The sequence below is a fragment of the Halobacillus rhizosphaerae genome, from assembly GCF_046719735.1.
Taxonomy (GTDB): domain Bacteria; phylum Bacillota; class Bacilli; order Bacillales; family Halobacillaceae; genus Halobacillus_B; species Halobacillus_B rhizosphaerae.
Genome location: NZ_JAUTWQ010000001.1, coordinates 57,672 through 288,357, shown reverse-complemented (window position 1 = coordinate 288,357; position 230,686 = coordinate 57,672). Strand labels below are relative to the sequence as shown.

The window sequence follows — 230,686 nt, the reverse complement described above, 5'->3', positions numbered from 1 at the left end:
ATGGACATCCTCACCATGAATGACTACCGTTTGATTATCCCATTGATCTTCTTTAACGAAATAGCGTTGTACCATAATCTCTCACCTGTTATTCTGGTTTTCTGGCTATAATGGAGATCCAGTCTTCCATTTTATTGGTTTCAATAATTTCAAATCCTGAGGCCGTTAACTGCTCTTTTACCAAGTCTTTCTTTCCCGAAATAATCCCAGACGTAATAAAATAACCTCCAGGCTTAATTACATGATAAGCCTCATCAGTAAATCGAACAATAATTTCCGCTAAAATATTTGAAACGATTACATCAGCCTCTATAGTTACATCATCCAGCAAGTTGTTTATCCTTGGTGTAATTTTACCTTCTACTTGGTTTAGTTCGGCATTGCTGGCTGTACTCTTAACCGCTATATCATCAAGGTCATACGCGTAAACGTGATTTGCTCCGAGAAGGACAGAAGCTACACTAAGAATTCCTGAGCCGCAACCTACATCAAGTACCGTATCTTCTTTCGTTAAGTATTGTTCAAGTGCTTGAATGCTCAAGACAGTGGTAGGATGTGTCCCCGTGCCAAAGGCCATTCCAGGGTCCATTTCTATGATAATTTCATCAGTAGATACAGGTGTATATTCTTCCCATGTAGGGATAATCGTAATCTTCTCAGAAATTTTTACTGGTTTGTAATATTTCTTCCAAGCTGTCGCCCAATCTTCTTCATTAATTTCACTCAGTGTCACGTTATTGTGGCCAATGTCAATACCAAATGAAACCAGCTGAGTAACCGATTGTTTAATTTCTTCTACCGCTTCCCCAATAAAACTATTAACAGGCAAGTAGGCTTTTACATAGACTCCCTCTTCAGGATAATCATCGGGGTTCAATTCAATAATTTCTCCCAAACCTGTATCTTCCCTGATCATATCCTGAGGGTCTTCAATGACTACACCGCTCGCTCCAGATTCATGCAGAATATTGGAAACCGGTTCGATTGCTTCATTTGTAGTATGAATACAAATTTCTGACCATTTCAAACAGATCAACTCTCTTTGTTATAAATTTTTTAACCCATGTAGAAAAAGAGTGCCCGAACAATGGATCCGGTGAATGTAATTTAAGACACCAATCATAGCCATTCGTTCAAAGACACTCTCTCCCTGTTCTACCTATTGATCACCTTTAAAAGCCCGTTTCATCCGCTCAAAAAAGTTTCCGTGCTGTTCATCAGTAGCACCATTACCGCTGATATCATTAAACTCACGGAGTAACTCTTTTTGATGGTCCGTCAGGTTCTTCGGTGTAATAACTTTCGTCTTCACATGCTGGTCTCCATGTCCACGTCCATGTACGTTTGGAGCCCCTTTATCTTTAAGTCTGAATGTTTTCCCCGTCTGCGTACCAGCTGGAATCTTCAGTTTAACTTTACCATGTACAGTTGGGACTTCTATTTCGTCTCCAAGAGCAGCTTGTGCAAATGTTAATGGAATATCACAGAAAATGTGGTCGCCTTCGCGATGGAAAAACTCATGCGGTCTGACATGAATAACAACAAATAAATCACCGGCTGGACCGCCGTTTACACCGGCTTCCCCTTTACCAGGTACGCGAATCTGCTGGCCTTCATCAATGCCAGCTGGAATGTCCAGATGAATCTTCTTGCGTTTCGTCACTCGGCCATCTCCGCCGCAGGTGCTGCATTTATCTTTGATGATTTTTCCTGTACCTTGGCAATGGTGACAGACTCTGCGATTCACAACACGGCCGAACGGTGTATTTTGTTCCTGGTTAATTTGTCCGCTTCCTTGACAATGCGAACAAGTTTCTGGAGAAGTGCCGGGTTTTGCCCCGTCTCCTCCACAAGTTTCACATTCTTCTTCCATAGGAATCTCAATGTCTGTACTTTTACCAAAAATCGCTTCCTCAAACTCCATTGTCATGGTGTACTGAAGATCTGCACCTTTACGGGGTGCGTTAGGATCTCTTCTGCGGCCACCGCCGCCAAAGAACATATCAAAGATATCGCCAAAGCCGCCGAAGTCTTCTCCGCCACCGCCAAAGCCGCCAAAACCTTGGTTAGGACCCGCGTGGCCAAATTGGTCATACTGGGTACGCTTCTGCTGGTCGCTTAACGTTTCATAAGCTTCTTTAGCTTCTTTGAATTTTTCAGAAGCGTTATCTTCTTCACTAACATCGGGATGATACTTCCGTGCCAGTTTTCGATAGGCTTTCTTGATTTCATCCTTAGAGGCATCCTTTGATACTCCAAGAACCTCATAATAATCGCGTTTACTCACTTGTGGATCACTCTCCCGGGCCTATTGCATAAGATTTATATTAACATTGTGAGGGCACTTCAGGCAAATTCCTTCATGCGTGAAAAAAGTCAAAGCCAAGAAGATCCTGACTTTGACTTTTCTTTTCCCATACTATCTTACTTCTTTTCGTCTTCGTTTACTTCTTCGTAATCAGCATCGACTACATCTTCTTCTGTATTACCTGCTTGATCACCTTGTTCAGCTTCAGCTTGCTGCTGTGCTTGTTCGTATAATTTTACGGAAAGGTTTTGAACTTGTTCCTGTAGAGCTTCTTTCTTCTCTTTAATAGCTTCAAGATCTTCACCTTCGAGAGCAGTTTTCAGCTCTTCTTTAGCAGATTCAGCATTTTGCTTTTCTTCATCACTTACTTTATCGCCAAGGTCTTTAATCGTTTTATCTGTTGTAAAGACAAGCTGATCCGCTTCATTGCGAAGTTCGATTGCTTCACGTTTTTTCTTATCTTCTTCAGCGTTCTCTTCTGCTTGGCGTACCATATCTTCAACTTCTTCATCAGAAAGACCAGATGAAGACTTGATCGTAATGGATTGTTCTTTGTTTGTACCCATATCTTTCGCACGCACATTTACAATTCCATTGGCATCGATATCAAAGCTTACTTCAATTTGAGGTACACCGCGTGGTGCTGGCGGGATATCCGTTAATTGGAAGCGGCCCAGAGTCTTATTGTCCTGCGCCATTTCGCGTTCCCCTTGAAGGACATGAATATCAACGGCTGTCTGGTTGTCAGCAGCTGTAGAGAACACCTGAGAATGGCTCGTAGGGATTGTTGTATTACGTTCAATAAGCTTAGTTGTTACTCCGCCCATTGTTTCAATTCCCAGTGATAACGGGGTTACATCAAGAAGAACTACGTCTTTAACGTCCCCTTGTAACACACCGCCCTGGATAGAAGCACCAAGCGCTACAACTTCATCAGGATTAACTCCTTTAGAAGGATCTTTGCCTACTTCTTTTTTAATTGCTTCCTGTACAGCTGGAATACGAGTTGAACCACCTACTAGAAGAACTTTATGAATATCATTAGAACTCATACCAGCATCTTTCATTGCCTGGCGAGTAGGTTTCATAGAACGTTCGATTAGATCTGCAGAAAGCTCTTCAAATTTAGCACGAGTTAAATTCATTTCAAGGTGAAGAGGCCCTGCTTCCCCAGCAGTAATAAATGGCAGGGAAATTTGTGTTTGAGCTACACCTGATAAGTCTTTCTTCGCTTTTTCAGCTGCATCTTTCAAGCGCTGCTTCGCCATTTTATCCTGGGAAAGATCAATGCCGTTTTCCTTCTTGAATTCTGCTACCATATGATCAATGATCACTTGGTCAAAGTCATCTCCGCCTAAACGGTTATCCCCTGCAGTGGAGACCACTTCAAACGTGCCTTCTCCAATATCAAGAATGGAAACGTCAAAGGTACCGCCGCCAAGGTCATATACTAGAATGGTCTGATCCTGGTCTTCTTTATCAATGCCGTAAGCTAATGCTGCAGCTGTCGGTTCGTTAATAATACGTTCCACTTCAAGCCCAGCGATTTTACCTGCATCTTTAGTCGCTTGACGCTCTGCATCATTGAAGTAAGCTGGAACTGTGATAACTGCTTTATCAACAGTTTCTCCCAAATAATCTTCCGCATAGTTCTTAATGTACTGCAGAATGATTGCAGAAACTTCCTGAGGTGTGAATTCTTTGCCTTCCACTTCAACCTTATGGTCAGTACCCATATAGCGTTTAATGGAAAGAATCGTATTAGGGTTCGTGATTGCCTGACGTTTAGCAACTTCCCCTACTTGACGTTCACCATTTTTGAAAGCTACAGCTGATGGAGTAGTACGGTTCCCTTCCGGATTCGGAATAACCTTTGCTTCTCCACCTTCCATCACTGCTACACAAGAGTTTGTTGTACCTAAGTCAATACCAATAATTTTACCCATGATTAGTGTCCTCCTTTACTTACTACATCCAAAAATATTTTTATTGATTTACTTTAACCATAGACGGGCGAATAACCCGATCTTTTAAACGGTAGCCTTTTTGCAGTTCTTCGATGACAATGTTGGATTCATAATTTTCATCTTCCACTTGCATAACGGCCTGGTGCAAATGAGGATCGAATGATTCCCCTTCTGCTGGAATTGCTTCTACCCCTTCTTTATCAAGGGCAGCTTGAAATTGCTGGTAAACCATTTTCATTCCATCAGCAAAGTTTTTGACGGAATCGCCATCCACTTCTATCTGTAAAGCTCGATCAAAGTTATCGAGAATTGGAATTAACTCTTCAATTAAACTTTGTGATCTATATTTCCGATCCGCTTCTCTTTCCTTCGTCGTGCGGCGGCGGAAATTATCATAGTCTGCCTGCAAACGAAGCAGACGATTTTCGATTTCTTCTTTTTCTGAACGAAGTTTTTCAACTTCGCCGGTATCCTTCATATCCTGTTGATTCTCATCTTGATCATTGACTTCCTGATCACGTTCTTCATCAATGATTTCCTGCTCTTGTTGTTTGTTCTCTTCCACGTCTTACACCTCCTGAATTCCAGTTCACCGTTACTGACTATAACATGAATTAATAACCAGAAAAAGCAATAGACAAAAAGAAGCGATGGGCCATATTTCTCCCATCTTCACTTGACTCCCGAATCTTTAATACAAACTCCGGAATGTTTCTGTCATATGCTTAGATAATACATTCATTAATGATATCATCCGATTATACTCCATACGGGTTGGACCTAACAAAGCAATCGTGCCAACCTGCTCTTGACCTAAAGTATAACTCGCTGTAATTAAGCTGCAATTCTGCATGGCATCATAAGGGTTCTCATGTCCAATAAGAACATGAATCCCTTCTTCTCCTGTACGCAGCAAATCCGCCATTTCACTTTCTTTCTCCATTACTGAATAGAGAGAGCGTACCTTTTCCAGGTCTCTGAATTCCGGCTGCATGAGAATATTTGTTTTACCACCTATATAAAGCTTAGTGGGCTGGTCCCCCAATAAAGCTGCGTGCAAATAGGAGAATAAATGTTCATGCCGATCTGTGTGACTCTGGAGAAGATCCTTAATTTCTGAATAGAGCTTCTCATGCAGTTGAACTAACGGAACCCCTTGGAGCCGGCTATTCAAGATATTGACCATTTTTTCAAGCTCTGAACGGTCAATTTCCACCGGTACATTAAAAGCCCGATGTTCCACATGACCGGTGTTTGTCACTAAAATCGCGATAGCTGACTGATCATTTAATGGAACAATTTGCAGCTGTTTAAGCTTAGTTTCAAACACTTCCGGTCCTAGGACGAGCGAAGTATAGTTAGTTAAATCTGATAAAATGCCTGCAGATTTCTGAACCACACGCTCAAATTCCAGCATTCGGTCATTAAAGGCTTCCCGTATTGTAAAAAGCTCTTTGTTAGACAGGCTTAAAGGAGACAGCAAATGATCTACATAAAAGCGATATCCCTTTTCAGAAGGAACACGTCCTGAAGAGGAATGCGTCTTTTCTAAGAATCCCATTTCCTCTAAGTCTGCCATTTCATTTCTAATGGTTGCTGAACTAAAAGTAACAGCATCCTTTTTAGAGATTGACCGCGAACCAACCGGCTGCGCAGTCAGGATGAAATCATCAATAATGACTTGCAATATCAGCAGTTGTCTTTCTGTTAACATCGATGATCACCTCTGTTAGCACTCCGTTTAAGCGAGTGCTAAATCTAATAATAAATTATCAAAAGGGGTGACGGATGTCAACGGATATCTTCTCAAATTTTTAATCGATTAAAAATTCCTGAAAAACCTCATTACCCAGAATCCTTCCTCTTTCAGTTAATCGAATCCTGTCCTCAGTTTCTTCTAGCAAGCCACGGCTTTTCAACTTAGGAACTGCATCGCCAAATACATTTGAAAGCTTCCGTTGATATTTTTCCGTAAATTGACTCGTTGAAACCCCTTCTGTTTTTCTCAACCCTAAAAACATTTCCTCTTCCATTCGTTCTTTCAGCCCGACAGGTTCTTCATGAAGTATCGGTTTTCCACTACTCATCGCTTCTTTGACATAGGCAGGAAGAGGTCGAATATTGACCGTCCTTTTCCCAGGCAGGTAACCGTGGGCCCCTGCACCAATCCCGTAATAATTCTCATTATTCCAGTATGTCAAATTGTGCTTACTTTCATAACCAGGCTTGGAAAAATTACTTATTTCATACTGTGACACACCATTTGCAGCTAATTTTCTTTGCAATAATTCATACATCTCTGCTTCATCTTCTTCCGGTGGCTTGACCAATTTCCCCTTGTTATACCTTTGATAAAAAACGGTCTTCGGCTCAATTTGCAAGGAATAAGAAGAATAGTGCGGCAAACCAAACTGCATCGCTTCATCCACGGTTTTCTCAAAGTCAGCAACGGATTGTCCAGGCAAACCATACATCAAGTCAATGCTCACATTAGTCAGCCCCACTTGCATCAGACGTTCTATATTGGTATAAACATCTGCCACCTTATGAATACGGCCGATTTTTTCCAGCATTGCATCATCGAAGACTTGAACCCCTAAGGAAATTCTATCAACACCATAAGCTTTCAGCATTTTCACTTTTTCTAAATCAAGGTCACCGGGATTTGCTTCAAATGTATATTCTTCACATTCTTCGATTAAAAAATGATCAGCAATCGTCTCCAGCAATTTTTCTAACTGAGCATGGTTCAAGGCCGTAGGAGTACCTCCCCCAACAAAGATGGTATTCACCTTTGCTTTCTCACCCGGAATGTACGTATGGATTTCTTTTTCCAAGGCAGTTAAATACTCATCGGCGAGACGTTCATTATAAAAAAACTTCGTAAAATCACAGTAGTGACAGATCTGCTGACAAAAAGGAATGTGTATATAAGCAGAAGGAATATTCATTGGGAACCACCTTTCATAAGGAAAACCGCAAGAGAGAGTCTCCTGCGGCTTTATCCAGATTCTTATCAATCATCATCAATTTCAAGGACAGACATGAAGGCTTCCTGAGGTACTTCCACAGAACCTACCATCTTCATCCTTTTCTTCCCTTCTTTTTGTTTCTCAAGAAGTTTTCTTTTCCGTGATATATCTCCTCCATAGCATTTGGAGAGAACATTCTTACGCATGGCTTTGATTGTCGTCCGGGCTACAATTTTATTTCCAATCGCCGCCTGAACCGGCACTTCAAACTGCTGTCTTGGAATTAATTTCTTTAACTTTTCAGCAATCACTTTCCCTCGTTCATAAGCAAAATCACGGTGAACAATAAAGGACAAGGCATCTATGGTATCTCCATTCAGAAGGATATCCATCTTCACCAAATTGGAATCTCTATAACCGATCAACTCATAATCAAAGGAAGCATATCCCTTAGTTTGGGATTTTAAAGAATCAAAAAAGTCATAAACAATTTCAGAAAGCGGAATTTCATAAACAACATTTACACGATTGTCATCTAAATACTGCATATCCATAAAATTGCCACGTTTCCTCTGGCAAATTTCCATGACAGGTCCAACGTAATCATTCGGCACCATAATGGTGGCTTTGACAAAAGGTTCCTGTACTTCTTCAATTTGCTGATTATCCGGCATCATGGAAGGGTTATCGACGTTTATAGAAGTACCATCGGTCAATTTCACTTTGTAAATAACACTTGGAGCCGTGGTAATAAGATCAATTTTATACTCTCTTTCAATCCGTTCCTGGATGATTTCCATATGGAGCATTCCCAGGAAACCGCAGCGGAATCCGAATCCTAAAGCCTGAGAGGTTTCCGCTTCAAATTGTAAAGAAGAGTCGTTCAGTTCAAGACGCTCTAAAGCGTCTCTCAGGTCGTTATAATTATTCGCATCCACCGGATAAAGTCCGCAGAACACCATTGGATTCAGCCTTTTATAACCAGGAAGCGGTGTTTCTGCAGGGTTATTGGCAAGAGTAATCGTGTCCCCTACTTGCGTATCCCCAATGTTTTTAATGGAGGCAGTTAAGTAGCCGACATCTCCTACATTTAACTCCTTAAGGGTTGTAGGTGCCGGACGGAAAACACCCACTTCATTAACTTCAAATTCTTTCCCAGTGGCCATCATCTTAATCTTGTCGCCGACTTTTATCGAGCCTTCTCTGACACACGTATAAGCAACAACCCCGCGATACGTGTCATATAAGGAATCAAAAATAAGACCTTTGGTTGGGGCTTTAGCATCTCCATCCGGTGCAGGAATGTCCGACACAATCCGTTCTAAAATCTCCTCAATTCCTACCCCTTCTTTGGCTGAAGCTAATATAGCATTAGAGGCATCTATCCCTATGACATCTTCAATTTCCTGCTTAATTCTTTCCGGATCGGCACCCGGTAGATCGATTTTATTAATAACCGGGATGATTTCCAGGTCATTTTCCAGGGCAAGATACACATTAGCTAAGGTTTGTGCTTCAATTCCCTGTGCAGCATCAACCACAAGTATAGCTCCCTCGCAGGCAGCGAGACTCCTGGACACTTCATATGTAAAATCGACGTGGCCGGGGGTATCTATTAAATGAAAGGTATAATCTAAATTATCTTTTGCCTTGTAATTTAATTGAACAGCATTCAATTTTATCGTAATGCCTCGTTCTCTCTCAAGGTCCATAGCATCGAGGAATTGTTCTTTCATTTCTCTTTGTGTTAATGCGTTCGTTTTTTCAAGGATACGGTCTGCAAGAGTCGATTTGCCGTGATCAATATGGGCAATGATCGAGAAGTTGCGTACCCTTTCCTGTTTCGATTGACTAGTCAAAATACATCACTCCTACTAAATTAGGCACAGTTAGCTAGCTTGATTATAGCAATAGGAGTAGTATTATTCAATCCCCGTCTATTTTGGGAAAGACTCGCTTATGGCCCCGAATGAAGCATTTGAGAAAGAATCAACACAGCCAGATCAAAGCACGCTGATACCCACTGCCCTAATCCCACTGCAAATCGTACGATCAATGGAGCAGACTTCTCTTCTGATAGGCTGGTTTGGCAGACACCTTTACTGGCAGGCTGTGAAACCTTATGGTCGACCTTCTTTTCCACCTGACCTTCCTTATGACTGGAGTTATTCTTCGCATCAAGGGAGGCAGCAGAATCTTGCAATTGCTCATATTTTTCAGCATTTTTCTGGATTCCATAAATTGCTCCAAAAATAAAGAGAGCACAACCAATCAGCAGAATCATCAGCCACTTCATTACTCTTCCCCCTCAGATATTAGGAATTTTTAGAAACCTTTTCTGAATCAAAGTAATAATCACTAAATATGCCTGCAAGAATGTCAGCTGTGCGATATAATTCGTCCAAGTTATTTCCAAGTCCACCCACTTCAAAGAGGAGTGAGTGCTGACTTAAGTCCTGATTGTATATTCCGTCAACTCCGGACCCTTTCTTTGTAATAACTCCCCTGCTCAATCCAGGATATTTCTTCTCAATCCTTTTGTGAAGGTCAGAAGCTATTTTAAGATTCTTTTCATAATTTTTGTTATCTGCACCTATAACAAATACCACTCTTGCATAATTTTTACCGTCAATCGTAGTCGTAGTATACTCTCTGCCAAGGCTGTCCCTGTGAATATCAAAAAAGTACTGTAAAGAATCTTCTCTGCTCATTGCTTCCTTTACCACCGGCCGAGAAGCATCGTAGGATTCATAATACTCCATTCCCTTGTCTTTAAGCACTTTCGAAATATCAGTATGATCGACTTCCGCACCGATTCCATTCTTCTCCAAATCTTCTGCCAACCTTTGACTGATTAAGGACACATTCACTTTTCCACTGTAGGCTTCATTTATTGAAGTACCTTTTGGCAGCTGCGGTAGAAAAGATTCTCTATTGTGAGTGCTGTAAATGAACACTTTCTTATTTTTGATATTTTGCGGTTTATTCTCATCTTGATTTGGTTTCTTATCTTCGCTCCCCACTGCTTCTCTATCTTTTTGGACCACATCAATCGGTGCCCTTGATTCAATAGGAATGGTAGTATAATCAGTTCCTTCTCCCGCTATAATTATGTCACTATTGTAGGAGGACAGACCTGGGATCTCTCTACCTAATAAACTTCTCGGATCGTTTGGGGTCAAGCTAGTTAATAGCTGAAACGATAACGTGGATAATCCCGGAAAGTTCTCACCTTCCGGGTGAGCTCCAGTAAACATTCGATTCTCCATCTCAAATAAGTAAATAAATGAACTTCCCTTTAATTGGGTCGTCCATCCTTGAATGGTATCCGAATAAATTCGATAAGTGGTTTTCGCTCCAGTCAAAAAACCTATCCCTATAAATAATAAAATCAGAATAGTAAATGCTCCACCTAACCATTTTGAGCCTTGCTTGACCAGGTTTGGCCGCTTTTTTTTCCATTTCTGATAATGTGGCATAGGAAAATCCTCTCCTCATTCTGACTCAACTCTAGTAAATCTTATGTCAGTGAGAAGAAACATAGAACGGACATCTATTTTTTCACTTACCTGGAATAGGATTGCGCCTCTCCATCTTCGACGCCAGGATGTAATGCTCCATTTATTCCCGAAGCAATCACATGGGCCATATCATTTATGAAGGTATCCACTTCTTTAGGAGTGACCATCAGGTTATGCCCTAATGGGGTAAGGACTTCTTTTATAAGTTGTTTCTTTTCAGCTTCCTCAAGCTGCCCAAACATTCCTAATACAGCTTGGGATTGTTCATCTGTAGGATGATCTTCCTCCGTCAGTGTCTTTCTCTCAAATGGATTAAGGGCCGGTGATAGAGCTTGAGACGGGCTATCCTTCTCTTTCCACTCTCTTCCAAAATGCTTCAAAACATAATCGATCGTATCACTTGTAATGGTCACTGCGTCGACCACTGTTGGAACGCCAATCGAAATTACTGGAATTCCATAGGTTTCTTTACTAATCTCTTTCCGCTTATTTCCTACACCCGAGCCGGGATGAATCCCTGTATCGGATAGTTGAATCGTTGCGTTTATGCGATTAATAGAACGAGAAGCTAAAGCATCGATAACGATAACAAAATCTGGTTTAGTTTCTTCAATGATCCCATGAACCATATCACTTGTTTCAATACCTGTGAGACCCATAACTCCTGGAGTTACCGCTGACACCGGCCGGTAACCTTCCTGGACAGTTTCTGGCTGCAGTTCAAACAAGTGGCTGGTTACGAGCACTTTCTCAGTGACCAGTGGGCCTAATGCATCAGGTGTGACTAAATGATTTCCTAACCCAACGATTAAGCAGCGGTCACTTTCTTTAATGCCACTGTCACTTAATACTTTCCTCAGCTGACCCGAAACCACTTTTGCCAGGTTAACTTGAAGCTCGGTATCCTGTTTACGAATAGCCTGTGATTCCAGTGTAATGTAATGACCTGCTTTCTTCCCGATTCGTTCAGCGCCTGCCTGGTCCACTGTAACGTAAGTAGTTTTAATATCATGAACTTCCTTTTCCAACACTTCTACACCATCTGAATCCGAAGAAGACGGATCATTCTTCACGTTCATTTCATGTGCTTCTAATGCTAAATCAGTACGTACTGAATAACCTTTTTCTTGCTTCATATGCTTTCCCTCCTTATGCAAATTTTCTCCTTAAAGGTGTTAAACTATGCAAATGGATCAGTCTGGTTTCACAAACCTATTGAAAACAAGCGCTCGCTTTGGTAAAATGTCTCTTGTTCGATATGAATCAGTCTTTTGGTTTTTACCTGGGAGGTGAAACTATGCCTAATATTAAATCTGCTAAAAAACGTGTACGCTTAAATATGGATGCACGCCAGCTAAACGCAGCGTTCAAATCCGACATGCGTACAGCTGTGAAACGTGTTGATACTCTTGTATCTAAAAATGATACAGAGAACGCTAAAGATGCTTTGCAAACAGCGGTCAAGAAAATTGATAAAGCTGTCAAGCGCGGTGCCCTTCATAAAAATAACGGGAACCGTAAAAAATCTCGCCTGGCTAAAGAAGTAAACGCATTATAAATTTAGCCTATGACCAACAAACGATCCTCTGATAAGGATCGTTTTTCATTCTTAAAAAACCATCAGCCAAGTGGCTGATGGTTTTTTAATGCATTATTTCTCTATTCCTTTGTTTAATATGAATTAAATTATAAAGCAGCAGTTCAAAGGCTAATTCTTTCTCCATTTTACCTTGCTTCAATTTATAATCCGTCTCTGCAAGCTGATTCATAATTTCATTTAATTCTTCAAAAGAAAAGAATCGTTCTCTTTTTAATGCCATTTTAATGACATACGGATGCGCTTTAATGTAAGAGTTCATTTGGTTTTGCGCATAGCCCTTCTTCTTCAAAGTTTTGGCCTGGCTGATAATGCGAAACTGAGAGGCAAGCAAAGCAGTTAGAGCGATAGGTTCTTCGTTCAGTTTCAGCAAATCTTTATAGATCATAATCGCCCGGCTGAGATTCTTCTCCATTACTGCATCCACAAGCTTTAATCCCGAAGTTTCTGCACTATGAGATAAAAGCTGTTCGGCTAATTCACGAGTAACTGTACCGCCTTCACCGACATTTAATGCGAGTTTTTCCATTTCTTTTCTCAAGGCCATTAAATTCGTTCCGATTTCACTGGCGAATAACTCATGGATATTTTCAGGCACGACGATCTGAAATTCCTTGGCTAGCGTCTGAATCCACTTGTCTATTTCCCATTCTCTAACCGGCTGACATGGAATAACGTTTCCATGCTTTTTAAATTGCTTAAAGACTTTTTTTCTCTCGTCAAGCTTTTCATAAGGCGCAATCATAATCAGGATGCTGTAGTCAGCAGGATGCTCTATGTAATTTAACAGCATGTCCACATCATGTTCAAACGGAAGCTTATCTGGCTTTGCTTTTAGAAAGACCGGGTTGTTAGCAATAACCACTTTTTTTCCACCTAAAAACGGATAAGTTTCTGCATCGGTTACTGCATCTTCAATAGGCGTTTCTTCTAAATCGTACTGAGAAAGATTAAATTCACGATCTTCTTCTGTTAGTGCTTGCTCAACAATTTTCTGCTTGTTTTCCTGAATTAAAAAAGATTCTGCTCCATACAATAAATAAACGTGTGATTGTTGTGTTTTCCCCATATATGTTATAAGTTTCCTTTCACTTAAAAAATACGACGGCGCCCAAAATTATTGGGAAGGCTGTGACACTATTTTAATTTTCAATTGCCATCATGTCAAAGTCAGCCTTTGTACGCCGCCGCAGTTGCTATCTATATAAACGCCTTTCAACAGCCCCGGACGCCATTGAAGAGGACGAGGTTGTTCCCCTCATCTATAGTGTGACCGCTCTTGAGATAATTATCTGTGACAAGTCTTGCTAGCTGAGGCAATGGATTCAATAAGAGAGGATTTTAAATTCATTCATAATGATTGTGGATTTTAACCATGTAATCGCTTATACTTGAACTTAGACAAATAGGAGGGGTAACAATGAACGAATTTAAAAATGAAATTCAATCCAAAACAAATGATGTAGTTGATTCAGGATTAGGGTTTGGCATATCATTTCTATTCTTCTTTGTAATTTTCTTTATCGGTGTTATTTTCTCTGCTATCCAATAACGAACTTAACACCTCAGGCTGCTTTATAGCAGTCTTTTTTTAATCTCTGCTCGCATTATACGGGAGAAACGCGGAAAACGTTCCACTTTGCCCAGAGAAATTAAATTGAACTGCCCCGCTTTGGTCCGTCCTCCAGAGGTTTACGCTGTGATGCTTCAGCCGGTCTACTACTTGTTGGTGGGGGTGACCATAACGATTGTTAACACCTGCTGAAATTAAGCCGTACTGAGGCTGCAGCTGGGATATCCATTTTTCCGAGGTGGACGTCTTACTCCCATGATGGCCGACTTTGAGAACATCCACATGCAATTCAGGATAATTTTCCAGTACCTTTTCCTCCATACGGGTGGACAAATCGCCAGTAAAAAGCCATGATTTCCCTCCCACTTCAGTATAGAGAACCACAGAATTGTCATTAGGATTATGAGCATCATCCTCAGGGTTTAATACAGAAAATAATTGACCCTTCACCTTAATCCTGTCACCAGCATTTACCCGCAAAACCTTCACCTTATCATTCAAATCTGAATTTACAATGTAATAAGGACTGACAATGAACCAATCTACATTAAAGTCTTCCACTAATGGATTGACACTGCCACTATGGTCAGTATCGTGATGGGAAATCATTAAAGCATCCAAATGACTAATCCCCCTTGATTTAAGATAAGGCCGAATAATATTTTCTTCGGTCTGTTTTGGATTCATCATAAATGGCGGTAATCCCGCTGCATCAATCATGATCACCCCTTTACGATAAGGCAGCTCTACTACAAAGGCATCTCCCTGGCCGATATCAAGCATCGTAACCCTGCCCTGATCCACTGTATAGGGCACGCTTGCATAAGCTCCAATTGTTACGCATGAAGCTGTAGCGCAGATAAATGCATGCTTTAATTTTCCATGATTCCATGCGATCATCATAAAACTAAAAAAAAGATAATAGACCAGAATCCACGGCGGAGTTATCTCACCAATAACCCATTTGATTAAGAATGGATCCGTCAGCTTTTGCAGGCATCCCAGAATTAAGGAATGTAAATGAAAAAATAAGTCGGAGGCGGCATAGGCAAAGGGAGAAAATAAGAACGCGAGGAGAAATAAAAGCATGCATAGCGGGATCACAACCAATGAAAAATAGGGGACTACCAATAAATTGGCAAAGAGAGAAAGTGGATTGAAATCATAAAAATAATGGATTTGCAACGGAAGGATAGAAAGCTGGCATATTACACTGATTTTTGAAGAAAGATGCAGTTTGTTTGAGGTTTGTGATAAGACAGGGGAAGAAAGGACAAGGGCGAAGGTCACGAGGAAGGAGAACTGAAAACCAATTTGGTGAAACTGATTTGGGGCTATAAGCAAGAGGCAGAAAGCTGCCAGAGAAACTAAATCCGTGCCAGTAATTTTTAAGTTCCTGTTCACAAATAGTAAGCCAAAAACAGCCATTAAAACGGCCCTTAATACAGAAGCACTCCCTCCTGCTATAAAACCGTATACAGGGAGAAAAATAAATAGAAGGAAACGTGCATGTTCTAGTGTAACCGCTCCTGAACGAAATAAAATAAAGAAAATCATTCCTGACAATAACCCCACATGAAGGCCTGATATGGCTAAAATATGAGAAATGCCCCAGTTCCTAAACCATTCTACGGTCTCCTCATTCAGATCGTTTGCTTCACCAAACATTAAAGCATTCATCCACGGATAAGCTTCAGATGAAACTGTTGCCTTCATTTTATTTTGCATAACGCTTCTCCACTCATAAAGCTCGTCCACCCAAGATACTCCCTGGCAGGTCATCGAAGTCTTTTCACTTATTCTTACCTGTGCCTCTACATCTTGATATGCCATATACCCTCGATAATCAAACTCGCCCGGATTTCTGGCTTCTTTTAAAAGTTCTTCGGGAGAATAAAGAGTGCATTGGGCTCCAAAACGCCATTTCTTCCGTAAATAACTCTGAAATTCTTTATTTTCATGTTCACTTTTAAAGTAAGTCAATAAAACGATAGTTGTCTTGGAAGGGGTTTCTTTTTTCAAACGGACTTGAAGGGTATGAGGAGTTTCCGCTATTGGAGAAGTGATTTGACCGATAATACGGACAGGATCCTTTGACAAGGATGAAATCGGAGAAGGGATAAAGTAGTAATAACCAAAAACAGAACAAGCAAGAAGCAGCGCTCCTGCTCTCGCATTCTTCAGCTTACCTATCCAGTATACGGAGATTCCTATGAGGGCTAATGCAGTCACGCCTTTTGATTGGCTGATCATTGCCCCCAGAATCATAGCTATGAGAGGAAGATGCAGCTTTCCTCTCACGTTTGGTCCGCATCCTGAAGTGAAAATAGCCGGGATGCCTGCTTTCTTAACTCAGCAACTTCCCCCTTGGTAGCTTCACTTTTCTCGAGCTTTGTAAATAAAAGATCGAGAAAATCCTTTTGTTCTATTGTACCTGAATTCTCTAACGGTACTTTTTCTACACGGATACCTGATTGTTGTAACAGATCTATCGCGTAGGGGTGATTTTTATAATCTGTACTGTAATAGACCGCTTCTATCCCCGCCTGAATAATAGCTTTCGTGCAATGCAGGCAGGGAAAATGGGTAACATAAATTTCTGCACCTTCTGTTGCAGCCCCAAACTTAGCGCATTGAAGCAGAGCATTCATTTCAGCATGGATGGTTCGTACACAGTGCCCATCAATTACATAACACCCTTCATCTATACAGTGTACTTCACCTGAAACACTCCCATTATACCCGCCGGCAATCATTCGTTTTTCCCTTACGATAACCGCTCCGACTGAGAGCCTCATGCAGGTGCTTCTAGATTTAAGAAGGTGACTTTGTGCCATAAAATACTGGTCCCACGAAATTCTTTCCATCTTTGTCCCCCTGTTTTCTTTTCTATTCAGTTTACCTTACCGTTTAAAATAACGTCAAACTTCTTCTAAGGCACTTGAATGTTCTCACTTATGGCTTCCAGCGTCTTTTCACCTATCCCTCCGACATTTAACAAATCCTCTTTTGACTTAAAGGGTCCTTCTTCTTCTCGATACTGGACAATTGCTGCTGCTTTAGAAGGGCCAATCCCTTGCAAAGACTCAATCTCTTCAGCTGTTGCCTGGTTAATTCTGAGTTTGTCCATCTGACTGGAAAGTTCTCCTGTGCCTGCTTCCTGCTGGCTGGAGGATACTAGGATCACCATTTCATCCTGAAGTTTTTGAGCAAGGTTTACACTCGCAGGGTCGGCATCATGGGTCATGCCTCCGGCCATTGCGAGAACATCATCCACTCTTTGTCCGGCTTTCACTTGATATACTCCCGGACTCTTTACTTCCCCTTTGACGTCCACAAAAATGCTGCTTTTACTTTCTTCATTCGTATTTTCCACGGCAGTTTCTGCCTCCGCTTTATTAGAAGAAGGGATAAATTCCGGTTCTTCTTCCAAGGTAGAGTGAGTATCAGATGATTTAAAAACAAGAAACGCAGCAACGACAATAAGAAGGGCAATCCAAGCGTATTTCTTTACAAACGTCAAATTCTAACACCACCCTTTCATAATTCCATTTATTCGGAATAAAAATAGGTAAAGTAAGCCATTAAGGAGGGGATTTCCATTCGTTACGGGATAATTGGTACTGGAAACATGGGAAGTATGCTGACTACTTCATTCATTACAAGCAAAGCAGTCTCAGCCCGGGACCTTGTCATTTATAATCGAAGTGCTGAAAAGGCATTGAAATTAAAAAAAATATACAAAAATTTAACCGTTGCCAGCAGTTTAGAAGAAGTAACGAATAACAGTGATGTTATTTTTTTATGCGTGAAGCCGCATCATTTCAAAGATGTACTGGACCCATTAAATCACAATCTCAATGATTCCCACTGTCTGGTTTCTATTACCAGCCCTGTATCGGTTAACGAGTTAGAGAATCACACCCCCTGTCAGGTAGCAAGAATCGTTCCTTCTATTACTAATCGGGCATTGTCTGGGGTCAGTCTGTTTACCTTTGGGGAAAGAATAACGGAAGGGAATAAACAAAACCTGCGGACCTTGTTTAAAACTATTTCTCATCCGGTAGAAATTGAAGAAGAGTATATACGAGCGAGTTCAGATATTGTTTCCTGCGGACCTGCATTTGTCAGTTTCCTGTTGAAAAATTGGATCGAATCGGCACATAAAGTATCAGGAATTCCCCAAGAGAAGGCTACGGAGTTAACAGAAGAAATGATGATAGGGCTTGGTACGTTATTATCGAAGAAAATTTTTTCGTTAGATGAACTGATGGAAAAAGTAACGGTTAAAGGAGGAGTGACTGGAGAAGGATTAAAAGCGCTGGAAAGTCATGTCGGACCATTGTTTGAAGAAATGTTCACGGCAACGCAGAGGAAACACCTCGAGGATAAAAAGACGATAAAGTTTTAGACCCATAGTATAGTTTTCGACCGAATATCTGATTATCCTGCAAAAATTGCCAATTTTTTTAAGCGGCCTTCAAATTTCCTATAACACTTAGACTGTATAGGAATATAAAAACTGAAACTGTTCAGTCCATAAAAAAAATCCGAACCAATGTTTTAAAGGGTTCGGATTTTTTTTAGCGAACAATTATGAGAAATTCAAATTATCCAAAGACGAAGAAAGTAAAGACCTAATCGCAGTCATGGAGTCTCCAGTTTTGGAGAGATGATTCTCCGTGAGACTAAACCATTTCAATTATTCTTTCTTCACTTTTGGCAAATAAAAAATAATCGATCACCATCTCTACTTCCATCCAATTTAAAATCTGAACATATATTCAATAACTGAAAACCTGCCGAGGTAATTTGCCGTTCAATCTCGCTGACTGAATAACCTCTTTGAACATGCTGCTCATCAAAACGTTCATAAACGTCCTCCGATTGTAAAAAAAAGGTTAAATCATGAACAACCGTGTCATTCATATCCCCCGGGTCGCATAACCATATATAGGATATATCATCATAAACTTCAGCAAATGTCTCACCTAAGAGATGATCTTGAATGTGATGAAGAGAATGAACGTCGAAGATAAACAGTCCTGAATCAGTCAAACTGTGATATGCATTTTTAAAAACTCTTTGCAGGTCTTCCTCTGTAGTTATATAATTTAACACGTCGCAAAAGCTGACGATACAATCGAAGTTCTCCAGTCCTTTTAATTCACGGATGTCCTGGTGCAGCCAATTAATTTTAGTTCCCGGGCTCTTTTGGGCAGCTAATGATAACATCTCTTCCGACAGATCCACTCCGGTTAACTGAAAACCAGCCTCGCTTAAGCGACATGTGATTTCTCCGGTGCCACAGCCTAAATCCAGAATCGACTGAATATCAGGATGGTATTGGTTTATAATTTTCTGCGTCAAGCTCACCCATTCTGAATAAGGAGCATCAGCCATAAGCTGATCATATACCTCAGCCATTCTTCCGTAGCTCATAGCAATTAACTTTCTAAGCCTTCGACAAATACCGTAGAGGCATCTCCCCAAAGACGCTCCAAGTTGTAATAGTGGCGCTCATCTTTATGGAAAACGTGACACACGACATCATTCAGGTCTACGAGAACCCAACGTGCCTGGTCAAACCCTTCCATCCTTTTAACTTCTATTCCAACTTTTTCAGCCTGTGCCTTTAACTCTCTGGCAATCGCTTGCACCTGACGTTCATTTGAACCTTCGCAAATCAGAAAATAATCGGCAATTAAGGAAACATCGGACATATCAAGTACCACGATATCCTCTGCTCTTTTTTCATCACATGCCTGAGCGGCTAATGTTACTAATTCCTTGCTTTCCATGGTCTTCCTCCCTTATTCATCCTATTCTTTATCTGTAACTTTCACCTGTTTATATACCTATATAAAATCATTATATGCATGCAGTGTGTCAGGATAAACAGTTCGGTCTTTGCTTACTAAAAATGAGATGGTATTTTTTAAGGCCATTAAGCAGGCTTGATCTAAATTTTCCTTCGCTATAGATCTCACTTCATCTACACCTGGAAAATCTCTACCAGGCTCAATATAGTCCGCTAAAAATACAACTTTGTCCATCACACTCATATGCTTTTTACCAGTAGTATGAGCACTTATGGCCGAAATAACAGCCTGGTTATCCAAGCCAATTTCTCTTTCAAGCATGAGAGCTCCTACGGGTCCATGCCATAATTCATGATGGTAGTCCAGTAAGTCTTTCGGTAATCGACGGTCTTCTGCAATCCACCGCTTCATTAAATCTATGTCTTTGTACTTAGCATAATCATGAAGTGCGGCTGCTAATTCGGTAAGCTTTCGGTCTGATCCATATTTTTCTGCGAGTTCCACAGCTGTATCGGTGACTCGGACTGTATGTTCATACCTCGATTGTTTTAAGTGAGGCTTAACATAAGCGAGTGCTTCCTCTCTAGTCAGATTCATACAATCGATGCTCCTTTATAAACTGATAGACATTATCCGGCACTAAGTACCTGATCGACTTACCAACAGAGGCCCGCTCTCTTATGAGAGAAGAAGAAATTTCAAGCAACGGAATCTCCACATGATAAACCGGTATCTTCCCATCCCAGTCATAGCCCGGACGCGTGACTCCTACAAATTGGACCAGCTTTCCAAGTTCCTCGATGTTATGCCATTGTGAGAGACTTGCCACCATGTCGCCTCCGATAATAAAGTAAAACTTCACTTCTTTATTCGAACGAGTCAACTCCCGCATGGTATCTATGGTATAAGATTTTCCTTTGCGATCTAATTCCACTGAAGAAACCTTAAAATGGTTATTTCCTGCCACCGCTTGTTCAACCATTTGGAGCCGTTCTTCTGAAGACACTGCTGCTTTCTGCTTGTGTGGCGGCAGGTGAGACGGAATAAACCAGATCTCATCCAGCTCCATTTCATTATATACATATTCAGCCATCACCATATGCCCGTGGTGAGGAGGATCAAATGTCCCACCCAATATCCCTATGCGCCTCATAGACAAGCTCCTTTATGGCAGAATAAGCTGCTTGTTCTCTTGTGACTCTTTGTAGAGGATTATGGTATTCCCAATTAATTGCACAATCTCTGCCCCGGTTTGATCAGAAATTTCATTTGCCACCGCTTGATTATCCTCAAAACAGTTTTGTAAAATACTCACTTTGATTAACTCGCGTTTTTCTAATGCTTCTTCAATTTGCACTGTCATATTTTCATTTACGCCCGCTTTACCCACTTGAAATATCGGCTGAACCGCATGGGATTCTGAGCGTAAGAATTTTTTTTGCTTACTAGTCAGCATGGTGTACCCCTTTCAATTTATCTTCGAATTCTTGCATCATTTGGGACGTTTCTAGTTTTTTATTGGTCCAAACTTGAAATGAATAAACCGCCTGCTGCCATAACATTTCGTGTCCAAAATGTAAGCGTGCCTTTTTTCGCTCAGCTTCCAGAAGAAACTGGGTTTCCATCGGCCGGTAAACAATATCACTTACAATAACATTCTCTTTCAAGTTGTCCAGACTGATAATTTGGGCATCAGTGTCAGGGTTCATACCAACAGAAGTCGTTTGAACTACGAAATCATAGTTTGCTAATTGTAAGGCGGCATCTTCCAAATTCAGTGCTGAGGATTTCACCTTTAAATTTAACTCCTCAATCAAGGCCGCTGCTTTATCTACAGTTCGGTTTGCCAAGTCAATCTTCAAGCATCCCGCGTCTGCCAAAGCGAAGAAAATTCCTCTGGCAGCACCTCCGCTCCCTAGAATTAACACACGAGTATCAGGAAAAGACAAATCAGGAAAGCGATTTTTGATGGAATGAACGTACCCGATGCCATCCGTATTATATCCAATCCATCGGCCATTCTCGACCTTTACCGTGTTCACTGCTCCTAAATGGTTGGCAGCCTCATCTGTTTCGTCTAAGTAGGGAAGTATTTTTTCTTTGTATGGGATCGTTATATTAAAACCATTGAGAGAACTTTTCTTTAATTTTTGAATTTCCTGATGAAAATTCTCTGGTTTTATTTCCAGTAACTGATACTCTCCTTCTAGCCCGCTTTGGGCAAGTAACCGGTTATGAATCCAGGGAGACAGGGAGTGCCCCACCGGATATCCGATTAATCCAAGCTGTAACAAATTTCATCGCCTCCTATATCAGAGATTCGCGCAGAGATACTTTGACCCCTTTTGGTGCATATACTGTCACAGAAATATTTCCTTCAGGCACCGTTACCCAGCCTAAACCTGAGAATACAATATCTATCTTGGGCTCATTGATTCTAAAGGTATGCTTGTCTAATTCAGGCAGCTGCTGGATGGTCTTCTTATCCGGCGGCGATAGTAATTCACCTAAATGATTTTTATATAAATCATCTGCTTTTTCAAGTTTCGTCCGATGGATAGTTAGCTCATTGGAGAAGTAGCAAATAAACGAACTTCTCTCCCCCGCATCAAAATCCAGCCGGCCTAGACCTCCAAAATAGAGCGTTTGCTGCTCGTTCAGCTGAAAGACTTTAGGTTTTACTTCTTTTCTAGGGGTGATAATTTTAAGATCCTGATCTGAGACATAATGAGCCATTTGATGACGCTGAATTACTCCAGGAGTATCGTACAAAGAACTTTGCTCATCCAGAGGGATATCAATAAAACCAAGTGTCGTTCCTGGAAAGTAAGATGTAGTGATCGCTTCATTCACCCCGGAAGTGTTACGAATTAAGGTGTTTATAAATGTGGATTTCCCCACATTGGTTGTTCCTACCACATAGACATCTTGGTCTTTTCGATATTTATCAATCGCCTTAGAAAGTTCTTCTATTCCCTGGTTTTTTTCAGCAGAAATTAAAAAAACATCTTCCACAGAAAGCCCCTGATCCTTTGCTGCCCTTCGAAGCCAGTCTTTCATTTTTCTGTGGTTAACTGATTTCGGCAGGACATCCATTTTATTTCCTACTAATAAAACGGGATTGTTACCTGTTAATCGTTTCAAACTTGAAATAAAGCTGCCATTAAAATCGAAAATATCGACTAGCTGAACTACAAGACCTTGGTTTTCGCTGATTTGATTTAACATCTCTAAAAAGTCATCATCGTGGTAAGGGACATCTTGAACCTCATTATAATGCTTCAGTCGAAAACACCTTTTGCAAATGATATCTTCTCTTTGCATCGCCGATTTCGGTGCATAGCCTGGAAGCTCAGGATCTGTCGTTTGTATTTCCACTCCACAGCCCTGACATTGAATTTTACTCATGAATCATTTCTCCTATCCCAGGTTAATTTTCCTTTACGTTCCATCCAGTCTAATATTCTTCTTTCAATTTTCCGGTTAAACCGAGTGAAGAACCCATCTGTTTGTGCAATTGGAACGACTAATATGGTATGAAATCCAGCTAAATTCCCGCCTAGTACGTCTGTGAGTAATTGATCTCCAATTACAACAATTTCATCTTTTTCTAATTTCATTTCCTTCTGGGCTTTTTTAAATGCTTTGGATAACGGTTTTCTTGCACTATGAATAGAGCGAGTATCCAGAGGCTTGGAAAATAGCCTGACCCTGCTCTCGTTGTTATTTGATGCAATCGTAACTTGAATTCCATGCTCGCTCAGCAGGTTGAACCAATCGATGATTTCATCGGTAGCATCTTTAACATCCCAGGCAACGAGTGTATTATCCAAATCGGTAATAATACCTTTTACACCATTAGCTTTCAAATCGCTTGGTTTTATATCAAACACACTGGAATAGTGTTCATTCGGTAAGAAATTATTTAACATCCATATTTCACTCCACTCTAGGCAATAACCTTGAAATCTCCCTACTTATCATAAACAAAAATAAGACAGGATTCAAAGCTGAAGATAAATTCCCCTTAACTTTATCCATGTCCTTGTCCCTCAAGATGATCCTCATTAATGAAAACAGAAACAAAATTGACGAATTAGAGCTCCCATTCCTTGAATGATCCATTCTTGCAGTAGCTGTCCGCGTAAAGTGCAGCTCCCTTACCTCACGTCCGCCGAATCAAATAAAAAGACCACTTCTTATTTTTCCTAATTTCCAAATCCTCATTAGTACAAAAATCGTTCGACAATTACTGACAACCCCGACCTGTGGATAAGTTTATACACAGTTTCCACACTCATTCACCATTGTTACCACTACACTTGTGTAATTTAAGCGAACAGTTATCTACATTTGCTTGTAGATAAACCCTGTATTGTGACGAATTTAGGATCGTGGTAAGGTTAAATTGCATTATAAAAAAGGGTGTAATGAATCTAATTTATACAGGAGGTGGCTGTCACTGAGTGACAGAGGTATGAAACAATTATCTGATGCTCTGTTAATACAATCTTACCACAAAGCTATTGAGCTCAATCTCTCCGAAGAATTCATTTGCCAAATAAAAGAAGAGATTAAGGAAAGATCGATCCAGCATCTAATAGAAAAATATGTTAGCCATGTTGGTTAACAACTTAAATAGAGGATCTAAGATACCAAAAACTGAAATTAATCTGAGACAAACTGCCAGTCAATGACTCTGGGAGAAACAGTGTTGTTATAAGAGTAGCAATAAACAAAGCTGCCGCTTCATTTCTGGCAAAACCCGAAAATGCCCGAACCAATGGAAATAAATGGTTCGGGCATTTTCGTTGTACAAATTAAATTTGCTCTTCCTGCACGAAAAAAGTTTGAGTAAAATTGATGAGTTTCTACTTATTTAATAGGAAAAGTGTAAATCCTGTCATTTAGCCAAGAATAATGGTATTCAGTTGAATGTTTTGTTGTTTTTTGATTACAATTGAGTGAATAACGTTTATTAATTTTTTCACATAGATCAAATGAAGTTATTTCGAGGAGGAACATCTAGATGCTGCTGGCTGTATTACTGCCTTTTATTATTGCCATTATTATCCCATTTCTAAGTAAATGGAAGTATAAAGTTCACACGGGTTACTTGGTGACAGTCGTTCCTGTCATTGTATTTATTTATTTTTCTCAATTTCTTGGCCACGGGTTTGAACCTGTCCAAAGGTACTACAGCTGGATGCCGTCCTTAAACATCGACATCTCATTTAATTTAGATGGGCTCAGCTTGTTGTTTGTGCTGTTAATCAGCGGGATCGGGGCTTTAGTTGCCTTCTACTCTACTTATTATTTACATACCTCAGAACAGCTGGGCCATTTTTATGTGTATTTTCTATTATTTATGGGTTCCATGCTAGGGGTTGTTCTTTCTGACAATATTTATGTGTTGTACTTCTTCTGGGAACTAACCTCTTTATCTTCATTTCTGCTAATCGGTTTTTGGCATTTTAAAGAATCCTCGCGCTACGGGGCTTTAAAATCTATGTTGATTACGGTATTTGGAGGACTGAGCATGCTTGGGGCTCTCGTGTTTATGAATGTAATCACAGGGACAACCAGTGTGCAGCAGATGATTTCCCAACAGGAAGCGATTCTCAACAATGAGTATTTCCCCTTCATTCTTGTGTTGCTATTGTTAGGGGCTTTTACTAAATCTGCTCAATTTCCTTTTCACATTTGGCTTCCCGATGCAATGGAAGCTCCCACTCCAGTTAGTGCGTATTTGCACTCCGCGACAATGGTTAAAGCTGGGATATATTTAGTAGCAAGGTTTTCTCCTATGCTTTCCTCATCGGAATGGTTCTTCATTATCGTGTCCACAGCTGGGATTGTCACTTTATGCTGGGGCTCTTATATGGCGGTTCGCCAGACCGATTTAAAAGCTATCCTTGCCTTTTCCACGATCAGTCAACTCGGAATGATCATGGCCATGCTTGGATTTGGTACAGAAGCAGCGGTATTTGCCGCCATGTTCCATATTTTAAACCACGCGACCTTTAAAGGGAGTTTATTTATGGTTGCCGGGATAGTTGATCATGAAACAGGTGTCCGAGATATTAGAAAACTGGGCGGACTTATGAGCTTTCTGCCAATCACAGCAACGCTAGCTCTTTTTGCTTCCTTTTCGATGGCAGGCGTTCCTTTACCGTTTTTAAATGGATTCTATAGTAAGGAATTATTTTTTCAAGCAAGTAACGATTTGAATAATGTGCTGACCGGATATGCAGGATTCTTACAATCAGCAATTCCGTATCTCGCAGTTTTAGGAAGTATCTTTACATTTGTTTATTCTATGTATTTCTTTTTCGGAACCTTTCGAGGAAAAGCTCAATTAGATAAGCTAGCTAAGAAACCGCATGAAGCGCCCGTTGGCATGCTGCTATCCCCGATTGTTCTGGTAGCTGCCGTAATTATCATTGGTTTATTTCCTCACTTAATTAATGAATCATTTATTGCTCATGCGGCAGAAGCGGTAAGCGGTATCGCCTCTACACATCATATTGTTTTCTGGCACGGAATTAAGCCTGCTTTAATCATGTCTTTAACCGTGGTAGTTTTCGGAACTATTTTGGTGCTTTCCCTGCCAAGCTGGAGGTTTCTCTACACTATTGTGCCAGGGCCTCTTAGTCTGAATAAATTTTACGATGGCATGGTCTATCGAGTCGAACGCTATTCAGAAAAGATAACGAAAGGTTATATGAATGGTTCACTCAGCCGATACGTTCGATTAATACTAATTGCGATTATGATCGTCACGTTTGCGATTATGGCTTTAACCAACGGGTTTACGATTGAATTCGATAATCTCTCTTCCGTTACCCTGCCGGAGATGTGCGTGGCAGTGATGATGGTCTTGGCAGCGGTTGGCACCATCCTGACCAATAACAGGATTGCTGCGATTCTCATACTAGGTGTCGCAGGTTACGGTTTATCAATTTTGTTCGTGCTATACCGAGCTCCTGACCTTGCTTTGACCCAGCTTATAATTGAGACAGTTACAGTCGCTCTGTTCCTGCTGGCTTTTTATCACCTCCCTGATTTGAAAAAGAAGAAAGAAAGTATAGGGATAAAAGCGATGAATTTAATAATATCGATAGGCTTTGGATTATTAATGACTATGGTTGCTATTTCTGCTCACAGCAGTAAATGGTTCGATTCGATCGCAGAATATTTCATTCACACTTCTCATGAATTAGGTGGGGGCAACAACATCGTGAATGTCATTCTCGTTGATATGCGTGGGTTGGATACAATGTTCGAAATTACTGTACTTGGAATTGCTGCCATGGCTATCTACGGGCTTATTAAACTTCGCGGCAATAAGGAGGATGAATAATTATGGAAATCATTATGGCCATCCTTGCAGGTATATTATTTACCACTGGTATATATAACCTCCTCCAAAAGCAGCTGCTTCGGATAATCATTGGCACAGGATTAATTTCACACGGAGCTCATCTGTTTATTTTAACAATGGGAGAGCTTAAACGCGGTGCCCCCCCTATCCTTAAGGAGGGCGTAGAAAACTATACGGACCCGCTCCCGCAGGCCTTAATCCTAACGTCTATTGTTATCAGTTTTGGAGTAACTAGTTTATTGCTTGTCCTGGCTTATCGAGCATCTAAAGTTAATGGTACAGATAATATGGAGCAATTAAGGGGTAACGATTATGAGTAATTTAGCAGTACTACCAATTATCCTGCCACTGCTGGCGGGCATCTTATTGGCATTCTTCCATAAAAGAATAAAATTTGTACGAATTTCCGCTCAAGTAATTGCTGTGATAAATTTAATAGTGGTAGCTTGGATTTTCTGGCAAGTTCACACCAGTGGATCGATAATTTTAGAAACGGGAGATTGGGCTGCTCCTTATGGAATCGTACTGGTGGCAGATGTTCTTTCCATTACACTCGTCTTAACCACGAACATCGTTGCTGTGGCCTGTGTGTTTTATGCTCCGCAAACCTTATCTGAAAAACAGGAGCATTATTATTTTTACAGCTTATTCTTTTTGTTAATTACCGGGGTAAGCGGAGCTTTTATTACAGGAGATTTGTTTAACCTATTTGTATTCTTTGAAGTTCTTTTAATGGCTTCTTATGGCTTAATTGTTCTAGGTAATGGCAGAGTTCAGCTTAGAGAATCTATTAAGTATGTACTAATTAATCTATTTTCTTCGATGCTGTTTGTTACAACTGTAGCGTTTTTATATTCGGTCGTCGGTACCGTGAACATGGCGCAAATTGCAGAAAGGGTACAGGAAGTTGATCAAAGTGGAATCCTTACTACAATTGCTATTCTGCTGTTTTTCGTGTTTGCTACTAAAGCAGCGGTTTTCCCTTTGTATTACTGGCTCCCAAGCCCTTATTCGGTACCTAACCCTGTGGTTTCCGCGCTGTTTGGCTCGCTGTTAACTAAAGTGGGAATCTACTCCATCTTAAGAGTCTTCACGCTCATTTTTGTTCAAAATATCGATCTGACCCATACATTATTTATTTATCTTGCGGCATTCACGATGATCTTCGGGGTTATAGGGGCGATGTCCACAAATAATGTGAAATTAATCATTGCTTACAATATCATCCCTGCCGTCGGATTTATGCTGATGGGCATTGGAATTTTCACGGTAACTTCTGTAAGTGGAACCATTTATTATTTAATCCACGACATGGTCATTAAAGGTGTGCTTTTCTTATTGATCGGGGCAATCACTTACGCTTCAGGAACTTCGGACTTAAGAAAAATGAAAGGATTAATTCATCATTATCCAGTGCTTGGCTGGTTTTTCTTTGTTGCTTCTCTTGTTCTGGCAGGACTCCCGCCGTTTAGCGGCTTCATTGGAAAATTACTGCTTTTACAAGGCGGCCTAGCTGAAGAGCAGATTCTAATAGTTGTGGCCGCTCTAGTCTCCAGTCTGCTTATCCTCTTCTCAATGATCCGCATTTTTGTGCAAGGGTTCTGGGGAGAAAAAGGGGAACTGGTCAAACCGGAAAGGAAAAAGAAAACAACGCGTATGGCCTGGCCCATTGGTCTATTGCTTTCGCTATCGGTGTTACTTGGCGTAGGCGCAGAATGGTTTTACCCATCTGTGGAATCCATTGCTCAATATTTAATGGATCCTCAAATCTATATTGATTCTGTACTAAAGGAGTAGACGTCAATGCCCTTTCAAATTGTATTAAATATCATCATTGCGGTCATGTGGATGTTCCTGAGTGAAAGCTATTCATTTTCTACTTTCTTTGTAGGATTTCTGTTAGGAATGGCCTTATTGTTTGTCTTCCAGCGCTTTATTCCTGATTCTTTTTACATGATTCGTGTGTGGAAAGTAATTAAATTAATTCTCCTGTTTGTTAGAGAGTTAGTTCTGGCTAACGTGGATATTGTAAAGCTTGTCTACAAACCCAAACTGGATATTCAGCCTGGCATATTTGCGCTTCCTATTGAATTAAAAAGCAACTGGGAAATCACTTTGCTTGCAAATCTAATCACATTAACCCCTGGAACTCTTTCCATTGCGGTTAGTGAAGATCATCGCACTATTTTCGTTCACGCAATGGATGTACCCGACGTGGAAGAATCCATCAATGAAATTAAGGATACTTTTGAAAAAGCCATCATGGAGGTGACGCGGTAATGGAACATCTTTTGGACATCACCCAGAATTTAATTTACATTACCACCATTATTTCCATTATAGGGATTTCCATTTCGATCGTTCTCTTATTGTACCGAGCACTTGCCGGGCCCACTAACCCCGACAGAGCTGTGGCTCTTGACACTATAGGAATTAATTTGATGGCCTTAGCAGGGTTAATCGCCATTCTGCTTGTTACCACGAAGTTCAATGATGTTATTCTTCTTATTGGAATTCTGTTATTTATCGGTACGGTAGCTTTGGCGAAATTCTTGGAAAAGGGTGTTATTATTGAACGGGACGTGGATTAACGTAGTATTCGATCTTACCATTTGTTTATCACTACTCATCGGTACTTTTTTTATTATCTCAGGTTCGATTGGTATATTAAGGTTCCCCGATGTATATGCCAGGCTCCATGCTGCTACAAAAAGCTCCACGCTCGGTGTCGCAGGCATTATGATAGGTGCCTTCCTTTACTTGTATTCAGAGTATGACATTGTCAGCGGCAAGCTTCTGCTTGGCATATTATTTGTTCTGTTGACAGCTCCTGTATCAGGACACATGATTGCAAGAGCAGCATACCGCAGCGGGGTTCCATTATGGGAAAAAAGCGTAAAAGACGATTATTATTCAACCGTATATAAAGAGGATAAACAAAGTAAGATATCTAGAGAAGACTAAGCATGGCCTGGCAGCCATGCTTTTTTTATGCCTTCTTGATTAGTATTGATTCTTTTTATTAAGGAACAAGCACAGAGCCCTCCAATCGCACATACATATGTGTTAGGCAGATGCCTAAATAATGAGGAGGTGCGCATCTTATGAGCAGTATTATCGCTTCTATCTTGTACTTCTTTAAAGAATCACTGTTTTTCATGTCCTACGTAAAGAATCAAGCGTTCCCAAGCCCCTTGTCTCCAGAGGAAGAAGCTAAGCAGCTTAAGTTGATGCAAGAAGGCAGTCAAGATGCTCGAGATAAGCTGATTGAACATAATCTTCGTTTAGTGGCACACATCGTGAAAAAATTTGAAAATACGAAAGAAGATTTTGAAGACCTTATATCCATAGGAACGATAGGATTAATAAAAGGCATAGAGAGCTATTCTACGGGGAAAGGAACAAAATTGGCTACCTATGCTGCTAGATGCATAGAAAATGAAATCTTGATGCATCTACGTTCCACTAAGAAGATGAATAAAGACATATCCCTTCAAGATCCCATTGGTCATGATAAAGAAGGTAATGAATTGAACTTACTCGACATCCTTCAGGCAGATTCCGTAGATATTGTAGAGGAAATTCAGCTCCATATGGAACTTGAAAAGATTAAGGATTTCATAAATATTCTTGATGAAAGAGAAAAAGAAGTCATTATTTACCGTTATGGACTAAACCAGGAGGACGAAAAGACACAACGGGAAATCGCCAAAGAACTAGGAATCTCCCGGAGCTATGTCTCTAGAATTGAAAAACGTGCACTGATGAAGATCTTTCACGAATTTTATAAGCAAAGTAAACAAGGAAAAAGCAGATGACTACTAAATATGATTAACAAATAAGCTCACACGGACTAAACCGTGTGAGCTTATTATTGCTGTTGCTGTATTTGCTGCCATTTCTTAATTTTTAATGAAAAGAGTAATGCTGTACATAAACCAAAAATAACGAGTGGCAGCAGGTACAAGTATGCAGTACTCTGATATTCATAAATACTAATCAAGGACCCTACATATAAATAGCTGCTAAGTATCAGCAGAGTCATAGTAAATCTCTTAAAGTCAGAAATCTTTTTGCTCATCCATTCGGAAGATTTCATAACCGCCACCTCCTGCACAATTAAAATTGTACCATATCTGCCTCAGCGTTTCGGTGGTAATTATTGTTATTACAGAGAATCAACCATGGCCATAATCATGATAGCAGCGTTTTCTGCAGCTAATGGGAGAAACTGTTCAAAGGATATTTCGGACTCTTTCCCAGCGATGTCTGACAAGGCACGTATCACCACAAATGGAGTATTATATTTATAACAGACTTGGGCAATGGCAGCCGCTTCCATTTCTGCAGCAATCATATCTGGAAACTTATCCTGAACAAATTTCACTCGGGTTTCGTCTTGCATAAAACTGTCCCCTGTAGCGATAATTCCTCGGGCAGCTTTCGCCTTGGTGCCGGCGACAGCATCTATGGCATTCGTCATTAATCGGTCATCTGCTTTATACATCGGTGGCATGCCCGGTACTTGTCCATACTCATAGTCAAATGCCGTAACATCAACATCATGGTGGGTCACTAAACTTGAAATGACTACATCTCCCACCTCAAGTTCATCGGCAAAACCACCGGCTGAGCCAGTATTGATCACCATATCAATATCATATCTCTCATGAAGCATTGTCGTTGCCATAGCGGCATTTACTTTACCTATCCCAGACTTTAGGAGTACAACATCTTTCCCTTTCAGCACTCCTTCAATAAATAGAGTTCCAGCAGCCTCCACTTTATTCGCAACGTTCATATTGCGTTCTAGTAATTCAATCTCTTCATCCATTGCGCCGATAATTCCAATCATGGCTGACTTCCTTCCTGCTAATGGTTTTCTATTATTTGTATTTATTGCTTTTTAAAGCTTCGAGCATCGTTGGCTTATAGCCTTTTCCTTCTACCCATTCCACATGAACGCGATACGTTTGCTTCTCTGCGTCATCTGAAACTGTAGCCACTACTTTCTGCGGCCCGTTTCCATCGACCCACCAAGTAATCATACTATTAGCAGGGATCCCTGTTGCTTCACTTACAGCTTGCAGCAGCTCCTGCCAATCCTGAGAATCATCATTAGACCAATTAACGGAATGATCACCTGAAATTTTCTGCTTAGTAGCTACAGGTTTCCAGTCCTTCTTAATAACTCGTTCCACATTAGAATCTGAAGAATCTTCTTCCACGGTCAAGTCGTCCCCGGAATTTTTATCTTTTTGTGATTTATCTTTTTGGTCTCCGTCACTATTTTTACTTTCATCACTTTGAGAATCCTCTGATGAATTGTTATTTTCATCGGTATTGTCAGAGGCATTATTTTTTTCTCCGTTAGAATCGCTGGAATCCGTACTAGATGAATCGCTGTCGGATTTTTGGTCAGCAGATTGGCTGCTCTGGCTGGATGGTTCAGCTGAGCCGGCACTATCATCTCCGCCAAAGAAAACGAGCGATAAAAATACCACGACTACGAGGGCTGCTAATCCAGTAAGAACAGCCATTATTCGTTTCCATTTCCTTCTGTTTTCAAATCGATCTGTCCGTGAATTTGATGGTTTATTGTCTGGCATCGATCTTCTCCTCCTTTAATTCGCTGTATATTATACAGGATCAAGCACAAGTTACCAATGCGTCCTTTGTACCCAAAACTTATTGAATTAATCGGTTAGAACTAGAGAAAAAGGCAGGGAAAATTCCCTGCCTTTGACTTTCTTATTGATCTACCGTAATGATTTTTACGTCAATTTCTCCGCCCGGGGTTGCCACGGATACTTCATCTCCAACGACATGACCAATCAGACTTTGAGCCATAGGAGAATCATTCGAGATCTTCCCTTCAAATGGATCAGCTTCTGCACTACCCACGATTTTATAAGTTTCTTTATCGCCATTTGGAAGCTCTTGAAAGGTAACTGATTTTCCTAATGAAACCGTATCTGGGTTATCATTATCATTTTCGATAATTACTGCATTACGAATCATGTTTTCAACTTGAGTAATTCTTGCTTCTACAAACGCCTGCTCGTCCTTAGCAGCATCATATTCAGAGTTCTCAGAAAGATCTCCAAACCCTCTTGCAATTTTAATGCGTTCTACGACTTCTTTACGGCGCTCCGTTTTTAAATGATGCAGCTCGCTCTCTAATTTCTGCTTGCCTTCTTCTGTCATGTAATAGCTTTTTTCTTCTGCCATTCTTACACCACTCCTTTAATTACAACAGTATGCGGTTTCCTAAATATAAGGAAATGAGCTGTACATAGATGTAAGCTCATCTGATAATTACTATAACTGTATCAAGATTATAGTGTCTCTAGAACTACTATTCAAAACTATGCCAGATTTTTTACAACTTTTCAACTATTTTCTTTACTCAAGGTTTGACCTTTTTCGTAAAGTACCGTTTGAATTTTAGCAGCCATTAAGTCAATAGCTACATGATTCTGTCCGCCTTCCGGAATAATAATATCAGAATAGCGTTTGGTTGGCTCTACAAATTGCAAATGCATCGGCCTGACTACATTAATGTATTGTTCAATCACTGAATCCAGTGACCGGCCGCGTTCATTAATATCACGCATCATACGGCGGATGATGCGGACGTCAGCATCCGTATCAACGAATACTTTAATATCCATTAAATCACGTAATCGTTCGTCTTCAAGGACAAGGATTCCTTCGACAATGATTACTTCTTTAGGTTCAATGTGGATCGTTTCCTCTGATCTGGTATGCATCTTGTAATCATAGACTGGTTTTTCAACCGGTTTCTCATGGATCAATTGTTGAAGATGCTCTATAAGCAGATCATTATCGAAAGCCAGCGGGTGATCATAATTTGTTTGTAATCTTTGTTCAAAAGGAAGGTCACTCTGATCCTTATAATAGTAATCTTGTTCCAGCATTAAAATGGTCTTATCAGCAAAACGCTGAATAATAGACCGTGTCACACTAGTCTTACCAGATCCCGTTCCTCCTGCAACTCCAATTACGACAGGTTTATCAGTCATGCTAAAGGATACTCCTTTCATCCCGATGAATTCATCTCTTTTTTTAAAATCATTATCTCACCTTAAGTACTGGATGAGTTTCTTACCGTTAACGCAACTCCGTCCCCTATAGGAACTATCGTTGTGCTGAAATCCGGATGTTCCATCAGCTTTTGGTTAAAATTTCTAATCTTTCCAGCTAACTTAGCCATACGTGCCGATGCCTGGTCAGGTGCCGCTACATATCCTTTAAATAATACATTATCAGATATAATCAATCCATTCTCTGTAACTAAGGGAGAATACAATTTGAAAAACTCTTCATATTTGCCTTTTGCAGCATCAATGAATAATAAATCATACGGCCCTTCTTTTTTAACTTGTTGTTGTACTTCCAAAGCGTCTCCAAGAATTATTTGAATTTTTCCTTCGTCACCAAACTTCTTTACATTTTCAAGTGCTTCTTTATATCTAACCTCGTCTCTCTCAATAGAAACAATGTGGCAGTCGGGGTAAGCTTCAAGCATACGCAAAGCCGAATATCCAATAGCCGTACCTACTTCCAGAATTCTTTTCGGCTGCTTAATTCGTACCATTTGCATAAGAAAATGAATACCTAAGGGTTCCATAATTGGAACGCCATTCTCCTCAGCATATTTTTCCATCTGGTGGACGTCTGGGGCAGATTTAGAAACCAATGATTCCAAATAGTTCTTATCCTCCATATTAAATCGTCCTTTCAGTCACCAATTTTTCAACCCTATTATTTTAACATATAAAAAAGCAGGAATGCGAGTGATGACTTGCATTCCTGAAATGTTTTTCTAATTAATATACTTTTCTTTGAAATTGTTATGCTCTTTTAACGTTTTTGCATAGTGAATTTTACCATCACTATCTGCCAGGAAATAAAGAAAATCGTTATCGGCAGGATTAGCTACGGCCTCTAAGGAGTTTTTGTGGAAATTTGAAATGGGGCCAACTGGCAATCCACTGATTTTATAAGTATTGTAAGGTGAATCCACTTTCAGATCTTTAGATAATACTTTTTCTTTCCACTTATCCTGAGCATAAAGGACGGTGGGATCCGTTTGAAGCCTCATGTCTTCATCTAATCGATTATAGAAGACCTCGGCAATCTTCTTACGATCTTTTGCATTCCTAGCTTCATTTTCTACTAAGGATGCCATCGTTACGCCTTCATGAATCGTCATATCCTTTTTAGCAAACGCCTGTTTATAAGGCAATATCACAGACTCACTTTTCTGGATCATGGATTCAATGATTTGATCAAGCGAAGGATCACTTACGTAGTAAGGATAAGTTGCAGCAAACAAATATCCTTCAAGAGGTCTTTTGATTTTTTTATCAAGGATGACTTTGTCTAATAAAGCTGGATGCTTTTTAATTAAGCTTTTCACATAATCTTTATCATTGACTTTGTTGAGAAATTGCTTCTTTGAAATGTTATCAAATTGATTCCCGTAAATTTCTGCAATTTGATCTAAAGTCTTCCCTTCTGGAATAGTTACTTTAGCTACAGCTTTTTTCATTAACTGACCTTCTTGCAATGAATCAATAATCTCATCTAAAGTCATGGAAGAAGTAAATTGATAATTTCCAGCTTGGAAACCTGATTCATTATTAAATTTTGTATAAAATCTAAATATCAGATCATTTTTTATGATATCATTTTTCTCCAGAATTCCTGCTATAGCAGAAGTAGTAGAACCAAGGGGAATTTCTACTTGTTTTTGAGTATTATCATCAGGGTCGACAGGTTTTAAAGCAGATTTCACATAGAGGTAACCTGAAAGACCTCCTACTACAATTCCTATTACAAGTATGGATAGAACTATTGAAACTATTTTGCGAACCGTGCTAGCTTCTTTAGAACGATTAGCCAGTCGTTCTTTGTATTTTTTCTTAAATTTTGAATCCGACAACAGACTTCCTCCTTCCATCCGGTACATTATACTATAAATAAGGATAACCTTTCTACGACTTTCCACAAATTCCTACATAACCCGGCATTTTATATGTAAAATGAACATTTCCAAAACCGCAAAAAAGTCTGCAGCCGCTTGGCTGCAGACTTCAGTGTCATTTAAATGTACTAAGCTAAATCCTCATCTGTAAGGGTATTCAGCATTTCTTCAACCATATCCCATTCTTCTTCTGATTCAATTTGGAACAATGATAAATCATCTTCTTCGTTACCTTTTTCTTCATAACGAAAGGCAAACACTTCTACCTCGTCACTTTCTTTCTGTTCAGCAGGAACCACTGCCATGTAGGAATGTCCTGTCTGGTCTACATCAAAAGTAAAAAGCACTTCAAATAAATGCTCTTCCCCATTTTCATCTGGTATTACAATTCTCTCTTCTTTCTCTATAGCCATTGATATGCCTCCTCTTATTGTTTAGCGTCCATATAACTTTGCAAAATCATAACTGCTGCCATTTTATCAATGACTTTTTTTCTTTTCTTTCGACTAACATCAGCATCAATAAGTACCCGCTCCGCCGCCATCGTCGTGAGCCGCTCATCCCAAAGATGGACATCCATCTTAAATTCTTCCTCAAGCCATGAGGCAAAAGCCTGGCTTGCTTCTGCACGAGGGCCTATAGAACCATTCATATTCTTAGGGAAACCTATCACAGCTTCGGTAATTTCATGCTGAGTGATAATTTCACGGAGAGGTTCCTTTGCTGTTTCAAAGTCTGGTTCTTTCCAGCGCAAGGTCTTTAGTCCTTGCGCCGTCCACCCTAAAGCATCAGAAATAGCGATGCCTATTGTTTTTTCACCTACATCCAGACCAATCTTTTTCATTCAACGCCCTCTTTATTTTTATTCTCTTTCAAATAAAACTTAACCAATTCTTCAATTAATTCATCTCTCTCAAGTTTCCTTATTAGATTTCTTGCATCCTGGTGACGCGGAATGTAAGCTGGGTCCCCTGAAAGCAGGTACCCGACAATTTGGTTAATCGGATTATAGCCCTTCTCTTGCAGAGCGCTGTGCACCGATAATAATACAGACCGGACATCCTGATCAAAAGGTTCTTCCGAAAAATTAAATCTCATTGTTTTATCCATTGAGCTCATCACAGTCACCTCGCACTTATTAGTGTTTCCTCTATTATATACCTAATTAGTACTTAAGAAAAATTAGGAGTTTTGATTGACATATTCTTTGGCAAAGCGAAGCGCTTCTGGAATTTTCGAAGCATCTTTGCCCCCTGCCTGGGCCATATCCGGACGGCCGCCGCCACCGCCTCCGCATCTAGTAGCTGCTTCTTTAATTAAATTTCCTGCATGATATCCTCTTTCGACTAAATCTTTGGAAACCCCTGCAATTAATTGAACTTTTTCCCCATTTGGAGCAGCAAGCAAAATAATTCCTGAGCCGATGTTTTGTTTCAAATCATCGACCATCGTTCTCAGAGCATTCTTATCTTTTACTTCTACTTGCTTCGCCAGGACGTTAATTCCGTTAACCTGCTCAACTTCATCCATTATGGAAGAAGCTTCAAGATTTGAAATCTTCGCCGTTAAGGAATCTTTTTCTCTCTGCAGTTCTTTTAAATCCTTCTGCAGTCCTTCAATTCTTTCCGTAACCTTATCTGGCTGAGTTTTCAGAAGTACTCCTACTTGTTTGAGCACGGCTTCTTTCTCATTCATATATACATAAGCCTCTTTGGCAGTCACTGCTTCAATCCTTCTAGTTCCAGCGCCTATCCCCGATTCGGAAACTATTTTGAACAAGCCGATTTCTGCCGTATTAAGAACATGACACCCTCCGCAAAGTTCAAGGCTGTAATCTCCGACTTGCACCACTCGTACTACATCTCCATACTTTTCGCCGAAAAGCGCCATAGCTCCCTTTTCTTTTGCTTCCTGAATAGAATTATATTCAATTGAGACAGGTAAGGATTTCCAAACCTTCTCATTCACTATGGTCTCAATTTGCTCTATTTCATCTTGACTGATGGAACCAAAATGAGAGAAGTCAAAACGGAGCCGATCAGTGGCTACTAAAGAGCCAGCCTGGTTCACATGATCTCCCAGGACATCTTTTAATGCCTGATGTAGCAGGTGGGTCGCCGTATGGTTTTTGATAATAAAGGAACGGGAGGATTGATCCACCTCTGCTCTTGCCTGTTCCCCTTTTTCTATCCTGCCGGTTTTCACGGTTGCTTCATGCATATTCTGCCCATTTGGAGCTTTCTGGACATTCGTTACTTCAAGCGTGCCATTCGGTGTCTGGACATACCCCTTATCTGCGATTTGACCTCCGCTTTCAGCGTAAAACGGCGTTTGATCAAGGAAGAAATAGACGGTATCCCCTTGTTCTGCTGTATCTGCAAATTCTTTTCCTTTAATTAATTCAACAATTTCTGCTTTTGTTTCCATTTGGTCATAGCCAATAAATTCACTATCTACATGAACTTCTCCAAGGACCCCTTCTTGAATTTGCATGGAATCTGTTTTCTGTCTAGCGTTTCGAGCCCGTTCCCGCTGCTGCTTCATTTCTTGTTGAAAGCCTGCTTCATCAATCGTGAATCCTGCTTCAGCAATGTACTCTTCAGTTAATTCTTTAGGAAATCCATACGTATCGTAAAGACGGAAGACTTCCGTACCTGGAAAAACGTTACTGCCTTTGTCAGACTCCTGCTTTATGATAGTAGACAGGATAGCCAGTCCATCATTAAGAGTTTCATGAAAACGTTCCTCTTCTGTTTTAATAACGGTCTGGATAAATTCTTGCTTGTCTTTAATTTCCGGATAAAACGCAAGCATAATCTGAGATACTTCAGGCACTAACTTATACATAAATGGTTTATCAATACCAAGCTGCTTGGCAAAGCGTACCGCCCGTCTTAACAAACGGCGAAGTACATACCCACGGCCTTCATTGGAAGGCAGTGCTCCATCCCCCACTGCAAAGGTGACGGTTCTCATGTGGTCGGCGATCACTTTAAATGCCACATCATTTTCTTGGTTTTTACCGTATTGATCATTTGAAATTTTTTCTACAGCGTGAATAATAGGCATGAATAAATCAGTCTCGAAATTGGTCGGAGTTTCCTGAATCACACAAACGATTCGTTCCAGCCCCATACCGGTATCTATATTTTTCTTTGGAAGCGGAGTATAGGTATCATCTGGGTTGTGGTTAAATTGAGAAAATACTAAATTCCAGATCTCAAGATACCGATCATTTTCTCCGCCTGGATACAGTTCTGGATCAGAGGGATCATTTCCAAACTCCTCTCCTCGATCATAGAAAATTTCTGTATTAGGACCACTCGGGCCTTCGCCGATGTCCCAGAAATTTTCTTCCAGGCGTATGATTTGTTCTTCTTTCACTCCTACCTTTTCTTTCCATAAGTTATAAGCCTCGTCATCCTCGGGGTGAACCGTCACGGATAGCCTGTCCTTATCGAATCCGATCCAATCTGGACTCGTTAGAAATTCCCAGCCCCATTCTATCGCTTGTTCTTTAAAATAATCTCCAATTGAAAAATTACCAAGCATTTCAAAAAACGTATGGTGTCTGGCTGTAAATCCTACATTTTCAATGTCATTTGTCCGTATGGATTTTTGCACATTTACAATTCTTGGATTTTCAGGTATTACGCGACCATCAAAATACTTTTTCAATGTAGCTACTCCACTATTAATCCACAGGAGTGATGGGTCTTCATGAGGGACCAAGGAAGCACTTGGTTCTACACTGTGCCCTTTCTCCTTAAAGAAATCTAAATACATTTGTCGCACTTGAGCGGATGTTAATTGTTTCATTATCTGAATCCTCCTTAAATTATCGAAATGGATGCACCTCAGCAGCCTTAACTTCATGTAATCATCCCAAGCCGCAGAAGTCTTTCAACCGAGTGAAGACCTGGGTATTCAAATTTCAGTTATTAACGATATTTCCAAATGAACGAAAAAATCCCGTCCCTGCGCAACGGCAGGGACGGGAGCTTTAAAAAAACCGCGGTACCACCCTGATTATAGACAACAATCATCTATCACCTCATACGCCAATAACGAGGCGTGACACCGGCGGGGATTAACCGCACTCTGGAATAGCTTTCAACAAATCACCAGCAGGATTTCTCCCAGCCTAATGGAAATCCCTCTCTTAGAAGTGATGCCTGTTTACTTTTTTCCTTCATCGTGTTTATTCGTCCATATAGTTCGATATGGGTAATTATAGTGAACAAGCCCTTATCTGTCAACGTCAAGCCTTCCAAGTTTAATTTCATGAATGATGGCTTTTAGACAAGTAAGTGCAGGCACGGCTAATATCATACCTGGAATACCCGCAAGCTCTCCTCCAGCAATTAAGGCAAAGATGATGAGAAGAGGATGGATATGAATGCTCTTTCCCATAATGTACGGCGATAAAAGATTGCCTTCAAGGACTTGAATTACAGTAATGGCTATTAAGGCAAAAACTAAAGTTTTTACAGACACAGTGATGGCTACGATTAAAGCAGGCACCGCCCCTAACAGCGGTCCAAAATACGGAATAATATTCGTTATCCCTGCTATAATCCCCAGAACTAACGGGTAAGGAAGCCCCGCCAGCCAAAAGCTTATCGACGCCAGTACTCCTACAAATAAACTAATGAGAAGCTGACCTCGAATATATCCACCTAAAGAGCGACTTAGTTCTTTCCCAAGACGGGTGCCTTCCTCGTGCCATTTTCTAGGCAGGAGTTTAATACATGCTTGGAAAATCAGCTTATCATCTTTCAAAAAATAAAAAGTCATGACCGGGATCACGGCAATTAACAAAATTAAATCAAAAATTCCGCTCATGCCTGTTAGAACAATCATCAAACGAGAACTCAGCCAAGCTTCAAAATTAGAGAAACTGCCGTCTAATTTGTGATGAATGCCATCCGGCAGCCGTTCGGTCTGAGCATAAATCTGTTTTGTCCATCCCTGGTAAGCTTCGGTTAACTGAGGAAGCTGATCACTTAATAACTTCAGCTGTTCTATTAATTTAGGATAGCCTCTATAAATCCCAAACCCTGCAAGCGTAAAAAACACAGCAAATATTAATAAAATCGCCCACCCCCGCTTTATCCCTATCTCCTCAAGCAGATGGACAAGCGGGTGAAGCAAAAGAGATAAAACAATGGCGATCATAAAAGGCAGAAAGATCTTACATGCCATTATTAAAATATGGTCATAATAGGGAAACAACCAGGCTAGCAGCAACAGAAACAACAAGATAAAGAAGGAAATAGTCAGCCTTCTAGTCCACAGATTTCCGCGGTCCCCCATGATAATCTAAGACCCTTGCTGATAGAAAATATCATTTAATGAACTTAAACTTCCATCTTCCTCTATTTGATTGATATTCATTTTGCCATTCTCAATGGAAAGCTCCAGGCAGCAGTTCCAGCAATAATACTGATCATTGCCAATTCGGCCGAGATTCTTATTGTTACAATTTGGACATCTCATAGAGCATACTCCTTTTTTAAGAGAAGTATGGTCTAATTCATGGGAAATCATACATTTATTCTATCAAGTTATGAACCCACTGAATTCCCTCGGCAACCATTTGCCTGCTTGGTCTTGAATGGGGAGTATGCTCGAACACAAAAAACTTTTCCCTGCCCGATGCCAAGTATTCAATCATCGGCTGCATGGCATAATGATGGGAGCTTGACTCCAATTCAGGATGAACAGGTATCCATAAATACTCTTCCTCTAAATAAGCAACATTATGTAAGTGCACGACTTTTACGAAAGGCAATAATGGTTTAAGATACTTCTTCCATTGATCTCCCGCAGCCATGCGATAGTCTCCAATATCGATACAAATAGATAACCCGTAGCTTTTCCATAAATTTTCGCTAAATTCATGTAAATATTCGATGCCTAAAGAAGACTGATCAACCCCGAGCTTCGGCTCACATACAATTGGAATGCCATATTTCAACTGCCAGCTGCTTAATAGGCTTAACCCTTCTTCAATCATTTCTGAAGGATTCTCTCTTCGCTCCCCCCTAAAATAGGGGAAATGAACTAGAACGTAGGCAGCACCGGCCTCTTTCATTGCTGACACTTCTTTTTCAAAGTTATCTCTGGCTAACTCTGTAGGAACAGATACCTTTTCTATTAAATCATATTTGCTATTTCCCCTGATTAAGGGAGAATGTATACCAAAAGTCACTTGGTTTTGTTCTGCTAGTTTTAAAAATTTCTGAAAGGATGCTTCATTTGGGAATTCGCCAATTTCGACGTGAGAGAGTTGATAACCAAATAAATCGTTTAACTTTTCGGGGTCAGACATAATCGTGCTTCCGGACACCCCTAATTTGTGAGTCAATTTGATGCACGCCTTTCTTTACATAAAATCATAAGGAGATAGTTCTTCTTCCTCCTCTTCAGAAACAGGCGGTGGCTCTTCGTGAAGTTTTTCTTTCAGCCTGGTGTACCTTATATTTGTATCTGCAGACCTGACACCTTCCAAAAAGGCACTACGATCGCCACAGATAATCAACGACTCTTTCGATCTGGTTATTGCCGTGTAAAGAAGGTTTTTCCTCAGCATTCGTTTATAGCCACGGACCACAGGAAGAATGACAATAGCGAATTCACTTCCCTGGGATTTATGGATCGAAGTGCAGTACGCGTGCATAATATTGTTTAAATCTTTTCTTGGATAGACTACTTCTTTCCCATCGTATTCCACCACTACTTGTTCTACCCCATCGACATTTTCTTCTTCTCTGAAAATGGCTGCGATTTCACCAATATCTCCATTATAAACACCATCCTCTGGCTGATTCACTAGTTGAATCACCTTGTCTCCCTTCCGAAAAACAACGTCTTTAAAAGCTAAATCCCGCTTTTGGTTTGACTTCGGATTTAAGAGTTTTTGGATTTCGATGTTTAATTGATGAATGCCGACATCCGTACGGTACATAGGAGCAAGCACCTGAACTTCCCTTAATTCAATCCCCTTGTCCACTGCCTTCTTTACGATATTTCCCACAAGTTCCTTCAGCTGTCGTTCTCCTGCAGGGATGAAAGTAAAATCATGATGTTTATTTAATGAATCTACTTTACATTGATCATTCTTAATTTCATGGGCAAGCTGGATAATTTTAGAGCCTTCCTTCTGACGGTATACTTCCGTCAGTTTTACAGAATCCACCTGATTGGAGGCAAGTAAATCGGCTAAGACTTGTCCAGGCCCAACAGAAGGAAGCTGATCTTCATCCCCTACTATTAACACTTGCATATCTGAGGGAATTGCTCTGAACAATTGATAAGCAAGCCAAATATCTACCATGGAAAATTCATCAATAATTAGGAGTTTCCCTTCTAAAGGATGGTTTTGGTTCTTTTCGAAACTATTATGACCATCCCATCCCAGCAGGCGGTGAATCGTACTTGCCGGCAGTCCTGTGGATTCAGTCATTCGTTTTGCCGCCCGCCCAGTCGGTGCTGCCATGATAAAAGGAAATGGTTCGTCCTGGTCATAATCTCCTGGGTTAACAGAATACTTATTAAGCTTAGAGAAAGAATGAATAATTCCTTTAATCACTGTGGTCTTCCCTGTGCCAGGCCCCCCGGTCAAGATCATAAGTTTAGAATGAAGCGCCTTTTCAATAGCAGCAAATTGATCCTCGCCATAGCTCATGGCCTCTTCTTCTTCAATATTACCAATAATTTTCATTAATTCGGCTTGCGTGTATTCGGTCTCCAGCTTTTCCTCCAGCAGTCGATCGAGCTGTCTTACAAAGCCGTTTTCTGCAAAATATAGCGAGGGAAGATAAACTCGCTCATCTTCTATAAACACGTACCGTTCTTCTGCTAAATGAATCATTTGCTCTGATAATTGTTCAAATGAAATCCTGGCTCCTTGGCCGCTGTTTAATAACTGTTCAACTTGTGATAAGCAATCTGATGTGGGGAGATAGACATGCCCTGCAGATAAACTTTGCTGCATCATATATAGACACGCCGCTCGCAGCCTTGTCGAGTGATCGTGAGATAAGTTTTGAAGTTTAGCTAACTCGTCAGCGCGGTGAAAACCAAACCCTTCGACTTTAAACACAAGCTGATAGGGATCTTCTTCAATAATGCTTAAAGTTTGGTCCTTGAACGCCTCGTATATTTTTTGAGAGAGTCTTAGACCAATGCCGTATTGAGCAAGATGCACCATTACATGCTCAAAGCCCTGATGTTCTTTTAAAGCGGTATAAAGCTGATCTGCTTTTTCCTTCGGCAGTTTAGGAATGGTATCGAGGACAGATCTATTCTGCAGAATCTTAGAAATAGCCCCTTCTCCCAATATATCTAAAATTCGTTCCGCCGTTTTCTTGCCAATTCCGTGAAATAAATCACTGGATAAATACAACACTAGTCCATCTTTAGTTTCTGGCAGAACCCGTTGGTAAAAATCAACTTCATACTGTAATCCAAATTTTTTATGCGTTTTAAACTGTCCATGGAAAACATAGGTTTCCCCTTCATCTAAAGGAGAAAAATGTCCTTTAATTACAAGATCCTTTTCTTTAAAGTCCTCATTCGTATCGCGGACGGCAATTGATGCGATTGAGAAATGTTCGGATTCATTATGGAAGATCATCCGTTTCAATTCCCCTTTTACAAAGGGACGATCTTCATTTTTTTCAGGATTCACCAATTGTTCTTCCATGACCATATTTCTCCTTACGATTTATCGTTATTCAACGCTTCTTCTACTTGTTTCTTCGCGTGTGCAGCAAGCATATGATCCGGCTGAATTTCCAGCGCTTTATCAAAATAAGCGATAGCTGCATCTGGTTTCTCTTTATGAAGAGCTACTACTCCTAAATTATAACATGCATCACTGTGATCTTTTTCTAAGTGAAGCACATGATTCAGGACTCGTTCCGTTTCTTCAATTTGTCCATTCTGGGCAAGACATAGCCCGTATTGAAATTGGACATCCACATCCTCTGGCGCTAATTCTGCTGCTCTAAGTAAATACGGGAGAGCAAGTTTCATATATTCCTGGTGAAAAAAAGTCATTCCCAGCATAAAATGGACATTTGCTTCATCCAGTCCGTTTTCAACAGCTAGTAAAAATTGCTCCTGAGCTTTTGTGAATTTTTCTTGTTCGTAATACACGTTACCTGCTCCATAGTAAGCAGTCGCAGCCTTGCTATCTAAACTTATAGCTCTGTTAAAGAAACGAAGCGCACGGTCATAATCATTCATGTGCAATAATAAATTCCCAAAATTAATATACCCTACAGGTTCTTTTGGATTTTCATCGATCGCGTCAGTAAATAGTCGAGCGGCTTCTTCAAAGTTCTGCTTTTGCATTTCTTCAATTGCTTTTGACATTTTGTCCATAATTGACTCCTCTCCTATAAAAAATGATATCAGTTTTAGTTGTTACCTATATATTTTACTACCTATCCCTTTAAGTGAGATCATCGTTGAATAAAACTTCATTTTCAACCACTGGAGGGAATGGAAACTTCCATTGACTTCAAAAGCCATGTCCCTAATAGAACTGGACATGGCCATTGTTACGGTCAGCCGACATAAGTCAGAATCTCGTCAGATTTTAAAACTTCATCAATTGTAGCACCGCCCAGGCAGACGTCCCCATCATAAAAAACAACCGCCTGACCCGGAGTAACCGCACGTTCCGGTTCATGAAAGGTAACTTTCCAAGTGCCATTCTCGATAGGATTGACAGTAACTGCACTATCATCCTGACGATAGCGGAATTTCGCTGTGCAAGTAAAGGCTTCGGTCGGAGCAGAACCGCTCGTCCAATTGGCAGCAGAAGCTATTAAGCCATCTGAATAAAGAGCTTCGTGGTGAAAACCCTGTCCCACATATAAAATATTCTTTTCAATATTTTTGCCTGTGACAAACCAAGGTTCTCCAGCACCACCGATCCCTAGTCCCTGTCTTTGGCCCAGAGTATAATACATAAGGCCATCGTGCTTGCCTTTCACTTCACCATCCAATGTTTCCATGTTTCCAGGCTGCGCAGGCAGATATTCACTTAGAAATTCTTTAAAATTCCTTTCTCCAATGAAGCAGATCCCTGTAGAATCTTTTTTCTTAGCAGTAGCAAGTCCAGCATCTTCAGCGATTGCACGTACTTTCTTTTTTTCAATATCTCCAATAGGGAACATCACTTTCGCCAGCACATCCTGAGATAATTGATTTAAGAAGTAAGTTTGGTCTTTGTTCTCATCTATTCCCCGCAGCATTTCATAAGTTCCCTCATTCTCACGGACCCGGGCATAGTGACCAGTAGCTAAATAATCCGCCCCCAGAGACATGGCATGCTCCATGAAAGCTTTGAATTTAATCTCTTTATTACACATTACATCTGGATTGGGGGTTCTTCCGGCTTTATACTCTTCCAGGAAGTAAGTAAATACCTTATCCCAATACTGTTTTTCAAAGTTGACGGCATAATAGGGAATGTCCAGCTGATTGCAGACACGAATGACATCATCATAGTCTTCTGTAGCTGTACACACTCCATTTTCGTCTGTATCGTCCCAATTCTTCATAAAAATCCCTACTACGTCATACCCTTGCTGCTTCAATAGCAAAGCGGCAACCGAAGAATCCACTCCTCCGCTCATACCTACGACTACGCGGGTATCTTTAGGTTCTTTCATATGTTTCACCTTCCTCATTTATACACTGAGCCTTTTAACAATTTGACTGATCCTTCTGGCTGCTTCGACGACGTTATCTCTTTGATTAGCCAATCCAAAACTAAAACGGATCGAATTAGTGGTACGATCTGAGTCCGGTCCGTACATTTCAGACAATACATGAGAGGGTTCAACTGACCCCGCTGTACAGGCACTGCCGCTCGAAGCAGCGATGCCGCTTAAATCAAAGTTTGTCAGCAGCTGTTCCACGTTCATTCCTGGGAAACTAACATTAACTATGGAAGCAACTGTGTTATTCTGGTTTCCATTTAATTGAAAATCAATGGATTCTTCCTCAAGCGTTGCCAGAAACACCTTCTTCAAAGATGTATATTTTTCAACGTTGTTGATCCGTTCTTCACCAAGTAATACTATTGCTTTTTGAAATCCTTTAACGGCAGGTATGTTTTCCGTCCCTGCTCGTCTTTTCCTCTCTTGCTCCCCGCCATGCTGGATATTTACTAAATTCGTACCTTCCCGAACATAAAGAAAACCTATCCCTTTAGGACCGTTAATCTTATGTCCGGACACGGTTAGTAAATCGACTTGAAGTTCTTGAACGTTCACCTCGAGCTGACCGTAAGCCTGTACCATATCAGAATGGAGATAGGCTTGATGATCGCGCAGTAATTCTGCACATTCCCTAATCGGCTGAATGACACCCGTTTCATTATTCACCATCATCACGGATACGAGAATTGTGTCCTCTCTTAACTCCCTGGCCAAATCTTCAACTGAAATCCTTCCCCATTCGTCAACAGGCAGATAAGTTACTTCAAAACCTTCTGTTTCTAAATGCTTGGCTGCATGTAATGTAGCATGATGCTCAATGGAAGTAGTAATAATATGCTTACCCTTCTCTTGATTAGCAAACGCTGTCCCAAAAAGCGCTAAGTTATCTGCTTCTGTACCTCCGCTGGTAAAAATAATTTCTGTTTCTCTTGCGTGGATACTCTTTGCAGCTATCTGCCTGGACTCATCAAGAATTCTTCTGGCTTTCCGTCCGAATTGGTGAACACTTGATGGATTGCCAAATACCTCCTGCATGACGGGAAGCATAGCTTCTACCACAATTTCATGCATGGGTGTCGTTGCCGCATGATCTAAATAGATAGATTCCATATTTTCACCTCACTTCATTAAATATAAAACATATAAGCGTCTTGGGTTTGATCTTCGACATGGTCTTTTAAATCTTCTAGAGTAGTTGTATCTAACACATCTTTCACCGCATCGCGAACCCTTTTCCACAGTGCCTGCTTTGCTGGCTCTTCATCTTCAATACCTTCCACAGGGGTGATCGGCCCTTCTAAAATACGAATAACGTCTCCTGCAGTAATTTCATGTGGAGCTTTCGTCAGCATATAACCGCCATACGCCCCCCGCACACTTTTCACTAATCCCGCATTTCTCAACGGGGCAATTAACTGCTCCAAGTAGTGCTCAGACAAATGATTATCCCGGGCGATCTGTTTAAGTGAAATAGGACCGTCTCCATATTTTCTGGCTAATTCAATCATAATCGTAAGACCGTAACGGCCTTTAGTAGAAATCTTCATGTTTATCATCCTTTATAAATAAAGCTTCCATTGTTCCATTCATTCTGTCTTTCCACAAGCCAAAATATGAGCTTTTATATTTTTCATCATGATTCTAAGCCCTTAACCGTATTATACCAAACGCTATTATAGCATGAATGGCAAGTCTCTTGCATTTTTAAAAGAATCATCCTACGCTTAACATCATAAAGAAGTAAAGGAGCTTGATCCATGAGCCAGAAACCACTTGCCTTTCGTATGCGGCCCAATCATATAAATGAAATCATCGGTCAGCAGCATTTAGTAAATGAAGGAAAAACTATCCAGCGAATGGTGAAGGCTAACCGGTTAGCCTCCATGATTCTATTTGGCCCGCCTGGTACAGGGAAAACCTCAATGGCAATTGCTCTCGCCAAAAGTTTAACGCTTCCCTATAAAGTACTTAACGCTGTAACAGATAAGAAGAAAGATATGGAGATTGCTGTAGAAGAAGCGAAAATGCATGGGCAGCTTGTCCTTATCTTGGATGAAGTCCATCGTTTGGATAAAGCAAAGCAAGACTTTTTACTTCCTCATTTAGAGAGTAATACGCTTACGCTAATTGGATGTACCACAAGCAATCCGTACCACTCCATAAACCCGGCAATTCGCAGCCGCTGTCATTTATTTGAACTTTACCGGTTAACTGAGAGTGAAATTAAGGAAGCACTCCAAAGAGCCATGACCGATCAAGTACAAGGTCTTGGTCACCTTACATTGGAATTAACCGATGATGCAATGACTCATTTTGCACAGTCTGCTAATGGAGACTTGCGGTCCGCTCTAAATGGCTTGGAACTTGCTGCTTTCTCTACACCTGAAAATGAAAAAGGTCAGATTTCCATTGGATTGGAGATCGCAGAAGAATGTATGCAGAAGAAGAGCTTTTCCCATGATAAAGACGGCGACGCTCATTATGATGTTCTGTCTGCTTTTCAAAAATCAATTAGAGGAAGCGATGTTAACGCAGCGCTGCATTATTTAGGACGGTTAATTGAGGCAGGAGATTTAGATAGCATAGGGAGACGTTTAGTCGTGATCGCCTACGAAGATATCGGACTCGCAAATCCTCAGGCTGGACCAAGAGCACTGTCGGCAATCGAATCGGCAGAGAGGCTTGGTTTTCCTGAAGCACGTATTCCTTTAGCAGTTGCAGTTACTGAACTAGCTCTATCACCTAAGTCCAATAGCGCATATAAAGCCCTGGATTCAGCTTTAGCTGATATTAGAAAAGGAAAAAGCGGAGAAGTTCCGAGCCATTTAAAAGACTCTCATTACAAAGGTGCCGAAAAACTCGGCAGAGGGGCAGACTATAAATATCCTCACAATTATGAGAATGGGTGGGTCAGCCAGCAGTACCTGCCTGATTCCATTAAAGACCGAAGCTATTATGAACCTAAGGCAACTGGTAAGTTTGAACAGGCTCTTAAACAAGTTTTCGAAAAAATTTCTAAACACAAACCAAGATAAGTATATTTCATCTTTTTGTTGGTAACACTACTACTAAATCTGCCAAACTATTTTTCTAAAAAATATTATACAGGAGTGGTGTAGAATGCCAAAAGTAAGACAGGATGCCTGGTCTCATGAAGATGATTTATTACTTGCAGAAACAGTGTTAAGACATATTAGAGAAGGAAGCACACAATTAAAAGCCTTTGATGAAGTTGGAGATCTATTAAATCGCACCTCTGCTGCCTGCGGGTTCAGGTGGAATGCAGAAGTTCGCCAAAAGTACGAGCAAGCTGTCGAATTAGCAAAAAAACAACGGAAAGAGAAAAAACGAAAAGAAGCAAGTCATCATCCTGCTGTAATGCAGCAAGTGCACCTGCCTTTCTCTTATGAGGTTCAAGAAGAAATTGAAGAAAAAGAGGAGGATCAGCCAGTTTATCATGCTGCAGTCCAGAAGGATCCTGAACCTGAGCTTCACATGACTCAGGTCATTCGTTATTTGAAAAGTCTTCAAAAGGATTCCTCTGCAACTGATTCTGTTAAGAACCAACTAAAGGATCTGGAAACAGAAAATGCTAAACTAAAAGACATCAACCTTCAGTTAAATAGTCAATTAGAATCAATGAGTGAAGATTATCAAGCTCTTATTCAAATCATGGACCGTGCCCGTAAAATGGTTATGTTTGATGAGCAGGATTATCAGATGAAACCACACTTTCGAATGGAGAAGAACGGCAACTTAGAGAATGTTGCCCGCTAATTCCCTGAAGCTAGTGCTGAACAACATTCCATACAACCAAAGTATATATAAAAAATGCGTACGGCAGTGCCCGTACGCATTTTTACATTATGCACACATAAAAAATAAACCAATCCCAATTGTGCCGTTGTATCATGAGTTTTGAACCCGCTCCAGGCAGGTGGGTGCCCTGCTTCGCATTTCTTGCGTCCTCCCATCAGTGATGGTTAAGAGGCTTGCATTCCATGCGAAAACGCCAGGCTCCCGATTCATAAATGTTCGGTCAAAACGTACATTCGAACAACGCACACATCAGGATTGGTTTAATTTTGTATCCAAATTGTAGCATATTTACAAGAGCTTATCAAGAACTATATCCCCGGATAACTATATGACTTCAGTCCTGTTTTTTCTGTTTTAACTGCAGGTGAAGTTCATCTAATTGAGCTTTGCTCACACTGCCAGGCGCCTCTGTAAGCGGGTCCTGAGCAGAGGCTGTTTTTGGAAACAAGATCGTGTCTCTAAGATTGGTTCTTCCAGCCAGAAGCATAATAAACCGGTCAAACCCTAACGCAATGCCCCCGTGGGGTGGTGCTCCTGATTCTAACGCTTCTAAAAGAAAGCCAAACTGTTCATTCGCTTCTTCCTGGCTGAACCCAAGAACGTTAAACATTTGATCTTGCAGTTCTTTCTCATGAATACGGAGCGACCCTCCACCTAATTCATATCCATTCAGTACAATATCATAAGCCTCCGCATGAACCTCTTCTGGATGGGTTAGCAACTTATCCACATCTTTGGCAGCAGGCATCGTAAATGGATGGTGAGCGGCAAAGTACCGGCCAGCGTCTTCATCGTATTCAAACAGCGGCCAGTCCGTTACCCATAAGAAATTAAACTTAGTTTCATCAATTAAATCAAGCTTCCTAGCCAATTTCTGTCTTAAAGCGCCAAGACTGTCCCGTACGACTGAAGTCTTATCTGCTACAAATAATAAGAGGTCCCCATTGTCTACTGCTAATTTATCCTGCAGCTGTTGAACTTCCTCTTCACTAAAGAACTTAGCAATAGGTCCATTCAATTGGCCATCTTTCATCTTAAGCCATGCTAAACCTTTTGCACCATACACTTTAACATCTTCTGTGAGTTGATCAATGTCCTTACGAGAGAATTGGTCAGCTTCTGCCTTTACATTAATCGCACTTACCTGACCACCAGAAGATACGGCACCGCTAAATACTTTAAACCCGGAATCTTTTACTTGCTCCGAGATATTGACAAGCTCCAGACCGTACCGTGTGTCTGGTTTATCAGAGCCAAACCGCTCCATGGCTTCTTCGTAAGGAAGGCGTGGGAAAGGAAGGGTGAGTTCTACGCCTTTCACTTCTTTCATAACCTTTTCCATCATTTTTTCCGTCATGGCCATGATTTCTTCCTGAGACATGAAAGAAGTTTCAATATCGACTTGGGTGAATTCCGGCTGCCTGTCTGCTCTAAGATCTTCATCACGAAAACAGCGAGCGATTTGATAATATTTTTCGAATCCAGCCACCATCAGAAGTTGTTTGAATAATTGAGGAGACTGAGGCAGTGCATAGAAATCTCCTTCATGAACACGGCTGGGAACCAAATAGTCCCGTGCGCCTTCAGGAGTACTTTTAGTAAGCATTGGCGTTTCCATTTCAAGATAGCCTTCTTCATTCAAAAAGGTTCTTATGGACTGGGTCGCCTGATGACGAAGCTTAAAGGTATCCTGCATTTCTTTACGACGCAAATCAAGATAGCGGTACTTTAATCTCAGGTCCTCAGATACCTCCGATTGATCCTCAATCATGAATGGAGGGGTTTTCGCCTTATTTAAAACCTTTACATGGTTAGCTGTAATTTCGATGTTTCCGGTAGCCATGTTGTTGTTTACCGTGGCCGCATCACGGGCCACAACCATTCCCCTAATTTCCAGTACAAATTCACTTCGTACACTTTCTGCAATTTCCAGTGCTTCTGCAGAAATTTCTGGATTAAATACAACCTGAACCAGTCCGGAACGATCTCTAAAATCAATAAAGATCAATCCTCCAAGATCCCTTCGTTTCTGAACCCAGCCTTTAATAAGTACTTCTTGTTCAATTTGTGCTTCTCTAATGGAACCACAGGCGATTCTTTCCATATTATTCCCCTCCCGGTAACTGTTGCTGCAAGTGCTGAACGACTTCAGCAATTGGCACTTCTTGTTGTTCTCCACTTTGCATATTTTTAACGTTTACCACTTGGTTTTCCACTTCTCTATCACCTAGAACGACTACATATTTTGCTTGAAGCCGATCAGCTGATTTAAATTGGGCTTTCATTTTTCTATTTTGATAATCCTTGTCCACTTGTACTCCAGCATTCCTGAGCTGATAGGTCAGCTTAACCGCTTCCTGAGCAGCCTCATCGCCAAATGAAACCACATAGCAATCTAACCCTTCATTAACTGGCAATTCTATTTCCTCTGCTTCTAATGCCATTAACAAACGTTCAATACTAAATGCAAAACCGATACCGGAAGTTTCAGGTCCGCCAATTTCCTCTACCAGGCCTGTATACCGTCCACCGCCGCTTAAGGTGGTGATAGCTCCAAATCCTTCTGCCTCGCTCATAATCTCAAAAGCCGTGTGATTGTAATAATCAAGGCCGCGTACGAGATTGGGATCGATAACATAGTCAATCCCCATAGAATCTAAATAGTTTTTAACCTGGTTGAAGTATTTTTGAGAATACTCATTTAAGTAATCCAAAATTGATGGAGCAGTTTCCATTGCAGGGTGGTCTCTATCCTTTTTACAATCTAGTATCCTCAATGGATTCTGATCCAATCTCACTTGGCAGTCAGCACAAAGCTCTTCTTTATGAGGTTGAAAGTGAGCTACTAGTGCTTCCCGGTGAGCTTCACGGCTCTCTTTGTCTCCTAAGCTGTTCAGTACCAGCTTTAAAGATTTCAGTCCCAGCTCTTCATAAGCACTCATAGCTAAAGCAAGAACTTCCGCATCAATCGCAGGATCATCACTACCTAAAGCTTCAATGCCAAATTGAACAAATTGGCGGAGTCTCCCTTGCTGAGGTCGTTCATAACGGAACATAGGACCCACATAGAAATACTTAACCGGCTGATTAGGCAGCCCATAGCCTTTATGCTGAACATAAGAGCGTACGACGGAAGCGGTACCCTCAGGTCTTAGCGTAATACTACGGCCCCCGCGATCTTCAAACGTATACATTTCTTTCTGCACGATATCCGTGCTGTCCCCCACTCCGCGTTGAAATAATTCAGTGTGTTCAAAGATAGGGGTTCTAATTTCTTTATAATGGTAACGGCGGCACAAATCCGCTAATACTTTCTCTACATACTGCCATTTTTCCGAAACCCCAGGTAATAGATCCTGCGTTCCTCTTGGAGCATTAATACTCATCTGAATTCCTCCTTAATTTCTTGATTCGAATTCCAGGAACTAACAAAAAACTCCCGTCCCTATTCCTCAAAAAAGGAAAAGGGACGGGAGTTTGCCCGCGTTGCCACCCTAGTTGAAGCCATTATGCTCCCACTCAGAAACAGTTAACGCCTAGTTTACGTTCACGCCTACTTCTATTTCGACGCGGCACCTAAGAAATGTCTTTCATCTGACCATCATAATGAAATGCTTTCAGCCGTAGGCATTTCTTCTCTGTGTATGTGGGTTCAGACTACTTTTTTCCTCACTGGTTTTCTTCGATTCATTATAGAATTGATTACTATCATATAGGCTTACATATTCCTATGTCAAGCACTTTTAAAATTAATTACAAAGAATTATTTATTTATCCCATTAAAGGATTTACAATTCAAATTGTCGAATAGAAGAGGGATAGGTAAATATCAGGAGGTGTATGCATGGCAAAAAAAGGATTAATAGCCCTGTTTATTATTATTCTAGGGCTCACAACAGTGGTTTCTTCTACCGTTTATGCTGATTCCGCCACAATTAATGCGGATCATTTAAATGTTAGAAGCGGACCGGGTACAGGATATGCAAGTTTGGGAAAAGTTAATACCGGCGAATCCTATTCAATCATTGATGAAAAAAATGAATGGTTGAAAATTCATTGGCATGACCAAACCGGCTGGGTAGCTAAAGAGTTTGCAAATGTAAAAAGCAAAGAAAGTTCTCTTGCAGCTAAAGTGGATCATTTAAGAATCCATTCCAGGCCAGAATTAAATAGCAGCATTAAAGGTTATTTAATGAAAGGCGACATGGTGAACGTCAAAGACCGAAAAGGAAAATGGGTACTTATCGAACAATCCAATACTAAAGGATGGGTACACAGTGATTACCTCACAAACTCCGTTTCTGCGGAATCCGAAGAATCTTCAGCAGGTCAGACTCAAAAATCTATGGGTGAATTAACGATCACCACTTCCATTTTGAATGTCAGGAATGAAAGTTCAACAAATGGAAGCATAGTAGGACAAGTCTATAATAGTGAGAATTACGACTACATAAGCGAACAGCAAGGATGGTATGAAATTGAACTCCATAATGGAAAAACCGGCTGGGTTGCGGGTTGGTTCACTAGTAAAGACCATACTGACCCTTCACAAGATTCCTCCTCGTCTTATGTGACCCTGCAATACAATGGCACCCATTTACGCAGTGGTCCTTCCACAAATCATCAGATCGCAGGGACCGGCAGGCAAGGAGACCAATATCAAGTCCTTTCCAAAGAAGGTGAATGGTACAAAGTCAGTTTTAAAGGCAAACCAGCATTTGTGGCAGGTTGGATTGTGGAAGAACATAACGGAACTTTGTCATCTGCCCCTTCGAGTAACGGAACGCTTAATGGAAAAACGATTATGATTGATCCAGGTCACGGCGGACGCGATACCGGAGCTCTAGGTTTTACTGGAACGACAGAGAAAACCATTACACTCCAAACAGGAGAGCATTTAAAACAACAACTAGAAAGCTATGGAGCTAAGGTCATCCTAACAAGGAATAGTGATCAATACGTTGCCCTGTCTATTCGATCTGCCACGGCTCAGGCATCCAAGGCGGACGCTTTCATAAGTCTTCACTTTAACAGTGTACCTTCTTCCATTGCTGCGAATGGAATTGGCTCCTATTATTATCATGATAAAGACCAATCTCTGGCCAATGATATTCAAAGTGAGATGGTACAATCAACCGGACTCAAAAGCCGCGGCGTACATTTTGGAGATTTTCACGTAATTAGAGAAAACAATAAACCAGCTGTTCTTCTCGAATTAGGATTTATATCTGATCGTAATGAAGAGCAGACGGTTAAAGGCGTGCATTATCAAACGAAAGTTTCTCAAGGCATAACCAATGGCCTGCTTCGTTATTTTGCTCCCTCCTAAATCATTCACATAATGATAGAAGGCTTTTTGCCAAAATTAAATCCGAACGATGTTGGAATAGTAACGAATTCTTCCAACATCGTTCGGATTTTTTGGCACGGCAACACTATTGATCACTAAATAGAGGTACAGGTTATCCCTGTACCTCTTTTATCTTTCTTTACTATCTAGAATCAAGGTTACCGGGCCTCTATTGGTTAATTTCACATTCATCATTTCACCAAAAGCCCCAGTTTCAACCGCGACGCCTTCTTCAGTCAGCATATGGTTAAAACGATCATACAGCTCGTTTGCTATATCAGGCTTGGCTGCACTCATGAAATTCGGACGGCGTCCCTTACGGCAATCCCCATATAGAGTAAATTGAGAAACAGATAACAATCTTCCGCCAACATCCAGCAACGACTGATTCATTTTTTGGGTCTCATCCTCAAATATTCGTAAGTAAGGAATCTTTTTAGCGAGATAACGGGCATCATCTTCTGTGTCATCATGTGTAACTCCTAGCAGTACGACAAGTCCTTGCTGAACCTGTCCCACGATCTTTTCATCCACTTCTACAGACGCTTCTGCAGCTCTTTGAATAACCGCTCTCACCGCTACCCCTCCTGTTTAATTACTGCATTACTCTTCTAACTGTATAAACATCTTGAATCTGCTTAATTCGTTCCACTATTTTTCTTAGATGGCTGATATTCTGGATGAGAATGGTGATATTGATCGTCGCCATTTTATTGCGGTCTGATTTTCCTGAAACTGCCGTGATATTTGTTTTCGTTTCATTCACTGCTTGTAATACCTCATTTAACAAGCCCCGTCTGTCGTATCCCCAAATTTCCAGGTCTACATGATACTGTTTTGAATCGGTGGTTGAACTTTCCCATTCTACTGGCAGCAGTCGAGACTGAGCTTCGTCGGTTTTTACATTTGGACAGTCGGTTCGGTGCACAGACACACCTCTCCCTTTCGTTATATAGCCAACAATATCATCACCGGGAACAGGGCTGCAGCATTTTGCCAGACGGACGAGAAGGTTATCTACTCCTTCCACCCGGACACCGGAATCTTTCTTGCCGGAATGCTTGGAAGTTTTGATTTCAGTGGTAGTGACGTCTGCCAGGGTTTGAGCTAAATCCTGCTCTTTTTCCTTCTGCTTACGAAGTTTTTCTGTGAGCCTCGTTGCAATTTGAGCAGCAGTGATTCCCTGATAGCCTACCGCCGCGAACATATCTTCTTCATTGGAAAAGTTAAATTTCTCAGATACTCGTCTTAAATTATCAGCAAAAAATACCTCTTTGGGCTGAATACCAAAATTTCTGATCTCATTTTCGACAAGCTCTTTACCTTTGCCAATGTTTTCATCTTTTCTCTGCTTTTTAAAGAATTGCTTAATCTTATTTTTGGCCTGGGACGTCTGTGCAAGTTTAATCCAATCTTTGGAGGGGCCGTACGAATGTTTCGACGTCATCATTTCTACAATATCCCCGGTCCTTAGCACATAGTCCAGCGGCTCCATTTTTCCATTTACTTTAGACCCAATTGTCTGATTTCCTACTTCAGTGTGGATGCGATAAGCGAAATCGATCGGCACTGAACCAGACGGAAGCTCGATGACATCCCCTTTAGGAGTAAAGACATAAACCATGTCCGAGAATAAATCAACTTTTAGAGATTCCATAAACTCTTCTGCATCATGGGTTTCACTCTGCCAATCCAGTATTTCTCTAAACCAGGTGAGCTTCTCTTCAAATGACTGCTCAGGTGAAGTTTGACGACCTTCTTTATAGGCCCAATGCGCAGCAATCCCATACTCTGCAATTTCATGCATCTCATGGGTTCTGATTTGCACCTCCAGAGGATCGCCTTTAGGACCAATAACCGTGGTATGCAACGATTGATACAGATTGGGCTTAGGCATAGCAATATAGTCTTTAAATCGTCCCGGCATAGGTTTCCAGCAAGTATGAATAATTCCGAGTACTGCATAACAATCTTTAATACTGGTTACCAGAATACGCACGGCCAGAAGATCATAGATTTCATTGAACTGCTTATTCTGCAAAACCATTTTGCGATAGATACTGTAAATATGCTTCGGTCTGCCGTTTAAATCTGCTTCAATATTTACATCTTTCAGCTGATTGTCAATCTCGTCCATAACATCTTCTATATAGAATTCCCGTTCATTCCGCTTCTGCTTCATAAGATGGACAATTCGGTAATATTGTTGTGGATTTAAATACCGCAGAGCTGTATCCTCAAGTTCCCATTTAATGGTCGAAATTCCTAACCGATGAGCTAGAGGCGCAAAGATTTCCAGTGTTTCATTCGAAATTCTCCGCTGTTTCTCTGGCGGCAGGTGCTTCAAAGTCCGCATGTTGTGCAATCGATCTGCAAGTTTAATTAAAATCACCCGAATGTCCTTTGCCATGGCGACAAACATTTTCCGATGATTTTCAGCTTGCTGAGCTTCTTTAGATTTATATTTAATCTTACCCAGCTTGGTTACCCCATCTACCAGCATGGATACTTCTGTGTTAAATTCTCTCTCTATCTCTTCCAACGTAATCTCTGTATCCTCAACTACGTCATGTAAGAATCCGCCAGCAACAGTTTCAGGATCCATCTCCAAATTGACTAAAATTCCAGCCACTTGAATGGGATGAATAATATATGGTTCTCCTGATTTCCGGTACTGTTCGCTATGAGCCTTTTCTGCAAACTGAAAAGCCCTTCGGATAAAGGCAAGATCTGTATTATTTAAATAGCTGCCTGCCTGTTCAATAACTTCTTCAGCTGTCAGCACTGTATCTTTCGCCATTCAATCACCCTAGTTCCTTTAAGCTACTTTCCCAAATACTATGGTTTGCTTTTCATTATCGAAAAAAGCTTTACAAATGTAAAGAAAAACGTACACATTTACCTAATTGTAAAATAAAGAGCGCCCTCACGAAGGGCACTCCCTATTCTCTAGTATTGCATTAAAGTACAAACATCATAACCGTCGAGTTTCTTACGTCCGTCTAAATAAGTAAGCTCGATAAGAAATGCGCATCCTGCTACAACTCCGCCAAGCTGTTCCACCAACTCAATGGTTGCCTCAATCGTACCGCCCGTAGCCAGCAAATCATCAATAATTAAAACTCGCTGACCAGGCTTGATGGCATCTTTATGAATAGCAAGGACATCATTGCCATATTCTAAGCCATAATCTACTTTAATCGTTTCACGAGGAAGTTTTCCTTCCTTTCTTACAGGAGCAAAACCTATCTCTAAAGCATAGGAAACGGGACAGCCTACAATAAACCCGCGAGCCTCCGGTCCTACGACTAATTCTATTTCTTTATCCTGGGCGTAATCCACAATGTCATCGACAGCTGACTTAAAGGCCTTCCCATTATCCATCAATGGCGTAATATCTTTAAATTGAATGCCTTCTTTAGGCCAATTTTCTACGATGGCAATATGTTCTTTATAATCCATTAACTGCTTCCTCCTCGATTGGACTCATATATGAATCAAGCCAATCTTTTAATTCTTTAAAGGTTGAATAATATAATGCTTGTTCAATCTTAAGCTGATATTGTCTTTCTTGGTATAATACGGATTCCTGTAAATCCTTCTGAGAAGGTTTTGAATTAATCGTAATAAGTCCATCTTCCATTTTAACAAATTCAAGCTCAAAAAACACCTGTGAAATAAAATCTACCATTGACCGGTCCCATCCTCGGCGGGCAGCCAGCTGGTCACCTTCACGGTCCAGATTGAAAGTTTTGCGCTTCATAAGCATACCATAAAACCATTTGAAATGGTCTCTGGTTGGCCATGTCTTTAAGAACGCGCCATCTTCTAATCGGTAGCAGGCATATAATTTCCCTGGTTGCTGCTTTTTCAGAAGTCCAGCCAGGTCTTCTAATCGATTAGGTAAATCAAGCAGCAGGACTCCATCAAACTCTTCAGAACCATCTAATTCTGCATGGGAATAGATGGGTAATTGATGGGGAGATTGAGCAGCATCATGAAAGGTTACGGCAGCAAATTTCTCTCCATCTGGAATAGTTATATTTTTTTCCAAATGTTTGGAGCCTCGAAAGTCAAACAGCTGCCATTCGTTGATCATCATGTCTTTAATCATTAATTGCAGATTTTTTTTGCCATTCCATTCGTTAATCCCCAATTCTCCCACTACCTCCAAACTTGCGTGAGGAGAGATATGAGGATAAAGTTCCCCCATTCCAAAGGCCACACCTTCAAGCTTTGCATTTTCTTTCTGAAATTGCAGCTTTAAATGGTTTTTGCGGCTTCCTATAAGTCGAATTTCTTTTGGAGAATGCTTAACTCTGAATAATGGCTTAGGATTCCCCATCCCGAAAGGACGCAGTTGATTAACTTCTTCCACTTGTTTTAACGAGAGATTTTCAATATCAACCGTCAAGGCTATGTCTAAAGTCTGCTGGTAATCTTCTGCAGACAGTTTCTGATCAGCAAGACGATTTAAATCCTTACGCAGACCGTCTATCTGTTCGACTGACAACGTCATGCCTGCTGCCTGAGCATGGCCACCGAAATGCTTAAACCGATCTCTCACTTCCATACAGTTTTGAAACAAATCGAAGGCATCGATGCTGCGGGCAGATCCTTTGGCTTCCCCTAACTCCTTGTCTATCCCTAACACAATGGCGGGACGATCAAATTTTCTTACAAGCTTCGAGGCTACGATCCCAAGGACCCCAGGATTCCACCCTTCTTTAGCAACGATAATTACACGATCAGAAACCTCTTCACCGGAGGCAAGCATTTCTTCAGCTTCTTTAGCAATGTCCGCCACTATCTTCTGTCTCTCCTGGTTCAGTGAATTAATAAATTCAGCCAGTTGGATAGCTTCATCTACATTTGAAGATAGGAGAAGATCTACAGCTGGACTTGCATCCTGTAACCGTCCCACTGCGTTTAACCGGGGGCCAATCGTAAAGCCAATCGTTTCTTCATTAATATGCCCATCGATACCACATACTTGTCTTAAAGCTTCAATACCGGGACGGTTGGAATGAGAGATTGCCTGAAGTCCAAAGTGAGCAAGAATTCGATTCTCTCCTTGAAGGGGAACGAGGTCTGCTATCGTACCTATAACTACTAGATCTAAGAGTTCTTTAGGAAATCTGCCCAGAAGAGCTGAAGCAAACTTAAAAGCGACACCTACACCTGCCAACTCATCAAATGGATAATCCTTAGACGTTTTTGGATGAATAATCGCATAAGCATCCGGTAATTTCTCCTGAACCTCGTGGTGATCCGTAATAATCAAGTCTATCCCGAGCTGCTTGGCTACTTCCGCTTCATGAGCAGCCGCAATCCCATTATCTACTGTTATAATGACTGAATAACCTGTATCTCCAGCAAACATAAATGCCTCTTCATTCGGTCCATAGCCTTCTGTGAAGCGGTTAGGAATGTAAAAATCACATTCTGCTCCAGCTTCCCTAAGGGCTTCCACCATAACAGTGGTGGAGCTGACACCATCCGCATCATAATCCCCAAATACTAAAATCGACTCTTTATTTTCAATAGCCCTCCTAACTCTCTCCACAGATTTACTCATATCTGACATTAAAAAAGGGTCATGAAGATTATCTAGTGAAGGATGCAGAAACTTTTCAATTTCATCCGGTTCCATGATATTTCTTTTGTGAAGCAGCGTTTGTGTCAGCTGCGTAAGACCATGAACGGGACTCACAGAGTCATTCCATTCGTTATATGTAAAGTTCCATTTCATCTTGCTTCGTAACATAAATTCACCCCTGACCCATCTATTATACAAGAGGGAACCAGGGGCCGCAAACAGGAGTTAGGTTACATTATTATGTGTATTCTCATCGCGCTCACCAATTTCGGACTCGTGCGCCTGATCTGCTATGCTTTCTTCAGCTTCAGTTGGGCCAGCAGAAAGAGAAGATAATCGGTTACGCAAAGATCGATTTTCTCTTTTTAATTTAAAATAACGCACAGCACCTGCAGAAGCTGTTACCAGCCCCCCCATAAGTACAGAAATAATAATTACGAGAATTAACGGAGCCTGGCCGGTTCCGAACATATAATTCACTTCAACGGGATCCACGTTTATTACAGCAAAAATAGCAATGAGTAAAGCAAAAATAAGAGCAAGAATAATATAGCTTTGACCTTTCAATCTCGATTCCTCCTTTCAAACCTTACCCTTGTTATACCCTAAATCAGTCAAGATAAATCTAAAAAGCTGCCTCTATTATAAGAGGCAGCTTTGCTTAAATCAGACCTGAGGTCCTCCGGTATTTTTTTTCTTTTTCGCAAACTCTAATGGTTTTTCTTTGAGGCTGCGGCCCCGCCAGATCAACCAGAGCTGAGCAGCAATGAAGACAGAAGAATAGGTACCGGCAATTAAACCAACTACGAGGGCGAAGGAAAAGTTCGTTATAGATGACGCCCCGAAAATGAGCAGCATTACGGCAGCAAAGATAACAGTGAGAACGGTGTTAATACTCCGTGTTAAAGTCTGCAGTAAACTGTCGTTCACAATTTTAGCAAGTTCTTTAAAAGATTTAACCTTGCGTTTTCTCTGCAGGTTCTCCCTAATCCTGTCAAAGGTCACGATCGTATCGTTGACCGAGTACCCCACTATGGTAAGAATTGCTGCAATGATCGTAATATCAAACTCTAACCTCGTTATGCTGAACAGCGCGATAATAAAGAAAGCATCGTGCAGTAAAGCAATAATCGCAGTTAATGCAAAGAAGAACTCAAATCGGATCGTGACATAGATAATAATTCCTATCGATGCATATAGAACCGCAAGGGCAGCGTTTTTAGCCAGTTCTTGCCCGACGACTGGTGAAACGGTACTAACGTTCGGTGTATTGCCGTACTTATCCTCATAATAGGTCTGAATATCGGCAATTTTTGATTTGCTTAATTCTTTTTCAAATCTAGCTACGGCAATTTCATTATTGTCTCCTGAAATTACCACCTTCTTAGGTTTTACATCAAACTCTTCATCCAATGTCTGCTCCACTTGGGCAGCCTTTATATTTCCATCAGATAGGATGGATAACCTCGAACCGCTGGTAAAATCAATTCCCAGATTTAACTTAAAGATTGAAAGCACTATAATTCCTGCCACAACCAATACAATCGATAAGGCGAAGAAACGGTTACGAACGCCGACCAGATCAAATTTACGTCTCATAAATGTCGGCTCTACTTCTTTGCCTTTCTCAATTGGCAGAATATCTTTCGAATGAACGCCAAACCAATTTGGTTTTTTAGTTAAGAAGCGGCTTTTAACCCATAGTCCCATCAAGAACCTTGTACCATATACAGCGGTAATAAAGCTGACTAAAATACTGACAATCAGCATAGTCGCGAACCCTTTTACCGAGCTGGTACCGAAAATAAACAGTACAGTTGCGGCAATTAAGGTGGTAATGTTCGCATCCAGTATAGTGGATAGAGACTGACGGTTACCTGCCTTAAAGGCAGACATTACTGATTTGCCGGATTTTAACTCTTCTTTAATTCGTTCGTAGGTAATAATGTTGGCATCTACCGCCATCCCTACCCCGAGCACCAGAGCAGCTATACCCGGCAAGGTTAGCACCCCTTGCATGAAATCAAAGACCACTAAGATCAAATAGATATATGCCGTTAATGTAACTGCAGCAATAACCCCTGGAAAACGGTAGAAGAAAATCATAAATAAGAAAATAATAGCGATACCAATCGCACCGGCAAAGATCGTCTTATTCATGGCCTGTTCACCGAACTGAGCTCCTACAGAAGTCGAGTAGGTTTCTTTAAGATTGACCGGCAGTGAGCCTGCGTTTAAAATATCCGCCAGCTGTTTAGCTGATTCAGAAGTGAAGTTTCCTTCTATTTGTACTGACTTATTGCGAATAGGCTCACTTACTCTCGGCGCAGATATATAGTTATGGTCTTCTTTTCCATACTGATCAGCGAAGGAAGAATCCTTATCATAATCCAGCCAGATCACCATGAGGTTTTCTAGGTATGGGGTATCAGGATCCTGCTCCCTGCCTGAAATTTCTTTCGTTACATCATAAAATTTAGAAGGGTCCTTCATATCGAGTGTGACAATAGGATTGTTGTTTTTGTCATAAGACAATTGAGCGCTGCCTTCAACAAGATCTGACCCATTCATGTATTCTTTTCCGTTAACATCACGGAAAGAGAGACGTGCCTGAGTGGAGAGAAGTTTCCGTGCCTGCTGTTGGTCTTTAACCCCTGCAAGCTGAACACGAATCCGATGACCACTCTCAATGTTTATGTTTGTTTCACTTATCCCCAGTGCGTTAACACGCCTGTTTAACGCTTCAACGGTAGCTTCCATTGCTTGTTGATCAATATTCTGACTGTCATTTATCGCCTCAACATCATAGAGAATCTCAAAGCCACCTTGAAGATCCAATCCTAGCTTTATATCTTTTGTAACATTTGTTATGGTCGTGCCTATTAAAGTTCCTAGTACAACAAGAACTAGAAAAAAGGCGACGATACGACCTCGTTTCACCATAACGTTCCCTGCCTCCTTTATTCCTTACAGACCGTTGCACCCATCATTGCTATGTATGTATAACGTAGGTACAGGCTGACTGTGTTCACTTTAAATTGGTTTTGCTGAAGCTTCCCGTACCAATTTTACTACTATTTTTCTATTTGACAACAAAAGATTGGGTTTTACTAAAATAATTTGCTGATTCCTGTCTTATTATTTATCTCCAATTTGTCCAGAAATAGCCTGAATGGACGCTTTTAAATCCTCGTTTTGATATGCATCAACCGTTAAGTAGCTAACATACAGCTGACTGCTTAAATGAAAAATGTCCTGCACGACCTCATAGATCCGTTTCGCAGGGTCCCCTTTCCAAACCTTCTTCCTTAGACACATCCAGATCTCTTCTTTGTTTGCGCGGTTGTAGCCCATAAGTTTAAATTCTTCTACCTTGCTTTCTAACACTGGCTCTACGAAACTCTTCCACTGGCTAGTTGGTTTTTGCATGTCCAGCCCTCCCTCTCATTCCCAACACTTGCGAACGAATTCCTGTTGGTTGTCATGCCTTGTCCCACCATTCGCATATACTTCATTGTAGCGGAATTTCAAAATTTTGAGAAGGCGGATGTCATTTATGTCTAAACAAACCTTTCTTCATGGAGCACTTATTCTTGTAGCTGCCGGGCTGGTAACCCGATTACTCGGGTTTATAAATCGCATTGTTGTGGCAAGAGTGATGGGAGCTGAGGGGGTTGGATTGTATATGATGGCCCTCCCTACTTTAATTCTCGCCATCACAATCACACAGTTCGGCTTGCCGGTTGCTATATCCAAACGTGTCTCGGAAGCTGAAGCCACTGGAAATGAAAAGAAGATAAAGAAAATTCTGCTCGTATCCATAACGATCACAGGGGTACTTAGTATTATTTTTACAATTGGATTATTTGTGCTCTCCCCGCTCGTCGCTAAGTATTTTCTTACGGACGCTAGAGCGTTGTACCCTTTACTTGCTGTTACGCCGATTATTCCTATTACAGCGGTTTCTTCCGTATTGAGAGGTTACTTTCAAGGAAGGCAGAACATGAAGCCGCAGGCGATGTCACAAATCATTGAACAAGTAGTACGGATAACTGGTGTGGTTGTGTTAACGAAATTATGCCTTCCCTATGGAATTCAATATGCAGCAGCAGGAGCTATGGCCGCTGTCGTTTTAGGAGAATTGGTCTCCTTATTCTATATGATGAGGCAGTTTAATCTGAGTAAACGGTTCAAATTAAGAACAACATGGACGAAACATATTAGTCAGGGGCGGGAAACCTTTCAAGAACTAATGGCAATCGCACTGCCTACCACCGGCAGCCGTTTTATTGGTTCACTCACTTACTTCTTTGAACCGATATTGGTCGCTCAAAGCTTAGCAATTGCTGGAATTACGGCAATTGAATCGACGAAACAATACGGAGAACTGACGGGTTATGTGCTGCCATTATTATTCCTTCCTACTTTTTTAACGCATGCACTATCCGTTGCCTTAGTTCCATCGATAAGTGAAGCGGCTGCTATTCATGCAAAAGAAACGATTCAATACCGTATTTTACAATCGATTCGCCTTTCCCTTGCATCAGGTGGGGTCATTACGATTATTTTTATGATTTTTCCTGCTGTTATTCTATATGCCATTTACGGGACGAGTCATGCCGCTTTTCTATTGCAGTTCATGGCACCATTCTTCCTGCTGCATTATATTCAAACTCCTCTGCAGGCGAGTTTACAAGCACTCGATCTTGCTTCTTATGCCATGTGGAATACGTTGATTGGCGCCGTAATAAAGTTTATTGTGCTTGTCGGATTAAGTTCACAGCCGCAATACGGAATTAATGGGGTAGCAATTGCTATGGTAACAGGTGTAGTGATCGTCACCTTATTGCATTTAGCCGTTCTCATTAAACATGCAGAATTTAAGCTGCCGATTCAATTGTTTACAAGGTTCACGCTCATCGTCGCTTCAACCGGGTGGATTGGTTTTGAATTAAAGGATCACTGGCTTCTCTCTAGCAAACCGGTGCCGCAATTAATCATTATGGGACTCACATTAACCCTAATCTATATTACTTTGTTATTTGTCTTCAAATTAATCCGGAAAGATGAATGGAAAATGATTCCTTGGGGTAAGCTTTTTCCTAAGAAATAAGATAAGCACAAAAAGACCCGAACCTATGTAAATCAATGGTTCGGGTCTTTTTAATAAAAAAATTCTTTCGCTATTATGAAAACTCGTTATTCCGATCGAACCATAACTCCCCCTGATCGTTAAATGAGCATAAGGAAATCTCTTTAACAGATTGAAATCCATGTTTTCCTACTTCATTTAACAGCCAAGTTTTATTCTTTCTAATGGTTTTTAAACCACTATATTGAATTTTCCCATCTGCAATGAGTATCACAGCATAATCAGAACTGCCATCATTGTTTTTTTCAAAAATCGATAATTTCCCAGATGGCTCAAGAATCGCATATGCTACATCATTCACTTGCTGGATCCCATGTTCCCGAAGCTGTAATAATAAATCATTGAAATTATATCTCTGTTTCCTCATTTCCCCTTCATCTATTTTGCCATGTTTAATAAGCACCGAGGGTTTGCCATCAAACCAGCTTCGGAACCAGGGAATTTTCAATGAAGCATACGCACTTCCCCACTGGATAATTAATAAGACGAGCATAGGGACGAGAGCTTCCCAAATGGATGACTTTGGTTTTTCAATAAGAAAGACGGCAATCTCCGCCAGCATAATAAAGACCACCAAATCCATGACGCTCAATTCTCCAATTTCACGCTTCCCCATAATTCGAAAGATCAGCAGAATAAGCAAATAGGTCAAAATCGTACGGAATATAGTGGGTCCTAGAAGCATGAATCATCAGCTCCCCTTCGAAGTACTCCTCACTGTATTAACATGACCTATTTCGTTAATTTTATGTTCCTGCCGCTTCAATAAAGCTAATTGAACTCAAAAGTACTTAGGTTAGAAAAGGTACCAGATACCGGAGAAAGACATAGACGGTACATACGAGCAATGAAATAATTAATACGGGAAAACCATAAAGAGTGAATTTAACAAATGATATTGGCTGACGGTGACTGGCTGCTAAACCTGCTACAACTACGTTTGCTGATGCCCCAACTAATGTCCCATTACCACCCAGGCAGGCACCAAGGGCAAGGGCCCACCAGACCGGATCAACATCCATCATGCCATACCCTTGAAGCTCTTTAACTACTGGAATCATCGCCGCAACAAATGGAATATTATCCACGACCCCGGATAATATTCCCGAACTCCATAACATCACCATGGAAGTGATCGGCATGTCTCCTCCTGAGATCCAAATCATGCCTCTAGCGATTTCGTCGATTATCCCTGCCGTTTGCAGACCGCCTACTAACATAAATAATCCAATAAAGAAAAACAGCGTCACCCATTCCACCTCTTGAAACACTTTTTCAACTTCCAATTCCTTATCTGTCAAAAATAACAGCAGAAGTGCACCGGTTACTGCAATCGTAGTAATATCCATATGGACAAAAGGGTGAAGGACAAAACCCGCAATAGTGAGAGCAAGAACAGAAAGCGATTGAAAAAGCAATTTGGAGACAACGAGATGTTCTTTAGCATCTAATTTCATCAGCTGTGCTGCAAGCTCTGGATTATAGGGAAGAGTCGAACGAAAACGAAGAATTAACAGACCTAAAACGATTAAAAAAATGATTAGGACTACCGGACCCAAATGATATAAAAAAGACAGGAAATTAAAGTGGTCTACCGCTTGTCCAATCATAATATTAGGGGGATCCCCGATCAAAGTAGAAGTTCCCCCAATATTAGAACTAAATATTGTGGTCAAAAGATAAGGGAAAGCAGGCAGTTGAAGTTTTTCAGTTAAAGAAAGTAACACAGGTACAAACAGAAGAACCGTGGTCACATTATCCAAAAACGCAGAGCCTACTGCGGTAAATATTGAGGTGACTGCGAGAAGCGGAACAGGCTTTCCTTTCACTAACTGTGCCAGCCGGATAGCCATAAAGGTGAAGATCCCTGTCTTTTTCGTTATAGAAACAAGAACCATCATGGAAAAAAGAAGGGCTACGGTTTCCCAGTCGATATAAAGAAATGCCTCTTCCCAGTGATATACACGGGTGATTAGTAAGAGAACTCCTCCCGATAATGCTACGAGAGCCCGGTTCCACTTCTCAATCATTATCAATATGTAGCTTGCTGTAAAAATGAGCAATGCAAGGACTGTAGACATAGCACTTCCCCTTTAAAATGGACTTACACTATCCTATTCATTGGACTGGAGAAATATCTACTTCTATCTTGAATACTTCCCTGCATATATTGATATAGACAAGCAAGTAAAGGAGGGGACGTTAGATGAAAAAAATGATGCAGGGTGTCCTAGCTTACGGCGTTGGATTTATTTTCTTAGCCATGTTATTTTTCTCAGGAGTATTAGCGCTTCTATTAAGATTTACTGCTATGGAATATCAAACTCTTAATCAAATTGCCTTAATCGCTGGCATCACAATCCTAGCCGCTGGAGGTCTGCTGTCAGCTTATAAAACCGAACAAAAAGGATGGCTTTCTGGAGGATTAACGGGGTTCATTTTTGTCGCAATGATGGTATTATTTCAAGTTATTTTCGAAAACACATGGATTTCACTACCTCAGCTCAGTTATTTCGGAGGACTATTAATTGCTGCCTGGCTCGGGGGTATGATTGGTGTTAATCTGCCTCGCAGCTCACAAAAAAGGTAGAATTTCTAATACAAAAACCCGTTACTTAAAAGGTAACGGGTTTACTAGTTAGTCTTGATTTAATTTCTCTCTTACAGATGAACGATCAAACTTCATTTGAGTACCATCTTGAATAGCAATCACGATCGCATTCTCTTCAATAGCGTGAATCGTTCCGTGAAGGCCTCCAATAGTAATAATTCTATCTCCTTTTTGAAGTTCCGTCTGCATTTGCTGGACTTTCTTTTGTTTCTTTTGCTGCGGACGAATAAGTAAGAAGTAGAAAATAACAAACATAAGAATAATCGGTAATAATCCTACTAACGTTTGCATTTATATTCCCCCTTTCTAAAAGTTCTTTGCGTTTGGTTTATTGAAACCGTAGCGCTCAAAGAATTCTTCTCTAAAGTCACCGAGTCGATCTTCTCTAATGGCTTCACGCACTTGCCTCATCAATTTTAACAGAAAATAAAGATTATGATAAGTCGTTAGTCGAAAGCCGAATGTTTCATTGGCTTTTACTAAGTGACGAATGTACGCTCTGGTATAGTTTCTACAAGTGTGACAATCACATTCTTCATCTATTGGACTGAAATCCCGAGCAAACTTCGCATTTCTTACGACGAGTCTTCCCTGAGAGGTCATACAAGTTCCATTGCGGGCAATTCGTGTGGGCAGCACACAGTCAAACATATCAATCCCCCTGATCGAACCATCGATTAGGGAATCTGGAGAACCTACCCCCATTAGATAACGCGGCTTGTTATTCGGTAATAAAGGTGTGGTAAATTCCAGCACACGATTCATTACGTCTTTAGGTTCGCCTACAGACAGACCGCCAATAGCAAACCCTGGAAAATCAAGCGAGGTTAAATCACGAGCACTCTGGCGTCGCAATTCTTCGTATTCTCCGCCCTGGACAATTCCAAACAGTCCTTGCTGGTCAGGTCTTTGATGACCTTCCAGGCATCGTTCCGCCCATCGGCTTGTCCTTTCAACAGACTTCTTCATATAATCGTATTCCGCTGGATAAGGAGGACATTCATCAAAGGCCATCATAATATCCGCTCCAAGAGAATTTTGAATGCGCATCGCCTTCTCCGGAGATAAAAATAGTTTCTCACCGCTAATATGGTTACGGAAATGGACGCCTTCTTCTTCAATTTGTCTTAAATCGCTTAGACTAAACACTTGAAAGCCGCCTGAGTCAGTAAGAATTGAACCATTCCAGTTCATAAACTTATGCAGTCCTCCGGCTTCTTCTACAATATCTTCCCCCGGGCGCAGCCACAGGTGATAGGTGTTAGAAAGAATAATTTGAGCGCCCATCTTTTCGAGCTCTTCTGGACTCATCGTCTTGACTGTAGCTAGAGTTCCAACCGGCATGAACATTGGTGTTTCAAACGTTCCATGAGGCGTGTGAACTTTCCCAAGGCGTGCACCCGTTTGTTTACATGTTTTAATTAATTCGTACGTGATTGCCATTGCTTCGATCCTTTCTTTAAAACAATCTTTCTACAGAATCAGCATCGCATCTCCAAAGCTAAAGAATCGATACCTCTCTTCAACCGCCTGATGATAAGCCTCTAGTATAAAATCTCGTCCTGCAAAGGCACTAACTAACATAATTAGTGTGGACTTCGGCAGATGGAAATTCGTAATGAGGCCATCAATTGCCTTGAGCTGCTGAGGTGGATAAATAAATATATCTGTCCATCCGCTTGCTTCTGTAAATTCTCCATAATCACGCATTAGCGTTTCCAGCGTTCGAGTCGAGGTGGTCCCAATTGAAATAATCCGGCCCCCATTTGCTTTAACCCGATTCAATTGTGCCGCTGTTTCCTGACTTACGCGGTAAAATTCTGCATGCATATCGTGCTCTTCTATTTGATCAACGCTCACCGGACGAAAAGTACCTAATCCGACGTGCAAGGTAAGATAAGCAATCTCAACTCCAGATGCTTCAATTTCCGCTAATAGCTCACGGGTAAAATGAAGACCAGCTGTTGGCGCTGCTGCAGAGCCTTCTTCTTTAGCATAAACCGTCTGATAACGCTCACGGTCTGATAATTGTTCTTTGATGTACGGAGGGAGTGGCATTTCGCCCAACGATTCCAGAACTTCTAAAAAGATCCCATCATAATAAAATTGCACTTTGCGACCGCCATGTTCTTGTATTTCGGTGCATTCAGCAATTAGTTTTCCTCCGCCAAATTCAATTCGGGTACCGACTTTGATTTTTTTTGCGGGTTTTACGAGGACTTCCCACACATCATCAGCTTCCTGGTGTAAAAGCAGAACTTCTACCTTGCCGCCTGTATCCTGTTTCGCGCCGTACAAACGAGCTGGAAGCACTTTCGTATCATTTAAAACCAAACAATCCCCCGGATTTAGAAACTCTTGTACTTCATTAAATTTTCGGTGGCTGATCTCTTTTTCCTGCCTATTCAAAACCATGAGCCTGGAAGAAGAACGGTCAAGTAATGGAACTTGAGCAATGAGTTCCTCTGGAAGCTCAAAATCGTATTGATTAATATCCATGAAAATCCCCTACTCCTGACTTAGCGTATTTTGCCTAATAAATAAAAAATGAGTGATAAAATAATACTGGCCACAATTGAAGTCACAATTGGAAAGTAGAAGGTAACTGGCCCTTTTTTAAAAGAAATATCGCCGGGAAGCTTTCCAATAAAACTCCAAAGTAATCCTATGATAATAAAAACAATCCCTATTACAATAAAGATTTTACCGAAGCCCGTCAAGTGCCTGGCACCTCCCTATTGAAATGGGCATAAGCTTTTGGAGTAACAATTCTTCCTCGGGGCGTTCGCTGAATAAATCCAATTTGAAGCAGAAATGGTTCATAAACGTCTTCGATCGTCTGGGATTCTTCACCAATGGTTGCCGCAATCGTGTCTAAGCCGACTGGTCCGCCGCGAAATCCATCCATGATGCCAATCAGAAGCTTATGATCAATAAAATCCAGCCCTTGCTGATCTACTTGCAGCATTTCTAAGGCTTGATGAGTAGTGTCCTGACTAATGATCTCTTCACCATTTACCTGGGCTATATCTCGAACTCTCTTTAATAACCGGTTCGCTATTCTAGGCGTCCCTCTTGATCTAAGCGCTATTTCTTCCGCCGCTTCCTGCTTAATGGCCACATTAAATATTTCCGCTGTTCTTTCAACGATCGCACATAAGGCTTGTGTTTCATAGAAGTCCAGTCGGCTGTGTACCCCAAACCGGTCCCTTAATGGGGCGGATAATAACCCCGCCCTTGTAGTTGCTCCAACCAGCGTAAAGGGAGGAAGGTCCAACCGCACAGACCTTGCACTTGGGCCATTTCCTACAACTATATCCAAACAGAAGTCTTCCATAGCAGGATAAAGAACTTCTTCTACTGATCTTGGCAGACGGTGAATTTCATCGATAAAAAGAACGTCACCAGGTTCAAGCGAAGATAAAATAGCCGCTAAGTCTCCTGCTCTTTCTATAGCTGGCCCGGATGTCGTACGAAATTGAACTTCCATTTCATTAGCTATTATGGAAGCAAGCGTTGTTTTACCAAGGCCAGGTGGACCATACAAAAGAACATGATCCAAAGGTTCATTTCTCATCTTTGCGGCTTCGATAAAAATACTTAAATTTTTCTTCGTTTTATCCTGACCAATATATTGCTTTAAGGTTTCCGGCCGTAAACTGAGTTCGATTTCCTGATCGCTCGACTGGTACTCCCCTGATATCATCCGATCCTCCATGTAAGCTCCTCCTTTCTCTTAGGATTTCATTAACATTTGAAGTCCCTGGCGTACATAATCATCGACTTTCCCAGCTTTTGCCTGATTTAATTCTACGCGGACTGTTTTAAGCTCCTTCTCTGAATAACCGAGTGCTTTTAAAGCTTCCAATGCCTCTTCTATCCTCTCTCTCTTTTCCTTCGAAGTAACATCTTCCTGATAAAAGATGGTTTGTTCATTTTCTTCATCTGGAAGCCAAATAATAAGTTTTCCTTTTAAATCAAGAATCATTTGTCTGGCTGTTTTCTTCCCTACACCAGGAAAACGTGTTAAATACTTCTCATCTTCTTGTTCTATCGCTGTTACAAATTCAGCCACACTCACGCTGCCCAAGATCGCTAAAGCTCCCTTTGGACCAATTCCTGACACGTTTAGCAGCTGGGCAAATAACTGTTTATCTTCTTTCTTCTTAAAACCAAATAAGGACTGGTTATCTTCACGAATATAATGATATGTATGAACTTTCACTTCCTTATTTAAAAACTCCTGGAAATGAAAAGGATTGGCACACAAAACGTGATAGCCAATACCGCTTGTTTCTATAATTATAGAGTCATCTTCAATCGTAGACAGAAGACCTTTCACATATGCGATCATTGCTATTAATCCCTTCTAAGCTGTATTCTTAACCACACTCTATTGTAACATACAAGCACACGTTCCCCTAAGTACTTTCCACTGACAAAAAGTGAGCCAAAGCGGAGAGAATCGTTTGGATCCCATTCCCCAGCCGGCTGCAAGAAGGACTGTCTTATCTCTATGCGTCCATCTTTAAATCATTCATCATCCAAAACAAATAAATCCGAACGATGAGGAAGAATGCCTTTAGCATTTCATCAACGTTCGGATTTAAAATGAGCAAAAGACTTCTGTCCTAGTCTTTTTGCAGAATAATATGGTAGGGTCACTAAACTTTTAATTTATATCCCTTGCTTCTTCGTATATTGTTTTAACACTTGTTGAAAATGCTTAACGTTATCAATCTTTATTCCATCTTCAAGAAGAATCTTTCGTTTTGACTCTAAAGGCTTGATCGGAATCGGTTTAAAGGATTCAATTACTTTCCCTTCCTCCGGCTCTCCATAATACACCGCTAATTCACCGTCAGGCGTAAGTCCAAAGTATCCCTGCTGCTTAGTTAGCGGCGAAATATCCGTGAGCTGACGTTGAAATACGACGCGATCCAGCTGTTGGTCAACGACTGTCCATCCTTCATACTCCGCCCAAAAGTCCATCATCGACCAGATCTTTTCCTGTTTCGTTGTCGTTTCTGTTACGCCATCCATGTAGTGAGTTTTCAAAATAACTTTAAGCTCCAGTGGATCTTCCTTCACTAATGTCGGTACTGCTTCTACAGACTCAACCTTCAATGGTCTTTGCATGGAAACATCATGTGCCGGCCGTATTAATTCCTTCTCGCCGTCAGCGAATTGCCATATAGCAATACTTGTCAGCAATATGGACACTCCAAGTATCCAGCGATTCATCGTCTATTCCCCCTCATAAAAAATAGCCTCTGTTTCTAGTATCTCCAGAAACAAAGACTATTATGAGGGCAACAGGAATTTAGGATAATTTTTCCAAAACCTCGTCCGCCGCATCCAGATTATGATAGATGTCCTGTACGTCATCATTATCTTCCAGCATATCTATTAGCTTTAACATTTTTTCCACGCCTTCTTCGTCCAAGGGTGTATAGGTGTCAGGGATCATAGTGACTTCAGCATTATCAAAGGTATATCCATCATTCTCGAGCGTTTGTTTTACGCTGCTGTAGTCCTCAGGATCTGTATATATTTCAAAATGCTCTTCTGTGGTTTCCATCTCTTCTGCTCCAGCATCTATCGCTTCAAGCATAAATTCATCTTCATCTGTGTCTACAGAAGAACGATCAACCACTAAAAAACCTTTTCTATGAAACATAAATGACACACAGCCGTTTTCACCTAAATTCCCGTCATTTTTATTAAAAGCATGGCGAACATCTGCTGCTGTACGATTCTTGTTATCTGTTAGTACCTTCACCATAACGGCAACTCCACCTGGACCATAGCCTTCATAAGTGAATTCCTCATAATGAATTCCCTCTAGATCCCCTGTAGCTTTCTTAATAGCTCGGTCAATATTATCATTAGGCATGTTATTGGATTTAGCTTTATCCACGGCAATCCGCAGATTTGAGTTCATTTCTGGATCACCGCCGCCATTTCTGGCTGCCATGAATATTTCACGAGCAAGCTTCATGAAAAGCTTTCCGCGTTTCGCATCCTGCGCCCCTTTACGGCGCTTTATATTATTCCATTTTGAATGACCAGCCATGGACATTCTCCTCTCCAATAGCAAATCTTTTCCTTTTCTAATATATCATATCCGCTGGCTGGTGATAAAGAACACTACTTGGCGTTAGAAGCTTTATTAAAGAAATTCTTAATATTTTCTTTCAATTTGTCGGGAGCTTGTGAAGCTTTTAAGCGGGAATTCAAGTCCTTCATTTGATCCCAGTTACTTGTGTTTGTGTATAGCGTAACTGGTTTATCTGTCATTCCTTCTACTTTTTTGCGGATCTTATTTGCTATAGTACGATCCCGGTAATCAGATGGATTCAGCATAACTGCAACATACACTTGATCATCAGTCTCAAATGCCTGGGTCATGGTTACCTCGTCAAATTTATTAACCGCTTTGGTAATAGCGATGGATTCCTCATTATAGAAATCATTGTTATGGGCCTGGTTCGTTTTCCCGTACTGCGCTTTATTAAATTCCTCTTCAGCAGAGCGTTTAAAATAGCTATCTTCTCCAATAGGAATTCTGCTTTTCTTTGTTTCTTCCTTCTCCCCGCTATACTCAAGCGGCTGGTATAATGACTCCCCTTGATTTTCACCTGTTTCTTTCGGTTCTTTTGCATTACATGCGATTAAAGGAAGACACATAATCATTAGCATTACAGTAATTTTCCACATAAAAAACATTCTCCTTTTTCCCTTACTATGGGTTAAGAAGAATGTTTTAGTCTGTTAATATTACCCAGCTTACTGGGGAGGCGCGGAAGCGAGCTGACGTTTGTGAGCTGTTCGCTCATGCATAGATTCAATAATATTCCGATCCTCAGTTGGGATTTCTTCTCCCTTAAGGAATTTATCAATCATCGCATAGCTCGTACCCATTTCGTTTTCATCGGTTTGACCTTCCCACAAACCAGCACTTGGCTGTTTATGAATAACCTCATCAGGTACTCCAAGGTATTCCGCCATTTCTCTAACTTCGCCTTTAGTTAAATGAACAAGGGGCACAAGATCCACCCCTCCGTCTCCAAATTTCGTAAAATAGCCTGTGTACCATTCTGCTGCATTATCTGTTCCCACTACTAAATATTTGTGATTGGCAGCTACTGTGTACAAGGTACTCATTCTTAAACGAGCACGAAGATTGGCGTCTGCCATTTTAAGCTGGTCCTTGTTTAACTGTCCATTGGCATCCAGCTGTTTTTGAATGGTTCCAAACAGAACATCGTGCGTTTCTGTTAAATCAACAGTGATCGAAGGAAGATCGCATGCAGAAATTACCTTTGAAGCATGATCCTGATCACTTGACTGACTTTTACATGGCATAATGACTCCCAAAGAATTTTCAGGATAAGCACGTTTAATTAAATTTGAGACAACAGCGGAATCGATTCCACCGCTTACACCAACAAGCAGTCCATCGACGTGCGCTTGCTCCACTTGTTCACGTAACCAAGCAACGAGTTTTTCAACTTTTTCTTTCACGGGATTGTTCATCCTTTCACACTTATAATACCTTATCTTAGCATATTTTCAGCGTATCGGACAAACATCTTACGGTTTTCCCAAGCTTTCTCTAATTTGCTCATATGGAGAGTCATGGACGCGTCACCAGAACGACATTTCCGATACCCGTACAGCCATTCCCTTACAATATCCGCTGGTACGAGAACCCCCTTCAACCAAATTTCCTGATCGTCTGCATGAGGAAAATAATTAATTAAGGCGGCCCGATGATTTTCCAAATAAGGCAAAAATCTCTGAGCAAGCTGAATTTGATCGTATAGTTTAGGTCCGTTATGAAACAAATCAAAATCAATAAACCGTATCCCTTTAGAAGGGTTCACAATAAAATTATGATGAGCTAAATCGCCATGCAGCCATTCATGATCATGCCAAGCTTTCTCTTCGATCTCTCCCCAATCATATTGAGAAAATCCTTCAAGCTTTTGATGCATCGCCGCCCTGATTTCTCGGAAAATGGTCTGCTTGTTAAAATGATTAAAAACGTTCTGAGTGCTTTCAAAATCTTCAAGACGCCTTTCCCACTTAATGTACAGAGGATCACGAGGTATCGATAAAATGGCAATTCCTTTTGTAGATCGATGAAATTGTTTTAGAAGATAACATGCTTGTTGTCGGTCATAATGGGATTTGAAGTCTGCATGATCTCCTTCCAGCCATTCAAATAATCCCCATTCACACCCAAGTTTACTCTTTGTAAAAGCAGCATCCGGGAATGGAATGGGGCAGGCAGCCATATGAGAAGCTTGATCCCAATGATTAAAGAAATCAATTTGCTGTTTTAATACACCGGCACGTCTATATCCCTTTAATAGATACGTATGATTATTCACTTTCACTTGATAAACTTTCGGCTTAATCGTCTTTATATATTCAATCGGAAGATTTTCTTGGTATTTAAGCCAATGGAAAAGGCGATCCGTATAGGAATCGCCTTCTTTATGGTCAGTCTTCATCTACATCATCGCCTCGCCAAGGCTGCTGTTGATTCCAGTTTCCCATTGGCGGCTGCTGTTGATTCCAACTTCCCATGGATTGCGGCATATTCCAACTACCCGTAGGAGACTGTTGTCCGGGTGCTCCCATCGGCCACTGTTGACCATAACCTCCCATCGGCCATTGCTGACCATAACCGCCATGATGCATATATCCTTGCATAGCATATGGATTATATCCCTGCGGCGAACCATACCCCATCATAGGCTGGAATCCCTGAGGCTGCTGTGCACCATCGTCTCCCCCACACCCGCAATCCGCCGGCATGTTTTGAGCTGGCATCTGGGCAGGCATATATGCGGAATTAGAAGGTGACTCGCAATCTTCACCGTACCATGGCATTTGGCCTTGTGGATATTGAGGCATGTTCATATGGGCAGGCATCATTACTGGCTGCGGAGGACACCAATAATACTCACTATTGACTAATTGAGGTTGAGCAGGCTGGAAGTACGGCATTTGCTGAGCATCTGCTGCTGGTTGAGTATAATTCATTGGCTGTGCATTAGATTTTGGTTCCTCCGAAGATTCCTCAGCCAACTCCTTCCCCTTCTCCTTCTCGGGTGCTTGTGGCATCGGCATTTGCGGCAGATTAAATGTCGTATAATAATTTTGCAGCTGCTGCTCCATCATAGGCATCTGCACAGGTATATTAAATTGCGGCTGCATCGGCTGCATCGGCATCGGCTGCATTGGTTTTTCTTTCACCGGTTTCATCGGTTTTTCCTTTACCTTTTCATCTTCCTTAATAACTGGAATCGGTTTTGGAGAATTATCTTTGTAGGGATGTTGAGTCGGCATTTCTTTTTTAGGAGCTTCTTTTTTCACTTGTTTCGTGCCTTGTGGAACTTTAATTTTCATACCCGGCATAATCATATCTGGATTGGAGAGCTGGGTATTCATTGCTTTTAACTCTTCAAAATTGACCCCATACTTCTTTGAAATGTTCCAGAGTGTATCTCCTTTTTGTACAATGTGAATTCTCACAGTTGCAACTCCCTTCCTGTGATTCTAAAAATCAAAAAGACAATAATAGCTTCATAACACTCTATGCAGCACAAGCCAAAAGATTGATGAATTTGCCTATAATTTATTTTATTAAAAATAGAAAAACCCCTAAAAACCTTTATAAAACAAGGGTTTCAGGGGTGGATAATCTTATGTTCTGCGAACAGGTGCTGAAAGATCAATTTGGTAACTTGGATAAGTTCCAAGCAGCTTCATCTGGCAGCCAAGAGCTTCTAACTCTGCTTTTACACCAGGAAAGAGGACTTGGTCATAAGGCTGCTCTACATCTATTAAGAAGTAATAGTTGCCAAGGCCGGTCTTCAAAGGTCTTGACTCAATTTTGGACAAGTTCATCTTTCTCCAAGCAAATGCTGCAAGAACTTGATGTAAGGCGCCTACATAATCTTGAGGAAGCGTGATCATCACGGTTGTCTTCTGTCTGCTTGGAAGGTCATTCACCTTAATCGTGTGCGGCGTTTTTTGCACGACAGCAAACCGAGTATGGTTGTTGTCATAGTCATGAATATTTTCCTGCCAAATCGTCAAATGATTTTGTTCAGCTGCCAGGTGATTGCCAATGGCTGCCACAGAAGGGTCAGAGGAAGAAACAATTTCAGCTGCCTTCGCTGTGGAGGCGGTATATTTTAATTCCGCCTCTGGATATTGCTTGTGTAAATACTGATGACATTGAGCAATAGCCTGACTATGCGAATAAATTCTGGTGATTTTCTCTCCATTATAAGCGGGGTGAACTAATAAATGCTGTCTAATCGGCACTGTCATTTCTGCAATGATGGACTGATTTACGTAATGGACCAAATAATCGATGGTTAGATTCACAGAACCTTCAATTGCATTTTCCAAAGGAACGACTCCCGTATGAATTTCCCCTGCTTCTACGGCATCAAGACAAGCGGGTATACTAGCAAACGAAATAAAACTTCCTTCTTCAAATAGCGAATCGACCGCCATTTTGGTAAACGTTCCTTTGGGCCCCAAATAACCTATCTTCTCTTCTTCCATGTCTCTTTCCCTCCATACATTATGCTCCCGTACTTAGGATCTCTACACGATCTACAAAGTCGAGTTTGTGTAATTTCTGCAATAACTGTTCTATTGAAAATACCATACCTGTTGTATTTAAGGAAAGAGTAACATTTGCTTTTCCTTGTAAAGGGATCGTCTGATGGATAGTCAGCACATTACAGCCTGATTGGGCTACTGTAGATAAAAGGTTGGACAGAGTGCCTGAACGATCCTCCAAATGAAAGAATAAGGTAATCATTTGCTCTTTTACCATTGCTTGAAACGGATAAACAGCATCCCGATATTTATAAAAGGCACTTCGCGATAAACCCACGTCCTGAACAGCTTCAAAAATAGACTCCACTTTCCCGCGTTCTAACAGCGCTTTTGCTTCAATTGTTTTTTTCATTGCTTCAGGAAGGATATCGCTACGGACTAAATAAAATTTTTCATTATAATCCGCCATTCAACTCTCCCTCCTCATCAATCTACAAATTCAAATTCATATTCCATTAGGCGAACGGTATCGCCATCTTTTGCACCGCGCTTTCTTAAAGCTTCATCAACGCCCATGCTTCTCATTTGTCTTGCGAAACGATTGATGGACTGATCTCTTGAGAAGTCGGTTCTCCTGAATAGAGACTCAATTTTCTCTCCCGACAGAACATAAGCTCCATCATCATCCCGTGTGACTTTAAATGGTGCTTCTTCTTTTTCAAATTTATATACGACTCGTTCTTCTACTTCCTCAATGGATTCTTCATGTTTTGGAATTTGATCCAATTTATCTGCTACAGCATATAATAGTTCGTCGATTCCCTCGCGAGTGATCGTAGATAGAGGAAATACAGGAACGTCTTCCCCTATTGCCTCTTTAAATTGACGCAGATTCTCCTCAGATTGAGGCATATCCATTTTATTCGCAATAATTATCTGCGGACGGTTCTCAAGTCTAGCATCATAGGAGGAAAGCTCATTATTAATGGTAATGTAATCATCATAAGGATCACGCCCTTCTGCCCCAGACATGTCGATAACATGCAGAAGGAGGCGGGTTCTTTCTACGTGACGCAGAAACTGATGCCCCAGTCCCACGCCTTCGTGAGCTCCTTCAATTAAGCCCGGGAGATCTGCCATGACAAAGCTTCTATGGTCCTGACTTTCTACGACTCCTAAATTAGGAGAAAGAGTGGTAAAATGATAATCGGCAATTTTAGGTTTAGCTGCCGTAACTACAGATAAGAAGGTAGACTTTCCTACACTTGGAAATCCTACTAACCCAACATCAGCCAATAACTTCAGCTCGACTTGAACATCCAGCTCCTGGCCAGGCTCCCCATTTTCAGCAATTTCTGGAGCGGGATTGCGAGCGGTAGCAAATCGAGCGTTTCCTCTGCCGCCGCGGCCGCCTTTAGCAATTACCGCACGCTGTTTATGCTCCGTTAAATCCGCTATGACTTTATTGGTGTCCGTATCTTTCACTGTCGTACCGGGCGGAACACTTACTACTAAAGGAGCTGAATTCTTCCCATGCTGCCTTTGATTCATTCCATTTTCTCCGCGTTTCGCCTTAAAGTGATGCTGATAACGAAAATCCATTAATGTATTTAATCCTTCATCTACTTCGAAAATAACATCGCCGCCATTTCCGCCATCACCACCGGCCGGTCCACCTCTAGGGACATACTTTTCCCTACGATAAGCAACTAGACCATTTCCTCCGTCGCCGCCTTTAACAAATACTTTTACCTGATCGACAAACATATCCTTCACCTCTTCAATCTATCGTCATTTCCACGGACAGTTCACGTTCACCAAATATGGATACGATAAAACCTTCGTGGCTAAGTTTCTTCTGTAACTCAGAAAGGCTTTTAAACTGCCCTTCCCATTCCCAGCTTAATCCTGTAGAACCAGGAGATCCGCTCGAATAAATATGCAGAGAACCTTCATAAAGCTCTCCCTCTACATTATGTTCAGTCATAAGTTCAATCATTCTTCTTCCATAAGCTGTGATATCCAAGTCATGACTGGATAAATCAACCTCATCTTTCATAAAAAACGTAAGCCGGTATTGACTGTATGTCCAATTAAAAGATAGCAGCCATATGGAAAACGCAGCTGCCTGGCTGTTTAATAACCGTCGTTCCTGTTCAGCTTCTTCCTTAATTTCATCTAGCTGTTCAAGCAGCTTGTCCTGTTTTCCTAAAGAAGCGTATCCTTGAATTAATTGTATTTGATTCATCCAGTCATGACGCTTATGTCTTAGAAGTGAAATGATCCTTTGATTACTCAAATTATCCAGCTCCCTCTCCACATCAATAATAAGAAAAGTATAGCAAAAATAAACAGGAAACTGAAACTAATCTTAAAAGCATAAGCAACTTGGCAGCAGCGGTCTGCAACGCCAAATTCAGCTAAGTCGAACCTCTATTAGCGAGGGTACTGGTACAATACGGCTCTACACTCTTCAACCGTAGTCAAACAAACAAAAAAGCTGCGCTTATGCATAGGCACAGCGCAGCTTTTTATATACGTTAGAAACCATAAAATTCAGTTTACGCTTCCTGCGCTGCAGGATAAACGCTCACTTTTTTACGGTCACGTCCGTAACGTTCGAATTTAACAACACCATCCACTTTCGCGAACAATGTGTCGTCTCCGCCACGGCCAACGTTAGCTCCTGGATAAATCTTAGTTCCGCGTTGACGATAAAGGATAGATCCTCCTGTTACAGGCTGACCATCAGCACGTTTCGCACCAAGACGTTTAGACTCAGAATCACGACCGTTTTTTGAACTACCTTGCCCTTTCTTCTGTGAGAAAAATTGCAAATCAAGACGTAGCATAGATTCCACCTCCTTAAGAATGTAGGATTTTAATATATTCACTGTAATCATTTTCAATCGTTTCAAGTGAAACCAGCATGCCTTCAAGCAGAGTATGAGCTTTCTGAAGCTGGGCTTCGGTCAGCTTCTGCGGTAAAGTGATTTTCAAAAAACCACCCTCGCCTCCTTGTTTAACATGAGGTTCAATTTCACAAAGCTTTATGAGGGAATTTACTGCTCCAAATGAAACAGCTGATACTGCCGCACATACTAGATCGTGTCCGTGGGGACCGCTCTGTGCATGTCCGGAAATTTCAAACCCGCAAATCATTTGCTTTGAATGAAACATCTTTGCTTTTATCATCAGCTTTAAGCCTTACGCGTCGATTTTATCAACGACAAGCTTCGTATATGGCTGACGATGACCTTGTTTACGTTTGTAGTTCTTTTTTGGCTTGTATTTGAACACGGTAAGTTTCTTCTGACGACCTTGTTTCTCAACTTTAGCCGTAACAGTAGCACCTTCTACAAATGGAGCCCCAACTTTCGTGCTGTCTCCGCCTACGAATAGAACTTTGTCAAAAGTGACAGTTTCACCATCTGCTGCGTTCACTTTCTCTACATAAATTTCCTGACCTTCTACTACTTTAACTTGTTTACCACCAGTTTCAATAATTGCGTACATACTTGCACCTCCTCAATTTACTCAGACTCGCCATTCAGGTACCGGATTCGGTTTAAAAACCTGTTCTGTGCGGTTGTAGCATCGGAGTGCTACTAGAATAACAAAACAATGTTACCACAGATCAAAACAAGTTGTCAACATGATACTCACGGCGCTTTACAGCTTCCAGGACCATGTCTCTCGACCCTTCAAGCTCAATTTGATAGCCGTGGATCATAGGATCCTCCCTAACAAACAGCTCTTGTGGAATTTTACTAGATATGAGACTGGAAAGCAATCGTTTTTTTTCATCATATAACCTAGGATTAACAACCACCAAGATCGCTTCGCTTGAGGTAGTTCTTTTTAAAAGAAGCTCTCTTTCCATACGAAATAACCAGGTGGAATCTTTAATACTCGGTGAATAGGTTTCTTTCAAGCTTTTCCCTGGGCTTGTCCACTGCCTTTTGCGGGTTATTTCCATTAATCCCAGCCGGGTTATCCCTAAAATATTCGTGTAGATAAGATCATTCTTCACTAACAATCTCATGTATTGAATCAATTTCTTTTCTAAAGAAGAGTCATGCATAGAGATGAAATCAATCACAATCATTCCAGCTATGTTCCTTAATTTCAGTTGACGCGCAGCTTCCTTAGCTGCCCGCTTATTCACTTCAAAGGACTGAGAGTTAGACAGAGTTTTCCCTTGATAACCCGCACTATTAACATCAATAACCGTCATGGCTTCAGTTTCATCTATTACTAATTCAATGCCCTGCTCAATGGGCAGATAGCGCTGGATCAACTGACTTTGTATTTCGTTAATCGTACGGGGCAGAACACTGTCCAACTCTTTCTTCCAGATGATTTTTTCTTTTAGAGAAGGATACCTCTTTTTCAAATATTGACTGATGGTTGTATCATCTACATATATGTGATCTACATTCATAATTGGATACTTTCGAATAAGCTGGTCCGGTACTATCGCATCCAGCCACAAAGTATGACCCGTACCTGCAGCTAAACTTTTCCAATGTCTCTTTAGGGAGGCCAATTCTTCTTGCAGTTCATCTTGACTAACCTCTTGGGCCGCTGTCCGGATGATGGCTCCTTCCGTCTCTTCCAGCCACTCTGTTGTTTGGTTAAGAAATATTGTTCTTAAAGGTTCGGTTATCTTTCTGGAAACAGAAACTTTTTCTCCATAGGGCTGATAAACACAAAGTAAACCCGGTATCGTGATATCCGCAGTCAACTGTGCACCTTTTTGATCAAGAGGCTCTTTAATTACCTGCACCTTGATCTCTTCCCCCTCTTTTAGCGCTTGTTCAATTTTATTAGTACACCACGGAATTTCTTCTCTCTTAAGGAAACCATTTTTCTTCTGGCCAAAATCGATAAAGGCTGCCTGCATGCCTTTATGAATACTTTCAACCTTACCACTAAAAATAGAACCCGAAAGTGTATTCACTTCCGGGCGGATATTTACATATTCAGTAACCTCGTTATTCTCAATCACTACTCCGCTTTTCTCTGACGGCTGGGTATGTAATACAATAGATCTCATGAAATCCCTCACTCCAGAACAGTTTCTGCGATGTCCTTCAAGCATAGATTCGGGTTTTTTCTTTGAAAATAAGCTTGAAGACACTCCTGTTCATTAACTATATATAACTCAGGCGACCGTTGCAAGACATAGAAATGCGTCCGATTTGCCCGAATATTTTTTAATACATCTCTCACGAAAGTATGAGGATCTATATTTACATACTTTGCTGGAATCGGCGATGCTTTCCTGGTAGAACAATACATGAGGTACCTCATATAAATGTACGATTTGCGTTTCCATTCAAGGACGTTTTCAGTAATTAAAAAAGCGCCGAGCAGGATACTGGCAAGAGTCCAATGATCATTGAGGGTAAACCAGGCCCCAATAAGGAGCAGGAAGGCAAAAGACAACAGAAGTCCATAGGTCATGCTGTTGCGGAAAGTACATATTTGATTTAAGGCATAAAAAATAAGTTTCCCGCCATCCAACGGCCATATCGGCAGCAAATTAAATAAAAGAATCACACCATTATAGAAATAAGCGACCGTTATTAATGGATGCGGCCCATGTACAACTTGCAAAAGAAGGAGCAATGCAAATATCCATAAGTGCTGAATTGGGCCTGCCAGAACTACGTATAATTGTTCTTTAAACGGTCGCGTATTATGTTCCTCACTAACTACAGCTCCGCCAAACAGCCAAAATTCTATTCTTGTTACTCTCCAGCCAAAATGCCGGGCAGTAAAATAGTGGCCAAGCTCATGAATGGCAACGATGCTGAAAAGGATAACAAATTCATAGATGGCCCCAGTAAAGAATGCAGAAAGTGCAAGAATAAAAAAAAGCGGGTGGACGTGGACTGTATTCGTGAGATTAAGAGCTTTCATCAACTTTAATAACCTGAACAGGATCTAGATATTTGTTATCCTTTTTAATCGCAAAGAAGAATTGAGCCGCTTGTCCTTCCTTAGATTCTACAGTCCCTAAGGCTTTCTGGGCATCAACAAATTCATATAAATGAACGTCAACCGAGGATAAATAACCATAAATGCTGTTCGACCCATCTTCGTGCTGAACAATAACCGTTTTGTCAGTATCAGGATCATTGCCGGCGAAAATAACCGTCCCAGCTTTAACGGCTTTAACATTCGATCCGTCTTCTGCAGTCATAATAATGCCCTTGCCATCATTTTGAAAAGTTTTAGTGACTGTACCATTAACCGGCAAAGCGACTTCCGTTTTTGCTTTCTTGCTATCATTTTGAACTAATTCCAGAGGTTTGCCAAAGCGGTCACTGTACCAAGCGGTGACTTTAGCGAATGGAAATTCCTCTTGTAATTGACTTGTCACCCACTGTTCAGGCTTGTCCAGAAAAGTTAGGTTGGTCCGCTCACCTGCAGTCACTGTGGCAAACAGAAGTGCAGACAAAAGCAATTGCAGACCCAACTGGCCGGTACGTGACTTTACCTCGTTTTTTTTGTAATCGTTGGTATATCCACTAACTAAAGGTGGCAAGCCATGAAGTTCTTCATCTTGAGGAGGAACGAACGTAGTACGTGGTCTTACAGGACCATCAAGAACTTTTCTTTTTTTGCGGTCGGCAATATTCTTTCGTACATGTTCAATATCTCTTTTCATCTAAAATCCCTTCTCTCTAACCTAACGTTTCTACCATTCTATGGGGAGAAGGAATATTATATGTATAGAAAGTAAAATAGAAATAGAGGATGGGGGGAGTGATTATGTCTCTAATGAAAGAGGAAGTGGATGCAGGAGTCATGAAGTAAGTAGACGAAGTGCTTCTTTATACATAAAAAACCTGAACCAATGTAAAATAATGGTTCAGGCTATAGTGGAAAAAATCTATTTCCACAAATCTTTCAATAATCAGCAGTAAATAAATCCAGAATTTCGCAAACCGAATTGTCCCTTTTTTTCACAGAACGTACTCAACATTCGGTGCAAAAAATGGATTACGCCCTTAAACCAAAAAAACGCTTTACTTTTGCCATTAAACTAGTATCTTCTTCTAAACTCATTAACGGGACAGTTTCCCCTAATATACGGCGTGCGATATTCCGATAAGCGATAGAAGCTTTAGTGTTTGGTTCTAAAGCAACGGGTTCACCAATGTTCGCTGCTTTAAGAACGGCATCGTCGTCCACCACAATTCCAAGCAGGTCAATCGATAAAATGGATACAATTTCATCCACATCAAGCATATCGCCATTTTTCATCATGTGGCTCCTAATTCTGTTAACTACAAGCTTTGGGGATTCAAGGTCTTCCTGTTCTAGTAATCCAATAATGCGATCGGCGTCTCTAACGCTTGATTTTTCAGGCGTGGTTACTACAATAGCTTGATCTGCTCCGGCCACGGCATTCTTATACCCCTGCTCAATCCCGGCAGGACAATCAATAACCACATAATCATATTCAAGTTTTAATTCATCAATTATTGCTTTAATCCCTTCAGGGGTCACTTCTGATTTATCAGAGGTTTGAGCAGCTGGAAGAAGGTGAAGACAATCAAATCTTTTATCTGCAATGACTGCTTGTTTGGTTTTACACCGCTCTTGAACTACATCGACTATGTCATAAATGATTCGATTTTCCAATCCCATTACGACATCAAGATTTCTAAGACCGATATCGGTATCGACCAGACAAACCTTCTTATTTTGCAGAGCTAGTGCCGTTCCAAGATTGGCAGTTGTCGTAGTCTTTCCAACCCCTCCTTTTCCGGAGGTAATTACAATTGCCTCACCCATTAAGCATTCTCCTTTCAAAACTCGCTAGATCTGGTCGTTTTTTTACAATTTCCTGTAACCGATCAATTCGAATCTTTCCCTCTTCTTCATCTATAAAGCCACATTCCATGTAGACTCCCTCAGACTGATAATCAGGCGAACGGCTTAATTGATCGGCGATTCTAAGCTGGTTCGGTTCCATATAAGAAGCAATAATAACTGTACGAGTATCCCCTTGGATTCCTGCATGAGCAACGCCTCGTAAACTTCCGAGAATATAGATATTACCAGTAGCGGCTATTTTGCCGCCCGGATTCACATCTCCTATCAGTAGTAAATCTCCACGAACTTCAAGAACCTGGCCAGACCTAACCGTTTTCACTACAGGGGTTATCTCTGTATTCTCTTTCCAGGCAAGTGCTTCCTTCTTGGAGATCACTTCAGAGTCAATATTTTCAACCACTAAATTCTGCTTTTCTCTAATAAGCTTGCGAAGGGCTTCTTTTTGAATTTCATTTAAATAACGTTTTCCTAATTGAATCGTGATTCGTATCAGCGGCTCTTCCTCCGTGAGACCATTCATGGAAAGTTTATCTTGTAATTCATCCACTATTTCCTCAAAAGGGCATTGATCATCTAAATATAACGTCAAGCCGTCTCTTGTACCTTTTATCGTAATATTTTGGTTTTTCGCATTCACAGATGTCACCTCAAACGTTATTCATTTCCTCAGACCAATCCTGTACAAGATTTTTGGTTAGCGGATACAGCACAATGAAGAAGATCATGTTGGCTGCAAGTGTGGGTATTAATCTATCCATGGCATAGGCACCCCAAGTCATAGAAGTGACTTTAACAAAGGAGTAAGTAACATAAAGGAATATATCTGCTAGGGCAATTCCCAAAATGACTAATAAAGATGCCGACAAAAAGTTCGCATGGAGCAGCTTCGTTAATCCATGAATGATATAAGCAACTAGTCCATAAACCACCATATAGACTCCAAGCACGCCAGTATAAGCTACGTCAATGAGAAGACCAAAGATCATCCCGTACCAGACGCATAAGTATGTTTGATCTTTATCATAGAAAATAGCGACCAGCAGAACAAAGCACAGGGCCCAGTGAGGGGTAATCAAAAGATTCGAATAAACAAAATGAGTGGGGAGTAAACTCATAGCTGTTCCTTGTAAAGCCACTAATACGAGAAGAATCAGAGCAATGATATATCGGCTCATTGCTCTGCTCCTCCTTCCCCTTGGTCCGAGTCTTTGACTGTTTCCATTGCCCGGTCCACTACGATGACATGATTGATATCATATAAGTCCGCATAGGGCTTAACGTAAGCCGTTTTGGTCAACCCAAATTGGTCATTCACTACTTCATCGATTTTCCCAATACGGAGTTCTGGAGGAAATACACCGCCCATACCTGAAGAAATAACGGAATCACCTTTTTTTAGTTTCTCGTCAAGGTTTATTCCATTCAGTACCAGCCGTCCGCTCTCATCGTCATATCCCTCAATCAGACCAAAAACATGTTTCTTATCCTGGTCCTCCCCTTCTCGGACGACCCAGGCAGATATTTTATTGGACCGATTAAATCCGCTCAATAACTGAACAGTGGAGTGAAAGGCACCGGCTGATTTTATTTTGCCAACCATACCATCACTGGTAATAACAGCCATATCCTTTTTCACTCCATTTTCTTCCCCTTTGTTTATAGTCATTTGCTCAAACCACCGGTCAGAGCTGCGGGCTATAACTGTCGCATTGATAGGAGAATAATCACGCATAGATTTCGTTTGATCAATGGTCGCTTTTAGTTCATTATTGTCTTTCTTTAACAATTGATTTTCTTGAATAGCCCCTTTGTATTCCGACAGACGGGCTTTCAATACTTTGTTTTGTTCATAAACGTTCAGCATGTCGTGCGTACGATTGTAAATGCCATCAACCAGCCGGATGGGCTGATGAAAAATTGTCTGCACCCAGCCGACAGTGTCTTCCAGAAACTTTTCCGGTGCAGTAATTGAACTGCGATCCCGTAAAGAAAAGCCAATGAGACCCACAAGCACAATAAAGATAATTAATACGGTCATTAGTCTTTTTCTGCGAAATAAGGAAGGCATAAGCTAACCGCCTAATCCAATGTTGAACGGCTGGCAACGTTAGGCTGGCCGCGGAAATGCTGGATGTATTCCAGAGATTTACCCGTTCCAATCGCCACACAGTCTAATGGTTCATCCGCAATGAAAACAGGCATGTTAGTTTCTTCACTAATGACTGTATCAATATTCTTCAATAAAGCTCCGCCACCCGTCAGGACGATACCTCTCTCCATAATATCCGCGGAGAGTTCCGGCGGGGTTTTTTCCAACGTGTTTTTGACCGTTTCTATAATGGAATCTACCGTATCTTTTAAAGCATTCATAATTTCAGAGGATTGGATGGTGATCGTTTTCGGCAGCCCGGTAAGCAGATCACGGCCGCGGATATCCATTTCTCTGACCTCTTCAATCTCCCCTGCACCGCCAAGCTCCATCTTAATTTCTTCTGAGGTCCGCTCTCCAATCATAAGGTTGTACTTTTTCCTCACGTGCTGAACGATAGAATCATCCATTTCGTCTCCCGCTACTCGAATGGATTGACTCGTTACAATTCCTCCAAGAGAAATAATAGCGACTTCTGTTGTACCGCCGCCAATATCCACTACCATGCTACCAGTGGGTTCCCAGACAGGAAGTCCCGCTCCAATTGCCGCAGCAAATGGCTCAGCAATTGGAAATGCTTCTTTCGCCCCTGCTTGTTTAGTGGCATCGATTACCGCTCTTTCTTCAACCATCGTAATTCCTGATGGTACACAAACCATAACGTTCGGTTTACTTGCAAACGAAGACCTGGTTTTTAACGCCTGTTGTATATAATATTTCATCATTTGTGCCGTTGTATCGTAGTCCGCAATCACTCCATCTTTCATAGGACGGATGACAGATATGTAACTCGGTGTCCGACCGATCATATTTCTTGCATCGTTGCCGACAGCTTCAATCGCTCCTGTCTTTGTATTCTTAGCTACTACGGAAGGCTCTCGAACAATGACACCTTTATTTTTTAGAAATACCAAAGTATTTGCTGTACCTAAATCAATACCTAAGTCCTGCGAAAATCCAAATAAACCCAATTCATATCTCCCTTTCTAGCCCGTGCTTCTATTTACGGGGTGAAGCTTTAAGTATTTTTTATGAGAAGAAGCGCCAATTTATAAGGAAGTTCTCATAAATGGCGCTTATGTTTTCATCTATTTAATTATACGAAAAAACTTTAAAAATAGATAGTGTTACAGGTATCCTTTTTCTTTCAATGAGATAAATTTCCTATCTCCAATGACCAAATGGTCCAGCAATTCAATTCCTATCATCTTTCCGCATTCCTGCAATCGGCGGGTAACATGAATATCTTCCTGAGAAGGGGTAGGGTCTCCCGAAGGATGGTTGTGGGCGCATATGATGGAAGCTGCTGACCTTTTTACAGCTTCTTTAAATACTTCCCGAGGATGAACTATTGAGGCATTCAGGCTGCCGATAAAAATTGTCTGCCGGTGTAGGACCTGGTTCTTAGTGTTTAGAAAAAGGCATATGAAATGTTCCTGCTTTAAATCTCTCATTTCTTCCATTACGAAATCTGCTCCATCTTCCGGACTTCTGATCATGTATCTCTCTGCCGGTTTCATTTGCTGCATCCGCTTGCCAAGCTCAATGGCGGAAATAATGAGCACTGCTTTCGCCAGCCCTATCCCACGAATAGACGTTAACTCTTCTATCGTGGCATCTTTCAAAAGCATTATTCCTTCAAAATGAACAAGTAGTCTTTGGGAGAGATCCATTACAGATTCATTTCTGGAACCACTTCCAAGTAAGATCGCTAAGAGTTCCTGGTTAGAGAGGTGAGGAGATCCAAGTTCAATTAACCGCTCACGCGGCCTCTCTTCTTTAGGCACATCTTTAATCATAATACTCGTGTGAACCACTATCTTTTGCCTGCCTTTCCTACTATTCCTCATAAAGGAAAGACATCAGCCGATGCCGATATTAAACCTGCCCAGCTCTCTTACCACACGAGACAAAGGCAGTCCCACGACACTCAAGTAATCCCCTTCAATCCTTTCCACAAACAGTCCTCCCTTTCCTTGAATCCCGTAAGCACCGGCTTTGTCCCATGCTTCTTCATGCTCCAAATAACGCTCAATTTCTTCATGAGTTAAAGGGAAGAATTTCACGCGTGTACATACCTCAAAGGAGCGCTGTTGTACTTCATTTCTAATACAAACACCAGTGTAAACATTATGCCAAGACCCACTTAAGTTGTTCAGCATTTGATTAGCTTCGTGATAGGAGGAGGGTTTACCTAGGATGTTATCCTGCCATACTACTACCGTATCAGCGGTAAGTATCACTTCTTTATTTCTTAGGTTAAGCGCTTGGTTTTTCTTTTCAGCAAGGTGCAGGACGGCAGCATTAGGAGTCATCGACTTGTCGATAAATTCTTCAACTTCAGCAGGCCGAACAGTAAATGATAAGCCTGCCTGCTTTAACAAATCAGACCTTCGAGGAGAGGCAGAGCCAAGAACAAGGGAGTACATAGGAATCTCCTTTCACTTTATGAGGTATTCTTATCTTACAGTAAAGTAAGAACTTTCAGGATTTTGAAATTCCGTGATATTAGCCGCTCTACCCTTTCCAAAGGAATAGTATTCAGACAGAAACTCGGCTTTTTTCAGCCGCGAAAAAATGAAAAAGCCGAATTCCCGTATTTCTTATTTATTTTCAAGTGCATGAGCAATTAGCATCCAGGCAATGTTATCCTTATCTCCGTCTGCCCATGTTTTGACCGCCGCTATTAAATCTGGCTGCTGCTTTATTTTTTGAACGCTTTCTAACAGACTCTGCCGTTCAGCTGCCGGCACGGATGATAAATTATTATTGCTAAGATAATCTCCCAGCTTTTGAAGAGAGGCACTTTCTTTACCGGTTATTTCTTTGGTTTTTACATCCCAAGGTTTTACATAAGTGTCAATATCATGAGCAGCAATCTGTGAAGCTAACTGACTTGCTTCTTCCTCTGTGGCTGCGCTGCCAACAAATAGATAATAGCTGCCATCGCGTTCCCAAATAACTGATTCTACTGATTGACTCTGAATATTAGACTGCCAATCTTCAGCTTTACTTTCTGAAGAAAACACCCCAGCTTGGACGATATACGTATCAAGGGATAAGGACGAAACAACAGATGCTCCTTGCTGAGACTGAACATCCCCATCTGCCACTGCAGCCGTGCTGCCATTCCCTGGAGTTGCTTCGTTCGTAATAGAAACAAACATGCGGAGCAGCAGAAAACCCAGCCCAAGACTAATTAATAATGCCGTTAGCGAAGTCATGATCATAGACTTAAGAGATGCGGGGGTTTTCAACTTGCCTTTGTAAGGCAGTTCATAGATCGATGTGGACAGCTTTAATCCTGTGTTCGGTTTCTTCTCTTTAGGGTCGGAAGCGGCTGACAATTCCTCTTTTGCCTGAATAATTTCATTTTGCGGCTCTTTACCCTTTGATCCGATGGAAATAGAGATCTTCTTCTTTGGATTCATTTTTATCACTCCCGGCAGGTTTGCTATAAACCTATCATAGAAATAATAAAAACTACGCTGAAAATTGTCATCACCCCTTCGACAATTTTCTAAAACTCATTAGCAGGAATGAGAATTAAGAAGAGCCTTCAGACAAGTCACTTCCATCTTTTCGTACATTGGAATTCAAATCATCATCGTCATTCTCACCGTAAGGAAACGGATTGTTTTTCCCTGCCCCTTCACTGTAATTATAATCAGGAGCTTCATTTTCCAGAAAATCTAATGATGGATAAAAAAACGCTGAAAAAACAACAGAGAAATCTAATGCTTTTTCCTCGGAAACGGAAGTAAATTCACTGTCAAAACTAATAGAATCCACTGAGAGCAGCCGTGGGCCGGTTGTCAGTTCTCTTAAAAATGAAAGAAAGTCTTGAAAATTAGGTGAGACCACCTCTAAATGATACGTAATCGCTTCTAATCCTTCTGGCAGAATGGAAGGGCTGCTAGTGAGTGCCTGCTGCTCTGTCTCTTTCTTTTTTTCAGAACCCGTTTCATGCTTTGTATTTGCTTCAGATGAACTGGCAGATTCTACGGTGACATTGCGGATTAAACTACCGGAGCTTCCTTCTGCCCTCTCGATTATTAGAAGCAGCTGATCTGGCAGGGGATTTACTGGGATCAACGTTTGTAACTCCCGGGAGGACTTTACGTTCAGGCGTTCCTGCTGGTCATTTTTAACCTTTAACGTGTCCAGTAATGTTTGTTCGGTTGTTAATTCCTCTTGAATCTTCCCAAGCTTCGATTGCTTGGGCACAATCACCGTAGAGTATAAAAACATTCCGGCAGAAACAACGATTAAAACTACGAAAATAGACAGGATCGTTTGAGCTCTAGTCCAACTGAGCCTCATTTGCCATTCCTCTCTTCTGAAATTAGTTCGCGAGTGAGCTCTACGGTATAACTGGCAGAATACTTGGGACGATACTTAAATGGATCTAGGGATGAATTCGATAGTGGTTCCGTAGAAATATTATTTAGATTCACATTGGTTACATAATTTTTCTGGGATAAATGGTTTGTGTAAGCAGCAGCATCTCTAAAAGAATCAAATTTCACTGTCAACTCAATTTGGGAAGAAGTAAAAAGATAGGATGCAAAATACCCGTGGTCTGGCAAGAGAGAAATTAAGTCATTCAGTAAGCGGACAGGCGGTAAGATATTATTTTTCTCTTTCTTCACAGCGGTCTGGAGCTCCATTCGCTGATTTAATTCTTCATTATTCAAGGAATCCTGCAAAACCGATTGCCTTTTCGTCAAATTTACCAACTGTTCCTTGTGAATATCGATTTCACTAGATAACCGACTGTCAAAATACCAGGTACTTGCGGCAAGAAACAAAAGAGCAAGAAGCCCTATCCCAATGATGAAATAGGGCAGTCGATTCGGTTTTTCTTTTTCCTCTAGCAAATTGATATCCATTAACATGAATGTTACACCCCTAACAACCACCTGTTACTCTTTTAAAGAGAGTCCTATTACGTCACAATATCGCGCGGGAAGATTGAATCCAAGTTCTTTTGGTGCAAGGGTCTCAACCGGAACTGTAAACTTGTCCTCAGCTTGCTGGTATAACTCTTCAAAATACGGCCAATCACCACTTAATACAATATTCGTAATGTCAGAATTACCTTTGGTTACAGAAAATTTATAAAAACTCATTATTCTTTCAACTTCAGCCAGCTGGTCAACAACATAGGCATATAAGTCCATTTCTTTTCCTTCAAAAAAGATTCTCGTCTGGTCCTCATATTTTTTGTAGCCCCACTGATCAAGAAGCAGAGTTGACTTCATATGCCTTGAAAACTGGGGAATTTCGTTATGAAATACAGTGAGAACAATGCCGTCAACATTCCATTCAATCAGCATCATATGATCTTTCTGCCGACCTTTATTTAACTTGTGATACAAACGATAGATAGAAAGAGAAGATAGTTCGGCAGCTTTAGGTGTAAGCCGAACTTGAGAAAAACTCTTTTCCAACAGTTCAACTCGTTCCTCAGGGTAGGCCACTAGTAAAATATATGTATCTGCTCCCTCCCGCCGAATCATTCCGAAGTCCAGGACAGGCTGCTCGAAAGGAAGATGCAGACTTTCACCAATTTGCTGATAAAGATACCCTTTTATCTCCTCTTCTTTTAAAGTCCCCGGAACAGTGTGAACTCGGATAATCGCCGATGCATCAGGAACAGTAAAAAAAAGAGAAGCCTTTCTCATTTTGTGTTTCCATAATATATTTTCCACCTGCATTTCGAACCGTCTGGTGTCCTGAATGACTCCCTCTTTAATTAAGTCTTTAGGGAGAAACTCTTCACCGTAAGTTGTCAGCTGCTGAGGAGAAGTATGTGTAGAGAACCCATAACGGATGCAGTGATCCTTAATAACGATGTGCAGGCGTATTTTATTTTTCATTCCAAACAAAGTAAAGCCTCCTGTACTAAAAGAAACTAGTAAGATACCACTCTATTAATAGATGGCCCGAGAAGAGGGCAATTATCGCCCCAAGTACGATAAAAGGACCGAAGGGGATCGGTTGTTTTCGCGACACCTTTCCTGACCAGAGTAGCGAACCACTAGTCAGCGTTCCAATAAGAGTAGCCAGAAAAAAAGTCACAACCAGTAACTTCAGCCCCAGAGCAAACCCGATTAAACCCAATAATTTCATGTCTCCGCCGCCCATACCACCGCGGCTTGCGAGAATAATGAGTGCAGTCCCCGCGATCCCAGCGAATCCTCCAATAAGCGGTGCCCAGAAAGGGGTTAATGGAAATAAAGCTCGGTAGCTGAGCAGGAGGATAAAGAAGAAAAGCAGAACCTTGTCGGGGATGACCATATATGTTAAATCACTAACAATAATAATATGAAACAAAGAAATAAGCAGTAAAGCTAACAACAAGTCAAAGCTCCAGCCATACACCAGGTAGCAAGAAGAGAACATAATCCCAGAGAACAGCTCCATCACCGGATACAGCTTAGAAATATTTCCCCGGCAATGACGGCACCGGCCCGATTGAATCACAAATGAAATCACCGGGATAAGCTCATACCATTGAAGAGACTCTTTGCAGCTGGGGCAATAGGACCGCTGTTCTTTGAATAGCTCCTTGTTAGGAACACGAAGACCTACCACATTGAAAAAGGAGCCTAAAATAAGGCCGTAAATAAATAATCCGCTGGCAATCCACGTATGCATATTGGTTATCTCCTATGTATAATAAATAAGGGTAGGAATAAAGAAATTCATTTCACCGAAAACCCGAACCATAGGTCCGGGTTTTTCGCAATGCAGCTTTAAATAATGCCGCCCTTTCGACACACATACTAAGCTGCAGCTCTATTTTCTAAATATATTAGTGTTAAACTTATGCATTCAACTTAAGAAAAAATTTTATTCTGAAACCTTGGTAACCTTGTCCCTTGCTAAATCCTTTCTTTTTACCAATTCGCTACTAGATCCAATTTGATATTTTGATCCTTTCAAATACACAGAATAAACGACTTTTCCATCTTCACCCTCTTCAACATGAACATGGCTTGAAGAATCATAAGCTTCCCCAGTAGTATCTACCAGACCGTCTTCAATAAATCCTTCTTCTTCCAATCCTTTCTGATTATCACCTGAGCTGTAGACATTGATATCAACTCCGTCTGATACGTCGACGTTATCTGTAGTAACTAATAAACGCGCTCCTTCAATCAACTGCTCTGCATTACTCACCGTGGCATCCTTCTTCGACTTAGCGATCACTCCAGATACACTAGGTACGGCTATAGCAGCGATGATTCCTAAAATCACAATTACGGCGAGAAGCTCAACTAAAGTAAACCCTTTAGCATTTTTTACTTGTTTCAAAAATTTGGTAAACATAGACTCTCTCCATTCACATTTAATTTAAAATAATGCCCTTCTAAATCCCTAAACTGAGTGTGCATGACAGCTGTCTGTTCGTGGTTTCATACAATCTTATGTATCCAGACCAAAAGAACTAATACTAAGGTTGTGATCCCATTCTACTAACTACCCTTATTGTTCACTATAATAAACATTTCAATTTTGTCAACTTACTGTATTTTGTCAAAGATTGCAAACATAGGGATAGCAATTGCGCAGACGATTCCTCCCACTATAATGGCAAGAATGACGATCATGATCGGTTCGATCAATGTTTTAATACGATCTGCCGCTTGCTCAATATCTTGTTCATAAAAATCTGCCGCTTTGTTTAGCATTTGATCGAGGGCCCCTGTTTTTTCTCCTACGACGATCATCTGGGTGACTAAAGAAGGAAATGCCCAGTGGTCGATCATCGGCGCTGCCATCGACTCCCCTTTCTCAAGAGACAGTCTTGTTTGCTGCAGCACGCCTTCGATTACTTTATTACTAACAATTCTTTCCGTAATTTGAACTGCTTCAAGAATGGGGACCGAACTATTGAATAAAGAACTTAGTGTCCTCGTCATCCTGGCTAAGGCCGACTTTTGGATAAGCGTTCCAAAGATAGGCAGCCGCATTTTCAGTTCGTCGATTCGGTAGACTGCAGCAGGGAATTGACGACTGTAACGGTAAGTTAAATAGAGGGCTAATGGAACTAGAAAAAACAGCCACCAGAAGCTGCCAAAAAACTGCCCCATTTGCAAAATTATCCGAGTAAATAATGGAATCTCACTCCCGAATGAAACAAACATATTTGCAAACCTGGGCACAACAAAACTCAGCATAAAAATAACAATCACAAGAGCGATGGCCCCTACCACCATTGGATAAGAAAGGGCAGAAATCACTTTTTGCCTGGTGAGGTGCTGTTTTTCATAATAGTCGGCCATTCTCCCTAAGATTTCGTCGAGATTACCTCCCGCTTCTCCTGCCCTAACCATATTCACAAACATATTAGGGAAGACTTTCCGATGTTTATCCGATGCAAAGGAAAATGCCTGACCCGCTTCAAGATCTAAAGCAATGCTTCGAAGTGTTTGACCCAGATTTTTGCTGCTCGTTTGTTCACTTAATATGTAAGTGGCCTCAACTAAGGAAATTCCTGAGTCAATGAGCGTGGCAAACTGGCGTAAATAGATCACAAAATCCTTATTTTTCACTCCACTTCCAATCGATAGGTCTTTATAAAGAAAACTAGTTAGTTCCTGGATCTGTCGAGGCATAATTCCGGTTTCTTTCAAGTGAATTTCTGCCTCTCTTTTACTTGCCGCTTTAATTCTGCCCTGTTTCATCCTGCCTCGCGTATCTCTGCCTTTATAATCGTAGTAAGCCATTATAAGTCTCTTCTCTCTAAATACGACTGAGCGGCTTCTTCCATTATTACGCCCTGATCTAGCAATTCTTTAATGGACATTTCAAGGGTGTGCATACGATCGGCTTTTGCTGTCTGCATCACATTTTGGATTTGATAGATTTTTTCATTTCTAACCAGATTCTTAATGGCTGATGTATTGATTAACAGCTCGGTAGCTGCCCTCCGTGATTTCCGATCCTTCGTTTGAAACAACCGCTGAGAAAGAATCGCCTGCAATACTGTTGCAAGCTGAACTCTCACTTGAGGCTGTTGAGCAGGCGGGAACACGTCAATCATCCGGTCCATAGTAGAAGCAGCAGAGGTTGTGTGAAGCGTTCCCAAAACCAGATGCCCTGTTTCTGCAGCAGTGATGGCGGTTGATATTGTTTCTAAATCACGCATTTCTCCAACTAAGATAACATCCGGATCCTGACGTAGACAGGCTCTCAGCCCATTTTGAAAATTTTGCGTATCAAATCCAATTTCACGCTGGTCAATAATGCAATAGTTATGAGAATGCAAATATTCGATTGGATCTTCTAAAGTAATTACATGTCTGCGCATATGATGATTCATATAATCGATCATGGCAGCTAATGTCGTGCTCTTTCCGCTCCCCGTCGGTCCCGTGACGAGGACAAGACCCTGTTGGGCCGCTGCAATCGATTTTAAAACTTCAGGCATATGTAATTCCTCTAACGTAGGGATCTCCGTTGGCACGATTCGAATTGCCATTGAAATACAATTCCGCTGATGATAGGCATTTATACGAAACCTTGATATACCCGGAATTCCATAGGAAAAATCAATCTCCCCAATCTCCTTAAACTGATTCCAAAGCACCTCAGATAAAATCGCTTTCGCCATCTCCTCCACTTGATCTGGAGTTAGGATTTCTTTCCCGTATTGCTTTAATTCTCCATTCAATCTGAAAATGGGGGCAACGCCTACCGTTAAATGAACATCCGATGCCTCTAACTTGTATGCTGCTGTTAATAAGTGATCAAACCTGTCTTTCATCTCCCATCACCCCTAGCTAATCGTTCTTAGTCACCCTTAAAATCTCTTCTATGGTGGTCAAGCCACGCTTCACCTTCAGTAAACCATCATCCATCAGAAAAATCATTCCCTGTTCCCATGCGTACTTGCGAATATTTGCGATTGCCTGATTATTCAACATCATATTCCGGATTTCATCGTCAACGACAAGGATCTCCTGAATCGCCATTCTTCCTCTATATCCAGTGTTCTGACAATTGCTGCATCCTTTTCCTTTATATACTTTCTCAATTGCTAGGCCGCGCTTTTCAAATAACTCTTGTTCCATTTGTGCCGGTTCTCTCGCTTCTTTACAATCACGGCAAATTTTCCGAACCAGACGCTGAGCTACTATACCTGATAACGATGAAACCACCAGGTATGGCTCTATATCCATATCAATCAGCCGAGGTATCGTAGCGATTGCATTATTGGTATGCAGAGTTGATAAAACTAAATGACCTGTCAGGGAAGCACGAACAGCAATTTCTGCAGTTTCGGAGTCTCTTATTTCTCCAACCATGACGACATCCGGATCCTGTCTTAAAATCGAGCGCAGCCCTCTGGAAAAAGTAAGTCCAGCTGCATGGTTGACCTGTACTTGATTAATCCCCTCAATCTGATACTCCACAGGGTCCTCGATCGTGATAATATTCTGGTTTTCAGTATTTAAGTGATTTAACGAAGCATATAAAGTAGATGACTTTCCAGAGCCCGTTGGACCTGTTATAAGTATCAAACCGGAAGGCATTTCAATCATACCCATATACCGCTGGAAATTTATCTTGTTAAAACCAAGTTCCGATAAACGATTAAGCAAACTGCCTAAATCCAATATCCGTATGACGATTTTCTCTCCAAACACGGTTGGCAGTGTGGAAATTCTTAAATCTACAGGGACAGAGTTAATACTCGTTTTTATACGGCCATCCTGGGGCAATCGATTTTCAGTAATGTTAAGATTTGCCATGATTTTAATTCGTGCGATTAAAGAATTTTGCATCGGTTTGCGAACTGACCTTTCTGTCCTTAACAAACCATCTACGCGGTAACGTATGTAGACCTTTGTTTCCTGCGGATCAATATGGACATCACTCGCTCTCATTTGCACACCCGTCTGCAAAATCTGGTTTACTAGTTTGATAATGGGTGCTTCCTCAGGGTCTATATTCGGTTCCGGATCCTCTGCATCTTTTATATTGTAATATTTATTAATGGTTTGAATAATTTCGTCCTTCTTAGCAATAACAGGAGCGATCTGAAACCCCGTAGAGATCTGCAGGTCATCAATGGTATAGTAATCCATCGGGTCATTCATGGCCATGGTCAGTTGGTTGTCTTCTCTTTTAAGAGGCATCACATGATTACGAACGGCAAAATCTTTAGTTACTAAATTCAGCAAATTCGTGTCTACTGGATAACGGTAAAGCGAAACATGCGGGACTCCTAATTGAAATTCTAATACTTCAATCAGCTGCTGTTCGGTTATCAGTCCACGTTCAAGAAGGGCATCTCCCAGCTTTTGCTGTACTTTCTTACTTGTTAAAGTTTCTTTTATCTCTACTTCTGATACGAGACCTGCATCCTTTAAAATATCGCCGAGTCTTTTCCTCTGCATTCCATTCACCCTCCTTCCTACTTTTGTATAGGGTTCTTATCATACTCGCCTTCCCAGATTGGCGGAAGCTTATGTTTCTTCTCTTCATCCTGAGCATCCCAGGAGTCCGTTGCGCCGCTGCTATTGGATAAACTGCTGGAATCCTGAGAGGAGCTCTTCGCATCCTTACTTGAGAATGCTGAGTTCCCTTCCCCTTCTACACCATGCCGCAATTCTACCCGATCCGTTGGCGGGTAATAATCTGTGGATATTTTTACTTTTTGATCTTTCGTCTCTCTAAAAACCTCCACACTTTTCCCAGGAGATCCTTTTTGCTTCACCTGGATGTCCCCTTCAGGTACAAAGGAGGATAAGTGGATCACGGTCCGTTCAGATATTTCCTTACTTCCTTCGACCACACTATGATAACTATGCTGCAGAGGGTAGCCAGAAATTTCTGCCTCCACAGTCGAACCATTCATGGATAAGGACATAACAAGCGGTGAGGGATTAGGATTAGTAAAGATTAAATCCTGATCATTGTTCCTATCCACACTTGCTTCTCTCCCGTAGTCAGCATAGGAAGGAAGATTTTCACTAATATGACGTTCTTTAATTACTAGATTTGTATCAAGTACAGCTCCGTATAGAACGGTGGCTAATTGGTTTAAAGACCTTTTATCTATAACTGCCGCTGCTTGTTTGATGGACGTAAGCAATGAAAAATCCTGATTAGGTTTAAGCGTTACTTCTTTCCATTCACTTACATAGTCTTGTAACTGTCCTCGATCATTCCTAGTAATGGAGAAACTCGATTGGGTTTCATATAAAGATTTTATGCCTGCAGGAATGAAGTCGTAGATCGAATAAGTAAGAGGACCTTTTTTCAACTGTCCGGCATCAGATAATAATTTTTCTTTTAGTTTTTCCAGCTGTAACTTGCTTTTCACTTCGCCTGATAAATGCTCGGTAAGAGATTGAGCAAAAATAGGATCTAGAGTAACTTGGAGGTTTTGTGTATCCCCATTGCTTACACTAGCTATCGTCTTCGGGATATGAAATCGAAAATTCTCAGGGCTTATTTCTACAGTCTCTTCAGGTAGAACCAACTGCAGGGATGCCGCCTGTTTCCAATTGTTCACCTGCTTGTTTAAAAGAATCTTAGACTGATCCTCTGTCAATCCTTCAATTATTTCTCCGCTAACGGCAGTGTTGGGGGCAAATTTATGCGCCGCTCCAAATGCAAGCCCCCACCCAAACGCGCCTCCATAAGTAAAGAGCAGCATAAAAACTACCATTCCTATAAATAATCCTGCTCCTTTCAGATCGCTCATTCTATCAGCCGCTCCTTATTGTTCAAAATCTAGTTCAGGAATTTCAAATTCATCCATATCTATTTCAGGTGAATCCTTCTCATGCTGGTATCGATGGACAGTCGCCGTCCGATTAGAAACAAGTTCTAGTTCCTCTTCATACCATTCCTCTTTGTTTACAAGTGGTTCTTTTGCTGCCGCCCTGATAGAAGGTACAAGGGAGAGGTCTTTACGAGCTTTCAGTAATTCGTCTTCTATGTCCTCCTCTGACTCACCTTCCTGCCAACGTTTCTCCAGGTCCGTATTCAAACCCTCAGATGGTAAAGAAACCGTTTGATTTAATGAGGGTTTAACAGCAGCCGCTGGTTCTTTTTCTGCAAGTTTCGGAGTGGTTTCTGCGGCATCCGGAGATTCGGATACTTGATGTCTCTCCTTCATAGTTTCGTTTATTTTCATTGGTGGGGTGATCAGAGAATCTTCCTCTGAAGCTTCTCCTTTTTTATCAATATCAATGACGATTAAACGCGGTCTCACCAGAATATAAGACAAAATCACTATGGCTATTCCCAGTACAATAGACTGCCAGACAGCGAATGATAATGTACTTAGCAGAATCATTAACGCGGATAAAAAGGCCGCAGAACCAAGCAAATATTTACTTCTCCTCGAAAGATCTTTTCCATATGTTTTCATGATTGGAAAAAGCAGCAGCGAAGATATAAGTAAAAAAATTATTTTCATGCAATCGACTCCTTTCGCTAGCTTTCTCCCCAATATAGGGTCTGAATACTATGTAATAGTTATCTCATTGAGGCAGCCCTCACTTAGTACTTTCTTCCGTTTGCGAGAAATCTAAAGTGACTTCACCCTGAAGCAGCTTCTCTCTATCCCCAGCTAAGCCCTTGCTTTCATAATGAATAGTGAGTGTGTGATTTCCCAGGTCATTAGCTAAAGAAGCCGTGACTTGATACGAATGAGTTACTGAGTCTTTACTTTCCATATTCATTACCAGCGGTCTTCCCCATTCTTGCTCGATCGCTTTTTTTACTTCTTTTTGAGTTGAATACTGTGCATTTATTTTTTCGATACTTTGAATCAATAATTCTTTACCCATACCTGCTAAATCTTCTGCCTGCACCGTTTGTTGAGATACAGCTACTTGTTTACCTGTTGAAGTAATTTGAAAAGCAATAACCGTCGTAAGGAGACCCACCACCACAATTACAAATAGCACGAATACAAGCGCCGCTCCATTTTCATTTTTTAAACGGCTCATGAAGACTCTCCAGTTTCAGGAATGTAATGATATGTTTCCGTGATGAATTTTTTAGATCCATCCTTTAATAGTTGAAAGATTTCTATATGCAGTCGTATGACTAAACCAATTTCATTTGTACCTTGACAATACTTTACTACTGGGTAATAGGTTTGATTTTGAGCAGAGGTATAATATAATCGATGAGAATCATCTAATTCCCATTTACCCGACTGCATGACTTCTGACCTGGCATTTTGCTGTTGTATTATGTAATCCAGGTCAAGGGCAGCTGACTGACTGCAATCTGGAATGTTACTGCCCATGTTCTGATAAGTCTCAGTCATGGAACCTGTATAGAACCCAATTTCTTCAGCAAGGTGAATAGCATCCAGTTCATTTTCTACGCGATCGGCAAACAGCAAGTATTTCCCAAAAATAGCAAGAAATATCATGATAACAATACTTAGTAGGGAGAGAGCAGCTAGTATTTCGACTAGAGTCATCCCAGTTTGGTCTTTATACATATCAACACCACTATTATAGATTTAGTTTGAAAGGAGGCGGGTTTTTGAATAAACTCTTAAATAATAAAGGAGTAACGTTAATCGAATTACTAACCGCCCTCGCCCTTTTTGGCATAGTAACAGCGATTACAGTAAGCGTACTTGCCCAGTCCATGCATGCCAGTGGTGCAGTGGAAGACAATGTCCAATTAAAACAGGAAACCAATCTCCTGCTCACAGCAATTCGCGAAAAAGCTAACCAAGGACCGGCAGATATCTGCATGAATTCTCCGACTGAATTAATGATTAACCATGAAAATCTACTCACTTTCGACAATTTCTTAATAAGTAAATTATACATAGAAAACGGTAAAAATACATTAGATGAACCAGAAAATTGTATAAAAATTTCCGCTGAAAGTCCTATATCAGTTGCTATTACAACATCTACGAAGGACAGCACCCCATCACAAAGTTATCAAATATCAACCATTATACCTAGTCAAACGGCGGAGAATCTGGAATTGGCCGGTGGAGATTCTAGTGGGGATAATAACGACGACAACGGGTTACACATCTTCACTTCAAGTGAAGAGTTCGATACGGTCCAGGAAAGTGACGGGCAACCTTATACAGAAGTGCGGCCTAAACCACCAAATTGCAGCTATTCCGAAGCAAGTAAGTTTTACCGGACAACATTTGCGAATTGGGGAGGTGTTTGCGACCGTGCAGATTTCGACAGCAGCGTACTTTCTATAGAAGGAATAACGGTTAGAAATGCTTACTTGAGTATTGGAGAGAATTTTTATAATCGCAGTGATACTACTATTGATAATTCTCGCTTTTCCGTTGCTGGAAATATATTATTTCAGGGGAACTTTACTACTTATGGACAAAAAGATCAGAACACGATCGAGGGTTATAATATATTCTTTAACCAACAGACTAACCTTTATAATGATTTTCTAATTCTAGCGAAAGGAAGTCTGCGCTTTGATCGTTCCACTTCCATAAACTCGAGTGGAACGATCAATAGTGAGGGTTATCTGTTCGCGAATGATCACTTCTTAATTGGAAATACTACCCGCCTGTCTATTAAAAAAGATGCGATTTTTAATAAAAGCTTAAAAGCTTATTCCAATGCAGAATTAACGGTGTCAGGTAACCTGCTGGTCAAAGACTCCCTAGTTATGGAAAACAACAGCAGAATAACTATAGGAAGGAATGCTGTTATTTCCTCTAAGGCGACTGTAAATGGGGCCTCTATGATTAAAGCATACGGAAACATTACATTTGAGGGTCCGGCATACTTTCAAAATCAGACCGTAATCGCTTCCGCTGGCGATATCATCTTTCACAACACCGTAGGATGGAACGACAACGAAAATGAGCTTATCTGCGCAAAAGGGAAAGTCGTCGGCAAAGAACATATTAATGGCCCTCACACTATACGTGAAGGCAGTGAGTGTACATTATTTAATTAGAACAAAAACAGGGAGCAAAATGATTATTCATTCTGCTCCCTGTTTTATTTTGTCATAGCTTGCGACACGGTTTCTTCCCTTTTGCTTAGCTCCGATGTACATAGCACGATCGGCATGACGAACTAACCCAAGCGGTCCTTCACAATGCTCCGGGTAACTTGCGACCCCCATGCTGGCTGTAAGTGAGATAAGCTGAGGTGTGTTTCGAGGCAGAATGTGATCGAAAGAGAGAAAAGGTTCTGCTTTTATAGCATCTAACAGGCTTTCCGCTGTATTCACAGCTTCTGCTAAGGGAACGTCAGGCAATAAAATAACAAATTCTTCCCCGCCGTACCTTGCTATCAGCCCTTTACCTTCCAGGTGTTTCTCCAGTCTTGTAGCAAGCATACTTAATATTTCATTTCCACTCTCATGTCCATAGGAATCATTAATTTGTTTAAAATGGTCAATATCCACAAGAATAAGCGAAATGGGTGAGGAATAATTCTTTGTACGCCACTGTTCAAAAGTACGTTGTAAATGATTCTCAAAGTAACGGTAATTATAAAGACCGGTTAAAGAGCACCGTTCACTTTCCGCTTTTGTCTTTTCATAATGTCTGGCGTTTTCCATGGCAACAGCAAGATAGTTAGCAAGGATATTTAAAATCATAAATTGGTAGCGCATGAATGCCCTTTTTTTAAGCGAGTACAGAGTGAGAACGCCAACGATTTCTTTATTTCTTTCAATGGCAATAGAAACGACACTCTCCGCTTTTTCAGGAGTATATTCATTTTCCAAGTGCTCCCATTGTATTTTTTTCTTATAGTCTTTGTTTTGACCGGTTTTCCAAGTATCCCCACTGATACTTGTGCCTTTCCTTAACTCAATGGTATTCATTTTAGTAATCCCACTGCGGTCAAAATAGCGAATTAGCTGCAGCTTTTCCTCTGTAACGACATCAAAAACATACATATAATCAATAGGAAGCAGATGAGATATTCTTTCTACAAACAAATCAAGGACCTGGGTCACGCCTAGCTTGCCTGTAAGCTCCTGACCAATCTCGCTCGTTCTCTGCAGGTAAACGTTAACTTGTCTGCTGTTATGATAAAGCATAAGGATGCCTGATATAAAAATGAACGGCAAACCTACAAAATACACGGCATACAAACCAATTTCTGTATACACTGCATACAGCACTAAACCAACTGGAGTGACTAGAATGGTGGTAACCACTTCCCAGATACTTCCCCGATCCACCCATTTCACTTGTTTGCGGTAAAGATATTTACTTATTATCTTAATAAAGCAGTGATTCATAATGAATTGAAAAAGAACATATGCCATTAAGGGGATGACATCCTCAATCTTATCGATGGCTCTCTTACCATGCTCCCCACCTAAAAGATGATATACTAACGCACTGCCAATGGATAGTACCATAAACATAAGCAAATTAATCGGCAGTCGGTGAATTTGCGATTTGTCAATACGCACTTTCATAAATAAAAAGAGAATGGCAAACTGAGTAATTACCAGTTCAGTTACCAATCCAAAATATAAAAAAACAGCAAGAGTAATGCCATGGGTGAAAAAGACGGGATGATCCCCTGCAAGAAGTGGAAAAAGGGCGACTATTCCAGCTAATAATGTAAAGGATATAATATCTATTTCATTCCCTTGAATCGGCGGTTCCATTTTAAAATAAAGTAATCCAAGACCAGCAGGCCAAATCAACAGCCATATGAACCAAATGACAAGCTTTTTTTGCTTCGTCATTTCCGCACCCCGTTTCACGAACACCGCTATACCGCGTGAGCTTGACCTAATTATGATTAGAAAATTCAGATAATTATAATATTATCATAGCCGTTCGTTAGATTCAAAATATTTCCTTATTATAGAAATAAAGTATAAAGAACCTGTAATTAGAAAAACGTCTTCCTTGTGTAAGTTAGGAATAATACTCTCAATTGCTTCACGCGGGCTTGCAGAAACGTGTGAGTGAGGCAGCGGGGAAAGACTGTGCAGCACTTCTCCGCTAAGGGCTCTGGGAAAATCAAATGACGTAAACCATGCTTCATCAATTACTCCTTTAAACTGTTCCAGCATTTCTGTCACAGGCTTATCTTCCAGTGCAGCATAGAGTAAACATATTTTCTTTCCTCTGTAATGGTTTTTCAGTGTGTTTACGAGAGCTAAAGTACCTTCTAAGTTATGTGCTCCATCTATAACAATCGCTGGATCATTGGCTATAATTTCAAACCTTGCCGGCCAGGAAGTTTTTTGAATGCCTTCCTTATATCGGGATCGATCCATTTTCTTTCCCATTTGTTTCATCACTTCAACCGTCTGTAAAGCTAGAGAAGCGTTCTCAACTTGATGAGCACCCATCATGGAAGTAAGCAATTCTTCCGAGTGAAAGTCTTGGTTGTAAAAGTAAAAATGCTCGCCTTGATCTGAACTGTTTAAATGATTAACATAAAAGTCTTTATAAAGTACTGTTAATGGTGCCTCCATTGCCTCTGCTTTAGATCCAATAACCGATTTCGCTTCCGGCTGCTGTACCCCTGAAATTATTGGAGTCTGAAATTTAATAATACCAGCTTTCTCTACAGCTATTTCTTCATAGGTATTTCCCAGTATATTGACATGATCCTTGCCAATGTTCGTAATCACTGAAATTATCGGTTGAATGATATTTGTGGAATCATACCTCCCCCCAAGACCCGTTTCGAAAATCGCATAGTCCAGCTGACTCTCTGCGAAATATAGCATTGCCATCGCTGTAATGATTTCGAATTCCGTGGGTTCTCCTAGCGGCATTCTTCCCAGTTCCTCTGCTAACGGTCTGATTTTCTCAGTTAGCGCTGCAAGTTCCTGGTCACTAATAGGGTCACCATTAAGACTGATTCTTTCATTAAAGCGGATAATGTAAGGAGAAGTAAATGTTCCTATTCGGTATCCTTGCTCCTGTAATAAATGTCTTAGGAAGGAGACGGTGGAACCTTTTCCATTCGTTCCTGCCACATGAACCGCTTCAAACTTTAATTCGGGACGCCCAAGCTTTTCCATCATCCAGCTCATACGTTTTAACCCTGGTTTAACTTTAAATTTCTCTCGTGAATGAATCCATTCAAGTGCTTCCTTATAATTCAACACGACCATTCCCTCTTTTCAAAAAGAGGAGAGTATTCCCTGTGAATACCCTCCTTCATCCAGTTATGCTTTTAATTCTTTAATTCTTGCTTCCACTTTATTCCGTTTATCTAGATAGTCCGTTTCTTTTGTACGTTCTTCCTCGACCACATGTTCAGGTGCCTTACTTACGAATCCTTCATTGGCCAGTTTCTTTTGAACTCTAGTAACTTCTTGGTCCCATTTATCTCTCTCTTTTTCCAATCGTTTAATTTCATCGTCAATGTTAATTAAACCTGCAAGCGGCAAGAAGAGCTCTGCTCCGGTCACAACTGCGGACATCGCTTTTTCCGGTGCCTGCAGATCAATAGCGATGTTTAACTCGCTTGGATTACAGAAACGCTCTAGATAGCTTCTGTTCTTCTCCAGCTCTTTCACTACTTCTTCATCTTTCGCCTGAATCAGCAATTGGATTTGCTTAGACATCGGAGTGTCAACTTCAGAGCGTATATTACGAACAGACCTGATTATAGATACAAGTCGCTCCATTTCTTGAACAGCTTGCTCATTATGGAATTCATCCCTTACTACCGGCCAGGATGCCTGCGTAATTGATTCTCCTTCATGAGGAAGGTGCTGCCAAATTTCTTCTGTAATAAACGGCATGAATGGATGAAGCATCCGCATGATTTGATCCAGCGAATAGGCAAGAATAGAACGAGTTGTGTGAATTCTTGCTTCATCCTCCCCATAAAGCGGAATCTTTGCCATTTCAATATACCAATCACAGAATTCATCCCAAATGAAGTTATACAAATGACGTCCTGCTTCTCCAAATTCGTACCGGTCAATATTTCTCGTCACTTGTTCTATTGTTTGATTCAATCGAGTGAGAATCCATTCATCTGCTACGGACTTTTCCCCAGAGATATCAATGTTTTTAAATTCAAGGTCACCCATATTCATTAAAGCAAATCTGGAAGCATTCCATATTTTATTGGCGAAATTCCATGTGGATTCTACTTTTTCCCACTGAAAACGTAAATCCTGTCCGGGTGAGGATCCCGTTGATAAGAAGTAACGGAGGGAGTCCGCTCCATATTTATCAATAACATCCATAGGATCTACACCATTGCCTAGTGACTTACTCATTTTCCTTCCATCAGCATCTCTAACCAGTCCGTGGATCAGTACATCTTCAAATGGTCGTTCGCCTGTAAATTCAACTGACTGGAAAATCATCCGGCTAACCCAGAAGAAAATAATGTCATAGCCTGTAACAAGAACATTGGTCGGGAAGTACTTCTTAAAGTCTTCCTGATCAAGATCCGGCCATCCTAATGTAGAAAACGGCCAGAGCGCTGAAGAGAACCAGGTATCTAATACATCTTCGTCCTGTTCCCAGTTCTCAATATCTGCCGGTGCTTCCTTGCTAACATGAATTTCTCCTGTTTCTTTGTGATACCAAGCAGGAATTCTGTGACCCCACCAAAGCTGCCGGGAAATACACCAATCTCGAATATTTTCCATCCAGTTTAAATAAGTTTTCTCAAAGCGGTCAGGTACAAAACTAACCTTATCCTCTCCGCCTTGCAAATCAACAGCAGCTTTAGCAAGCGGCTCCATATTAACAAACCATTGGGTAGAAAGGTAAGGTTCTACCACTGCCCCGCTTCGCTCAGAATGCCCTACAGAATGCAGATGATCTTCTATGTTAAATAACACACCTTGCTCTTGAAGATCCTGAATAATCTGCTTACGGCATTCAAAACGATCCATCCCTTGATATTTCCCAGCGTTCTCATTCATGGTTCCATCTTCATTCATGACAAGAATCCGCTCTAATTTATGACGGTTACCAATTTCGAAGTCATTAGGATCATGAGCTGGAGTAATCTTCACGGCTCCTGAACCAAATTCCATATCTACATAATCATCCGCCACAATTTCAATCTCCCTGCCGATAATCGGCAGAACAGCCTTTTTCCCAATTAAATGCTGGTATCGCTCATCATTAGGGTGAACAGCAATGGCGGTATCTCCAAGCATCGTTTCTGGACGAGTGGTAGCAATTTCTATGAACCCATCTTCGTCTTTAATTGGGTAACGCATGTGGTAGAAAGCGCCTTGGATATCCTGATATTCCACTTCAATATCAGACAGAGCAGTTTGTGTCGCTGGATCCCAATTGATGATGTATTCGCCGCGATAAATTAGATCCTTCTCATACAATTTAACGAAAACTTCTTTCACGGCCTCGGAAAGTCCTTCGTCCAGCGTAAAGCGCTCACGAGAATAATCGAGTCCCAGACCCATCTTTTCCCATTGAGTACGAATGAATTGAGCATACTCTTCTTTCCATTCCCAGGATTTCTCCAGGAATTTTCCACGCCCCAGTTCGTGTCTGGACTGACCTTGTTCTTTTAATTTCCCTTCTACTTTGGCTTGAGTAGCGATTCCCGCATGATCCATTCCAGGCAGCCAGAGTACGTCATAGCCCTGCATTCGTTTTACTCGAGTAAGTATATCCTGCAGCGTTGTATCCCAGGCGTGGCCTAGATGAAGCTTACCCGTTACATTTGGCGGTGGAATCACTACGGTATAAGGTTCTTTCTTCGAATCTCTTTCTGCTTCAAAAAACTTTCCGTCTATCCAATATTGATAGCGATCCTTTTCAACGGCTGCTGGATCATATTTTGTCGGCATTGAAAGATCTGTTTCTTTCATAATGATCTTCCTCCTTTTAGTCTTTTAAAAATACAAAAAATCCCTTCCATCCAATAAAGGACGAAAGGGATTGATTTCCGTGGTACCACCTTAATTTGCAGCATATACTTATTCTGCACACTTAAAATTAATAACGGCTTCTAACCGGCTTCTTCTACTGTTAACCTTTCAAAGAAGCTGCGCATCCAGGGCGACCTTCTACAACCAACAAACCTGGAAAACTTTCAGCAATTGTTTTCCTCTCTAAAGGAGTTGATTATATACTCTTCCCTTTCCTGGCATTTCACGTATAGGAGTTCTATTACATATTGTATATAGAATTCACTATTTTAGTCAACTGTTTTTAAAAAAATAGGCGGTTCCTAACATGAAAGGAGGTGAAAGAAATGAGCAGATTTTACAGATACCGTTTACCTCCATGGTGCAGATACTGGTTATTTCTTATCGAAACAGCGCTCTTACCTATTATGATTTACCAGCTGCTCCGCACCATATTTCTCCCTACAACGATTGACGTTTTTTTAACGGGCATAATTATCGGCCTGTACCTTGCCTTTCACTTGAAATGGATTTAGCTTGGAATGTACACGATTTGTCCAGGAGCGATACTATCTCGATTTGCATTCATCTTCTCTAATTTGCTTAAAGAAATCTCATACCTTTCAGCAATAGTTGCCAGCGTTTCATCCTCCTGGACAATGTACATTTTCATTTGAGTATAGGAATCTTCTCGATTAGGAAATAAGTGTTTAAATATTTGCTTAATGCCATGCACACTTGCTTTTTCATCTGAAGACTCCTCTTCAGATGAAGCGGTAGATTTATTAGCTATAGATGAAGAGGAACTCGATTCGATGACTGTAGTCATTTCCCAGCCGCTACTACTTTCTTCTGATTCCTGGAATACTTCTTCGTTCTTCTCTTCCTTACCAAAAAACTCGTTAAAGGTCTGCGTTTTTTTATAAGTCCACCTTCCACTGCTTTCATCCGCATCGTGATGAGACTGGCCATCATTTAATGAAACCAAAGGCGTTTCCCGCTGATATACGGTTGGTTTTTCTTGCGTATCTTGAGGTTGGTAGTTTACCGGCCCAATGGTCGTTGATTCATCAAAAGATTCAACTTCATCCGCAATTTCATTGGTCTTCGGCTGACGGATACCATTGATATTCATTTGAGCCTGCAGTCGCAACTGGTTTGTAGCAGGCAGTTCATAATCAAAGTTTTCTATTTCTACCAGTACGGTATTTACATCGTGAACTCTTTCATTCGGAACCGTTATCTCCACTGGAAAAGAATGAGAAAAATAATGAACTCCTTCTTCTCCTCTCTCCACTTCGCTGATGACTCTTATGGATTGCACTGTGGGGATTTCCTCATATTGAGTCCTTTCCTGATCAGGAAGATATTCTCCAGTTAATTCAACGGTCCCAAGCAGCCGTACTTCATTTTGCAATTGTTCTATAGTAATTTCCGGTTCCAGGGAAATGCCTAGAAGTTCCCTTACACCCTGTCCTTCCTTAAACCATAGAGATTCATCTAATTGAAATGAAAATGCTTTATTTTGCAATTTAATGTCCCCTCCCTTATAAGGTGAAACTCAGCCATCTATTACAACTTATGCAAGAGGTATGGTTATATACATAGAAAAGGAGACAACGGTAAACGGGTACTTAGAAAGAATGATCTTACAATAGGAATATAAACGGTGGCAAAACTCTAACTTATCGTAAAACAAAGCAAACTCGAACCAATCGAAAGGTCCGAGTTTGCTAATGGTATAGATATTCTATTTCCGTTTACAGGGTGGAAAATACTTTCTTCGCTGCTTCAATGGTTCTTTCAATATCTTCGTCCGTATGGGCAGCAGATAGAAAAAGTCCTTCAAATTGAGAAGGGGGTAGGAAGATTCCCTCTTCAATCATGCCCCGGTAGTACCTTGCAAACATATCCAGATTAGATCGACTGGCAGTTTCAAAGTTGGTAACCGGCTCTTGATTAAAGAAGAAGCCAACCATAGATCCGGCACGGTTAACGGTATAAGGAATGTTGTTTTCCGTAGCCGCTTCCTGAAATCCTTCCATTAAACGGTCAACCTTTTTGCTGATTTTTGCATATTGATCTTCTGTCATAGCAGAAAGGGTCTCATACCCGGCAGTCATGGCCAGAGGGTTTCCTGATAACGTGCCCGCTTGATAAATGTCACCAACAGGAGCTACACGTTCCATAATCTCTCGTTTCCCTCCATAAGCGCCTACAGGAAGTCCTCCGCCGATTACTTTTCCTAAGCAAGTCATATCAGGAGTGACGTTAAAGTGACCCTGGGCACAGTTATAACCTACCCGGAATCCAGTCATCACTTCATCGAAGATTAGAACAGTGCCATTATTTTCTGTGAGCGTGCGCAAGCCTTGCAGAAAGTTTTCATCTGGTGGAACCACACCCATATTTCCTGATACAGGCTCAATAATAACAGCAGCAAGATCATCTCCGTATTGCTCAAAAACGTAACGAGCACTTTCTAAATCATTGTAAGGTACGGTAATCGTATTTTGGGCAATCGATTCAGGGACGCCTGGAGAATCCGGGAGTCCTAACGTCGCCACTCCTGATCCTGCTTTAATTAACAGTGAATCTCCATGACCGTGGTAATTGCCTTCAAACTTCAGGATTTTATCGCGGCCAGTATAACCACGGGCAACACGAAGCGCACTCATCGTAGCTTCTGTACCTGAGTTCACCATACGAAGCATTTCAATAGAAGGGACGCGTTCAGTCACTAATTTGGCTAATTTATTTTCGATCTCAGTCGGTGCACCGAAGCTTGTGCCAAGTTCAGTTGTTTTCTTTAGAGCTTCGACTACGCGATCGTCAGCATGCCCTAAGATGAGCGGGCCCCAGCTTAAGACATAATCGATATACTCATGACCATCTATATCATAAATTTTAGAGCCTTTTCCTCTTTCCATAAAAATAGGATCCATATTTACAGAGTTAAACGCCCTTACTGGAGAATTTACTCCCCCGGGCATCAAGTTTACAGCTTCTTTGTAAGCTTCAATGGAACGCTCAAATTTTTTCAATTCCTACCATCCCTTTCAGATCTAAAGATTATGATTCACTAAGCCATTTGGCTGCGTCTTTGGCAAAGTAGGTAATAATCAAATCTGCCCCAGCGCGCTTCATGGCTGTTAATTTTTCAAGTACAATCGCTTTCTCATCCACCCAGCCATTTTGGGCGGCAGCTTTAATCATGGCATATTCGCCGCTTACATTGTAAGCCACCAGCGGCAAACGAAAGCGGTCTTTCACTTCTCTCATGATATCAAGGTACGCAAGAGAAGGTTTCACGATAAGAAAGTCCGCTCCTTCTTCCACATCGGATTCAGCTTCCCTGATGGCCTCTAGACGATTGGCCGGGTCCATTTGGTAAGCTTTACGGTCACCAAACTGCGGCGTACTATGCGCAGCATCACGGAAAGGTCCATAAAAAGCTGAAGCATATTTTACTGCGTAACTCATGACAGGAATTTGGCTGTAACCGGCCTCATCTAATCCCTGACGGATCGCAGCTACAAAACCATCCATCATATTAGACGGAGCAATAATGTCTGCTCCCGCCTGCGCTTGAGTAATTGCCGTTTTCGTGATTAGTTCAAGAGATTCATCATTCGCAATATCTCCATTACGAACCACTCCACAGTGCCCGTGGTCAGTGTACTGACAGAGGCATGTATCCGCTATAACTGTAAGTGAAGGGACTTCTTCTTTGATTTGGCGAATTGCTCTTTGCACGATGCCTTCTTCGTTATAGGCTTCACTGCCTGCTTCATCTTTTTCCTGGGGTACTCCAAACACAATCACTGATTTGATCCCTAAGTTCACCAGCTCGTTCATTTCTTCGGTTAAGTAATTAAGCGAGACTTGATAAACTCCAGGCATGGAAGGTACTTCGTTCTTTACATCATTTTCTTCCAGCACAAAAATAGGGAAAATCAAATCGTCTTTAAGTAAGTGGGTTTCTCTCACTAGCGCACGCATATTATCTGTGCTGCGGAGGCGGCGGTGACGTTTAAACTCTAATTCTTTCATGATATTAAACTCCTTTATTGGAAAAGTATTTAATTATTTGGTCTACCATATGAGAGAGGGTATACTGCTCAGGAATATAGATTTCTTTAAATCCCTTTTCACGTGCCCTCGCTCCTGTTGTCGGTCCAATACAGAAACAAGGAAAACTCAGCGCTTTCTGCTTTCCCTTGCCGAGCGCCTCCATAAAAGCATCGATCGTTGAAGGACTAGTGAAAGTTAAAGCATCCACTGTACTGTGCTCGATACATGCATGGATCAGATCCTGACTATCTTTTAATGGTAGCGTATCATAAACAGTCATTGTTTGAAAAAACACCTGTTTTTCCTTCAACATCCGAGGAATTTCCTCCCGAGATTGATTGCCGCGGATAAAAAGAATGTGTCCAGGATGTTCATAGAGGCATAAGAATTCTTTAACCAACTGCTGAGCTTGGAACTTATTAGGCATAAAATCAGCTTCTATACCATAATCGGCAAGTATTCGGGAAGTTTTTTTCCCTACCACGGCCCAGCGGATCTGCTTGGGCAGCACCTTTTGTCTTTCCGTTAATAAATCGAAAAAAAACTTCACACCATTAGAGCTTGTCACAAAAACCCAGGAATAGTCGTGAAGTTTAGAGATGATATCATCATTTTTTTCTGATGAATGACTTTGAAAGGAAAGCAGAGGGGCCTCAATGGTGCTCCCCCCTGCTTGTTCTATTAATATGGACAGGGATTTCGCCTGGGATTTACCTCTAGTATTAAGAATACGTTTCCCTGCAAGTGCAGTCATTATTGACCGAACTCCTCTTTAGCCCGGTCGACAATTTCCTGGGCACCTTGGGCTTTTAAACGTTTCGCTGTCTCTTTACCGACTTCTAGAGGATCTTCACCGCTAACCGTTTCTTGTAAAATAGTTTTGCCATCTGGAGTACCCACCAGACCAGTCAGGACAATTTCTTTTCCTTTCCTGTAAGCATAACCACCAATGGGAACTTGACAGCCTCCATTTAAGTCTTGAAGAAATTTTCGTTCAGCTTTAACCGTAACAGCAGTGTATTCATGATTGATCTTCATAAGATAGTCACGAAGTTCTTCATCATCTTCTCTGCATTGGATGGCGAGGGCACCTTGTCCAACAGCAGGGACACAAACCTCGGGCTCAAGATATTCCGTAACTAGATCATCATCCCAGCCCATTCTCTTTAATCCAGCGGCTGCAAGGATAATGGCGTCATAGTCTTCTTCCTTCAGTTTCCGTAAACGTGTGTCAATATTTCCTCTAATCCATTTGATTTCCACATCTGGCCGGACTGCCTTAATCTGCGAACCTCTTCGGAGACTGCTTGTTCCTACCACAGCGCCGGCTGGAAGATCTTTAAGGAGAACATTTCCATTAGAGACAAAAGCATCCCGATGATCCTCCCGCACAGGAATCGATGCCACGGTCAGTCCTTCAGCAACTTCTCCCGGTATATCCTTCATACTATGAACTGCCATGTCAATTTCTTTATCATACATCGCCTGCTCAATTTCCTTAATAAATAGCCCTTTTCCGCCTACTTTGTTTAAAGTAACATCAAGGATTTGATCCCCTTTGGTAGAAATTCGCTTAATTTCAAATTCATAAGAAGGATCCAAGTTTTTCAGTTGTTCGATCACCCATTCTGTCTGAGTGATAGCCAGATTGCTTTTTCGTGAACCAATGACGATTTTTCGCAAAATACATCCTCCTCAAGGTTTAAAAATGAAAGTTTGATAATGATCCAAAGAGCAGAAAATTAATAAGTAAAAACAAAAATGCAGCCGTATTAAATATGGAAATTGTACGTCCCTGATAGCCCTTTACCACTCGTAAAACTAAATAAATAATATAAACGAGCAATACGAGAAAGGAACCCAATGTTTTAGAATCGTACCAATAAAAAACGTCCGGAGAAACATATCCCCAGGTCACTCCTAGAATAATAGCTATAACCAGCAGGGGAACCCCAAGCATGATAGCTATATAGGAGAAATAATCAAGTTTCGTTAAATCCCCTAATCTAAAAAGCTTGGTATTCCATTTTTTCTGCTTGAGTAAACGATACTGCAGCAAGTACATGATCGAAAATACGAACGAAAAAGTGAAAAAAGCGTAGGATATAAGTGCAAGACTTATATGTACTACCAGCATTTCATTCACCAATCGGACGCCTTGCTCAGCAAGATCCGCTTGGGCACGAGTGGAAATGTGCAGCAGCATTACGAGAAATCCAAGTACATTTGTAAAAAAAACCAGAAAGTCCACGCGGAATAACCGGTTTATCAATAATGAAAAGGTTACTAAAATCCATGCGTAAAAATAGAGACCTTCATAAATATTCATAACTGGAAAGTTGTCTTTAACAAGAACCTGACTCAATAAAAAAAAGGTTTGCAGCAGCCAAACCACACTAAGTAACCAGAAGGCGGATCGATTAGCCTTCCGGTTTGTTTGAATAAAATCGATGAAGTATCCGATTAAACTAAGACCGTACAGTAACAGCACGAGTTCATAAATCCACTTGAAATCCCACATGACAAATTCCACCCTTATGAATTAGCAATCTGGGCGATTGATGAAAAGGAGGGTCCTTCTTCAGCGTTCTGTACTGCACTTCTATTCTTTCTTTCTTGTTCGATAACTTCCTGCTCAACTTCTTCACTGATGCCAAAGATCTTAGTAAATAACTCCAGATTTTCTTTAGAATCCGGCTTTGCCGCTAATTCTTTCGCCTGCTGAATCGGTTCTTTCAGCATTTGATTAATAATGCTTTTTGTATGCTTACGGAGCACTTTCTTTTCACGCTCTGACAGTTCAGGAATTTTCCGCTCAATGCTCTTCATCGTTTCTGCCTGGATGCCGAGCGCCTTAGAGCGGAGAGCAGAAATAACAGGAACAACACCAATGGTTTGAAGCCATTCTTTAAATTCCACGATTTGTTCTTCAATCAACAGATCGATTTGTTCAGCTGCCTGTTTTCTACGTGCCAGGTTGGCATCGACAATCCCTTGTAAATCATCAATATCATATAGGAAAACGCTCTCTAAGTCTTCCAAGGCAGGGTCTAAGTCACGCGGGACAGCAATATCCACTAAAAATAGCGGCTTCCCTTTACGTTGACGATGGATAGGCTCCATACGATCCCTGGAGATCACATATCCGCTTGCGCCTGTAGAGCTAATAACAATATCAGCATCAATCAATGCCTCATCTAGGTGGTCCATCGTTGTAGCCAGTCCATTAAACTGATCTGCAACCACCTCAGCTTTTGATAACGTACGATTGACTACTGTGACCTGTTTCACTCCTGAGCCTTGAAGATTCTTTGCAGCTAATTCACCCATTTTTCCAGCACCTAAGATTACGATATGCTTATGAACTAAATCACCAAAAATCTTTCTGGCAAGTTCAACAGCTGCATAACTTACAGATACAGCATTTTCACCAATTTCAGTATCCTTATGGGCTTTCTTTGCATTCGTAATGGATTGTTTAAATAACTGGTTAAAAATAGTACCCGTAGTTTGGGACTCCTGTGCCAAATGAAAGGCCTGCTTCATTTGTCCAAGGATTTGTGTTTCTCCAAGTACCATGGAATCTAAACCGGCGGTCACTCTCATTAAATGTTCTATGGCCCCATCGTCTTCCATTATAGAAAGATATGGAGAGAAATCCTCCTTATCCAGCTTAAACCAATCAGCAAGAAATTGTTTTATATAATACCTGCCTGTATGAAGCTGGTCGACAACAGCATAGATTTCCGTACGGTTACATGTAGAAATAATCACATTCTCAAGGACACTTTTCTGGACGCTGAGACGCTGCATCGCCTCAGGCACGTGTTCATCAGAAAATGTAAGCTTTTCTCTAATTTCCACAGGGGCTGTTTTATAATTTAAACCAACAGCTAAAATATGCATTTGATCTACCCCCAATTAACGTCCTCAATCTTTTACATACTGTACATTATAACATGAAAATCATATAAGCTTTCTGTTAAAATTTGAACAGAATTTGAAAGTATTGTGATAGGATGAAATTATATGATGTTTATTTCAGTTTCTAATAATAACTATAATTTAAAGATAATCCGTCTGTAATATACCAAAACCAGCGTAATATCGCAAGAAATCAACTTATGTAATGATTGTTCCTGGAGGTTTAGAATGAAAAAACAGAATTGGCTTACTGGATTATTACTAGTAGGATTTGGAATTTTTTTCTTGCTTCGACAGTTTAGTATTTCCCTCTTTCAGTCCTATTACTCTTGGCCGACTTTACTCATTATTATCGGTGCCGCTTTCCTAATATATAGTTACACAGCTAAGGAATATCAAAACATCTTCATAGGATCTCTCCTGCTGTTGCTCGGCATTCATTTTCATGGATTAACGCATTATTCTTTTTGGGTGGACCACTGGGCCATTTACCCGCTGATCATCGGAGTTTCCTTTTTATTAAGGTATACCAAATCAAAATCCGGCCTCTTTCCCGGCCTTATTTTAACTGGGCTTGCCGTATTTGCGTTGGCAGCGAACCCCGGCTGGTTACACTGGATCGCTCAATTCGTTCGGTTATTGGAGAAATTCTGGCCGATTGTACTTATTGCTATTGGTATGTATATGCTTCTACGTAAAAAGTAAGACAAGCCGCTCAATGTATATGAGCGGCTTGTTTTTAGCTTTAAAGAATCGAACTTAGAAACGCCTGGGTTCTTTCTTCCTTCGGATGATCAAAAATCTCGTTCGGCGCCCCAGTTTCCACAATTTTACCATCATGCATATAGACGACTCGATCTGCGACTTCTCGCGCAAAGCCCATTTCATGAGTCACCACAATCATAGTCATCCCTTCCTGAGCGAGCCGTTTCATGGTTTGCAGCACTTCACCTACCAATTCAGGGTCTAATGCAGAGGTAGGTTCATCAAATAACATCACTTCAGGCTTCATGGCAAGAGCCCTGGCAATGGCTACCCTCTGCTTCTGACCGCCGGATAAACGAGAAGGATAATCATCAGCTTTGTCGCCTAGACCTACTTTTTCCAGCAGCTCTCTGCCTTCTTTCGCAGCTTCTGCCTTTGCCAGCCCTTTCACCTGCATCGGAGCCTCAATCACATTCTCCAACACGCTCTTATGGGGAAAGAGATTAAAATGTTGAAAGACCATTCCAACCTTTTGTCTAACCTTGTTCAAATCATCCTTTTTGGGATCTACTTCTTTCCCTTTAATATAGATATCTCCACTATTTTTCATTTCTAAGAAGTTGATACAGCGCAGCATTGTACTCTTTCCAGAGCCACTCGCTCCAATGAGTACCACAACTTCACTTTCATCCACGTTAAAGTCTATATCTTTTAATACATGAAGATCTCCAAACGATTTATTTAATTTATCTACGCGTACCATTTCATTTTTTTTCACCAAGCTGTATGTCCCCCTCTGTTAATCACTAATTGACATTTTCTTCTCAATTAAACTGACCACCATTGTCAGTAAGAACACTAGAATTAAGTAATAAACCGCACTGACGAGCAGCCAAGTCATGTAATCAAACGTGTTTGCTCCTCTGGTAGTGGCGACTGCAAATATTTCAGAAACCCCTATAAAGGCGGCTAGAGAAGAGTCCTTTAACCCAATAATAAACTGGTTTCCAAGAGGAGGCAATGCCCTCCGAAATGCTTGGGGCAGAATAATCCGGCGCATTGTTAAGGAACTGCTCATACCTAAAGACCGGCCAGCCTCCGTTTGCCCTTTCCCAATCGATTGTATAGAACCACGGAATATCTCAGCGATATAAGCACCATTGTGGAAGGCGAGCCCTAATGCCACGGACCAAAATCCACTTATCATCCAAATACTTGTTAGTCCATAGTAAAAGACGAAGATTTGTACAATTAACGGGGTCCCACGTACGATGTAAATATAAACATTTGCGATCCAGCCTAAAACTTTCACATCAGAAATTTTTAACAGGGCAAAAAACAAACCGATAAAGATCGCGATAAAAATTGATACAGCTGTTAAAGCAAGTGTCATTTTTGAAGCTTCTAAAAATATTCCCTTACTATTTATAAGTGCTTCCCAGAAACTAGCTGACAAATACAAATAACTCAACTCCCTCTCCATTTAAAAAGAGCACGCTGCACGCGCGCTCTTTAGTGAAAATGATTAACCAAATTACTCAGGCTTCGTGGTGATATCATCTTTAAAGTATTTTTCACTTATTTCTTTCAGTGTTCCATCTTCACGAAGGGTTTTTAAAGCGGCATTGATGTCTTCAAGTAATTTATCATTTCCTTTGGCGACGGCAATGGCTTGTTCACTTCTTTCGATCATATCTTTTGCTTCAATCTTAAGTCCCTGCCCTTTCGCTTCTTTCCCTGTAAGGAAGTCAGTAATAACTGCATCATGACGGCCTTTTGACAAGGATTGCAAAGCCACAACATCACTATCATAGGTCTTCACATTATCAGTTACTTTTTGAGCAAACTTCGCGTAAGTTGATCCTTTAGATACTGCAACCTCTTTACCTTTTAAATCATCAAGACTTTTAATATCGCTTCCAGGGCGAGTGAAAACTTGAGCCCCTGAATAGTAATAAGGCGTCGAGAAATCGACTTCCTTTTGGCGTTCAGGTGTAATGGTATGACTGGCAACTGCCGCATCAAAACGGCCTGATTTTACCCCTTCTACTATCGCTGCGAACTTAAATTTCTGCTGGTTAGGTTCTAAGCCCAATTGCTCGGCAACAGCATTCGCTACGTCAATATCAAACCCAGTCATTTCCCCGCCCGATGTCATGCTGAACGGACGGAATTCTCCAGAGGAAGCAAAAGTGAATTTACCATCCTTTACTAGATTATAATCAGAAGCGGATTTGCCTGAATCTCCTGAAGTATCTGATGAGTTGTTTGAGTCGCCAGAACTCTCTTCTCCATCATCACTGCTTCCGCATGCGGACAAAGCAAAGATGAGTAGAGAACTCAACGCAATCATAAAAAGTAATTTTTTCATGTCTACCAAATCCTCTCCTTAAACTGTTGTAACTTATTTGTAACAATGCAATATACTTCATTATATCTAGTAATCTGATTTTTCCCAAAATTAACTACAAATGAAATTAAGCGAAAAAAAGGCAATTTAATCATTGAATTGCTAAAATACTGACTAATCCTTATAAATCCCATAATTTACTTTAAATTATTCGATATTTGTAATATTTTTTCCATTCTGCTCTATAAAACATAGATCAAAATCATCATTTCCCCTCCCGATCTAAGTAAGCGGGCTGGAGTTGGACGGATTTCACCCCACAAAAAGTTATCAACGTCCCCTTCAACTTGTCATTTCCTAAGCGGCAAAAAAAAGCGTGGAATCAAAAGAAAACACTTTGATTCCACGCTTTTATTCATTCAGAATGATTCTTCTGTCTTTGTTTTCCATTTAAATATTGCAGCATTGTTCTCCAAGCAAGGTCTTTGCCTTCGCCAGTTTCAGCAGAAAAAGGAATAAGATTATCTTCATCTTCTATTTCCAATGTCTGAATGATGGTCTTCAGCTGCTTTTGCCGCTGACCCTTTTTAATTTTATCGAGTTTTGTGGCAATCACCATCACTGGCAATTCAAAATGCTTTAAATAATCATACATCATTTGGTCATCTTCAGTGGGTTTATGACGGATATCAACGACTAGAGCTGTCGCACGTAATTGCTCTCTTTCAGCAAAGTATTCTTCCATCATTCTTCCCCATTTAGCCCGTTCTGATTTAGAAACCTTAGCATAACCATACCCAGGAACATCTACAAAATGAAATTCTTCATTAATAATATAAAAGTTCAGCGTTTGAGTTTTTCCAGGTTTGGATGAAGTCCGAGCTAAATTTTTCCGTTGGATCATCTTATTAATAAAGGATGATTTGCCAACATTCGATCTTCCTGCTAAAGCAATTTCAGGTATTGGATCTTTCGGATATTGCTTTTTGCTTGCCGCACTAATCACGATATCCACATAATTAACTTTCATGTATTTCCCCCACTAATGCTTGATCTAGTACTTCATCTAAGTGCTTAACTGGGATAAATGTAAGTTCAGAACGAACACTCTCCGGAATTTCCTCCAGATCCTTTTCATTATCTGCAGGAATAATAATAGTTGTTAATCCTGCTCGGTGCGCACTTAATGATTTTTGTTTTAAACCACCTATAGGCAGAACTCGTCCTCTTAGAGTGATCTCCCCAGTCATTCCTACTTCTTTTTTAACCGCTCGTCCGGTTAAAGCAGAAACAAGTGCCGTGGCCATCGTAATACCTGCTGAAGGACCATCTTTAGGAGTTGCTCCTTCAGGCACGTGTATGTGAATATCATTTTTCTCAACAAAATCCACATCTATGTTCAATTCTTCTGCCCTTGAGCGAATATAACTAAATGCTGCTTGTGCTGATTCCTTCATCACATCTCCAAGCTTACCAGTTAAAGTAAGGTTCCCTTTTCCAGGATAGATCGAGACTTCAATAGATAAAGTGTCTCCCCCGGCAGCGGTATAAGCAAGCCCGGTAGCAGCTCCAATTTGATCTTCTAATTCGGCTTGTCCAAAACGGAATTTGGGCCTGCCAATAAGCTCTTCTAATTGTTTTTCAGTAACTACCACACGCTGCTTCTCACCTGATACAATAATTTTAGCAGCTTTTCTGCAAATATTTGCAAGTTCACGTTCCATTCCACGAACTCCTGCTTCTCTTGTATAAGTTCGAATCAGCTTTAGCAGTGCATCTTCACGAATTTGCAGCTGACTTTTCTTCAAGCCATTTTCTTTAATTTGCTTCGGAAGTAAGTGCTCTTTCGCAATGTGAAGTTTTTCTACTTCTGTATAACCGGCAATAGAGATTACTTCCATCCGGTCCATCAGAGGTCCTGGAATAGAAGTCATGGTATTAGCGGTGGCAATGAACATCACTTTGGAAAGGTCATAATGCTCTTCGATAAAATGATCACTAAAGGTAGAGTTTTGTTCCGGGTCAAGGACTTCAAGCATAGCGGAAGATGGGTCACCGCGAAAATCGCTCGCCATTTTATCAATTTCATCTAACAAGAAGACAGGATTTACAGTTTCAGCTCGTTTCATACCTTGAATAATCCGGCCTGGCATCGCGCCGATATAAGTTCTGCGATGACCGCGGATTTCAGCTTCATCTCGTATCCCGCCTAAAGAAATTCTTACAAATTTACGGTTGATCGCTCGTCCAATTGACTTAGCTAGAGAAGTTTTACCAACCCCTGGCGGACCAACTAGGCATAGGATCGGACCTTTAATCGACTGGGTCAATTTCTGGACAGCTAAATATTCTAATACTCGTTCTTTTACTTTTTCTAATCCATAATGGTCCTCGTCTAAGATCTTCTCCGCATGCTTAACATCAAGGTTATCTTCTGTTTCCGAAGACCAAGGAATTGATACTAACCACTCAATGTAATTACGAATCACAGAGCTTTCAGCAGAACTTTGTGGGACTTTCTCATATCTTCCCAGTTCTTTTTCAGCAATCTTCTCAACCCGTTCAGGCATATTGGCCTCTGCGATTTTTTCTCTGAGACTGGCCACTTCCCCTGATTTTCCATCTTTATCTCCGAGTTCCGATTGAATCGCCTTCATTTGTTCCCGCAAATAATATTCTTTTTGTGTTTTTTCCATGGACTTTTTAACACGCTGACCGATCTTCTGTTCAATTTGCAAAACATCGCGTTCATTGCCAATCAACTCGATCAGCTTTTGCAATCGTTTCTTAACATTTTTCGTTTCCAATATGCTTTGCTTATCTTTAATTTTGACCGGTAAGTGAGAAGTCACAATATCAGCAAGATGACTGGGATCATCAATATCAGATACAGTATTAAATGTTTCCTGGCTTACCTTTTTCGATACTTTCACATATTGTTCAAATTGGCTCATAAGAGTTCGAGTTAAAGCTTCTTCCTCATTCTTATCTTCATGCTCATCTTCAACTTTGCTAATCTTAGCTTGGTAATATTCCTCGCCCTCGTCCATTTCGTCTATGCTTGCACGATAGAGACCTTCAACTAAGACACGGTTAGTACCGTTCGGCAGTTTAACCATCTGCTTAATTCTTACTACTGTGCCGATCGTATACATATCTTCAGATGATGGTTCGTCAATATTAACCTCTTTTTGAGATACTAAGAAAATTTCATTATCCTCTACCATCGCCTGCTCCAGTGCTTGTACAGACTTCTCTCGACCAACATCAAGATGGAGGACCATAGATGGATATACTAATAAACCTCTTAGTGGAAGGAGGGGAATTTGAGTTTTTTTGTTATCTGTCATTGCTTGCACACCTCCGGGTAATGCGAATTCGTATTCTCATCATATATAAATACAGTTAGAAAGTAAAACATAAGGGTGAGCATTTTCTCACCCCTGGGGAACTCATTTCTATAACAAAGCTCGTTATATGTATTATGACCTGTATGAACCCTTTCATGCCATCTAAAAGACGGTCTAAAGATAGCATTAGCCGCGCTACAGTTCGCGTAGCGCGGCTATTAGCAAAAAAGAGTTCACACAATTTCAGGAAGTTCAGGCACTTTCCTTCGGCGTTTCCTGATCGTCTTCCTCGATAGTCCCGTCAGTCAGTACCAGCTTAGGACGTCCGTTTTCAGCAATGACTGTATCTTTTGTAATAATACATTTCTCAATATCATCACGAGATGGCAGTTCATACATGACGTCTAACATAATTCCTTCAATAATAGAACGAAGACCACGGGCTCCTGTTTTCCTTTCGATGGCTAAGCGGGAGATCTCACGAAGTGCATCTTCTTCGATCTCCAGCTCCACATGATCGATTTGGAAAAGTTTCTGATATTGCTTAACAAGAGCATTCTTAGGCTTAGTCAAAATTTCAACTAATGCATCTTCATCCAGCTGTTCAAGGCTGCCAATAACGGGTAGACGGCCGATAAATTCTGGAATTAGACCGTAGCTTAACAAGTCTTCAGGCAGCACTTTAGTCAAGAGTTCTTTCTTCTCAGATTCATTCGTTGCCTGTTCTGATCCAAATCCGATCACTTTTCGTCCGAGACGGCGCTTAATGATCTGGTCAATTCCATCAAAGGCACCACCAACAATAAACAATACATTTGTAGTGTCAATTTGAATGAATTCTTGATGAGGATGTTTACGGCCACCTTGAGGAGGTACGCTAGCCTGCGTCCCTTCAAGGATTTTAAGCAGCGCTTGCTGTACACCTTCACCTGACACATCACGTGTAATGGATGGATTCTCAGATTTACGAGCTACTTTATCAATTTCATCAATATAAATGATCCCTTTTTCTGCTTTTTCCACATCATAGTCCGCAGACTGTATCAGTTTAAGAAGAATATTTTCTACATCTTCTCCAACATAACCAGCTTCAGTTAAAGACGTAGCATCCGCGATCGCAAATGGAACATTGAGAATGCGGGCTAATGTTTGAGCAAGTAAGGTTTTACCGCTCCCTGTAGGGCCAAGCATAAGAATATTACTCTTTGCCAATTCTACATCGTCATTTTTCACACCGGCATTAATACGTTTGTAATGGTTATAAACCGCTACAGATAAATTCTTCTTTGCCTGATCCTGACCAATTACGTAATCATTAAGAATTTCACGAATTTCCTGTGGCTTAGGTACTTCTTTAAATTCTACTTCATCTTCATTTCCCAGCTCTTCTTCAACGATTTCCGTACAAAGTTCAATACACTCATCGCATATATAAACGCCAGGTCCTGCTACCAGTTTACGTACTTGATCCTGACTCTTACCGCAGAAAGAACACTTTAACTGCCCTTTTTCATCGTTAAATTTAAACATATATTTCACCCCTTAATAAAATGACGCAATAGCTGCGACTGAAGTTAAGATATGACTTAAGCGTTTCAGTTCTTTTGCTCATCATACCAAATTAACTCCCAACAAAAAAGTAATACCTATTAGAGGAGTACGATATCTATTGCACCAACCTCATTATGTAGATATGTGATGGATAAGTCAAACGATAGCATATCCTTACTATTATATGTAAAAAATGGGTTGTTTCATTCACAATCCCTAAATTTTCTAAAATTAAATTAACTCTTCTAAGTTAAATATAGGAGAAGACAAGGCGGGGTTGGCCAAGCCTTGTCTTCTCAAGTAATTATTTAGTTTTACTATTTTCAACTAAAACATCAATCGCTTTACGTACTTTAAGGTCTTCTTTGATCATATCTGTATTGCCGCCAAGCATTTGAGTCAGCTGCGCTACATCTGTTTGATAGGTAGAAGCCATAGTTTCTAGTTCTGCGTTCACGTCTTCATCAGAAACTTCAACGTCCTCTGCTTGAGAGATAGCTTCAAGCGTTAAGTTAGTTTTCACACGCTTACCAGCATCTTCCTGCATTTGTTCACGAAGTGCGTTTTCATCCTGACCAGTGAACTGGAAGTACATATCTTTCGTCATGCCTTGCATTTGAAGGCGTTGTTCGAATTCGCTGATCATACGGTCAAGTTCTGTGTCAACCATAGACTGTGGAACATCAACCTCTGCATTTTCTGCAGCTTGCTGAACTAATGTGTCACGCTTGTGGTTATCAGCTTCTGTTTTCTTTTGTTCCTCAAGACGCTCACGAGTTTTCTTAGTAAGCTCATCTAAGGAATCTACTTCTTCATCTACATCCTTAGCAAACTCATCATCAAGTTCTGGTAGTTCTTTGCCTTTAACTTCATGAATTTTAACTTTGAATAATGCTTCTTTACCTGCAAGATCCTCAGCGTGGTACTCATCCGGGAAAGAGACATTAACGTCCGCTTCTTCACCGGCTTTTTTCCCTACAAGCTGTTCTTCAAATCCTGGAATGAAAGAACCGGATCCAATTTCAAGAGAATAGTTATCAGCTTGGCCGCCTTCAAAAGCTTCTCCATCAACAAATCCTTCAAAGTCCATAACGACCGTGTCGCCATTTTCAATTTCTCCGTCCTCTTTAACTACCAATTCAGCTTGACGCTCTTGAAGTTGTTTTAATTCGTTATTCACATCTTCATCTGTAACTTCCGTACTAAGCTCTTCAACTTCTAAGCCTTTGTATTCCCCAAGTTTAACTTCAGGCTTAACTGTGACTTCTGCAGTGAAAACTAAATCTTTTCCCTTTTCAATAGTTTTCACATCTACTTCTGGCCGATCCACCGGTTCAATTCCAGTTTCTTCGACAGCATTTGAGTAGGCCTCAGGAAGTATAATATCAAGCGCATCCTGATAAAGTGATTCTACACCAAACCGTTGTTCAAACAATTTACGAGGTACTTTCCCTTTTCGGAATCCTGGCACCTGCACTTGCTTAACTACTTTCTTAAATGCTTGATCAAGTGCCTGGCTGAATTCACTTGCAGGTACCTCTACGGTAAGAGTACCCTGATTGCCTTCTTGTTTTTCCCATTTTGCTGACATAAAAAATTCCCTCCAACATCTATCATTCATTTTCGTCCGAAGACGATTGATAATTGATTCTATGACTCTTATACATACGAATCTAATTTGCAACCATTACATTATAACATAAAGAATTCCGCTTTCAACTGATGCGGTAGGCAGGAATAAAATTCAGTATTTTCGCTCATTCACTGTCCTGCAATAATTAAATAATGCTGTTCGCACAGTTCAATTTCTTCTTTATATAAGGAGACATCTTCCTCGTCTTCCTTTGAGGAATAGGGAAGTTGAAGATATTCATGTCCCAGCTGTTTTAATGCTTCCACTACTAGAGGAAGTTCGTTTTCGTCTGGATACAGAGGATACCTTACATAACAATAGTGATATAACAACTGATCCAGCATTTCATACATGGTTGGATTGCTTTGTTCTATCGCCCCGAGTCTCATTTGAATTTGCTTGATTATATACTCGGACTGCAGAAGATTTAATTCAGAAGGAACAACTTCTGCTGTTTTTCCAAATTTAAATACCGTTACGGCTTCTTCAATTTTACTCTCCCGAAACCATTCAATGATCGCAGTCTTAATAATAGGATGCACCGCTTCCTTCATTAAAATGGGTTTAAACATGGAAATGTATTGATCTGCAGATTGTTTATGGAGCTGAGCAACTGAACGCCATTGCTTATGTAAGTCCTCTTCTTCCATACCTTTAAAAAAATCATGAACGAGCTTTTCTCCTACTTGTTTGTTCGTATCTTCAAGCAGTTTTCTGCTCACCTCATACATTTGCCATAGCTGAGTACGGTTTTGATGAGGAACTTCTTCGCTATTAAACACTTCATCTAATAAGTCAACGAGTTCCTGATACCGGTTGTCCTGAAATAAAATCGTTATGTATATATGTAGATACTCGAAATAATGGTCTTCTTCTATTTTCATCTGCTGCTTACATAAGGACTCTGCTTCTTCATAATAACCCAGCTCTATCCAGCTCATTAATAATCCGGTAATTGCATCATGGCTTGCTGCTCCATACTCTAACAGCGGTTGCAGAGAAGCGACGGCATCCTGGTACCTTTTTTCATTTACCGCTTGCAATCCCTCTTTTTCAAGCCTGGTTCTCCATTTTGGGAAAATTACTATATTCCCGGTCTTATTTTCCATAAGCCACCCTTCCTAATACCTGAAGTCTAATATTGCAGGTTCTCTCTATTCTTACCTAAAACGTATTATATCAAACATTTATTCTATACAGGTGTAAAACTGCTTTTGTAATAAATGACAGCTTCTTCTATATTCCAGATTTCCGCAATGAATAAGTTAAGTTGAATGGAAAACTCTCTCACCTGAAACTTTTTACTTGTATCTATCGACCTATTATTATCCTCATCACAATTTCTATTCATCCAGAGGATATTTCTCTTATTTATCAAAAACAGACAATATAAAGAATCCGCAAGTTTTAATAAAACACAGCCTAATACTTGATATTACAAGTATTTATCGAAGACAATTTTCAAGTTATATGCCGGTCATTTAAACACTGAATTTGTTGAAATAGAAATAATTTTGGAAAATCAAAGGTTTTATCTATTGAAAATATGTTTACTATTTCTTTCAAATCGCCAAAACAGTTCTAAATACCCATGTAAAAAATATTTTCTTTGTTAAAATAAGTAAATGTGTATTAAGAAAAATAATTTCATGTTTAATCAAGGAGTTGTATAAGTTGTCATTGCTGGATGATCAAACCCTACTGGAAGCTTACCTTGAGTCCTTGAAGCTGCAATTAGATAAAGATTTCGTTTGTCTTTTAGCAGAAGAAATGGACAAGAGATCCCTTGAACTTCCCACACACTAACTACGAACTTCACTAAATATAAGCGGTTAAGAGCGTTATGGAGTTCAGACTCTATGACGCTTATTTAATCACTTAATCAGTTTCTTACGTTGACAAGCTATTGACTTCTATTTAAACCTCCCATTAAACCCTCTATTTTTTAAAAATCATCAGGATTTTCGCACATTTCAACAATTATTTTTAATTTTTTCGAATTTTTTCCCTATTCTTGTTATTTATTGTATATAATTACAATTGAAATAACTTTTCTAATTTATTTGTGGTTGAGATCAAAGTTTAATAGAATTTATTACTAATTATAGGAGGGTATTCATGAAAAGAATCTTGTGCGGCCTGTTCTTAGTTCTATTATTTGTTGCTGGTAACTCCCATTCATCTCCACTCTCTACAGACCATATCGATTTCGCAGGTGGAACTGTTCAGCATAGTTATGATCCTGGCGACCCCGGAATGGGATAAACCCCAGGGATTAGTGAGAGCTGGTCTTCTGAATAAAGCAGGCCGCTCTTTACCCTATCTTTTTTCATAGAGTATCAAAGAGACAAAATTTTATTCTTTCCAGAAAACAAAAAAGATGATGGTAAGCATACCAATGATACTGATTGAAAATAAACTGATTATGAGAAGTGTCTCCCAATGAAACATTGGTATGTCACATCCTTTTTATAATTCAGCATGAACAGATATGCATTAATCTATTCAACACCTACAAAAAATTCTCTTCAATCCAACATGGGACAGGATCAGCCGCTGCCTGATAAAATTTCCAAGAAAATCTCCCTCATGTAGATATAGCATCTTCTTTCCTCCATTAATAATAAAAAAACCTCTAATAAAAAGAGCGGTTGCGAATCAAAAACATATTCGCTACCACTCTATATCCTTCAAACCTATAAACGGCTCGTGACTTTATTCATTTATCAAAAAGTTGATTATGATGAAACAGATGTAACTTTTCTCCTTTGCTGAGCTTCAAGCTTACGAAGTTCTATGATTAAATTTTCTTGTTCCTTAGAAGTTATTTCTATGAATTTAATACCATAATTTTTTGATTTTCTGCTAAGGTGCTCATCTTTCCTTACAATGTAGGCATTGAATCTGAACTCTTTACTTGCTATTTTAAAGCAGATCTCCACTTTAATTTTAAGATGGACGGGAAGGTTGTAGGGACAAATAAATTTCACTCCGGTGGTGCTAATGTCTTTAATGTTACCTTTTACAATCTTACCTATTAATTTAGTAAAATCTTCATTTTCAATAACTTTTAATATGAGAAAAGATTCCTTAGATGGGATTTCTAACCGAAAATTTCCCTTCTGCTTGGTTTTATGCTTTTTCAATAAAGAGTCTCTATCTTTTTGACTGGTTAAAGTGTTAACTTTTCTCTTTTCTTTATTAAATGATTTTTGTCCATAGACGGGGAGAACAATTAATACCATATTTAGGAATATTTCGTATATCAATATATACAGCATCATCCTCACCTCAATAATGTTTTCAATCTCTCAGGAGTTCCCAAAGCAAACCCCTGAGCAATATAAACGCCTAAATCTTTGGCGGTTTTCAACTCTTCAACTGTTTCAATTCCTTCCATTATCACTTTTATACCAAATTCCTGAGAGTAACCTAAGAGCAGTTTAACGATACTTTGCTTTCTCTTAGATTCGTTAAGACCCTTAGTTAAATATCTGTCTAGTTTCACATAATCCGGCTTCCATTCAATGATGGATTGAAGCTGGGAGTTACCTTTTCCCATATCATCAATTGCAATACCTATGCCCAGTTCTCTAACAAAGTTTAATGCTTGCATAAATACCTTTGTATCCCCATAGTCTTCCATTTCATTAATTTCGAAGATGATATTTTGACTTATTGGATAAGTTGTGACAATCTTATTTATGAATGATCGGAAATTTGGATTTAATATGGTGGAAAAAAACACATTTAAAAAACAAAAGCCCGTCATTTTCTTTTAATCCTGCCGCCCAGTAGGATTCAAGAGCTTTATGTATAGATAAGGTATCTAATTCTCCTTTCTATTTTTTTATATAAAAAAAGTGAACTCAAGTAAAATGAGATCACTTTAATTCTCATTCCTTAGGTAACCCGGCTGTCTTAACAATTATTTGCTTTAGACCCGTGGCTTTGCGTCCCTGCTTTTCAGTAGGTTTGCCATTTCTGAAATTTAAAGTATGTATTTTAGTCTTTGTAACGAAGGATCAACTCTACTTTGTTATTAACATCCAATTTACGATAGATGTTTCTTAAATGTACTTTTACTGTATGATCTGATATATGTAAAGCATGTGCAATTTCCTTATTTAAGGAGCCATTAACCAAAAGCGAAAAAATTTGTTTTTCCCTGTGAGAGAGCATTTTTTTAAAAATCTTTTTCATCTTCATGCTCTTTGGAATTGGCTAGGAAATCTTTAAGCATTCCTTGTAATCTTTGGATCCTATCAGATTCTTTGTTTTTCGAATGATAGATCATAAAATTTACGGCAGCAATTAAGTCCTTGATTTCTTGTTCATTTAATTTGAAAGATTTTATAACATCCATACTCTATCACCCAATTTCTTCTTATTTCATAATTTATATTACAACAGCTAGTAAAATATTCCTATAACCTATAGGGATTATTTTTTAACCATTTTGTGCTATATTACACTTATAATTAGCTATTTTTTTCCTTTTTCCTCTAAATTATACTTACTCTTCATATAGTTCCATACAGCAAGATAGAACTATATGCTTACGCTTAATTAAATCAATTTAGTAACGTTTTTCTCACAAGATTAGACGAGGAATTCGATAAATTTTTACAGCAAAGATAAGGCTAAGTAAATTCCTAGAACGCTAAGCTATAATAAGAACAGGCATTCTTTAACATCCTTTTTACTCCGTCCTGGAATCTCTGAAGATTATTTCTAAAGTAATTTCTCAACTATAACTCAAGATATGCAATCAAATAGAAATCAAAAAAACACTGACTCTATCAAAACAAAAGAGAGTCAGTGTTTTTAAAGTTAGCGTCCTAAAATGGATTCGCCACCTGCCCCACAGCTTAAAAGGCTGTTGGATGCCTTATAATTGCAATAGTTTTTAGTGGTGTAAAACCATATTAAATCAATATTCTTTGAGTTTATCTCAAATGGTCTACGAAACAAGGATACTCCTAATGATAAAATTCTGCCAACTGCCTAAGCTTCTTTCCAAGAGAATTTAGAGAGAGTTAATATACATCTCTACTTTTCTAGCTGTGGCAAAACGATCGTCTCCAGCAAGTACCGTATATTTGTCTGCTTTTAAACCATCTGAGTTTCCTCCGACTACAACTAACTCTTTAGCTACTTTGCTTTTGGAAGCTACAGTAGTTGTATAGATGGGTGCCCCAATCTTGTTAGCTAAGACCTCTGCTACTGGAAAATCTACAAATGAATTAATAACAATTGCTTTATCCAACATTTCCTCTACCTCTTTCTCCGCTTTGTAAGTTACTCCAAAGTATTCACAAATTCCTTTGGCATGCTCCACAGCTACCTCTTTTTGAAACTTTTGATCAATCATTAATAAAGCTTCGAGTTTATTATCCATAAAACCGTTCTCTGATAGAATGGCAACCATATTCGATTCACGCAGAACGTGAAAATCGGCTTCGTAAACTCCCCTAAAATTTTGGGGAGTCCCTTGACGAAGGTATTTTGCAACAGAACTGGCAAGTCTACCTGCCTCTTTATTTTTGTGACCTAAATAAACGTATACTTCTATTCCACTTGGATTTGCACCGCTAAATGAACCATCTGAAGCGTTATAATGAATGGCAATATAGGCATCTGCCTTCTTGCTATTCGCTAAATCAGTTCGGTCTTTAAGTGGTGTATCTGCATCTGTAGGTGCAACTAATAAAGTGTTAAAACCACATCTCTCTAACTCAACCTTTAGAAACTTAACAACTGCTTTGTTAAACTCATTTTCTTGTATGGAACGTCCAATCTCTGGAATATAAGGAGTTCTCTTTCCTGGTGTATCTTTACCATGTCCATCGTCCAGAGCAATTAGCTTAGCCATAAATCATGATCCCTTCTGTTTCTACAGAACATTATTTGCTTACATTCTAGTAGATGCCTGTATACATTTTTTGTACGGGCTAATTGGCAAATTACACTAAATTCGAGACAAAATAGGGTAACGCCCTGGGTAAAGACACTGTTTTAGTTCAGGTGAAAGGGAAATTTTTACTTGGTTTGTTCTTTTCTTGGGTATTCGTCTACACTTTATGTTTTTTTCCTAATAGTATGAAACTGAGGTATTTTGAAGGAGGAAAAAAATGAATAAACGAATCCGAGTTAACCAGGCGCAAAGTATACAAGCCATTGGTGGAAGATCTAATTTCCGACCAGATAATTGCTGTGGTCCTGGAAGCACAAATACCAATGGGGATACAACCCTCACTGATACAGGGTCCATCATACCTTATGCTTCAGGTTTGCCTGTAGTTTTAACCACAGTTGCAGAAGGATTAGTGGGAACAACAAGCCTTGTGGGTTTTGGAAGTAGCGTTACTGGAGTAACTTTACTGGGGAGTAATCAAATTGATTTAACCGGGGCCGGCGGAACACTTTTAAATTTCGCTTTTTCTGTTCCTCGTGACGGCACTATCACATCTATTGCTGCTTACTTTAGTGCTACGGCATCTGTCACTCTTTTAGGTGATACCACCATCCAAGCACAACTGTATAGATCTGCTGATCCATCAACGAATATTTTCACTGCCATTCCAGAGACTTTAGTCACGTTAACCCCTACTATTGACGCACCAATAACTTTAGGGGACATTGCAAGAGGTACTTTGTCAGATTTATCTGTAGCTGTAAGTCAAGGAGACAGACTTTTGATGGTATTTTCCGCAACAGTAGAAGGAGTTACTCTTGTGGGTACAGTTGCCGGATACGCTAGTGCAGGAGTTAATATTAAATAACTATTTTCAAGAAATTCATTAGGAACTTCAATAATCATGAAGTTCCTTTATACTTTATCTAGCTACTCGAGGCAATCTGTTATTATACTTTTATATTCACAATTCTCTAATATACTCCTCCCTTAGTAGTAACCTTCTATTTGCCCATTCCAAAAGTATTAAAATAAACAAATTCTAAGATAATATACATAAACCGATTTATTCCATTTGATTAGGGTAACATGGTCATAAGATAACTTAAGAACATGGAGTGGGTTTATTGGTTAACAAACGAAACCTAGAAATTGAAATCGAAGAGTTAAGGAAGACAATGTATGAAGCATACAAGAATTCACATTCATACGAAGAAATTCTGGAAATTTCTCAGAGATTAGATGTTTTGCTTAATCTACTGCAAAGAAACAAACAATAAAAGCACCACAGAATGATGAGGCTTTTATTGTTTGTTTCTTGTTTTACCATTGCATCTTCTCATACAGGTTTTATCTTAAAAGATCAGTAACACCCTTTGATTTAATCCCTTCAGTTTTTCGTTAATTTTGAGCTAGACTTAAATAAGACAACGTCCATTTTTTAATCCTACAGATCGTTGGAATCATTTTTCATACGAGAAGCTTTCATATTATAATCGAATTGCCACATTCGAGTCATAAGCCTAGATCTTTGGATTTATGTAGTAAAATTTCCTTTTCCCCTGGGCACTTATCTTTCCAAAATTATTCTACATGAATATCATGTGGTATGAATATAAAGGTGGGTGAGAATATGGGCTATGGTTACGGTTGCGGATCCGGTTGTGGATATGGTTACGGATATGGCAGTACATTTGTATTAGTCGTTGTTTTGTTTATTTTGCTAATCATCGTTGGTGCTAGTTTTTATTGATAGTAAAGTCTTAAACTGCAGCCAGGGTCCCTAACCTTGGCTCTTGCTATATATAAATTTTTTTCTTATCTTAATCAAATTCATAAGTCATGCATATTATAAAAAGGGCTAGCCCAACCCCCGCCTTTGGGATAAGCAACCATGAGCAGGCTTAGCCCCTAAAAGTGACTTCCGTACTTACTTCTTTACTAATGATTTGCTCTTACTAAAATGATGTTCACTAAAGAAGAATATAATGTGTGACTATGTTTCCAATGACATACCTGAGTTCTTCCGGCTTTTTTTCAATCATATAATGCTCAAAAACCCGTATACTTACTTTATAAGGTGATTGGATTTTTCAGAACCTCCTACAGTTCCTAATCTCTCCCTTCACCTGAGTAAATAGCAATTCAGTTGTAAAGCTGGATTGCTATTTATCTGTTCTTACTCCTTTTCTCTAAAGAACAACTTCCTTGCTTTAGAACATGATACCTTTGTATCCTTTTGGCGTACTCCTCCAAGTAATTTGGTACAAACTATTTCGTATGGAGTCCTTTCGTGCACTCAAGAAGGGATATGATCGACTAAGAGCTTTCTATATCTTGATGATCAAACAATCCTATTTTCTCTATAATGACTATTCCTGACACTTGAGTAACATCTTTTCCAAATCACATTCTTCAAAGCATCCTTAATTGCTTTCACATAGTTAGCGACTTACAGCTATGTTATCGGTCTCAGCGTTCCTGTTTCCGAAGCTGCATGTTTCTTCTTAGGGTTCCCTTTAGAGATCTTATACCCTACCACTTTCATCGTGAGGGGGCCCTGAAGCCATTTATTAGGAACATAGTAAGTTGCTGCTAATCGGACATAGTTCGTAAAATTCTTGGACTTCTTCTAGTCATTCATAAAAAATCACAATAAAATAGTAATAAATAAAGGAACTTCAGATTTTGAAGTTCCTTTATTTATCATTGAGCCTTTTCTCCAGATTATTCTAGGATCCCATACTTTTTCAATGCATTTATATAGCAGGTTGTACCAATGAAACCTGCTATATAAATCCCAAAAGTGAAGTATATATTCCATCCATGAGCATAAACAACTTTACCTGATAAAACTGCTGATAATTCCAAGAGCGTGGTAATGATTGTGAAGATAAAAATAAGGAGAGGAGTTTTTGTTATCTTTTTTTCTTTTGTATAGCCAAATGATGTAGCCAATAAGGGAAAATACCCTATATTAAACGGAAAAGAAGATAATGATGGGTTTTGCGTATTCAAGGGCGAAACATCCCAAAAATAACCATCCCCCCAATCACACCCTCCAACGGCAATAGTTACTCCCAACGGATATAGGAGCAAAGTTAGTTTCTGACTTTTTTTGAATAAGTATATAATTATTCCGGTCGGTATAAGTAAACCAATGATTACATTACTCCACAAGCTTCATTCCCCCTTTATTAATTTTTATTATTTTAGCCCATTAAAAATTATTTATTCAAAATTATTATTCTCGAATTCAAAATAAATGGGAACTCTGAATCCCAATTAGTACAAGTTGATTTACAAAATACCTTTATTATGATGAATAAATCCAGCGCCAATCCCGCCCCAAAGAACGAAATGGGAGATTAGAATGTATAGTTCACAATACAAGAAAAACGCTGAACCTCTTGATATACAAGAGATTCAGCGTTTTTTAAGTTAGCGTCCCAAGAGGGATTCGAACCCCCGACCCACAGCTTAGAAGGCTGTTGCTCTATCCTGCTGAGCTATTGGGACAAAATATAATCTTACGTAAATATGTATTGGAGCGGGTGAAGGGAATCGAACCCTCATCATCAGCTTGGAAGGCTGAGGTTTTACCACTAAACTACACCCGCACTATTAATAGCTTTTTTTCCACGTTCTCAATTTTAGTAGTATGTATAGCAGCAACATCACTAAAAGAAACTTAAATGTTTAAAGTCTCGCTCAATGCGATAATCTTTCCTTTAGGAAATAGTTATTTTAATAGCTTCTTCTTTTTTGAGGACAAGGATTATTATAGTAAGAACTCAATGATTTGTCAATAGAACTTGCAGCAAAGTTTTAATTCTTCGCTGCAAGTGATGTTTCCATTGATAATTCTTTAATTGGTTCTCCGTTGACATGATAATATTGCAGCTTTACTAGCTCAAGGTTTTCCCATTCTAATATAGCATAAGTCGGTTCCTCACGATCTCTTGGCAACCTGCAGCTTCCGGGATTAATAAATAATTTACTATTTACTTTTTCGGCACCTGCCATATGAGAATGTCCAAAGCAAGCCACTTGTGCCCCGACTTCCTCAGCACGGTAAGAGAGCGGCATTAAAGTGGTTTTCACTTGAAATAAATGTCCGTGGGTCACAAGGAAGGTCAAGTCCTTAACAGTGACTACTTGTTCATTATTCATGTCTGCTTCAAAATCACAATTACCTTTAGCATAGTAAAAGCCTTGAAGTTCCTCAGAATCCGTTGCTAATTCAGAATCGCCGCAATGCAGCATGGCATCCACTTGGTCCTCGTGGCGCTGCTTAATTTCCATCAATTCTTCTGTTAATCCATGACTATCACTGATAATCAGTACCTTAGGCATGATGGATCACTCCATTTCTGCTTGTTCTTTTATCCATTCTTCTAATTGAAGGATAGCATGTTTTCGGTGACTGATCGAATTTTTTTCCTCAGGAGTATGCTCTGCTAAAGTCCGGTTTGAACCCTCGGGTACAAAGATAGGGTCATAGCCAAATCCATTTTCCCCTCTTTGGTCGAGCGTTATTCGCCCCTCACAGAAACCTTTTTTGATAAACGTATCATTCCCGGGGCGTGCTACAGCTGCTGCGCAGACAAACCTGGCAGCACGAGCTTCTTCCGTTGAGTCCTTTAATTCGCTTAGTACTTTTTCTATATTCTTTTGGTCATCCTTCTCTTCCCCCGCATAGCGGGCTGAGTAGACACCAGGCGCTCCATTAAGTCCATCAATTTCAAGACCAGAATCATCGGCAAGAACGGGGACGTTATACTCCGTAGAGATGGCTTCTGCCTTAATAGCAGCGTTTTGTTCAAAAGTGGTCCCATACTCCTCTATATCTTCAATTTCCTCATCAAAGTCTAATAATGACTTAATTTGAACTCCATATTTAGAAAACATATCGCGAAATTCTTTGACTTTACCTTCATTTTTTGTAGCAATGATAAGTTCTTTCATTATTTCCCTGCGACTCCTGCAGACTTTTTCTTTTCGATCACTTCTGCCCATTCTCCAATGGCATCTTTTTGGAGACGGACTAGGTTTTCTACGCCCTCTTGAGCAAGGGAGAGCATGGTTTGAAGCTGAGTCATAGTAAAAGTTGACTCTTCTCCCGTACCCTGCAATTCCACGAATTCACCTTCGCCTGTCATCACAATGTTCATATCTACAGCAGCCTTGCTGTCTTCTTCATAACAAAGATCGAGAATTTCTTTTCCATCTGCAAGAACTCCAACAGAAATTGCCGTTAGGAAGTCATTAACCGGGAGAGATTTCAGATTCCCTTTTTCTACCATTTTCCCAAAGGCAAGCACCACAGCAACAAATGCCCCTGTAATGGAGGCAGTGCGGGTACCTCCATCTGCTTGAATAACGTCGCAATCAACCCAGAGAGTTCGCTCGCCAATTTTATCTAAGTCTACAACAGCACGAAGCGCCCGGCCAATCAGCCGTTGAATTTCCATCGTTCTGCCAGAAACTTTTCCTTTAGATGATTCTCTAATGTTTCTTTGCTCAGTAGCCCTAGGAAGCATCGCATATTCAGCGGTAATCCACCCTTTGCCCTGTCCGCGTAGAAATGGGGGAACCCTGTCTTCCACACTGGCATTACAAATAACTTTTGTATCTCCGAAGCTTATTAGTACGGACCCCTCAGGGTGCTTAACGTAGTCTGTTTCTATTGTAATAGAACGTAATTCATTGACTTTTCGCTGATCGTTTCTCATGAAAAAGTCCTCCTTTTTCTTCACCTTTATCCTAGCCCATCTTAACATAGATTATTTATCCGTAGTAGTCGCTTCGTGTTGTAAAAGTACTGAGAATAAAAAAAGCCACTATGATCTCATAGTGACTCTGCCTTTATGTTTAATTTCTATAGGCTTTTTGCTGCTGTAATATCTGCACGAGTTACCGGTTCTGTTAAAGGCTGGCCGGATTCATTGAAAACTTCATCCGCACCTTCCACTTTTATTTGTACAGCTTCTACTTCTTTCATTTCCGTTAAGCTCAATACTAAACTGGACAATGCTTCATCTGCTATGGCTTTTGGCTTTTCGCCGCTTAATATACCTTCATTAAAAGTTAAAGTTAGAACTCCATCTTTTAAGTCTGTGCTAAGCAGTTCAGCTTCTTCATTAAAAGGCTGCTGTAAAGCAGTTCCGAGTTCTGGTCCGTCTAGTAATGCTTGCACGACAGTTTCATAAGTATCATCTGCCTTCTTTACCCGGGTGGTAACAGGAACATCATAAATTTGCTGGTCGTTCTGAGAGGGAAAATACACCGTCACGGCCTCACTATTCACTAAATCCGTCTGGTCGCCGACTTGAATGTTGATTCCATCTGAACGAGAAACCCCTTCAGTGATTGGTGAACCATTCACCGGCATGGTATTTTGTTCTTTTCCATCTATCCAAAGCTTTAAGCGCTCTACATTGTCAAATTGAGTCAGGGTATAAGTAAGAGCCTGGAGAATTTTCTTTTCATCTTTAGGCGCATACTCTCCAAATTCTTTTGAAACATCGACCGTTAATGTACCGTCCTTCAAATTAATTCCTTTAATTTCGGTTCCCGCTGGCAGAACTGCCTGAAAACCTTCAGGGAGAAGTTCCGTTACAGGACCATCCTTAACCATATATTGCAGGGATTGCAAAGCCACTTCCTTTGAGGCAGGTAATTCCAATGTCTGAGGTACCACCAGTCCATTTGAATCAAGCAAATATATGTCACGGGATACTGTGCCTTTGCTTGTTTCTTCTCCATCCGTCTTTTCTTTGTCAGTTTGTACTGTCGTACTATCCATATCAGAGTTACTAACTGCTGCTTTATCCGGTGGAGTATCCATTTTCTCTAAACTCTGCTCTCCTTCAAAAAAACAGCCAGATAGTAAGCCTGTGCTTAATAAGACCGCAATCGATAAAGGCTTGATCCCGAGCGATTTCATACGATTCCCTCCTGTGATAGTTTGTACTACCATATATACGAGCCTTCGAAAGGAATAGACCAGAGAATTCATGAAAAATATTAAAAGCTCTGCTTATTAATAATAAGCAGAGCTCTTCACGTGTTCTAATTCAACTAATTCTAAGAACTGAATAGGATCATCAAACCAACGATCCGCAACCAGACGAAATTTCTCCATATCTCCGGTCGTATAAAATTCATGGACAGGAATGTCATTTCCCGCTTCTAAATCTCTATGATAGGCAAGAATAAGACTAGCTTCCCGTGCAGTTTCTTCTCCTGAACTAATAACCTGGATATGACCGCCCATTTCACGTTGAACTAAATGTTTAATCAATGGATAATGAGTACAGCCGAGAATTAAAGTATCAATGTGATTCATTGCCTTTAAAGGACTCAAGGTACGAGCAACGATGTCCTCTGCTTCCGGACCTTCCAGAATCCCGTTCTCTACCATTGGAACAAAAGGCGGACAGGCAAGCCCGTTCACACGAATCGTCTGGTCAATAGTTTTAAGGGCAGATGGGTAAGCCCCACTTTGGATCGTTCCCTCCGTACCTATAACACCTATCCGTTTATTTTGACTCACTTTGATTGCAGCTCGAGCCCCAGGTTCAATAACACCGATTACCGGGATAGATAATTGCTCCTGAAGTTCAGTAAGAGTGTAAGCTGTTGCTGTATTGCAAGCTATAACTAACATCTTTATATTTCTTTCCAGTAAATGATTCACCATCTGCCATGTGAACTTTCTTACTTCCTTTTCCGACCGCGGGCCATAAGGACAGCGTTTCGTGTCTCCCAAATAAATAAACTTCTCCTTAGGCAGCTGCCTTATTAATTCTCCCGCTACAGTTAAACCGCCGACTCCAGAATCGATCACACCAATTGGCTTTCGCACAACTATCCCTCTTTCCCTAATCATCCGTTCCTAGCATATTTTTGTGAAGGACTTGTAATAACCGGTTCAAAGTTTCTACATCTTCTTCCGGCACTGTTTTCAGCACGCCTTCTAAATAATGCTGACGTTTTTCAATGACTTCATGTATAATCTGCTTTCCTTTATCAAGTACATCAATTCTTACGATCCGTCGATCTTTAGGATCACGAATTCGTTCGACTAATTCATTCTTTTCCATTCGATCAACAAGGTCTGTAGTTGTGCTGCAAGCTAAATGAATGTGGCTGGAAAGTTCACCTATGGTCATATCCCCTTTTTCCAACAGCCATTGTAAAGCAACAAACTGAGGAGCCGTTATGGGGTAATGATTTAATATCTCCCGGCCGCTTTGCTTAATGATCCCTGCTATGTATCTTAATTCTTTTTCGACTTCAGCAATCTGGGATGTCGAATTGATCATTTTCAGCACTCCTATCGCATTTAATCTGTAATTTTCATTCTCACGTTAATTGAGAAAAATATCAAGGATAATTTGTAATTTATACTCTGACAAAAACCCTTTCAGGTAGCGAATTTTCACTACCTGAAAGGCATGCCTCTACCCTTTAATCAAATTTCCTGCTGACTGATGTATTATTTCTAAAGTTCGAGTTCACCCATACGAAGCAGTTCTACAACTGCTTGTGAGCGTCCCTTTACCCCCAGTTTCTGCATGGCATTTGAAATGTGGTTACGAACTGTTTTTTCCGAGATAAACAGTTCATTGGCAATGTCTCTTGTCGTTTTGTCCTGTACCAGAAGCTCAAATACTTCTCGCTCCCGCTTGGTAAGAATTTGCGTTGGCCGATAGCCGTCCTCCTTCACAAGCGTACCCCTCCTTGTTGTCCTGAGCCTTATAGAGGGGAATTATTTAGTCAAAATATCGTATGACTTCAGCATCCGCCTTGTGCCGGCAAATCAAGATTTTGACACAAGCCCCAGTTCCTGAGCTTTAAACAATGCTTCCGTTCTTGATCGTACGTTTAGTTTATTAAATATTCCTGTCAGTGTATACTCTACACTGCGCTGTGACATATGCAGTGCCTGAGCGATCTCTCGGTTGGTATATCCAGAGGCAACTTCTTTCAAAATGGATTGTTCTTTTTCATTGAGGGAAAGACTTGGCCCATCAGGAGATTCTTTTAGATCACTTATACTCGCTTCCGAGCGCCTTAGCTGTTTGAACAAATGTAAAGGAATGACTACTTCATCTCGCAAAGCACATCGAATTGCTGTAACTAACTGTTCACGGGTCGCTGTTTTACTGACAAACCCATTAATATCTTCTTCCACTAGCATATTGAAGTGTGTACTCAAATCAAAGCCTGTATAAATTAGAATGGTAAGGTCAGGATAGGTGCTGCGAATGCTTTTCGCTAATTCTACCCCATTCATACCTGGCATATATAAATCCAGGAGTAATATATCGTAACTCACTTTATCTAAAAGCTCTTTCGTTTCTTCACTTTCTGAGATGACATCAACTTTCATATCTTCCTCTTGTTCTAACATAGTTTTCGTACCTGCACCAACAGCTGGATGATCATCAACAATTAATACTCGATTCATACTTGAACCTCCTTATTCACCGTGAACGGAAAAGTTATCGTCATTTTAAAGCCGTCACCCAAAGCTGTATTGACCGTTAACTGACCATTAAGTCCGTTCACTCGCTGTTCAATCCCTGATAAACCTATATGGGAAAACAAGTCTCGCCGAAAAGAAAAATCCATTCCTTTACCGTTATCGGAATATAATAACTTCACCTGTTCTTGGTCGTTGGATAAACTTAACTTTACAATTTTAGCATCAGAGTGCTTAACAGCATTAGTAAGAAGCTCCTGCACGATTCGATAGACCGCTAATATTCTTTCCTGATCAAGTTCAGCATCAAAACCAATGTTTGTAAAGTAGACTGTAAAATTTGACCGTAATTGATACTGGTTAATTAGATTCTTAAGAGATTGCACCAAACCTAATTCCTCTATAAAAGCGGGTCGAAGCTCATTACAAGTTTCGCGAATTAAGTGAATGCTATCCAGTAAGGACTCCTTATACATCGTTAATTCAGCTTGCAAGGTAGCAGAAGCAGACCTATGGCTGCTTATTAAATCATCCATCTTTCGGTATAAATACAATTGTTCCTGCAGAACAGTATCGTGTAAATCAACGGAAAGTTGCTTTCTTTGATTTTCTGCAATGGTGAACAGTAATCTCGAGAGCCAAGCAGGGTATTGCTGTGTCTGATCATTTCTAAGTCTTCGCAATTCCTTGACAAGATCCTCAATTAAGCTCATATTTTCAATCGCAATATTCGCATTGTGAGAAATGGTCTGAAGATAAGTTTTCTCATCACGGTTTAAAGTTGTAAAATCCTTTTTCCCTCGGCACCAAAGCATGGTTAGCTTTTCTAATGAATAGCCTACTATGACTCCAAAACCTCTATTCGTCTCTATGATCGTGCCAATGTCATAAGTTTGTTTATCCAGCTGCCCATCAAGATCTTGTAATATATCCGCTGGCATTTGCTCGTAAACACAATAAACATTTTTGTTATTATGCTTAGAATATATATAGATTTCTTTTACATGTAACACATTTCTTATTTCATCACTTAAAACTTTCATAAGATCCACTGCATTCGACTGGTTCTTCATATCCCTGGAAATTCGGTGCATACTTTCATGATAACTATAGCGGGCAGCAAACAAGAAGCGCTGCAGCTTAAAGTCTAAGACTTCTTTTAAAGACAAGAAGCTAATTAATAACAGATGAATAACTAGATAAATTTGGAAATAAGTAATCATGTTTAATGGAATCCTTGCTATAAATCCACAGAATAGAGCTATTATAATACTTGGAATGATAGATAATAAAAAATAGTATCTAAACCGGCTCATTACAAAACTTATATCGATCAGCCGTTCACGTGTAATTAAATACATAAATGTGACCGGTAATGCGATTAGAAAAATTGCTGCTATCTCCAGCGGGATAATTGCCTCCTTAAACACTAGCGTCGGCAGCAAATATAGCCAAATATAAGGAAAGAAAGCTATTGTCATCCCTACACTCATATATTTAAAAATTGTGCCATATTCAGTAGCCCTGTGTAAATAAAGCCCTCTGTAGATGACAAAAAATAAGCTCAAGTAAAGAACAGACAAAATGTATGCTGGAACAGGATTAAAGCTGTCTGGATAGTCATGAGAAAAGAGAAAGAAGCTTTCAAAACCTGAGACAATCAGTATCACCGCATATAAAAAGTAAACGAGTTTCTTTGAGAACCAAGAAACGCCCAATTCATTAAAGTAGTTATATAGAAAGTGAATGAGTATGACCGGGGAAATTAAGAAAAGTCCCGTATTTAGAAAAGTACTATATAAATCATCTCTTACTGCCCCGCTGTTGCTTAAATACCCTGTAGCTATCGCTAGAAAGAATAAAGTAAGCTGGTGAGCAGAGAATCTCCTGGGAACACGCTGGTGAACTAAATAAGAAATCGCTAAAACGGCAAGAAAAAACAACCCAGGGAGAATAATATATAGTGCCCAGTGGACTGGACTGGCTTCCTCAATGTTTGGAAAAGATAAAATCTGTCCATCTTTCTCTAAAGTAAAGGATTTCGCCATTTCTAATTCGTTAAACATATTTACTGTTAAATGGTCATTCGGATCCTTACCATTTACAGAAATTAGCGACGCGTCTAATGGCAGATTATGCTGGGCTGCCCAGCCTTCTCGGTCTATGGATACTATCGACCATCCTCCATTTCTTTCTTCCAGGTTTATCCCCAGGAAAGGGTGAGTGACCGCAATCATAATAAGATAACCGGACGAAAGAATAAAGAACAATAAGACAGCAACCTGTTGCCATTTAATACTTTTCATACCTAAACATCCACCTTTATTCTAATCAGTCATGTCTATTATACTATGTATGGCCACTCATGCAATTTTACTTGATTCATAGAAAAGACCGCTGCACATAGTGTGCAGCGGTCTTACATGAATAAATGAAGTTATACTTGATTGTCACTGCCAAAAAAGCTTTTGAAGGATTCAATTGCAGTATCGCGATAAAGAGCCGCAATTGAAGTAGTCAATGGAATTCCTTTAGGACAGGATTGCACACAGTTTTGGGCGTTTCCACATCCCATAAGTCCTTCAGAATCCATAATGGTCTGCAAACGTTCACTCTTATTTAATGCACCCGTTGGATGGGAATTAAACAAACGAACTTGAGAAAGTGGAGCAGGACCAATGAAATCAGATTTACTGTTCACGTTAGGACAAGCTTCTAAACAAACACCGCAAGTCATACATTTGGAAAGCTCATATGCCCATTGACGTTTACTCTCCGCCATTTTAGGCCCTGGCCCTAAATCGTAAGTTCCATCAATAGGTACCCAAGCTTTAACCTTCTTCAAGGAATCGAACATTTTGCTGCGATCCACTGCCAAGTCACGAGTAACAGGGAAAGTAGACATAGGAGCTAGACGAATAGGCTGTTCAAGCTGGTCTACCAGCGCTGTACAAGATTGTCTCGGTGTACCGTTGATGTACATGGAACAAGCCCCGCAAACCTCCTCCAGACAATTCATTTCCCAAAAGACAGGAGATGTTGCTTCTCCGTTAGAATTTACCGGATTTCGACGAATTTCCATAAGAGCAGAGATTACGTTCATATTCTCACGGTATGGAATTTCGAAGGTTTCTTCATACGGAGTCTGATCAGGCTCATCTTGACGAGTAATGATAAACGTAATCGTTTTATTTTCGCTCATGATGATTTCCTCCTTTATTTGCTCTTAGAATAATCACGTTTACGCGGCTCAATTAGCGACGTATCAACGGGATCGTATCGGAAAACTGGTTTATTATTTTCTTTATCATAGCTTGCAACGGTAGTCTTCAGCCACTCTTCATCATTACGATCCGGGAATTCCGGCTTGAAGTGTGCTCCACGACTCTCATTACGGTTCAGAGCTCCTTGAGTAATAACGCGGGCAAGCTGAAGCATGTTCCAAAGCTGACGGGTAAACATAGCGCCCTGGTTGCTCCAGCGAGATGTATCATTAATATTGATACGCTTATAACGATCCATAAGCTCTACAATTTTCTCATCTGTCTTTTTAAGGTTTTCATTTTCACGGACCACTGTTACGTTATCTGTCATCCATTCTCCAAGTTCTTTATGGATTTGGTAAGCATTCTCGTCGCCATCCATACTCATAATAGCATCGAACTTTTCCTGCTCTTCTTTGAGTCTTCTATCAAATAATGAAGAAGTCATATCATCGGAGATTGTTTCCAGACCTTCCGTGTATTTCACTGCGTTTGGACCTGCAACCATTCCTCCATAAATAGAGGACAACAGAGAGTTTGCTCCTAGACGGTTGCCTCCGTGCTGGGTATAATCACATTCACCTGCAGCGAAAATCCCTGGAATATTGGTCATTTGATCAAAATCGACCCACATGCCGCCCATTGAATAGTGTACGGCAGGGAAAATCTTCATTGGAACTTTCTTAGGATCTTCACCTACGAATTTTTCGTAAATTTCAATGATTCCCCCAAGCTTAACATCTAGTTCCTTAGGATCTTTATGAGATAGATCCAAGTACACCATATTCTCACCATTAATACCAAGCTTCTGATTAACGCACACATCAAATATCTCACGTGTTGCTATATCACGTGGCACCAGGTTACCATATGCAGGATACTTTTCTTCTAAGAAATACCATGGTTCTCCATCTTTATACGTCCAGACGCGTCCGCCTTCACCACGAGCTGACTCACTCATAAGGCGAAGTTTGTCATCCCCAGGAATGGCGGTAGGATGAATTTGAATAAATTCCCCGTTCGCATAGTCAACACCTTGCTGATAAAGAGAAGCAGCTGCAGAACCTGTATTAATGACAGAGTTCGTTGACTTACCAAAGATAATTCCTGGTCCTCCTGTAGCCATAATCACTGCGTCTGCAGGGAAGGCTTTAATTTCATGACTATTCAAGTTCTGACCCATAACTCCTCGGCCGACTCCATCGTCATCTACAATAGCTGAAAGAAACTCCCAGCTTTCATATTTGGTAACAAGTCCGTTTACTTCGTGTCGGCGAACTTGTTCATCTAAAGCATATAACAACTGCTGGCCAGTAGTGGCACCAGCAAATGCCGTGCGGTGATGCTGCGTGCCTCCGAAACGTCGGAAATCCAACAGTCCTTCAGGTGTCCTGTTAAACATTACCCCCATCCGGTCTAACAAGTGGATAATGCCCGGGGCAGCATCACACATCGCTTTAACAGGAGGCTGATTGGCTAAAAAGTCCCCACCGTAAACTGTATCATCAAAGTGTTCCCACGGTGAATCTCCTTCACCTTTTGTGTTAACGGCGCCGTTTATACCGCCTTGAGCACATACAGAGTGAGAACGCTTTACAGGTACTATAGAGAGCAGGTCAACATGCACGCCCTGCTCTGCCGCTTTGATTGTGGCCATTAGACCCGCAAGGCCTCCGCCGACAACAACTATGTTTCGATTCGTCATGATATAAGCTCACTCCTTAAACTTACTATATATCGAGTTGTTCTTATGGTAGAAATTACATACCGAATGCAAACTGAATCAATGTACGTACTCCAACGTAAGAGATTGCTACAAACACAATAATGCTTGCGTAGGTCATTATCAATTGCGAACGAGGAGATACTGTAATCCCCCAGCTGACAAAGAAAGACCATAAACCATTAGCAAAGTGGAAAGTAGTGGAAATAACACCTACTATGTAGAACCAGAAAAAGAAAGGCTCAGTAAGGATATCTTCCATTAGCTGATAATTAAGCTCCGCCCAGCCGAAGGTTATTGCAATTCGTGTTTCCCATACGTGCCATGCAATGAAAATCAACGTAATAATTCCGGTAACGCGCTGGATCATGAACATCCAGTTTCTGAAGTAACCAAAATTTGATAAGTTGCTTTTGGCTGTGAATGCAATGTAGACTCCATAAATTGCATGGAAAAGTAAAGGTAGATAAATTACAAATACCTCCATAATAAAAAGATATGGTAAACTTTCCATAAATTCTGAAGCCGAGTTAAATGATTCTGGTCCACGAATTGCAAAATAGTTCACAGTCAAGTGCACAAGTAAGAAGATCCCTATGGGTACGACTCCTAAAAGTGAGTGTAATCTTCGGTTAACGTATCCGCGTGTTCCTGCCATGTTTACCCCCCTCAAGATGAATAACATTAGAATTGGGTACACTCTCAGATATTAAAGCGCTTTAAAAGTGCTTAATTTTAGTATGGAAATTCCCCTATTTTCCACATACCTTCTGAAATATGTACAATTTGTAACACGTTTATTGTACTTCTATCCTGTGATAGCGTCAAGAATCCGCATCTAAAAATGCTCAAAAATACACATTTATTTCCTATAGCTCCTATGGAAGAATTATTGTTGCACCATTAGAGAATTCAAGCGATAATAATAGGAGAGAAAGGATGAGCGTCTTGAAAGAATCAACTAAGCTAGATCTTCACAACATTTCGTCGCTGGTAGCTACTGGGGCAGGCTTTGATTTCCTGCGTTATTATACTCTGCCGGACTTTCTGGGGAATGATGCCCCTTACCTCCTTTATTACATGGGGAAGAATATGGCCAGACAAACCTCCATACATACCTTTGACGAACTTTATGAATTTTTTCAATACATGGGTTGGGGAGAGCTGTCCCTGTTAAATGAAAAGAAAAAAGAAATGGTTTTTCAGTTATCCGGTCATATCATTGAAAAGCGGTTATTCCAGAAATTATATAAAGTGGACTTTCGTTTAGAATGTGGCTTTTTAGCTGAAATCATTCAAACGATTACGGAAAATACATACGAATGTTTAGAAGAAATAAATGAGAAAGAAAAAATAATATATATTACCGCTATGAAAGGGTAAAAAAAAGAGTCGGCCCTTATTCTTCTTCGGCCGGCTCTTGCTCTTGGTTTAAATGAACCAATATCGTATTAGCTACGGGTTCTGGAATGCCAAGCTTGGTAATATCCTGCGACTCTGCCTGACGGATTTCTGTTACGGATTTAAAGTGTCTCAATAGGAGCCTCCGCCTTTTTTCTCCCACTCCTGGAATCTTATCCAGCTCTGATTGAATTGCACCTTTACCTCGCAGCTGCCTATGAAAGGTGATAGCAAACCGGTGAACCTCGTCTTGAATTCTCTGAACGAGATAAAATTCCTGCGATTTGCGGTCGAGATCCACGACTGTCGAGGGTTCTCCATATAACAGTTCACTTGTTTTATGTTTATCATCTTTTGCCAGGCCGCATAGCGGAATGTCTAGTGCAAGTTCGTTTTCAAGAACATCTAAAGCTGCACTCATCTGTCCTTTCCCTCCATCTACAACAATTAGATCAGGTAAAGGTAATTGTTCTTTCAGCACGCGCTGATACCTTCTGCGAATAACTTCCCGCATCGTTTCATAATCATCCGGTCCCTCAACATTTCTTACCTTGTATTTCCGATACTCTTTCTTGTTCGGTTTACCGTCGATAAATACTACCATGGCTGAAACCGCATCAGCCCCTTGAATATTCGAATTATCAAACGCTTCTATTCGGTGAGGAGTTGTGATATTTAAATGATCACCAAGTGTTTCTACTGCTTTAATCGTTCTTTCTTCATCTCTCTCAATTAATGCAAATTTCTCTTCCAGCGCGATATCCGCATTCTTCATGGCCAGTTCTACCAATTCCTTCTTCCGTCCCCGCATAGGGATGCCAACCTTGGTATCCACTACACCCTCAAGCACATTCACTTCGGTAGCAACCGGTACCAGAATTTCCTTCGGATATGGATGGTTTTGATGAAGATAAAATCGTCCGACATAACTCAGGAAGGTTTCTTCAGCATCATCAAAAAAAGGAAACAAAGCTACATCACGTTCGATAAGCTTTCCTCTTCGCACAAAGAACACCTGAACACACATCCACCCCTTATTATAGGAATAACCAAAAATATCCCGATCCACCTGGTCATTTAAAGTCATCTTTTGCTGCTCCATAACGGACTCAATATGTTCAATCTGATCTCTTAGTTCTTTGGCTCGTTCGAAATCCAGTTCCTCGGAAGCCTCCAGCATTTTTTGTTTCAAATCCTTCTTTATTTCTTTATGGCCGCCGCTTAAAAAAGAAGTAATGCTTTGGACAATTTCCTGGTTCGTTTCTTTACTGACGGGAAATTGACAAGGCCCCAAACACTGGTGCATGTGATAATACAGGCAAACTCGATCTGGCATCGTGTTACATTTCCTTAATGGATAAAGTCGGTCAAGCAATTTCTTTGTTTCTCGAGCAGCGATTACGTTTGGGTAGGGTCCAAAGTATTTACCCTTGTCCCTTTTCACTTTTCTTGTAACGATTAATCTCGGGTGCCTCTCAGCTGTCACCTTAAGATATGGATAAGTTTTATCATCCTTTAATAAAACATTATACTTTGGATCGTATTTTTTAATTAAATTCATTTCAAGGATTAACGCTTCAACTTCAGAATTAGTCACAATGTACTCTAAATCCTCAATTTCCTTAACTAAACGCTGGGTTTTCCCATCATGTGCTCCAGTAAAATAAGAACGCACTCGATTCTTTAATACTTTTGATTTTCCTACATAAATAATGGTCCCCTGGCGGTCTTTCATCAAATAACAGCCGGGCTGATCCGGCAGAACGGCTAATTTTTCTTTAATAATTGAATTCATTGGGACTCACTCCAAATTTCTTTGATGTTCATATAAAACGTACCATATCAAGGAAATTTTATACAGAAAAAAGCCACACTGCAGAGCAGCGCGGCTTAATAAATCACTAAATATGGTGATTTAAGAATGTTTAGAAATTAATTCAGCAAGAGCTTCTTTTGGCTGGAAGCCGATCACTTGATCCACTACTTTTCCATCTTTAAACAACAGAAGTGTAGGAATACTCATTACGCCGAATTTGCCAGCTGTTTCCTGATTTTCATCAACATCTAATTTAACAATTTTAACTTGGTCGCTCATCTCTTCGTCCAGTTCTTCAAGAACGGGAGCAATCATTTTACATGGTCCGCACCATGGCGCCCAAAAATCGGCTAAGACTAAGCCGTCATTTGTTTCTTCAGTAAAGTTTTGATCCGTTGCTTTTACAATTGACATTATAAATTCCTCCTCGACCATTTAGTCTGTATAGAGTATATCATCTTCTATTTTTTGTGACTAACAATTTGATTATACCCTGCATTTTCAATAAATAAACGGAACCAGTACCTATAAATAATTAGAACCGAAACAAAATTGTTTCGGTTCCATAAATTATGCATTCACATTTAGTTCTTTTAATTCCTCAATTAATTTAGGTACGACATCAAATAAGTCTCCTACTATTCCATAGTCAGCGACATTAAAAATGTTGGCTTCTGGATCTTTGTTAATCGCAACAATTACCTTGGAGTTTGACATACCGGCTAAGTGCTGAATAGCACCAGATATCCCGCAGGCAATATACAAGTCAGGGGTAACTACTTTCCCTGTCTGGCCGATTTGCAGCGAGTAGTCACAATAACCAGCATCACATGCACCGCGTGAAGCACCAACCGTTCCTCCAAGAACATCAGCAAGTTCTTCAAGAGGCTCAAAGCCTTCCGAGCTTTTAACTCCTCGTCCCCCTGCTACAATTACTTTAGCCTCTGAAAGATCGACCCCTTCAGATGATTTACGAATAAGTTCTTTAATAATTGTACGGATCCCTTTGACCTCAACTTCTTTTGCAGTTACTTCACCGCTAAGAGAATCATCACGATTTAATGGCGGGATATTATTTGGGCGAATGGTAGCAAATACCAGACCATCTGTAATTTCTTTCTTTTCAAAGGCTTTACCTGAATAGATAGGACGGGTAAAGACAATGTTACCGCCTTCATTAACGACTTCAGTCGCATCAGAAATTAATCCTGTTTCGAGTTTACTTGCAAGCTTAGGTGTTAATTCCTTTCCTATCGAAGTATGCCCCATAACAATACCTTCTGGATCCTCATCTTCAATCACAGCAGATACGGCCTGGCTGTACCCATCAGCTGTGTAAGTTTGCAATTCATCGTGAGAAACGGTAACAACACGGTCAGCTCCGTAATAAACCATTTCTTTCCCGGATTCCTGCAGATCTCCTGATCCACACAATACACCTATCACTTCTCCGCCATCACTAATAATTTTCCCTGCAGCAATGGCTTCAAATGTAACGTTACGAAGGGAGCCTTCACGTGCTTCCCCGATCACTACTACTTTTTTACTCATATCGATTCTCCTTTCCAGACATTCATTACAGTACTTTTGCTTCGGATTTAAGCAGCGAAACCAGCTCTTTTACCTGATCATCAATTTCACCTTCGAGAACTTTCCCTGCCTCTTTTTCCGGCGGAAGGAAAATTTCTGTTGTTTTCGTTTTAGGTTCTACATCATCTTCTTCAAGATCCAGATCATCAATTTCAAGCTCTTCTAATGGTTTCTTTTTAGCTTTCATAATTCCAGGCAGAGAAGGGTATCGTGGTTCGTTCAGTCCTTGCTGGCAAGTGACAAGCAATGGCAGAGAAGTTTCAACCTTCTCCACATCCCCTTCTACATCTCGCTCGATATTCGCTTTATCCCCTTCAATTTCAATTTTAGTAATAGTTGTAACGCAAGGCATATTTAATCTTTCCGCCAAACGAGGACCTACCTGACCGCTGGCTTCATCGATGGCAACATTTCCACCTAGGATGATGTCTGCTTCACGCCCGTCAAAGAAAGCTTCTAGAATTTTCACAGTAGTAAATTGATCCCCGTCTTCCAGATCATCCTCCGTATTAATAAGAACCGCTTTATCTGCGCCCATGGCAAGTGCAGTACGGAGCTGTTTCTCAGCATCTTCTTCACCAATTGTGACCACAGTAACTTCACCACCGTGATCGTCACGAAGTTTTATCGCCTCTTCAACGGCATATTCGTCATAAGGGTTGATAATGTACTCCGCCCCATCGTCCTCTATCTTCCCATTGTTAATTCCAATCTTCTCTTCTGTGTCAAAGGTTCTTTTTAACAAAACATAAATGTTCATTCTCTTAACCTCCTAAGCTATTGATCTTTGAAATTTGGTTTTCTTTTTTCAATAAATGCTTGAATACCCTCTTTGGCATCGTCTGTGCCAAACACTTCCCCAAATGCCCGGGCTTCCGCTTCCACCCCATCCTGGAACTGACTAGTGTGGGCAAATGGTATTAAACTCATCACATGATGGATCGTCGGTCCGCTTTTGGCAGCGATCTTCCTGGCAAGTTTTTCTGCTTCAGAAAATAACTCAGCATCTGTAAAGCTGTTGTTGGCTAGACCTGCTTTTACTGCCTCTTCTCCTGTAATGGGCACCCCAGTCAAAATCATTTCATACGCTTTGGCTGCACCGACATATCTTGGAAGACGCTGTGTACCGGCAAAGCCTGGTACGATGCCCAGAGTTAATTCTGGAAGTCCCAGTTTTGCCTCTTTGGAGACATAGCGAATATGACAGGACATGGCTAATTCAAGACCGCCGCCCAGAGCTGCTCCATGTATGGCAGCGATTACAGGAATGTGGAAATTTTCTATTCTGCTGAAAAGCTGCTGTCCTTTACTTGCTAATTCTTTATAATCAGAGGCACCTTGAAACGAGGTGAATTCTTTAATATCTGCACCTGCAGAAAAGAATTTGCCCTCCCCTTTAATGAGGACTGCTTTCACAGAAGAATCATTTTCAAGTTTATCCATAATGGATGATAAATCATTAAGTATAGTGCTGGACAATGCATTTGCAGGCGGACTTTCAATAGTTAAAAACGCTACTTGGTCTTCCACCTGATAATCAATCGTTGACAATGCTAACCTCTCCTTTAGCTTGATGGTTCAGATAAACCATGAACGAGTAAAGTGTGAACTTCTTCGGCCTGTTCAAATATGTTATACCTCTGCTCCTTCATCACCCAATTCGTTACGGTTTCATCTAATGTGCCAAAAATCATTTGACGAACGAGCCGGGGATCCATGTTACGACGGAACAGATTTTCTTCCACTCCCTCCTCCACAATTTGGTCAATCACTGCTAAGTATCGTTTTAACACTTCATTAATCTTTTGACGCAATTCTTTGTTTGACTGACGTAATTCCAGTTGAGTAACGATAGCAAGATGATGATCAGCAGAAAGCTGTTCAAAATGAGTTTCTACCAATTTAAGAAGCTTCTCTTCGGCAGTCTGTCGTGCATTGGTTTCCTGCTCTATTTTTTCTATAAACTGTCCCATCTTATCCTGGAACAATGAAACAAGGATATCTTCCTTATTTTTAAAATAAAGATAAATGGTACCGTCCGCCACTCCAGCTTTTTTTGCAATTTTGGAAACTTGTGAGGAGTGATATCCATTTTCAGCAATCACCTCAACAGCAGCATCTATGATTTGTTTATATTTAGGTTTATTTTTTTTCATTATTATCGCCTGCCTTATGAATGTTGAAAATGAATGAACGGTCATTCATCTATTATTCTAACTACTGATTTTCATTCTGTCAACATTCATTCCCAAGCGGCCGTCCATGTTACTGGACAGCCTCGGAATCTTCCAATTTTCGCTTCTCTTCTTCCACTAATGATCTTCTGAGTATTTTGCCAACAGCAGTCTTAGGAAGATCATCTCTAAACTCATAGATTCGAGGTACTTTATAAGCGGCCATCTTTTTGCGGCAGTATTCATTGAGTTCATCCTCAGTTATCCCGCTCCCTTGTTTTTTCACAATAAATGCTTTGACGGTTTCCCCGCGGTAAGGATCTGGCACACCAACGACAACCGCCTCTTGAACGGCTTCGTGTTCGTAAAGGACTTCTTCTACTTCACGGGGATAAATATTGTAGCCCCCAGCAATAATCATGTCTTTTTTACGATCAACGATGAAAAAATACCCTTCTTCGTTCATATATCCCATATCCCCAGTACGGAACCAGCCATCTTCACTTAGCACTTGTGCCGTTTCTTCAGGCTTATTCCAGTAGCCTTTCATCACTTGTGGTCCTTTCACAGCAATTTCCCCAATGCTGCCGATGTCTGCTTCCTCATTCTCTTCAAGCTTGATTATTTTGGCGTCGGTATCAGGCCAGGGCACACCAATGCTACCACTGACTCTTCTTCCCCAAATGAAATTGGAGTGAGTAACAGGTGACGTTTCTGTCAGTCCGTATCCTTCTACAAGTTTTCCGCCAGTTATTTCTTCAAATCGTTCCTGAACTTCAACTGGAAGAGGAGCAGATCCGCTCAGACAGGCCTCTATTGAGGAGAGGTCATACTTCTTGAGGCGGGGGTGATTTAAAAGAGCAATATAAATGGTTGGGGCACCTGGAAACAAAGTAGGACGCTGCTTTTCAATTACTTTTAATACATCTTCAGCTTCAAATTTGGGCATTAAAATGATTCTTGAACTCATCATAATGGATAAATTCATTACAGAAGTCATGCCATAGACATGAAAAAAAGGTAATATAGCCAGAACCGTTTCTTGTCCTTTTTCGCTCTTATAAAGCCAGTTTAACGACATTTGAGTATTTACGACTAAGTTATAGTGAGTGAGCATTACACCTTTTGGAAACCCCGTAGTGCCGCCTGTATATTGAAGTAACGCCAGATCTTCTTCAGGATCAATATCCACCGGTGTCACTTGCCCGCTGCTCGTTTCTAAAATCCGGTTCCATAGATGAGTATCTGTGGATTGCTCCGCCTTTACAAGTACTTTTGCACTTTTACGCTGGATAAATGGATAGATTTTATTTTTTGGGAAGGGGAGATAGTCCTTGATTCCAGTTACAATAATATGATGAAGGGAAGTTCTTCCTTTTACGTAAACGGCCTTAGGATAAAAGGCATCAAGACAAATGATCATTTTAGCCCCTGAATCCTTAACTTGATATTCGAGTTCCCTTTCCATATACAAAGGGTTGGTTTGAACGACGACTCCTCCTGCCATAAGTACAGCATAATAGGCAATAACTGATTGCGGAGTATTAGGCAGCATAATGGCAACCCGGTCACCTTTGGTTAAACCAATCTCCTGCAGATAACTAGCCAGCAAACGAGTCTGCTTATTCACTTCCCTGTAAGTTAATTCTTTCCCCATAAAATAAAGCGCTTTCTTTTCTCCGTAAAGAGCAGCACTTTCTTCTAGAAATTCATGCAAAGGTCTTTTCTCATATTCCATAGTTGTAGAGATTTCTGGAGGATAATGCTTATGCCATAACCGCTCTGAGATGGTCATACGAAACGCCTCCTTTAATTTATCTTAAGTATTATTATAACGGTTTCTATCAAGATTTGAAATATTATTTAAAATTTTGGAAAAATTAGTAACAAAAGCGGAGAGGAGCGTTTAGATCCTCCGGGCTAAGTCAGCGGCTGCAAGAGGGGGGACTTCCCCCTCTGGAAGTCGATGGCTTAGAACCGCGTGGATCTGCGACTCGCAGCTGGATGATACAAAAGCGGAAGTGACCTGGTAGCCCCGACAAGCATATGACAAGCGGCGGAGGGGAGCTCTCTTCCTCCCCGCAGGCGATTGGCTAACGACCACGACATGTAGTAAAAAACCCGAAACCAATGGATTCGGGTTTTTTAATCAGCTCTAAATGATGTTTCTGGATCAATCTAATATTTTCAATTAGCTCATGTTACGTTCTTCTTTACCTTGAAGCGTTCTTTCTTTATTTCTGCCTCATTAGCTACACAAAAAAATATAGTACACCTATGATAAAAAACAGAGCAGCAACCACGATTAGTACTTTAGCCAATGTTTCCATTTCACTCACCCCTTATATAATGTTCGCACCGATGACGTAAGAAAGTCCTACGGAGATGACGAGTGAAATAAAACCTACAGCACGATTATCTTTCGTAATTTCTTCGTCTATACGGAAAGAAGGAGTTAAAAATTCGTAAATAAAATAGCCAAATAATAATAGTAAAAATCCAAACAAGCCCCAACCCATTGTTTGCAGTAGTGAATCATTATGCTGAATGGAAAAGCGGAATATGTTGGCAATCCCGAAGATTTTGCCGCCAGTTGCCATAGCTACTGCCATGTTTCCCGCCTTTATTTCCTTCCAGTTGTTATAGGAAGTGACAATTTCAAATACCGTCATAAATACAACTAGGCATAGGATAACTACACTGTATCGGGCCGCTGTTTCAACTAAAGGGTATTCCCAAAAACCATCCATAGTTTACTCTCCTTTACCTGCACTTAACTAAATTCTAAAATTGTAACGCCGCTTCCGCCCTCATTCATACCTCCGGCTCGATGACTCTTAATAGAACGGTGATTTTTAGCAAAATTCTTCACTGCCGTTCTCAGAGCACCTGTTCCTTTACCATGAATAATAGATACTTGCGGGTAACCAGCGAGTAAAGCGTCATCGACATACTTTTCTAATCGATTTAAAGCTTCCTCATATCTTTCTCCTCTTAAATCAAGTTCTGTTTTGACATGGTAGCTTTTTCCTTTGACTGTTGCCATTGGCTTTTCTTTGTAGGGCTGTTCAGCTTTAACAAATTGCAGATCTTTTCGTTTTGCTTTCACTTTCATAACACCGACTTGAACTTGAAATTCATTATTGCCGACTTTCTCCACAATTGTTCCTTGCTGATTTAGTGTGGTTAATTTAACTTCGTCACCAGGTTTTAATTCTCTAGATTCCTGCTTTTTTACTGGTTTCTGTTTCGGTTTTTGACTAGCAAGTTCAGGTCTTGCTTCATCGAACATTTTTCGTGCTTCAATCCATTCGTGTTCTTTCAATTCGGCTTGATTTTTCATGCTGCGGATTTCTCCAACAATATCTTCCGCTTCCTGCCGCGCTTTTTGAATAGCTTTTTCAGCTTTTTCTTCAGCTTTGACGTAGAGTTTATCCCTTTGTTCTTCAAATTGGTTCCATTGGTTCTGCAATTCCTTATGAAGATCCTCTGCTTCCTTCAGGAGATGCTCAGCTTCTTCATAATCTCGTTCAGCGCCTCTTTTCGATTCTTCCAAAGAAGCGATCATATTCTCCACACTTTGAGAATCTCTCCCAACATGTCCCTTAGCCGTTTCAATCACATGTTCGTCCAGTCCAAGCCTGCGGGAGATTTCAAACGCATTGCTTCGTCCAGGTACACCAATTAGTAAGCGGTAAGTGGGTTTTAACGTTTGTATATCAAATTCTACGGAAGCATTGACTACTCCCTTTCGATTATAACCATAAGCTTTCAGTTCTGGATAGTGCGTAGTTGCAATTACTCTTGAATTTCTTCGCACCACCTCATCTAAAATGGACATCGCCAGGGCAGCGCCTTCCTGAGGATCTGTTCCAGCACCCAGCTCATCAAATAATACTAATGAACGGCTGTCTACTCTCTTTAATATATTGACAATGTTAGTCATATGAGAAGAAAAAGTAGATAAGCTCTGTTCAATGGACTGTTCATCTCCTATGTCTGCATAGACTTCATCAAATACAGCAAGTTCACATCCATCAAGAGCAGGTACTTGAAGACCTGACTGGGCCATCAGTGTACATAATCCGACAAGCTTTAAAGTAACCGTCTTACCGCCTGTATTAGGACCGGTAATTACGATCGAAGTAAAGTCTTCGCCTAATTCGATATCATTAGGGACCACTTCTTCATCATCAATGAGTGGATGTCTCGCCTGCTTCATTTTGATGCGGCCCTCATTGTTCATCTTGGGCATAGAAGCTTTCATCTTGGTGGAAAGCTTTGCCCTTGCGAACATAAAGTCTACCTTACCCAGGATCTCAACATTGCTGTACAAGAAGCTTTGATCAGCTGCAATCGCTTCAGATAGCTCTTTTAAAATCTTTTCCACTTCTTGTTTTTCCTGAACTCTTGATTCCTGGAGTTGGTTATTTAAATCAACTACGGCTTGAGGTTCTATAAATAAGGTAGCGCCCGAGGAGGATTGGTCGTGAACAATTCCGCCAATTGATCCTCTATATTCCTGTTTCACAGGCAGAACATAGCGCTCATTTCTAATCGTTACGATTGCGTCTGAGAGCATCTTTGACTTTGATTTCGTAAAGGTGTCCATTTTATCGCGCACCCTGCTTTCATAGGTACGTATTTTCGATCGGACTGATCTTAACTTCTCAGAAGCTCCGTCCATGACTCCTCCATGGTCATCAATGCAGCTGCGGATATGATGCTCCAAGTCAGTTAGAGGGACTATTTCAGTTACCATCTCTCTTAAAATCGGCATTTCTGGTTCTTCCATATCTTCAATAAATCTTTTTAGCTGCTTCCCGCCATAAATGGTACTTGCGACATCGAGACATTCGCCTGCACTTAATATCCCGCCAATTATTGTTCTTTTAATGCTTGGCTTGATATCAAAAATGCCCCCTAATGGCACATGACCTTTTAATCGCAGGACTTGAGCTGCTTCATCAGTTTCTTTTTGCAGCAACTCTACCTTTTCCAATTCAGAAGAAGGCTTTAATGCCAATGCCTGTTCTTTCCCTAAGGAAGAAGCTGCTAATTCTATAAGCTGTTCTATAATTTTTTTGTATTCTAAAACTTGGAGGATTCGCCCGTTCATGTAGATAGTCTCCTTTGTTCCTTTTTAGGTATGTGCTAATCTGTCCATTAGTTGTTTCTTAGTCCAAGTATTGAGGACCGTTTCTTTCTTCAGCCACCCTCTTCTTGCCGTACCCACACCGATTCTCATATGTTCCAGCATAGAATAATTATGCGCATCGGTATTAATAGCAATTTGAACTCCTTCTTCTTGCGCCTTCATCAGCCATTCAAAGTTTAGGTCCAATCGATTTGGATTCGCATTCAGTTCCAGAATGGTTCCTGTGCCTTTCGCTAGCTCTATTAACTTTTCCACATCCACCGCATATCCATTACGTCTTCCGATTAACCGGCCAGTTGGGTGAGCAATCATATCAACATGCGGGTTTTCAAGCGCCGCCTGCATTCTGTTCATAATCTGCTCTTGTGTTTGCTGAAAACTAGAATGGATAGATGCAATAACAAAATCCATTTCCTTCAGAAAATCGTCTTCAAAGTCCAAACGACCGTCTGGCAGGATATCCATTTCAATCCCTGCAAAGATATGAAAATCATCCATTGATTCATTGACTTTTTCAATTTCCTCCCGCTGCATGCGCAGTCTTTTCTCATTCAAACCGTTTGCGACCTGGAGGTATTTAGAGTGATCCGTAATCGCGATATATTCGTACCCTTTTTCTTTACTTCTTTCTGCCATTTCTTTAATAGACTGGGCACCGTCACTCCAAGTAGAGTGCATATGCAGGTCACCCTTAATATCCTCAAGAGAGACGAGAGAAACAGGATCTTTAAATTTCTCTACCTCTCCATAGTTTTCCCGTACTTCCGGCGGTATAAAGTGAAGGCCAAAATGGTTGAAGAAATCTTCTTCACTTTTAAACGTCTTTACTTCACCCGTTTTAGAATTTTCAACTCCATATTCACTGATCTTTTCATCCCGGGTTTTAGCAAGCTGTCTCATCGCCACATTGTGATCTTTCGAACCAGTAAAGTGATGCAAAGTAGTAGCAAATTCACTAGGAGCTACGATCCGAAAGTCAATTCCTACGTCATATTTTCCCTGAACGACGATAGAAACCTTGGTTTCTCCAGAAGCTACCACTTCTTTAATATCCGGAAAAGTTAATAATTCATCTCTCGTTTTAGCCGGATGTTCAGAAGCAATGATAAAATCTATGTCTTTTGCAGTTTCCCTCATTCTTCTTAAACTGCCGGCGAGTGAATACTGTTGAAACGTTTTCCCCTGTTTTAGAAAAGCTAATACCTTTTCTGAAATAGGCAGCATCATGGCCATCGGCAGACGTTCCGGACGGGAGTCTGCCTCCTGCAGAGCTTTAAGAATCTTTTCAGCTGATTTCTTACCGAACCCTTCAAGATTCTCTACTTCTCCATTTTCAAGTGCTTTTTTCAACGTATCAGCGTCTGTTACTTCTAATTGGTGGTAAATTTTAGAAAGTTTTTTGCCACCCATGCCAGGAAGATCTAGCAACGGAACCAACCCTTCAGGTACTTCTTCCTTCAACTGCTGCAGTGTTTCTGACTCTCCATTTTCCAGATACTCCTCTATAACCGCTGCCGTTCCTTTACCAATCCCTTTTAACTTGGTAAAATCCTCGATTTCATTCAGCGAATGATCGTTACGTTCAAGTGCCTGTGCGGCTTTTCTATAGGCAGAGATCTTGAAAGGATTCTCTCCTTTTAATTCTAAGTAAACAGCAATGTCTTCAAGTAAATGGATGACTTTCTTTTTATCAATAGCCATTTGTTCATCGACTCCTCTATAATATAAACTGTGAATCTGTCACCATCTTCAACAGAAAATAGCCGCCATGATCGGAATCATAGCGGCTATTCTTCGGTCGACTATTTTGTATGGACAAGTAGTCCGGTCTCTTTAAAATAACCCAGCCACATGGTCAATCCAAAGTGTTTTCAACTGATTGGAAAACACGGGTGTGTGTTCAATAATAAACTGGGCCAAAAACGAGTGATCAATGGCGTTCTGAACACTGACCAATGGAACAAGCGCCGCAATATATAACAAAACAAATATTATTACATAATTCTCCACGAATCCTAATATTCCGCCCAGCAGACCATTTAAAGTGCTCAGCACTGGTAAATCGGCGACAAAATCAAGCATGGAAGCGATTATATGAAGGACAACTTTCACAGCAAAGAATATAATTGCAAAAGCAATCGCATTGTAGAAGGCTTGCTCCAGTGGCAGACTGTCTAGAAAAACCGCCCAGTCCGCGTTTTCGGGGAATTGCGGGTATGGAATCCACAAATTCAATTTTGGCGCTAAATCATCATAATATAATGCAGCTACAATAAAAGCAGCTACAAAACTGATTAAGTGAAACAATTGAAGTATAAAACCGCGTCTGAGACCGGTAATCACTCCGATAAATAAAATGAATAGTAATAGTAAATCAATCATGTTTAATTGTCGTCCTTTTTCTCCAATTTATCAATATAATTCATCAGTTCAGTACATTCTTCTTTTAATTTTATGTACTCATTCATTGTGTTAACAGCAGTAAGTACAGCTAATTTAGAAGTGTCCAAACTAGGGTTGGCATCATGAATTTCTCGCATTTTCTGATCCACAAGACTAGATACCATTCGGATATGGTGCGGCTCTTCATAACCAACTATAGTGTAAGATCTATTGTTAATCTCCACTGTAATTCTTTTTTTCTCTTGGTCTGACTGCGACACATCCATACCCCCCTTAATTCTCAATCCTAAAGTTAATAGTAACACGAAGCTGTTACATTAGGAAACCATTATGGTTGTATTTCCTTAATGTTCTATTTAATATTGGAATTTGCTATACTAACACTATAATTTAGGTTAAGGGAAGGGGCAAATTATGCCACAAGTTGTACTTAAATTAACATCGCCTGTCATTGCTCAAATGAAAAAGCATTATAGCAGCCAACTAAAGCCTGCACCGCAGCATGCCTCCTTCGCTGCCAAGACGAACCATTGCAGCATTACCGCTTATCAATCTGGAAAGGTTTTGTTTCAAGGCAGCAATCCAGAAGCAGAGTCTTCCAAATGGGGGTCCCCAACAGCCAGTTCAAAGCCTAAAGCATCTAGTAAACACGGGTACCATCCTGCCTCGTCACTCTTTACAAGTTCTCACATTGGTTCAGATGAAGCTGGGACCGGAGATTATTTTGGACCGGTTACTGTTGCTGCTGCCTACGTTACATCTCATCAAATCGGACATTTGAAAGCCATTGGAGTGAAAGATTCCAAGCACTTGAACGACCGGCAGATTACTGAACTTGCCAAAGAATTGGTTCAGATGAAAATTCCTTACAGCTTATTAAGACTGAATAATAAAAAATACAATCAGTGGCAGAAAAAAGGCTGGACTCAAGGAAAAATGAAAACCATTCTTCATCACCAAGCATTAATGAAACTACTCGACAAAATTTCACCTGATAAACCAGAAGGAATCCTGGTAGACCAGTTTTCACAGCCTGATGTTTATCAAAAACATTTAAAAAGTGAAGGCTTACAGCTGCAAGAGAACATCTATTTTATGACCAAAGCCGAAAGCTACTCTATTGCAGTAGCTGCTGCCTCTATTATGGCTCGTTCTGCGTTTGTTAAAGCGATGCATCAGTTAGAAATGGATACTGGTTTAGCTATACCCAAAGGAGCTTCTCCAAAAGTTGATCAGGCTGCTGCTGAAGTCATTCGTCACTACGGTGAATCAAAACTTGACGAAGTCGCGAAAGTACACTTTGCTAATACAGAAAAAGCCAAAAAACTCGTTTGAGAAAATTTATAATTACAATAGTTACAATTAAGCAAATAAACTCTTAAAAAAAGTGTTTTCCAGTAGAAAACCCGTACCTTCTTAACATAAAAGGTACGGGTTTTCATTGCTTGGAAATATTAGAAGGGACTGCTTAGCTTCTAATGGTGGTGCATTTCTTTGCTTGCGTGATCATGAAATTTAGAATCTAAAACGGTTTTATCCGCGTAATTCTGCACCATGATGCTCTTTAACAGCATGAAGAATCTTTTCATGTGCCTCTTCTACCTCTTGATCCTTCAAGGTCCGGTTCGGATCAAGGTATAACAAATTGAAAGCCAGTGATTTTTTGCCTTCTTGCAAATGCTCTCCTTGATAAACATCAAAGACCTGCACATCTTTCACAAGAGGAGTACCGGCTTCTGTTATGGTGTCTAAGATGGCACCAGAAGTTACTGATTCGTCTACCACAAGTGCGATATCCCGGCTCACAGATGGAAAACGTGGAATGGTTTGGAAAGTTTCTTCTTTATGATAATGCTTGAAGATTTCTTCCAAATTCAGGTCGAATACGTACGTTTCTTTTAATCCAAATTCCCGCTGAAGCTTCGGGTGAACTTGCCCAACGAATCCAATGACTTTCCCTTGTAAAGATACACTCGCTGTTCTTCCCGGGTGCATGGATGAGAGCTTCGCTGCACGATAAGTGAATGGAATATTCAATAACTCACTTAATCCTTCAACAATCCCTTTCACTACAAAGAAGTCCACCGTTTTTTTCTCTTGCTGCCAAGGGTGGGACATCCACTCGCCGGTTATTGCTCCGCCTGCCCGTAATATTTCCTCAGGCTGCTTAGTTACGGTGGATTCTTCACTGACAAATACAGTTCCTAATTCATAATAAGCAAGGTTTTGTTGTTTCCTAGCCACGTTGTAGGACAAAGATTCAAGCAATTCAGGAAGCATACTTAACCTGAGTGTGCTGTGATCTTCACTCATTGGCATAGCTAACCTCACTGGACTTTTGGCTTGTTCACGAATGTCAGCGCTCACCAGTAGGTCTGCTTTTCGCTCATTGGTTAAAGAATAGGTGATCGTTTCATCAAGGCCAGCACCTTCAAAGTAAGCCTTTATCTTACGTTTTAACTGCTGTTCAATAGTCAGCCCCCCTGCTTGAGAAGCCCCTGAAGGAAGGGTATAAGGAAGGTTATCATAGCCGTAGATCCTGGCTACCTCCTCGAGCATATCTTCGAATAATTCGATATCTCCTCTGCGTGTAGGAATATGAACTGTAAACTCTTCCCCATTTTGCTCAGCTTCGAACTGAAGTCTACGCAGAATGTCCGCAATTTCTTCACTTGTCATTTCCGTTCCTAAGCGGTTATTAATTCGATCCGTCTGTATTTTTACTATTTTTTCAGTACGATCCAATTTGTCAAAACTAACCAGTCCATTTAGTACTGTCCCATTTGCATATTCTGCTAACAATTCACAGGCACGTTTCCCTGCTCGTTCGACTCGATTAGGATCGACTCCTTTTTCAAACCTAGTGCTGGATTCACTACGAAGACCATGTTCTTTCGAAGCTTGGCGGACAACACGCGGGTCAAAATAAGCAGCTTCAAGTAAGATGGTCGTTGTATCGTCTTGAACTTCAGAAGTGGAACCCCCCATAACACCAGCGATAGCTTGAGGCGTTTCGCCATTTGTAATAACTAAGTGATCCTGCGTCAAGGAACGTTCCTGTTCATCAAGTGTTTTAATTACTTCTCCATCGTGAGCTCTTCTAGTCAAAATCTGTTTAGAATTGAAGCGGTCATAGTCAAATGCATGAAGCGGCTGACCGTACTCGAGTAGAACATAATTCGTAATATCTACAACATTATTGATAGGACGAATACCAGCAGCTCGAAGACGGTTCCTGATCCATAACGGAGAAGCCGCTACTTTGACATCTTTGATAATAAAAGCACCATAGTATGGATTGGCCTCTTCATCTTCCACTTCGACAGAGAGATAATCCTCTGCCTTTTCCTCAGCGGTGTTCACTTGTTCTTCTTTTAAGCAGTAAGTCCCATCAATTGCCGCTGCAACCTCATAAGCCACACCTGCCATACTTAATGCATCAGAACGGTTGGGGGTCAACCCTAGCTCTATAATGGTATCATCCAAATTTAATACAGAAATCGCGTTTGCCCCTACTTCTGTATCCTCTGGAAATACGAAAATTCCATCTTCAAATTCTTTAGGTACATCCTTTTCGTTTACGCCAAGCTCCTGTAAGGAACAGATCATCCCATTAGATGCTTCCCCACGCAGCTTGGTTTTTTTTATTTTGAAATTTCCGGGCAGAACTGCTCCAGGCGCCGCGACTGGAACTTTCTGTCCAGAAGCAATATTGGGGGCGCCACATACGATTTGCAGTGTTTCCTCGCCAATATCCACTTGGCAGAGGGAAAGTTTATCTGCATTAGGGTGCTGCTCACAAGAACGCACATAACCTATGACAACTCCCTCAGCTTTCTCAGCTATCGGTTCCACGCTTTCTACTTCGATCCCTGTTTTAGTGATAATTTCTGCTAATTCTTCCGGTGAATAATCGCTGACATCAATATATTGCTTCAGCCAATTTAATGATACAAGCATGTATAGTCTCCTCCTTTACGCCTTATGGTATTGTTTTAAGAATCGGATATCGTTTGTATAGAAGTTTCGGATGTCATCAATTCCATATTTCAGCATAGCAATCCGTTCTGGTCCCATGCCAAAGGCGAATCCTGAATAAACATTCGAATCATATCCGGCCATTTCAAGTACATTTGGATGAACCATCCCTGCACCCAGTATTTCTATCCAGCCAGTCCCTTTACATACGGAACAGCCAGATCCACCGCAGACTTTACAGGAAATATCCATCTCCACTGATGGCTCTGTGAATGGGAAAAAGCTGGGACGAAGACGAATATCACGCTCTTCACCAAACATTTGTTTAGCAAATGCATTCAATACGCCTTTCAGATCACTCATCCGTACATTTTCATCTACTAGCAATCCCTCTAATTGAGTGAACTGATGAGAATGTGTTGCATCATCAGTATCGCGTCGGTACACTTTACCCGGACAGATCATTTTTACTGGTTCTTTCCCATTTCTCTGTCCCATAGTTCTTGCCTGGACGGGGGATGTATGGGTACGTAACAGCAGCTCTTCCGTAATGTAAAAAGAGTCCTGCATATCCCTGGCCGGATGACCTTTAGGCAGATTTAGTGCTTCGAAATTATAATAGTCAGTTTCTACTTCCGGTCCTTCTTTAATTTCAAATCCCATTCCAATAAACATATCCTCAATTTCTTCCACAATGCTCGTTAAGATATGAGGCCCACCAACTTCAACTGGACGGCCTGGCAGAGTTACATCGACACTTTCTGCTTCTAGTTGCCGATCCAGCGCTTCATCTTCCATTCTTTCCTGCTTTGAATCAAGAGCTTGAGCAATCCTCTCTCTCACTTCATTAGCCAACTGGCCAATCACAGGACGCTCTTCTTTAGAGAGCTTTCCCATACCTCGCAAAACTTCTGTAATCGGTCCTTTTTTCCCCAAATATTCCACGCGTACATCTTTTAAGCCTTGCACATTTTCTGCATTGCTTACTTTTTCCAGCGCCTCTTGTTCTAATTGCTGTAAACGGTCCTTCATTTTTTGACTTCCTCCTTTTATGAAAAATAAAAAAAGCCCCATCCCTGAAAAGGGACGAGACTTTGTATTGATCGTTTCGCGGTACCACCCTTGTTGACATATAGCTTATATGCCCACTCATGAGTTCATAACGGACTTAAACATCCGGACCAATGGTTATTGATCAGCTCCAGAGTGAAACTTCAATCCTTGCTACGATCGAAATGCTCCCAGTCCATGGCATTTCGTCCCTGAAATCGAGTCTGCAGAATTTACTAGCTCCTTCTACGCATTTAACTATTTAACTGATTATATATTATAGAGAAAGATTGCGTCACGTGCAAGCTTATCCTCTAAGATGATACATTAAGACAGCTCCTGCAATAGCGGCATTCAATGATTCTGCCTTACCATAGATCGGAATGTATATTTGTTCGTCAGCGAGCTCTATAAGTTCTTCTTTTACACCATTTCCTTCATTTCCAATGATAAGTGCCACTTGTCGAGGGGTCGCTATTTCTTTATAAGAAATCGCATTCGTTAAAGAAGAAGCAAATACTTTAACGCCAGAAGTCTGTAATTCTTTAACAACTTCCTCCAAATTTCCTCGCACTACTGGGATATGAAAAATCGAACCTTGGGTAGCTCGAACGACTTTCTCATTAAAAGCATCGACGGTTCCATTTCCAAGAATGACCTGTTCAAACCCTGCCGCATCTGCCGTACGAATCAAAGTGCCGAGGTTGCCAGGATCCTGAACCCCATCAATAAGCAGCGATAACTGGGAGTGTTTGTACTGTTTCTCTTCAATGGATACAACAGCAGCAATCCCCTGAGGAGTTTCTGTTTGAGCAATAGCTTCAAATACTTGAATGCTTACTTCTGTCCATGGAACTTCTTCTGGAATTGGAAACGTGTAATCCTCTCGAATCATTAGTTCCTCGATCTTCCACCCGCTGCGAAGTGCTTCTTCCACTAAATGGTCCCCTTCAATAATAAAGCAGCCCATTCGTTCTCTGAATTTTCGTTTATGTAGTTTTTTCCATTCTTTTACTTTAGGATTATTGATGGATGTAAGCATATTCAACCCTCTTTTGCTGAAGTTTCTTATTTATCATACATAGCATAACCTTAAATGGTCAAACTAAATGTGAAAAACGAGAGCTGGCGATATCCCTCCATTTGTGTGAAAGTATTCCCTCCGTGCAAATGTTTTTCAGGTTAAGCCAGTATCGATTACAAAGGAGGATTCCTTCATGGACCTTAATTTAAGAAAAGCTATACTTTCTAACGTTTCTGACCATAATCAGGAACAGCTGGAAGCTACTATCGTGGATGCCATTCAAAATGGTGAAGAAAAAATGCTTCCTGGTTTAGGCGTTCTTTTCGAAATGATTTGGAAAGAAGCAAGTGAAGATGAAAAGCAGGAAATGCTGCAAACCCTAGAAACAAGCTTACATCAACAACAGGCATAATAAAAGCCAACCCATAAGCGGGTTGGCTTTTCCCTTTAATTAAAAGTAATTTCTTTTACTTTATTATTATCCAGCTTCTTAATAACTTCTACAATTAATTTGACAGCATTTTCAAAGTCATCACGATGCAGCATGGCAGCATGAGAATGAATGTAGCGCGTTGCAATCGTAATGGATAATGCCGGAACGCCATCATGGCTTAGATGAATCGAACCGGAGTCAGTTCCTCCTCCAGCTAGAGAATCAAACTGATAAGGAATTTCTGATTGTTCTGCAGTTTCCACGACAAAATCACGCAGTCCTTTATGGGAGACCATAGAAGCATCATACAAAATAATCTGAGGACCCTCTCCCATTTTACTTGAAGCATCCTTGTCAGAAACGCCAGGGGTATCTCCAGCAATCCCCACATCCACACCAAAAGCTATATCTGGATTGATCAAATTAGCAGAAGTCCGCGCTCCACGAAGTCCAACTTCTTCTTGGACGGTTCCAACGCCATAAACCGTGTTCGGATGTTTCTCACCTTTTAATTGCTTCAATACTTCAATGGCAATCGCACAGCCAATTCGATTATCCCAAGCTTTAGCTAGGAGCATTTTTTCATTTTTCATTTGGGTAAATTCAAAGTAAGGGACTATAGAATCACCAGGCTTAACCCCGAATTCCATCGCTTCTTCCTTGCTCGAAGCCCCGATATCAATAAACATATCTTTAATATCTAAAGCTTTCTTACGAACTTCAGGAGGCAGTATATGTGGAGGTTTAGAACCAATGACTCCTGTTAAGTTTCCTTCACGCGTCATGATCGTCACACGCTGAGCAAGCATGACCTGGCTCCACCATCCCCCAACAGGCTGGAAATAGATAAATCCGTGGTCATCAATGCGTGTCACCATAAAACCGACTTCATCCAAGTGACCAGCGACCATAATTTTAGGTCCTTTTTTATTTCCTGTCTTCTTAGCAATTAAGCTTCCAAGGTTGTCCGTGTAGACTTCTTCAGCAAAAGGCTTAATATACTGCTCCATTACATTCCTAGCTTCTCTTTCATTGCCGGGAATACCTTTCGCGTCTGTAAGCTCTTTCAACATTGTCAAAGTTTCATCTCTTTTAACCATATGTATAAGTTCCTCCCTCTTAGATCTCTACTCGATATTATATCTCTTTTCTTAAAAATTCACAAAACTTAGGTTTCCTCAATAGCCTTGATCTTGTCGTTCAAAGTTCACTTCATTTTTCTTGTGATAAGACTTTTGGATCTCTTCACTGTTAAATCCTAGTGTTTCGCCTAGGGTTAAAAACTCTTTGAACATTTGTTGATAGCTCTCGTTGTCAAGCTCCTTCCGAAAACGTTCGATACTTGAATATACGCTCAAAAAGGCTTCGAGCTGAGTGTATTCTTCACTGCCCAGTTCTAAGCTAAAACGGAATCCTAGATCTAATCCTAGTGATAAGATAAAATGTAACCCATCCACGTATTCTTCAAGAATGACGTTTTTATTACTTGGCGCTTTGCTGCTCCAAAATTTAAAACATCTCGTTTCGTTAGCTAGCTCACCTACTTCTACTAAAAGAGCTAGTATTTTATGATCAATCAGGTCTGATGTTTGCAGATTATGGTTAGCAGATATGTACTCATCGAGCTGTTTCTGCCGTTCATATAATGTGATCCAATTCATAGAAAGTGATCCTCCTTTTTATTTCTTATACTTAATGTATCATTTTTTGAAACGAAACGGCACGCTGATACGTACACTAGCTATCAACCCATATACAGGGAGACGATTTTATGATCATTCTATTATTTCGCTTATTGTTACTAGCAGCGATTGCCTTTATTATCTACACAGCCTATAAATTTGTTGTGAATCCCAAACGAAAACTGGACCTTGCCCGCGACAAAAAAGACTTCTATTTTCATGATAATAAGGAGAACACAAAGCAGAATTTCTTAATGACTTATAAAGGGTTTGTTTTTGAAGGAGAGAAATACTTAGGAGCTACGGATCATTCCTTCGAAGTAGTAAACGTGAGTGTCAGCGCCCATAATCCTGAACGACTTCAAGGACTTGAGCGCGAGGATATATATTTTCTTGAAGAGGAAATCCTCATACGCTATCCTTACGCTTCGATCGAATGGAAATATCCAATCAATCGCTTAATTATTCACCCATTAAAAAATGATGAGTAAGAGGGTCCAGTAGAAGAAATCCATAAGCCGACGGCCTTACCACAATCAAGTCCCTGCAGCAGAAACTTCCAAGCTCATGTAAGACCTAAGCGTAAATTTAAACCCGATCCTGTGATAGGATCGGGTTTGTTTATGCCTATGGCTCTGCCGCTTAAATTTGCTCTTAAGCTCAACTTGCCTGGAAAAAATCATTCCAGAGAACCACTTCATATTTCTTTCGTGCAAAGTAACATAATACCGCCAATCCTCCAGAAAACAGGAGCATCATTGGAATAGAGAGCAGGGTTAACCATTGCCCCATCGATGTATAAACAACAGCAAGTGGAAAGTTTGCCATTAATGATGATTTTGTATAATCTTTAAAATTTGTACTTGTTTGCATCAGGCAATAAGACAATAAATGAAAATGGATAAACGGAATCAATCGTAATATAGCTACTTGCCTGACCGTTAAGGAAGAATGTTTTTTCCCCCATCGTTTATACATCGCCTGCAGTCTGTTAAATCCAGAAGGAAGCAGCCGGATTAATCTGTAAAAGGCTAAGCTAGATAACATCGTACCGATTACAGAGTATGCGGTACCAGCTATGGGTCCGAATAATACTCCGCCTGTAATACATACCAGCATTACCGGTATAAATAAAAAAGGCCGAAGTAAGTGAATAGCAATAAATATAAGCGGTGCCCAGGCGTCTTGCTGTCCAACCCATGCTAAAACTGCAGATGCTGTGTCGCCCATGAAATTCCCCTCCTGCCTACAATATATGACAGGAAGATTATAGATAGAACTTAGCACCTATGTAACACAGCAACAGCAGATGAAACAGAGCAAGCAGCGGAAACCCTACCTTAAAATTTGTATGTTTCGTTTTATGATGGAACATTCTCATAGCTAAGGTTCCCCCTATCGCACCGCCAAAAGCTGCCAGTATCCATAATGACTTCTCTTTAATTCTCCAGGCATTTTTTCTCGCTTTCCTTTTATCCACTGCCATAAGTATAAAAAGCCAGACCGTAAGTACGAGATAATATAAAAATAATGTTTTTACACCAATTGTCACTGTAAAGACCTCTCCTTTAACAGACCCTTCTTAATTTACTGTTTTTATTTTAATTTAATTTAATTTAATTTCTCCAATAAAAAAAGCCATTTCCAACCGAACGGAAATGGCTTTTCAATCATTCATTATTTATTTAAGTGCAGATTTAGCTTGATCTGCTAAACTAGTGAAACCTTGCTCATCATTAATCGCAAGATCTGCAAGCATTTTACGGTTCACTTCAATTCCAGCAAGCTTAAGTCCGTGCATTAGACGGCTGTAAGAAATATCATTCATACGGGCTGCAGCGTTAATACGTGCAATCCAAAGCTGACGGAAATCGCGTTTTTTCTGGCGACGGTCACGGTAAGCATACTGACCTGATTTCATTACTTGTTGTTTTGCAGTTTTAAATAGTGCGTGTTTTGAACCATAATAACCTTTTGCTAGTTTAAGGACACGATTACGACGTTTGCGTGTCACAGTTCCACCTTTTACTCGTGGCATGGGAATCCCTCCTATTTATGTTTCTTAATTAGTCTTTTGGAAGCATATGCTTGATGCGGCGGTAATCTCCTGCAGATACCAAAGCTTCTTTACGCAATTTACGCTTCTGTTTCGTTGATTTATTCGCAAACAAGTGGCTTGTATAAGCGTGGGAACGTTTTACTTTACCAGTACCTGTTTTTTTGAAACGTTTTTGAGTACCCTTGTGGGTTTTCATTTTAGGCATAATCAATTTCCTCCCTTAAAATAGATCTCTTACTTCTCATTTAGAGGAGTAAGCATCATGAACATATTTCGACCTTCCATTTTTGGTTTGGTCTCAACTTGGGCTACATCTTTGCATTCTTCAGCCATACGCTCAAGTACGTCCTGACCCAGCTCTTTGTGGGTAATTGCACGTCCGCGGAAACGGACAGAAGCTTTTACTTTATCGCCTTTGGTTAAGAACTTACGAGCATTGCGCAATTTAGTATTAAAATCATGCTCTTCAATTCCAGGGCTTAAGCGGACTTCTTTAATCTTAATCGTAGTTTGATTCTTGCGAGCTTCCTTTTCTTTCTTTTGCTGCTCATAACGGTACTTACCATAGTCCATGATACGGCAGACCGGAGGCTTCGCATTTGGTGCGACCATAACAAGATCAAGATTTGCATTTGCAGCAATATCCAGTGCTTCATTGCGGGATTTAACCCCAAGCTGTTCACCGTTCACATCAATAAGTCGTACTTCACGAGCACGGATTTTTTCATTAATATTCACGTTATCCTTGCTAATAACGAGCCACCTCCATTGTATATTTAGAAACCTTATAAAGATCTGTCATCGACAAGTAATTGATTTAATCCCATTAAAAAAAGTGTCGGTACATACTGCACCCACACATCTCCTATAGTTTACAAAGGATAAGTAACCTGCCAACTGCATAGTGCGTCGATCAGGTGAGAAGCGGGTGCTTCTTCTTGTCTCAGATCCGTTCATTCAGTTACCTAAATTATAATAGCATGCATGACCATTCATGTCAACCGGCCAGTTGCTATCCATTAGCTCTTTTATAAGGATATAAGATCCTAACCAAAAAATCAACCCGATGATTAATGTGGAAGATGAAGCAGAACGTTATCTTAAATCAATAACAAAGAACCCAAACCAATGGGATTCAATGGTCTAGGTTCTTTGATGAATAAAATTCTTTGGCTGGTAGCAGCCTATTTCCTTAACAGTTTCTGATCAATCTCATTCCTAATTTCTTCTATGAAGGTTTGCACAGATTTTGTTTCAGAATCTTGTTCTCCGTATCTTCTTACATTAACCGCATGGTCTTCAATTTCGCGATCCCCTACCACTAACTGGAAAGGTACTTTTTGTGTTTGAGCTTCACGGATCTTATAACCAATTTTTTCATTCCGTTCATCCACTTCAACGCGGATACCGGCTTGGCGAAGTTCATCTTCAAGGGACTTAGAATAATCTAGATGAGCATCAGCTGAAACAGGAATGATCTTAGCCTGCACAGGAGCCAACCAAGTTGGGAACGCACCTTTATACTCTTCAATTAGAAAAGCAACAAAACGTTCCATTGTCGAAACGACACCTCGGTGAATAACAACCGGCCGGTGATCCTTACCATCTTCCCCGACATAAGTTAGATCAAATCGTTCCGGCAGGTGGAAATCAAGCTGGACAGTGGATAAAGTTTCATCTTTACCTAGTGCAGTCTTAACTTGCACATCTAGTTTTGGACCATAAAAAGCAGCTTCACCTTCTGCCTCCACGTATTCCAACTCCATGTCTTCCATTGTTTCCTTCAGCATCGCCTGTGCTTTCGTCCACATCTCATCATTATCTACATACTTCTCTTTATCCGCAGGATCACGATAAGAGAGACGGAAGTAATAATTATTAATGCCGAAATCATGGTAGACCTCTTGAACAAGACGCACGACGCGTTTGAATTCATCTTTTAATTGATCTGGACGGGCAAAAATGTGGGCATCATTTAAAGTCATTGCCCTTACTCGCTGAAGTCCGGCTAGCGCACCTGACATTTCGTGCCGGTGCATCGTTCCCAGTTCAGCAATTCGCACAGGGAGATTACGATAACTGTGCAGTTCATTCTTGTATACCATCATGTGGTGCGGACAATTCATCGGCCGAAGAACGAGATCTTCATTATCCATTTCCATCGTAGGGAACATATCATCCTTATAATGATCCCAGTGACCACTCGTTTTATATAAATCAACACTTCCAAGAACTGGAGTATATACATGGTTGTAACCAAGTCGTTCTTCTGTATCCACGATATAGCGTTCAATTGTCCTGCGTATAGTAGCTCCTTTAGGCAGCCAGAGCGGCAATCCCTGACCAACTTTCTGACTAACAGTAAAGATATTCAATTCTTTGCCCAATTTACGATGATCCCGCTCCTTGGCTTCTTCAAGCATGTGCAGGTATTCATCTAAGTGTGCTTGTTTTTCAAAGGCTGTACCATAAATTCGTTGAAGCATTTTGTTGTCACTATCTCCGCGCCAGTAAGCACCCGAAATGTTCAAAAGCTTAAAGATTTTAATTTTACTTGTCTGAGGTACGTGAACACCTCTGCATAGATCGAAGAATTCTCCCTGTTTATATATAGTCAGAGGTTCTCCTTCAGGAATAGCATCTATCAATTCTAATTTAAGTTCATCTCCAAGTTTACGGTACTTTTCTTTTGCTTCCTCACGGGAAAGTTCAATTCGTTCAACTTCTAAATTTTCATCCACAATTTTCTGCATTTCTTTTTCTATTTTCGGAAGATCTTCAGGAGTAAGAGATTGATCCATATCAATATCATAATAGAAGCCATTCTCAATCACTGGTCCTACTCCAAGGTTCACTTCACCATACAAACGCTTAATTGCCTGGGCCATTAAATGAGCCGTAGAATGCCGAAGTACCTCGATACCTTCTGGGTTTTTATACGTCAGGATTTCGATTGCCCCATTTTTATCTATTGGACGTCTTAAATCATAAGGTTCGCCATCTAATTTCACAGCGAGTGCCTGTTTCTTTAAGCCTGGGGAAATGGAATGAGCAATTTCTTCTCCTGTGGTCCCTCTTTCAAATTCCTTTACACTGTCATCTGGAAATTTAATTTGAATTTGATCCGACATTTTTGACACTCCTTTTTTATAAAAAATAAAACGCTCGTCCCTAAGCTCTGCAGCTAAGGGACGAGCGTTGTCACTCGCGGTTCCACCCAAAATTCCCGTGTGAATTATACACGGCTTCATTCATCCTTAACGCGGACCTGACGCTGCTTATTACTAAGAATCTTTTCACAAGCAGAGCTCCGAGGTGGTAAACAGCTAAGTCATTAAGAAGGAGCTTTCAGCCGATGACTCCTCTCTCTTTCCTTGCGTCTCTTAGTGTTCTCGTCCTCATCCATGCCAATATAAGTGTAATATGTAGGTATTATAGCGGTTATTATGGATGAAATCAAGCTTTTTAAAAAGGAAAATCTGAGAGACGTTTCCACATCGCTTTCTCTTCAAAAATACTCATTAATAATTCAAGCTTTGCTACCCCCTGGCGATCGGAATAAATGACGAGCAGTTCAGGAGCGTGAACTAGTGCCGGGGTAATATCCCAGTCTAAAGGAAGCTCAAGTATGGAAGGATCAGGGTATTGCTTCATGTAGACAGATGTTTCTGCTTCCCGAAGTTCATTTCCTTCATCATGATAGTAACGAAAACCAGAATCGTCTTTAAGATGGAGCACTTGTACACCTGTATCTCGGTTATGGATTCTTTGCCTCCAATTATCTACGAGCAGCTGGTGGCATTCCTCTAGTTTATATTCATCAAGTAGGTAACCAGTGTAATCTACCAGGGTAGAATGGACCGATTTTAATACTGACACACTTAATGTATCAAAATCCAAGTCTTTATAATCCTTGATAAATTTTTTTATATAGAAATGCAATGAAGAAAAAAGGGAAGGGATCTCCACACCAACGGGAGGAGTTCTTTCGAATTCTTGAGCGATTTCCATTATTCTTCTAATTTCATGCTCATCATTATAATGATACGTGTAGGTTAATACCCCTTCGATCCATCCCAGGAATTTACGTTCCCTAAACACTTTCATAAAAGCATTCGTTATTTCATCATAGTCTTGTCCATCGTAAAAACCGACCTGTATATGTGAATCATATTCTTTAACCGATAACACTGTTTTCGATTTCGAGAAAGCCCTTTGAAATAGTACGGCATCCAAACGGTTAGAAAAACAAACACTTACCAAGACAGTTCCCCCTATCCCCGCGTATCCAGACATAAATTATAAAAAGCAGATCATGTTGTTTCAAAACGGCTCATGAAAAAATCATCAAGTGATTTCTCTCTCTTATATTTATGTTCATGGGAGGGGAAACATGCCGGTTATGCTTACTTTATTATCCTCTGCGATTTCTTCCCTTTACAGGGACTAATTCACTTAATTGGCGAATTCTTTCCGTGATCCTTTTAGCTTTGACCTGGTCGATATCACCCCGGTTACTAGTCATTAAAACTTTCTCTAATTCTTCTAGGCTGTAATTGGAAGTGAAGAAAACGGGCAGCCTCTCCATCATGCGGTACTGCAGAATCGAACCGAGAACTTCATCCCGAAACCAGGCAGACTGAGATTCTGCGCCCATATCATCCAGCATGAGAATCGGCGTCTTTTTAAAGGCTTCAATTTTTCCATTCATTGAATCATCTTTAATGGAATTCTTCATTTCTCTTACAAATTCCGGCATATAAATGATCATAGAGGCAATATTTTTCTTACTTAATTCATTAGCAATAGCTCCAAGGAAATACGTTTTCCCTACTCCAAAAGGACCGTGAAAATACAACCCTTTTGCTGGCAGTTCGTCTCCCAGGGACTCTATGTAATGAACAGTCTTTTCCACGGCTTTCCCTCGGTCAGGGTCTTTTAAATCCAACCGTTCCAAAGTTGCTTCCATAATTTCTTTAGGCATATGCAGACTGCTGACTAAAGAACGCTGATGATCTTGATGCTCTTTCTTTCTCTGGCGCTTACATTTATCATAGGCAAGTTTAATTTCGTCATTCTGCACTTCTACTCTAGGTACATAACCTGGAAGAATATTGATACATTCATCTCTGGAAGGACACTTTTCACAATCCTTTGATTGTGTTTGGTATTCGTATAATTTAATCAAATGCTTGTCAATCGCTTCCATTGAGATTGATTTGTGTTCTTTTAATAATGTCTGAATTTCAGACGACTTTACGACTTCTTCCTTCATATTCTGTAAACGCTGCTGAAACTGCTTATGGTCACGCATCCATTTTTTCATGGACTCCTGAATGGGCTCCATATTTTTCACCACCTTTGCTTTATTTTCCTTTATTCGTAAGTTTTCTTATTCTTGCTTCGATTTCATTCGTATTAACCTCAGAATTCCCTTCATCTTTAAGAGCTTCCTGCTTTTGCTCATTAAACCACGAAGGAAGAACCTCTTTCGTTTGTTTCTTTCGATAAGTTGATTTTTGATTTCCCCACTGCTGGTATTTCTGGTGCTCTGCCTTAGCGAGGTTCATTGCTTGTCTTACCGTCTGAACATTCTTTCGCGTCCAATGACTCGCAATCTTTTCTAAATACGCTTTGGAAAGCTTCATATCAGTCTTTAATAAAACATAGTGAACAAGCACATTCATAACTCCAGGCGATAACCCCTGTTCCGTCATAACGTCTCTGATTATTTTCAAATCCTGATCGCCGGCTTGGTTACCTCCAGCAAGGTCTTCTAATAGTTCCCTCGGAGAAATTTGTTCAAGCATGCTGATAAATTGGTCTTCTTTACTAGCGGGTTGCTCATGGTTACTTACAGAAACGATCTTATCTCTTTGATTTAAATTGCCGCTTTCGGAAATTTTAAAGGGATAGTCTTTTCTGAAATCGTGACAGGCAGCTTTTAATTCCTCTACCACCAGTTGATTTTCTTCATTAATTGCCCAGGTTAATGCTCTTTCAATTTCACTGGAAGTCAAATTGTATAAAGTAGCTAATTGGACTATGGTCCGCTTATTAGTTCCCGTTAGAATCCGATCACTGGGAAACATTCTATCTTTTAAGGCTTGATGAAGCCATACGAAATCGACCTTTGATTCGTCAATGACAGGTCCAGTTGCTTTTTGATTTCCTTCATGACTTGCCTTTAAATCCTGGGGTCCCGCTTTCATCATGGGAAGTTCACTAAAGACATCCTCAAAGGAAGCGGTCACTTCTTCTAATTCATTCCTCTGCAAGAAAGGGTTTAACAGGCGCTGTTTCAATGCCTGGTATTTATCTTCCCCTAATTCATGATGAAGCAGTAATGTTAACATATCATCCAGAAAGAACTCATCAGCAGAGAAGGGGGGATTGAGCTGATACACATAAATCGTATGCTGCTCATCTTTCTTAAGATAAGTTCTGAGCAGACCGATCGCTTCCAATTTTTTTCTAGCTTTATAGATCTTATCAAGGGGTGCAGAAAGATAAGACATAATATTATGATGAGACTGGGCATAGTCCTGCCCCTTCGTCGTCTCATATTCACTCTCCAGCAGCTGATATAAGGATATTGGCAGCCTTCCGATAAGTGGCTGGTATAAATGAGTCAATGTGATCCTCTCATCCTGTGGCGGTACTCCGGTTTTTGTTAAATAATAACCGTCTACTGGCAGTAATCTTCCGATGGAATGATCCATTTGCTCCCCCTCCTTACCCTGTTAGAAAAAGAAAATGAGCCACGTCAGGCTCATTCTTTATCCTCGTGTTTAATTAACTCTTTTAATTCATCAATAAATACGTTGATATCTTTAAATTGACGATATACAGACGCAAATCTCACATAAGCGACCTCGTCAATCTTGGATAATCGTCCCATGACCATTTCCCCAATATCCCCGCTGGGCACTTCTGAGACGCCTCTGTTTCTTAATTCTTTTTCTATGTCATGCGTCACATTTTCTAATTCTTCTACTGCAACCGGACGTTTCTCACATGCACGAATAAGTCCGCGCATAAGTTTCTCTCGGCTGAATTCTTCTCGAGTTCCTTCTTTTTTAACTACGATTAAAGGAACTTCTTCGATCCGCTCGAACGTCGTAAACCGGAAGTCACAAGCTTCACATTCCCTCCGACGGCGGATGGCCTGTCCTTCTTCAATTGGCCGCGAGTCTAACACTTTAGTGCTTTTATAGTGGCAATTTGGGCATTTCAAATTCAATCAACTCCACATTCGTCATTTCTATCTATGATCTTGACTGGTCCAATGAAGGAAACTGGCGATCCAATTTATCATATAACTCCACAATGAGATTCCTGCTGAAACCAAAATCAATCGGCATGCCGGATTCAGTAGTCACGGAAAAATCTACTGCCGTTTGAAATGGACGCACCATAATAATCGTGGCCACCACGAATGCGCGTCTTTTCCCTTTGTATTTCGCAGTAATCTCTCCACGTTCTTTGGAAACGGCAATAATTTCTGACGGGGACGAAAATAATTCTTCAACCGCACGAAACACCTCGTCTTTTTTCGCCTTATAATAATGGGATGTTAACGCTTGGTCCTGATGCGTCTCTAGTGTTTCGGAATGCTTACTGAAATATTTAGATATAAATGTTTTCACTTCCACAAATCCCTTCGCCAATTCGACATGATCTCCTATCATTTTAACATGTTTCTAAGCATTTAGAAAAGTTGATTGAGTCCGTTCTTTTCTATTACGGTAATAGAGTTATTTGCCATTAACACTAGGTGATCAGATTACGAGGGCTCCTTTTAAAGTAAGGTTACGAACAAAAGGAGCTGTTTATCGTAAATCTAAAACCTTTCATGGACATTGATTCAGGATTTATAGACTCCACGATCAATAAAGCTATTCAACTTCAATTCCGGGAATTTCATAAACCATCTTAGTATGATCAATGCCTCCTATGCATACAAAAGACCATCCAGAATGTCTGAATGGTCTTTTTTACATCACTTTTGGTTTAAATTAAAGAGCACGAGATTGCTGTACTTCTACAGGTCCCATCCCTCTTGGCACCTCCACGGTTTCATTTCGTCCCGCTTCTAGCGCCTGAACTATAAATTCAGCAGCAACATTTGGATCTATACGGTCTCCGCAAGTATATACATCAATGCTTGCATAACCATGCTCTGGAAAGCTGTGAATGGTTAAATGTGATTCAGATATTATAACAACCCCACTCACTCCATGAGGAGCAAATTTGTGAAAAGCCACTTCTCTGACTTCAGCTCCTGCTCTTAATGCGGCGTCAACAAATACTTGTTCAATGTAAGCCATATCGTTTAATTTACTTTCATTACAATCCCATAATTCTGCAATTACGTGTCTGCCCATTGTATCCATAATAGGATCCCCCTTTGTACATAGACTTCTTTGCCTCCTGAAATGACAGCCATGCACTACCACGGGGGAAAGTTAGTCCTGAGAGGTCCTAACCCTTTGAGTAGCCATGAAAATAAAAGAAATTCAGAAGTTCACAAAAAAGTATATACGCTTTATCCCCAATTTGCAAGTAACTTTTTGCAAGTTGGTTCCTATTATAAAACAATTTGGGACTTACTTCCACCCATTAAGATACACGTGCTGTCGTTTCTTGTTTCATTACAGAACCGACATATTTTGCCAGGTCCACTACTCGGCAGGAATATCCCCATTCATTATCATACCACGCTAGAACCTTAACCTTACGTTCTCCAATAACTTGAGTGGACAATCCATCGATAATGGCGGAGGAAGGAGAAGTAGTATAATCAATGGATACTAGAGGCTCTGTGCTATATTCCAGAATTCCTTTCATCCCATTAGTAGATACATCTTCAAACGCCTGATTGACTTGTTCTGCTGTAACCGATGTTTTAAGATCCACTACAAGATCCACAAGGGATACATTTGGTGTCGGAACACGTAATGCCATTCCATTCAGCTTTCCTGAGAGAGAAGGGATCACTTCCCCTAGAGCTTTAGCGGCTCCTGTGGAGGTAGGAATGATGGACTGGGTACATCCCCTGGCACGGCGCAAATCTTTATGAGGATTATCTAAGTTCTTTTGATCATTAGTGAAAGAATGAACCGTGGTCATCAGGCCATTTTCTATTCCGAATTTGTCCTCCAGCACTTTTACTACAGGAGCAAGACAATTCGTGGTGCAAGAGGCATTAGAAATCACTTGGTGATACTTAGGTGAGAAGGTTTCCTCATTGACTCCCATAACAATAGTGGCATCTACTTCTTTACCAGGTGCAGTAATAATGACTCTTTTTGCTCCTGCATCTATATGAAGAGCTGCCTCTTGTTTAGTACGGAATTTTCCGGTTGCCTCAATAACAATATCAATCTTCATTTCATCCCAAGGAAGTTCCAAAGGATCTCTTGTAGAACACAAAGCTATAAGTTTGCCATTTACCTTAATACTATTATCCAACGCTTGGATTTCACCATCAAACTTGCCATGAATACTGTCATATTTAAGCATATGGGCAATGGTTTCTGCAGGGTAACTCGCATTTACAGCCACAAGTTCAATGGAATCATCAGAAACCGCTTTTCTGAATACCATTCTTCCTATTCTGCCTAACCCATTGATCGCAATTCGTGTTTTCCCCATATTGCATCCCCCTATATATGATATACTTTTGAGTTAAATTTCACAATTAGTATAACACATTGTAAGCGCTTTTGTAGCTAAGTTTACTAATTTTTAATTTTTATATAAAAAAACGTCAATAGCCCAGCCATTGACGTTTCCATTATATAATTTCCCATTGCTTAAGGATTGCCTTTAATTGTTTGAAGCTTTCTTCCACAGATCCATTGTTATTAATAACAGCATCTGCCATTTCTGCTTTTTTCTGCACAGGAATTTGAGAGGCAATTCTTTGTTTAGCCTCTTCAATGGAGGATTCATCCCGTTCCATCAAGCGGTTGAGCTGAGTGTTTTCATCGACAAACACCACTAAAGTGCGGTCAGCATAATCCTCAAGTTGGCTTTCAAATAATAGCGGGATGTCCAGCACGACCGCTTTGTACTCCTCCTTGAGCTGTTCTCGTTTACGGACCATTTCTTTACGCACCTCAGGATGCACAATCGCATTCAATTGCTTTCGTTTGTCAGCTTCTGCAAAAACAATTCGGCCCAATTTTTTCCGATCTATTGTAAGATCTTCTCGCAGCACTTCTCGACCGAATGCTTCAATGATTTTTTGGTAAGCAGGCTGACCTGGTTCCACAACTTCCCTGGAAATCAGATCTGCGTCCACAACAGGAATATTAAAATCTCCAAACATTTGCGATATCGTGCTTTTTCCACTTGCAATACTTCCAGTCAGCCCTATCACAATAGACATAGCCACCACCGACCTTTCAAATTAATTTAATAATACCGATCATAATAAGTAAAAGCCCAGGAATGATGGAAAGCTTATCAATTTTATTACTAAGCTTGGAGCCGCTTAATATGCCCCCGAAAAGCATAAGACTCGTAGAAATCGAGATGAGTAACGATGTTAATAACGGGGAAACCCCAATCAGCGCACCGCTAACCCCTGCCCCAAATGAATCAAAGGAGAGTGCCGCTCCAAGAAGAAGGACTTCTTTTCCGCGAATTCCTCCTGAATGATCAATATCAGCAGCTTCAGGGTCTTGAAAAACCCTCGCAGGCTGGGTCCATGACCTTTCCTTCTTCTGCTTATCTTCTGAATTTCTTAAATTTTGAATAAGGTAAAAGAGACCAATGGCGATCAGAGTACATGCTCCGATTCGGTTTGCATACTGCTCTGAAATAAATGGCAGGACCAGTTCTCCTAGGTAGGATGAAAATAGAAAACAGCTTCCTGAAACCAAACCAATTGTAATGACTCCCCTTGCTGTTAGCAATATCTTCTTCATGCCGATAATGCAGCCTACCCCAAAACTATCCAGGCTTAAAGCAATAACGAACAACAGTGTAAATGCAGCAATCCCCACTCCCAATACACCCCTCACATAAAGCTGTAGGGTAGTATATGTGAGGGACAGCTTGGGCCGTTACTTCTGACAATTCGGGCAGATGTGTGTTCCTCTGCCGCTTACTTTGCGTTTCACAATGGAGGTCCCGCAGGTAAGGCATGGTGTTTCCTGCTTACCATATACACGAAGCTGCTGTTGAAACATACCCATTTGGCCCTGACCATTCAAATATGAACGAATCGTAGTACCTCCTTGGTTAATTGCTTCCATAATGGTGTCTATACTGGCATCTCGTATTTGTCCCGCTTCCTCAAGGTTAAGCTGATTAGCCTGCCGTTCTGGGTTAATCCGAGCTCGGAACAAAGCTTCATCCACATATATATTTCCCAGCCCGGCTACAATGGATTGATCTAATAAAACGGATTTAATATTTCTTGTGGTTTTTTGCAGCTTACGGTAGAAATAATCGACAGTAAATTCAGAATCAAAGGGATCCGGTCCAAGTAATAATAGAGGTTTATTCTCTATTTCTTCCCCTTTTCTAAATGCATGCATCGTTCCAAATTTTCTTACATCCTGATATCTTAATTCCGTTCCGTCCTCGAAATGAAAAATTACATGAGTATGTTTTGGAATTTCAGATGTAGATGGGTGCACATTATATTTACCCTCCATCCGCAAATGAGAGACAAGAGATAGATCATCCAGCTTAAAAATTAGGAACTTTCCTTTACGCTCAATATCCCGAAAGGTCTGCCCTGAGAGCCATTGAGTAAAATCCTCAGGACCCTTTGGCCGTTTAATAATATTGTCCCAATAAATGGATACATCTGTAATAGTTTTATTTAAAATCAATTGTTTTAACGTTTGTCTGACAGTTTCCACTTCAGGCAGTTCCGGCATGACTGTATTCTCCTCACTTACTTTGCATCGTACCACGTCGGTCCATAAGAGTAATCAACCTTAAGCGGAACATTTAATTCTACAGTTTGTTCCATTACTGACGCTACGACTTCCTTTAATTGTTCTACTTCTTCTTCAGGTGCTTCTAGTATTAATTCATCATGAACCTGTAATAAAAGAGTAGCTTGCAACTTTTCGTCTTTTAACCGCTGATCTAAATCCAGCATAGCTTTCTTAATAACATCTGCAGCGCTTCCCTGAATAGGCGTATTCATAGCCGTTCTCTCTGCAAAACCGCGCTTATTAAAGTTTCGGCTTGTAATGTCAGGTAAATACCTGCGGCGGTTCATAAAGGTAGAGACGTATCCCCTCTGCTTAGCCTCTTGTATAGATTCATCCATATAACGTTTAACTCCAGGATAGCTTTCAAGATAGCGATCGATAAAAGCCTGGGCTTCTTTACGGCTGATGCCGAGACTTTGAGAGAGGCCATAGTCGCTGATTCCATAAACAATACCAAAATTGACCGCTTTTGCTTGTCTCCTCATTTGGCTCGTCACTTCTTCACCAATGACCCCAAACACTTCACTAGCAGTCTGCGTGTGAATATCCTGCCCTTCCCTAAAAGCAGTAATCAGCTTCTCATCGTTAGCAATATGAGCAAGGACACGGAGTTCAATTTGAGAATAGTCACTGGCAAACATAACCCAGCCTTCTTTTGCAGGAATAAAAGCCTGTCTGATTTTCCTGCCTTCTTCCAGCCGGATCGGAATATTTTGCAGGTTAGGCTCAATGGAACTTAACCGCCCCGTTTGAGTAAGGGCTTGATTAAAGCGAGTGTGTATTTTTCCAGTTTCCTCGTTCACCACTTTTAATAACCCTTCAATATAGGTAGATTGTATTTTCCCCAATTGACGATAAAGCAGGATTTTAGGAATAATTTCATGCTTATCCTCCAGCTGTTCCAGTACGTCTGCTGAAGTCGAATAGCCGGTCTTAGTTTTCTTTATAACCGGAAGTTGAAGCTTATCGAACAGAATTGGCCCCAATTGTTTAGGTGAGTTTAAATTAAAGGATTCTCCTGCAAGTTCATATACCTCTTGCTCAATTGTTTTTAATCGGCCGTCTAATTCCTCTTTCATCTCTTTCAAGCGACCAGCGTCCACCTGTACTCCATGATGTTCCATTCGTCCTAAAATAAACGCTAATGGCAATTCAAGTTCGTTATATAATTCAAACTGGTTATTCTTTTTCAATTCTTCTTCCATAGAATCCTTTAGTTTATAAAGTAATGTAGCTTTACGAGCTACATGTTCATGGAGGATTTCCACATTTTCCGGACGCTTTATCTTCGCGCCTTTGCCGTAAACCTCTTCATCGTACTTTACAGCCGATTCTCCCATACGATGACTGATGGCAGGAATATCATGATGGTTCTCAGAAGGATTGGCAAGATAGGAAGCAAGAAGTAAATCAAAACTAATCCCCTTCGTGTTAATTCCATAGCGCATGAGTGCTACTAACGTACGTTTCGCATCAAACACCCACTTTTCCATGGAAGGGTCTTCTGCCCATGCTTTAAAAGCGTCTGACTTCACTGCGTCCTCAATGTCTATTACATATTTTTCTGTTTCATTGACAATCGCAATCGTTTCAATGGGGGCTTGATGATAATTATCAGAGAGCATTTCCACCACAAGTACTTCTTTACCTGTAAACATGTCCCGGTTCACTTCTGTCACAACGGAAATTTCCATCTCTTCCCAATTTTCATCATTTGTAGCCTCTTCCGTATTCCCTTCGATACGGCCGACTAAGGATTGAAAGCCGAGCTCTCTAAAAATTTGTCCGACTTCGCGGCTTTCATAACCTGGGTAAGCAAGATCTGCAAGTTTAATTGTTATAGGAGCTTTTCTCTCAATAGTCACCAGTTTCTGACTCATAAACGCTTCTTCTTTGTGGCTTTCTAATTTTTCCTTAAGTTTCTTGCCGCTGACCTCATCAAGATGATCATAAACTTGTTCAAGCTTATCAAACTGGTTTAACAACTTCACTGCCGTCTTTTCTCCCACACCAGGTACACCCGGGATATTATCAGAACTGTCTCCCATCAGTGCCTTAAGATCAATAATTTGGTCTGGGCGGACCCCCATTTTTTCTTCCATGAAAGAAGGGTCATATGTATCTACATTCGTAATCCCTTTTTTCGTTAAGCTTACCTTTACTTTGTCTGTGACCAGCTGAAGCAGATCCTTATCGCCAGAAATGACCTTCACATCATACCCTTGATTTCCTGCTTCTGTTGCTAAAGTTCCGATAATGTCATCCGCTTCGTATTGGTCTAATTGATAATGTGGGATTTTAAAAGCTTCCAGGAGCTCTTTCAAGACAGGGAACTGCTCAGACAGCTCAGGAGGAGTTTTTTGTCTCCCACCTTTGTATTCTGCATATGTTTTGTGCCTGAAAGTTGTCTTACCTGCATCAAAGGCCACTAATATGTGCTCAGGCTGGTCTTCTTCCAGCACCTTTAATAGCATGGTCGTAAAACCATACACAGCGTTCGTGTATACACCTTTATCGTTATTTAACAGGGGTAATGCAAAAAATGCCCGATAGGCAATACTATTTCCATCTATTAATACTAGTTTCTCTGCCATTATGTTTCACTCCTCTTATCCCGCCCCATACTTACTTTAAGAAATGATTTCGCTTCCTATTTCTTAAAAACCGGCAAAAGCGTCTTTTTATCCATTCTACCATGATTCAGGCAAAGAGGAAAAAAGACGCTTTTCAGGTTTAATTATGACCTTGCAGCAATTCCGTGTAAGGAGAATCTTCTGGAAGAACAATCGTTGTATCTCCATTCACCGTCTTCCTGTACGATTGCAATGTACGGTAAAGTTTGTAAAATTCAGGATCTTTTTTAAATGCTTGATTATAGATTTTTGCTGCCTGCTGGTCCCCTTCGGCATGGATTTGCTCAGCCTTTGCCCGGGCAGTCGCTAACATTTCTTTCACTTTCCGATCTGTTTGGGCCATGATCCGATTTTTATCTGCCTCTCCCTGGGACAAATACTCTTGTGCCTTTTCTTCCCGGTCTGTTACCATCCTGCGAAAGATAGTTGCTTCATTGTCCTGTGGTAAATCAATTCTTTTTATGCGCACATCATCAACCTTAATTCCGTAATTATCGCGCGCCAGCAGTTCATTGACTTTATTGGTAATATTTTTATTTAAGGCTCCCCGTGATGTCTCTTTTTCATTAATAACTTCTGATTTGTCCATCTTCCCTAACTCTGTACGGACAGTCGAAAAAATAAATTCTCCCATTCGCGCCTCCGCATTAGTCATCAGCCGCGCGTTTGAAATCATTTTCTCTGGATCAGTAATGCTCCAAATAGCATAATTATCAATGATAATCCGCTTCTTATCCAGAGTAGTAATCTCTTTCTCAGCTACATCATAGACCATTTTTCTTTTTGATAAGGTAGATACGTCTTGAAGGAGAGGAACTTTAAATTTCAATCCCGGAGTATCATGTATCTTAACAACTTCTCCAAATTGCCGAACCACCTTATATTGGCCTTCCTTTACAATTATGACGGAACTGAGAGCTAAAAAAATCACAGCTGCAAATATTAGGATCGTGATTCCTGCTTTAATATATTTTCTATAGTCCTTCTGCTTTCCTTCAGCCGCATATTCATGTTTCTCACTCATTATCATCACTCTCCTTTGCTGATGAAGAAGGAGGAGTAATAGTTTGAGAAGGATTAGGATTTAAAGGCAGGTATTTTACTGTGCTCCCGTTGTCGTTCATTATATAAACGTTAGCATCTGGAAGCACTTCTTCCAAAGTTTCCATTACGAGACGTTCGCGAGTAATATCTTTATTAGATTGGTACGATTGATACAAAGCATTAAATCTTGCAGCGCCGCCCTTTGCGTCTTCAATTCTTTCTATCTTATCGCCTTCCGCTCTTTCAATGATGGCATCTTTCTCCCCCAAAGCTTCTTCAACCTTTTTATTACGATATTTATCCGCTTCATTTTTTTTACTTTCTTTTGTCTCTTTTGCATCCGTAACTTTTGTAAAAGCTTTACGAACTTCTTCATTTGGCAAATCTACTTCCTGCAGTTTCACATCAAGTATGGAGACCCCTATCTTATAATCATCCACTAGAGAAACTAAAATATCTCTAACTTCGTTTTCAATATCCGCTTTACCGGATGTTAATGCCTGATCAATTTCGCTCGTTCCAATCACTCCTCTTAATGAGGAAGAGGTAGCATTAAACAATATTTGTTCAGGATCGTCGGAAGCAAATATGTATTGCTTTGGATCCGTTATTTTCCACTGCACCACTAAGTCCGCCTGAACAATATTATTATCACCCGTGATCATTTGAGCTTTATCTTTCTCCTTTGAATTACTTTCTCCAGGATAGCCGAAATCCAAGCTAAAGGTTTCCTTAGAAAGGCTCTGAACCTCTTGAATCGGCCAGGGAAGTTTAAAATGCAAACCTGGCTCGGTAATTCCATCTTCCGCTTTACCAAAGTTAATAAGTACGGCTTGTTCTGATTCATCTACGGTGTACCACGTAGTCAATAATATAAATATAAGCAACACAGCTGCGACCAATAACCCAGCCCACTTATAGATCTGACTCAGACTCATGACATCTCCCTTTCTATTTATGTAATGATTTAAATACGAAAAGAAGTGATCAATCGTTTCAAATAATTAACAATTACAAAAATAAAAGTGTAAGCGCTTCTGGATGAATCAAAAGCGGAGAGGAGCGGTTAGATCTCTCTTGCAGCCGCTAGCATAGAACCTAGTGGATCTGCGAAATCCTTTATTCCTAAACAATAAAAAAAAAGCAGAAGCTTAATCAGCTTCTGCATTAAAAGAGAAAACACCTTGGATGAAAGGGTTTCATAGAAATCATATCAAGCGAATATAAAGACTGCTTGAAGTTTATATTAAATTTAAGTAAATGTTTTAGGTAATTTCACGGTAAAGGTTGTCCCTTCATCAACGACACTTTCTACTGAAATGGTTCCATGGTGAGCTTCGACGATATGCTTAACAATGGCAAGACCAAGCCCGGTACCTCCTGAATTACGGCTTCTCGCCTTATCTACTCGATAGAACCTCTCAAATATTCTCGAAATTTCTTCTTCCGGTATACCTACCCCATTATCAGAAACAGAAATCATGACTTGATCCTCAAGTTCTTCAAAAGAAAGATTCACTTTTCCTTTTTCCGGAGTATAATTGACAGCGTTGGTTAGTAAGTTCATAAACACTTGCTTCAGCCGACTTGAATCACCTTGGATCCGAGTTTGACCCCCGATTTGAGAATGTAATTCAACATCCCTTTTCTCAGCATGCTGTTCTACGATCGGCAGCAGGTCATTCAAAAGCCGCTGTATATCTACCTGTTCAATCGTCAAATTAAAATCTTCTCTTTCAAGCTTAGACAGCTCCAGAAGATCTTGAATCAAAGATTGTAATCGTCCGCTCTCTTTGAGAATGATTTGAAGAAACTGCTCAAGCATAGCTTCATCTTTCATAGCTCCATCCAATAAAGTTTCTGAAAAGCCACGAATCGATGTAATCGGAGTTTTTAACTCGTGAGAAACGTTAGCTACGAAATCCTTACGCATCTGTTCTAAATGTTTAAGGTCCGTAATGTCATGGAAAACAAGCACGATACCTTTCCAATTCTTCCCTCCGCTAAAAATAGGGGCCCCCGTTACTTCTAAGTGTTTACGATCAATACGCATAGGAAGCACAAAGGTTTCACTCACAGTTTCTTCAAACATATAGATTTTTTGGACGGTTTCGTGGATAGCAGTGTAGGGAATCGAATCATGATATAAATGACCTATGTACTGCTTACTTTGTCCGCCAAAGCTTTCCAAAAAGGCACGATTCACAAGTAAAATATAACCCTTTTCATCAATGAGTACTAGCCCATTCCCCATATTGCTAATTACTGCCTCAAGCTGATTTTCCTGCATCCCCTTTTTACTGGTCATTTCCTGAAGATTTCTTGCAAGAATATTTATGGAACGGCTGAGTTGTCCAGCTTCACCAAAATGGCCTTCATACGTCCTGGCTTTATAATTTCCCTTCGCAAGTTCGGTAGCGACATTTGCCGCCGATCGTATAGGACGAATGTATTTTGAAAAAATGTTATAGCCGATCAGAAAAATAATGAAGAGCCCTGCTACTAGAATAAACCCTATTATTAACCAAATATTCTTAGTTATATTCGTCAGGGAATTCACGCGGGAAATAAGAATTAGTGTACCGTCTACTTGGTCTAAATCGATCGTAAAGGGATAATAGAATAAACTATCTACTAACTCGCCATTTCGATCGCGGTTTGGCCTTGCACTTACACGTTTGAGGATTTTCTGCTTTTCCTTTTCGGTAACCACCGGTACGGCACTAACGGTATCCATGATTACCTTGTCATCCTTTGAAATAAATATCATTGCCGTGTTGAGCTGCTTGCTAATATCATAAAGCTGTTGTTTACTTAACTCTCCATTTTTTTCATATTGCTCCACATAGGTGGAAAAATACTGACTTTCAACTTCAATCCGTTCTTCAAATATATTAATGAAATAATTTCGAGTTAATTGTGCTAACAAAACACCGAGCCCTATCATCACTATTACGATTAAAACTGTATAGGTGAGCAAGGGTCTAGTTCTGGAGTTCATTTACTTCGGCTCCTCCATTTTGTAGCCCAGACCACGAATCGTTTTAATGTAAGACGGCTTCTTTGTGTCCGGTTCGATTTTTTCACGCAAATGGCTGACGTGCACGTCCACGATTCGCGTGTCACCAGCGAAATCGTAATTCCAAACCGCACTAAGTAACTGATCTCTAGATAATACTCTTCCCATATTTTGTGCCAGATAAAGAAGCAACTCAAATTCCTTTGGGGTAAATGTTAAACTTTCCCCTTTAATGGAAGCTTCATATTGCTCTGGATAAATAGATAGATCGGCAATTTTAATATGCTTTTCTTCCTCTTCCTCAGGTTCTCTGATCATCCTTCTTAAAATGGCCTTAATTCTTGCCACTACCTCTCTCGGGCTGAAGGGTTTAGTAAGATAATCATCGGCTCCTAATTCCAGCCCTAACACCTTATCAAACTCGTCATCCTTTGCAGTCAGCATTAAGATCGGAGTGTTCACCTGTTTTTGACGAAGCTGTTTACATACTTCCATTCCATCCATACCAGGGAGCATAACATCCAGGACAATCATATCAAACGACTTATCAGAAGCTTTTTCCAGTGCCTCTGTTCCTGTATACGCTACATCAGTATCATATCCGGCCTGGTCAATATTATATTTAAGTAATGTAACGATAGATTCCTCATCGTCTACGATTAAAATCTTTTGGGACATTTCACTCACCTCAGCTACTTATTACTTTCCATTATCATCATACAACGAACAATTAAATTTGAATACGTGTGTTCATAATCTTTACCAAAAATTAATAAAACCTACGATATTAGTATGTATAAAAAAAGAAAAAATATTGATAACTAAAGCGGGTGCGCCTGGGGAGACTCGACAAGCCTATGACAAGCGACGGAGGGGAATGCTTTTTCCCCCGCAAACGATTGGCTTAGGACCTCGAAACAGAAAGCAATAGAAAAGATGTTCTAATTTCTTAAATAAAAAAATCGAACCTGAATATAGGTTCGATTTTTTCTATGAATAAATTATTTAAGCACTGCTTTAAACCATTAATAAAAGTTCTCTAATGAGTTAGCATTCATAGAATTCGGATGGAAAGGAGGCTGGACCTGAACGGTACCATTAACAACTTCCCCGCCTTCTTCATCATACCCTCTTACTTGTAAGGAAACGATATGTTCTTCTAAGTTAATAGAAGAAATCTCTACATTAAACCGTACTTCAGCATAGTGATACACAGGCTTAGGGTAAGAAAGTTCCTGATGGATAATATGACTCCCTTGTCCTGGTAAATGCATAGATACGATAGAAGAAACCATCCCGAAAACCATTACCGTAGGCACGATCGGACGCTTAAAAGGCGTTTGTGCAGCGTAATCATGCTGAATGTATAAAGGATTGGCATCATCTGTTAAACCTAAATACATAAGGAGGTCCCGATCTTCAACTGTAAAAGACGTCGTGAAAGAATCACCCACTTGCAGATCGCGAATCTTCTTCCCTAGCTTTCTCTTTTTCCCTAACATGAACCCCACCCCTTGTAAGCGTTTACTTTGATTGATGAAAAAAGATTCGAGGACAAGCCTCGAATCCCTCATCTTTATTTTAATACATTAAGCACGTTTTTAACAGAAGCAGCCGACTTATCTAACTGCTGTTTTTCTTCTTCTGTTAATTCCAGCTCGATGATTTCTTCAATGCCGTCCCCGCCAAGAATAACAGGTACGCCAAGGTAAATTCCTTCATAGCCATATTCTCCTTCGAGATAGGCAATAGCCGGAAGAATACGCCGCTGATTTTTTAAAATCGCTTCGGCCATTTGGACAAGAGAAGCAGCCGGTGCATAATACGCACTTCCGTTACCGAGAAGGCCGACGATTTCTCCTCCGCCTTTTCGCGTTCTTTCAACGATCGCGTCCAGCTTTTCTTGGGAAATTAGTTTCTGCAGGGGAATACCTCCAGCAAATGAGTAGCGCAACAGCGGTACCATATCATCGCCGTGTCCCCCCAGTACAAAGCCGGTCACATCTTTAACAGAAACGTTTAACTCCTCTGCAACGAAAGCACAGAACCGTGCTGTATCAAGCACACCAGACTGACCGATTACTCGGTTTTTTGGCAGTCCAGCTTCTTGGAATACAGAGAATGTCATGGCATCAACCGGATTCGTCAGAACAACAATATAACAATCAGGAGAATATTTAACAATTTCCTTAGTCACACTCTTCATTATTTTAGAATTTGTGTTCACAAGATCATCACGGCTCATCCCCGGTTTACGAGCGATACCCGCAGTGATAATGACTAAATCCGAGTCCTTAGTATCCTCATAATTTGAAGTTCCTTTTACTTGAGCATCAAAACCTTGAACAGGGCTTGCCTCAAGCATATCCAGGGCTTTTCCTTTTGTTGGATCTTCCATATCAGGAACATCCACCAGGACTACATCGCCTAATTCCTTTTGAGCAGTCATAAGAGCTGTAGTAGCTCCAGTAAAGCCTGCACCGATTACCGAAATTTTACTTCTGCGAATAGCCATAACATTCCCCTCTCTCCAAACGTATTAGTCCATATTTTTAATTAATGCGTCTCCGAATTCAGAGCACTTCACTTCTGTAGCGCCTTCCATCATACGGGCAAAATCATACGTTACTGTTTTGCTTCCAATAGTTTTATCCATGGATTTAGAAATCAGTTCGCCTGCTTCTCTCCATCCAAGGTGGTCAAGCATTAGAACGCCAGAAAGAATAACAGAGGATGGATTAACTTTATCCATTCCTGCGTATTTAGGGGCAGTTCCATGTGTAGCCTCAAAAATTGCATGTCCAGATTCAGAGTTAATGTTAGCTCCTGGTGCGATTCCAATTCCGCCTACCTGGGCAGCTAATGCGTCAGAAACATAGTCACCGTTCAGGTTCATGGTCGCTACAACATCAAATTCCTTAGGACGAGTAAGGATTTGCTGCAGGAAGATGTCTGCAATAGAATCTTTTACGATTAATTTTCCATCAGCTTCTGCTTTGTCTTGAGCTTTATTCGCTGCATCTTTGCCTTCTTTTTCAACAATGCGGTCATATTCAAGCCAAGTAAATACTTTATCACCGTATTCTTCTTCGGCTACTTCATATCCCCATGCTTTAAAGGAACCTTCAGTAAACTTCATAATGTTCCCTTTGTGAACAAGCGTTACATTTTTACGGCCTTCAGTCAGGGCATAATCAATCGCTGCACGGACAAGACGCTTTGTACCTTCTTCAGAGATTGGCTTAATACCGATACCAGAAGTTTCAGGGAAGCGAATGTTAGTTACTCCCATTTCGTTCTGAAGGAAGTCAATTACTTTCTTCACTTCTGGAGTACCTTTCTGCCATTCGATGCCAGCATAGATATCTTCAGTATTTTCACGGAAAATCGCCATATCTGTATCTTCAGGGTGTTTTACAGGTGAAGGAACTCCCTCGAAATAACGTACAGGACGAAGACATGTAAATAAGTCAAGTTCCTGACGAAGAGCAACGTTTAAAGAACGAATTCCCCCACCGATTGGAGTAGTAAGAGGTCCTTTAATTGCGATTTTATAATCACGAATCGTATCAAGAGTCTCAGCAGGAAGCCATTCTCCAGTCTTATCATAAGCTTTCTGGCCAGCAAGAACTTCCTTCCACTCGATTGATTTCTTTCCGTTGTATGCTTTATCTACAGCTGCTTCAATAACGCGGCTGGCTGCAGCCCAAATATCCGGTCCAATTCCGTCACCTTCGATAAAAGGAATAATCGGACGATCAGGTACATTTAATTCTCCGTTTTGTTCTACTGTGATTTTTTGAGATTGTGTCAAAATAAACCCTCCTATAAGTTCATAAAGTTCGTATTATTCTATGGGATGGATCATCCTTTACTATCATACTTTATAATAGGATGAATAAAAAGTGCAGTGATCCATCAATTCGGCAGAAATTTAGCGTTCTTCCACCGGTGTATACGTCTGACCTTTTGGCCCTGCGTACTCTGCACGAGGACGAATAAGGCGATTGTTTGAATACTGTTCAAGAATATGAGCTAACCAGCCAGATACACGGCTGACAGCAAAAATTGGTGTAAAGATATCGTGTTCAATTCCAAGACTATGATAAACAGAAGCAGAATAAAAGTCTACGTTAGCTGGAAGTCCTTTGTTTTCTTTAATATACTCTTCAATTTTCACACTCATATCATAGTATTTAGATTGTCCAGTAAGCTCAGTAAGTTCGCGGGACATTTCTCTCAGAAACTTAGCACGCGGATCGCCGTTACGGTATACGCGGTGACCCATACCCATGATCTTTTCTTTATTTTCTAGTTTCTTTTCGATAGCAGGAATAGCATTTTCTACAGAACCGATTTCAGTAAGCATAGCCATTACTCGTTCGTTGGCACCGCCGTGAAGTGGACCTTTAAGAGCGCTGATTGCCGCAGTTACTCCAGAATAAACATCTGAAAGAGTGGCTACACATACTCTTGCTGTAAAGGTAGAGGCGTTAAGTTCGTGGTCCGCGTGTAGTACGAGCGCCTTATTGAAAGCTTCCACTTCTATGTCTTCCGGCTCTTTACCATTTAACATGTATAGGAAATTCGCTGCAAAACTTAGTTCATTCTTAGGAGAAATAGGATCTTCTCCCTTACGAATTCTAGCAAAAGCCGTAACTACTGTCGGGATTTTTGCCTGAAGACGAAGAGCTTTTCGCTTGTTTGCTGCTTCATCCATTACATCTGCTTCAGAATCAAATAATCCAAGCATAGATACAGCAGTTCTAAGTGCTGCCATTGGATGAACGGTAGATAAATCATAGGATTTCAAGTGATCTATTATCTCTTTAGGAACATCCATATTTGAAATTAACTCTGTTTTAAATTCATTTAATTCATCTAGTTTAGGAAGTTTTTGATTCCAAAGAAGATAAATCACTTCTTCAAAACTAGAATTTTCCGCTAAATCATCAATATCATATCCCACATAAGTAAGTTTATCGTCAATTATGGAGCTGATAGATGATTCTGTTGCTGTAATTCCTTCAAGACCTTTAGTTGATGACATACAATCTCTCCTTTTTTAAATGCTGCCTATGTCCCTGAATTAACCGCAGGGACCTGTTTACAATGACTTTAATTTAGCTCAGGAATGAATCCCCACGAATAATTATAAAGTATTCTTAGTTGAATGTGAATTGAAACCGGTTAAATCAGGGATATTTTATCAAATAACCATAGATTTCCTCGGATTCTGCATTCTGATTTCCCCGCTTAATTATACACCTTTAAGGGGTTAACTTTAAACCGTTACCATATACATAGTTACGAGAGGAGGAGAATGAATGGACAAGCTTAAACGGGATCAGTTTCTCCGGTTGGCTTTTGTAGTAATCATTGCTGGAGCAGCAGGGTATCTCATCTGCTATTCCTGGCTCTACTTCTCCCCCTTTTTAATTGCTTTTTTATTTGCCTGGCTGATTCAGCCTTATCTAAAAATGATGGAGGAGCGTTTTCACTTTCCTAGATGGACGGCAGTCATTCTCTTCATGCTGCTGGGGCTATTGTTAGTGGGCGGGTTAACAGTCTTGTTTATTGCCGAAATGGTAAAAGGTATTCAGTACTTAGCCGCAGGTATGCCGGTCAATGTTCAAGATTTCATCCAACAAGCACTGGATTTATGCACTGAAATCATTAATCCACTCCTTCATAAGTTTGAAAAAATGTTTCATTCCATGAATCAATTCCAACAGCATTCTGTTGATTATTCATTAACGATGCTGAAACAAAAAGTCAGCACATCAGCAGCTGCACTTATCCAGCATATGCTTGCCGTATTCACGAGAGGTCTGGCAGGCATCCCAAATTCCCTCTCAACCATATTAATCGGCACATTAGCTGCATTCTTCTTTTGTAAAGACTGGGAGATCATTAAGTCTGCAGTATATCGGCTCCTTCCGCCTCCATTCATCACCACTGGAGGGGCGGTTATCACTGATTTAAAAAAGACAATGGCTGGAATTGTTAAGGCTCAATTTATACTCATGCTAACCTCTTCTATTATTGTCCTAATCGGGCTTGTAATTCTAAAATTCCCTCATCCTCTGATGCTGGCAGTAATATCAGGATTTGTGGATTTTGTTCCTTATATAGGGACGGGGATTATTTTTATCCCCTGGATTTTATATGAATTCTTGACAGGGTCTTTTGACATAACCATTGGCCTCTCTCTGCTTTATATGACGCTCGTGATTGTAAGACAATTACTTGAACCGAAATTGTTAGCTGAACACTTTGGCGTCCCTCCTGTTGTTTTGCTTATAGGTCTGTTTGCCGGTTACCAGCTCTGGGGTGTCTATGGCATCTTTCTAAGTCCGGTCATTATTGCCTTTCTTAAAACCCTGCATACCACCGGGGTGCTAGGCGAGGTGTGGAAATACATTTCAGGCACATAGAAAGTTCATAGGAAATGCCGAATATTAAAAGCCTAGATGCCATGAAAATTGGACACTGCTCTAACTAAGTACTTTCCTGAAGTTGGACAAAGTGCTACCTGCACTCTAAATACCAAAAACCCGAACCAAGGCAAATTCAATGGTTCGGGTTTTCTGCTCTATTGTATGTCATAGTCTCAATAACTACCCTATTATTTGCGGTAGATGGTGACCGTACCTCTATCCATCATTTTCATAATCATTCTTTTTAAGAATCCTTTAATTGGTGTTCTCGTCCCAGGGATAAGCAGCAAAAATCCAATTGCGTCTGTAATAAACCCTGGTGTAAGGAGAAAGGCTCCCCCTATAAGAATACACGCGCCATCAAGCAGAACATCCTGAGGCATCTGCCCAGACTGCATGGAGATTTGGATATTTCGAATAGTTTCTAATCCTTGCTGTTTAGCTAACCAAGCACCAATTACTCCAGTAGTAATGATTAATAGAATAACCCACCACGGACCGATCCAATTCCCAGCCCAAACAAGCACGCCGATTTCCATCGCGGGTACGATTATTATTAAGAGTAGTAACCAGCGAAACATAGTATCGCCCTTTCTAAGCAAAGCTCATTTCCTTTATTATAACCGGAAAACAGCAAGTATAAAAGAATAAGACAGAGAAGCCTCCTAGCAAAAGCTCCTCTGTCTTAACTAAATTAAGAATTACCTAATTCTCTACTGTAAAAAGATCTACCATAAATTACAGTACACTTGCATGACCTTCATAAATATCTCCTCTAGAACTATCAATGGTAATATCAGAACCATCCTCAATTAGTTCTAGAGCTTTCTCTACTCCGACTATAACAGGGATTCCAAGACTTAAGCCTACAACAGCAGCGTGAGACGTTAAACCGCCTTCTACTGTTACCAGACCGGCAGCTTTCTCAATGACCGGCATCATATCTTTATCAGAACTATGAGTGACCAGAATGTCCCCTTCTTCTACTCTATCCAGCGCATCTTTCGCGTTTTTGGCGACGATTGCACGGCCAAAGGCACTCTTTTGTCCTACTCCTTGACCTTTCACAAGAACATCTCCAATAACATGAACTTTCATTAAGTTAGTAGTTCCGCTTTCTCCAACAGGAACACCGCCAGTAATAATGATGCGATTGCCTCTTGATACTAAGCCTGAAGAAATACTTTGCTCAATAGAGACGTCAAGCATTTCATCAGTTGAGTAAGAATGCGGCCCCATTACAGCGTAAACGCCCCAAACTAAAGAAAGTTTACGGTTAACTGCTTCACTTGCAGTAACAGCGACAATCGGTGCCATTGGACGGTATTTTGAAATCATACGAGCTGTATGTCCACTTTCGGTAGGCGTAACAATTGCGTTAACGTTCAGATTGATCGCCGTATGAGTAACTGATTGACTAATTGAATCTGTAATAGTCATGTCACTATGCTTAGATCTTTCACTTAAAATTTGTTTATAGTTCAGCCCAGTTTCAGTTTTACAAGCAATATTGCTCATCGTTTGAACAGCTTCCACAGGGTAATCCCCGGCAGCAGTTTCTCCTGAGAGCATAATTGCGTCTGTCCCATCAAAAATCGCATTCGCTACATCAGAAGCTTCTGCTCTGGTAGGACGAGGATTTCTTTGCATGGAGTCAAGCATTTGTGTTGCTGTAATAACAGGCTTACCTGCTTTGTTGCACTTACGGATCAGCTGTTTCTGAACTAGTGGTACATCTTCAGGAGGGATTTCAACTCCTAAGTCACCGCGGGCAACCATTAATCCATCACTTACTTCAAGAATTTCGTCAATGTTATCGACACCTTCTTGGTTTTCTATTTTAGGAATGATTTGGATATCGGTCGCGTTATGCTTTTCCAACAGCTCTTTAATTTCCAGCACATCAGAAGAACGGCGGACAAAGGAGGCCGCTATAAAGTCTACTCCTTGTTCAATACCGAATTCAATGTCTTTAGCATCCTTTTCAGTAATTCCAGGTAAATTAACACTCACGTTAGGAACATTAACCCCTTTTTTATTCTTCAAAGGACCATTATTAAGAACTGTCGTCTTAATTTCGTTCTTGTCTTTAATAATTTCTACAACTTCAAGCTCTACAAGCCCATCATCCAGTAAAATCTTAGATCCTTTATGAACATCATTAATAAGCCCAGGGTAAGTTACTGAAAAACGTTCTGCATCTCCTTCGATGTCTTCCATAGAGACATAAGCGGTTGCGCCTTTTTCCAAATAAACTTCTCCATCTTTTAAAGTTCCTGTTCTAATTTCAGGACCTTTCGTATCAAGGAGAATGGCTACTGTTTTCCCAGTAGCTTTCGCTGCCTTGCGAATATTCTTAATGCGGGCTCCGTGTTCTTCAAAATCTCCATGAGAGAAGTTCAGTCGGGCCACATTCATCCCCGCTTCAATGAGCTGGGTAAGTTTTTCAATCGATTCTGATGCTGGTCCAATGGTGCTGACAATCTTTGTTTTTCTTAACATTAATATTTCCTCCTCTTTCAAGCTACCATGTAACTCTATCTCTTTATTATAGTAAAATTTCTAAATTGATAATTCTTTGGAAAGACGATACATGTCTAAACCAACTTGGTGATCTGTCTTCAATATTTCCATAATATCATGATCCACTAATTGATTCTTTTCTATACCTACCATTCTGCCTGCTTTACCTTGAATGATTAAGTCCACTGCGTAGGCTCCTAACCGGCTTGCGAGAACCCGGTCTGCGGCTGAAGGCGAGCCTCCACGCTGAGTATGTCCAAGTACAGTTACCCGAGTCTCGAGATTTACTGCATCTTTAATCCTCTTGGCGAATTCGACTCCGCTTCCTACGCCTTCTGCCATAATAATAATACTGTGTTTCTTACCTCTGTCATGTCCGCGCTTCAGGCGGTCAATCACATCATTAAACTCGTCCTCGACTTCCGGAATCAAGATACTCTCTGCCCCATCAGCGAGACCAGCCCACAATGCTAAATCCCCCGCATCACGGCCCATTACTTCAATAACGTACGTACGTTCATGAGAAGTTGCTGTATCCCTTATTTTATCAATGGCATCTATAATTGTATTTAAAGCCGTATCAAAACCAATCGTAAAATCAGTTCCGGGAATATCGTTATCTATGGTTCCAGGCACACCAATACATGGATACCCTTTCTCGGTAAGCTTCTTAGCTCCCATAAAGGTCCCGTCCCCGCCAATGGCAATTAAACCTTCGATGCCTAGTTTTTTCAATTGCTCTATTCCCTTTTGCTGGCCTTCTTCGGTTTTAAACTCTTCACATCGTGCAGAGTATAGTTTGGTTCCACCGCGCTGAATAATGTCTCCAACAGAACCTAGTTCCATTTTCTCAATATTTCCATCGATTAAACCTTGGTAGCCATATTTGATTCCATAAACTTCGAGCCCATGATAGATCGCCTTACGTACCACAGCACGGATCGCTGCGTTCATGCCGGGTGCATCTCCACCACTAGTAAGTACGCCAATTTTCTTCATTCTCATCACCTCAAAAGATTTTCTTGTTAAACTGTCTCCCCATTCATAGATAAAACGAAACCTTTCACTTATCAACTCCATCTATGTAGACATTTTAAAGATTTAAGATTCCAAGTTAAAGAATCCCTTTTTAAAATGATAGCGTTGCCAACCTGTTAAGATGCGAAAAGTCGCACGAAATTGGTGTGCGACTTCCTTACTAAAGATTATTCACTTTTAACGCATTCCATTATATATCAAGATACGTATAATCGCCAATATTTTTATACTTTAAAAACCGTTCTTCTATTAATTGGGAGGAATCCAGGCCTTGAAGTTCTGTCAGGGCGTCTGAAAGTACTTTTTCAATCCGCGCAGACTGTGCCTCAATATCTCTGTGAGCACCCCCGCGTATTTCAGGAATAACCTCATCAATCACTTCTAATTCCTTCAAGTCATAGGAAGTGATTTTCATACTTTCTGCTGCTTTTTTAGCAAGGCTTGAGTCCTTCCATAAAATCGAAGAAGCTCCTTCAGGGGAGATGACTGAATAAGTAGAGTTTTCCAGCATATAGATACGATCACCTATACCTAGACCGAGCGCCCCTCCGCTTCCGCCTTCTCCAATAACAATACAAATGATGGGTACAGACAAACCGGCCATTTCCACAAGATTTCTTGCGATGGCTTCACTTTGCCCACGCTCTTCAGCGGCTTTCCCGGGATAAGCTCCCTTCGTATCGATGAAAGTAACAATGGGACGATTGAACTTCTCTGCCTGCTTCATCAATCTTAAAGCTTTTCTATATCCCTCTGGGTGAGGCATACCGAAGTTTCTTCTGATATTTTCTTTTGTGTCTTTTCCACGCTGGTGACCGATGACCGTCACTGGTTCGTCCTTAAACTTTGCAATTCCTGATACGATAGCTTCGTCATCACCGAACAGTCTGTCGCCGTGCAGCTCCATAAAATCAGTGAATAGGTATTCAATATAATCAAGAGTTGTAGGACGTTCAGGGTGGCGTGCCATCTGTACACGGTCCCATGGCTGCATCCGATCATATACGTCGGTTTCCAGCTTTTCCAATCGATTTTCCAGCGTTACTATTTCTTCGCTTAAATCCATTTCACTATCTTCAGTCAGACGCTTAAGCTCCGAGATTTTTTCACGAAGTTCCATCACTGGTTTTTCAAATTCAAGCACATGCTTCATGATTTTTCCCCCCTGGGAGAATGGATATCTAGTACAGTCGTTAAGGTTGATTTTAAGTCATGACGATGAATCACATTATCGAGCTGTCCATGCTCCAGCAAAAACTCAGCGGTTTGGAAATCATCCGGAAGTTTCTCTCGTATCGTCTGCTCAATAATCCTTCTACCTGCGAAACCAATCAAAGCTCCAGGTTCTGCAAAATTAAAATCACCTAGGGAGGCAAAGCTGGCCGAAACTCCTCCAGTAGTAGGATGGGTCATAACTGAAATAAATAAACCACCTTCAGCACTGAGACGCTGTAGAGCTACAGAGGTCTTCCCCATCTGCATAAGACTTAATACGCCTTCCTGCATCCGGGCACCCCCAGATGCCGTAAATATAATGAAAGGAAGTTTTTCAACTCTTGCCTTTTCAATAGCATTCGTAATTTTCTCACCAACAACAGACCCCATACTGCCCATTCGGAAGCGGGCATCCATGACAGCAAGTGCTGTTGGAAAACCATTTAAGGATGCTTGACCGGTAACGACCGCTTCGTTAAGATCGGACTTCTGACGATCTTTCTCAAGCTTCTGTTCATACTCTGGAAACCCCAACGGGTTTGTAGAGACCATATGTTTGTCCCATTCTTGAAAGGAATCCGAATCAAACAAAAGTTCAATCCGTTCATAAGCATTAAGCTTGTGATGATGACCGCAATGGGGACAGACATTTAAATTTCGGATTAGTTCTTTTCGATAAAATATTTTATGACATTCCGGGCATTTTTGCATAAGCCCTTCTGGTACATCCTGCTTAGCTTCCTGACTAGGAATGGATGCATACCGCTTTTTCTTGCTGAAAAAATCTCGTAGCAAGGTGATTCCTCCTTTGGGACAAAGCTTCCTTCTAACCAATATACAGAAAACATGTTAAAGAATATCTCTTTTTTTGTCGATGTTATTATAACATCTTTTTATTCACGTCCATATAAGGTTAAAACATCGGATGCTTTACCTTTCTTCAATACTTCAAACATTTCCTCATACCAGGATGAAGAATAGGTAACTTCATGAACACTATCTGCAAACCAGGTAATAAACTGCCACATAGACAGAAGAAGATCCTGATTGCACTGCTCAAATAAATAACGAAAAAACTCTTCATGAGAAGACCGGGTTATCTCGCCATCTAAAATGGCGGCGGCCACAGATATTTGTTCGGTTGAGAGCCTTCCAGAGAGCAGCATAAGAACTTCCTGCTCCAGCATTTGTTTCGCTGTCAGCAGCTCGTCTCTTGTTTTCGTACTATTTAACAAGAAATGAGAAAGCAGCTCTACCATATGATATGGACGATACGCACGCATATACGTCCCTTCACCCCGCCGTGTTTCAATTAAGCCTAATAACTCCAAGGCCCGAAAGGCTTCACGGATAGAGGAGCGTCCCACGTTTAATAATTCACTCAGCTCACGTTCGGAAGGCAGCCTGTCCCCAGCTGTTAATTGATTCTCTTCTATATAGGACTTCAATTGCTGAAGAACACCTTCATAAACTTTCTTTTGTTCAGAACTGGCCAATTCCATGAAACACTCCTTCCGCTCCCTTATATTGGAAGACTTGGGTTGAATATGTACACCGGAGAAAAATAAATCATTTTTCTCCAGAATGACTAATCTTCGTCGATTAATGTGAGCTGGCGTGTTTTTTCAGCTACTTCTTCCGGATCCACATGATGTCTCGCCACACCTGATTCCATGGCCGCCTTTGCTACACTCGCTGCAACTGCAGGGGCTACTCTTGGATCAAACGGTGCCGGAATAACATAGTCCTCCGATAATTCTTCTTCACTAACAAGCGAAGCAATCGCTTCCGCGGCAGCAATCTTCATTTTCTCATTAATTCTTGTAGCGCGCACGTCTAAGGCTCCTCGGAATATGCCTGGAAACGCAAGCACATTATTCACCTGATTAGGAAAATCTGAACGTCCTGTTCCTATCACTCTTGCTCCTGCTTCTTTGGCATCATCAGGCATGATTTCCGGTTCAGGATTAGCCATTGCAAATATAATAGAGTCATCATTCATACTCGCTACCATTTCTTTAGAAAGCAGTCCGCCGACAGAAACTCCTATAAATACATCTGCGCCTTCCATGACTTCTTCAAGCTTACCTTCTAATTTGTCTTTGTTGGTAATTTTAGCTACTTCATCTTTGACATCATTCATTCCGTACTCACGGCCTTCAAAGATTGCTCCTTTAGAATCGCACATAATGATATCCCGCACGCCAAAATGATACAAGAGTTTAATAATGGCAATACCAGCTGCCCCAGCACCATTGGCCACGACTTTAACTTCAGAAAAAGACTTACCTGTAATCTTAAGAGCATTCATCAGACCTGCGACAGTTACGATCGCCGTTCCGTGTTGATCATCATGAAAAATAGGAATATTGGTCTCTTTCTTCAATCTTTCTTCTATAATAAAGCAATTGGGAGCAGCAATATCTTCTAAGTTCACTCCGCCAAATGTAGGCTCCATTAATTTAACCGTTTGGACAATTTGGTCTATATCTCGTGTTGCTAAACAAATAGGAAAGGCGTCAACCCCTGCAAAACTTTTAAATAATGCAGCTTTACCTTCCATTACAGGGAGTGCGGCTTCCGGTCCTATATTTCCAAGTCCGAGAACTGCTGAGCCGTCACTGACGACCGCTACCATGTTCCCTTTCATCGTATAATCATAGACGGTTTCTCTATGGTCGTAGATTTCTTTACATGGTTCTGCTACTCCAGGTGAGTAAGCAAGACTTAAGTCTCTCGCATTTCTAATCGGCACCTTTGAATGAGTTTCAAGCTTTCCTTTATTAACTCGATGTATATGCAATGCTTCATCACGTAAATTTGACACGGAAACACGCTCCTTTATCCAATTTAAATACAGCCGTCCCGGGGTGGTCAGACCACCATCAGCCTCTTAATTATAACAGATGAGAATAGAGTGTAAAGAAATTCAAAAAACACGGACTAAGATATTAATCCCCCGTTTTATCTCTTGCCCTCACTGCAATGGAAGATGCTCCAAAAAATTGTTTCAATCGGTCCAGACACTCTCTGCTTATGGCTAATGAATAACTTTCATCTAACTGGTAGGTTTTTCTCTGATCGGCTCGAAAAATGAGGACCGGTGTATTACCCGGGAAATACTTTGCCAGTTGATTTAAGTACTCCATCGTTTCTATTTCACTTTGACTTTCTACTCTTATGAATATCCTCTGCTCGGATTCTTGTTGGAGAAGTTCTTCCTCAAATGAAGAAAATTCATTGATCAGCATCTGTTTTCGATCATTTCTCTTTTCTATTTTCCCCTTTGCCTGGATTAACATTTGCTCTTTCACCCATGGCTTAGCTGACCGATAAACCTCCGGGAAGAGGACAGTATCCATTTCGCTTGTTTCATCACTAATGGTAACAAAAGCCATGGGATCGCCTCTCTTCGTGCGGATTTCCTTAATCGTCTCAACCACTGCCGCCACTTGAAGACTCTTATTATGGGTAACTTTATCGGCCTGGGCAAGAGAAATCCAGCCGTTCTTGCGCAAAATGGTTCTATGGGATTCTAACGGGTGTTCTGACAGATACGTTCCTAATACTTCCTTTTCCATTGCAAGCTTTTTCAAAATGGGAAATGGTTCTACTTGCACCTTAGATTCCCCGAATTCCAAGTCTGTACCGAAGAACCCGGGCTGGTCTTGAAATTCCTTAAAAAGCTCTCCTTGTTCCAGGGCTTGGTCAATTCCAGCTAATAGGCTTGCGCGGTTTTGCTGTAAATCATCAAAAGCACCTGCCAGTATTAACGCTTCTATCACTGACCGCGTCACTGATTTAGAGATTAATCGCAAACAAAAGTCATTAAGACTTCTAAACTTCCCTTGCTTCCTCTCTTCAGCAATTGCATTAGCAGCTTGAAAACCTACTCCTTTAACGGCGGTAAGCCCCATCCTTATGGAGCCCTTTTCGTCTTTACACAACAGGGAACTATGATTAATTGATGGCGCTTTCACCTTCACATGATTATCCCGAGCTTCTCTAATATATTGTGCAAGCTTATCCCGGTCTCCTAGATGGGCATTGATTAACTCCGCGAGAAAATAGGAGGGATAATGAGCTTTCAAATAGGCGAGCCGGTATGAAATTAAACTGTAAGCTACCGCATGACTCCGGTTAAAACCATAATTCGAAAACTTCACGATCCATTCAAATACTTCTTCACCTACTTGTGGCTCATAGCCATTTCTCTTACAGCCTGCTATAAATTGCTCTCTCTGCTCCTTAAGTACATTTGCTTTTTTCTTGCTGACAGCTCTTCGCAAGATATCTGCTTGTCCAAGGGTGTAGCCAGCTGCCTTCTGAGCCACTTGCATAATCTGCTCTTGGTACACTAATACTCCAAATGTGTTTTCTAAAATGGGCTGTAGATCTGGATGGGGAAAGAAAATAGCTTCTTTACCGTGTTTACGGTTTATATAAGTTGGTATATAATCCATCGGGCCAGGACGATACAGAGCATTTACCGCTACCACATCTTCAAATCGCGTGGGTTTCAGCCTCCGGAGCACGCTTTTCATACCTTGTGACTCGAGTTGGAACACACCGGTCGTTCTGCCTTCTTGTAGTAATAAGTAAGCAGGCTCATCATCTAAGGGGATCTCTTCCACTTTAAATGAAGCGTCTTTGAAATCCTTAATCCGTTTTTCAATTCTTTCAATAAAGGTTAAGTTTCTTAACCCGAGAAAGTCCATTTTGAGCAGGCCAATGCTCTCCAAGTCCCCCATTGCCAATTGTGTTAAATGAACGTTACTCTGCCCATTCATTAACGCAGTGTGGCTATAAAGAGAACGTTCAGAAATCACTACTCCTGCTGCATGAGTAGAAACATGTCTTGGCAGCCCTTCCAGCTTAGAGGCAATACGGAACAACACCTGTAATTTATTGGACTGACGAATATATTCCTTTAATTCTTCGGAGGATTGAACGATTTTCACTAAAGAGGTACTGTTTACAGCTGACACCTGCTTAAGAATGAATGCTGCATCATGATCATCAATCTCCATCACCTTAAAAAGTTCTCTTAATACACTCCTTGCCGCAAACGTTCCAAATGTACATATTTGTGCTACATGATCTCTCCCGTATTTATTTGCGACATATTCGATAACTTCATCTCTACGATGATCAGGAAAGTCAATATCGATATCAGGCATGGTGACGCGTTCAGGGTTTAAAAATCGTTCAAACAGCAAATCGTAAGCTAATGGATCGACTTGGGTGATATTCAGTAGATACGCAACGATCGAGCCTGCAGCCGAACCACGGCCTGGCCCGGCATGTATCCCATTCCTCCTGGCATAATCAATAAAGTCCCAGACAATTAAAAAATAATCACTAAATTGCATAGAAGTAATTACCTGAAGTTCATGATTCATTCTTTCCCAGGCTTGCGGCTGGTTACTTGAATATTTTTTGGGAAGGGACTGTTCACAGAGTCTGCGTAAATAATCCTCAGAAGAACCCGCTTCCCCTACGGGAAAGGACGGTATTAAATGATGATCTAACGATAAGCTGACCTCACATCTCCGGCTGATATCGCCGGTGTTCTGTAGGACTTCCGGCCACTCGGAAAAAGCTGCTTCCATTTCCTCACCATTTTTTAAATAATAGTCAGAGGGTGCTGCCGAGTGCTCCATTGACCAGCGATTTCCCTCATCAATAGCTCTTAAACACTGATATGCTTGCCCGCCATCCTCTTCTAAATAACGCACTCTTCCTAATGCTGCTCCCTGTATCCCTTCTTTTTCTCCCCAGTCTTTTAAATGATTTAAGAGCCTTCTTTCTGTTGGCCGGTCCTGAATACCAAGAAAAACATTCTCATTAGAAAATAGTTCATAGCATAGTTGTAATTGGTTTAATAATGTATTCTCCTCGCTCTCCGCAATAGCTCCTTCGAGGGAAGATTCAGGCGGCATTACAATAGCAATCAAACCTGTACTCCATGTATGTAAAGATTCGAGATCAATGACCGTTTCTTCCATTTGAATAGTGGTACTTATTTTCAATAAATTTTCGTATCCTGTATTGTTTCTGGCTAAAAGCAAGACAGACGACCTTGTACTTTCCAACTTGACCTCAGCTTTAAGTCCCAGAATCGGTTTTACACCCTGCTGTTTACAAGCTTTATAGAAAGATACTGCTCCGCTCATGACACCTTCATCTGTTAAAGCTAAAGAATTGTAACCCAACTCTTTGGCCCTTTGAACTAGCGGCTCAATCTTTATGGTGCTTTTCATTAGACTATAGCTGCTCTGTACATGTAAATGAGTAAAAGACATAATCGTCCACCTTCTTTCTTTCTCTGATTATAGCGAATCTCCAATGACCAAGGAAAGCATCCTGCATAATCCGTCTACTTATAGAATAATTTTTCAATAAGAGAACTTAACACTCTCAGCGAAAAGAGGGACAAGATGGAAGATCGATTAATTATATCCATGACTCAATGCTTCTTTATCGCTTTTGGAGTAATTGCAGGCGGAACGCTTATCGGCAGTATCGGAAGCTTCCTTACTGGAGAAGCTCCCATGACTTCTATGTTCCGCATCGCCAAAGGTTTAAGGATATGGGCAATTGTAGCAGCCATTGGCGGAACCTTTGATGCAATTAGTAATTTTGAAAAGGGAATATTTGAAGGCTCTACATTTGATTTATTTAAACAAGTGATGATTATCATTTCAGCTATGGGAGGTGTCCAGGCTGCACTCTTACTCGTGGAATGGCTGCTTGGAGAGGAAGTGACCTAATGTATATTCCCCCTCAACTTAGAAGTAAGGAGTGGCACCGCTTTTTTGCCGGAATCATACTTGGATTGATCGCCGGCTATTTACTCTTCATCTTTATCCATGGAAAGCTTCATGAAAGTTATACGCAGGAAAATATTGAATTAAATTCAGAACTAATTGAACTGGAAGCTAAATATGAAGGACTTCTTTCCAATGAAGGTGAACCGGAGGATAAGGACACTAACCTGTTGAAGGTAGAGGAGATCGCCGTACACTATACAAACGCTAAGAAACTACAAGTAGATTTACTTACTCAGCACCAACTCTCTTCACTAGTTAAACAGCAGTTAGATTCCATTCCTGGTAAGGAAATTAAAGACGCTGCCTCTCAAACCGACTTAATCATAGCCGCTATTGAAAACAAAAAATTCGTAGTTGAAGATTTCACCTATCATCTCATCGTCCGTCAGCTTATAGTGGGGCCAACACTGAAATTAAAATTAGACATTGGTTTAGAAAATTAACGAGAGAAGAAATTTCATTCAACTGAAAACCCGAACCAGCGGTCCGGGTTTTCATATTTAACGTTAAAATGAAATCAGTGGTCCGACCTGATTTATCACTGCATCGCCCTTCTCTTTCGCTTACCGTTCCCGGTTCGAGGATTTTCCATTACAGGTCTTGCTGAAAATCTTTACATACCTTCTTTAATTCTTCAGCAATTTCTTCTGTTTCTTCCCAGGAATACGCCGTGGCTCCTGCTGCCATAGGATGACCGCCTCCATTATGCGCAGCAGCAATTTCATTAATAACTGGACCTTTTGATCTTAATCGTACACGAATGATATCTTCTTCCTCCACAAAAAATACCCAGGATAATATTCCTTCAATATCTCCAAGTAAACCAACAAGTTGGCTCGTTTCGGAAGCAGTTAGTTCAAACTTTTCCAGGGTTTCCTTTGACAAACGTATTGTACTGTACCCCTCCTCATGGACCGTAAAGTGCTGAAGTATATAGCCTTTCAATTTAGCAACTTTTATAGATGTTTTATAAAGTTGATTATAGAGCAATGGCCGATCAAAAGAGTACGTGACTAATTCAGCTGCATATTGAAGAGTCTGCTTGGTCGTACTCGGAAAAAGAAATCGACCCGTATCTCCAACTATGCCTGCATAGAGTAGCCGTGCTGCTTTATTATTCATCTTGAACCCTTCCTGACAAACTTCCAAATATAAACTGTATATCATTTCACAGGTCGAACTCGCATTGGTATTGACCCATTGAATATCTCCATATTCATCTACAACAGGATGGTGATCAATTTTAATTAGCTTCTTGCCATTCTTAAACCTCTGGTCATCTACCCTTGCCTGGTTGGCTGTATCACAAACGATAACTAAGGCATTTTCATAGTCTTGATCTTCCACAGTGTCCATCTCTGTTAAAAATAATAGTTCAGGATCTTCTTCACCTGTAACCTTTACTGTTTTTTCAGGAAAGCTCGCTTTTATGATCTCTGCCAGCCCCGCTTGAGACCCAAAAGCATCTGGGTCCGGACGGACGTGACGATGAATGATGATGGTGTCAAACTGTTTAATTTCTTTTCCAATTTCCTGTTTACACATAACAAATTCCTTTCTCAGCAGCTTTTAATGTTTTCTCCTCTATTGTTTTCCTCTCACAGGTAGCAAAACTGCATAACATAAGCTACAATATGAATTATAAAAACAAGTTCAGGAGTCGATCATAGTGATCATTTTTTCAGCATGTATACTTATTTCCCTTGTGCTTTATATCTATTATAAGGTCATGGTAGTCAGAGCTAAAGACCCGTTAACTCAAGAATACTTGAACAGCCGCTCAAAAATATTCTTAGGCAGTCTTGTAACTTTCTTCGGAATTAATCAGTATCTTGCCTACCAAACCCGTCTCTCTTTATTTATAGGAATTGTTTTCGTTATCCTTGGTATTATCCAATTCCGCTATGGCTGGAAAGCCTCCAAACATTACCAAAGAGAATATTCCAAACAACAATCCTACTAATGAATCAGCCGCTGAACATTCAGCGGCTTTTTTTATCGGTCAATTAATTGAGCCATAAGGAGAGCTTTTCCAACAATCGCGCGATTATGATGAACTTCTACATCAACTTTTGCAAGTTTACGACCGACCTCTAATATTGTCGGTCTAATTTCAATATCACTTTCAAGCTGTACAGGCTTTATAAAGTAAATAGATAAATTTTCAACGACTAGGTCACCTTTCTTATACTTCCTTAACAGCCTGCTCGATGCTTCAGTAACTAATGAGGTAAACACCCCATAGGACATCGTTCCGAGTTGATTGGTCATCTGAGGAGAGACCCGGGTAGTTAAGACGTAACGATGCTCATCATCTTCCACTAGTTCCAGCTGTTTCGTTGCTAAATCATCAATTGTTTCCCCTACCTGCGGCTGCCGTTGCAGATGCTGAAGAGCTTTCAATACATCCTGCCGGGAAATAATACCTTGCAGTTTGTGTGCCGAATCTACAACAGGCATTAATTCAATCCCTTCCCACACCATCATATGGGCAGCATTTGCTAAAGAAGTCTGTGTATGTACCGTCATAGGATTCTTGGTCATTACTTTGTCGATCGTAAATGATTTATCTTTCCCAATGACATCTTTAGAAGTGACCACACCTACTACCCTGTTATGAGGGTCCACCACAGGGTATCTGCTATGAGATGTTTCCTCGTTTAAAGTGTACCATCTCTCTACTGCATCTTTCGTTTGTAAATATTTTGATTCATTAAAATTGGTATAAATATCATCGACTAAGACAATTTCCTTCTTAATTAATTGATCATAGATCGCACGGTTGATCATCGTCGCGACAGTAAAAGTATCATAACTTGTAGAGATTACCGGAAGTTTTTTTTCATCGGCAAGTTTCTTAACCGAATCAGACGTATCAAATCCTCCCGTAACCAACACAGCAGCGCCTTCCTTAACTGCCAGCTCATGAGCATTGGTACGGTTCCCGACAATTAATAAAGAACCCGCTTCAGTATATCGCATCATCGCATCAAGCTTCATTGCGCCGATCACAAACTTATTTAATGTTTTATAAAGACCTTCTCTGCCACCGAGTACTTGTCCTTCCACGATATTAATAATTTCAGCAAACGTAAGGCGTTCTATGTTTTCTTTTTTCTTCTTTTCTATGCGGATGGTTCCGACGCGCTCCATTGTACTTACAAGATCCTGATTCTCTGCTTCTTTAATGGCACGATAAGCGGTTCCTTCACTTACATTCAGCGCCTTGGCAATACGCCTTACCGAAATTTTACTTCCTATGGATAATGCTTCAATATGTTCTAATATTTGTTCATGTTTAGTCGCCATACATCCACCAATCTTTCTAACTGTACTAATAATTTCATCTGTTATTGTTATTATACAAGTGATACAGTTGTTCTGCAATTTCTCTATGCATTACAGAAACCTGCTTTAATAAGAACCCTGGTGTAGTGGATAAATGGCATAGAATATACAGAAAACCCGAACCAATACAAAAACACTGGTTCGGGTTTTCTAGTGATTACAATAATTTGACCATCACTGTCGCCTATTGAATATTAAAGCTCAATAGATTCTCCAGGCTCAAGAGCTAATCCTTTACCAGGCTTAACTTTATCAGCGAAACCTTTTCCATCCTGATTTATCAGCTCGAAGGTGTTGTAGTGAATCGGAACAACTTGTTTAGCCTTTACCCATTCAGCTGCAACTAGCGCATCATCTGGACCCATTGTGAAATTATCACCGATCGGTAGAAAAGCAAGGTCGATATCATTCATTTCTCCAATCATTTTCAAATCAGAGAATAATCCAGTATCCCCAGCATGATAGATTGTTTTCCCTTCAATAGTTAATAAAATACCAGTAGGCATTCCCGTGTATACGATCGTACCGTCTTCTTCAGTATAAGAGGAACCGTGAAAGGCCTGAGTAAATTTAACGTGGCCAAAATCAAAGTCACCGCCTCCGCCTATATACATCGGATGTGCGTTTAGTCCTTTATTTCCAAGATATGTGGCCAGTTCGAAAGGGGCGATAATTTGTGCATTACTTCTTTTCGCAATCTCAAATGTGTCCCCCACGTGATCATTATGTCCATGAGTTAACAGAATGACATCCGGATTTTGTTCATCTGCGTTCAGATCAGTGTTTCCATTTTCAGAAATAAAAGGGTCAATAAGAATCGTTTTTCCATTTGCTTCTACTTTCACTACGGAATGTCCATGATAAGATACTTTCACTCTACCACTCCTAAATTAGAAAATTATTATGACTCCTCACTTAATAGTTCTGCCAAGCTTCTTCATAAAGCTGAATAAGATGAGGGTCAATCAATGTGTTAGGTTTGAGGGGAAATTTCTTCCCTTCCTTGGATATGATTTCCCGGTCTTCATCTTTTCCAAACACCGTCATAACCTTTAATAATTCATCAGTTAAGTAAGTGGTCGGCTGATTTATATGGATTTGATCAAGGCTGATCGGTTTGCGGCTGGCCATAACGAATCCCCAATTTCCGAAGCTCGGAATGTCGACATGAAAGTTTTTCGTGTTCAACCCAGTCGATTCTACCGTTTTATTAATCGTCCAGTACACCTTCGTAGCAAATACAGGGCTGGTTGATTGGATCATTGCCGCCCCTTTAGGACTTAAATGATTTCTTACTAAGGAATAAAATTCTTTCGTATACAGCTTATTTAGACTTTCATTATTAGGATCTGGCAAATCCACAAGAATTACATCATAGAATCCTTGGGCCTTTTCGAGAAACTGAAAAGCATCTTTATGTATAATGTTTACTTTATCATTGTGTAGAGAGTCCTTGTTTAACTGAAGTAAATGGAAATTATTCTCCGCTAATTGTGTTACGGCCGGGTCCAAATCCACGAGAGTGATATCTTTGATTTCTTTATACTTTAACAGCTCTCGAACAGCGAGACCATCCCCTCCCCCCAGCACCAAAATATGTTCGGGATGTTCAGCATAAGCCATAGGAGGATGAACCAATGACTCGTGGTATCTCTTCTCATCGGTGGAACTAAACTGCAGAGATCCATTTAAATATAGTCTTGTATCCCCTTCTTCCTTCGTTAACACTATATGCTGGTAAGAGCTGTCTTCCATATAAATGATAGGATCTTTATACAGTTTTTGTTCAAAAGAAAATGCCGTTTCTTCTCCAAAAAACAAACCAGCCACCAGTAAAATTCCAATGAGGATAGCTGCCGTTGTATGAATGGCCATCCGCTTAATTTCTGCCCGGAATAAATATAAAATTCCCACAGCAACCATAAGGTTAATACAAGCTACAAAGAAAGCACTCTTCACCATTCCCATTTGAGGCCGTAAGTAGAAGGCAAAGAGAAGACCACCGATTAAACCCCCAGCATAATCTGAAAATAAAACCCGGGCTGTGCTTCGGTTCAGTTCCTCCCCTATCTCATTAGCTTTACGTATAAGAATCGGAAGCTCCAAACCTGTCAGACCGCCAATGGTAAAAGTAATGAGGTATAAAAATAGTGCATCCGTTCCATCTGGCGCAAATGCCGTCATCCCAAACATCATAAAACTTGAAAATCCGCCAATAATGGCGACAAGAAATTCAATCCAAATAAATGTAATAATTAACTTTTTTAAGACGCGTTCACTTAAACTCGCCCCTACACCCATGCCCGTTAGAAATAGGCTTATCGTTAACGTGTATTGCTTTACACCATCCCCGAGTATGTAAGACCCAAGTGCACCAAACAGCACTTCAAATATAATGCCGCAGATCGACACTATGCCTGAAGCCCAGTATAGGAGGTGAGTTTTCTTCTGCCTTCCTTTATCCATGTTGTTCACTCCGATTGCTTCATGTTAAAAATTCACCGTTCGAAAAAGCCACCAGGATAGTCATTCCTAAGTGGCTTTTAAGCACTTATATTGTACTAAATAAATCAGGTAATAGAAGCTCCGATGACAAACGCCAGACCTATAGAAACTCCTATTGAAACTATACCGACTGCTGTATTGTTTTCCAAAAGCTTAGTTTGTACAGAAAATTTCCTTGTAAGGATTTCAAACAAAAAGTACGCAATCATCTGCAGGACAATCCCGTAAGCTCCCCAAATGATCGTATCCCAAATCGTCAGACTATTATAAATAGCGAAAGAGAGAATAATGCAGATTCCAATAATTTTTCCAGTCACAGACATAGCTACGGCCTGATTTCCTCTGCTAATCTCATCCCAATCTTTATATTTAGTAGTAACCCATTCAAAAATTAATAAGCCGATAAGTACGACGAAAATAGCAATCACAAAATATCCGAGTGTAGTTAGATATGGTTCCATTCAACATCCTCCTTTATTATTTCCCTGCTCCTGGTCCTCCACCGCGTTGTGATGACCCGCGAAACGACCCCGTTGTTCCAGAGTTAAACCTGCCCGATTGCACATAACCTCCATAACAATTCCCTTGAGCCTTACAGGCGGACTTCCGTTTATTATACCAATTGTCAGATCCCAGAGCTCTATTCAAAATATAATAAGTCATTAAACCGTTGAAAAAACCAGGTGAATAATTATTTCGAACAAATTGATCGCTTGCTAATTCTATAAAAACAACATCTTGCTGTTCCTGACTTTTTTGAAGAATGACAAAATGATCTGGATAGACTAACACTTGTTTATCGTCCTGTTTCTGACTGGTTTCTTCCGGTTCAATCTTATCAGCCAGAGCATCCGCTGCCTCTTTAAGAGTTAACTTTTGCGTAACATAAATTTTTGAAATTCCTTTGTCTGTCTTTACCGTATCCAATAATGGAAACCCATTTTCAATAAGTGTACTAATTGAAGAGGCGTTGGAACTGCTGATAGTGTCCAAAATTTCCGACTTGTCCGGCTCGGAAGGCAAATCTTTATATGTATTTTCCTGATAATTATCTGAGCCTGACATACCTCTCCGTGACCCATTATCATTAGTGAAAATATTGAACAGCAAGAAAACAGCAAGGATACCGACAATAATTAGACCTAAGTAACTTCTCACAATACTCCTCCCCTCAAAAAAATTTCCGTGCCTGACTAAAATAGTCAGGCACGAAGTTCTATTCCTTTTATTCTTTATTCATTTTCTTTTTAAGTGCAGCTAACTCATCATCTACACTGTCTTCTTTATCGAGCTCTTCAAACTCATCATCTAGTGAGCGATTAGATTGGGATAGATCTTCACTCGTTTCTGCTTCAGCTTCATACTGCATCACTTTTTCTTCCATACGGTCAAATCCTTGACGAGACTCATCGCCGCCAATATTGGACATGGTCCGGTTCATCTTAGTTCTCGTTTTAGCAGATTCCGCACGTGCTTTCAAAGAATCTTTCTTCAGTTTCATTTCCTGGTATTCTTTCTTCATTTCTTCAAGCTTTTTCCGAAGATTATTGGAATCTTCAACAGCGCGGTCCCAGGAAGCTTTAAGCTGTTCCGCCTGCTCTTGATGACTTTTCTTATCCTCAAGAGCCCGGCGCGCTAAATCTTCATCCCCGGCATCGATCGCTTTTTCTGCCTGTTTCATTCGTTTATCAACCAATGCCTGAGAATCATCATATTTGCGTTTCAGCATTTTTTCATTAGCAATTTGCTTGGCAACAGCACTTTCCGCTTCACGAATATCATTTTCCATATCTCTCATAAACTGCTCAAGCATTTTCACTGGATCTTCTGCTTTATCAAGCATGGAATTCAACTCTGCCCCTACGACAGTTTTAACACGATTAAAAAATTTAAACATTTAACTTCCTCCTTTATTATTTCGATCCTGCGATAATCTTAATCTCATACGGTTCTATATCGCTGCCATAACTCACTTCCACTTCACTTCCCCAGGCTTCCAGGCTCAAATAGGAATCCTCATTGGCGGATACGTAGTCTGCATAGTGAGTGCTTCTTCCATTTATATTCTGACTTCTTCCTTCCCCTGTGACTTCTGCTTCCCCTTCTTCATCTTTATAGTAAGTCGTTCCCTCATAATTAAGCTCTTTCGGAAACGGGGAGGATACAGGCAATTGAACGGTAACATACATTCCAAGTTCAAGTTCGTCATCCATCTCGGCGGACAGCCACTTCGTTTGATTTCCTTCTAGAAGCTGATAAGCATACCACTTATAGGAACCATCGCGATAAGTGATTTTACCTACCACTTCATAATCTGCAAGATCGTAGGTTACGATATCTCCCACTTGAATATTCAGCGCTGTGCGCTCTTTAATTTCACTTTGTTCTTTTTTATTTGAAAAGAACTTAGAAAAGAATCCCAAGTGCTCACCTCTCCTCTATTTATGACCTCGGCACTTACAAGTACGGATGAGGTTATTCAATGGTTTCATATTTGTATTTATTTTAACAAAAAAACTCTGCAAAAACTTAGTGTAGAGGTTAAAGTCAGGAAATTATTATCAAAACTAGTTCTCCATATTCTATAAAAGCTCCCAGTTCTTGAAGACTCAGTTTCGAGACATTAGTGTTAGTTTAGGGGCTGCGGGAAAAGGTTCGCTTTCCGTGGGGCGGGCGCTGAGCCTCCTCGAGCACAGCTCTGTGGGGTCTCAGCTGTCCCGCAATTCCCAAAGGAGTCTCACCGTTTTCCTCCGCCCCTTGCCATAATAGAATCTCGAAACCCCTTTAAGAAAAAGCGAAAATTCTAGTGCCATGAGAATATCTCATCTAATATGGAGGAAGTGGTGATACTATTCTTCGGGAAAAGACTTGTATCTACATTAAATGGATTGTCGGGAAACTGTGCGTCATTCCCTTCCCTTCTACCTTGATTGGATGAAACGGAAACAAATAATGATGCCCTTTCAAAGATTGGAAAGACGGTCTGTTACAAAGAATAGTTAGTTAACAAGTAACTCGGAAGACACATTGGATAAGGTCCGTTCATCAACCTATGGGTAGGGTGGCGGGCATTAATTACCTCGAAATCGATTCTTCAGAAATCCTGCACTTTTCTGGAAGACTTGATTTCGAAATATTAAGTTGTTTCCAGAAGCTGACTCTACTAACCAACACACTCCATCTTCAAGACGGAATCTAAATAAAAAAAACAGCAGAACGGGTATTGTTCTGCTGAATCTTCGTGGTGGATTAAATGTTTAGAATATCATGAGCACTTGCATAATTAAGATTGTGAGCTTCAGCCACAGCCTGATAAGTGACGTATCCTTCAGCTGTATTGATTCCCTTGAATAATGCCTCATTATCTTTACATGCCTGCTTGTATCCTTTATTGGCAAGCTGCAAAGCATAAGGAACGGTCACGTTCGTTAGTCCCATTGTTGACGTTCTCGGGACTGCCCCTGGCATATTAGCTACCGCGTAATGAACCACTCCATGCTTCACATATGTAGGGTCATCATGAGTAGTAATCCGGTCCGTAGTAGCAAAAATTCCTCCCTGATCAATTGCCACATCAACAATTACTGACCCTTCCGGCATGGCCTTGACCATATCCTCGGTCACAAGTTTAGGTGCCTTTGCTCCAGGTATAAGCACTGCCCCTACAACTAAATCAGACTCTTCCAAGGCTTCTTGAATGTTAAGCGGGTTTGACATTAATGTATTAATATCTGAACCGAAAATATCGTCCAGCTGACGAAGCCGCTCAGGATTTAAATCTATGATGGTTACGTCCGCGCCTAGACCCATGGCAATTTTAGCAGCGTTTGTACCTACCACTCCGCCGCCAATAACCGTAACGCGCCCGCGCCTTACTCCAGGGATTCCCCCAAGCAGTACACCTTTTCCACCATGAGATTTCTCCAAGAACTGGGCGCCAATTTGAGAGGCCATCCTGCCAGCAACTTCACTCATAGGTGTAAGCAACGGCAGGGACCCGTTAGGAAGCTGTACCGTTTCATAAGCAATAGCCACCACTTTATTATCAATTAATGCTTTAGTAAGTTCTGGTTCAGGTGCTAAATGTAAATAAGTAAATAGGATAAGTCCTTCATAAAAGTAGCCGTATTCTTCTGGAAGAGGCTCTTTTACTTTCATAACCATTTCCTGACTCCAGGCTTCTTTAGCAGTCGAAACTATAGCAGCCCCAGCTTCTTGATATTGTTCATCTATAAAGCTGGATCCTTCTCCTGCATTAGTTTCCACAAAGACTTCGTGACCTGCATTCACTAAAGAAATAACACCAGCAGGCGTCATAGCTACACGATTTTCATTGTTTTTTACTTCTCTTGGTATTCCGATTCTCACGGGCTTCCAACCTCCCATTTCATTCATTCAGGACACTAGTCCTCCTTCTTCGATTTCAACTATAACACCAATTAGATGCAGTGAATAGTTGAATCTGATGAAAGCCTTTTCATTGTAACAAAAGGGCGTTGCTTTCCATACCCTTTTTCCTTCTGTTAGAATTTTCAGTTTTTCTATCGATGTTTATGAATAACATCCAGACCGCCGGTTATCTCATAGATTGCCCCCGTTGACATATCGGCATTCTCATCACATAAGAATTCTATCGTTCTTGCAATATCCCCGCCGGTCCCCGGTCTCCCTATGGGTGTATCCGGATCATGGACCATCTTCCCTTGCTCAATAGTTGCTTCTTTCATTTCGCCGGTAATATTCCCAGGACAAATCATATTCGAAGTAATTCCAAATTCCGCTTCTTCAAAAGCGATCGACTTTGTAAGAGATACTAACCCTACCTTCGCCGCAGCAAATGCTGACCTGTAAATCCACCCAGAAGCAGATCCAGCCCCTTGGAATCCATAGTTTATGATCCGCCCGAACTTTTGTTTTCTCATGTGAGGAACGATTCCTTTCAACAGAAAGAAGACGGAATCTAAATTCCCTCTAATCATAGCGTCCCACTCTTCCTGGGAATAATCCATTAATTTTTTCCTCTCAAAAATATACGGTCCTGCATTATTAATTAAATAGTCTACGCGACCAAACTTTTCTATCGTTTCATTTATCAATTTTTCTATATCTTGTCGTACCGTTACATCTACCTTAACGATATGGATAACAGAAGCAAACTGAGGATATTCTTCAAGCAATTCCATTGCCTTGTCTTTGTCAGAACGGTATGTGACCGTAACTGACCGTCCATTCTTAAGAAAGTTTTCCGTCACTTTTTTTCCTAAGCCTTTAGTTCCTGCAGTAATAATCGCATGTCGCATTGGATGGTCCTCCTTATATTCAATTGCTTGCAGTAATGCTCGCTTCAATATTTACAAGCTTGGCAGGTTTTTGTACAATTAGTTCGTTAAAAGGAGCGTGTTCAGCATCGAGAAAGCACAGATTACTCAAAATGAATTGATTGAAACTTACGGGTTAGAACCCGTCCCCCCTCATAAACAAGTTACACCGTGGTACCGTTTTGCTTTTATTCAAATAGCTGTAGCTGCAAATGCAGGGAATTTCTTGATTCCTGCGCTCGCCATACTGGAAGGGAATTTATCTTTCTGGGAAGGTGTACTTTCCACATGCTTTGGAGCCCTGCTGGGATTTTTATTTGTGTCTCTTCTGTCTCTACCCGGTTCAAGGCTGGGAATACCAGCTCAGTATGCTATTCGTACCATGCTCGGAGTGAAGGGTGCTCGTTTTTTATCTTCCCCTATTCGAAGTTTAACTTCTCTATATTGGTTTAGTGTTCAAACCATTGGAGGCACCTATGTCATTCAACAGCTGCTCGTGCGGTTAACAGGAAATGAACCTCCCTTTTTACTCTTTTCCATTCCGCTTTCCTTATTAATGGCAGCCCTAGCTATTATAGGGTTTGAGGCAGTAAAAAAAGCAACGACTTATTTCCTGCCTCTGTTAATACTTGGTGAACTAGCCATCCTCTATATATACTTTACTACTCCTGAAACTCAAGCATCTGGGTTAGAGCATGCCCAAGTAAGCGGTTCGATTTCAAGTATGTTTTTATTTGCTAGTCTTGCCTTTGTCCAGTACGTGTCAGGAGTAAGCGCTGCAGCTGATATGACACGTTATGCTAAGACTCCCCTGCACGGCCTTTGGGGACTGCTTGCTGGGAATGGCATTGGCTTTTTTATTACGGCATTTATCGGTTGTGCTTCTGCCTCCTTATTCCATAATATCAATCCTTACGTGTCCTCAAGCAATCAAACCGACTCGCCGCTACTTATTGGCATTATTACCTTAACTGCAATCATCTCCATGGTATCTATTAATATAAGTAATGCTTATACGGGAGGTTACAGTTTGTTAAATACCTTTAGCGGGCTAACTCGAATCCAGAGTGCAGTATTATTTGGTCTATTTGGGGTCATCTTGAGCGGCTTCCCTGATCTAGTAAATGAAGCAGAATCCTATATATCCCTCTTAGGAGGACTTGTGATTCCTATATCAGCAGTGATCTCCAGTGACTTTCTAATCGTTAAACGTATGTACTTAGATCAACAGGCTTTATCACATTTATCAAAATCCTCTGGCATGAATAAATATGCCTTGGGAAGCATTGGATTAGGGTGTCTGGTTTATTTCAGTTTACCTCATGAATGGTCCCCCGGATTTCTAACCTTTATTCTGTTATTTATTCTCTATCCTATTGTTATGTACAAACGAAACTGGAACTAACCAGGTCAACCCCTTCCTACTCGGAGGGGGTTCTATTGGATTCCGTCCATCTTCCAAGAGTGCACGGTTCATTTGCTGCTCTGCTTAAAAAACGGCTCTCAACTGATCAATACACATCACTTCGCCCATAATATTCACAAAATTCTCCACTTTATCCCGCAGGTGCTGGTCTATCTTTCCTTTGCACATGGTATAATAAAAGTAACTTAGGGAAGGGAGAGTCCATAATGAAATTTGAATATAAAGATATTGTGGTGGCTGTAGATGGATCAGAAACTGCTGAGGTAGCCTTTAAGAAAGCTATTGATATCGCTAATCGTAATGATGCGAAACTGATATTATCTCATGTTGTAGATACGCGTGCTTTCGCTACCGTAGAGGCTTATGACCGGTCTCTCGCCATTAGGGCAGAAAAGTACGCAACTGAACTACTGAATAACTATCAGCAAAAAGCAGAAGAAGCTGGAGTTACCAATGTCGTAGTGGATATCGATTATGGCTCTCCGAAAGTGAAAATAGCAAAAGATGTGGCGCCCAAATATCAAGCAGATCTAATTATTTGCGGTGCCACAGGTCTCAACGCGATGGAACGTTTTTTTATCGGGAGTGTCTCTGAGCATATCACAAGATACGCCAAGTGTGATGTACTAGTTGTACGAGAACATGATGCCTGATTGAATTTTGAACTCCTCATCTAAACAAGATGAGGAGTTCTTTAATGGCCTTTCTTCAGCTCTGCTGCCACGTGTGTTATTTCCGGGATGATTAATCTCCTCATAGCTAATTTCACTGCTCCAGAAGAACCGGGGGTCGAAAAAATTGCCGTCTTGCGGGCAACACCTGCCACTGCTCTTGATAACAGTGCTGCAGAGCCTATATCTTCAGTATAACTCAGCATTCGAAACAGTTCTCCAAATCCAGAGATCTCCTTATCAATAAGTGATTCCACCGCTTCTATCGTTACATCTCTTGGAGCGATCCCAGTCCCCCCATTCGTAACAATCACTTCCACCTCTTCGTTCTCAATTCCTTTATGTAAAGCATTTTCTATAAATTCTCTTTCATCTTTCACGATAAGATAACTGCTGACTTGATGGCCATGTTCTTCCAAAAAGTCTTTGATTAATTTACCGCTCTTATCTGTATTCCTATCTCTCGTATCACTCACTGTTATAATCATACACTTTACACTTTCAGGTGCATTTCTTCTATGATCATTAAGAGCCATCTGAATTCTCCTCTCCGCTTTTTAAATAGCGGTACTGATAAAATCTCATAGCAAAATCAGTTACATGCTTAGTTAACTGATAATTTGAATATGAGCCAATTGCTACGCTGATCAAAGGTATTCCTTGAAAGAGCTTTTTCCTAAACATAAGAATGAATAATGACTTAAAGGTTTGTTTGAAAGGCTGCTCCAGCCACGTTTCATTAGTTAATTTATCATTTCCTTCGAATACATAAGGGTCATTATTGTTTCTTACTTCATTCACCAATTCTTCCCAAGCAAAAGACTGCATACGTTTAGGCAGCGTGGCTGCATGAAACACTTTCAAAGAAAGCATCATTTCATATGGGTGATTCATTTCATGGCCAAACGTCAATCCAATTAACTGTACTGCCCGCAAGTTCAATACCATCATTAGTGGAAAATCCACACCTAACAGAAGCCATCCGCCAGTACCTGTTAACCCGCCCTGGGTAAAAGAATACAGCCTACCTCTTGCTACTTGCTGTTCTGCAATATACGTTAATTGATCAATCGTCAAGTTCTGCAAGTCGTTAATCTGGTCTATATCTTTCTCAAATATCCGCCCGATTTTTAGAATCCGCTCTCTAGCATCATTTTGAAAAGAAGTCCCCTGTAAGAAGGCATGCGTATGAAACAGCCAAGCATCTAATTTTGAAAAAAACTTTTGCTTAATACTATCATCAAGACGATAAAACCTTTGGTTCACCCAGTCATCATAAATCATTTCAAAATCGTTGGCCTGATAGCCTTTCGTGTGATCAATCCATTTCCTCAAATCATTTGCGATTGTTTTCCGGGACAAGACCACCCACTCCTTCAAAGGTTGCTTTACTTAATTGTAGCCTTAAATTTAAAAGAATAAAACTAAAAAACAACCGTGCATCATCTGCCGGTTGTTTTAAATTCGTTCTATAATCGCTCACCATTCATCCTGTAGTGAAAAAGTAAAGAAGTTTCTTCTATGAAAACATCTAAATGGTGGAGTTTTATTATCTGATAGGTCCTACCATTAAAGCCCTTTAAGAACGGTATCTCTAGCAATCATAACTTCTTCATTTGTAGGAATGATCATTACTTTAACCGGAGAATGAGGATAGTTTACAAACGTTTCTTTTCCGCGGACTTTATTTAAAGCTGGGTCCCAATATACGCCCATAAACTCAAGTCCCTTTAACACACGTTCCCTCATGGTTGTACTATTCTCTCCAACCCCAGCGGTGAAAATAATTCCATCGATCCCATGCATACGAGAAGCGTAAGAGCCGATATACTTATGAATCCGTCCAGCGAAGACTTCTAGCGCAAGTTCAGCACGTTCGTCACCCTGATTCGCTTTCTCTTCAATATCTCTTAAGTCGCTGGAAAAACCAGAGAGTGCCAGCATACCGCTTTCTTTATTCAAAACGTTCATCACTTCATTTGCCGTCTTCCCCGTTTTCTCCATAATGAACGGGATTAAAGCTGGATCAATATTTCCTGAACGAGTACCCATCGTTACCCCTGCCAGTGGGGTGAACCCCATAGAGGTATCGATCGACTTTCCGCCTTCAATAGCTGCTATACTTGCTCCATTACCTAAGTGACATGATAATAGTCGTAATTGTTCTACTGGGCGTCCAAGCATTTCTGCTGCCCGTTCAGATACGTATTTATGGGAAGTACCATGGAAACCGTACTTACGAATTCCGTATTTCTCATAATATTCATAAGGCAGACTATACAAATAAGATTGTTCCGGCATCGTCTGATGAAAAGCCGTATCAAAAACAGCCACTTGTGGAACATTTGGCAAAACCTCACGAAAAGCATGAATCCCAGTTAGGTTAGCAGGGTTATGAAGAGGTGCCAAATCGGAAACGTCTTCTATTTCATTAATTACTTCATCATTAATTAAAACAGATTCACTGAATCGTTCACCGCCATGGACAACTCGATGTCCTACCCCATTAATTTCATCCAAGGAAGCGATAATTCCAGAATCGGTTAATTTATCTAAAAGAATAGTAACTGCTACAGCGTGGTCAGGAATATCTGTAACCATTGTATCCTTTTCACCATTTACTTCTATCGTAAAGACAGACTCATCCATTCCAATTCTCTCAACCAAGCCTTTAGTAATCACATTTTCTTCCGGCATTTCGATTAATTGAAATTTTAACGAAGAACTGCCTGCATTAATTGCAAGAATATTACTCACCATTGTTCATCCCCTCAAAATAGGTTCATATCATTATACCAGTTACCATTTAATCACCCGTTTTGATCATTTTCAAGGTTAAACAGTTTTGGTATCGTTTACTTTTAATATTCTTTATTTTCTCATTATTGTGCCGCTTTATATTCCTCAAACCACTGATTCATTTGAGCGATGATATCTGACATTGCATTCGGATCTTTGAAAGAAGGAAGTTTTACTAGCAGTGCCTGTTTAGGAGGCTTAGCGTTTTTACCTTTTTTCTGCAGAATTAATATACTTTTTCCGTGCTTCTCATTTTTAAATAGAGAATCAGATAACTGAAGCATTCCTACAATATGGGCGTGTTCCCGCAAAAAGGCTTGTAAAGCTTTGGACTGTTCTCCATCAAATAAAAAGTTTGGCACCATAAACATTAAATAACCGCCATCCTGAACGTACTTCAAACCTTGCTCAATAAATAAGTGATGAGCGTAAGAATGACCTTCTTCTGCCTTTAACTTATAATTTGCCGCTTGAATATCATCAGGATAGTATCCCACAGGCAAATCACCTAATACAAAATCGACAGGTTCAAGTAAGAAAGGACGAAGACTATCCTGATGGAAGAATTCAATTTGATTCTTTTGTAAGTTTGCATTGGCTAATGCCAATTGAAGCAGCGTCTGATCCACTTCGCTACCATAAGCGGAGAGCTTCATATCAAGCTGATTCATAACAGAAGTCAACAAATTGCCTGTCCCACAAGCCGGATCAAACAATCTAAGCTCTTCTTTTCCCTCAAAAAGCTTTGAAGTCAAATATCCCATAAACATGGCGACAGAGTCCGGTGTAATTAAGTGCTGCTGCTGAGTGGCCCCTTTCATCCCCTTTAAAATGGCGAGTTGAATTGATTTACGAACTTCTTCTTTTTCAAATTCATCCGTTTTAATTCGAGTCAATTCGTTGTTAAGGGTGGACTGCAAATCCTTCTCCATATCTGCAAAAGGCTTTCCATTAAATAATACGTCTAATCCTTCTGCAACTCCTTCAAGATAAGTAATGTTCATACTCTCTGAGATCGAAGTTGATACTTGATCAATCCATTCATATAATTTCTCTACTTGTGCCTGCTTCATTTCGCTCCTCCTAGTCAAACCTATATTCAAAGAAAATGACGCATTATTAAAAATGCGTCACTCCCCATTCAATGATTTGTTTGTTCTATCTCTACCATATCGAATTCATATAAAATATTCAAGATTTGTGATGTTAAGCAGCTGATCTTGCTGCTTCTAGAGCTCCATCATAGTCAGGGTGATCTGTAGCTTCCTGAACATATTCAGTATAAACAACTTCATCATTGGAGTCGACTACAAATACTGCTCTGCATAGTAATCGCATTTCCTCCATCAGGACTCCGTACGCCTCCCCAAAAGAAGCATAGCGATGATCAGATAAAGTAATCACATCATCGATTCCCGAGTTACCGCACCATCGTTTTTGAGCGAATGGAAGGTCCATGCTTATGGTTAAAACTTCAACATTTTCAAGTTCATTTGCATCTTCATTAAAACGCCTGGTCTGGTCATTACAAACCCCAGTATCAAGTGAAGGAACCACACTAATTAATTTTATGCATCCATTATATTTAGAAAGTGTCACTTCATTTAACTTATTATCCAAAACTTTAAAATCCGGGGCCTTATCCCCTTTTTTTATCTTCTTTTCTGGCAATGTAACAGACTGTTCTTTAAAGGTGAAGCTGGTCATAATTTGCCTCCTAAAGTAAAATTGGTGACAAATTCATTATGAAGGCTATACTAGTTAATGTCTAACTGATGCCTTCTAAAACATAGGGTTACAACTATCCATAGCGAAAATGAAATGGTAAACTATCTACTAGGAATTACATAAGGAGGAGCTTCTATGACCAGTGACAGAAGGAATTTATACTTTTACTATCACCCTCATGAAGAATTAAACGAAAAACTAAAACCGATTTTTCAATTAGCGGAGGAAAATAATTTTAAAATTGTGGATGACTCAAAAAATGCCAATATCATTATAGCCGTTGGTGGTGACGGTACATTTCTACAAGCCGTACGTAAAACCGGCTTTCGACAAGATTGTCTATATGTGGGGATTAAAAAAGAAAATGAAGCAGGACTATACTGTGACTTCGACATTGAGCACTATAATGAAATGGTTGACTCTATGATCAATGCGGAAGTCGAAGTCCGCAGATTTCCCGTGATCGAGACAACAATTAATAATGAGTCCACGTTTCTATGCTTGAATGAATGCAGTGTCCGATCCACACTCATTAAGACGATTGATATTGATGTATTTATTGATGATATCCACTTTGAAACCTTTAGAGGTGATGGACTTATCGTAGCTACTCCAACTGGGAGTACAGGTTATAACAAATCGGTAAATGGGGCTGTCGTGGACCCTAAAATTCCATGTTTTCAAGTGAGCGAGCTTGCTTCTTTAAACAATAATCGTTTCCGCACTTTAGGATCCTCATTCATCCTTGGTTCAGAACGAACATTAAAACTTCATGTCCAGCAGAACGGAAACGATTTTCCTATTGTAGGAATGGATAATGAAGCCTATTCCATTCGTAATATTCGTGAACTGACTGTACAAATGAGCCAGAACGTCATTAAGACTGTAAGATTAAAAAATAATTCTTACTGGGAACGAGTCAAGCGTACTTTCTTATAGAATGCAGTGCAGCCGGTTTGACCAGGAGATTAAGGCAATATGAGTGTGACTATTTGGAATGAATAATTAGAAGCAGAATCATGAACTTTAATTAAATACTAACTATGAAAGCCCGAACTAATAGAGATAATTAGTTCGGGCTTTCCGTAAGTTAAAATATCATTTTGTCTTTCCTCTTTATTATCTTTGATACATGATTTCTTCATCCACCACAGTCATCGTTACCGTAGCATCTGCAAGTTCATGAGATTTCAGAGAGAACAAGTCCCGGTCCAATACGGTGAAATCGGCAGCAAATCCTTCTTCAATTATTCCGTGGCTGTCTTCTTTCGAGATCGCAAGGGCACTCCCTTTCGTGTATAAAGAGATGGCTTCATAAACGCTTAATCTTTCTTCTGTTTGATATACTTCATTGTCATATGTGGCTCTTCGGTCAACTGCTGCCCTGATTCCCAGGAGAGGATTTATTTCCTCAATCGGTGCATCCGACCCGCCAGCACAAATAATTCCCGCATCCAGTAAAGTTTTCCAAGAGTAAGAAGTCTTCAGGCGTACATTTCCTAAGCGGTCCATTACCCAAGGGAAATCCGAGGCCACAAAGGTTGGTTGAATATCTAAGATCACATCCAT

232 protein-coding genes, 2 tRNA genes, 1 other RNA gene, 1 riboswitch and 7 other annotated features (2 of these 243 only partly in view) are annotated in these 230,686 nt (G+C 40.5%); of the genes, 35 read left to right on the top strand and 200 right to left on the bottom strand.

Annotated features, from left to right (window positions below):
- The 11 genes from Q7A53_RS01435 to gpr form a co-directional block, all read right to left on the bottom strand.
- On the bottom strand, positions 1 to 75 hold the beginning of the coding sequence (locus Q7A53_RS01435) for a 16S rRNA (uracil(1498)-N(3))-methyltransferase (RefSeq protein ID WP_411787328.1). It extends 681 nt beyond the left edge of the window; only the first 75 of its 756 coding nucleotides appear in the window; the start codon lies at positions 73 to 75; its stop codon lies beyond the left edge, outside the window.
- Positions 76 to 88: 13 nt separating this feature from the next.
- On the bottom strand, positions 89 to 1,027 hold the full coding sequence (gene prmA, locus Q7A53_RS01430) for a 50S ribosomal protein L11 methyltransferase (protein WP_411787327.1): 939 nt from the start codon (positions 1,025 to 1,027) through the stop codon (positions 89 to 91).
- 132 nt (positions 1,028 to 1,159) lie between these two features.
- Positions 1,160 to 2,287, bottom strand: a complete 1,128-nt coding sequence (gene dnaJ, locus Q7A53_RS01425) for a molecular chaperone DnaJ (protein WP_411787326.1) — start codon at positions 2,285 to 2,287, stop codon at positions 1,160 to 1,162.
- A 137-nt stretch (positions 2,288 to 2,424) separates the two neighbouring features.
- Positions 2,425 to 4,254 carry a molecular chaperone DnaK gene (gene dnaK, locus Q7A53_RS01420; RefSeq protein WP_411787325.1) on the bottom strand — a complete coding sequence of 610 codons (1,830 nt, stop codon included), beginning with the start codon at positions 4,252 to 4,254 and terminating at the stop codon, positions 2,425 to 2,427.
- A gap of 40 nt (positions 4,255 to 4,294) precedes the next feature.
- Complete coding sequence (gene grpE, locus Q7A53_RS01415; protein ID WP_411787324.1) at positions 4,295 to 4,840, bottom strand: nucleotide exchange factor GrpE; 546 nt, start codon at positions 4,838 to 4,840, stop codon at positions 4,295 to 4,297.
- A 126-nt stretch (positions 4,841 to 4,966) separates the two neighbouring features.
- Complete coding sequence (gene hrcA / locus Q7A53_RS01410; RefSeq protein WP_411787323.1) at positions 4,967 to 5,989, bottom strand: heat-inducible transcriptional repressor HrcA; 1,023 nt, start codon at positions 5,987 to 5,989, stop codon at positions 4,967 to 4,969.
- Positions 5,990 to 6,089: 100 nt separating this feature from the next.
- Positions 6,090 to 7,226, bottom strand: a complete 1,137-nt coding sequence (gene hemW, locus Q7A53_RS01405) for a radical SAM family heme chaperone HemW (protein WP_411787322.1) — start codon at positions 7,224 to 7,226, stop codon at positions 6,090 to 6,092.
- A 65-nt stretch (positions 7,227 to 7,291) separates the two neighbouring features.
- Positions 7,292 to 9,106, bottom strand: a complete 1,815-nt coding sequence (gene lepA, locus Q7A53_RS01400) for a translation elongation factor 4 (RefSeq protein WP_411787321.1) — start codon at positions 9,104 to 9,106, stop codon at positions 7,292 to 7,294.
- A gap of 98 nt (positions 9,107 to 9,204) precedes the next feature.
- Entirely contained in the window at positions 9,205 to 9,543 is a 339-nt protein-coding gene (locus Q7A53_RS01395) for a hypothetical protein (RefSeq protein ID WP_411787320.1), read from the bottom strand.
- 19 nt (positions 9,544 to 9,562) lie between these two features.
- On the bottom strand, positions 9,563 to 10,726 hold the full coding sequence (spoIIP, locus tag Q7A53_RS01390; RefSeq protein ID WP_411787319.1) for a stage II sporulation protein P: 1,164 nt from the start codon (positions 10,724 to 10,726) through the stop codon (positions 9,563 to 9,565).
- Positions 10,727 to 10,812: 86 nt separating this feature from the next.
- Positions 10,813 to 11,904: a GPR endopeptidase gene (gene gpr / locus Q7A53_RS01385; RefSeq protein ID WP_411787318.1), complete on the bottom strand. Its 1,092-nt coding sequence runs from the start codon at positions 11,902 to 11,904 to the stop codon at positions 10,813 to 10,815.
- A 161-nt stretch (positions 11,905 to 12,065) separates the two neighbouring features.
- On the opposite strand from gpr, the gene rpsT reads away from it, so the two are divergent.
- Positions 12,066 to 12,326 carry a 30S ribosomal protein S20 gene (gene rpsT, locus Q7A53_RS01380; RefSeq protein WP_411787317.1) on the top strand — a complete coding sequence of 87 codons (261 nt, stop codon included), beginning with the start codon at positions 12,066 to 12,068 and terminating at the stop codon, positions 12,324 to 12,326.
- An 85-nt stretch (positions 12,327 to 12,411) separates the two neighbouring features.
- Here the strand turns inward: rpsT and holA are convergent, their stop codons facing one another.
- Positions 12,412 to 13,434: a DNA polymerase III subunit delta gene (gene holA, locus Q7A53_RS01375; RefSeq protein WP_411787316.1), complete on the bottom strand. Its 1,023-nt coding sequence runs from the start codon at positions 13,432 to 13,434 to the stop codon at positions 12,412 to 12,414.
- A gap of 351 nt (positions 13,435 to 13,785) precedes the next feature.
- Between holA and Q7A53_RS01370 the strand changes: the two genes are divergently transcribed.
- A complete protein-coding gene (locus Q7A53_RS01370) occupies positions 13,786 to 13,917 on the top strand; it encodes a YqzM family protein (protein ID WP_411787315.1) in 132 nt (43 codons plus the stop codon).
- A 39-nt stretch (positions 13,918 to 13,956) separates the two neighbouring features.
- On the opposite strand, the gene Q7A53_RS01365 is transcribed toward Q7A53_RS01370, so the two are convergent.
- The 3 genes from Q7A53_RS01365 to Q7A53_RS01355 form a co-directional block, all read right to left on the bottom strand.
- Positions 13,957 to 16,239 carry a DNA internalization-related competence protein ComEC/Rec2 gene (locus tag Q7A53_RS01365; protein ID WP_411787314.1) on the bottom strand — a complete coding sequence of 761 codons (2,283 nt, stop codon included), beginning with the start codon at positions 16,237 to 16,239 and terminating at the stop codon, positions 13,957 to 13,959.
- Complete coding sequence (locus Q7A53_RS01360; RefSeq protein WP_411787313.1) at positions 16,236 to 16,805, bottom strand: ComE operon protein 2; 570 nt, start codon at positions 16,803 to 16,805, stop codon at positions 16,236 to 16,238. Before Q7A53_RS01360 ends, Q7A53_RS01365 begins: the two co-directional genes overlap by 4 nt.
- Before the next feature lie 65 nt (positions 16,806 to 16,870).
- Positions 16,871 to 17,461 carry a helix-hairpin-helix domain-containing protein gene (locus tag Q7A53_RS01355; RefSeq protein ID WP_411787312.1) on the bottom strand — a complete coding sequence of 197 codons (591 nt, stop codon included), beginning with the start codon at positions 17,459 to 17,461 and terminating at the stop codon, positions 16,871 to 16,873.
- A 60-nt stretch (positions 17,462 to 17,521) separates the two neighbouring features.
- Between Q7A53_RS01355 and comER the strand changes: the two genes are divergently transcribed.
- Positions 17,522 to 18,349: a late competence protein ComER gene (gene comER / locus Q7A53_RS01350; protein ID WP_411787844.1), complete on the top strand. Its 828-nt coding sequence runs from the start codon at positions 17,522 to 17,524 to the stop codon at positions 18,347 to 18,349.
- 302 nt (positions 18,350 to 18,651) lie between these two features.
- Here the strand turns inward: comER and Q7A53_RS01345 are convergent, their stop codons facing one another.
- From Q7A53_RS01345 to Q7A53_RS01310, 8 genes are read right to left on the bottom strand one after another with little or no spacing between them, the layout of a single operon-like run.
- Positions 18,652 to 19,365 (bottom strand): class I SAM-dependent DNA methyltransferase, encoded by a 714-nt coding sequence (locus Q7A53_RS01345; protein ID WP_411787311.1) that lies wholly within the window; start codon positions 19,363 to 19,365, stop codon positions 18,652 to 18,654.
- Positions 19,366 to 19,385: 20 nt separating this feature from the next.
- A complete protein-coding gene (gene rsfS / locus Q7A53_RS01340) occupies positions 19,386 to 19,739 on the bottom strand; it encodes a ribosome silencing factor (protein WP_411787310.1) in 354 nt (117 codons plus the stop codon).
- Positions 19,740 to 19,796: 57 nt separating this feature from the next.
- Positions 19,797 to 20,357 (bottom strand): bis(5'-nucleosyl)-tetraphosphatase (symmetrical) YqeK, encoded by a 561-nt coding sequence (yqeK, locus tag Q7A53_RS01335; RefSeq protein WP_411787309.1) that lies wholly within the window; start codon positions 20,355 to 20,357, stop codon positions 19,797 to 19,799.
- Positions 20,344 to 20,913 (bottom strand): nicotinate-nucleotide adenylyltransferase, encoded by a 570-nt coding sequence (locus Q7A53_RS01330; RefSeq protein WP_411787308.1) that lies wholly within the window; start codon positions 20,911 to 20,913, stop codon positions 20,344 to 20,346. Before Q7A53_RS01330 ends, yqeK begins: the two co-directional genes overlap by 14 nt.
- A gap of 12 nt (positions 20,914 to 20,925) precedes the next feature.
- Positions 20,926 to 21,216, bottom strand: coding sequence for a ribosome assembly RNA-binding protein YhbY (gene yhbY, locus Q7A53_RS01325; RefSeq protein ID WP_411787307.1), 291 nt, complete (start codon positions 21,214 to 21,216; stop codon positions 20,926 to 20,928).
- The gene (aroE, locus tag Q7A53_RS01320) at positions 21,206 to 22,054 is read right to left on the bottom strand and encodes a shikimate dehydrogenase (RefSeq protein WP_411787306.1); all 849 of its coding nucleotides are present in this window, start codon (positions 22,052 to 22,054) and stop codon (positions 21,206 to 21,208) included. The genes yhbY and aroE overlap by 11 nt, the downstream gene beginning before the upstream one ends.
- A gap of 13 nt (positions 22,055 to 22,067) precedes the next feature.
- The gene (yqeH, locus tag Q7A53_RS01315) at positions 22,068 to 23,168 is read right to left on the bottom strand and encodes a ribosome biogenesis GTPase YqeH (protein ID WP_411787305.1); all 1,101 of its coding nucleotides are present in this window, start codon (positions 23,166 to 23,168) and stop codon (positions 22,068 to 22,070) included.
- Entirely contained in the window at positions 23,165 to 23,692 is a 528-nt protein-coding gene (locus Q7A53_RS01310) for a YqeG family HAD IIIA-type phosphatase (protein ID WP_411787304.1), read from the bottom strand. The genes yqeH and Q7A53_RS01310 overlap by 4 nt, the downstream gene beginning before the upstream one ends.
- A 545-nt stretch (positions 23,693 to 24,237) precedes the next feature.
- On the opposite strand from Q7A53_RS01310, the gene sda (Q7A53_RS01305) reads away from it, so the two are divergent.
- From sda (Q7A53_RS01305) to sigK, 8 genes are all read left to right on the top strand, one after another.
- Positions 24,238 to 24,390, top strand: coding sequence for a sporulation histidine kinase inhibitor Sda (sda, locus tag Q7A53_RS01305; RefSeq protein ID WP_411787303.1), 153 nt, complete (start codon positions 24,238 to 24,240; stop codon positions 24,388 to 24,390).
- 399 nt (positions 24,391 to 24,789) lie between these two features.
- Positions 24,790 to 27,123, top strand: a complete 2,334-nt coding sequence (mbhE, locus tag Q7A53_RS01300) for a hydrogen gas-evolving membrane-bound hydrogenase subunit E (RefSeq protein WP_411787302.1) — start codon at positions 24,790 to 24,792, stop codon at positions 27,121 to 27,123.
- A 2-nt stretch (positions 27,124 to 27,125) separates the two neighbouring features.
- The gene (locus tag Q7A53_RS01295) at positions 27,126 to 27,464 is read left to right on the top strand and encodes a Na(+)/H(+) antiporter subunit C (protein ID WP_411787301.1); all 339 of its coding nucleotides are present in this window, start codon (positions 27,126 to 27,128) and stop codon (positions 27,462 to 27,464) included.
- Entirely contained in the window at positions 27,457 to 28,941 is a 1,485-nt protein-coding gene (locus Q7A53_RS01290; RefSeq protein ID WP_411787300.1) for a Na+/H+ antiporter subunit D, read from the top strand. Before Q7A53_RS01295 ends, Q7A53_RS01290 begins: the two co-directional genes overlap by 8 nt.
- A 6-nt stretch (positions 28,942 to 28,947) precedes the next feature.
- A complete protein-coding gene (locus Q7A53_RS01285; protein WP_411787299.1) occupies positions 28,948 to 29,424 on the top strand; it encodes a Na+/H+ antiporter subunit E in 477 nt (158 codons plus the stop codon).
- Positions 29,424 to 29,735, top strand: coding sequence for a Na(+)/H(+) antiporter subunit F1 (locus Q7A53_RS01280; protein WP_411787298.1), 312 nt, complete (start codon positions 29,424 to 29,426; stop codon positions 29,733 to 29,735). The genes Q7A53_RS01285 and Q7A53_RS01280 overlap by 1 nt, the downstream gene beginning before the upstream one ends.
- Positions 29,716 to 30,108 carry a monovalent cation/H(+) antiporter subunit G gene (gene mnhG / locus Q7A53_RS01275; RefSeq protein ID WP_411787297.1) on the top strand — a complete coding sequence of 131 codons (393 nt, stop codon included), beginning with the start codon at positions 29,716 to 29,718 and terminating at the stop codon, positions 30,106 to 30,108. Before Q7A53_RS01280 ends, mnhG begins: the two co-directional genes overlap by 20 nt.
- A gap of 140 nt (positions 30,109 to 30,248) precedes the next feature.
- On the top strand, positions 30,249 to 30,962 hold the full coding sequence (sigK, locus tag Q7A53_RS01270) for an RNA polymerase sporulation sigma factor SigK (protein ID WP_411787296.1): 714 nt from the start codon (positions 30,249 to 30,251) through the stop codon (positions 30,960 to 30,962).
- A gap of 53 nt (positions 30,963 to 31,015) precedes the next feature.
- Here the strand turns inward: sigK and Q7A53_RS01265 are convergent, their stop codons facing one another.
- The 19 genes from Q7A53_RS01265 to cymR form a co-directional block, all read right to left on the bottom strand.
- Complete coding sequence (locus Q7A53_RS01265; RefSeq protein WP_411787295.1) at positions 31,016 to 31,243, bottom strand: YrhC family protein; 228 nt, start codon at positions 31,241 to 31,243, stop codon at positions 31,016 to 31,018.
- Between the two features lie 69 nt (positions 31,244 to 31,312).
- On the bottom strand, positions 31,313 to 31,999 hold the full coding sequence (gene mtnN / locus Q7A53_RS01260; protein ID WP_411787294.1) for a 5'-methylthioadenosine/S-adenosylhomocysteine nucleosidase: 687 nt from the start codon (positions 31,997 to 31,999) through the stop codon (positions 31,313 to 31,315).
- Between the two features lie 31 nt (positions 32,000 to 32,030).
- Positions 32,031 to 32,753, bottom strand: a complete 723-nt coding sequence (locus tag Q7A53_RS01255; protein ID WP_411787293.1) for a YrrS family protein — start codon at positions 32,751 to 32,753, stop codon at positions 32,031 to 32,033.
- Positions 32,754 to 32,895: 142 nt separating this feature from the next.
- The gene (gene greA, locus Q7A53_RS01250; RefSeq protein ID WP_411787292.1) at positions 32,896 to 33,375 is read right to left on the bottom strand and encodes a transcription elongation factor GreA; all 480 of its coding nucleotides are present in this window, start codon (positions 33,373 to 33,375) and stop codon (positions 32,896 to 32,898) included.
- 161 nt (positions 33,376 to 33,536) lie between these two features.
- Complete coding sequence (gene udk, locus Q7A53_RS01245; RefSeq protein WP_411787291.1) at positions 33,537 to 34,190, bottom strand: uridine kinase; 654 nt, start codon at positions 34,188 to 34,190, stop codon at positions 33,537 to 33,539.
- A 62-nt stretch (positions 34,191 to 34,252) separates the two neighbouring features.
- Entirely contained in the window at positions 34,253 to 34,894 is a 642-nt protein-coding gene (locus tag Q7A53_RS01240; RefSeq protein ID WP_411787290.1) for an O-methyltransferase, read from the bottom strand.
- A 99-nt stretch (positions 34,895 to 34,993) separates the two neighbouring features.
- On the bottom strand, positions 34,994 to 36,115 hold the full coding sequence (gene mltG, locus Q7A53_RS01235; protein ID WP_411787289.1) for an endolytic transglycosylase MltG: 1,122 nt from the start codon (positions 36,113 to 36,115) through the stop codon (positions 34,994 to 34,996).
- A 170-nt stretch (positions 36,116 to 36,285) separates the two neighbouring features.
- Complete coding sequence (locus Q7A53_RS01230) at positions 36,286 to 36,570, bottom strand: DUF1292 domain-containing protein (RefSeq protein WP_411787288.1); 285 nt, start codon at positions 36,568 to 36,570, stop codon at positions 36,286 to 36,288.
- Between the two features lie 14 nt (positions 36,571 to 36,584).
- Entirely contained in the window at positions 36,585 to 37,001 is a 417-nt protein-coding gene (ruvX, locus tag Q7A53_RS01225) for a Holliday junction resolvase RuvX (protein WP_411787287.1), read from the bottom strand.
- Positions 36,998 to 37,276 (bottom strand): IreB family regulatory phosphoprotein, encoded by a 279-nt coding sequence (locus Q7A53_RS01220; RefSeq protein ID WP_411787286.1) that lies wholly within the window; start codon positions 37,274 to 37,276, stop codon positions 36,998 to 37,000. Before Q7A53_RS01220 ends, ruvX begins: the two co-directional genes overlap by 4 nt.
- A gap of 63 nt (positions 37,277 to 37,339) precedes the next feature.
- Entirely contained in the window at positions 37,340 to 39,976 is a 2,637-nt protein-coding gene (alaS, locus tag Q7A53_RS01215) for an alanine--tRNA ligase (RefSeq protein WP_411787285.1), read from the bottom strand.
- Between the two features lie 168 nt (positions 39,977 to 40,144).
- Positions 40,145 to 40,362, bottom strand: a binding site (T-box leader).
- Between the two features lie 43 nt (positions 40,363 to 40,405).
- Positions 40,406 to 41,473: an AI-2E family transporter gene (locus Q7A53_RS01210; protein WP_411787284.1), complete on the bottom strand. Its 1,068-nt coding sequence runs from the start codon at positions 41,471 to 41,473 to the stop codon at positions 40,406 to 40,408.
- 6 nt (positions 41,474 to 41,479) lie between these two features.
- Positions 41,480 to 41,656: a hypothetical protein gene (locus Q7A53_RS01205; protein ID WP_411787283.1), complete on the bottom strand. Its 177-nt coding sequence runs from the start codon at positions 41,654 to 41,656 to the stop codon at positions 41,480 to 41,482.
- 55 nt (positions 41,657 to 41,711) lie between these two features.
- Positions 41,712 to 42,527, bottom strand: a complete 816-nt coding sequence (locus Q7A53_RS01200) for a TIM barrel protein (protein WP_411787282.1) — start codon at positions 42,525 to 42,527, stop codon at positions 41,712 to 41,714.
- A gap of 18 nt (positions 42,528 to 42,545) precedes the next feature.
- Entirely contained in the window at positions 42,546 to 44,867 is a 2,322-nt protein-coding gene (recD2, locus tag Q7A53_RS01195) for an SF1B family DNA helicase RecD2 (RefSeq protein WP_411787281.1), read from the bottom strand.
- Between the two features lie 14 nt (positions 44,868 to 44,881).
- The gene (locus Q7A53_RS01190) at positions 44,882 to 45,550 is read right to left on the bottom strand and encodes a tetratricopeptide repeat protein (RefSeq protein WP_411787280.1); all 669 of its coding nucleotides are present in this window, start codon (positions 45,548 to 45,550) and stop codon (positions 44,882 to 44,884) included.
- Between the two features lie 185 nt (positions 45,551 to 45,735).
- Positions 45,736 to 46,848: a tRNA 2-thiouridine(34) synthase MnmA gene (mnmA, locus tag Q7A53_RS01185; RefSeq protein WP_411787279.1), complete on the bottom strand. Its 1,113-nt coding sequence runs from the start codon at positions 46,846 to 46,848 to the stop codon at positions 45,736 to 45,738.
- A gap of 18 nt (positions 46,849 to 46,866) precedes the next feature.
- Complete coding sequence (locus Q7A53_RS01180) at positions 46,867 to 48,009, bottom strand: cysteine desulfurase family protein (protein ID WP_411787278.1); 1,143 nt, start codon at positions 48,007 to 48,009, stop codon at positions 46,867 to 46,869.
- A 17-nt stretch (positions 48,010 to 48,026) separates the two neighbouring features.
- Complete coding sequence (gene cymR, locus Q7A53_RS01175; protein WP_411787277.1) at positions 48,027 to 48,446, bottom strand: cysteine metabolism transcriptional regulator CymR; 420 nt, start codon at positions 48,444 to 48,446, stop codon at positions 48,027 to 48,029.
- 210 nt (positions 48,447 to 48,656) lie between these two features.
- Here cymR and Q7A53_RS01170 point away from each other — a divergent pair, with 210 nt between their 5' ends.
- Positions 48,657 to 49,934, top strand: a complete 1,278-nt coding sequence (locus Q7A53_RS01170) for a replication-associated recombination protein A (protein WP_411787276.1) — start codon at positions 48,657 to 48,659, stop codon at positions 49,932 to 49,934.
- An 85-nt stretch (positions 49,935 to 50,019) separates the two neighbouring features.
- Positions 50,020 to 50,676 carry an RsfA family transcriptional regulator gene (locus Q7A53_RS01165; protein ID WP_411787275.1) on the top strand — a complete coding sequence of 219 codons (657 nt, stop codon included), beginning with the start codon at positions 50,020 to 50,022 and terminating at the stop codon, positions 50,674 to 50,676.
- 108 nt (positions 50,677 to 50,784) lie between these two features.
- Here Q7A53_RS01165 and ssrS read toward each other — a convergent pair.
- The 3 genes from ssrS to hisS form a co-directional block, all read right to left on the bottom strand.
- Positions 50,785 to 50,977: non-coding RNA, 6S RNA (gene ssrS / locus Q7A53_RS01160), on the bottom strand.
- A gap of 75 nt (positions 50,978 to 51,052) precedes the next feature.
- Entirely contained in the window at positions 51,053 to 52,822 is a 1,770-nt protein-coding gene (gene aspS / locus Q7A53_RS01155) for an aspartate--tRNA ligase (RefSeq protein ID WP_411787274.1), read from the bottom strand.
- Position 52,823: 1 nt separating this feature from the next.
- Positions 52,824 to 54,104 (bottom strand): histidine--tRNA ligase, encoded by a 1,281-nt coding sequence (gene hisS, locus Q7A53_RS01150; RefSeq protein WP_411787273.1) that lies wholly within the window; start codon positions 54,102 to 54,104, stop codon positions 52,824 to 52,826.
- Positions 54,105 to 54,180: 76 nt separating this feature from the next.
- Positions 54,181 to 54,400, bottom strand: a binding site (T-box leader).
- A 162-nt stretch (positions 54,401 to 54,562) separates the two neighbouring features.
- On the opposite strand from hisS, the gene Q7A53_RS01145 reads away from it, so the two are divergent.
- Positions 54,563 to 56,047 carry an N-acetylmuramoyl-L-alanine amidase gene (locus Q7A53_RS01145; RefSeq protein ID WP_411787272.1) on the top strand — a complete coding sequence of 495 codons (1,485 nt, stop codon included), beginning with the start codon at positions 54,563 to 54,565 and terminating at the stop codon, positions 56,045 to 56,047.
- A 150-nt stretch (positions 56,048 to 56,197) separates the two neighbouring features.
- On the opposite strand, the gene dtd is transcribed toward Q7A53_RS01145, so the two are convergent.
- The 7 genes from dtd to Q7A53_RS01110 all read right to left on the bottom strand — a co-directional run bounded on the left by dtd (position 56,198) and on the right by Q7A53_RS01110 (position 65,096).
- Complete coding sequence (gene dtd / locus Q7A53_RS01140) at positions 56,198 to 56,644, bottom strand: D-aminoacyl-tRNA deacylase (protein ID WP_411787271.1); 447 nt, start codon at positions 56,642 to 56,644, stop codon at positions 56,198 to 56,200.
- Between the two features lie 19 nt (positions 56,645 to 56,663).
- On the bottom strand, positions 56,664 to 58,868 hold the full coding sequence (locus Q7A53_RS01135; protein ID WP_411787270.1) for a RelA/SpoT family protein: 2,205 nt from the start codon (positions 58,866 to 58,868) through the stop codon (positions 56,664 to 56,666).
- Between the two features lie 149 nt (positions 58,869 to 59,017).
- A complete protein-coding gene (locus tag Q7A53_RS01130; RefSeq protein WP_411787269.1) occupies positions 59,018 to 59,530 on the bottom strand; it encodes an adenine phosphoribosyltransferase in 513 nt (170 codons plus the stop codon).
- Complete coding sequence (recJ, locus tag Q7A53_RS01125) at positions 59,520 to 61,835, bottom strand: single-stranded-DNA-specific exonuclease RecJ (RefSeq protein ID WP_411787268.1); 2,316 nt, start codon at positions 61,833 to 61,835, stop codon at positions 59,520 to 59,522. The genes Q7A53_RS01130 and recJ overlap by 11 nt, the downstream gene beginning before the upstream one ends.
- A gap of 57 nt (positions 61,836 to 61,892) precedes the next feature.
- Positions 61,893 to 62,234, bottom strand: coding sequence for a LapA family protein (locus tag Q7A53_RS01120; RefSeq protein ID WP_411787267.1), 342 nt, complete (start codon positions 62,232 to 62,234; stop codon positions 61,893 to 61,895).
- 99 nt (positions 62,235 to 62,333) lie between these two features.
- Positions 62,334 to 64,610, bottom strand: a complete 2,277-nt coding sequence (secDF, locus tag Q7A53_RS01115) for a protein translocase subunit SecDF (protein WP_411787266.1) — start codon at positions 64,608 to 64,610, stop codon at positions 62,334 to 62,336.
- A 195-nt stretch (positions 64,611 to 64,805) separates the two neighbouring features.
- Positions 64,806 to 65,096: a post-transcriptional regulator gene (locus Q7A53_RS01110; RefSeq protein ID WP_411787265.1), complete on the bottom strand. Its 291-nt coding sequence runs from the start codon at positions 65,094 to 65,096 to the stop codon at positions 64,806 to 64,808.
- Positions 65,097 to 65,223: 127 nt separating this feature from the next.
- Here Q7A53_RS01110 and spoVB point away from each other — a divergent pair, with 127 nt between their 5' ends.
- On the top strand, positions 65,224 to 66,780 hold the full coding sequence (spoVB, locus tag Q7A53_RS01105) for a stage V sporulation protein B (RefSeq protein ID WP_411787264.1): 1,557 nt from the start codon (positions 65,224 to 65,226) through the stop codon (positions 66,778 to 66,780).
- Positions 66,781 to 66,853: 73 nt separating this feature from the next.
- On the opposite strand, the gene Q7A53_RS01100 is transcribed toward spoVB, so the two are convergent.
- Together Q7A53_RS01100 and Q7A53_RS01095 are read right to left on the bottom strand one after the other, a co-directional pair.
- On the bottom strand, positions 66,854 to 67,504 hold the full coding sequence (locus tag Q7A53_RS01100) for a DUF421 domain-containing protein (RefSeq protein ID WP_411787263.1): 651 nt from the start codon (positions 67,502 to 67,504) through the stop codon (positions 66,854 to 66,856).
- Between the two features lie 106 nt (positions 67,505 to 67,610).
- On the bottom strand, positions 67,611 to 68,900 hold the full coding sequence (locus tag Q7A53_RS01095; RefSeq protein WP_411787262.1) for an ArsB/NhaD family transporter: 1,290 nt from the start codon (positions 68,898 to 68,900) through the stop codon (positions 67,611 to 67,613).
- Between the two features lie 125 nt (positions 68,901 to 69,025).
- Between Q7A53_RS01095 and Q7A53_RS01090 the strand changes: the two genes are divergently transcribed.
- Positions 69,026 to 69,409 (top strand): TIGR04086 family membrane protein, encoded by a 384-nt coding sequence (locus Q7A53_RS01090; RefSeq protein ID WP_411787261.1) that lies wholly within the window; start codon positions 69,026 to 69,028, stop codon positions 69,407 to 69,409.
- Positions 69,410 to 69,457: 48 nt separating this feature from the next.
- On the opposite strand, the gene yajC is transcribed toward Q7A53_RS01090, so the two are convergent.
- From yajC to Q7A53_RS00880, 42 genes are all read right to left on the bottom strand, one after another.
- On the bottom strand, positions 69,458 to 69,721 hold the full coding sequence (yajC, locus tag Q7A53_RS01085; RefSeq protein WP_411787260.1) for a preprotein translocase subunit YajC: 264 nt from the start codon (positions 69,719 to 69,721) through the stop codon (positions 69,458 to 69,460).
- Positions 69,722 to 69,736: 15 nt separating this feature from the next.
- Positions 69,737 to 70,873 carry a tRNA guanosine(34) transglycosylase Tgt gene (tgt, locus tag Q7A53_RS01080; protein WP_411787259.1) on the bottom strand — a complete coding sequence of 379 codons (1,137 nt, stop codon included), beginning with the start codon at positions 70,871 to 70,873 and terminating at the stop codon, positions 69,737 to 69,739.
- A 30-nt stretch (positions 70,874 to 70,903) separates the two neighbouring features.
- Positions 70,904 to 71,929 carry a tRNA preQ1(34) S-adenosylmethionine ribosyltransferase-isomerase QueA gene (gene queA / locus Q7A53_RS01075; RefSeq protein WP_411787258.1) on the bottom strand — a complete coding sequence of 342 codons (1,026 nt, stop codon included), beginning with the start codon at positions 71,927 to 71,929 and terminating at the stop codon, positions 70,904 to 70,906.
- A gap of 20 nt (positions 71,930 to 71,949) precedes the next feature.
- The gene (locus Q7A53_RS01070) at positions 71,950 to 72,150 is read right to left on the bottom strand and encodes a DUF2905 domain-containing protein (RefSeq protein WP_411787257.1); all 201 of its coding nucleotides are present in this window, start codon (positions 72,148 to 72,150) and stop codon (positions 71,950 to 71,952) included.
- Positions 72,147 to 73,148, bottom strand: a complete 1,002-nt coding sequence (gene ruvB, locus Q7A53_RS01065) for a Holliday junction branch migration DNA helicase RuvB (RefSeq protein ID WP_411787256.1) — start codon at positions 73,146 to 73,148, stop codon at positions 72,147 to 72,149. The genes Q7A53_RS01070 and ruvB overlap by 4 nt, the downstream gene beginning before the upstream one ends.
- A gap of 18 nt (positions 73,149 to 73,166) precedes the next feature.
- Positions 73,167 to 73,784, bottom strand: coding sequence for a Holliday junction branch migration protein RuvA (gene ruvA, locus Q7A53_RS01060; protein ID WP_411787255.1), 618 nt, complete (start codon positions 73,782 to 73,784; stop codon positions 73,167 to 73,169).
- 323 nt (positions 73,785 to 74,107) lie between these two features.
- Positions 74,108 to 74,674 carry a BofC C-terminal domain-containing protein gene (locus Q7A53_RS01055; protein ID WP_411787254.1) on the bottom strand — a complete coding sequence of 189 codons (567 nt, stop codon included), beginning with the start codon at positions 74,672 to 74,674 and terminating at the stop codon, positions 74,108 to 74,110.
- A gap of 79 nt (positions 74,675 to 74,753) precedes the next feature.
- Positions 74,754 to 75,506: a YebC/PmpR family DNA-binding transcriptional regulator gene (locus Q7A53_RS01050; protein WP_411787253.1), complete on the bottom strand. Its 753-nt coding sequence runs from the start codon at positions 75,504 to 75,506 to the stop codon at positions 74,754 to 74,756.
- A gap of 74 nt (positions 75,507 to 75,580) precedes the next feature.
- Positions 75,581 to 76,150 carry a YhcN/YlaJ family sporulation lipoprotein gene (locus Q7A53_RS01045; protein WP_411787252.1) on the bottom strand — a complete coding sequence of 190 codons (570 nt, stop codon included), beginning with the start codon at positions 76,148 to 76,150 and terminating at the stop codon, positions 75,581 to 75,583.
- A 69-nt stretch (positions 76,151 to 76,219) separates the two neighbouring features.
- Positions 76,220 to 76,957: an NAD(+) synthase gene (gene nadE, locus Q7A53_RS01040; RefSeq protein WP_411787251.1), complete on the bottom strand. Its 738-nt coding sequence runs from the start codon at positions 76,955 to 76,957 to the stop codon at positions 76,220 to 76,222.
- A gap of 32 nt (positions 76,958 to 76,989) precedes the next feature.
- Positions 76,990 to 77,952 (bottom strand): phosphotransferase, encoded by a 963-nt coding sequence (locus Q7A53_RS01035; RefSeq protein WP_411787250.1) that lies wholly within the window; start codon positions 77,950 to 77,952, stop codon positions 76,990 to 76,992.
- A complete protein-coding gene (gene safA, locus Q7A53_RS01030) occupies positions 77,942 to 78,979 on the bottom strand; it encodes a SafA/ExsA family spore coat assembly protein (RefSeq protein ID WP_411787249.1) in 1,038 nt (345 codons plus the stop codon). Before safA ends, Q7A53_RS01035 begins: the two co-directional genes overlap by 11 nt.
- A 171-nt stretch (positions 78,980 to 79,150) precedes the next feature.
- A complete protein-coding gene (gene pheA, locus Q7A53_RS01025; RefSeq protein ID WP_411787248.1) occupies positions 79,151 to 80,023 on the bottom strand; it encodes a prephenate dehydratase in 873 nt (290 codons plus the stop codon).
- Positions 80,024 to 80,042: 19 nt separating this feature from the next.
- Complete coding sequence (locus Q7A53_RS01020) at positions 80,043 to 80,492, bottom strand: ACT domain-containing protein (RefSeq protein ID WP_411787247.1); 450 nt, start codon at positions 80,490 to 80,492, stop codon at positions 80,043 to 80,045.
- A 17-nt stretch (positions 80,493 to 80,509) separates the two neighbouring features.
- Positions 80,510 to 81,790, bottom strand: a complete 1,281-nt coding sequence (gene obgE, locus Q7A53_RS01015) for a GTPase ObgE (RefSeq protein WP_411787246.1) — start codon at positions 81,788 to 81,790, stop codon at positions 80,510 to 80,512.
- Positions 81,791 to 81,803: 13 nt separating this feature from the next.
- A complete protein-coding gene (locus tag Q7A53_RS01010) occupies positions 81,804 to 82,322 on the bottom strand; it encodes a Spo0B domain-containing protein (protein ID WP_411787245.1) in 519 nt (172 codons plus the stop codon).
- A 262-nt stretch (positions 82,323 to 82,584) separates the two neighbouring features.
- On the bottom strand, positions 82,585 to 82,875 hold the full coding sequence (gene rpmA, locus Q7A53_RS01005) for a 50S ribosomal protein L27 (RefSeq protein WP_411787244.1): 291 nt from the start codon (positions 82,873 to 82,875) through the stop codon (positions 82,585 to 82,587).
- 13 nt (positions 82,876 to 82,888) lie between these two features.
- Complete coding sequence (locus tag Q7A53_RS01000; RefSeq protein WP_411787243.1) at positions 82,889 to 83,218, bottom strand: ribosomal-processing cysteine protease Prp; 330 nt, start codon at positions 83,216 to 83,218, stop codon at positions 82,889 to 82,891.
- A gap of 12 nt (positions 83,219 to 83,230) precedes the next feature.
- Positions 83,231 to 83,539, bottom strand: coding sequence for a 50S ribosomal protein L21 (rplU, locus tag Q7A53_RS00995; protein ID WP_411787242.1), 309 nt, complete (start codon positions 83,537 to 83,539; stop codon positions 83,231 to 83,233).
- Positions 83,540 to 83,552: 13 nt separating this feature from the next.
- Positions 83,553 to 83,624: a sequence feature (ribosomal protein L21 leader region), on the bottom strand.
- A gap of 36 nt (positions 83,625 to 83,660) precedes the next feature.
- Complete coding sequence (locus tag Q7A53_RS00990; protein ID WP_411787241.1) at positions 83,661 to 85,082, bottom strand: ribonuclease E/G; 1,422 nt, start codon at positions 85,080 to 85,082, stop codon at positions 83,661 to 83,663.
- Positions 85,083 to 85,090: 8 nt separating this feature from the next.
- Positions 85,091 to 85,951 (bottom strand): site-2 protease family protein, encoded by an 861-nt coding sequence (locus Q7A53_RS00985; RefSeq protein ID WP_411787240.1) that lies wholly within the window; start codon positions 85,949 to 85,951, stop codon positions 85,091 to 85,093.
- Positions 85,938 to 86,702, bottom strand: a complete 765-nt coding sequence (locus tag Q7A53_RS00980; RefSeq protein WP_411787239.1) for a peptidoglycan DD-metalloendopeptidase family protein — start codon at positions 86,700 to 86,702, stop codon at positions 85,938 to 85,940. The genes Q7A53_RS00985 and Q7A53_RS00980 overlap by 14 nt, the downstream gene beginning before the upstream one ends.
- A gap of 335 nt (positions 86,703 to 87,037) precedes the next feature.
- On the bottom strand, positions 87,038 to 87,835 hold the full coding sequence (gene minD / locus Q7A53_RS00975) for a septum site-determining protein MinD (protein WP_411787238.1): 798 nt from the start codon (positions 87,833 to 87,835) through the stop codon (positions 87,038 to 87,040).
- The gene (minC, locus tag Q7A53_RS00970; RefSeq protein ID WP_411787237.1) at positions 87,828 to 88,514 is read right to left on the bottom strand and encodes a septum site-determining protein MinC; all 687 of its coding nucleotides are present in this window, start codon (positions 88,512 to 88,514) and stop codon (positions 87,828 to 87,830) included. The genes minD and minC overlap by 8 nt, the downstream gene beginning before the upstream one ends.
- 10 nt (positions 88,515 to 88,524) lie before the next feature.
- Positions 88,525 to 89,052 (bottom strand): rod shape-determining protein MreD, encoded by a 528-nt coding sequence (gene mreD / locus Q7A53_RS00965; protein ID WP_411787236.1) that lies wholly within the window; start codon positions 89,050 to 89,052, stop codon positions 88,525 to 88,527.
- The gene (gene mreC / locus Q7A53_RS00960; protein ID WP_411787235.1) at positions 89,049 to 89,945 is read right to left on the bottom strand and encodes a rod shape-determining protein MreC; all 897 of its coding nucleotides are present in this window, start codon (positions 89,943 to 89,945) and stop codon (positions 89,049 to 89,051) included. The genes mreD and mreC overlap by 4 nt, the downstream gene beginning before the upstream one ends.
- 11 nt (positions 89,946 to 89,956) lie before the next feature.
- Positions 89,957 to 90,997: a rod shape-determining protein gene (locus Q7A53_RS00955; RefSeq protein ID WP_411787234.1), complete on the bottom strand. Its 1,041-nt coding sequence runs from the start codon at positions 90,995 to 90,997 to the stop codon at positions 89,957 to 89,959.
- A gap of 156 nt (positions 90,998 to 91,153) precedes the next feature.
- Positions 91,154 to 91,825, bottom strand: a complete 672-nt coding sequence (gene radC / locus Q7A53_RS00950; RefSeq protein ID WP_411787843.1) for a RadC family protein — start codon at positions 91,823 to 91,825, stop codon at positions 91,154 to 91,156.
- Between the two features lie 63 nt (positions 91,826 to 91,888).
- Positions 91,889 to 92,455: a Maf family protein gene (locus Q7A53_RS00945; protein WP_411787233.1), complete on the bottom strand. Its 567-nt coding sequence runs from the start codon at positions 92,453 to 92,455 to the stop codon at positions 91,889 to 91,891.
- A gap of 174 nt (positions 92,456 to 92,629) precedes the next feature.
- Positions 92,630 to 93,457, bottom strand: coding sequence for an SPOR domain-containing protein (locus Q7A53_RS00940; RefSeq protein ID WP_411787232.1), 828 nt, complete (start codon positions 93,455 to 93,457; stop codon positions 92,630 to 92,632).
- 115 nt (positions 93,458 to 93,572) lie between these two features.
- A complete protein-coding gene (locus Q7A53_RS00935; RefSeq protein ID WP_411787231.1) occupies positions 93,573 to 94,349 on the bottom strand; it encodes a hypothetical protein in 777 nt (258 codons plus the stop codon).
- Positions 94,346 to 94,924 carry a PilN domain-containing protein gene (locus tag Q7A53_RS00930; protein WP_411787230.1) on the bottom strand — a complete coding sequence of 193 codons (579 nt, stop codon included), beginning with the start codon at positions 94,922 to 94,924 and terminating at the stop codon, positions 94,346 to 94,348. The genes Q7A53_RS00935 and Q7A53_RS00930 overlap by 4 nt, the downstream gene beginning before the upstream one ends.
- 27 nt (positions 94,925 to 94,951) lie before the next feature.
- Positions 94,952 to 95,908, bottom strand: a complete 957-nt coding sequence (pilM, locus tag Q7A53_RS00925; RefSeq protein ID WP_411787842.1) for a type IV pilus biogenesis protein PilM — start codon at positions 95,906 to 95,908, stop codon at positions 94,952 to 94,954.
- 25 nt (positions 95,909 to 95,933) lie between these two features.
- On the bottom strand, positions 95,934 to 96,689 hold the full coding sequence (locus Q7A53_RS00920; protein WP_411787229.1) for a prepilin peptidase: 756 nt from the start codon (positions 96,687 to 96,689) through the stop codon (positions 95,934 to 95,936).
- 195 nt (positions 96,690 to 96,884) lie between these two features.
- Complete coding sequence (locus tag Q7A53_RS00915) at positions 96,885 to 97,364, bottom strand: type II secretion system protein (RefSeq protein ID WP_411787228.1); 480 nt, start codon at positions 97,362 to 97,364, stop codon at positions 96,885 to 96,887.
- A 194-nt stretch (positions 97,365 to 97,558) separates the two neighbouring features.
- Positions 97,559 to 98,764 carry a type II secretion system F family protein gene (locus tag Q7A53_RS00910; protein ID WP_411787227.1) on the bottom strand — a complete coding sequence of 402 codons (1,206 nt, stop codon included), beginning with the start codon at positions 98,762 to 98,764 and terminating at the stop codon, positions 97,559 to 97,561.
- Positions 98,764 to 99,804, bottom strand: coding sequence for a type IV pilus twitching motility protein PilT (locus Q7A53_RS00905; RefSeq protein ID WP_411787226.1), 1,041 nt, complete (start codon positions 99,802 to 99,804; stop codon positions 98,764 to 98,766). The genes Q7A53_RS00910 and Q7A53_RS00905 overlap by 1 nt, the downstream gene beginning before the upstream one ends.
- Positions 99,805 to 99,820: 16 nt before the next feature.
- Complete coding sequence (locus Q7A53_RS00900; RefSeq protein WP_411787225.1) at positions 99,821 to 101,440, bottom strand: GspE/PulE family protein; 1,620 nt, start codon at positions 101,438 to 101,440, stop codon at positions 99,821 to 99,823.
- A 17-nt stretch (positions 101,441 to 101,457) separates the two neighbouring features.
- Complete coding sequence (locus Q7A53_RS00895) at positions 101,458 to 102,753, bottom strand: VanW family protein (RefSeq protein ID WP_411787224.1); 1,296 nt, start codon at positions 102,751 to 102,753, stop codon at positions 101,458 to 101,460.
- A 15-nt stretch (positions 102,754 to 102,768) separates the two neighbouring features.
- Positions 102,769 to 103,473 (bottom strand): hypothetical protein, encoded by a 705-nt coding sequence (locus tag Q7A53_RS00890; protein WP_411787223.1) that lies wholly within the window; start codon positions 103,471 to 103,473, stop codon positions 102,769 to 102,771.
- 79 nt (positions 103,474 to 103,552) lie between these two features.
- The gene (locus tag Q7A53_RS00885; RefSeq protein WP_411787222.1) at positions 103,553 to 104,008 is read right to left on the bottom strand and encodes a hypothetical protein; all 456 of its coding nucleotides are present in this window, start codon (positions 104,006 to 104,008) and stop codon (positions 103,553 to 103,555) included.
- Entirely contained in the window at positions 104,005 to 104,514 is a 510-nt protein-coding gene (locus Q7A53_RS00880) for a type IV pilus modification PilV family protein (RefSeq protein WP_411787221.1), read from the bottom strand. The genes Q7A53_RS00885 and Q7A53_RS00880 overlap by 4 nt, the downstream gene beginning before the upstream one ends.
- Positions 104,515 to 104,558: 44 nt before the next feature.
- Between Q7A53_RS00880 and Q7A53_RS00875 the strand changes: the two genes are divergently transcribed.
- Positions 104,559 to 105,977: a pilus assembly FimT family protein gene (locus Q7A53_RS00875; protein WP_411787220.1), complete on the top strand. Its 1,419-nt coding sequence runs from the start codon at positions 104,559 to 104,561 to the stop codon at positions 105,975 to 105,977.
- Positions 105,978 to 106,004: 27 nt separating this feature from the next.
- On the opposite strand, the gene Q7A53_RS00870 is transcribed toward Q7A53_RS00875, so the two are convergent.
- From Q7A53_RS00870 to Q7A53_RS00860, 3 genes are all read right to left on the bottom strand, one after another.
- The gene (locus Q7A53_RS00870) at positions 106,005 to 107,738 is read right to left on the bottom strand and encodes a sensor domain-containing diguanylate cyclase (protein WP_411787219.1); all 1,734 of its coding nucleotides are present in this window, start codon (positions 107,736 to 107,738) and stop codon (positions 106,005 to 106,007) included.
- Between the two features lie 84 nt (positions 107,739 to 107,822).
- Positions 107,823 to 109,127 carry a bifunctional folylpolyglutamate synthase/dihydrofolate synthase gene (locus Q7A53_RS00865; protein ID WP_411787218.1) on the bottom strand — a complete coding sequence of 435 codons (1,305 nt, stop codon included), beginning with the start codon at positions 109,125 to 109,127 and terminating at the stop codon, positions 107,823 to 107,825.
- 54 nt (positions 109,128 to 109,181) lie between these two features.
- The gene (locus Q7A53_RS00860; RefSeq protein WP_411787217.1) at positions 109,182 to 111,824 is read right to left on the bottom strand and encodes a valine--tRNA ligase; all 2,643 of its coding nucleotides are present in this window, start codon (positions 111,822 to 111,824) and stop codon (positions 109,182 to 109,184) included.
- Positions 111,825 to 111,877: 53 nt separating this feature from the next.
- Positions 111,878 to 112,110 (bottom strand) — a binding site (T-box leader).
- A 100-nt stretch (positions 112,111 to 112,210) separates the two neighbouring features.
- Between Q7A53_RS00860 and Q7A53_RS00855 the strand changes: the two genes are divergently transcribed.
- Entirely contained in the window at positions 112,211 to 112,399 is a 189-nt protein-coding gene (locus Q7A53_RS00855) for a hypothetical protein (RefSeq protein ID WP_411787216.1), read from the top strand.
- On the opposite strand, the gene spoVID is transcribed toward Q7A53_RS00855, so the two are convergent.
- From spoVID to hemA, 7 genes are all read right to left on the bottom strand, one after another.
- Positions 112,396 to 113,394: a stage VI sporulation protein D gene (gene spoVID, locus Q7A53_RS00850; protein WP_411787215.1), complete on the bottom strand. Its 999-nt coding sequence runs from the start codon at positions 113,392 to 113,394 to the stop codon at positions 112,396 to 112,398. The genes Q7A53_RS00855 and spoVID overlap by 4 nt on opposite strands.
- A 229-nt stretch (positions 113,395 to 113,623) precedes the next feature.
- Positions 113,624 to 114,856 carry a glutamate-1-semialdehyde 2,1-aminomutase gene (gene hemL / locus Q7A53_RS00845; protein ID WP_411787841.1) on the bottom strand — a complete coding sequence of 411 codons (1,233 nt, stop codon included), beginning with the start codon at positions 114,854 to 114,856 and terminating at the stop codon, positions 113,624 to 113,626.
- Positions 114,857 to 114,935: 79 nt separating this feature from the next.
- Positions 114,936 to 115,916, bottom strand: a complete 981-nt coding sequence (gene hemB / locus Q7A53_RS00840; RefSeq protein ID WP_411787214.1) for a porphobilinogen synthase — start codon at positions 115,914 to 115,916, stop codon at positions 114,936 to 114,938.
- 4 nt (positions 115,917 to 115,920) lie between these two features.
- Positions 115,921 to 116,691 carry a uroporphyrinogen-III synthase gene (locus Q7A53_RS00835; RefSeq protein WP_411787213.1) on the bottom strand — a complete coding sequence of 257 codons (771 nt, stop codon included), beginning with the start codon at positions 116,689 to 116,691 and terminating at the stop codon, positions 115,921 to 115,923.
- A complete protein-coding gene (gene hemC, locus Q7A53_RS00830) occupies positions 116,691 to 117,620 on the bottom strand; it encodes a hydroxymethylbilane synthase (protein WP_411787212.1) in 930 nt (309 codons plus the stop codon). The genes Q7A53_RS00835 and hemC overlap by 1 nt, the downstream gene beginning before the upstream one ends.
- Before the next feature lie 19 nt (positions 117,621 to 117,639).
- Positions 117,640 to 118,458 (bottom strand): cytochrome C assembly family protein, encoded by an 819-nt coding sequence (locus Q7A53_RS00825; protein ID WP_411787211.1) that lies wholly within the window; start codon positions 118,456 to 118,458, stop codon positions 117,640 to 117,642.
- Between the two features lie 14 nt (positions 118,459 to 118,472).
- On the bottom strand, positions 118,473 to 119,843 hold the full coding sequence (gene hemA, locus Q7A53_RS00820) for a glutamyl-tRNA reductase (protein WP_411787210.1): 1,371 nt from the start codon (positions 119,841 to 119,843) through the stop codon (positions 118,473 to 118,475).
- Positions 119,844 to 120,089: 246 nt separating this feature from the next.
- On the opposite strand from hemA, the gene Q7A53_RS00815 reads away from it, so the two are divergent.
- Positions 120,090 to 120,566: a LiaI-LiaF-like domain-containing protein gene (locus Q7A53_RS00815; RefSeq protein WP_411787209.1), complete on the top strand. Its 477-nt coding sequence runs from the start codon at positions 120,090 to 120,092 to the stop codon at positions 120,564 to 120,566.
- A 40-nt stretch (positions 120,567 to 120,606) separates the two neighbouring features.
- On the opposite strand, the gene Q7A53_RS00810 is transcribed toward Q7A53_RS00815, so the two are convergent.
- From Q7A53_RS00810 to Q7A53_RS00775, 8 genes are all read right to left on the bottom strand, one after another.
- On the bottom strand, positions 120,607 to 121,329 hold the full coding sequence (locus Q7A53_RS00810) for an amino acid ABC transporter ATP-binding protein (RefSeq protein ID WP_411787840.1): 723 nt from the start codon (positions 121,327 to 121,329) through the stop codon (positions 120,607 to 120,609).
- Between the two features lie 36 nt (positions 121,330 to 121,365).
- Positions 121,366 to 121,995 (bottom strand): amino acid ABC transporter permease, encoded by a 630-nt coding sequence (locus Q7A53_RS00805; RefSeq protein WP_411787839.1) that lies wholly within the window; start codon positions 121,993 to 121,995, stop codon positions 121,366 to 121,368.
- 105 nt (positions 121,996 to 122,100) lie between these two features.
- Positions 122,101 to 122,937: a transporter substrate-binding domain-containing protein gene (locus Q7A53_RS00800; protein WP_411787208.1), complete on the bottom strand. Its 837-nt coding sequence runs from the start codon at positions 122,935 to 122,937 to the stop codon at positions 122,101 to 122,103.
- 394 nt (positions 122,938 to 123,331) lie between these two features.
- Positions 123,332 to 123,946 (bottom strand): ribosome biogenesis GTP-binding protein YihA/YsxC, encoded by a 615-nt coding sequence (gene yihA / locus Q7A53_RS00795; protein ID WP_411787207.1) that lies wholly within the window; start codon positions 123,944 to 123,946, stop codon positions 123,332 to 123,334.
- Entirely contained in the window at positions 123,936 to 126,266 is a 2,331-nt protein-coding gene (gene lon / locus Q7A53_RS00790; protein ID WP_411787206.1) for an endopeptidase La, read from the bottom strand. Before lon ends, yihA begins: the two co-directional genes overlap by 11 nt.
- Before the next feature lie 252 nt (positions 126,267 to 126,518).
- Positions 126,519 to 127,796, bottom strand: coding sequence for an ATP-dependent protease ATP-binding subunit ClpX (gene clpX, locus Q7A53_RS00785; RefSeq protein ID WP_411787205.1), 1,278 nt, complete (start codon positions 127,794 to 127,796; stop codon positions 126,519 to 126,521).
- A 325-nt stretch (positions 127,797 to 128,121) separates the two neighbouring features.
- Positions 128,122 to 129,408 (bottom strand): trigger factor, encoded by a 1,287-nt coding sequence (gene tig / locus Q7A53_RS00780; protein WP_411787204.1) that lies wholly within the window; start codon positions 129,406 to 129,408, stop codon positions 128,122 to 128,124.
- A gap of 170 nt (positions 129,409 to 129,578) precedes the next feature.
- Entirely contained in the window at positions 129,579 to 130,559 is a 981-nt protein-coding gene (locus tag Q7A53_RS00775) for a hypothetical protein (protein WP_411787203.1), read from the bottom strand.
- Between the two features lie 565 nt (positions 130,560 to 131,124).
- On the opposite strand from Q7A53_RS00775, the gene sda (Q7A53_RS00770) reads away from it, so the two are divergent.
- Together sda (Q7A53_RS00770) and Q7A53_RS00765 are read left to right on the top strand one after the other, a co-directional pair.
- Positions 131,125 to 131,256, top strand: coding sequence for a sporulation histidine kinase inhibitor Sda (gene sda, locus Q7A53_RS00770; protein WP_411787202.1), 132 nt, complete (start codon positions 131,125 to 131,127; stop codon positions 131,254 to 131,256).
- A 312-nt stretch (positions 131,257 to 131,568) separates the two neighbouring features.
- Positions 131,569 to 131,715: a hypothetical protein gene (locus Q7A53_RS00765; RefSeq protein ID WP_411787201.1), complete on the top strand. Its 147-nt coding sequence runs from the start codon at positions 131,569 to 131,571 to the stop codon at positions 131,713 to 131,715.
- A gap of 473 nt (positions 131,716 to 132,188) precedes the next feature.
- On the opposite strand, the gene Q7A53_RS00760 is transcribed toward Q7A53_RS00765, so the two are convergent.
- From Q7A53_RS00760 to Q7A53_RS00740, 5 genes are all read right to left on the bottom strand, one after another.
- Complete coding sequence (locus Q7A53_RS00760; RefSeq protein WP_411787200.1) at positions 132,189 to 132,695, bottom strand: PilZ domain-containing protein; 507 nt, start codon at positions 132,693 to 132,695, stop codon at positions 132,189 to 132,191.
- 41 nt (positions 132,696 to 132,736) lie between these two features.
- The gene (locus tag Q7A53_RS00755) at positions 132,737 to 133,222 is read right to left on the bottom strand and encodes an EAL domain-containing protein (RefSeq protein ID WP_411787199.1); all 486 of its coding nucleotides are present in this window, start codon (positions 133,220 to 133,222) and stop codon (positions 132,737 to 132,739) included.
- Positions 133,223 to 133,353: 131 nt separating this feature from the next.
- Positions 133,354 to 133,440: riboswitch (cyclic di-GMP riboswitch) on the bottom strand.
- Positions 133,441 to 133,455: 15 nt separating this feature from the next.
- On the bottom strand, positions 133,456 to 133,632 hold the full coding sequence (locus Q7A53_RS00750) for a response regulator transcription factor (protein ID WP_411787838.1): 177 nt from the start codon (positions 133,630 to 133,632) through the stop codon (positions 133,456 to 133,458).
- A 4-nt stretch (positions 133,633 to 133,636) separates the two neighbouring features.
- Positions 133,637 to 133,816, bottom strand: a complete 180-nt coding sequence (locus tag Q7A53_RS00745) for a hypothetical protein (RefSeq protein ID WP_411787198.1) — start codon at positions 133,814 to 133,816, stop codon at positions 133,637 to 133,639.
- 663 nt (positions 133,817 to 134,479) lie between these two features.
- The gene (locus Q7A53_RS00740; RefSeq protein WP_411787197.1) at positions 134,480 to 135,325 is read right to left on the bottom strand and encodes an N-acetylmuramoyl-L-alanine amidase family protein; all 846 of its coding nucleotides are present in this window, start codon (positions 135,323 to 135,325) and stop codon (positions 134,480 to 134,482) included.
- Between the two features lie 259 nt (positions 135,326 to 135,584).
- On the opposite strand from Q7A53_RS00740, the gene Q7A53_RS00735 reads away from it, so the two are divergent.
- The 3 genes from Q7A53_RS00735 to Q7A53_RS00725 all read left to right on the top strand — a co-directional run bounded on the left by Q7A53_RS00735 (position 135,585) and on the right by Q7A53_RS00725 (position 137,120).
- Positions 135,585 to 136,235: an exosporium glycoprotein BclB-related protein gene (locus Q7A53_RS00735; protein WP_411787196.1), complete on the top strand. Its 651-nt coding sequence runs from the start codon at positions 135,585 to 135,587 to the stop codon at positions 136,233 to 136,235.
- A gap of 250 nt (positions 136,236 to 136,485) precedes the next feature.
- Positions 136,486 to 136,647, top strand: coding sequence for a Spo0E family sporulation regulatory protein-aspartic acid phosphatase (locus tag Q7A53_RS00730; RefSeq protein ID WP_411787195.1), 162 nt, complete (start codon positions 136,486 to 136,488; stop codon positions 136,645 to 136,647).
- Between the two features lie 353 nt (positions 136,648 to 137,000).
- Entirely contained in the window at positions 137,001 to 137,120 is a 120-nt protein-coding gene (locus tag Q7A53_RS00725) for a YjcZ family sporulation protein (protein WP_411787194.1), read from the top strand.
- A 974-nt stretch (positions 137,121 to 138,094) separates the two neighbouring features.
- Here the strand turns inward: Q7A53_RS00725 and Q7A53_RS00720 are convergent.
- The 15 genes from Q7A53_RS00720 to Q7A53_RS00650 form a co-directional block, all read right to left on the bottom strand.
- A complete protein-coding gene (locus Q7A53_RS00720; protein ID WP_411787193.1) occupies positions 138,095 to 138,547 on the bottom strand; it encodes a CBO0543 family protein in 453 nt (150 codons plus the stop codon).
- A 265-nt stretch (positions 138,548 to 138,812) separates the two neighbouring features.
- A tRNA-Arg gene (locus Q7A53_RS00715) sits at positions 138,813 to 138,886 on the bottom strand.
- A 27-nt stretch (positions 138,887 to 138,913) separates the two neighbouring features.
- A tRNA-Gly gene (locus Q7A53_RS00710) sits at positions 138,914 to 138,987 on the bottom strand.
- 208 nt (positions 138,988 to 139,195) lie between these two features.
- Positions 139,196 to 139,723: a metallophosphoesterase gene (locus tag Q7A53_RS00705; RefSeq protein WP_411787192.1), complete on the bottom strand. Its 528-nt coding sequence runs from the start codon at positions 139,721 to 139,723 to the stop codon at positions 139,196 to 139,198.
- A gap of 6 nt (positions 139,724 to 139,729) precedes the next feature.
- Positions 139,730 to 140,335, bottom strand: a complete 606-nt coding sequence (locus Q7A53_RS00700; protein WP_411787191.1) for an XTP/dITP diphosphatase — start codon at positions 140,333 to 140,335, stop codon at positions 139,730 to 139,732.
- A complete protein-coding gene (gene rph, locus Q7A53_RS00695; RefSeq protein ID WP_411787190.1) occupies positions 140,335 to 141,102 on the bottom strand; it encodes a ribonuclease PH in 768 nt (255 codons plus the stop codon). The genes Q7A53_RS00700 and rph overlap by 1 nt, the downstream gene beginning before the upstream one ends.
- Before the next feature lie 146 nt (positions 141,103 to 141,248).
- Positions 141,249 to 142,316 carry a GerMN domain-containing protein gene (locus tag Q7A53_RS00690; RefSeq protein WP_411787189.1) on the bottom strand — a complete coding sequence of 356 codons (1,068 nt, stop codon included), beginning with the start codon at positions 142,314 to 142,316 and terminating at the stop codon, positions 141,249 to 141,251.
- Positions 142,317 to 142,412: 96 nt separating this feature from the next.
- Positions 142,413 to 143,237: a glutamate racemase gene (gene racE / locus Q7A53_RS00685; protein WP_411787188.1), complete on the bottom strand. Its 825-nt coding sequence runs from the start codon at positions 143,235 to 143,237 to the stop codon at positions 142,413 to 142,415.
- A 16-nt stretch (positions 143,238 to 143,253) separates the two neighbouring features.
- Positions 143,254 to 143,697: a MarR family winged helix-turn-helix transcriptional regulator gene (locus Q7A53_RS00680; RefSeq protein ID WP_411787187.1), complete on the bottom strand. Its 444-nt coding sequence runs from the start codon at positions 143,695 to 143,697 to the stop codon at positions 143,254 to 143,256.
- A gap of 179 nt (positions 143,698 to 143,876) precedes the next feature.
- The gene (locus tag Q7A53_RS00675; RefSeq protein ID WP_411787186.1) at positions 143,877 to 144,101 is read right to left on the bottom strand and encodes a helix-turn-helix domain-containing protein; all 225 of its coding nucleotides are present in this window, start codon (positions 144,099 to 144,101) and stop codon (positions 143,877 to 143,879) included.
- A 93-nt stretch (positions 144,102 to 144,194) separates the two neighbouring features.
- Positions 144,195 to 144,845: a response regulator transcription factor gene (locus Q7A53_RS00670; protein WP_411787185.1), complete on the bottom strand. Its 651-nt coding sequence runs from the start codon at positions 144,843 to 144,845 to the stop codon at positions 144,195 to 144,197.
- The gene (locus Q7A53_RS00665) at positions 144,842 to 147,166 is read right to left on the bottom strand and encodes a sensor histidine kinase (protein ID WP_411787184.1); all 2,325 of its coding nucleotides are present in this window, start codon (positions 147,164 to 147,166) and stop codon (positions 144,842 to 144,844) included. Before Q7A53_RS00665 ends, Q7A53_RS00670 begins: the two co-directional genes overlap by 4 nt.
- 131 nt (positions 147,167 to 147,297) lie before the next feature.
- Complete coding sequence (gene sdhB, locus Q7A53_RS00660; protein WP_411787183.1) at positions 147,298 to 148,062, bottom strand: succinate dehydrogenase iron-sulfur subunit; 765 nt, start codon at positions 148,060 to 148,062, stop codon at positions 147,298 to 147,300.
- Positions 148,063 to 148,076: 14 nt separating this feature from the next.
- Positions 148,077 to 149,828, bottom strand: a complete 1,752-nt coding sequence (gene sdhA / locus Q7A53_RS00655) for a succinate dehydrogenase flavoprotein subunit (RefSeq protein ID WP_411787182.1) — start codon at positions 149,826 to 149,828, stop codon at positions 148,077 to 148,079.
- Positions 149,829 to 149,883: 55 nt separating this feature from the next.
- Positions 149,884 to 150,504 (bottom strand): succinate dehydrogenase cytochrome b558 subunit, encoded by a 621-nt coding sequence (locus tag Q7A53_RS00650; RefSeq protein ID WP_411787181.1) that lies wholly within the window; start codon positions 150,502 to 150,504, stop codon positions 149,884 to 149,886.
- A gap of 281 nt (positions 150,505 to 150,785) precedes the next feature.
- On the opposite strand from Q7A53_RS00650, the gene Q7A53_RS00645 reads away from it, so the two are divergent.
- Entirely contained in the window at positions 150,786 to 151,229 is a 444-nt protein-coding gene (locus Q7A53_RS00645) for a YslB family protein (RefSeq protein WP_411787180.1), read from the top strand.
- A 16-nt stretch (positions 151,230 to 151,245) separates the two neighbouring features.
- Here Q7A53_RS00645 and uvrC read toward each other — a convergent pair whose 3' ends face one another.
- From uvrC to zapA, 12 genes are all read right to left on the bottom strand, one after another.
- Positions 151,246 to 153,042 (bottom strand): excinuclease ABC subunit UvrC, encoded by a 1,797-nt coding sequence (uvrC, locus tag Q7A53_RS00640; protein WP_411787179.1) that lies wholly within the window; start codon positions 153,040 to 153,042, stop codon positions 151,246 to 151,248.
- A gap of 120 nt (positions 153,043 to 153,162) precedes the next feature.
- On the bottom strand, positions 153,163 to 153,477 hold the full coding sequence (gene trxA, locus Q7A53_RS00635; protein WP_411787178.1) for a thioredoxin: 315 nt from the start codon (positions 153,475 to 153,477) through the stop codon (positions 153,163 to 153,165).
- Positions 153,478 to 153,633: 156 nt separating this feature from the next.
- On the bottom strand, positions 153,634 to 154,614 hold the full coding sequence (locus tag Q7A53_RS00630; RefSeq protein ID WP_411787177.1) for an electron transfer flavoprotein subunit alpha/FixB family protein: 981 nt from the start codon (positions 154,612 to 154,614) through the stop codon (positions 153,634 to 153,636).
- A gap of 25 nt (positions 154,615 to 154,639) precedes the next feature.
- Positions 154,640 to 155,413 (bottom strand): electron transfer flavoprotein subunit beta/FixA family protein, encoded by a 774-nt coding sequence (locus Q7A53_RS00625; protein WP_411787176.1) that lies wholly within the window; start codon positions 155,411 to 155,413, stop codon positions 154,640 to 154,642.
- Positions 155,414 to 155,430: 17 nt separating this feature from the next.
- The gene (locus Q7A53_RS00620) at positions 155,431 to 156,204 is read right to left on the bottom strand and encodes an enoyl-CoA hydratase (protein WP_411787175.1); all 774 of its coding nucleotides are present in this window, start codon (positions 156,202 to 156,204) and stop codon (positions 155,431 to 155,433) included.
- 14 nt (positions 156,205 to 156,218) lie between these two features.
- Entirely contained in the window at positions 156,219 to 156,809 is a 591-nt protein-coding gene (locus tag Q7A53_RS00615) for a TetR/AcrR family transcriptional regulator (protein WP_411787174.1), read from the bottom strand.
- 109 nt (positions 156,810 to 156,918) lie between these two features.
- The gene (locus tag Q7A53_RS00610; RefSeq protein ID WP_411787173.1) at positions 156,919 to 158,622 is read right to left on the bottom strand and encodes a long-chain-fatty-acid--CoA ligase; all 1,704 of its coding nucleotides are present in this window, start codon (positions 158,620 to 158,622) and stop codon (positions 156,919 to 156,921) included.
- A gap of 547 nt (positions 158,623 to 159,169) precedes the next feature.
- On the bottom strand, positions 159,170 to 159,577 hold the full coding sequence (locus Q7A53_RS00605) for a DUF350 domain-containing protein (protein ID WP_411787172.1): 408 nt from the start codon (positions 159,575 to 159,577) through the stop codon (positions 159,170 to 159,172).
- 23 nt (positions 159,578 to 159,600) lie between these two features.
- Entirely contained in the window at positions 159,601 to 161,946 is a 2,346-nt protein-coding gene (locus Q7A53_RS00600) for an endonuclease MutS2 (RefSeq protein WP_411787171.1), read from the bottom strand.
- Positions 161,947 to 161,970: 24 nt separating this feature from the next.
- The gene (gene polX / locus Q7A53_RS00595; RefSeq protein WP_411787170.1) at positions 161,971 to 163,686 is read right to left on the bottom strand and encodes a DNA polymerase/3'-5' exonuclease PolX; all 1,716 of its coding nucleotides are present in this window, start codon (positions 163,684 to 163,686) and stop codon (positions 161,971 to 161,973) included.
- A 132-nt stretch (positions 163,687 to 163,818) separates the two neighbouring features.
- Entirely contained in the window at positions 163,819 to 164,367 is a 549-nt protein-coding gene (locus Q7A53_RS00590; protein WP_411787169.1) for a CvpA family protein, read from the bottom strand.
- 2 nt (positions 164,368 to 164,369) lie between these two features.
- The gene (gene zapA, locus Q7A53_RS00585) at positions 164,370 to 164,654 is read right to left on the bottom strand and encodes a cell division protein ZapA (RefSeq protein WP_411787168.1); all 285 of its coding nucleotides are present in this window, start codon (positions 164,652 to 164,654) and stop codon (positions 164,370 to 164,372) included.
- A gap of 148 nt (positions 164,655 to 164,802) precedes the next feature.
- Here zapA and rnhC point away from each other — a divergent pair, with 148 nt between their 5' ends.
- Entirely contained in the window at positions 164,803 to 165,723 is a 921-nt protein-coding gene (gene rnhC / locus Q7A53_RS00580; protein ID WP_411787167.1) for a ribonuclease HIII, read from the top strand.
- 198 nt (positions 165,724 to 165,921) lie between these two features.
- Here rnhC and pheT read toward each other — a convergent pair whose 3' ends face one another.
- From pheT to Q7A53_RS00565, 3 genes are all read right to left on the bottom strand, one after another.
- Entirely contained in the window at positions 165,922 to 168,348 is a 2,427-nt protein-coding gene (pheT, locus tag Q7A53_RS00575) for a phenylalanine--tRNA ligase subunit beta (RefSeq protein ID WP_411787166.1), read from the bottom strand.
- Positions 168,349 to 168,363: 15 nt separating this feature from the next.
- On the bottom strand, positions 168,364 to 169,398 hold the full coding sequence (gene pheS / locus Q7A53_RS00570; protein WP_411787165.1) for a phenylalanine--tRNA ligase subunit alpha: 1,035 nt from the start codon (positions 169,396 to 169,398) through the stop codon (positions 168,364 to 168,366).
- A gap of 47 nt (positions 169,399 to 169,445) precedes the next feature.
- Positions 169,446 to 169,674: a binding site (T-box leader), on the bottom strand.
- A gap of 49 nt (positions 169,675 to 169,723) precedes the next feature.
- Entirely contained in the window at positions 169,724 to 170,458 is a 735-nt protein-coding gene (locus Q7A53_RS00565; RefSeq protein WP_411787164.1) for a TrmH family RNA methyltransferase, read from the bottom strand.
- Between the two features lie 175 nt (positions 170,459 to 170,633).
- Between Q7A53_RS00565 and sspI the strand changes: the two genes are divergently transcribed.
- Positions 170,634 to 170,852 carry a small acid-soluble spore protein SspI gene (gene sspI / locus Q7A53_RS00560; RefSeq protein ID WP_411787163.1) on the top strand — a complete coding sequence of 73 codons (219 nt, stop codon included), beginning with the start codon at positions 170,634 to 170,636 and terminating at the stop codon, positions 170,850 to 170,852.
- A 35-nt stretch (positions 170,853 to 170,887) separates the two neighbouring features.
- On the opposite strand, the gene Q7A53_RS00555 is transcribed toward sspI, so the two are convergent.
- Both Q7A53_RS00555 and Q7A53_RS00550 read right to left on the bottom strand, forming a co-directional pair.
- Complete coding sequence (locus tag Q7A53_RS00555; RefSeq protein WP_411787162.1) at positions 170,888 to 171,973, bottom strand: M42 family metallopeptidase; 1,086 nt, start codon at positions 171,971 to 171,973, stop codon at positions 170,888 to 170,890.
- Positions 171,974 to 172,051: 78 nt separating this feature from the next.
- Positions 172,052 to 172,534, bottom strand: coding sequence for a dUTP diphosphatase (locus Q7A53_RS00550; RefSeq protein ID WP_411787161.1), 483 nt, complete (start codon positions 172,532 to 172,534; stop codon positions 172,052 to 172,054).
- A 110-nt stretch (positions 172,535 to 172,644) separates the two neighbouring features.
- Between Q7A53_RS00550 and Q7A53_RS00545 the strand changes: the two genes are divergently transcribed.
- The gene (locus Q7A53_RS00545) at positions 172,645 to 173,046 is read left to right on the top strand and encodes a sigma-w pathway protein ysdB (protein ID WP_411787160.1); all 402 of its coding nucleotides are present in this window, start codon (positions 172,645 to 172,647) and stop codon (positions 173,044 to 173,046) included.
- 169 nt (positions 173,047 to 173,215) lie between these two features.
- Here Q7A53_RS00545 and Q7A53_RS00540 read toward each other — a convergent pair whose 3' ends face one another.
- The 25 genes from Q7A53_RS00540 to citZ form a co-directional block, all read right to left on the bottom strand.
- Complete coding sequence (locus Q7A53_RS00540) at positions 173,216 to 173,785, bottom strand: TVP38/TMEM64 family protein (RefSeq protein ID WP_411787159.1); 570 nt, start codon at positions 173,783 to 173,785, stop codon at positions 173,216 to 173,218.
- A 37-nt stretch (positions 173,786 to 173,822) separates the two neighbouring features.
- Positions 173,823 to 174,107: a DUF1294 domain-containing protein gene (locus Q7A53_RS00535; protein ID WP_411787158.1), complete on the bottom strand. Its 285-nt coding sequence runs from the start codon at positions 174,105 to 174,107 to the stop codon at positions 173,823 to 173,825.
- A 129-nt stretch (positions 174,108 to 174,236) separates the two neighbouring features.
- Positions 174,237 to 174,593: a 50S ribosomal protein L20 gene (gene rplT / locus Q7A53_RS00530; protein WP_411787157.1), complete on the bottom strand. Its 357-nt coding sequence runs from the start codon at positions 174,591 to 174,593 to the stop codon at positions 174,237 to 174,239.
- Between the two features lie 28 nt (positions 174,594 to 174,621).
- Positions 174,622 to 174,819: a 50S ribosomal protein L35 gene (rpmI, locus tag Q7A53_RS00525; RefSeq protein ID WP_411787156.1), complete on the bottom strand. Its 198-nt coding sequence runs from the start codon at positions 174,817 to 174,819 to the stop codon at positions 174,622 to 174,624.
- A 29-nt stretch (positions 174,820 to 174,848) separates the two neighbouring features.
- Positions 174,849 to 175,352, bottom strand: a complete 504-nt coding sequence (gene infC, locus Q7A53_RS00520; protein WP_411787155.1) for a translation initiation factor IF-3 — start codon at positions 175,350 to 175,352, stop codon at positions 174,849 to 174,851.
- A gap of 85 nt (positions 175,353 to 175,437) precedes the next feature.
- Positions 175,438 to 175,560, bottom strand: a sequence feature (ribosomal protein L20 leader region).
- A 238-nt stretch (positions 175,561 to 175,798) separates the two neighbouring features.
- A complete protein-coding gene (gene thrS, locus Q7A53_RS00515; protein WP_411787154.1) occupies positions 175,799 to 177,745 on the bottom strand; it encodes a threonine--tRNA ligase in 1,947 nt (648 codons plus the stop codon).
- Between the two features lie 53 nt (positions 177,746 to 177,798).
- Positions 177,799 to 178,028: a binding site (T-box leader), on the bottom strand.
- Between the two features lie 51 nt (positions 178,029 to 178,079).
- Positions 178,080 to 178,877, bottom strand: a complete 798-nt coding sequence (gene ytxC, locus Q7A53_RS00510) for a sporulation protein YtxC (RefSeq protein WP_411787153.1) — start codon at positions 178,875 to 178,877, stop codon at positions 178,080 to 178,082.
- A 151-nt stretch (positions 178,878 to 179,028) separates the two neighbouring features.
- Entirely contained in the window at positions 179,029 to 179,961 is a 933-nt protein-coding gene (gene dnaI / locus Q7A53_RS00505) for a primosomal protein DnaI (RefSeq protein ID WP_411787152.1), read from the bottom strand.
- A gap of 19 nt (positions 179,962 to 179,980) precedes the next feature.
- Positions 179,981 to 181,336 (bottom strand): replication initiation and membrane attachment family protein, encoded by a 1,356-nt coding sequence (locus tag Q7A53_RS00500; RefSeq protein ID WP_411787151.1) that lies wholly within the window; start codon positions 181,334 to 181,336, stop codon positions 179,981 to 179,983.
- Positions 181,337 to 181,386: 50 nt separating this feature from the next.
- Positions 181,387 to 181,851 carry a transcriptional regulator NrdR gene (gene nrdR, locus Q7A53_RS00495; protein ID WP_411787150.1) on the bottom strand — a complete coding sequence of 155 codons (465 nt, stop codon included), beginning with the start codon at positions 181,849 to 181,851 and terminating at the stop codon, positions 181,387 to 181,389.
- Between the two features lie 31 nt (positions 181,852 to 181,882).
- The gene (locus Q7A53_RS00490; RefSeq protein ID WP_411787149.1) at positions 181,883 to 182,284 is read right to left on the bottom strand and encodes a cytosolic protein; all 402 of its coding nucleotides are present in this window, start codon (positions 182,282 to 182,284) and stop codon (positions 181,883 to 181,885) included.
- Positions 182,285 to 182,632: 348 nt separating this feature from the next.
- Positions 182,633 to 183,010: an adenosylmethionine decarboxylase gene (gene speD / locus Q7A53_RS00485; RefSeq protein WP_411787148.1), complete on the bottom strand. Its 378-nt coding sequence runs from the start codon at positions 183,008 to 183,010 to the stop codon at positions 182,633 to 182,635.
- A 226-nt stretch (positions 183,011 to 183,236) separates the two neighbouring features.
- Positions 183,237 to 184,271, bottom strand: a complete 1,035-nt coding sequence (locus Q7A53_RS00480; RefSeq protein ID WP_411787147.1) for a glyceraldehyde-3-phosphate dehydrogenase — start codon at positions 184,269 to 184,271, stop codon at positions 183,237 to 183,239.
- 142 nt (positions 184,272 to 184,413) lie between these two features.
- Entirely contained in the window at positions 184,414 to 185,010 is a 597-nt protein-coding gene (gene coaE, locus Q7A53_RS00475; protein WP_411787146.1) for a dephospho-CoA kinase, read from the bottom strand.
- 16 nt (positions 185,011 to 185,026) lie between these two features.
- Positions 185,027 to 185,629, bottom strand: a complete 603-nt coding sequence (locus tag Q7A53_RS00470) for a manganese efflux pump (protein ID WP_411787145.1) — start codon at positions 185,627 to 185,629, stop codon at positions 185,027 to 185,029.
- A gap of 60 nt (positions 185,630 to 185,689) precedes the next feature.
- Entirely contained in the window at positions 185,690 to 186,514 is an 825-nt protein-coding gene (gene mutM / locus Q7A53_RS00465) for a DNA-formamidopyrimidine glycosylase (protein WP_411787144.1), read from the bottom strand.
- Positions 186,515 to 186,531: 17 nt separating this feature from the next.
- Positions 186,532 to 189,171: a DNA polymerase I gene (polA, locus tag Q7A53_RS00460; protein WP_411787143.1), complete on the bottom strand. Its 2,640-nt coding sequence runs from the start codon at positions 189,169 to 189,171 to the stop codon at positions 186,532 to 186,534.
- Between the two features lie 139 nt (positions 189,172 to 189,310).
- Positions 189,311 to 190,234, bottom strand: a complete 924-nt coding sequence (hflC, locus tag Q7A53_RS00455) for a protease modulator HflC (RefSeq protein WP_411787142.1) — start codon at positions 190,232 to 190,234, stop codon at positions 189,311 to 189,313.
- Positions 190,227 to 191,192 (bottom strand): FtsH protease activity modulator HflK, encoded by a 966-nt coding sequence (gene hflK, locus Q7A53_RS00450; protein ID WP_411787141.1) that lies wholly within the window; start codon positions 191,190 to 191,192, stop codon positions 190,227 to 190,229. The genes hflC and hflK overlap by 8 nt, the downstream gene beginning before the upstream one ends.
- 314 nt (positions 191,193 to 191,506) lie before the next feature.
- Complete coding sequence (pnpS, locus tag Q7A53_RS00445) at positions 191,507 to 193,255, bottom strand: two-component system histidine kinase PnpS (RefSeq protein WP_411787140.1); 1,749 nt, start codon at positions 193,253 to 193,255, stop codon at positions 191,507 to 191,509.
- Positions 193,256 to 193,951, bottom strand: coding sequence for a response regulator transcription factor (locus Q7A53_RS00440; protein ID WP_411787139.1), 696 nt, complete (start codon positions 193,949 to 193,951; stop codon positions 193,256 to 193,258).
- A gap of 347 nt (positions 193,952 to 194,298) precedes the next feature.
- Positions 194,299 to 194,775, bottom strand: a complete 477-nt coding sequence (locus Q7A53_RS00435) for a MaoC family dehydratase (protein WP_411787138.1) — start codon at positions 194,773 to 194,775, stop codon at positions 194,299 to 194,301.
- A 74-nt stretch (positions 194,776 to 194,849) separates the two neighbouring features.
- Positions 194,850 to 195,788, bottom strand: a complete 939-nt coding sequence (mdh, locus tag Q7A53_RS00430) for a malate dehydrogenase (protein ID WP_411787137.1) — start codon at positions 195,786 to 195,788, stop codon at positions 194,850 to 194,852.
- 24 nt (positions 195,789 to 195,812) lie between these two features.
- A complete protein-coding gene (gene icd, locus Q7A53_RS00425) occupies positions 195,813 to 197,087 on the bottom strand; it encodes an NADP-dependent isocitrate dehydrogenase (RefSeq protein WP_411787136.1) in 1,275 nt (424 codons plus the stop codon).
- A gap of 120 nt (positions 197,088 to 197,207) precedes the next feature.
- Positions 197,208 to 198,323, bottom strand: a complete 1,116-nt coding sequence (gene citZ, locus Q7A53_RS00420) for a citrate synthase (protein WP_411787135.1) — start codon at positions 198,321 to 198,323, stop codon at positions 197,208 to 197,210.
- A 277-nt stretch (positions 198,324 to 198,600) separates the two neighbouring features.
- Here citZ and ytvI point away from each other — a divergent pair, with 277 nt between their 5' ends.
- Positions 198,601 to 199,710 (top strand): sporulation integral membrane protein YtvI, encoded by a 1,110-nt coding sequence (gene ytvI / locus Q7A53_RS00415; protein WP_411787134.1) that lies wholly within the window; start codon positions 198,601 to 198,603, stop codon positions 199,708 to 199,710.
- Between the two features lie 191 nt (positions 199,711 to 199,901).
- On the opposite strand, the gene Q7A53_RS00410 is transcribed toward ytvI, so the two are convergent.
- The 8 genes from Q7A53_RS00410 to dnaE form a co-directional block, all read right to left on the bottom strand.
- Positions 199,902 to 200,294: an FxsA family protein gene (locus Q7A53_RS00410; protein WP_411787133.1), complete on the bottom strand. Its 393-nt coding sequence runs from the start codon at positions 200,292 to 200,294 to the stop codon at positions 199,902 to 199,904.
- A gap of 157 nt (positions 200,295 to 200,451) precedes the next feature.
- Positions 200,452 to 202,215 (bottom strand): pyruvate kinase, encoded by a 1,764-nt coding sequence (pyk, locus tag Q7A53_RS00405; RefSeq protein WP_411787132.1) that lies wholly within the window; start codon positions 202,213 to 202,215, stop codon positions 200,452 to 200,454.
- Between the two features lie 60 nt (positions 202,216 to 202,275).
- Positions 202,276 to 203,235: a 6-phosphofructokinase gene (gene pfkA, locus Q7A53_RS00400; RefSeq protein WP_411787131.1), complete on the bottom strand. Its 960-nt coding sequence runs from the start codon at positions 203,233 to 203,235 to the stop codon at positions 202,276 to 202,278.
- A gap of 229 nt (positions 203,236 to 203,464) precedes the next feature.
- Positions 203,465 to 204,427 (bottom strand): acetyl-CoA carboxylase carboxyltransferase subunit alpha, encoded by a 963-nt coding sequence (locus tag Q7A53_RS00395; RefSeq protein WP_411787130.1) that lies wholly within the window; start codon positions 204,425 to 204,427, stop codon positions 203,465 to 203,467.
- Positions 204,424 to 205,284: an acetyl-CoA carboxylase, carboxyltransferase subunit beta gene (accD, locus tag Q7A53_RS00390; RefSeq protein ID WP_411787129.1), complete on the bottom strand. Its 861-nt coding sequence runs from the start codon at positions 205,282 to 205,284 to the stop codon at positions 204,424 to 204,426. The genes Q7A53_RS00395 and accD overlap by 4 nt, the downstream gene beginning before the upstream one ends.
- Before the next feature lie 98 nt (positions 205,285 to 205,382).
- Positions 205,383 to 205,991 (bottom strand): FadR/GntR family transcriptional regulator, encoded by a 609-nt coding sequence (locus tag Q7A53_RS00385; RefSeq protein ID WP_411787128.1) that lies wholly within the window; start codon positions 205,989 to 205,991, stop codon positions 205,383 to 205,385.
- A gap of 86 nt (positions 205,992 to 206,077) precedes the next feature.
- The gene (locus Q7A53_RS00380; protein WP_411787127.1) at positions 206,078 to 207,316 is read right to left on the bottom strand and encodes an NAD(P)-dependent malic enzyme; all 1,239 of its coding nucleotides are present in this window, start codon (positions 207,314 to 207,316) and stop codon (positions 206,078 to 206,080) included.
- A 124-nt stretch (positions 207,317 to 207,440) separates the two neighbouring features.
- Entirely contained in the window at positions 207,441 to 210,794 is a 3,354-nt protein-coding gene (gene dnaE / locus Q7A53_RS00375) for a DNA polymerase III subunit alpha (RefSeq protein WP_411787126.1), read from the bottom strand.
- 135 nt (positions 210,795 to 210,929) lie between these two features.
- On the opposite strand from dnaE, the gene Q7A53_RS00370 reads away from it, so the two are divergent.
- Together Q7A53_RS00370 and ytrI are read left to right on the top strand one after the other, a co-directional pair.
- Positions 210,930 to 211,262: a YtrH family sporulation protein gene (locus tag Q7A53_RS00370; protein ID WP_411787125.1), complete on the top strand. Its 333-nt coding sequence runs from the start codon at positions 210,930 to 210,932 to the stop codon at positions 211,260 to 211,262.
- Positions 211,262 to 211,765: a sporulation membrane protein YtrI gene (gene ytrI / locus Q7A53_RS00365; RefSeq protein WP_411787124.1), complete on the top strand. Its 504-nt coding sequence runs from the start codon at positions 211,262 to 211,264 to the stop codon at positions 211,763 to 211,765. The genes Q7A53_RS00370 and ytrI overlap by 1 nt, the downstream gene beginning before the upstream one ends.
- Positions 211,766 to 211,913: 148 nt before the next feature.
- Here the strand turns inward: ytrI and Q7A53_RS00360 are convergent, their stop codons facing one another.
- Entirely contained in the window at positions 211,914 to 212,867 is a 954-nt protein-coding gene (locus tag Q7A53_RS00360; RefSeq protein ID WP_411787123.1) for a DHH family phosphoesterase, read from the bottom strand.
- Positions 212,868 to 212,991: 124 nt separating this feature from the next.
- On the opposite strand from Q7A53_RS00360, the gene Q7A53_RS00355 reads away from it, so the two are divergent.
- Positions 212,992 to 213,285, top strand: a complete 294-nt coding sequence (locus Q7A53_RS00355; RefSeq protein ID WP_411787122.1) for a YtpI family protein — start codon at positions 212,992 to 212,994, stop codon at positions 213,283 to 213,285.
- A gap of 32 nt (positions 213,286 to 213,317) precedes the next feature.
- On the opposite strand, the gene Q7A53_RS00350 is transcribed toward Q7A53_RS00355, so the two are convergent.
- The 9 genes from Q7A53_RS00350 to Q7A53_RS00310 all read right to left on the bottom strand — a co-directional run bounded on the left by Q7A53_RS00350 (position 213,318) and on the right by Q7A53_RS00310 (position 222,475).
- Complete coding sequence (locus tag Q7A53_RS00350; RefSeq protein WP_411787121.1) at positions 213,318 to 214,631, bottom strand: DRTGG domain-containing protein; 1,314 nt, start codon at positions 214,629 to 214,631, stop codon at positions 213,318 to 213,320.
- A gap of 233 nt (positions 214,632 to 214,864) precedes the next feature.
- Positions 214,865 to 215,545, bottom strand: coding sequence for a metal-dependent hydrolase (locus Q7A53_RS00345; RefSeq protein WP_411787120.1), 681 nt, complete (start codon positions 215,543 to 215,545; stop codon positions 214,865 to 214,867).
- A 40-nt stretch (positions 215,546 to 215,585) separates the two neighbouring features.
- Complete coding sequence (locus tag Q7A53_RS00340) at positions 215,586 to 217,136, bottom strand: polyamine aminopropyltransferase (protein ID WP_411787119.1); 1,551 nt, start codon at positions 217,134 to 217,136, stop codon at positions 215,586 to 215,588.
- Between the two features lie 104 nt (positions 217,137 to 217,240).
- Positions 217,241 to 217,636, bottom strand: coding sequence for a DUF350 domain-containing protein (locus tag Q7A53_RS00335; protein WP_411787118.1), 396 nt, complete (start codon positions 217,634 to 217,636; stop codon positions 217,241 to 217,243).
- 16 nt (positions 217,637 to 217,652) lie between these two features.
- Entirely contained in the window at positions 217,653 to 218,333 is a 681-nt protein-coding gene (locus tag Q7A53_RS00330; protein WP_411787117.1) for a DUF4247 domain-containing protein, read from the bottom strand.
- Positions 218,334 to 218,400: 67 nt separating this feature from the next.
- Complete coding sequence (locus tag Q7A53_RS00325; RefSeq protein ID WP_411787116.1) at positions 218,401 to 219,072, bottom strand: PspA/IM30 family protein; 672 nt, start codon at positions 219,070 to 219,072, stop codon at positions 218,401 to 218,403.
- 16 nt (positions 219,073 to 219,088) lie between these two features.
- Positions 219,089 to 219,598 (bottom strand): DUF4178 domain-containing protein, encoded by a 510-nt coding sequence (locus Q7A53_RS00320; protein ID WP_411787115.1) that lies wholly within the window; start codon positions 219,596 to 219,598, stop codon positions 219,089 to 219,091.
- 826 nt (positions 219,599 to 220,424) lie between these two features.
- Complete coding sequence (gene ald, locus Q7A53_RS00315) at positions 220,425 to 221,543, bottom strand: alanine dehydrogenase (protein ID WP_411787114.1); 1,119 nt, start codon at positions 221,541 to 221,543, stop codon at positions 220,425 to 220,427.
- A 173-nt stretch (positions 221,544 to 221,716) separates the two neighbouring features.
- Entirely contained in the window at positions 221,717 to 222,475 is a 759-nt protein-coding gene (locus tag Q7A53_RS00310; RefSeq protein ID WP_411787113.1) for an SDR family oxidoreductase, read from the bottom strand.
- 97 nt (positions 222,476 to 222,572) lie between these two features.
- Here Q7A53_RS00310 and Q7A53_RS00305 point away from each other — a divergent pair, with 97 nt between their 5' ends.
- Positions 222,573 to 223,898 carry a purine-cytosine permease family protein gene (locus Q7A53_RS00305; RefSeq protein WP_411787112.1) on the top strand — a complete coding sequence of 442 codons (1,326 nt, stop codon included), beginning with the start codon at positions 222,573 to 222,575 and terminating at the stop codon, positions 223,896 to 223,898.
- 227 nt (positions 223,899 to 224,125) lie between these two features.
- On the top strand, positions 224,126 to 224,572 hold the full coding sequence (locus Q7A53_RS00300) for a universal stress protein (protein ID WP_411787111.1): 447 nt from the start codon (positions 224,126 to 224,128) through the stop codon (positions 224,570 to 224,572).
- Between the two features lie 41 nt (positions 224,573 to 224,613).
- Here Q7A53_RS00300 and Q7A53_RS00295 read toward each other — a convergent pair whose 3' ends face one another.
- The 5 genes from Q7A53_RS00295 to tpx form a co-directional block, all read right to left on the bottom strand.
- On the bottom strand, positions 224,614 to 225,126 hold the full coding sequence (locus Q7A53_RS00295; protein ID WP_411787110.1) for a MogA/MoaB family molybdenum cofactor biosynthesis protein: 513 nt from the start codon (positions 225,124 to 225,126) through the stop codon (positions 224,614 to 224,616).
- A complete protein-coding gene (locus tag Q7A53_RS00290) occupies positions 225,116 to 225,952 on the bottom strand; it encodes an EcsC family protein (protein ID WP_411787109.1) in 837 nt (278 codons plus the stop codon). The genes Q7A53_RS00295 and Q7A53_RS00290 overlap by 11 nt, the downstream gene beginning before the upstream one ends.
- Before the next feature lie 207 nt (positions 225,953 to 226,159).
- Positions 226,160 to 227,347: an acetate kinase gene (locus Q7A53_RS00285; RefSeq protein ID WP_411787837.1), complete on the bottom strand. Its 1,188-nt coding sequence runs from the start codon at positions 227,345 to 227,347 to the stop codon at positions 226,160 to 226,162.
- 125 nt (positions 227,348 to 227,472) lie between these two features.
- Positions 227,473 to 228,462, bottom strand: coding sequence for a class I SAM-dependent methyltransferase (locus Q7A53_RS00280; protein WP_411787108.1), 990 nt, complete (start codon positions 228,460 to 228,462; stop codon positions 227,473 to 227,475).
- A 133-nt stretch (positions 228,463 to 228,595) separates the two neighbouring features.
- Complete coding sequence (gene tpx, locus Q7A53_RS00275; protein ID WP_411787107.1) at positions 228,596 to 229,096, bottom strand: thiol peroxidase; 501 nt, start codon at positions 229,094 to 229,096, stop codon at positions 228,596 to 228,598.
- A 156-nt stretch (positions 229,097 to 229,252) separates the two neighbouring features.
- Between tpx and Q7A53_RS00270 the strand changes: the two genes are divergently transcribed.
- Positions 229,253 to 230,056, top strand: coding sequence for an NAD kinase (locus Q7A53_RS00270; protein WP_411787106.1), 804 nt, complete (start codon positions 229,253 to 229,255; stop codon positions 230,054 to 230,056).
- Positions 230,057 to 230,236: 180 nt separating this feature from the next.
- Here the strand turns inward: Q7A53_RS00270 and Q7A53_RS00265 are convergent, their stop codons facing one another.
- Positions 230,237 to 230,686 carry the 3' portion of an amidohydrolase gene (locus Q7A53_RS00265; RefSeq protein WP_411787105.1) on the bottom strand. It continues 1,137 nt past the right edge of the window, so the window shows 450 of its 1,587 coding nt (coding positions 1,138–1,587); its start codon lies beyond the right edge, outside the window; the stop codon is at positions 230,237 to 230,239.

What these genes read in the sequence shown, in the direction of transcription:
- yqeK (WP_411787309.1), bottom strand. Translation starts at nt 20,357, where the DNA reads ATGAATCTGACTAGAGAGGAAGCACTCGCTTATGTTAAGCCTCACTTA.
- mdh (WP_411787137.1), bottom strand. Translation starts at nt 195,788, where the DNA reads ATGGCTATTCGCAGAAGTAAAATTTCGGTAATCGGTGCAGGCTTTACT.
- gpr (WP_411787318.1), bottom strand. Translation starts at nt 11,904, where the DNA reads ATGAAGCAAGAAAAAGGTTATTCAGTACGTACTGATTTAGCATTAGAA.
- Q7A53_RS01165 (WP_411787275.1), top strand. Translation starts at nt 50,020, where the DNA reads ATGCCAAAAGTAAGACAGGATGCCTGGTCTCATGAAGATGATTTATTA.
- greA (WP_411787292.1), bottom strand. Translation starts at nt 33,375, where the DNA reads ATGGCAGAAGAAAAAAGCTATTACATGACAGAAGAAGGCAAGCAGAAA.
- Q7A53_RS01295 (WP_411787301.1), top strand. Translation starts at nt 27,126, where the DNA reads ATGGAAATCATTATGGCCATCCTTGCAGGTATATTATTTACCACTGGT.
- Q7A53_RS00680 (WP_411787187.1), bottom strand. Translation starts at nt 143,697, where the DNA reads ATGATCAATTCGACATCCCAGATTGCTGAAGTCGAAAAAGAATTAAGA.
- Q7A53_RS00980 (WP_411787239.1), bottom strand. Translation starts at nt 86,702, where the DNA reads ATGAAAAGAGATATTGAACATGTACGAAAGAATATTGCCGACCGCAAA.
- Q7A53_RS00340 (WP_411787119.1), bottom strand. Translation starts at nt 217,136, where the DNA reads ATGGATAAAGGAAGGCAGAAGAAAACTCACCTCCTATACTGGGCTTCA.
- Q7A53_RS01020 (WP_411787247.1), bottom strand. Translation starts at nt 80,492, where the DNA reads ATGGCGGATTATAATGAAAAATTTTATTTAGTCCGTAGCGATATCCTT.
- dnaE (WP_411787126.1), bottom strand. Translation starts at nt 210,794, where the DNA reads ATGTCTTTTACTCATTTACATGTACAGAGCAGCTATAGTCTAATGAAA.
- Q7A53_RS00760 (WP_411787200.1), bottom strand. Translation starts at nt 132,695, where the DNA reads ATGGTATTAATTGTTCTCCCCGTCTATGGACAAAAATCATTTAATAAA.
- Q7A53_RS00775 (WP_411787203.1), bottom strand. Translation starts at nt 130,559, where the DNA reads ATGGAAAATAAGACCGGGAATATAGTAATTTTCCCAAAATGGAGAACC.
- Q7A53_RS01255 (WP_411787293.1), bottom strand. Translation starts at nt 32,753, where the DNA reads ATGCCAGACAATAAACCATCAAATTCACGGACAGATCGATTTGAAAAC.
- trxA (WP_411787178.1), bottom strand. Translation starts at nt 153,477, where the DNA reads ATGTCAATTGTAAAAGCAACGGATCAAAACTTTACTGAAGAAACAAAT.
- spoVB (WP_411787264.1), top strand. Translation starts at nt 65,224, where the DNA reads ATGTCTAAACAAACCTTTCTTCATGGAGCACTTATTCTTGTAGCTGCC.
- Q7A53_RS00940 (WP_411787232.1), bottom strand. Translation starts at nt 93,457, where the DNA reads ATGAATCCAAAGAAGAAGATCTCTATTTCCATCGGATCAAAGGGTAAA.
- clpX (WP_411787205.1), bottom strand. Translation starts at nt 127,796, where the DNA reads ATGTTTAAATTTAACGATGAAAAAGGGCAGTTAAAGTGTTCTTTCTGC.
- Q7A53_RS00890 (WP_411787223.1), bottom strand. Translation starts at nt 103,473, where the DNA reads ATGAAAATAATTTTTTTACTTATATCTTCGCTGCTGCTTTTTCCAATC.
- Q7A53_RS01035 (WP_411787250.1), bottom strand. Translation starts at nt 77,952, where the DNA reads ATGAAGACTGACCATAAAGAAGGCGATTCCTATACGGATCGCCTTTTC.
- Q7A53_RS01130 (WP_411787269.1), bottom strand. Translation starts at nt 59,530, where the DNA reads ATGGATTATAAAGAACATATTGCCATCGTAGAAAATTGGCCTAAAGAA.
- Q7A53_RS00650 (WP_411787181.1), bottom strand. Translation starts at nt 150,504, where the DNA reads ATGGCAGGAACACGCGGATACGTTAACCGAAGATTACACTCACTTTTA.
- hrcA (WP_411787323.1), bottom strand. Translation starts at nt 5,989, where the DNA reads ATGTTAACAGAAAGACAACTGCTGATATTGCAAGTCATTATTGATGAT.
- yajC (WP_411787260.1), bottom strand. Translation starts at nt 69,721, where the DNA reads ATGCAAACGTTAGTAGGATTATTACCGATTATTCTTATGTTTGTTATT.
- Q7A53_RS00765 (WP_411787201.1), top strand. Translation starts at nt 131,569, where the DNA reads ATGAAAAGAATCTTGTGCGGCCTGTTCTTAGTTCTATTATTTGTTGCT.
- Q7A53_RS00645 (WP_411787180.1), top strand. Translation starts at nt 150,786, where the DNA reads ATGAGCGTCTTGAAAGAATCAACTAAGCTAGATCTTCACAACATTTCG.
- Q7A53_RS01135 (WP_411787270.1), bottom strand. Translation starts at nt 58,868, where the DNA reads ATGGCGAAAGATACAGTGCTGACAGCTGAAGAAGTTATTGAACAGGCA.
- Q7A53_RS01370 (WP_411787315.1), top strand. Translation starts at nt 13,786, where the DNA reads ATGAACGAATTTAAAAATGAAATTCAATCCAAAACAAATGATGTAGTT.
- yqeH (WP_411787305.1), bottom strand. Translation starts at nt 23,168, where the DNA reads ATGAGTAAAATTCAATGTCAGGGCTGTGGAGTGGAAATACAAACGACA.
- tig (WP_411787204.1), bottom strand. Translation starts at nt 129,408, where the DNA reads ATGTCAGCAAAATGGGAAAAACAAGAAGGCAATCAGGGTACTCTTACC.
- Q7A53_RS00325 (WP_411787116.1), bottom strand. Translation starts at nt 219,072, where the DNA reads ATGTTTAAATTTTTTAATCGTGTTAAAACTGTCGTAGGGGCAGAGTTG.
- pheT (WP_411787166.1), bottom strand. Translation starts at nt 168,348, where the DNA reads ATGCTTGTATCATTAAATTGGCTGAAGCAATATATTGATGTCAGCGAT.
- Q7A53_RS00435 (WP_411787138.1), bottom strand. Translation starts at nt 194,775, where the DNA reads ATGTTAGGGAAAAAGAGAAAGCTAGGGAAGAAGATTCGCGATCTGCAA.
- coaE (WP_411787146.1), bottom strand. Translation starts at nt 185,010, where the DNA reads ATGTCTATTGTGATAGGGCTGACTGGAAGTATTGCAAGTGGAAAAAGC.
- Q7A53_RS01100 (WP_411787263.1), bottom strand. Translation starts at nt 67,504, where the DNA reads ATGCTTCTAGGACCCACTATATTCCGTACGATTTTGACCTATTTGCTT.
- Q7A53_RS00550 (WP_411787161.1), bottom strand. Translation starts at nt 172,534, where the DNA reads ATGAATTGGATCACATTATATGAACGGCAGAAACAGCTCGATGAGTAC.
- Q7A53_RS00885 (WP_411787222.1), bottom strand. Translation starts at nt 104,008, where the DNA reads ATGAGCCGTTTAAAAAATGAAAATGGAGCGGCGCTTGTATTCGTGCTA.
- hemA (WP_411787210.1), bottom strand. Translation starts at nt 119,843, where the DNA reads ATGCATATTTTAGCTGTTGGTTTAAATTATAAAACAGCCCCTGTGGAA.
- sdhB (WP_411787183.1), bottom strand. Translation starts at nt 148,062, where the DNA reads ATGAGCGAAAATAAAACGATTACGTTTATCATTACTCGTCAAGATGAG.
- Q7A53_RS00920 (WP_411787229.1), bottom strand. Translation starts at nt 96,689, where the DNA reads ATGCATACGTGGATTGCCAGCGGATTATTTATTTACGGCCTTATTTTA.
- hflC (WP_411787142.1), bottom strand. Translation starts at nt 190,234, where the DNA reads ATGAGTGAGAAACATGAATATGCGGCTGAAGGAAAGCAGAAGGACTAT.
- Q7A53_RS01000 (WP_411787243.1), bottom strand. Translation starts at nt 83,218, where the DNA reads ATGATAAAAGCAAAGATGTTTCATTCAAAGCAAATGATTTGCGGGTTT.
- ruvX (WP_411787287.1), bottom strand. Translation starts at nt 37,001, where the DNA reads ATGAAAAAGATTGGTCTGGATGTAGGTGAAAAAACAATAGGCATCGCT.
- Q7A53_RS00755 (WP_411787199.1), bottom strand. Translation starts at nt 133,222, where the DNA reads ATGACGGGCTTTTGTTTTTTAAATGTGTTTTTTTCCACCATATTAAAT.
- minD (WP_411787238.1), bottom strand. Translation starts at nt 87,835, where the DNA reads ATGGGTGAGGCAATTGTAATTACCTCCGGAAAAGGAGGGGTTGGAAAG.
- Q7A53_RS00600 (WP_411787171.1), bottom strand. Translation starts at nt 161,946, where the DNA reads ATGAACGGGCGAATCCTCCAAGTTTTAGAATACAAAAAAATTATAGAA.
- Q7A53_RS00725 (WP_411787194.1), top strand. Translation starts at nt 137,001, where the DNA reads ATGGGCTATGGTTACGGTTGCGGATCCGGTTGTGGATATGGTTACGGA.
- Q7A53_RS00880 (WP_411787221.1), bottom strand. Translation starts at nt 104,514, where the DNA reads ATGTATAAAGACCAAACTGGGATGACTCTAGTCGAAATACTAGCTGCT.
- radC (WP_411787843.1), bottom strand. Translation starts at nt 91,825, where the DNA reads ATGATTAAAGATGTGCCTAAAGAAGAGAGGCCGCGTGAGCGGTTAATT.
- obgE (WP_411787246.1), bottom strand. Translation starts at nt 81,790, where the DNA reads ATGTTTGTCGATCAGGTAAAAGTATTTGTTAAAGGCGGCGACGGAGGA.
- Q7A53_RS01180 (WP_411787278.1), bottom strand. Translation starts at nt 48,009, where the DNA reads ATGGAATCTATCTATTTAGATCATGCGGCAACGACACCCATGCATGAA.
- sspI (WP_411787163.1), top strand. Translation starts at nt 170,634, where the DNA reads ATGGACCTTAATTTAAGAAAAGCTATACTTTCTAACGTTTCTGACCAT.
- Q7A53_RS00665 (WP_411787184.1), bottom strand. Translation starts at nt 147,166, where the DNA reads ATGAAAAGTATTAAATGGCAACAGGTTGCTGTCTTATTGTTCTTTATT.
- Q7A53_RS00350 (WP_411787121.1), bottom strand. Translation starts at nt 214,631, where the DNA reads ATGGCGACTAAACATGAACAAATATTAGAACATATTGAAGCATTATCC.
- Q7A53_RS00630 (WP_411787177.1), bottom strand. Translation starts at nt 154,614, where the DNA reads ATGAGTAAAAAAGTAGTAGTGATCGGGGAAGCACGTGAAGGCTCCCTT.
- zapA (WP_411787168.1), bottom strand. Translation starts at nt 164,654, where the DNA reads ATGGATGTGTCGCAGTCAGACCAAGAGAAAAAAAGAATTACAGTGGAG.
- Q7A53_RS01240 (WP_411787290.1), bottom strand. Translation starts at nt 34,894, where the DNA reads ATGGAGGATAAGAACTATTTGGAATCATTGGTTTCTAAATCTGCCCCA.
- tpx (WP_411787107.1), bottom strand. Translation starts at nt 229,096, where the DNA reads ATGACCAGCTTCACCTTTAAAGAACAGTCTGTTACATTGCCAGAAAAG.
- Q7A53_RS00900 (WP_411787225.1), bottom strand. Translation starts at nt 101,440, where the DNA reads ATGCAGAGGAAAAGACTCGGCGATATTTTAAAGGATGCAGGTCTCGTA.
- ytvI (WP_411787134.1), top strand. Translation starts at nt 198,601, where the DNA reads ATGGACAAGCTTAAACGGGATCAGTTTCTCCGGTTGGCTTTTGTAGTA.
- Q7A53_RS00905 (WP_411787226.1), bottom strand. Translation starts at nt 99,804, where the DNA reads ATGAAAGACAGGTTTGATCACTTATTAACAGCAGCATACAAGTTAGAG.
- Q7A53_RS00810 (WP_411787840.1), bottom strand. Translation starts at nt 121,329, where the DNA reads ATGGTACGCGTAGATAAATTAAATAAATCGTTTGGAGATCTTCATGTA.
- recD2 (WP_411787281.1), bottom strand. Translation starts at nt 44,867, where the DNA reads ATGGAAGAACAATTGGTGAATCCTGAAAAAAATGAAGATCGTCCCTTT.
- Q7A53_RS00370 (WP_411787125.1), top strand. Translation starts at nt 210,930, where the DNA reads ATGGAAGATCGATTAATTATATCCATGACTCAATGCTTCTTTATCGCT.
- hflK (WP_411787141.1), bottom strand. Translation starts at nt 191,192, where the DNA reads ATGAGTCTGAGTCAGATCTATAAGTGGGCTGGGTTATTGGTCGCAGCT.
- Q7A53_RS00480 (WP_411787147.1), bottom strand. Translation starts at nt 184,271, where the DNA reads ATGGGGAAAACACGAATTGCGATCAATGGGTTAGGCAGAATAGGAAGA.
- Q7A53_RS01210 (WP_411787284.1), bottom strand. Translation starts at nt 41,473, where the DNA reads ATGGGGGACCGCGGAAATCTGTGGACTAGAAGGCTGACTATTTCCTTC.
- Q7A53_RS00300 (WP_411787111.1), top strand. Translation starts at nt 224,126, where the DNA reads ATGAAATTTGAATATAAAGATATTGTGGTGGCTGTAGATGGATCAGAA.
- rpmI (WP_411787156.1), bottom strand. Translation starts at nt 174,819, where the DNA reads ATGCCTAAAATGAAAACCCACAAGGGTACTCAAAAACGTTTCAAAAAA.
- mreC (WP_411787235.1), bottom strand. Translation starts at nt 89,945, where the DNA reads ATGCCTTCCTTATTTCGCAGAAAAAGACTAATGACCGTATTAATTATC.
- Q7A53_RS00870 (WP_411787219.1), bottom strand. Translation starts at nt 107,738, where the DNA reads ATGACGAAGCAAAAAAAGCTTGTCATTTGGTTCATATGGCTGTTGATT.
- Q7A53_RS01265 (WP_411787295.1), bottom strand. Translation starts at nt 31,243, where the DNA reads ATGAAATCTTCCGAATGGATGAGCAAAAAGATTTCTGACTTTAAGAGA.
- Q7A53_RS00440 (WP_411787139.1), bottom strand. Translation starts at nt 193,951, where the DNA reads ATGTCCCAAAAGATTTTAATCGTAGACGATGAGGAATCTATCGTTACA.
- Q7A53_RS01050 (WP_411787253.1), bottom strand. Translation starts at nt 75,506, where the DNA reads ATGGCTGGTCATTCAAAATGGAATAATATAAAGCGCCGTAAAGGGGCG.
- speD (WP_411787148.1), bottom strand. Translation starts at nt 183,010, where the DNA reads ATGGATACAATGGGCAGACACGTAATTGCAGAATTATGGGATTGTAAT.
- Q7A53_RS01145 (WP_411787272.1), top strand. Translation starts at nt 54,563, where the DNA reads ATGGCAAAAAAAGGATTAATAGCCCTGTTTATTATTATTCTAGGGCTC.
- Q7A53_RS00825 (WP_411787211.1), bottom strand. Translation starts at nt 118,458, where the DNA reads ATGTGGGATTTCAAGTGGATTTATGAACTCGTGCTGTTACTGTACGGT.
- Q7A53_RS00605 (WP_411787172.1), bottom strand. Translation starts at nt 159,577, where the DNA reads ATGGATGGTTTTTGGGAATACCCTTTAGTTGAAACAGCGGCCCGATAC.
- pnpS (WP_411787140.1), bottom strand. Translation starts at nt 193,255, where the DNA reads ATGAACTCCAGAACTAGACCCTTGCTCACCTATACAGTTTTAATCGTA.
- pilM (WP_411787842.1), bottom strand. Translation starts at nt 95,908, where the DNA reads ATGAAAAATAAAATACGCCTGCACATCGTTATTAAGGATCACTGCATC.
- Q7A53_RS00930 (WP_411787230.1), bottom strand. Translation starts at nt 94,924, where the DNA reads ATGTTAATGGATATCAATTTGCTAGAGGAAAAAGAAAAACCGAATCGA.
- udk (WP_411787291.1), bottom strand. Translation starts at nt 34,190, where the DNA reads ATGACTGATAAACCTGTCGTAATTGGAGTTGCAGGAGGAACGGGATCT.
- Q7A53_RS00735 (WP_411787196.1), top strand. Translation starts at nt 135,585, where the DNA reads ATGAATAAACGAATCCGAGTTAACCAGGCGCAAAGTATACAAGCCATT.
- Q7A53_RS01290 (WP_411787300.1), top strand. Translation starts at nt 27,457, where the DNA reads ATGAGTAATTTAGCAGTACTACCAATTATCCTGCCACTGCTGGCGGGC.
- rnhC (WP_411787167.1), top strand. Translation starts at nt 164,803, where the DNA reads ATGCCACAAGTTGTACTTAAATTAACATCGCCTGTCATTGCTCAAATG.
- Q7A53_RS00855 (WP_411787216.1), top strand. Translation starts at nt 112,211, where the DNA reads ATGAGCAGATTTTACAGATACCGTTTACCTCCATGGTGCAGATACTGG.
- Q7A53_RS01055 (WP_411787254.1), bottom strand. Translation starts at nt 74,674, where the DNA reads ATGAATCGCTGGATACTTGGAGTGTCCATATTGCTGACAAGTATTGCT.
- aspS (WP_411787274.1), bottom strand. Translation starts at nt 52,822, where the DNA reads ATGGAAAGAATCGCCTGTGGTTCCATTAGAGAAGCACAAATTGAACAA.
- Q7A53_RS00295 (WP_411787110.1), bottom strand. Translation starts at nt 225,126, where the DNA reads ATGGCTCTTAATGATCATAGAAGAAATGCACCTGAAAGTGTAAAGTGT.
- Q7A53_RS00895 (WP_411787224.1), bottom strand. Translation starts at nt 102,753, where the DNA reads ATGAGCGATCTGAAAGGAGCAGGATTATTTATAGGAATGGTAGTTTTT.
- rpsT (WP_411787317.1), top strand. Translation starts at nt 12,066, where the DNA reads ATGCCTAATATTAAATCTGCTAAAAAACGTGTACGCTTAAATATGGAT.
- Q7A53_RS01395 (WP_411787320.1), bottom strand. Translation starts at nt 9,543, where the DNA reads ATGAAGTGGCTGATGATTCTGCTGATTGGTTGTGCTCTCTTTATTTTT.
- rpmA (WP_411787244.1), bottom strand. Translation starts at nt 82,875, where the DNA reads ATGCTACGTCTTGATTTGCAATTTTTCTCACAGAAGAAAGGGCAAGGT.
- pheS (WP_411787165.1), bottom strand. Translation starts at nt 169,398, where the DNA reads ATGAAGGACCGTTTACAGCAATTAGAACAAGAGGCGCTGGAAAAAGTA.
- citZ (WP_411787135.1), bottom strand. Translation starts at nt 198,323, where the DNA reads ATGTCATCAACTAAAGGTCTTGAAGGAATTACAGCAACAGAATCATCT.
- ytrI (WP_411787124.1), top strand. Translation starts at nt 211,262, where the DNA reads ATGTATATTCCCCCTCAACTTAGAAGTAAGGAGTGGCACCGCTTTTTT.
- tgt (WP_411787259.1), bottom strand. Translation starts at nt 70,873, where the DNA reads ATGGCAATCACGTACGAATTAATTAAAACATGTAAACAAACGGGTGCA.
- Q7A53_RS01045 (WP_411787252.1), bottom strand. Translation starts at nt 76,150, where the DNA reads ATGTGGAAAATTACTGTAATGCTAATGATTATGTGTCTTCCTTTAATC.
- Q7A53_RS00740 (WP_411787197.1), bottom strand. Translation starts at nt 135,325, where the DNA reads ATGGCTAAGCTAATTGCTCTGGACGATGGACATGGTAAAGATACACCA.
- Q7A53_RS01205 (WP_411787283.1), bottom strand. Translation starts at nt 41,656, where the DNA reads ATGAGATGTCCAAATTGTAACAATAAGAATCTCGGCCGAATTGGCAAT.
- holA (WP_411787316.1), bottom strand. Translation starts at nt 13,434, where the DNA reads ATGGGGAAAACACAACAATCACACGTTTATTTATTGTATGGAGCAGAA.
- Q7A53_RS01280 (WP_411787298.1), top strand. Translation starts at nt 29,424, where the DNA reads ATGGAACATCTTTTGGACATCACCCAGAATTTAATTTACATTACCACC.
- yihA (WP_411787207.1), bottom strand. Translation starts at nt 123,946, where the DNA reads ATGAAAGTTAATTATGTGGATATCGTGATTAGTGCGGCAAGCAAAAAG.
- thrS (WP_411787154.1), bottom strand. Translation starts at nt 177,745, where the DNA reads ATGTCGGATCAAATTCAAATTAAATTTCCAGATGACAGTGTAAAGGAA.
- Q7A53_RS00835 (WP_411787213.1), bottom strand. Translation starts at nt 116,691, where the DNA reads ATGACTGCACTTGCAGGGAAACGTATTCTTAATACTAGAGGTAAATCC.
- Q7A53_RS00690 (WP_411787189.1), bottom strand. Translation starts at nt 142,316, where the DNA reads ATGAAATCGCTCGGGATCAAGCCTTTATCGATTGCGGTCTTATTAAGC.
- queA (WP_411787258.1), bottom strand. Translation starts at nt 71,929, where the DNA reads ATGGATATTAATCAATACGATTTTGAGCTTCCAGAGGAACTCATTGCT.
- Q7A53_RS00815 (WP_411787209.1), top strand. Translation starts at nt 120,090, where the DNA reads ATGAAAAAACAGAATTGGCTTACTGGATTATTACTAGTAGGATTTGGA.
- rph (WP_411787190.1), bottom strand. Translation starts at nt 141,102, where the DNA reads ATGAGAAACGATCAGCGAAAAGTCAATGAATTACGTTCTATTACAATA.
- dnaK (WP_411787325.1), bottom strand. Translation starts at nt 4,254, where the DNA reads ATGGGTAAAATTATTGGTATTGACTTAGGTACAACAAACTCTTGTGTA.
- sda (WP_411787303.1), top strand. Translation starts at nt 24,238, where the DNA reads ATGAAACAATTATCTGATGCTCTGTTAATACAATCTTACCACAAAGCT.
- Q7A53_RS00615 (WP_411787174.1), bottom strand. Translation starts at nt 156,809, where the DNA reads ATGAAAAAAAATAAACCTAAATATAAACAAATCATAGATGCTGCTGTT.
- alaS (WP_411787285.1), bottom strand. Translation starts at nt 39,976, where the DNA reads ATGAAACAATTAACATCCGCTCAAGTGCGACAAATGTATTTAGATTTC.
- secDF (WP_411787266.1), bottom strand. Translation starts at nt 64,610, where the DNA reads ATGGTGAAACGAGGTCGTATCGTCGCCTTTTTTCTAGTTCTTGTTGTA.
- Q7A53_RS00750 (WP_411787838.1), bottom strand. Translation starts at nt 133,632, where the DNA reads ATGCTCTCTCACAGGGAAAAACAAATTTTTTCGCTTTTGGTTAATGGC.
- spoIIP (WP_411787319.1), bottom strand. Translation starts at nt 10,726, where the DNA reads ATGCCACATTATCAGAAATGGAAAAAAAAGCGGCCAAACCTGGTCAAG.
- Q7A53_RS00700 (WP_411787191.1), bottom strand. Translation starts at nt 140,335, where the DNA reads ATGAAAGAACTTATCATTGCTACAAAAAATGAAGGTAAAGTCAAAGAA.
- sigK (WP_411787296.1), top strand. Translation starts at nt 30,249, where the DNA reads ATGAGCAGTATTATCGCTTCTATCTTGTACTTCTTTAAAGAATCACTG.
- mbhE (WP_411787302.1), top strand. Translation starts at nt 24,790, where the DNA reads ATGCTGCTGGCTGTATTACTGCCTTTTATTATTGCCATTATTATCCCA.
- Q7A53_RS01090 (WP_411787261.1), top strand. Translation starts at nt 69,026, where the DNA reads ATGAAAAAAATGATGCAGGGTGTCCTAGCTTACGGCGTTGGATTTATT.
- Q7A53_RS00280 (WP_411787108.1), bottom strand. Translation starts at nt 228,462, where the DNA reads ATGAAGCAGGCACAAGTAGAGAAATTATATGAATGGATTGATCAAGTA.
- Q7A53_RS00945 (WP_411787233.1), bottom strand. Translation starts at nt 92,455, where the DNA reads ATGTACTCCCTTGTTCTTGGCTCTGCCTCTCCTCGAAGGTCTGATTTG.
- Q7A53_RS01220 (WP_411787286.1), bottom strand. Translation starts at nt 37,276, where the DNA reads ATGAGCTCAATGGATAAAACAATGAGATTTAATTTTTCGGAAGAACCT.
- Q7A53_RS00270 (WP_411787106.1), top strand. Translation starts at nt 229,253, where the DNA reads ATGACCAGTGACAGAAGGAATTTATACTTTTACTATCACCCTCATGAA.
- Q7A53_RS00610 (WP_411787173.1), bottom strand. Translation starts at nt 158,622, where the DNA reads ATGACCATCTCAGAGCGGTTATGGCATAAGCATTATCCTCCAGAAATC.
- Q7A53_RS01095 (WP_411787262.1), bottom strand. Translation starts at nt 68,900, where the DNA reads ATGTCTACAGTCCTTGCATTGCTCATTTTTACAGCAAGCTACATATTG.
- Q7A53_RS00865 (WP_411787218.1), bottom strand. Translation starts at nt 109,127, where the DNA reads ATGGTCGTGTTGAATTATAAGGAAGCACTTGAATGGATTCATTCACGA.
- polA (WP_411787143.1), bottom strand. Translation starts at nt 189,171, where the DNA reads ATGGCAGAGAAACTAGTATTAATAGATGGAAATAGTATTGCCTATCGG.
- hisS (WP_411787273.1), bottom strand. Translation starts at nt 54,104, where the DNA reads ATGAGTATTAATGCTCCAAGAGGAACGCAGGATCTATTACCTGGGGTT.
- rplT (WP_411787157.1), bottom strand. Translation starts at nt 174,593, where the DNA reads ATGCCACGAGTAAAAGGTGGAACTGTGACACGCAAACGTCGTAATCGT.
- rsfS (WP_411787310.1), bottom strand. Translation starts at nt 19,739, where the DNA reads ATGGAAAGCAAGGAATTAGTAACATTAGCCGCTCAGGCATGTGATGAA.
- sdhA (WP_411787182.1), bottom strand. Translation starts at nt 149,828, where the DNA reads ATGACGAATCGAAACATAGTTGTTGTCGGCGGAGGCCTTGCGGGTCTA.
- Q7A53_RS00545 (WP_411787160.1), top strand. Translation starts at nt 172,645, where the DNA reads ATGATCATTCTATTATTTCGCTTATTGTTACTAGCAGCGATTGCCTTT.
- Q7A53_RS00360 (WP_411787123.1), bottom strand. Translation starts at nt 212,867, where the DNA reads ATGTGTAAACAGGAAATTGGAAAAGAAATTAAACAGTTTGACACCATC.
- Q7A53_RS01360 (WP_411787313.1), bottom strand. Translation starts at nt 16,805, where the DNA reads ATGGAAAGAATTTCGTGGGACCAGTATTTTATGGCACAAAGTCACCTT.
- Q7A53_RS00500 (WP_411787151.1), bottom strand. Translation starts at nt 181,336, where the DNA reads ATGGATCATTCCATCGGAAGATTACTGCCAGTAGACGGTTATTATTTA.
- mreD (WP_411787236.1), bottom strand. Translation starts at nt 89,052, where the DNA reads ATGAGCCGATATATCATTGCTCTGATTCTTCTCGTATTAGTGGCTTTA.
- Q7A53_RS00910 (WP_411787227.1), bottom strand. Translation starts at nt 98,764, where the DNA reads ATGGCTTACTACGATTATAAAGGCAGAGATACGCGAGGCAGGATGAAA.
- Q7A53_RS00310 (WP_411787113.1), bottom strand. Translation starts at nt 222,475, where the DNA reads ATGCGACATGCGATTATTACTGCAGGAACTAAAGGCTTAGGAAAAAAA.
- rplU (WP_411787242.1), bottom strand. Translation starts at nt 83,539, where the DNA reads ATGTACGCAATTATTGAAACTGGTGGTAAACAAGTTAAAGTAGTAGAA.
- Q7A53_RS00555 (WP_411787162.1), bottom strand. Translation starts at nt 171,973, where the DNA reads ATGGTTAAAAGAGATGAAACTTTGACAATGTTGAAAGAGCTTACAGAC.
- mnmA (WP_411787279.1), bottom strand. Translation starts at nt 46,848, where the DNA reads ATGAAAGAACCTAAAGATACCCGCGTAGTCGTAGGTATGAGCGGAGGA.
- yhbY (WP_411787307.1), bottom strand. Translation starts at nt 21,216, where the DNA reads ATGCTGACTAGTAAGCAAAAAAAATTCTTACGCTCAGAATCCCATGCG.
- pyk (WP_411787132.1), bottom strand. Translation starts at nt 202,215, where the DNA reads ATGTTAAGAAAAACAAAGATTGTCAGCACCATTGGACCAGCATCAGAA.
- lon (WP_411787206.1), bottom strand. Translation starts at nt 126,266, where the DNA reads ATGACAGATAACAAAAAAACTCAAATTCCCCTCCTTCCACTAAGAGGT.
- Q7A53_RS00565 (WP_411787164.1), bottom strand. Translation starts at nt 170,458, where the DNA reads ATGCTTACATCCATCAATAATCCTAAAGTAAAAGAATGGAAAAAACTA.
- Q7A53_RS00860 (WP_411787217.1), bottom strand. Translation starts at nt 111,824, where the DNA reads ATGAAAGAAACAGATCTTTCAATGCCGACAAAATATGATCCAGCAGCC.
- Q7A53_RS01310 (WP_411787304.1), bottom strand. Translation starts at nt 23,692, where the DNA reads ATGTTAAATAATTTCTTACCGAATGAACACTATTCCAGTGTGTTTGAT.
- ruvA (WP_411787255.1), bottom strand. Translation starts at nt 73,784, where the DNA reads ATGATCGCATATGTGAAAGGTCTTCTGTCTACGATTGAAGATGACTCT.
- Q7A53_RS00540 (WP_411787159.1), bottom strand. Translation starts at nt 173,785, where the DNA reads ATGGGCGACACAGCATCTGCAGTTTTAGCATGGGTTGGACAGCAAGAC.
- hemB (WP_411787214.1), bottom strand. Translation starts at nt 115,916, where the DNA reads ATGAAAGAATTAGAGTTTAAACGTCACCGCCGCCTCCGCAGCACAGAT.
- pheA (WP_411787248.1), bottom strand. Translation starts at nt 80,023, where the DNA reads ATGGAAGAAGAGAAGATAGGTTATTTGGGGCCCAAAGGAACGTTTACC.
- Q7A53_RS00670 (WP_411787185.1), bottom strand. Translation starts at nt 144,845, where the DNA reads ATGAATCGAGTATTAATTGTTGATGATCATCCAGCTGTTGGTGCAGGT.
- Q7A53_RS01285 (WP_411787299.1), top strand. Translation starts at nt 28,948, where the DNA reads ATGCCCTTTCAAATTGTATTAAATATCATCATTGCGGTCATGTGGATG.
- Q7A53_RS00915 (WP_411787228.1), bottom strand. Translation starts at nt 97,364, where the DNA reads ATGTTTACCAAATTTTTGAAACAAGTAAAAAATGCTAAAGGGTTTACT.
- Q7A53_RS00990 (WP_411787241.1), bottom strand. Translation starts at nt 85,082, where the DNA reads ATGAGATCTATTGTATTACATACCCAGCCGTCAGAGAAAAGCGGAGTA.
- Q7A53_RS00410 (WP_411787133.1), bottom strand. Translation starts at nt 200,294, where the DNA reads ATGTTTCGCTGGTTACTACTCTTAATAATAATCGTACCCGCGATGGAA.
- Q7A53_RS00985 (WP_411787240.1), bottom strand. Translation starts at nt 85,951, where the DNA reads ATGAAAGCTCTTAATCTCACGAATACAGTCCACGTCCACCCGCTTTTT.
- Q7A53_RS00335 (WP_411787118.1), bottom strand. Translation starts at nt 217,636, where the DNA reads ATGGAACCATATCTAACTACACTCGGATATTTTGTGATTGCTATTTTC.
- Q7A53_RS01170 (WP_411787276.1), top strand. Translation starts at nt 48,657, where the DNA reads ATGAGCCAGAAACCACTTGCCTTTCGTATGCGGCCCAATCATATAAAT.
- Q7A53_RS00395 (WP_411787130.1), bottom strand. Translation starts at nt 204,427, where the DNA reads ATGAAGCATGTGCTTGAATTTGAAAAACCAGTGATGGAACTTCGTGAA.
- Q7A53_RS00745 (WP_411787198.1), bottom strand. Translation starts at nt 133,816, where the DNA reads ATGGATGTTATAAAATCTTTCAAATTAAATGAACAAGAAATCAAGGAC.
- polX (WP_411787170.1), bottom strand. Translation starts at nt 163,686, where the DNA reads ATGGCTATTGATAAAAAGAAAGTCATCCATTTACTTGAAGACATTGCT.
- Q7A53_RS00385 (WP_411787128.1), bottom strand. Translation starts at nt 205,991, where the DNA reads ATGGAATTGGCCAGTTCTGAACAAAAGAAAGTTTATGAAGGTGTTCTT.
- dnaI (WP_411787152.1), bottom strand. Translation starts at nt 179,961, where the DNA reads ATGGAGCCCATTCAGGAGTCCATGAAAAAATGGATGCGTGACCATAAG.
- recJ (WP_411787268.1), bottom strand. Translation starts at nt 61,835, where the DNA reads ATGTTACGAAGCAAGATGAAATGGAACTTTACATATAACGAATGGAAT.
- cymR (WP_411787277.1), bottom strand. Translation starts at nt 48,446, where the DNA reads ATGAAGATTTCTACTAAAGGCCGTTACGGTCTTACGATTATGATTGAA.
- uvrC (WP_411787179.1), bottom strand. Translation starts at nt 153,042, where the DNA reads ATGAATTCAATTATTAAAGAAAAATTAGCCGTTCTGCCGGATCAGCCC.
- Q7A53_RS00800 (WP_411787208.1), bottom strand. Translation starts at nt 122,937, where the DNA reads ATGAAAAAATTACTTTTTATGATTGCGTTGAGTTCTCTACTCATCTTT.
- hemL (WP_411787841.1), bottom strand. Translation starts at nt 114,856, where the DNA reads ATGCCCGGGGGAGTAAATTCTCCAGTAAGGGCGTTTAACTCTGTAAAT.
- mtnN (WP_411787294.1), bottom strand. Translation starts at nt 31,999, where the DNA reads ATGATTGGAATTATCGGCGCAATGGATGAAGAGATTGAATTACTAGAA.
- Q7A53_RS00625 (WP_411787176.1), bottom strand. Translation starts at nt 155,413, where the DNA reads ATGAACATTTATGTTTTGTTAAAAAGAACCTTTGACACAGAAGAGAAG.
- mutM (WP_411787144.1), bottom strand. Translation starts at nt 186,514, where the DNA reads ATGCCGGAACTGCCTGAAGTGGAAACTGTCAGACAAACGTTAAAACAA.
- Q7A53_RS00935 (WP_411787231.1), bottom strand. Translation starts at nt 94,349, where the DNA reads ATGAGGCTCAGTTGGACTAGAGCTCAAACGATCCTGTCTATTTTCGTA.
- ruvB (WP_411787256.1), bottom strand. Translation starts at nt 73,148, where the DNA reads ATGGAGGATCGGATGATATCAGGGGAGTACCAGTCGAGCGATCAGGAA.
- Q7A53_RS01330 (WP_411787308.1), bottom strand. Translation starts at nt 20,913, where the DNA reads ATGAGGCGCATAGGGATATTGGGTGGGACATTTGATCCTCCTCACCAC.
- hemW (WP_411787322.1), bottom strand. Translation starts at nt 7,226, where the DNA reads ATGAATATTCCTTCTGCTTATATACACATTCCTTTTTGTCAGCAGATC.
- Q7A53_RS01190 (WP_411787280.1), bottom strand. Translation starts at nt 45,550, where the DNA reads ATGGACAAAATGTCAAAAGCAATTGAAGAAATGCAAAAGCAGAACTTT.
- Q7A53_RS01230 (WP_411787288.1), bottom strand. Translation starts at nt 36,570, where the DNA reads ATGGCTATAGAGAAAGAAGAGAGAATTGTAATACCAGATGAAAATGGG.
- Q7A53_RS00590 (WP_411787169.1), bottom strand. Translation starts at nt 164,367, where the DNA reads ATGATTGATTTACTATTACTATTCATTTTATTTATCGGAGTGATTACC.
- Q7A53_RS01345 (WP_411787311.1), bottom strand. Translation starts at nt 19,365, where the DNA reads ATGGCTGAGGTATATGATCAGCTTATGGCTGATGCTCCTTATTCAGAA.
- Q7A53_RS00705 (WP_411787192.1), bottom strand. Translation starts at nt 139,723, where the DNA reads ATGCCTAAGGTACTGATTATCAGTGATAGTCATGGATTAACAGAAGAA.
- pfkA (WP_411787131.1), bottom strand. Translation starts at nt 203,235, where the DNA reads ATGAAGAAAATTGGCGTACTTACTAGTGGTGGAGATGCACCCGGCATG.
- Q7A53_RS01110 (WP_411787265.1), bottom strand. Translation starts at nt 65,096, where the DNA reads ATGCAAAAACCAACTAGCCAGTGGAAGAGTTTCGTAGAGCCAGTGTTA.